Origin of the sequence: Niveispirillum sp. SYP-B3756 (genome assembly GCF_009495745.1) — a bacterium.
Lineage (GTDB): Bacteria > Pseudomonadota > Alphaproteobacteria > Azospirillales > Azospirillaceae > Niveispirillum.
Genome location: NZ_WIDQ01000001.1, coordinates 506,654 through 673,135, shown reverse-complemented (window position 1 = coordinate 673,135; position 166,482 = coordinate 506,654). Strand labels below are relative to the sequence as shown.

At 63.6% G+C, this 166,482-nt stretch carries 153 protein-coding genes, 1 tRNA gene and 1 CRISPR repeat array (1 of these 155 running past the window's edge); of the genes, 66 read left to right on the top strand and 88 right to left on the bottom strand.

The window, feature by feature from the left end; all coding sequences use genetic code 11:
- The first annotated feature begins 14 nt into the window (after positions 1 to 14).
- Entirely contained in the window at positions 15 to 4,094 is a 4,080-nt protein-coding gene (locus GE253_RS03175; RefSeq protein WP_153202640.1) for a Calx-beta domain-containing protein, read from the top strand.
- A gap of 114 nt (positions 4,095 to 4,208) precedes the next feature.
- Here GE253_RS03175 and GE253_RS03170 read toward each other — a convergent pair whose 3' ends face one another.
- From GE253_RS03170 to GE253_RS03140, 7 genes are read right to left on the bottom strand one after another with little or no spacing between them, the layout of a single operon-like run.
- Complete coding sequence (locus GE253_RS03170; protein ID WP_153202639.1) at positions 4,209 to 4,898, bottom strand: hypothetical protein; 690 nt, start codon at positions 4,896 to 4,898, stop codon at positions 4,209 to 4,211.
- Positions 4,895 to 5,479 carry a DUF882 domain-containing protein gene (locus GE253_RS03165; protein ID WP_153202638.1) on the bottom strand — a complete coding sequence of 195 codons (585 nt, stop codon included), beginning with the start codon at positions 5,477 to 5,479 and terminating at the stop codon, positions 4,895 to 4,897. Before GE253_RS03165 ends, GE253_RS03170 begins: the two co-directional genes overlap by 4 nt.
- A gap of 48 nt (positions 5,480 to 5,527) precedes the next feature.
- Positions 5,528 to 6,190, bottom strand: a complete 663-nt coding sequence (locus GE253_RS03160) for a response regulator transcription factor (RefSeq protein ID WP_153202637.1) — start codon at positions 6,188 to 6,190, stop codon at positions 5,528 to 5,530.
- A gap of 57 nt (positions 6,191 to 6,247) precedes the next feature.
- Positions 6,248 to 7,114, bottom strand: coding sequence for a class I SAM-dependent methyltransferase (locus tag GE253_RS03155; RefSeq protein WP_153202636.1), 867 nt, complete (start codon positions 7,112 to 7,114; stop codon positions 6,248 to 6,250).
- The gene (locus GE253_RS03150; protein ID WP_153202635.1) at positions 7,111 to 8,199 is read right to left on the bottom strand and encodes a glycosyltransferase family 4 protein; all 1,089 of its coding nucleotides are present in this window, start codon (positions 8,197 to 8,199) and stop codon (positions 7,111 to 7,113) included. The genes GE253_RS03155 and GE253_RS03150 overlap by 4 nt, the downstream gene beginning before the upstream one ends.
- The gene (locus GE253_RS03145) at positions 8,196 to 8,609 is read right to left on the bottom strand and encodes a 6-carboxytetrahydropterin synthase (protein WP_153202634.1); all 414 of its coding nucleotides are present in this window, start codon (positions 8,607 to 8,609) and stop codon (positions 8,196 to 8,198) included. The genes GE253_RS03150 and GE253_RS03145 overlap by 4 nt, the downstream gene beginning before the upstream one ends.
- Entirely contained in the window at positions 8,597 to 9,616 is a 1,020-nt protein-coding gene (locus GE253_RS03140; RefSeq protein ID WP_153202633.1) for a zinc-binding alcohol dehydrogenase, read from the bottom strand. Before GE253_RS03140 ends, GE253_RS03145 begins: the two co-directional genes overlap by 13 nt.
- Before the next feature lie 119 nt (positions 9,617 to 9,735).
- Between GE253_RS03140 and GE253_RS03135 the strand changes: the two genes are divergently transcribed.
- From GE253_RS03135 to GE253_RS03115, 5 genes are all read left to right on the top strand, one after another.
- Complete coding sequence (locus GE253_RS03135; protein ID WP_173012464.1) at positions 9,736 to 10,533, top strand: CDP-alcohol phosphatidyltransferase family protein; 798 nt, start codon at positions 9,736 to 9,738, stop codon at positions 10,531 to 10,533.
- Positions 10,533 to 11,711, top strand: coding sequence for a GTP cyclohydrolase II (ribA, locus tag GE253_RS03130; RefSeq protein ID WP_247878442.1), 1,179 nt, complete (start codon positions 10,533 to 10,535; stop codon positions 11,709 to 11,711). Before GE253_RS03135 ends, ribA begins: the two co-directional genes overlap by 1 nt.
- Positions 11,712 to 11,831: 120 nt before the next feature.
- Positions 11,832 to 13,028: a hypothetical protein gene (locus GE253_RS03125; protein ID WP_153202631.1), complete on the top strand. Its 1,197-nt coding sequence runs from the start codon at positions 11,832 to 11,834 to the stop codon at positions 13,026 to 13,028.
- Positions 13,029 to 13,150: 122 nt separating this feature from the next.
- The gene (gene proB / locus GE253_RS03120; RefSeq protein WP_173012463.1) at positions 13,151 to 14,308 is read left to right on the top strand and encodes a glutamate 5-kinase; all 1,158 of its coding nucleotides are present in this window, start codon (positions 13,151 to 13,153) and stop codon (positions 14,306 to 14,308) included.
- Between the two features lie 51 nt (positions 14,309 to 14,359).
- Entirely contained in the window at positions 14,360 to 15,127 is a 768-nt protein-coding gene (locus tag GE253_RS03115) for a molybdopterin-binding protein (protein WP_153202629.1), read from the top strand.
- 33 nt (positions 15,128 to 15,160) lie between these two features.
- Here the strand turns inward: GE253_RS03115 and GE253_RS03110 are convergent, their stop codons facing one another.
- From GE253_RS03110 to GE253_RS03080, 7 genes are all read right to left on the bottom strand, one after another.
- Entirely contained in the window at positions 15,161 to 16,201 is a 1,041-nt protein-coding gene (locus tag GE253_RS03110) for a TOBE-like domain-containing protein (RefSeq protein WP_153202628.1), read from the bottom strand.
- Between the two features lie 16 nt (positions 16,202 to 16,217).
- Positions 16,218 to 17,090 carry a sulfate ABC transporter permease subunit CysW gene (gene cysW, locus GE253_RS03105; RefSeq protein ID WP_153202627.1) on the bottom strand — a complete coding sequence of 291 codons (873 nt, stop codon included), beginning with the start codon at positions 17,088 to 17,090 and terminating at the stop codon, positions 16,218 to 16,220.
- Entirely contained in the window at positions 17,091 to 17,945 is an 855-nt protein-coding gene (gene cysT, locus GE253_RS03100) for a sulfate ABC transporter permease subunit CysT (protein ID WP_348770766.1), read from the bottom strand.
- Between the two features lie 160 nt (positions 17,946 to 18,105).
- Positions 18,106 to 19,113: a sulfate ABC transporter substrate-binding protein gene (locus GE253_RS03095; RefSeq protein WP_153202626.1), complete on the bottom strand. Its 1,008-nt coding sequence runs from the start codon at positions 19,111 to 19,113 to the stop codon at positions 18,106 to 18,108.
- A 354-nt stretch (positions 19,114 to 19,467) separates the two neighbouring features.
- A complete protein-coding gene (locus GE253_RS03090) occupies positions 19,468 to 20,454 on the bottom strand; it encodes a hypothetical protein (protein ID WP_153202625.1) in 987 nt (328 codons plus the stop codon).
- Between the two features lie 340 nt (positions 20,455 to 20,794).
- Positions 20,795 to 22,006: an EAL domain-containing protein gene (locus tag GE253_RS03085; RefSeq protein ID WP_247878441.1), complete on the bottom strand. Its 1,212-nt coding sequence runs from the start codon at positions 22,004 to 22,006 to the stop codon at positions 20,795 to 20,797.
- Between the two features lie 323 nt (positions 22,007 to 22,329).
- Positions 22,330 to 22,404 (bottom strand) — tRNA-Gln (locus GE253_RS03080).
- A 243-nt stretch (positions 22,405 to 22,647) separates the two neighbouring features.
- Here GE253_RS03080 and rbfA point away from each other — a divergent pair.
- The 4 genes from rbfA (at position 22,648) to GE253_RS03060 (ending at position 26,495) form a co-directional block, all read left to right on the top strand.
- A complete protein-coding gene (rbfA, locus tag GE253_RS03075) occupies positions 22,648 to 23,172 on the top strand; it encodes a 30S ribosome-binding factor RbfA (protein ID WP_153202623.1) in 525 nt (174 codons plus the stop codon).
- Positions 23,162 to 24,103: a tRNA pseudouridine(55) synthase TruB gene (truB, locus tag GE253_RS03070; protein WP_153202622.1), complete on the top strand. Its 942-nt coding sequence runs from the start codon at positions 23,162 to 23,164 to the stop codon at positions 24,101 to 24,103. Before rbfA ends, truB begins: the two co-directional genes overlap by 11 nt.
- A gap of 145 nt (positions 24,104 to 24,248) precedes the next feature.
- On the top strand, positions 24,249 to 25,466 hold the full coding sequence (gene tgt / locus GE253_RS03065; RefSeq protein WP_153202621.1) for a tRNA guanosine(34) transglycosylase Tgt: 1,218 nt from the start codon (positions 24,249 to 24,251) through the stop codon (positions 25,464 to 25,466).
- A gap of 135 nt (positions 25,467 to 25,601) precedes the next feature.
- Positions 25,602 to 26,495, top strand: coding sequence for a diguanylate cyclase (locus tag GE253_RS03060; RefSeq protein WP_153202620.1), 894 nt, complete (start codon positions 25,602 to 25,604; stop codon positions 26,493 to 26,495).
- Between the two features lie 3 nt (positions 26,496 to 26,498).
- Here the strand turns inward: GE253_RS03060 and GE253_RS03055 are convergent, their stop codons facing one another.
- Positions 26,499 to 27,419 (bottom strand): LysR family transcriptional regulator, encoded by a 921-nt coding sequence (locus GE253_RS03055; protein WP_153202619.1) that lies wholly within the window; start codon positions 27,417 to 27,419, stop codon positions 26,499 to 26,501.
- Positions 27,420 to 27,528: 109 nt separating this feature from the next.
- On the opposite strand from GE253_RS03055, the gene GE253_RS03050 reads away from it, so the two are divergent.
- Positions 27,529 to 28,341, top strand: a complete 813-nt coding sequence (locus tag GE253_RS03050; RefSeq protein WP_153202618.1) for a substrate-binding domain-containing protein — start codon at positions 27,529 to 27,531, stop codon at positions 28,339 to 28,341.
- Positions 28,342 to 28,343: 2 nt separating this feature from the next.
- Positions 28,344 to 29,639 (top strand): MFS transporter, encoded by a 1,296-nt coding sequence (locus GE253_RS03045; protein WP_153202617.1) that lies wholly within the window; start codon positions 28,344 to 28,346, stop codon positions 29,637 to 29,639.
- Between the two features lie 95 nt (positions 29,640 to 29,734).
- Here GE253_RS03045 and GE253_RS03040 read toward each other — a convergent pair whose 3' ends face one another.
- The gene (locus GE253_RS03040) at positions 29,735 to 31,909 is read right to left on the bottom strand and encodes a M3 family metallopeptidase (protein ID WP_247878440.1); all 2,175 of its coding nucleotides are present in this window, start codon (positions 31,907 to 31,909) and stop codon (positions 29,735 to 29,737) included.
- A gap of 163 nt (positions 31,910 to 32,072) precedes the next feature.
- Here GE253_RS03040 and GE253_RS03035 point away from each other — a divergent pair, with 163 nt between their 5' ends.
- Positions 32,073 to 32,867 (top strand): polyphosphate kinase, encoded by a 795-nt coding sequence (locus GE253_RS03035; protein ID WP_153202616.1) that lies wholly within the window; start codon positions 32,073 to 32,075, stop codon positions 32,865 to 32,867.
- Between the two features lie 481 nt (positions 32,868 to 33,348).
- Positions 33,349 to 34,113 carry an MOSC domain-containing protein gene (locus GE253_RS03030; protein ID WP_153202615.1) on the top strand — a complete coding sequence of 255 codons (765 nt, stop codon included), beginning with the start codon at positions 33,349 to 33,351 and terminating at the stop codon, positions 34,111 to 34,113.
- 245 nt (positions 34,114 to 34,358) lie between these two features.
- On the opposite strand, the gene GE253_RS03025 is transcribed toward GE253_RS03030, so the two are convergent.
- Positions 34,359 to 35,291 carry a peptidylprolyl isomerase gene (locus tag GE253_RS03025; protein ID WP_153202614.1) on the bottom strand — a complete coding sequence of 311 codons (933 nt, stop codon included), beginning with the start codon at positions 35,289 to 35,291 and terminating at the stop codon, positions 34,359 to 34,361.
- A 400-nt stretch (positions 35,292 to 35,691) separates the two neighbouring features.
- Between GE253_RS03025 and secA the strand changes: the two genes are divergently transcribed.
- The gene (gene secA, locus GE253_RS03020) at positions 35,692 to 38,448 is read left to right on the top strand and encodes a preprotein translocase subunit SecA (protein WP_153202613.1); all 2,757 of its coding nucleotides are present in this window, start codon (positions 35,692 to 35,694) and stop codon (positions 38,446 to 38,448) included.
- 53 nt (positions 38,449 to 38,501) lie between these two features.
- Here the strand turns inward: secA and GE253_RS03015 are convergent, their stop codons facing one another.
- The 3 genes from GE253_RS03015 to GE253_RS03005 all read right to left on the bottom strand — a co-directional run bounded on the left by GE253_RS03015 (position 38,502) and on the right by GE253_RS03005 (position 44,680).
- Complete coding sequence (locus GE253_RS03015) at positions 38,502 to 40,880, bottom strand: patatin-like protein (protein WP_153202612.1); 2,379 nt, start codon at positions 40,878 to 40,880, stop codon at positions 38,502 to 38,504.
- 79 nt (positions 40,881 to 40,959) lie between these two features.
- Positions 40,960 to 42,452: a CRISPR direct-repeat array (repeat unit 28 nt; unit sequence GGTCCATCCCCACGTGTGTGGGGGAGCC).
- 100 nt (positions 42,453 to 42,552) lie between these two features.
- A complete protein-coding gene (locus GE253_RS03010) occupies positions 42,553 to 43,368 on the bottom strand; it encodes a hypothetical protein (RefSeq protein ID WP_153202611.1) in 816 nt (271 codons plus the stop codon).
- A 94-nt stretch (positions 43,369 to 43,462) separates the two neighbouring features.
- Positions 43,463 to 44,680, bottom strand: coding sequence for a glycosyltransferase family 4 protein (locus GE253_RS03005; RefSeq protein WP_153202610.1), 1,218 nt, complete (start codon positions 44,678 to 44,680; stop codon positions 43,463 to 43,465).
- A 12-nt stretch (positions 44,681 to 44,692) separates the two neighbouring features.
- Between GE253_RS03005 and GE253_RS03000 the strand changes: the two genes are divergently transcribed.
- A complete protein-coding gene (locus tag GE253_RS03000; RefSeq protein WP_153202609.1) occupies positions 44,693 to 45,466 on the top strand; it encodes an alpha/beta hydrolase in 774 nt (257 codons plus the stop codon).
- Positions 45,467 to 45,674: 208 nt separating this feature from the next.
- The gene (locus GE253_RS02995) at positions 45,675 to 47,366 is read left to right on the top strand and encodes an ATP-binding protein (RefSeq protein ID WP_173012462.1); all 1,692 of its coding nucleotides are present in this window, start codon (positions 45,675 to 45,677) and stop codon (positions 47,364 to 47,366) included.
- 150 nt (positions 47,367 to 47,516) lie between these two features.
- Here GE253_RS02995 and xth read toward each other — a convergent pair whose 3' ends face one another.
- Together xth and GE253_RS02985 are read right to left on the bottom strand one after the other, a co-directional pair.
- Entirely contained in the window at positions 47,517 to 48,311 is a 795-nt protein-coding gene (gene xth / locus GE253_RS02990; RefSeq protein WP_348770765.1) for an exodeoxyribonuclease III, read from the bottom strand.
- A gap of 74 nt (positions 48,312 to 48,385) precedes the next feature.
- Entirely contained in the window at positions 48,386 to 49,414 is a 1,029-nt protein-coding gene (locus GE253_RS02985) for a hypothetical protein (protein WP_153202607.1), read from the bottom strand.
- Between the two features lie 245 nt (positions 49,415 to 49,659).
- Here GE253_RS02985 and ilvD point away from each other — a divergent pair, with 245 nt between their 5' ends.
- Positions 49,660 to 51,519, top strand: coding sequence for a dihydroxy-acid dehydratase (ilvD, locus tag GE253_RS02980; RefSeq protein ID WP_348770764.1), 1,860 nt, complete (start codon positions 49,660 to 49,662; stop codon positions 51,517 to 51,519).
- A gap of 65 nt (positions 51,520 to 51,584) precedes the next feature.
- Here the strand turns inward: ilvD and gyrB are convergent, their stop codons facing one another.
- From gyrB to GE253_RS02910, 14 genes are all read right to left on the bottom strand, one after another.
- The gene (gyrB, locus tag GE253_RS02975; protein WP_153202606.1) at positions 51,585 to 54,134 is read right to left on the bottom strand and encodes a DNA topoisomerase (ATP-hydrolyzing) subunit B; all 2,550 of its coding nucleotides are present in this window, start codon (positions 54,132 to 54,134) and stop codon (positions 51,585 to 51,587) included.
- 54 nt (positions 54,135 to 54,188) lie between these two features.
- A complete protein-coding gene (gene recF / locus GE253_RS02970; protein WP_247878439.1) occupies positions 54,189 to 55,352 on the bottom strand; it encodes a DNA replication/repair protein RecF in 1,164 nt (387 codons plus the stop codon).
- Positions 55,349 to 55,750, bottom strand: a complete 402-nt coding sequence (locus tag GE253_RS02965; protein WP_153202604.1) for a type II toxin-antitoxin system VapC family toxin — start codon at positions 55,748 to 55,750, stop codon at positions 55,349 to 55,351. Before GE253_RS02965 ends, recF begins: the two co-directional genes overlap by 4 nt.
- Entirely contained in the window at positions 55,743 to 56,000 is a 258-nt protein-coding gene (locus GE253_RS02960) for an AbrB/MazE/SpoVT family DNA-binding domain-containing protein (protein ID WP_153202603.1), read from the bottom strand. Before GE253_RS02960 ends, GE253_RS02965 begins: the two co-directional genes overlap by 8 nt.
- A 331-nt stretch (positions 56,001 to 56,331) precedes the next feature.
- Positions 56,332 to 56,661: a type II toxin-antitoxin system PemK/MazF family toxin gene (locus tag GE253_RS02955; RefSeq protein WP_153202602.1), complete on the bottom strand. Its 330-nt coding sequence runs from the start codon at positions 56,659 to 56,661 to the stop codon at positions 56,332 to 56,334.
- Positions 56,648 to 56,872, bottom strand: a complete 225-nt coding sequence (locus GE253_RS02950) for an antitoxin MazE-like protein (protein WP_153202601.1) — start codon at positions 56,870 to 56,872, stop codon at positions 56,648 to 56,650. The genes GE253_RS02955 and GE253_RS02950 overlap by 14 nt, the downstream gene beginning before the upstream one ends.
- A gap of 65 nt (positions 56,873 to 56,937) precedes the next feature.
- Positions 56,938 to 58,056 carry a DNA polymerase III subunit beta gene (dnaN, locus tag GE253_RS02945; protein WP_153202600.1) on the bottom strand — a complete coding sequence of 373 codons (1,119 nt, stop codon included), beginning with the start codon at positions 58,054 to 58,056 and terminating at the stop codon, positions 56,938 to 56,940.
- 153 nt (positions 58,057 to 58,209) lie between these two features.
- On the bottom strand, positions 58,210 to 59,382 hold the full coding sequence (locus GE253_RS02940) for a winged helix DNA-binding domain-containing protein (protein ID WP_153202599.1): 1,173 nt from the start codon (positions 59,380 to 59,382) through the stop codon (positions 58,210 to 58,212).
- A gap of 74 nt (positions 59,383 to 59,456) precedes the next feature.
- Positions 59,457 to 59,777 carry a multidrug efflux SMR transporter gene (locus GE253_RS02935; RefSeq protein ID WP_153202598.1) on the bottom strand — a complete coding sequence of 107 codons (321 nt, stop codon included), beginning with the start codon at positions 59,775 to 59,777 and terminating at the stop codon, positions 59,457 to 59,459.
- A 265-nt stretch (positions 59,778 to 60,042) separates the two neighbouring features.
- Positions 60,043 to 60,513 (bottom strand): MaoC family dehydratase, encoded by a 471-nt coding sequence (locus GE253_RS02930; protein WP_153202597.1) that lies wholly within the window; start codon positions 60,511 to 60,513, stop codon positions 60,043 to 60,045.
- A 76-nt stretch (positions 60,514 to 60,589) separates the two neighbouring features.
- Positions 60,590 to 60,919 (bottom strand): LapA family protein, encoded by a 330-nt coding sequence (locus GE253_RS02925; RefSeq protein ID WP_173012461.1) that lies wholly within the window; start codon positions 60,917 to 60,919, stop codon positions 60,590 to 60,592.
- 160 nt (positions 60,920 to 61,079) lie between these two features.
- Entirely contained in the window at positions 61,080 to 61,220 is a 141-nt protein-coding gene (locus GE253_RS02920; RefSeq protein ID WP_153202595.1) for a hypothetical protein, read from the bottom strand.
- A gap of 209 nt (positions 61,221 to 61,429) precedes the next feature.
- Entirely contained in the window at positions 61,430 to 62,050 is a 621-nt protein-coding gene (gene metW / locus GE253_RS02915; protein ID WP_153202594.1) for a methionine biosynthesis protein MetW, read from the bottom strand.
- Positions 62,051 to 62,053: 3 nt separating this feature from the next.
- Positions 62,054 to 63,262: a homoserine O-acetyltransferase gene (locus GE253_RS02910; protein ID WP_348770763.1), complete on the bottom strand. Its 1,209-nt coding sequence runs from the start codon at positions 63,260 to 63,262 to the stop codon at positions 62,054 to 62,056.
- A gap of 193 nt (positions 63,263 to 63,455) precedes the next feature.
- Between GE253_RS02910 and GE253_RS02905 the strand changes: the two genes are divergently transcribed.
- Together GE253_RS02905 and GE253_RS02900 are read left to right on the top strand one after the other, a co-directional pair.
- The gene (locus GE253_RS02905; RefSeq protein ID WP_153202592.1) at positions 63,456 to 64,322 is read left to right on the top strand and encodes a chorismate mutase; all 867 of its coding nucleotides are present in this window, start codon (positions 63,456 to 63,458) and stop codon (positions 64,320 to 64,322) included.
- Between the two features lie 142 nt (positions 64,323 to 64,464).
- The gene (locus tag GE253_RS02900) at positions 64,465 to 65,349 is read left to right on the top strand and encodes a prephenate/arogenate dehydrogenase family protein (protein WP_153202591.1); all 885 of its coding nucleotides are present in this window, start codon (positions 64,465 to 64,467) and stop codon (positions 65,347 to 65,349) included.
- Positions 65,350 to 65,367: 18 nt separating this feature from the next.
- Here the strand turns inward: GE253_RS02900 and GE253_RS02895 are convergent, their stop codons facing one another.
- The gene (locus tag GE253_RS02895; protein WP_153202590.1) at positions 65,368 to 65,988 is read right to left on the bottom strand and encodes a LysE/ArgO family amino acid transporter; all 621 of its coding nucleotides are present in this window, start codon (positions 65,986 to 65,988) and stop codon (positions 65,368 to 65,370) included.
- 103 nt (positions 65,989 to 66,091) lie between these two features.
- On the bottom strand, positions 66,092 to 66,835 hold the full coding sequence (locus tag GE253_RS02890) for a hypothetical protein (RefSeq protein WP_348770762.1): 744 nt from the start codon (positions 66,833 to 66,835) through the stop codon (positions 66,092 to 66,094).
- Between the two features lie 360 nt (positions 66,836 to 67,195).
- Between GE253_RS02890 and GE253_RS02885 the strand changes: the two genes are divergently transcribed.
- The 5 genes from GE253_RS02885 (at position 67,196) to GE253_RS02865 (ending at position 71,526) form a co-directional block, all read left to right on the top strand.
- Positions 67,196 to 68,014, top strand: a complete 819-nt coding sequence (locus GE253_RS02885; protein WP_153202588.1) for a phage capsid protein — start codon at positions 67,196 to 67,198, stop codon at positions 68,012 to 68,014.
- Positions 68,015 to 68,083: 69 nt separating this feature from the next.
- Positions 68,084 to 68,353, top strand: coding sequence for a hypothetical protein (locus GE253_RS02880; protein WP_153202587.1), 270 nt, complete (start codon positions 68,084 to 68,086; stop codon positions 68,351 to 68,353).
- Positions 68,354 to 68,537: 184 nt separating this feature from the next.
- Positions 68,538 to 69,110 carry a hypothetical protein gene (locus tag GE253_RS02875; protein ID WP_153202586.1) on the top strand — a complete coding sequence of 191 codons (573 nt, stop codon included), beginning with the start codon at positions 68,538 to 68,540 and terminating at the stop codon, positions 69,108 to 69,110.
- Positions 69,107 to 71,014, top strand: a complete 1,908-nt coding sequence (locus tag GE253_RS02870) for a hypothetical protein (protein WP_153202585.1) — start codon at positions 69,107 to 69,109, stop codon at positions 71,012 to 71,014. Before GE253_RS02875 ends, GE253_RS02870 begins: the two co-directional genes overlap by 4 nt.
- On the top strand, positions 71,014 to 71,526 hold the full coding sequence (locus GE253_RS02865; RefSeq protein ID WP_153202584.1) for a hypothetical protein: 513 nt from the start codon (positions 71,014 to 71,016) through the stop codon (positions 71,524 to 71,526). Before GE253_RS02870 ends, GE253_RS02865 begins: the two co-directional genes overlap by 1 nt.
- 15 nt (positions 71,527 to 71,541) lie before the next feature.
- On the opposite strand, the gene GE253_RS02860 is transcribed toward GE253_RS02865, so the two are convergent.
- Both GE253_RS02860 and GE253_RS02855 read right to left on the bottom strand, forming a co-directional pair.
- Entirely contained in the window at positions 71,542 to 71,829 is a 288-nt protein-coding gene (locus GE253_RS02860; protein WP_153202583.1) for a hypothetical protein, read from the bottom strand.
- Positions 71,826 to 72,365 (bottom strand): hypothetical protein, encoded by a 540-nt coding sequence (locus GE253_RS02855; RefSeq protein WP_153202582.1) that lies wholly within the window; start codon positions 72,363 to 72,365, stop codon positions 71,826 to 71,828. The genes GE253_RS02860 and GE253_RS02855 overlap by 4 nt, the downstream gene beginning before the upstream one ends.
- 221 nt (positions 72,366 to 72,586) lie before the next feature.
- On the opposite strand from GE253_RS02855, the gene GE253_RS02850 reads away from it, so the two are divergent.
- From GE253_RS02850 to GE253_RS02835, 4 genes are all read left to right on the top strand, one after another.
- Positions 72,587 to 74,962, top strand: coding sequence for a glycosyl hydrolase family 28-related protein (locus GE253_RS02850; protein WP_153202581.1), 2,376 nt, complete (start codon positions 72,587 to 72,589; stop codon positions 74,960 to 74,962).
- Positions 74,959 to 76,440 (top strand): phage terminase large subunit, encoded by a 1,482-nt coding sequence (gene terL / locus GE253_RS02845; protein WP_153202580.1) that lies wholly within the window; start codon positions 74,959 to 74,961, stop codon positions 76,438 to 76,440. The genes GE253_RS02850 and terL overlap by 4 nt, the downstream gene beginning before the upstream one ends.
- 213 nt (positions 76,441 to 76,653) lie before the next feature.
- A complete protein-coding gene (locus GE253_RS02840; RefSeq protein ID WP_153202579.1) occupies positions 76,654 to 76,962 on the top strand; it encodes a hypothetical protein in 309 nt (102 codons plus the stop codon).
- Positions 76,959 to 77,426 carry a cell wall hydrolase gene (locus tag GE253_RS02835; protein WP_153202578.1) on the top strand — a complete coding sequence of 156 codons (468 nt, stop codon included), beginning with the start codon at positions 76,959 to 76,961 and terminating at the stop codon, positions 77,424 to 77,426. The genes GE253_RS02840 and GE253_RS02835 overlap by 4 nt, the downstream gene beginning before the upstream one ends.
- 111 nt (positions 77,427 to 77,537) lie before the next feature.
- On the opposite strand, the gene GE253_RS02830 is transcribed toward GE253_RS02835, so the two are convergent.
- Entirely contained in the window at positions 77,538 to 77,759 is a 222-nt protein-coding gene (locus tag GE253_RS02830) for a hypothetical protein (protein ID WP_153202577.1), read from the bottom strand.
- Between the two features lie 258 nt (positions 77,760 to 78,017).
- On the opposite strand from GE253_RS02830, the gene GE253_RS02825 reads away from it, so the two are divergent.
- From GE253_RS02825 to GE253_RS02810, 4 genes are all read left to right on the top strand, one after another.
- Positions 78,018 to 78,389, top strand: coding sequence for a DUF952 domain-containing protein (locus GE253_RS02825; RefSeq protein ID WP_173012460.1), 372 nt, complete (start codon positions 78,018 to 78,020; stop codon positions 78,387 to 78,389).
- Entirely contained in the window at positions 78,389 to 79,474 is a 1,086-nt protein-coding gene (locus tag GE253_RS02820; protein ID WP_153202576.1) for a quinone-dependent dihydroorotate dehydrogenase, read from the top strand. Before GE253_RS02825 ends, GE253_RS02820 begins: the two co-directional genes overlap by 1 nt.
- Positions 79,475 to 79,483: 9 nt before the next feature.
- A complete protein-coding gene (locus GE253_RS02815) occupies positions 79,484 to 80,713 on the top strand; it encodes an EAL domain-containing protein (protein WP_153202575.1) in 1,230 nt (409 codons plus the stop codon).
- Between the two features lie 343 nt (positions 80,714 to 81,056).
- Positions 81,057 to 81,935: a TIGR01459 family HAD-type hydrolase gene (locus GE253_RS02810; protein WP_173012459.1), complete on the top strand. Its 879-nt coding sequence runs from the start codon at positions 81,057 to 81,059 to the stop codon at positions 81,933 to 81,935.
- Positions 81,936 to 82,191: 256 nt separating this feature from the next.
- Here GE253_RS02810 and GE253_RS02805 read toward each other — a convergent pair whose 3' ends face one another.
- Complete coding sequence (locus tag GE253_RS02805) at positions 82,192 to 82,509, bottom strand: ribbon-helix-helix domain-containing protein (protein ID WP_153202574.1); 318 nt, start codon at positions 82,507 to 82,509, stop codon at positions 82,192 to 82,194.
- A gap of 305 nt (positions 82,510 to 82,814) precedes the next feature.
- On the opposite strand from GE253_RS02805, the gene GE253_RS02800 reads away from it, so the two are divergent.
- Positions 82,815 to 84,077 (top strand): hypothetical protein, encoded by a 1,263-nt coding sequence (locus GE253_RS02800; protein ID WP_153202573.1) that lies wholly within the window; start codon positions 82,815 to 82,817, stop codon positions 84,075 to 84,077.
- Between the two features lie 137 nt (positions 84,078 to 84,214).
- Here GE253_RS02800 and GE253_RS02795 read toward each other — a convergent pair whose 3' ends face one another.
- The 8 genes from GE253_RS02795 to ffh all read right to left on the bottom strand — a co-directional run bounded on the left by GE253_RS02795 (position 84,215) and on the right by ffh (position 91,918).
- Positions 84,215 to 84,724 (bottom strand): hypothetical protein, encoded by a 510-nt coding sequence (locus GE253_RS02795; RefSeq protein WP_173012458.1) that lies wholly within the window; start codon positions 84,722 to 84,724, stop codon positions 84,215 to 84,217.
- Positions 84,725 to 84,925: 201 nt separating this feature from the next.
- Positions 84,926 to 86,620 carry a HAMP domain-containing methyl-accepting chemotaxis protein gene (locus GE253_RS02790; protein WP_153202571.1) on the bottom strand — a complete coding sequence of 565 codons (1,695 nt, stop codon included), beginning with the start codon at positions 86,618 to 86,620 and terminating at the stop codon, positions 84,926 to 84,928.
- A 219-nt stretch (positions 86,621 to 86,839) separates the two neighbouring features.
- Positions 86,840 to 87,235 carry a 50S ribosomal protein L19 gene (gene rplS / locus GE253_RS02785; protein WP_089288576.1) on the bottom strand — a complete coding sequence of 132 codons (396 nt, stop codon included), beginning with the start codon at positions 87,233 to 87,235 and terminating at the stop codon, positions 86,840 to 86,842.
- 5 nt (positions 87,236 to 87,240) lie between these two features.
- Positions 87,241 to 88,092 carry a tRNA (guanosine(37)-N1)-methyltransferase TrmD gene (gene trmD / locus GE253_RS02780; protein ID WP_153202570.1) on the bottom strand — a complete coding sequence of 284 codons (852 nt, stop codon included), beginning with the start codon at positions 88,090 to 88,092 and terminating at the stop codon, positions 87,241 to 87,243.
- Between the two features lie 4 nt (positions 88,093 to 88,096).
- Positions 88,097 to 88,729, bottom strand: a complete 633-nt coding sequence (gene rimM, locus GE253_RS02775; protein ID WP_153202569.1) for a ribosome maturation factor RimM — start codon at positions 88,727 to 88,729, stop codon at positions 88,097 to 88,099.
- A gap of 161 nt (positions 88,730 to 88,890) precedes the next feature.
- Complete coding sequence (rpsP, locus tag GE253_RS02770; RefSeq protein ID WP_089288579.1) at positions 88,891 to 89,244, bottom strand: 30S ribosomal protein S16; 354 nt, start codon at positions 89,242 to 89,244, stop codon at positions 88,891 to 88,893.
- Between the two features lie 182 nt (positions 89,245 to 89,426).
- Positions 89,427 to 90,560: a GNAT family N-acetyltransferase gene (locus tag GE253_RS02765; protein ID WP_153202568.1), complete on the bottom strand. Its 1,134-nt coding sequence runs from the start codon at positions 90,558 to 90,560 to the stop codon at positions 89,427 to 89,429.
- On the bottom strand, positions 90,560 to 91,918 hold the full coding sequence (ffh, locus tag GE253_RS02760; protein ID WP_153202567.1) for a signal recognition particle protein: 1,359 nt from the start codon (positions 91,916 to 91,918) through the stop codon (positions 90,560 to 90,562). The genes GE253_RS02765 and ffh overlap by 1 nt, the downstream gene beginning before the upstream one ends.
- Before the next feature lie 343 nt (positions 91,919 to 92,261).
- Between ffh and GE253_RS02755 the strand changes: the two genes are divergently transcribed.
- Positions 92,262 to 93,626, top strand: coding sequence for a pentapeptide repeat-containing protein (locus GE253_RS02755; RefSeq protein WP_153202566.1), 1,365 nt, complete (start codon positions 92,262 to 92,264; stop codon positions 93,624 to 93,626).
- 507 nt (positions 93,627 to 94,133) lie between these two features.
- On the top strand, positions 94,134 to 94,763 hold the full coding sequence (locus tag GE253_RS02750) for an outer membrane beta-barrel protein (RefSeq protein ID WP_173012457.1): 630 nt from the start codon (positions 94,134 to 94,136) through the stop codon (positions 94,761 to 94,763).
- 361 nt (positions 94,764 to 95,124) lie between these two features.
- Here the strand turns inward: GE253_RS02750 and GE253_RS02745 are convergent, their stop codons facing one another.
- Positions 95,125 to 96,615, bottom strand: a complete 1,491-nt coding sequence (locus tag GE253_RS02745; protein WP_153202564.1) for an acetyl-CoA hydrolase/transferase family protein — start codon at positions 96,613 to 96,615, stop codon at positions 95,125 to 95,127.
- A 597-nt stretch (positions 96,616 to 97,212) separates the two neighbouring features.
- Between GE253_RS02745 and GE253_RS02740 the strand changes: the two genes are divergently transcribed.
- The 3 genes from GE253_RS02740 to GE253_RS02730 all read left to right on the top strand — a co-directional run bounded on the left by GE253_RS02740 (position 97,213) and on the right by GE253_RS02730 (position 102,232).
- Positions 97,213 to 98,799, top strand: coding sequence for a peptide ABC transporter substrate-binding protein (locus GE253_RS02740; protein ID WP_153202563.1), 1,587 nt, complete (start codon positions 97,213 to 97,215; stop codon positions 98,797 to 98,799).
- A gap of 134 nt (positions 98,800 to 98,933) precedes the next feature.
- Positions 98,934 to 100,538, top strand: a complete 1,605-nt coding sequence (locus GE253_RS02735) for a peptide ABC transporter substrate-binding protein (protein ID WP_153202562.1) — start codon at positions 98,934 to 98,936, stop codon at positions 100,536 to 100,538.
- Positions 100,535 to 102,232 carry a peptide ABC transporter substrate-binding protein gene (locus tag GE253_RS02730; protein WP_348770761.1) on the top strand — a complete coding sequence of 566 codons (1,698 nt, stop codon included), beginning with the start codon at positions 100,535 to 100,537 and terminating at the stop codon, positions 102,230 to 102,232. Before GE253_RS02735 ends, GE253_RS02730 begins: the two co-directional genes overlap by 4 nt.
- Positions 102,233 to 102,290: 58 nt before the next feature.
- Here the strand turns inward: GE253_RS02730 and GE253_RS02725 are convergent, their stop codons facing one another.
- A complete protein-coding gene (locus tag GE253_RS02725) occupies positions 102,291 to 102,686 on the bottom strand; it encodes a rhodanese-like domain-containing protein (protein ID WP_153202561.1) in 396 nt (131 codons plus the stop codon).
- Positions 102,687 to 102,864: 178 nt separating this feature from the next.
- Between GE253_RS02725 and GE253_RS02720 the strand changes: the two genes are divergently transcribed.
- The 3 genes from GE253_RS02720 to ftrA all read left to right on the top strand — a co-directional run bounded on the left by GE253_RS02720 (position 102,865) and on the right by ftrA (position 104,564).
- Positions 102,865 to 103,113: a DUF4160 domain-containing protein gene (locus tag GE253_RS02720; RefSeq protein WP_153202560.1), complete on the top strand. Its 249-nt coding sequence runs from the start codon at positions 102,865 to 102,867 to the stop codon at positions 103,111 to 103,113.
- Positions 103,100 to 103,507, top strand: coding sequence for a DUF2442 domain-containing protein (locus GE253_RS02715; RefSeq protein WP_153202559.1), 408 nt, complete (start codon positions 103,100 to 103,102; stop codon positions 103,505 to 103,507). The genes GE253_RS02720 and GE253_RS02715 overlap by 14 nt, the downstream gene beginning before the upstream one ends.
- 73 nt (positions 103,508 to 103,580) lie before the next feature.
- A complete protein-coding gene (gene ftrA / locus GE253_RS02710; protein WP_153202558.1) occupies positions 103,581 to 104,564 on the top strand; it encodes a transcriptional regulator FtrA in 984 nt (327 codons plus the stop codon).
- A gap of 18 nt (positions 104,565 to 104,582) precedes the next feature.
- Here ftrA and GE253_RS02705 read toward each other — a convergent pair whose 3' ends face one another.
- Positions 104,583 to 105,074 (bottom strand): Lrp/AsnC family transcriptional regulator, encoded by a 492-nt coding sequence (locus GE253_RS02705; RefSeq protein WP_153202557.1) that lies wholly within the window; start codon positions 105,072 to 105,074, stop codon positions 104,583 to 104,585.
- Between the two features lie 137 nt (positions 105,075 to 105,211).
- On the opposite strand from GE253_RS02705, the gene GE253_RS02700 reads away from it, so the two are divergent.
- The 3 genes from GE253_RS02700 (at position 105,212) to polA (ending at position 109,106) form a co-directional block, all read left to right on the top strand.
- Complete coding sequence (locus GE253_RS02700; protein ID WP_153202556.1) at positions 105,212 to 105,565, top strand: hypothetical protein; 354 nt, start codon at positions 105,212 to 105,214, stop codon at positions 105,563 to 105,565.
- Positions 105,566 to 105,570: 5 nt separating this feature from the next.
- The gene (locus GE253_RS02695) at positions 105,571 to 105,903 is read left to right on the top strand and encodes a hypothetical protein (protein WP_153202555.1); all 333 of its coding nucleotides are present in this window, start codon (positions 105,571 to 105,573) and stop codon (positions 105,901 to 105,903) included.
- A 275-nt stretch (positions 105,904 to 106,178) separates the two neighbouring features.
- Complete coding sequence (gene polA, locus GE253_RS02690; protein ID WP_153202554.1) at positions 106,179 to 109,106, top strand: DNA polymerase I; 2,928 nt, start codon at positions 106,179 to 106,181, stop codon at positions 109,104 to 109,106.
- Positions 109,107 to 109,122: 16 nt separating this feature from the next.
- On the opposite strand, the gene GE253_RS02685 is transcribed toward polA, so the two are convergent.
- The 10 genes from GE253_RS02685 to sucC all read right to left on the bottom strand — a co-directional run bounded on the left by GE253_RS02685 (position 109,123) and on the right by sucC (position 121,122).
- A complete protein-coding gene (locus GE253_RS02685; protein ID WP_153202553.1) occupies positions 109,123 to 109,989 on the bottom strand; it encodes a restriction endonuclease in 867 nt (288 codons plus the stop codon).
- On the bottom strand, positions 109,986 to 110,201 hold the full coding sequence (locus GE253_RS02680) for a hypothetical protein (protein ID WP_153202552.1): 216 nt from the start codon (positions 110,199 to 110,201) through the stop codon (positions 109,986 to 109,988). Before GE253_RS02680 ends, GE253_RS02685 begins: the two co-directional genes overlap by 4 nt.
- Complete coding sequence (locus GE253_RS02675; protein ID WP_153202841.1) at positions 110,198 to 113,194, bottom strand: DNA methyltransferase; 2,997 nt, start codon at positions 113,192 to 113,194, stop codon at positions 110,198 to 110,200. The genes GE253_RS02680 and GE253_RS02675 overlap by 4 nt, the downstream gene beginning before the upstream one ends.
- Positions 113,195 to 113,366: 172 nt before the next feature.
- The gene (rpsA, locus tag GE253_RS02670; protein WP_153202551.1) at positions 113,367 to 115,061 is read right to left on the bottom strand and encodes a 30S ribosomal protein S1; all 1,695 of its coding nucleotides are present in this window, start codon (positions 115,059 to 115,061) and stop codon (positions 113,367 to 113,369) included.
- A gap of 444 nt (positions 115,062 to 115,505) precedes the next feature.
- Positions 115,506 to 116,234: a methyltransferase domain-containing protein gene (locus tag GE253_RS02665; RefSeq protein ID WP_153202550.1), complete on the bottom strand. Its 729-nt coding sequence runs from the start codon at positions 116,232 to 116,234 to the stop codon at positions 115,506 to 115,508.
- Positions 116,235 to 116,395: 161 nt separating this feature from the next.
- Positions 116,396 to 117,010 (bottom strand): class I SAM-dependent methyltransferase, encoded by a 615-nt coding sequence (locus tag GE253_RS02660; RefSeq protein ID WP_211101321.1) that lies wholly within the window; start codon positions 117,008 to 117,010, stop codon positions 116,396 to 116,398.
- Between the two features lie 197 nt (positions 117,011 to 117,207).
- Positions 117,208 to 117,909 (bottom strand): hypothetical protein, encoded by a 702-nt coding sequence (locus GE253_RS02655; protein ID WP_153202548.1) that lies wholly within the window; start codon positions 117,907 to 117,909, stop codon positions 117,208 to 117,210.
- A gap of 263 nt (positions 117,910 to 118,172) precedes the next feature.
- Positions 118,173 to 118,835: a (d)CMP kinase gene (cmk, locus tag GE253_RS02650; RefSeq protein ID WP_153202547.1), complete on the bottom strand. Its 663-nt coding sequence runs from the start codon at positions 118,833 to 118,835 to the stop codon at positions 118,173 to 118,175.
- A 216-nt stretch (positions 118,836 to 119,051) separates the two neighbouring features.
- Positions 119,052 to 119,924 (bottom strand): succinate--CoA ligase subunit alpha, encoded by an 873-nt coding sequence (sucD, locus tag GE253_RS02645; RefSeq protein WP_029012089.1) that lies wholly within the window; start codon positions 119,922 to 119,924, stop codon positions 119,052 to 119,054.
- Position 119,925: 1 nt separating this feature from the next.
- The gene (sucC, locus tag GE253_RS02640) at positions 119,926 to 121,122 is read right to left on the bottom strand and encodes an ADP-forming succinate--CoA ligase subunit beta (protein ID WP_153202546.1); all 1,197 of its coding nucleotides are present in this window, start codon (positions 121,120 to 121,122) and stop codon (positions 119,926 to 119,928) included.
- Between the two features lie 393 nt (positions 121,123 to 121,515).
- On the opposite strand from sucC, the gene GE253_RS02635 reads away from it, so the two are divergent.
- The 3 genes from GE253_RS02635 to GE253_RS02625 all read left to right on the top strand — a co-directional run bounded on the left by GE253_RS02635 (position 121,516) and on the right by GE253_RS02625 (position 123,404).
- Positions 121,516 to 122,130, top strand: a complete 615-nt coding sequence (locus GE253_RS02635) for a YceI family protein (RefSeq protein ID WP_153202545.1) — start codon at positions 121,516 to 121,518, stop codon at positions 122,128 to 122,130.
- A 96-nt stretch (positions 122,131 to 122,226) separates the two neighbouring features.
- Entirely contained in the window at positions 122,227 to 122,826 is a 600-nt protein-coding gene (locus GE253_RS02630; protein ID WP_153202544.1) for a cytochrome b, read from the top strand.
- Positions 122,826 to 123,404: a YceI family protein gene (locus tag GE253_RS02625; RefSeq protein ID WP_247878438.1), complete on the top strand. Its 579-nt coding sequence runs from the start codon at positions 122,826 to 122,828 to the stop codon at positions 123,402 to 123,404. The genes GE253_RS02630 and GE253_RS02625 overlap by 1 nt, the downstream gene beginning before the upstream one ends.
- Before the next feature lie 39 nt (positions 123,405 to 123,443).
- Here the strand turns inward: GE253_RS02625 and GE253_RS02620 are convergent, their stop codons facing one another.
- The 5 genes from GE253_RS02620 to GE253_RS02600 all read right to left on the bottom strand — a co-directional run bounded on the left by GE253_RS02620 (position 123,444) and on the right by GE253_RS02600 (position 127,713).
- Positions 123,444 to 124,397 carry an alpha/beta hydrolase gene (locus GE253_RS02620; protein WP_153202543.1) on the bottom strand — a complete coding sequence of 318 codons (954 nt, stop codon included), beginning with the start codon at positions 124,395 to 124,397 and terminating at the stop codon, positions 123,444 to 123,446.
- A gap of 81 nt (positions 124,398 to 124,478) precedes the next feature.
- Entirely contained in the window at positions 124,479 to 124,829 is a 351-nt protein-coding gene (locus GE253_RS02615) for a hypothetical protein (RefSeq protein ID WP_153202542.1), read from the bottom strand.
- A 320-nt stretch (positions 124,830 to 125,149) separates the two neighbouring features.
- Positions 125,150 to 125,662: a hypothetical protein gene (locus GE253_RS02610; RefSeq protein ID WP_153202541.1), complete on the bottom strand. Its 513-nt coding sequence runs from the start codon at positions 125,660 to 125,662 to the stop codon at positions 125,150 to 125,152.
- A gap of 195 nt (positions 125,663 to 125,857) precedes the next feature.
- Entirely contained in the window at positions 125,858 to 126,823 is a 966-nt protein-coding gene (gene mdh / locus GE253_RS02605) for a malate dehydrogenase (protein WP_153202540.1), read from the bottom strand.
- Between the two features lie 227 nt (positions 126,824 to 127,050).
- Positions 127,051 to 127,713, bottom strand: coding sequence for a cation diffusion facilitator family transporter (locus tag GE253_RS02600; RefSeq protein WP_153202539.1), 663 nt, complete (start codon positions 127,711 to 127,713; stop codon positions 127,051 to 127,053).
- A 78-nt stretch (positions 127,714 to 127,791) separates the two neighbouring features.
- Between GE253_RS02600 and GE253_RS02595 the strand changes: the two genes are divergently transcribed.
- Together GE253_RS02595 and GE253_RS02590 are read left to right on the top strand one after the other, a co-directional pair.
- Positions 127,792 to 128,199 (top strand): helix-turn-helix domain-containing protein, encoded by a 408-nt coding sequence (locus tag GE253_RS02595; protein WP_153202839.1) that lies wholly within the window; start codon positions 127,792 to 127,794, stop codon positions 128,197 to 128,199.
- 334 nt (positions 128,200 to 128,533) lie between these two features.
- Positions 128,534 to 129,283, top strand: a complete 750-nt coding sequence (locus GE253_RS02590) for a hypothetical protein (RefSeq protein ID WP_153202538.1) — start codon at positions 128,534 to 128,536, stop codon at positions 129,281 to 129,283.
- A gap of 112 nt (positions 129,284 to 129,395) precedes the next feature.
- On the opposite strand, the gene GE253_RS02585 is transcribed toward GE253_RS02590, so the two are convergent.
- From GE253_RS02585 to GE253_RS02570, 4 genes are all read right to left on the bottom strand, one after another.
- On the bottom strand, positions 129,396 to 131,000 hold the full coding sequence (locus GE253_RS02585) for a phosphoenolpyruvate carboxykinase (protein ID WP_348770760.1): 1,605 nt from the start codon (positions 130,998 to 131,000) through the stop codon (positions 129,396 to 129,398).
- A gap of 152 nt (positions 131,001 to 131,152) precedes the next feature.
- Complete coding sequence (locus GE253_RS02580) at positions 131,153 to 132,538, bottom strand: DUF2142 domain-containing protein (protein WP_173012456.1); 1,386 nt, start codon at positions 132,536 to 132,538, stop codon at positions 131,153 to 131,155.
- Positions 132,539 to 132,646: 108 nt separating this feature from the next.
- The gene (locus tag GE253_RS02575) at positions 132,647 to 133,645 is read right to left on the bottom strand and encodes a hypothetical protein (RefSeq protein WP_153202535.1); all 999 of its coding nucleotides are present in this window, start codon (positions 133,643 to 133,645) and stop codon (positions 132,647 to 132,649) included.
- Between the two features lie 36 nt (positions 133,646 to 133,681).
- Positions 133,682 to 134,440, bottom strand: a complete 759-nt coding sequence (locus GE253_RS02570) for a DUF2470 domain-containing protein (protein ID WP_247878437.1) — start codon at positions 134,438 to 134,440, stop codon at positions 133,682 to 133,684.
- A 176-nt stretch (positions 134,441 to 134,616) separates the two neighbouring features.
- Here GE253_RS02570 and GE253_RS02565 point away from each other — a divergent pair, with 176 nt between their 5' ends.
- Both GE253_RS02565 and GE253_RS02560 read left to right on the top strand, forming a co-directional pair.
- Complete coding sequence (locus GE253_RS02565) at positions 134,617 to 135,315, top strand: response regulator transcription factor (RefSeq protein ID WP_089285905.1); 699 nt, start codon at positions 134,617 to 134,619, stop codon at positions 135,313 to 135,315.
- 132 nt (positions 135,316 to 135,447) lie between these two features.
- Positions 135,448 to 137,259, top strand: a complete 1,812-nt coding sequence (locus GE253_RS02560) for a stimulus-sensing domain-containing protein (RefSeq protein WP_153202534.1) — start codon at positions 135,448 to 135,450, stop codon at positions 137,257 to 137,259.
- A gap of 264 nt (positions 137,260 to 137,523) precedes the next feature.
- Here GE253_RS02560 and trpB read toward each other — a convergent pair whose 3' ends face one another.
- Together trpB and gcvA are read right to left on the bottom strand one after the other, a co-directional pair.
- Positions 137,524 to 138,741 carry a tryptophan synthase subunit beta gene (trpB, locus tag GE253_RS02555; RefSeq protein ID WP_153202533.1) on the bottom strand — a complete coding sequence of 406 codons (1,218 nt, stop codon included), beginning with the start codon at positions 138,739 to 138,741 and terminating at the stop codon, positions 137,524 to 137,526.
- 160 nt (positions 138,742 to 138,901) lie between these two features.
- Positions 138,902 to 139,795, bottom strand: a complete 894-nt coding sequence (gene gcvA, locus GE253_RS02550; RefSeq protein ID WP_153202532.1) for a transcriptional regulator GcvA — start codon at positions 139,793 to 139,795, stop codon at positions 138,902 to 138,904.
- 79 nt (positions 139,796 to 139,874) lie between these two features.
- On the opposite strand from gcvA, the gene GE253_RS02545 reads away from it, so the two are divergent.
- The 3 genes from GE253_RS02545 to GE253_RS02535 all read left to right on the top strand — a co-directional run bounded on the left by GE253_RS02545 (position 139,875) and on the right by GE253_RS02535 (position 141,502).
- Positions 139,875 to 140,033, top strand: a complete 159-nt coding sequence (locus GE253_RS02545) for a hypothetical protein (protein WP_153202531.1) — start codon at positions 139,875 to 139,877, stop codon at positions 140,031 to 140,033.
- Between the two features lie 92 nt (positions 140,034 to 140,125).
- A complete protein-coding gene (locus GE253_RS02540) occupies positions 140,126 to 140,881 on the top strand; it encodes a SapC family protein (protein ID WP_153202530.1) in 756 nt (251 codons plus the stop codon).
- 204 nt (positions 140,882 to 141,085) lie between these two features.
- Entirely contained in the window at positions 141,086 to 141,502 is a 417-nt protein-coding gene (locus GE253_RS02535) for an HRDC domain-containing protein (protein WP_153202529.1), read from the top strand.
- Positions 141,503 to 141,551: 49 nt separating this feature from the next.
- On the opposite strand, the gene GE253_RS02530 is transcribed toward GE253_RS02535, so the two are convergent.
- Positions 141,552 to 142,097 (bottom strand): SH3 domain-containing protein, encoded by a 546-nt coding sequence (locus GE253_RS02530; protein ID WP_153202528.1) that lies wholly within the window; start codon positions 142,095 to 142,097, stop codon positions 141,552 to 141,554.
- A gap of 236 nt (positions 142,098 to 142,333) precedes the next feature.
- On the opposite strand from GE253_RS02530, the gene GE253_RS02525 reads away from it, so the two are divergent.
- Positions 142,334 to 143,323 carry a D-glycerate dehydrogenase gene (locus GE253_RS02525; protein WP_153202527.1) on the top strand — a complete coding sequence of 330 codons (990 nt, stop codon included), beginning with the start codon at positions 142,334 to 142,336 and terminating at the stop codon, positions 143,321 to 143,323.
- Between the two features lie 90 nt (positions 143,324 to 143,413).
- Here the strand turns inward: GE253_RS02525 and GE253_RS02520 are convergent, their stop codons facing one another.
- The 3 genes from GE253_RS02520 to pspF form a co-directional block, all read right to left on the bottom strand.
- On the bottom strand, positions 143,414 to 145,270 hold the full coding sequence (locus GE253_RS02520; RefSeq protein WP_153202526.1) for a ferrous iron transporter B: 1,857 nt from the start codon (positions 145,268 to 145,270) through the stop codon (positions 143,414 to 143,416).
- Between the two features lie 7 nt (positions 145,271 to 145,277).
- On the bottom strand, positions 145,278 to 145,511 hold the full coding sequence (locus GE253_RS02515) for a FeoA domain-containing protein (RefSeq protein WP_244559679.1): 234 nt from the start codon (positions 145,509 to 145,511) through the stop codon (positions 145,278 to 145,280).
- Positions 145,512 to 145,758: 247 nt separating this feature from the next.
- Positions 145,759 to 146,907: a phage shock protein operon transcriptional activator gene (pspF, locus tag GE253_RS02510; protein ID WP_153202524.1), complete on the bottom strand. Its 1,149-nt coding sequence runs from the start codon at positions 146,905 to 146,907 to the stop codon at positions 145,759 to 145,761.
- A 259-nt stretch (positions 146,908 to 147,166) separates the two neighbouring features.
- Between pspF and GE253_RS02505 the strand changes: the two genes are divergently transcribed.
- The 6 genes from GE253_RS02505 to GE253_RS02480 all read left to right on the top strand — a co-directional run bounded on the left by GE253_RS02505 (position 147,167) and on the right by GE253_RS02480 (position 149,605).
- Entirely contained in the window at positions 147,167 to 147,379 is a 213-nt protein-coding gene (locus GE253_RS02505; protein ID WP_089290283.1) for a hypothetical protein, read from the top strand.
- A 13-nt stretch (positions 147,380 to 147,392) separates the two neighbouring features.
- Positions 147,393 to 148,067, top strand: coding sequence for a phage shock protein PspA (gene pspA / locus GE253_RS02500; protein WP_153202523.1), 675 nt, complete (start codon positions 147,393 to 147,395; stop codon positions 148,065 to 148,067).
- Positions 148,068 to 148,170: 103 nt separating this feature from the next.
- Positions 148,171 to 148,398: an envelope stress response membrane protein PspB gene (gene pspB, locus GE253_RS02495; protein WP_153202522.1), complete on the top strand. Its 228-nt coding sequence runs from the start codon at positions 148,171 to 148,173 to the stop codon at positions 148,396 to 148,398.
- Positions 148,395 to 149,054 carry an envelope stress response membrane protein PspC gene (gene pspC / locus GE253_RS02490; protein ID WP_153202521.1) on the top strand — a complete coding sequence of 220 codons (660 nt, stop codon included), beginning with the start codon at positions 148,395 to 148,397 and terminating at the stop codon, positions 149,052 to 149,054. Before pspB ends, pspC begins: the two co-directional genes overlap by 4 nt.
- Before the next feature lie 41 nt (positions 149,055 to 149,095).
- Positions 149,096 to 149,341: a hypothetical protein gene (locus tag GE253_RS02485; protein WP_089290279.1), complete on the top strand. Its 246-nt coding sequence runs from the start codon at positions 149,096 to 149,098 to the stop codon at positions 149,339 to 149,341.
- Between the two features lie 42 nt (positions 149,342 to 149,383).
- Positions 149,384 to 149,605 carry a hypothetical protein gene (locus GE253_RS02480; protein WP_089290278.1) on the top strand — a complete coding sequence of 74 codons (222 nt, stop codon included), beginning with the start codon at positions 149,384 to 149,386 and terminating at the stop codon, positions 149,603 to 149,605.
- Between the two features lie 170 nt (positions 149,606 to 149,775).
- Here GE253_RS02480 and pheT read toward each other — a convergent pair whose 3' ends face one another.
- The 9 genes from pheT to GE253_RS02435 form a co-directional block, all read right to left on the bottom strand.
- Positions 149,776 to 152,166, bottom strand: coding sequence for a phenylalanine--tRNA ligase subunit beta (gene pheT / locus GE253_RS02475; protein WP_153202520.1), 2,391 nt, complete (start codon positions 152,164 to 152,166; stop codon positions 149,776 to 149,778).
- A gap of 144 nt (positions 152,167 to 152,310) precedes the next feature.
- Complete coding sequence (locus GE253_RS02470) at positions 152,311 to 152,703, bottom strand: spore germination protein GerW family protein (protein ID WP_153202519.1); 393 nt, start codon at positions 152,701 to 152,703, stop codon at positions 152,311 to 152,313.
- 138 nt (positions 152,704 to 152,841) lie between these two features.
- Positions 152,842 to 154,287, bottom strand: coding sequence for a short-chain fatty acyl-CoA regulator family protein (locus GE253_RS02465; protein WP_153202518.1), 1,446 nt, complete (start codon positions 154,285 to 154,287; stop codon positions 152,842 to 152,844).
- 58 nt (positions 154,288 to 154,345) lie between these two features.
- The gene (gene ubiG, locus GE253_RS02460; protein ID WP_153202517.1) at positions 154,346 to 155,095 is read right to left on the bottom strand and encodes a bifunctional 2-polyprenyl-6-hydroxyphenol methylase/3-demethylubiquinol 3-O-methyltransferase UbiG; all 750 of its coding nucleotides are present in this window, start codon (positions 155,093 to 155,095) and stop codon (positions 154,346 to 154,348) included.
- A 193-nt stretch (positions 155,096 to 155,288) separates the two neighbouring features.
- Positions 155,289 to 155,834, bottom strand: coding sequence for a DUF924 family protein (locus GE253_RS02455; RefSeq protein ID WP_153202516.1), 546 nt, complete (start codon positions 155,832 to 155,834; stop codon positions 155,289 to 155,291).
- A 13-nt stretch (positions 155,835 to 155,847) separates the two neighbouring features.
- Positions 155,848 to 157,821, bottom strand: coding sequence for a methyl-accepting chemotaxis protein (locus GE253_RS02450; protein ID WP_173012455.1), 1,974 nt, complete (start codon positions 157,819 to 157,821; stop codon positions 155,848 to 155,850).
- A gap of 165 nt (positions 157,822 to 157,986) precedes the next feature.
- Entirely contained in the window at positions 157,987 to 159,273 is a 1,287-nt protein-coding gene (locus GE253_RS02445) for a CCA tRNA nucleotidyltransferase (protein WP_153202515.1), read from the bottom strand.
- Positions 159,274 to 159,280: 7 nt separating this feature from the next.
- Positions 159,281 to 160,564, bottom strand: coding sequence for a DUF2336 domain-containing protein (locus GE253_RS02440; protein ID WP_153202514.1), 1,284 nt, complete (start codon positions 160,562 to 160,564; stop codon positions 159,281 to 159,283).
- A gap of 111 nt (positions 160,565 to 160,675) precedes the next feature.
- Positions 160,676 to 162,376 (bottom strand): diguanylate cyclase, encoded by a 1,701-nt coding sequence (locus GE253_RS02435; protein WP_348770759.1) that lies wholly within the window; start codon positions 162,374 to 162,376, stop codon positions 160,676 to 160,678.
- 128 nt (positions 162,377 to 162,504) lie between these two features.
- Here GE253_RS02435 and GE253_RS02430 point away from each other — a divergent pair, with 128 nt between their 5' ends.
- The 4 genes from GE253_RS02430 (at position 162,505) to GE253_RS02415 (ending at position 166,120) form a co-directional block, all read left to right on the top strand.
- Positions 162,505 to 163,233 carry a pyrimidine 5'-nucleotidase gene (locus GE253_RS02430; protein WP_247878436.1) on the top strand — a complete coding sequence of 243 codons (729 nt, stop codon included), beginning with the start codon at positions 162,505 to 162,507 and terminating at the stop codon, positions 163,231 to 163,233.
- Positions 163,234 to 163,336: 103 nt separating this feature from the next.
- Positions 163,337 to 164,179 (top strand): 2,3,4,5-tetrahydropyridine-2,6-dicarboxylate N-succinyltransferase, encoded by an 843-nt coding sequence (gene dapD, locus GE253_RS02425; RefSeq protein WP_153202511.1) that lies wholly within the window; start codon positions 163,337 to 163,339, stop codon positions 164,177 to 164,179.
- 211 nt (positions 164,180 to 164,390) lie between these two features.
- Positions 164,391 to 165,545, top strand: coding sequence for a succinyl-diaminopimelate desuccinylase (gene dapE / locus GE253_RS02420; RefSeq protein ID WP_153202510.1), 1,155 nt, complete (start codon positions 164,391 to 164,393; stop codon positions 165,543 to 165,545).
- The gene (locus GE253_RS02415; protein WP_153202509.1) at positions 165,545 to 166,120 is read left to right on the top strand and encodes a hypothetical protein; all 576 of its coding nucleotides are present in this window, start codon (positions 165,545 to 165,547) and stop codon (positions 166,118 to 166,120) included. The genes dapE and GE253_RS02415 overlap by 1 nt, the downstream gene beginning before the upstream one ends.
- Before the next feature lie 140 nt (positions 166,121 to 166,260).
- Here the strand turns inward: GE253_RS02415 and addB are convergent, their stop codons facing one another.
- Positions 166,261 to 166,482, bottom strand: the 3' end of a protein-coding gene (gene addB, locus GE253_RS02410; RefSeq protein WP_153202508.1) for a double-strand break repair protein AddB. Its footprint extends 2,754 nt past the window's final position; only the last 222 of its 2,976 coding nucleotides appear in the window; its start codon lies beyond the right edge, outside the window; it ends in the stop codon at positions 166,261 to 166,263.

Here is a 166,482-nt window from a genome sequence, read left to right as displayed (position 1 = left end):
CCGGCACTACAAGTTTGAGCTTGGTTTTGCGGGATGCCGCCGGTTCATATATCAACTACGCGTCGGGGACATCAGGTTTCACGCCGACAAGTTCGGGCCGGTATTATCTTGACGTCCACGGCTGGCGGACAGGAAATTACACCCTGTCAGCAAAGCAGGCAGTCAGCGATGATTACGCCGCCAACATATCAACAACCGGCAAGCTGACAGTCGGCGGCCAAACCACCGGTGTTCTTGAAACAGCAAATGATGCCGACTGGTTCGCTATCGATCTGACCGCTGGTACCGCCTACGAATTCTCAGGCGCATACGGCAACAGTAATGGCTATATTCTGTCATTTAGATTGCGCGATGCTTCTGGTGCCGATGCTGGCGTTACCTCGTCCTTGGGGGCTATGGATTTCACGCCAACCAGCTCTGGCCGCTATTATCTCGCCGTCAACGGTCCGAAAACCGGGGATTATACCCTGTCGGCAAAGCAAGCAGTTGCCGATGATTATGCGGCCAACACCTCAACGACGGGCACCCTCGCCATCGGCGGGCAGGCCAGCGGCCTCTTGGGGACGCCTAGCGATTCGGACTGGTTCGCTGTCGACTTGACCGCTGGTACGGCTTACGAATTCTCAGGTTCATTTGATGGCGGCGGCAGTACTCCCCTCTTGGGCTTGAAGGACGCTGCTGGTGTCTCTATTGCCGATACCTCGTCGTCGGGAACGACAGGTTTCACCCCCATCAGCTCGGGCCGGTATTACCTCTCCGTCTCTGGTTCGAAAACCGGGAATTACACACTGTCGGCAAAGCAGGTAGTCGCCGATGATTACGCGGCCAACATATCAACGACGGGCAAGCTGGCGATCGGAGGACAGGCCACCGGCCTTCTGGGAACGTCAAGCGATTCGGACTGGTTCGCTGTCGACTTGACCGCTGGTACGAGCTACAAATTTTCAGGTACATACAGCAGCAGTGACGGTTATTTACTTTCCTTCAGATTGAAGGATTCTTCTGGTGCCGATACTGGCGTTACCTCCTCTTTGGGAGGCATGGATTTAACGCCAACTAACTCAGGCCGGTATTATATTGCCGTCACTGCTCCGAAAACTGGAAATTACACCCTGTCGGCGACGCAGACAGTGATGGATGATTACGCCGCCAACACCTCCACAACGGGCAAGTTGACGATTGGGGGACAGGCCTCTGGCACCCTGGGAACCACAAATGATGCAGACTGGTTCGCCGTCGATCTGGCTGCCGGTAGCACCTATGAGTTCTCAGGCTCGTTTGGAGGCGGCAGCTTATCCCCAATTTTAAGTCTCTATGATGCTTCCGGTTCATCAATCAGTGGTACCGCGGGGACGGGGACGTCGGGTTACACTGCAACCAGTTCCGGGCGCTATTACCTCTCCGTCAGCGGTGCAACGACGGGAGGGTACACACTGTCGGCAAAGCAGACGGCCGTCGATGATTACGCCGCCAACACCTCCACAACGGGCAAGTTGGCGATCGGGGGACAGACCTCTGGCACCCTGGGAACCACAAATGATGCAGACTGGTTCGCCGTCGACCTGGTTGCCGGTACCACCTATGAATTCTCAGGCTCGTTCGGAGGCGGCGGCTTATCCCCGATTTTAGGTCTCTATGATGCTTCCGGTTCATCGATCACCGGCACCACAGGGACGGGGACGTCGGGTTACACAGCAGCCAGTTCCGGGCGCTATTACCTCTCCGTCAGCGGCGCAGCGACGGGAAGCTACACCCTGTCGGCAACGCAGACAGTGATGGATGATTACGCCGCCAATACCTCCACAACGGGCAAGCTGACAGCCGGCGGGCAGACCTCCGGCACCTTGGAAACGTCAAATGATGTTGACTGGTTTGCCGTTGATCTCACCGCCGGCACGACCTACGCCTTCACGGGGGCGTTTGGAAGTGGCAGCTCATCCCCGATTTTAGGTCTCTATGATGCTTCCGGTTCATCGATCACTGGCACCACAGGGACGGGGACGTCAGCTTTCACAGCAGCCAGTTCCGGGCGCTATTACCTCTCCGTCAGCGGCGCAGCGACGGGAAGCTACACGCTGTCGGCAACGCAGACAGTGAAGGATGATTACGCCGCCAATACCTCCACAACGGGCAAGCTGACAGCCGGCGGGCAGACCTCCGGCACCTTGGAAACGTCAAATGATGTTGACTGGTTTGCCGTTGATCTCACCGCCGGCACGACCTACGCCTTCACGGGGGCGTTTGGAAGCGGCAGCGTATCCCCGATTTTAGGTCTCTATGATGCTTCCGGTTCATCGATCACCGGCACCACAGGGACGGGGACGTCGGGTTACACAGCAGCCAGTTCCGGGCGCTATTACCTCTCCGTCAGCGGCGCAGCGACGGGGAGTTACACACTGTCAGCAAAGCAGACAGCCGTTGATGATTATTTAGCCAGCATATCAACGACGGGCAAGTTGACAGTAGGTGGGAAGACAACCGGTATCATCGAGGTGCAGAATGATAGTGACTGGTTTGCTGTCGATTTAACCGCCGGCTCTACCTATCAGTTCTCTGCGTCGACCAGCGGTAACCTTTCTTCTATTCAACTGCACCTTCATAACGCTCTGGGGGTACAGATTGGTGAAGCAGGGACTGCAGGTTTCGCCCCGACCACCTCGGGGCGTTATTACCTCTCTGTCGACGGGGCTAAGGGGAGCGGGCAATATAGCCTATCGGCGGAAAAGCTGATTTTTGATGATTATGCTGCCAACACATCCACCACTGGAAAATTGATCCCAGGAAATAGCATTTCTGGTGTCATAGAGACGGTAAAGGATGTCGACTGGTTTGCTGTTGATTTGACTGTGGGCACTGCCTATCAGTTTAATGCTTCGACCAATGGAAATCTGCCCTCGGTTCTTTTGAGCCTACATGACGCTTCGGGTTCATATATCAGCGATACAAAAACCGTGGGGGCAACAGGCTTCACGCCGACAAGCTCCGGTCGCTATTATCTGGCGGTTGATGGTCAAGCTGGGGAGGGCGGTTACACCATCTCCGCCACATCTGCCGTCATCAAGCTCCCCACCCTCTCCATCACCGGCACCAGCGTGCAGGAAGGCCATGCGGGGACCAAGACCCTCTCCTTCACCGTCTCCATGTCAGAGGTCAGCAGCAAGGCGGTAAGCTTCGGCTTTGCCACCCAGGGGGTGACGGCGACGGCGGGCGTGGATTTCCAGGCGGTGTCCGGCACCTATACCATCGCCGCCGGCAGCCGCAGCACAGTGATCAATGTGCTGATCAATGGCGATACCCGGGTGGAGGGGAACGAGACGCTGACCGGTATCCTCAGTCAGCCCAGCGGCGCCACAGTGGCTGTCGGTACCGCCACTGGCACTATTCTGAATGACGATGTCCAGTCCGGCTTCTCCGCTGATGCCTATCGGGCGATGAACGCCGATCTGTTCTATGCGTTCGGGGATGATGATACGGCGCTTTTGCGCCATTATCTCAGCAATGGTCGGACGGAGGGCCGCGCCACCAGCGGGTTTGATGCGGAATCCTATGCCGCCCTGAACCCAGACCTGTTCAATGCTTTCGGTTTGAACGAAATGGCGCTGACCAACCATTACCTCTATGCCGGCCGGGCGGAAGGCCGGGCGGCGGAGGGGTTCGATGCGCTGGCCTATGCCGCGTTGAATCCTGATCTTTTCGCCATTTTCGGCACCAACCGCGCGGCTTTGGTCAATCACTACATCTATGCTGGTCGTGCCGAAGGGCGCGCTGCCAGTGGCTTCGATGTTGAAGCCTATGCCGCGCTGAACCCCGATCTGGTCAACAGTTTCGGCCTGAATCCTGACGCGCTGATCAACCATTATGTGAATTACGGTCGGGGGGAGGGACGTGCCACCAGTGGGTTCGATGTGGAAGCCTATGCTGTGCTGAACCCTGATCTGTTCGACATCTTCGGCCTGAACCACGCCGCCTTGATCAATCACTATATCTATGCCGGCCGTGCCGAGGGGCGTCCCGCCTCTCAACCGCCCAGCGGACTGACTATGCTGGGTATGGTGGAGGAAGCATCCGTCAGCGGCTACGATTTCGCGGGCTGATACTCCGTGGCCTTGATCAGAATCTATAGGTTCTGATCAAGGCCACCATCACGATGCGTGATCCCTGTCGCTGCTCCGCTTCGGGGCCGGTGCCACGCACCATGAGCAGGGAAATCAAGGCAGTGTCAGCGGCGTATGGGGCGACAGTTCCAGCCGCCGCTCCGCCCGGCAGCTGCCGCCGGACAGCTGCCGGTTCAGCACGGCATTGATGGCGCGCAGGATCTGGGCCCGGTCGATGATGCGCAGCAGCCCGTCGGCGCTGAAACGCAGGTTGAATTCCGGCCCCGCCTTGCGCAACAGGGCTGCCGGGTCGGGGCCGGTACATTCCATCAGCACCAGGGTTGGCGCGTCTGTTCCTTGCCGCACCAGGGCAAGGGGCAGATAGGCATAGCGTTCCGCATCCTCATCCTTCAGGGCGGCGGGCAGGCGGGTGCGGCTGTCCAACCGCCGCAAGCCTTCCCCCGTCAGGCGCACCTGCGCCAGATAAAGTGCCCGCGCCTCACCCCCCGGCACGGACAGGCGCGACAGGTCGGCATCGGCGATGCGGGCGAAGGCGACGGAGCCAACGCGGCCCCCGGCACCTGAGACGACGTAGCGGGTGCCCACCCGCATCGTCTCTTCCCGCACCGTCAGCGTATCACCCAACCCACTGGGCATATCGCGGGAGAAGACGCCGTGGGGCAGCGCCTCGCCCGTGGGCAGCAACGGCGTGGCGCTCTGCCCCAGTAGACAGCCACCCAGCGGCAGGCAGGCGACCAGGGTCGCCAGGGTACGGGCCAACCCCTGCCGGATCATTCGCCTCATCGTGTCCGCCAGGTGCGGTTGGGGCCGGTATCGATATGGGTATGGCCGGTGGAAGGATAATAGGCGGAACCGCCGCGCTGCATGGTCTTGGCGATTTCGCCCAAGGCCGGGCCGGGCAGCAGCGGCACGCGAAAATCCATGGCCTTTCCCTGCAGGTGATAGCTTTCGCGCGCCGCGTTGCCATTCACCTTCACCAGATCGGCATTGGTGCCGGCGGAACGGAACCCGTCCGTCACCTCCACCACCGTGGTGGGCGGCAGGCCGGTGCGCATCAGCAGGTCGAACAGGAAATCCATCAGCAGCGGGTCGATGGGCCGTTCCTCCCCGGTGCGCCGGTCACGCAGCAGATGGTTGATCTTGGCCATGGCGTCCCGATCATAGTCGCCATTATGGAAATAGATCACGTCCACCATCTCCCTCGACCGCGGATAGGTCAACACCACACGCCGCACATCGGGCAGCGGCGGCAGCTCCATTTCCGGTTCCGGCGGCGGTTGCGGCGGCCGGCTGGCGCAGCCGGCCAGGGCCAAAGCGGCGGCGGTCAGCAGAAGGAACAACAGGCGGCGGCAGGAAAAGGGCAAGGGCGGGCTCCGGCGACGACGGAAAAAGGCAGGGGGAGGGAGGGTAGATCAGGGGGCGAGACGATAGCCGCCCCCTTCGGTCAGCAACAGGGCAGGGGCGGCGGCATCCGCCTCCATCTTGCGGCGCAAGCGGTAAATATGGGTTTCAAGCGTGTGGGTGCTGATCCCCTGCCGATAGCCCCAGACCTGTTCCAGCAGGGTTTCGCGCGCGACCACCGCCCCCGCCGCATCATGCAGCAGGCGCAGCAGGGCGGCTTCCTTGTCCGTCAGCCGGACCTTGTGCCCCTCATCGGGCCGGACCAGCAGCTTCTCATCGACATGGAACTGATAGGGGCCCAGTGGCAGCGGCGGTGGGCGGGTTGTCTCTGCCGGCGGGCGCAGCAGCGCCTCCAGCCGGCCCAGCAAGGCGCCCAGGCGGAAGGGCTTGGCGATATGGTCATTGGCGGCGGCTACCGTCTTGCCGCCCAGCAGGATGATGGGGCAGGTGATGCCCTGGCCCCGCCAGCGGGGGCACAGGCTGGCCCCGTCGCCATCCGGCAGGGTGCCGGCCAGCAGGATGGCGGTGAAGGGGCCTTGCGCCGTCAGGGCTGCCGTTGCTTCAGCGGCGGACCCCGCCTCCACCACCCGCATGTCGCGCAGCAGCAACTGTTCCGCGACGGACTGGCGCAGCGGCAGGTCGTCATCGACCAGAAGGATCAGCGGACCGGTCATGCGTTGGGGCGGGCAGGGGGAACCGGTACGATTGATAGCATGGATGCGGGCGACGTTTCAGCGCCGCGCGAAAATATCCATATGCCCCACGCTCAGCCCCGATATGCCATCACGGGCCATTGCCTGCCGGCGCTGCTGCCAATCGGCGATGCGGGTGGCGGCGGTGGGTTCCATCTCCGTGGCGGCCTTGGCGTGGAAATCCAGCAGGGCCAGATGGGCGGCCAGCCGCTTTTCCCCGATGGCCCAGTCCGACCTTCCCTGCTCCACCTTATAGCCGACACGGGCCAGCGCCTTGGCCAGGGCGGCGGGAGCCGCTGTCCCCAGGGCAGGGCCGAAACCCTTGTTGCGGCCCATATGGGCGTGAAACCGCTCCAGCACGAATCCATCATCCGGGTCGGGCGTGGAAAAATCGACACGCCCATCCACCATCAGCGTGAACAGCAGCGGCGGGAAGCCCGCCGCCGCCAGCTCATCGGCAAAACTCTCCACCCATTGGGCGGAGACCAGATCGAACAGGGCATTGGCGGTGATGCCGTCATACTGGTTCAGCCCCAGATCGGTCAGGTTGCGGGCGATGTCGAAGCTGCGCATCTCCACCCGGATGGCCATGTCTTCGCAACTGATATGATAGGCGCGGCGTTGCTCCTTAAGGGTCCAGCCATTGCGCTCTGCCCAATGCTGCATTTCCCCCGGCGCCTTGGCCAGTAGCTTGCGGTCCTTTTCGATCAGGGTCCAATCCTGCTGGGCCCGGCCCAGTTTCAGGGCCAACTGGCGGACATTATTGCCGGTGCCGGCCCCCAGATCGATCAGCATCGGTTCGGCCGGCAGCACCCGGCCGAAGCTCCAGGCAAAGGTGGCGACGCGCGCGGCCCCGTCCAGTGGATCGCGCAGGCGCAGCCAGTCGGCATCAAATTCGTTGCTCATGCAATCTGCTCGATCTCCGGGTTGCTGGCCAGGCTTTGGGCCAGGGCAGTCCGGATGATGCTGACCGTATCGTCCCAGTTTGGCAAGCCGGCACCGGCGGCCTTTGCCGCGTTCGCCGCCTGTGTCCGTGCATTGCGGTCGGCGATCAGCGGTCCCAGCGCGCGGGCCAGCGCCTCGGCATCGCCCGGCGGCACCAGACCGCCCGCTGCCGGCGGTACAAATTCCGCCAGCGCGCCCACCTGGCTGACCACTGTCGGCAGGCCCCGGGCCAGCGCATCGGCCGCCACCATGCCGTAGCCTTCATGGAAGGTGGGCAGCACGAAGATGTCAGCCCCGCGCCATTGTGCCTCCAGCGCCTCGGCGGCCAGTTCGCCCGCCAGTTCCACCCGGTCGGCGATGCCGCGTTCGGTCATGGCCTCCCGCAGGGCCACTTCATGGCCGGGATGCCGCTCTGCCCCCACCAGCACCAGCCGCCAGGGCAGATGGCGCAGCCGGGACAAAGCCTCCACCAGCACCAGATGGCCCTTGCGCGGGGTCAGGCTGGCCACACAGAGCAGAACGGGGGGTTCCCCGCCGCTGCCGGTGCTGGGGCTGGCGGGGTCGGTGCCCGGATTGGCGATGGTGATGCGCTTTTCCGGCACATTCAGGGCCATCACATCGGCTGCCGTGGTCCGGCTGGGCACGATGACACGGCGGACATAGGCCAGCGTGTCACGCTCCAGCCGGCGCAACAGGTCCGCCTCCTCCACATCCAGCCCGGCTTCCAGATGCAGCGGGTGATGCACCAGGGCGGTCATGCGCAGGCGATAGCGGTCCACCCACAGGGCATGGGCGGCCACGGGCAGGGCCAGCCCATCCACCAGCACCACCGACCCGTCGGGGATCATGCTCATCATCTCGTCGGCGGTGCGGCGCGACGGCTCATCCACAAACGGGTGCGGCCCCGGCAATTCATGCACCCGCACCTCCTCCCCGCGCGCGGTCAGCCCGTCGCGGATACGGCGCAGGAAACCATAGCCGCCGGTCAGCTGGTTGATGGCGCCGGGAGAGATGATATGGACGGGAACAGCAATACGCCGATTCATGCGACTTCTCCCGCGACCGACGCCTCAAAGGCGGCCCAGGCCGTATGTGATTCATGCAGGCTGATTTTCAGGCTGGCCAGCTGTTGGCCATCCGGCCCCAGCGCGCCGGCGCGGATAGCGTCTGACAGGCGGCGATGGATATGCCCGGCCAGGAATTCAGTGGTGGTGTTGCGGCCGGTCAGTTCCGGCACCTCATCCAGATTACGGTAATTCAGCGGGGCCAGCACCCGCTTCAGCAGGTCTGCTGCCTGCCCGATATCCACCACCAGCCCGTCCTCGGACAGCGTGGGGCGGCGGAATTCGGCATCAACAACAAAGGTGGCGCCGTGCAACTGCTGCGCCGGGCCGAAAATAGCCCCCTTGAAACTGTGGGCGATCATGATGTGATCGCGGACGGTCAGGGAATACATGCGGCTTCCTGTAAATCCACGGGTGGATAATGTACGACTGGGCAACCGGCTGGCATCCCCCGACCATCGGCCAGTGCCGCCATGGCGGCCGGCAGTTCGGCAAAGGGAATTTCCGTTTCCAGAAGCCTGTCCAGCGCCGGATCGTCAAGCAGTTGCAGCGCCTTGTCCAGTCTTCGCGCGAAATTCCAGCGGGGACGCTGGTTATTGGCAACCATACCGACCTGGGAGGAAATAATACGCAATCTGGACGGGTGAAAATGCCCACCCAGCGCAATGGCTACCGGCCGGTCACCATACCAGGAGGCTTCCACCAGCGTGGCCTCCGTCCCGGCCAGGGCGATGGCGGTGGAAAGCCCCTCGCCGCTGGCGCTGCAATGGATCACCAGATCGCAGCTTCTTGCCAGCGCGCCGCATTCGGCGGCCAGGGCGAATCCAGCCCCCAGATGCCGGGCCAGATCGGCGCGGGCGGGATCAATATCCACCAGGGTCAGTTCCACCCCCGGCAGCCTTGCCGCCAGCCGCGCCACCAGACAGCCGACCAGCCCGGCCCCGACAATGGCAATGCGCTGGCCGGGGCCGGCGCCGCCATCCCACAGGATGTTCAGCGCCGTTTCCATATTGGCGGCCAGCACGGCGCGGCGGTCGGGCACCGCATCGGGGATCAGCCGGCAGGCGGCTTCATCGATCAGGCAGAGATCCTGATGGGGGTGAAGCGCGAAGACCCGCCGGCCGATCAGCGCCTCCGGCCCTGCCTCCACCTGCCCCACCAGGGCATAGCCATATTTCACCGGGCCGGGAAAGCCGCCTTCCTGCATCGGGCAGGCCATACTGTCGGCCAGGTCCAGGGGCACGCCGCCACGGAAAACCAAGCTTTCAGTCCCCCGGCTGATGCCGCTGTACAGCGTGCGCACCAGCAGCTGATCGGGGTTGCGGGGCGGCAGTTCCTGGCGGCAGATGGCGCCACGGCCGGGCGACAGCACCCAGAAGGCTTGGGCGGTAAGGGGCATGATCGCTTGCACACTCCCTGTATCGGGGAAAGGGCCGGTGGCCCAAGCCATAACATGGATCGGTGATGTTCCGATGGGAAACCCCTTGTCAAATCGCCCAAACCGCCAACTTTTCCTGCATGACCTTGACCAGCCCCGGCCTGTTGCACGGCCCTGCCGACCTTTCGCCTGATTGTGCCGCCCGGTTGCCGGGGCTGCGGCTGCAACTGGCTTTGCATCTACTGCTGGCTTGGCCGCTGGTGGCGCTGGGCGGGGCGGTGCTGGCCCGCTGGCTGGGCCTGCCCGGCTGGTATGCCGCCAGCGCCGCCTTGTGCTTCCTGCTGGTGGCCGGCCTCTCCTGGCTGGATCTGCGCCAGCACACCATCCATCAACGCTGGGGGGCGGCCAACCGCGTCACCCTGTTGCGCGGTGGCTTGATCGCCCTGGTCGGTGGGGCGCTGCCGCTGGCCCCGGTTTTGGACAGGGACCAGTCCTGGGCCGTGGCGGTGATCGCCATCATCGCCCTGCTGCTGGATGGGGTGGATGGTTGGGTGGCGCGCCGGCGGGGGCTGGCCAGCCCCTATGGCGCGCGGTTCGACATGGAACTGGATGCGCTGCTGATCCTGCTGCTCTGTCTGCTGCTGTGCCTGTCGGGGGAGGTGGGGGCCTGGGTGCTGGGTCTGGGTCTGCTGCGGCCGGGCTTCATCCTGGCGGGCAAGCTGTGGCCCCGGCTGGCGGCCCCCCTGCCGCCGAGCCAGCGGCGGCGGGTCATCTGTGTGGTGCAGGTGGTGACCCTGGCAGCCGCCGCCACGCCATGGATCGAAAGTCCGCTGACCAGCGTTGCCACCGGTGCAGCCTTTGCCCTTTTGCTTTTCTCCTTCGCGGCCGATACGGTTTGGTTGATACACCACGGCTGCCGCGCCGATGGATTTGAATAATGGATCGCATGGTTCTGGAACTCGCCCCCGAAGACATCACCCAGTCGCCTGATCGCATTGCGCAGCGGCGGGTGGATCGCGCCCTGTCCGATCTGCGGCGGGGGGAACCGGTGCTGGTGCTGGGGGGCGGCAGCGCCCCCGGTCTGTTGGTGATGGCGGCGGAGGCGGTGAGCACCGATGCGCTGAACCGGCTGGCGGCAATGGCCGGCGGCGCGCCGGCCCTGCTGGTCAGTGGTCAGCGCGGCCGGGCGCTGGGGCTGGATGTGGCGGTTGACCGGCCGGTGCTGCTGGCCCCACCGGCCGGGCTGACGGCCGATCTGGCCCGCGATCTGGCCGACCCCACCCGCCCGCGCCCGCGCTGGCCCGCCCCGGCCGATCTGGCCCAACGCGCCGCCGTGCGCAGCCTGGACAGCGCCGATGGGGCAGAGGCGGCGGCCATCATGCTGGCCAAGCTGGCCCGGCTGCTGCCGGCCACGGTGGTGGCCCCCTTGCCTTCCGGCCGCAGCGGCGATGCCGGGGCCTTTGCCCGCCGGCATGACCTGCTGTCGGCCGAGGCGGCGGATATCCTGGATTATCAGCGCCGGTCCGCCCGGTCGCTGACGCGGGTGGCCGATGCCGCCGTGCCGCTGGAAGATGCGGAACGCACGCGGCTGGTGGCTTTCCGGCCCAGCGATGGCGGGCCGGAACATCTGGCCATCATCATCGGCGATCCGACGTCGGGCCAGCCGGTGCTGGCGCGGCTGCATTCGGAATGTTTTACCGGCGATCTGCTGGGCTCCCTGCGCTGCGATTGCGGCCCACAACTGCGCGGCGCCATCCGGGAAGTCTCGCAGGCCGGCAGCGGCATCGTGCTTTATCTGGCCCAGGAAGGGCGCGGCATCGGCCTGATGAACAAGCTGCGGGCCTATCGCCTGCAGGATGGCGGGCTGGATACGGTGGATGCCAATACGGTGCTGGGCTTCGATGCCGATGAACGGGTCTATCTGCCCGCCGCCAGCATGTTGAAACAGTTGGGCTTCACCCAGGTGCGGCTGATGACCAACAACCCGGACAAGATCGCCCAGCTGACCCGCTGGGGCGTGGAAGTGACGGAACGCGTACCGCATATCTTCCCCAGCAATGGCCATAACGAGGCCTATCTGAAGACCAAGGCGGAAAAATCCGGCCATCTGTTCTGATGAAGCTGCCCGGCAAAAACCGCCGGGCAGCAGAAGCTTCCCCGCCAAACCATTGATTCCATTACGGCGCCTTTTGGCACGGTCCCTGCATTGTTGTGGGTGAAACCAAGGGGGACGCCCATGCCGCCGAGCAGCATCCATATGGATCATATCCGCACCACGCAACAGGCGATGCGTGCGGAGCAGGCCGGCACCCCCTCACCGCAAAAGGCGGACAGCAAGGAAGAGGGCATGTCGTTCTGGGATGTGCTGGATGTGGTGAACCCGCTGCAGCATATCCCCATCGTCAACAAGATCTATCAGGCCGTCACCGGCGACACCATCAAGACCCCGGCTAAACTGGCCGGCAGTGCCCTGTTCTTCGGCCCGATCGGGCTGGCCGCCGCCGCCGCTGATGCGGTGGTGGAGAAGGAGACGGGCAAGGATATGGCGGATAATGTCACCGGCTGGCTAGGCATCGGCGGCAAGGGGGGCGAAAGCGCCCCCGCTTCCCCCGCCGGGGAGGATGATCCGCTGACCGTAACCGCACCGCGCCCGCAAAAGGCGGCCGCTGCCGGGGACATGCCGCAAAAGGTGGCGGCCCTGCCGGTGCAGGAACTGACGGACGGGCAGGCCGCCGCGCTGGAACGGCTGATGGCTGCCAGCCAGGGCACCTCCGCCCCCGCTGTCAACAAGCCCGCGCCGGCCCAGGCGTTGGGTGGCATCGGCAATGCTCAGCAATTGAAGGATTTGCAGAGCCTGCCGGGCGCTTCCGCCGCCGCCATGGCCGCATCCGGTCTGGGGGCGTCGGCCGCCGTGGCCAGCCTGCCGACACCGGGGGCGGGCGTGGGCAGCAATGCCGTGGCCGCCCTGGCGCAGCAGGATCAGCAGCCGGCCGCCGTCAGCAGCGGTAGCGCTGGCCACCACAAGAATGGCCCGGCCCAGGGCATGACCCTGGCCGATTACCGCGCCAATGCCGTGCAGACGGGCAGCATGGGGGTGAAGCCGCTGATCCCCTCCACCGCTGTGCAGTTGGCGCAGCAGCATGGCGGGATGCCCAGCACCCATGCGGCCATGACCACCCAGTCGCCGGTCACGACCAGCAACCCGGCACCGGCCGCGCCGATAGAGGTACCGGCCGCGCCGGCAGAGGCTCCGGTCACCGCCGATCAGGCCGCTGCCGCCGCCGCACCGCCATCACGCGAACGGCTTGCGGAACTGATGTTGATGGGCATCACCAAGTATCAGCAGCAGCAACAGCAGCAGGCCCATGCGGCGGGCGTTGCCGCCGCCAACAGCAATGGCACCCCGGCGGCACGCAAGGCCGGCAACGAGTGATCCTGGCTATTCGCGTTTTGCTCCCGTCGGCCGGCCCCGCCATCGCGGCATGGCGGCAATATTGCTTCGTGCATTGACCATCCAGCTTTCCGAAAAGCATAAGGCAGGGGTGTTTTGCCAGGATGGATGCCATGAGTGATGTGGGTGCGGTTGCGCAGGATTTGGGTTCGGCCCGGCGGCTGATCATCAAGATCGGGTCGGCCCTGATGGTCGACGCCGCCACCCATCGCATCCGCCATGAATGGCTGGATTCGGTGGCCGATGATGTGGCCGCCCTGCGCGCACAAGGGGTGGAGGTGGTGATCGTCACCTCTGGTGCTGTTGCCTGTGGGCGCGAACATCTGGGGCTGGTGGGCCGCGTGCTGCGCTTGGAAGAAAAACAGGCCGCTGCCGCCACCGGGCAGATCCGGCTGGCCCATGCCTATCAGGAAACCCTGGCCCGCCATGGCATTACCGTCGCCCAGGTGTTGTTGACCCTGGATGATACGGAGGATCGCCGCCGCCACCTGAATGGCCGTGCCACCATTGAAACCCTGCTGAAGCTGGGGGCCGTGCCGGTGATCAATGAGAATGACACGGTGGCGACGGCGGAAATCCGTTTTGGCGACAATGACCGGCTGGCGGCCCGCGTGGCGCAGATGATCAGCGCCGATACGCTGGTGCTGCTGTCGGATATTGACGGGCTTTACACCGCCGATCCGCGCAAAGACCCGGAGGCCCGGCATATTCCCCTGGTGCGGGAGATCACGCCGGAAATCGTCGGCATGGCGGGCGAACCGCCGCCGGGCTACAGCAGCGGCGGCATGGTGACCAAGATCGTCGCCGGGCGAATCGCGCTCTCCGCCGGTTGCCGCATGGCCATTGCCATGGGCAAACGGACGAACCCTTTGGCCGCCTTATTGAAGCCGGTGGCGCAGGGCGGGGCCTTGGCGACCTGGTTCGTGCCGGGGGCGGAGCCGCGCACCGCCCGCAAGCGCTGGATCGCCGGATCGCTGAAGCCGCTGGGCACGCTGACCGTTGATGACGGGGCCGTCGGCGCGCTGCTGAAGGGTGGTTCGCTGCTGCCCGCCGGGGTACGCGGGGTGACGGGGGATTTCGAACGCGGCGATCTGGTGCTGGTGCAGGGGCCGGACGGGCGCACCGTCGGGCGCGGGCTCTGCGCCTATGGCGCCGACGATGCCCGCGCCATTGCCGGACGCCGCAGTGCGGAGATTGAAACGGTGCTGGGCTATCGCGGGCGGGATGAGATCATCCACCGTGACGATCTGGTGCTGGGATAAGCGGGCGAACCCCCTATAATCACAACCATCATCCCCCGAACCGGACCGATCATGACGGACAATGCCCCCACAGCCGCCCTGCTGATTATCGGCAATGAAATCCTGTCCGGCCGCACCCAGGATGCGAATCTTTCCTTCATCGCCAAATATCTGGGCGATCTGGGCATCCGGTTCCGGGAGGCCCGCGTGGTACCGGATGTGGAGGCGGAGATTGTGGCCGCCATCAACGCGCTGCGCGCCCGCTACACCTATGTTTTCACCACCGGTGGCATCGGGCCGACGCATGATGACATCACCGCCGAATGCATTGCCAAGGCGTTCGGCGTGCCGCTGCTGCGCCACCCGGAGGCGGTGCGCCGGCTGGAGGCGCATTATGCCGGCACCGGCCTGCTGAACGAGGCGCGGTTGCGCATGGCCAATGTGCCGGAAGGCGGCATCCTGATCGACAACCCGGTCAGCACGGCACCGGGTTTTCAGATCGGCAATGTCTTCGTGATGGCCGGCGTGCCCAAGATCATGCAGGCCATGCTGACCGGCCTGCGCGACCGGCTGGTCGGCGGGCCGGTGGTGCGCACCAAATCGGTGATCAGCGCCATTCCGGAGGGCAGTTTTGCCGACGCGCTGCGGGCCTTGCAGGAACAGGTGGGAGCGGGGGTGGATATCGGCTCCTACCCCAGCTTCGGCGGGGGCAAGATTTCCACTGCCCTGGTGCTGCGCGCCACCGATATCGATCTGCTGGCCCGCACCGCCGAGCAGGTGGCGGTCATGCTGCGGAGTCTGGGCGGGGAGCCGGTGATTGTTGATGGGTATGGGGAATAAGGGGCGTCTGCCGCCCCTTACCCTCTCCCGCCCTCACCCCGCATAGACATTTGCCTGCCGCAACCGCAGGCCCACCACTTGGCCCGGAGCCGGGGCCGCCAGATTGGTGTCGCGGTCCAGTACCGCTTCCACCACCTGGCCGTTGAAATCCAGGTCCAGCCGCAGTTGCGGACCCACCGGCTGTACCAGCCGGACCCGGGCGTGCAGGATATCCGGGCCAGCATCGGCCAGTTCGATATCATGGGCGCGGATATAGGCGATGGCCTTGCCGCCGGCGGGGGCCGCGTTGACGATGGGCACGCGGGCGTTGCCGATCAGGGCGGCCCCGCCCTCCACCTGGCAATCCAGCCGCGTGCCGCCGCCCAGAAAGTCGCAGACAAAGGCCGATGCCGGGCGGTCATAGACCTCTGCCGGGGTGCCCACCTGTTCAATGCGGCCCTTGTTCAGGATGGCCACACGGTCGGCCAGTTCCAGTGCTTCCTCCTGATCATGGGTGACGAAAACCGTGGTCACCCCCATGCCCTTATGGATATCGCGCAGCCAGCGGCGCAATTCCTTGCGCACCTTGGCATCCAGCGCGCCGAACGGTTCATCCAGCAGCAGCACGCGTGGCTCCGTGGCCAGGGCGCGGGCCAGCGCCACGCGCTGGCGCTGGCCGCCGGATAGCTGGTTGGGATAGCGCCCGGCCAGCGGGGCCAGTTGCACCAGTTCCAGCAGGTCCGTCACCTTCTGCTTGATGGCGGCTTCCGTCAGCTTGGGCTTGCGCCGGGCCACCCGCAGGCCGAAGGCCACATTCTCGAACACGGTCATGTGGCGGAACAAGGCGTAATGCTGGAAGACGAAGCCAACGCGCCGCGCGTGCGGTGCTGTTACCGTGGCTTCCTCGCCTTCGATCAGCAGGGTGCCTTCATCGGCAAAATCCAGCCCGCCGATCATGCGCAACAAGGTGGTCTTGCCTGATCCGCTGGGGCCCAGCAGGGCCATCAGTTCCCCATTGCCGATTTCCAGATCGATGCCGTCCACGGCGGCGAAACCACCGAAACGCTTGGTCAGGCTCTTGATTGAAATGCTCATGATGGTGCGTTTCCGGTCAATGGCGGCGGGTGGTGGCGGCCAGTTCGGCGCCATGGCGCCATTCCAGCAGCGACTTGGCGAGCAAGGTCACCAGCGCCAGGATGGCCAGCATCGAGGCCACGGCAAAGGCGGCCACGAAATTATACTCGTTATAGAGAATCTCCACATGCAGGGGCATGGTGTTGGTCTCCCCCCTGATATGGCCGGAAACCACGCTGACGGCCCCAAATTCCCCCATGGCGCGGGCATTACACAGCAACACGCCGTACAGCAGGCCCCAGCGGATATTGGGCAGGGTAACGCGGCGGAATGTCTGCCAGCCCGATGCCCCCAGGGTGATGGCCGCCTCTTCCTCGTCGCTGCCCTGGGCCTGCATCAGCGGGATCAGTTCACGCGCCACGAAAGGGAAGGTAACGAACATGGTGGCCAGCACCAGCCCCGGCACGGCAAAGACGATCTGGATGCCATGGTCGCGCAGCCAGGGGCCGACCAGCCCGTGCGCGCCGAACAGCAGCACATAGACCAGGCCGGAAATCACCGGGCTGACGGAAAAGGGCAGGTCGATCAGGGTCAGCAGCAGCGATTTGCCGGGGAACTTATGTTTGGTGATGGCCCAGGCAGCGGCAATGCCGAATACCATATTGGCCGGCACGGCAATGATGGCCACCAGCAAGGTCAGCTTGATGGCGGCAAAGGCATCGGGCTCCACCAGCGCTTCCCAATAGGTGGAAAGGCCACGGCGCAGCGCCTCGGTAAACACGCCGGCCAGCGGCAGCAGGATGAAGAAGCCCAGGAAGCCCAATGCTGCCAGCATCACCAGCGCCTTCACCCATAAGGGTTCGGCCAGGGCGGGGCGGCCCGCCCGATTCTGTGTCACAGCACCACTCATTTATATCCCCGCCCAGCGACGGCTCCAGCGCTGGAGCAGGTTGATCACAAGCAGCATGATGAAGGAAATCAACAGCATGGCCACGCCGATGGCGGCAGCACCGGCATAATCAAACTGTTCCAGCTTGATGACGATCAGCAGGGGCGTGATTTCCGACACCATCGGCATATTGCCGGCGATGAAAATGACCGAGCCATATTCCCCCACGGCCCGCGCGAGCGCCATGGCAAAGCCGGTCATCAAGGCCGGCAGGATCACGGGGAAAATGACGCGGATGAAGGTTTCCAGCCGGGTGGCGCCGAGGCAGGCCGCCGCCTCCTCCAACTCCGTATCCAGTTCCTCCAGCACCGGCTGCACCGTGCGCACCACGAAGGGCAGGCCGATGAAGGTCAGCGCCACCACAATGCCCAGCGGCGTGAAGGCGACCTTGATGCCCAGCGGGTCCAGATATTGGCCGATCCAGCCATTGGGGGCATAAAGGGAAGTCAGCGCGATGCCGGCCACGGCGGTGGGCAGGGCGAAGGGCAGGTCGACAATGGCATCCACCACCTTCTTGCCGGGAAATTCATAGCGCACCAGCATCCAGGCCACAGCCAGGCCGAATACGGCATTGATGGCGGCGGCGAAGAAGGCGGTGGTGAAGCTGAGCTTCAGCGCCGCCAGCACGCGCGGCTGTGTCACCGCCGCGACGAAGCCGGAAAAGCCCAGATCCGTCGGCCGCAGGGCCAATGCTGCCAGCGGGATCAGCACGATGATGGTAAGATAGAAAAGGGTGATCCCCAGCGTCAGCCCGAAACCGGGAATGATCGACCGGTCCCGCCTGGGGAAGACGGAGAAGAAGGAACGTCCCGTCACTGGCCAAACCTTTCAAACGTCACGCTGGCACTTCCCTGTTCACTGGGCCCAACTTTGTGGCTTTCGGCCCTGGTTGTAAAGGCGACACAGAAACGCCCGTCCCCGGTTGTCGGCCGGGGATGGGTTATCTGTTGCGGATCGCGGTTGCTCGCTGGGGACGTTACTGGCCGGGCTTATAAATCTCATCGAAGACACCGCCATCGGCGAAGTGGGTCTTCTGGGCCTGCTGCCAGCCGCCGAACTTGGTGATGTCGAACAGGGTCAGCTTGGGGAAACGGTCGGCATATTTCTGGGCCAATTGCGGCAGGCGCGGCCGGTAATAATGCTTGGCCGCCAGTTCCTGGCCTTCCGGCGTGTAGAGATAGGTCAGGTAGGCTTCGGCCACCTTGCGGGTGCCCTTGCGGTCAACATTCTTGTCCACCACGGCCACCGGCGGTTCCGCCAGAATGGAGACAGAGGGGACGACGATTTCCAGCTTGTCCGGCCCCAGTTCGTTGATGGCCAGGAAGGCTTCATTCTCCCAGGCCAGCAGCACGTCACCAATGCCGCGCTGCACGAAGGTGGTGGTGGCGCCGCGCGCGCCGGTATCCAGCACCGGCACATTCTTATAGAGTTTGGAGACGAAATCCTTGGCGGCATCCTGGCTGCCACCGGCCTTAGCCTCGGCATAGCCCCAGGCGGCCAGATAGTTCCAGCGCGCCCCGCCAGAGGTCTTCGGGTTGGGGGTGATGACCTGGATGCCCGGCTTGATCAGGTCATCCCAATCCTTGATGCCCTTGGGGTTGCCCTTGCGCACCAGGAAGACGATGGTCGAGGTATAAGGGGAGGAATTATAGGGCAGCTTGGCTTGCCATTCCTTGGACAGCAGATTGCCGTGCTCCACCAGCGCGTCGATATCATAGGCCAGCGCCAGGGTGACGACATCGGCGTCCAACCCATCAATGACCGAGCGCGCCTGCTTGCCCGACCCGCCATGGGAGGCCTTGATTTCCACCGCCTCGCCCGTCTGTTCCTTCCAGTGCTTGGCGAAAGCGCTGTTGAATTCCTTATAGAATTCACGGGTCGGGTCATAAGAGACGTTCAGCAACTGGCTGTTGCCCCAGACGGGGCTGACCGCCAGCGTTGCCAGGGCAGCAGTGGCGATGGCGACGCGCTTGAACCATTTCATGGTGGCCAATTCCTTCGATTCCTTGGCCGGCGATGCCGGCGGGTGGCGGGCCCACGAAGGTTATTCGTGGCGCTTTAGCGTTTGGTGCGCGGCGCAAGCTGCCCGATCAAATTGCCGCGGCCGGCTGGTATTTCCTACCGGTAACGTGGAGATTGTACTGAGCCTATTTTGCTGTCAATAAAATATTTCAACAAATTAAATTTGTTAAATCACAAAATAGTAGCTTTCCAGCCCAATGCCATGGCGTGCCGCAGCTTCCATCAGCCAGCCAGCGCACATGCTTCATCGACACCGGCCGGCATGATGACACGAACTACGATGGGTTGAGTGTAAAATATTGCCGCGATGGGGAGGTCAGCTGCCGCGCTGCCAGACCTTGCTGATCAGGAAATTCTTGGCCAGGAACTGGTAGGTGCGCTTCAGGCGGTTTTCGGTTTCAGTATCCCGTTCCGGATCGTGACCGTTCCACATGTCGATCATCTCATCCCACAGCATCAGCAGCGTGTGCAATTCGTCGCGCATGTGGCGGATGAAGGTGACCTGGGCATCGAAGGTGCTGAGCATGGCCATGACCTCGGCGGTCTGGCTGTCCACCTGATTGAACAAATCGTCAAAATGCCCCAGCGGCTGCTTGGCCAGGGCGACCATGCGGGCAATATCGTTCGTAAGCTGTTGATCGGTGCGGAATATCCGCTTCGACTGGGCCAGCTTGACCATCATCTTCTGGATATGGCTATAACGTTCGCGCAATGCCTCAATATAGGACATTTCGCGGGCCAGGTTATCCACCTTATCAACGATCTCCTGCTTGCGTTCTTCCGGCAAACCGAATTGCTTTGCCAGCTTGCTGAAGGCTTCCTGTACGCGGACCTTGGTCTGCGGATCTTCGACGATCTTTTCCAGCTCGTAAGGATCGCTGACCATTTCCTCCTTGCCGCTGATCCAGGAGACAAGCTGCAAAGTCAACCGGCCGCGGGCAATAGTCAGATGGCGTTCTTCCACCCGCCACGATGCGGTGCCATCCAGCAGTTCGCGGGGGATGCTGTCGCCCGGCCGGATTTCTTTGACATATTTCAGCCCCTTTTCGACGACGCCCAGCAGGCGCGCATCCTCGCTCCGGTCGTCGATATAGAAGGATTCGCGCAAGGTACGAAACGGGATCTTGCCCCAGACATCGCCCAGATGCACGGCGAACACCGGCTCGGTATGTTCATGCAGGGTGAAATAGCCTCCGGGAAGGGAGAAGACCTTGCTTTGAAACAGGAAATGGGTGCTGGTGCTCGGCTCCTCCCCAGCTCCCCCTGTTGCCCTTCCTGTGGCCGCCAATTCCCGTTCAGACACTGACCATTGCCGGATTTCCCCGGTCCCTCATGCTTGGCAACAAAGGCACCATAACAGAAGCAGCGCCGGGTTCGCAGCAGTCCTTTATGTTCTTAAGGATGAACCGAACCGATAGGGGCGCAATATTCCAGGGTGCCAAGGGGAAACCCCAAGTGTCTGCCCGGAAAGTTATCGCGTCTTTCGAACCCTTGACCTTCCTCCACCGTCATTCCCGCGAAGGCGGGAATCCATACGACAGCGCGGATTTTGGATTCCCGCCTTCGCGGGAATGACGGTTAAGAGATTGGAAAAGAGTTGAAATTTCTTGGACGGGCACCAAGGCGCAGCCCGCGGCCCCGCCTCAATCATTCATCATTTTGGCGCTCTTGATCGCATCGCGGATCAGCACGCCTTTGCGCAGGATATTATCGACAATCCGGCCCTGTACCAGATCAATGCCAGCCTTTTCCGCAAACATCAGGCCCGAAACGCTGCCGCAGCGGGCCAGGATGAAGCGGCAATTGCTTTGCCCGCGGATCTTGTCGGCGAACACTTCATATTCATGGTCCGACATCGCTTCCATTTCGTCGGTCCAGAAGATTTTGGCATAGTCGCAGGCCATATATTCCAGGTCCATATGGGTGACCCAGAAATCATTCAGCCCGTCGATACAGATCTGGTAGCCCTTGGCGGTGGCGAAATCCACCACCTCCTTATAGGTATCGATATTCTCCACCAGATCGGCCTTGTTGATTTCCAGCACGACATTGCCGCGCAGATCGGCCGTCAGCTTTTCGTCGAACCTTACAAATGGCGCCGACATGATGGTGGAGAGATTGAGATTGAGGCCGATGCGGCGGCCGCGCAGGAAATCTACCCCGTAATTCAGGGCCTTCAGGACCGAATTGTCCAGATTGGCCGTGAAATAGCTGAACAGCCACTTGTTGGCGGTGATGTCATATTGCGGCGACAGCCGCTCTTCCAGCGCCTTGATGGCGATATACAGTTCAAAATACTCATAATGATTGCTGTCCGGAGTCTGGATATTCACCACCGGCTGGTTCAGCATGAAGGGGGAGAGATCGAACATCTGGACGGCGCGTTCGATCTTGCCCAGTTCCTCCAGCGTGATCGGGGGCTTGGTTTCCGTCTGTGCGGCGGCGGGGTCATTCTCCCGCGCCAGCCCTTCGATGAAGCGGATCACATTCACGAAGTTCAGCGACAGCTCCATGATGGAGTAGAGGCTGTCCTCCCCATAGGGGTTGCGCTTCATCATGCTGGTGCGTGACAGCATCAGCTTTTCGATTTTCGAACAGACGTCGGATATCAGGGAAAACTTGATCCCCTTGTACAAAACGATGACATCGTCATTCGACAGGCTGAACACTTGCAGATAGGCCGACTGGTCGGCCGTTTCCTGCATCGCCCGTTTGATGGAGATGATGTCGAGCTGGCTCTTATCCTTCAGCAGCGACATGTGCAGATGGATCAGGCGCAGGCCTTGCACTTCCCGCTTGGCCGATTGCAGCAGGGTCAGCAGCTTCTGGTCATCATATTCGGGTCTGTCAGGCATCGCGTTCGCAGACGAACGCTCGCCAGGCTTTACCCTGACCCAGTCGCGTTTCGGTGCATTCGGCTGCCGATTCATAAAACCGCCTTACGCCCTTTTCAGGCCGCCCGCACCGGCCACCATGACCGGCACTTCACTATCGTCCCGGCATATCCGCGTATCATGCGGTTAATTTGCCGTTAGCAGTGAACTATACAAAATTTTAGCTTTATCCAATACAACGAAATTCGATCTGCTATGCGATCATCGCAGATCGGCAGCGGCGCGCAACCGATCTTCCGTATGGTTTTCAATTGGGTTTCTGGCCGTTGATCGGCAGGGAGGGATGGCTGGGGCGCCAGGATTCGAACCTGGGAATGGCGGTACCAAAAACCGCTGCCTTACCGCTTGGCGACGCCCCAGCATCAGGGCCCGTTACCGGGCGGCGCGCACCATAGTCAAATTCATCTGCCGGTGCAACGGTATAGAAACAGATTTTTTGCGCCCTGTTCGGCAGGGTGCTGTTTCGGGGTCGTGGCCTTGCCAAACTAGCAGGTTACGGCTTGATGACTATATGCTACCCAGCGCACCCTCGAACGGTTCGACGGTGTTTTAGCCCGGCGCCGGGGTCCGATCCCCCCGCCGGGAAGAGAGGTTATTGAAAGATGAGCAGGAAACGTGATGGCGGCAAGGCCGCCAAGGGCCCTACCCAGCGTCAGTTACGGGTGGGTGAGGAATTGCGCCACGTGCTGGCAGACCTTTTGCGCCGGGCGGATTTCCGCGATCCGGCGTTGCTGGACATTAATGTCACCGTCACCGAGGTGCGGATCAGCCCTGATTTGAAGAACGCCACCGCCTTCGTCATTCCGCTGGGCGGCGGCCATCCGGATCTGATCCCGGCGCTGAACCGGGCCGCCCTGTTCCTGCGCGGCCAGATCGCCAGCGAAGTGCGCTTGCAGCACGTGCCGCGCCTGTCCTTCCAGGCCGACAGTTCCTTTGAATATGCCAGCAAGATCGACCGTCTGCTGCATGACCCGCATGTGGCACAGGATATCGTCCGCCACCTGGATGGCGAGGGCGTGCCGATGGACGAGGTGGTGGAGGAATTGCTGGAGGAGGAGGGCGACGAGGATGTTGCCGCCGAATCCGATGCCATTGATGTGAGTGGGCAGAAGAACCATGGCGCGTAAGCGCAAGGGTGTTCCCCGCCATGGCTGGCTGGTGCTGGACAAGCCCGGCACCATGACCTCGACCCAGGCCATGGCCAAGGTGCGCTGGCTGTTGAAGGCGGAAAAAGCGGGCCATGGCGGCACGCTGGACCCCATCGCCACCGGCATCCTGCCCATCGCCTTCGGGGAGGCGACGAAGACCGTTCAATATGCCATGGACGGGCACAAGACCTATCGGTTCGTGATGAAATTCGGGGAGGCGACGGACACGGACGACCGTGCCGGCACGGTGATCGCCACCGCCCCCGGTCGCCCGACGGATGCCGAAATCGAGGCGGTGCTGCCCCGCTTCACCGGGCTGATCGCCCAGGTGCCCCCGCAATATTCCGCCATCAAGGTGGCTGGCGAGCGCGCCTATGACCTGGCGCGCGAGGGGGAGGTGGTGGAACTGGCGTCGCGCACCGTGCGGGTCGATCGCTATCAGCTGATCGGCCGCCCGTCTGCCGATGAGGTGGAATTTGAGGTGGCCTGCGGCAAGGGCACCTATATGCGCAGCCTGGCGCGCGACCTTGCGGTGGCGCTGGGCACCGTCGGCCACATCACCGTGCTGCGCCGCCTGTCGGTGGGGCGCTTCACCCTGGAAAATGCGGTGACGCTGGAGGAGTTGGAGCAGATTGTCGCCGCCGGGGAACGCGACCCGGACGATCTGCTGTTGCCCATCGAAACAGCATTGGACCAGCTGCCCGCCATCGACCTTTCCGCCACGGAGGCGCAGCGCCTGCGCCATGGCCAGGGCGTGCTGCTGCTGCGCCGGGGCGACCTGGAGCGGCTGGAAGCGATGCGGGAAGGGGCGGCGGAGGGGGCAGCCCTGGCCACCGAGGCCGGTCGGCCGGTGGCCCTGGTCCGGCTGGACGGGGCGGAACTGAAACCGGTGCGGGTGTTGCACGTTTGACAGGGCGGGGGGCAAATATCTGCCCCCAAAAAACGCCCCAACTGACGCCAGCCATTCGCCGGCACCCCCTGTACAAGCGGCGCGCTCTCCCCCATACCCAGCACCAGCAACAGCGATCCATTGTGTGACGGTTCAGGGTTCCCCGATGTCTTCCACCTATCCCGGTTTCTCTTTCGATATCACCCACCGCGACCCGGCGGGTTCCAAGGCGCGCATTGGCACGCTTTCCACCCCGCATGGCGCGATCCAGACGCCGAATTTCATCTTCTGCGGTACCAAGGCGGCCATCAAGGGCATGACCACGCAGCAGATGCGGGAAGAGAAGACGGATATCATCCTGGCCAATACCTATCATCTGATGATCCAGCCGGGGGCCGATCTGGTGGCCAAGCTGGGCGGCCTGCACAAGATGATGAATTGGGATGGCCCGATGCTGACCGACAGCGGCGGCTATCAGATTTTCGCCATGGGCCATGGCAGCGTGGCGGACGAGGTGAAGGGGCGCCGCACCACCACGCGCGAAAAGACCCTGCTGAAAATCACCGAGGAAGGGGCCACCTTCCGCAGCTACACCAATGGTGAAAAGCTGTTCCTGACGCCGGAAAAATCCATCGATATCCAGCGCAAGCTGGGGCCGGATTTCGTGGTGCAACTGGATGAATGCACGCCGTTCCACGTGGATCGGCGCTACACCGCCCGATCGATGCAGATGTCGCATCGTTGGGGCGACCGCTCCCTGGCAGCCTTCCGTGAATTCGGCGGCATCTCCGCCAACGGCCTGCCCCAGGCCATGTATGGCATTGTCCAGGGCGGGGTCTATCCCGACCTGCGCAAGGAGAGTGCTGAGTACACCGCCAGCCGCGATTTCTTCGCCACCGCCGTGGGCGGTTGCCTGGGTGCCACGCGCGAACAGATGCATGAGGTGGTGGGCATGGCGATGAGCCATGTGCATCCCGACCGCCCGGTGCATCTGCTGGGTATTGGCGGCATTGTCGACATTTTCGAAGGGGTCGCCTGGGGCATCGATACGTTCGACTGCGTCAGCCCCACCCGCATCGCCCGCCATGGCTGGGCCCTGGCACCGGGCGTGAAGGGGGAGCGGCTGAACATGCGCAATGCCCGCTTCAAGGATGATGACCAGCCGATTGATGCGGCCTGCGGCTGTTTTGCCTGCCGCACGGCCAGCCGTGGCTATATCCACCACCTGTTGAAGGCGGAGGAGATGCTGGGCCTGCAATTGCTGACCATGCACAATGTCCACACCATGAACCGGCTGATGCGCGACATCCGCGCCGCCATCGCCACCGGCACCCTGGCCGAGGCGCGGCGGCGCTGGGTCTGGCAGCCCGGTGATACCGAATGACGCAACCGGGCGATATGACCCTTTGCATGGTCGGGAATGGGTCGCATTCGAATTAAATTGGGGTTAACTTCGTGACAAGGGAGGGGTGGCGCTTTGCCAGCCCCTTCCCCCCTTTGTCACAGAGTCCCGTGTTCCATGCCGATCTCCCAGACCCAGGGCAGTGGCAGCCTTGCCACCGTCATCGACGAACATCTTCGTTGGCTGACGCAATGGCACCGCGCCGCCTTTTTCGGGGCGGAGGCTGGCCTGTCGGGGCCGGATGCGGTGCCCATGCCGCAGGCTTTCATCCACTGGATGCGTCAGGCCAAGGCGCAGGCGCTGGCCTTGCAGCCGGCGGTGGAACGGCTGATCGCCCTGCATGAACAGCTGCACCGGCTGGCACGGCTGATGCTGACCCGCATCCATGCCGGTGAAATCCTCTCCCTGGCGGGGTACGAGGCGGTGCTGGATCGGTTTGATGAGTTCATCCAGCAATGCCGCCGTTTCGAACGCGCCTTCAGCGTGGCCGGCAGCGGCATTGACCCGCTGACGGGCCTGCGCAACCGCACCGGCATGATGGAAGAGCTGATGCGGGAGGCCAGCCGCTTCCACCGTTCCGGCCGGCCCTTCTGCGTGGCCCTGTGCGACCTGGACCGGTTTAAGCTGGTGAATGACACCTATGGCCATGATGCCGGTGATCGGGTGCTGGTGGCCGCCGCCGCCTGCCTCAATAGCGGCATCCGCGATATGGATGAGGCGTTCCGCATGGGGGGCGAGGAAATCCTGATCCTGTTGAAGGATGCCGGCCTGCCGGAGGCCTTGGGTGTGCTGGAACGGCTGCGCCAGGATCTGGCCGCCTTGCCGGTACAACTGGCCGATGGCCGGGTGCTGCATGTCACCGCCAGTTTCGGCGCGGCGGAAGCCGACATGGGTATCGAACCCGACCGCCTGATCGAACGGGCCGATCAGGCGCTCTATGCCGCCAAACATGGCGGCCGCAACCGTGTGGAATGCTGGACCCCGCCGGCCGCCGCCGCCCTGTCGGCCTGAATTTCAGTTTACACCCGTATCGGCGGCCGGCTCCGCCACCTCCCGCAGGATCAGGTCATAGAGCGCCTGGGCCGACAGGTTCAGCCGGCCGCCGCTGCGGGTGATCAGGCCCAGGGTGCGGCTCAACCCCGGCTCCACCATCGGCACGCCGACCAGCATCGGATAGGCGCCATTGGCCAGCGAAAGCGAGGGCAGCACCGCCACCCCCAGCCCCGCCGCCACCAACCCCAGGGCACCCGCCACATGGTTGGCCTCATAATGGATGGTCGGGCGCTGTGGCAGGCCGGCCAGCACATTTTCAATCAGGATGCGGTTGCCACTGTTCAGCGACACCCCGATCAGCCGTTCGGCCCCCAGCCGGTCCCAGCGCACGGCAGCGGCGGCGGCCAGCGGATGATCCCGACGCACGGCCAGCACATAGGGTTCGCTGCGGATCGGGTTGAACTCCACCTCCGCATTCTGGGCGCCCAGGAAGCCGATACCGATATCGGCCTGCCCCTCCTGCACCGCCGCCAACACCATGCCGGCACTTTCATCGATAATGCGGATACGTACCGCCGGATGGGTTTGGGCAAACCGGTACAGCACCTGGGGTAGCACATGGTTGGCAACCGATGGCACGCAGGCCACCGTCACCAGCTGTTTGGCCCGGCTGGACCGTTCCACCATGCTGGTCCGGGCCAGGTCCAGCTCCTCCAGAATGGCGGCGGCATGGGCCAGGAACTGCCGCCCGGCATCGCTTAATTCCACCTTGCGGGTGGTGCGTTCCAGCAGGCGCATCTCCAGCGCCGCCTCCAGCTTCTCAATCCGCCGGCTGAGCGCGGGTTGGGAGAGGAACAGCCGTTCCGCCGCCGCGCGAAAATTCAACGTCTGCGCCACGGTGACGAAGGCCTGCAACTCCCCGAATTCAAAGTCCAGCCGCATGACGTTCCTCATTGATACATATAAACTATCAATTAAGAAGATAAATGCAATTTTGATTTTTATTCCGTCGCCGCACAATGGGCAAAACACCAAACCGGAGGAGACGGACATGATACCCAGTGCCCCCCGTCAGGCGGGCGGCGCCCTTTCGCGCCTGCTCGCTACGCTGTTGTTGCTGTTACCCCTGCCCGCCAGTGCAGCGGAACTGCATGTGGCCAGCTCTGGCGGATTCGCCGCCGCCTACAAGGCGCTGGCCCCCGAATTTGAAAAGCGCACCGGTCATAAGCTGGTATCGGCCTGGGGCCCTTCCATGGGTGACACGCCGGAGGCGATCCCCAATCGCCTGCACCGGGATGAGGATATTGATGTCGTCATCATGGTCGGCGACAGCCTGGAAGGGCTGGTCCACGAGGGTGAGGTGATAGATGAAGGCCACCATGTGCTGGCCCTGTCCAAGATCGGCATGGCCGTGAAGGCCGGCGCCCCGCGCCCGGACATCTCCAGCGTCGCCGCCCTGAAACAGACGCTGCTGAGTGCCAGATCCATCGCCTATTCCGACAGTGCCAGCGGGGTTTTCCTGTCAACGGTGCTGTTCCCCCGCCTGGGCATCGCCGATGCGATGAAGGGCAAGGCCCGGATGATCCCGGCGGAACCGGTGGGCCGGGTCGTGGCCCGCGGAGAGGCCGAAATCGGCTTCCAGCAGATCAGTGAATTGTTGCCGGTGCCCGGCATCGATCTGGTTGGTGCCCTGCCGGATGCGGCGCAGAAGGTGACACCCTTTTCCGTCGGCATCGTGGCCGCGACAAAGGAGAAGCAGGCGGCCGACGAACTGGTCGCCTTCCTGTCTTCCACCGACGCAGCCCCGCTGATCATCCAGTCCGGGCTGGAGCCCGCCTCGACAGCCCGTCATTCAGGATCGTAATCATGCAGGGTTCCATCGCCAAACCCCCTTCAAAGCTGGCCACGGTGCTGCGCGTTACCAGCGGCAACTTCCTGGAAATGTTCGATTTTTTCCTTTACGGCTTTTATGCCAGCTATATTGCCAAGGCGTTTTTCCCCAGCGGGAACGAGTATGCCTCGCTGATGCTGACGTTTGCCACCTTTGGTGCCGGCTTCCTGATGCGGCCGGTGGGGGCGGTGATTCTGGGCAGCTATATTGACCGGATCGGCCGCAGCAAGGGGCTGGTGCTGACCCTGGCCATCATGGCAATCGGCACGGTGCTGATCGCCTTTGTACCCAGCTATGACAGCATCGGCATCCTGGCCCCGTTTCTGGTGCTGATCGGCCGGCTGTTGCAGGGCTTCTCTGCCGGGGTGGAACTGGGCGGCGTCTCCGTCTATCTGTCGGAAATGGCCACGCCGGGGCGCAAAGGCTTCTATGTCAGTTGGCAATCGGCCAGCCAGCAGGCGGCCATCATGGCGGCCGCCATCATCGGTTATGGGCTGAACCAAGTACTGGCGCCCGAGCAGATTCATGATTGGGGCTGGCGCGTTCCCTTCTTCATCGGCTGCCTGATCGTGCCGGTGATCTTTGTCATCCGCCGGTCCCTGCAGGAAACCGATGAGTTCCTGGCCCGCAAGCATCACCCGACCTTCAAGGAGATCGTCCTGTCCATCGCCATGAACTGGCGGCTGGTGCTGGCCGGCATGATGATGGTGGTGATGACCACGGTTTCCTTCTACCTGATCACCGTCTACACCCCCACCTATGGCCGGAATGTGCTGAAGCTGGATGGGGCGGACAGTCTGCTGCTGACCTTCTGTGTCGGCCTGTCCAATTTCTTCTGGCTGCCTGTAATGGGGGCCTTGTCGGACAAGGTGGGCCGGCGGCCCCTGTTGCTGGCCTTCACCATACTGCCCATACTGACCGCCTATCCAATGCTGAACTGGCTGGTGAATGACATCAGCTTCCAGAACATGCTGATCGCCGAGCTTTGGCTGTCCTTCATGTATGCCAGCTATAATGCTGCCGCCCTGGTGGCCTTGACGGAGGTGATGCCCCCCCAGGTGCGTACCGTGGGCTTCTCCTTGGCCTATAGTTTGGCGACGGCCCTGTTCGGCGGTTTCACGCCGCTGATCTCCACCTGGCTGATCGAGGTGACGGGCGACAAGGCGGCCCCGGGCCTCTGGATGGCGGGTGCCGCCTTCTGCGGGCTGATCTCTGTCCTCATGCTCTATCGGCGCGATGGCGTGACGATGCGGGCCTGGGCCAAGGCATGAAAAACCCCGCCTGAACCGTTCTTCTCCGGTTCAGGCGGGGCTTCCAATTCTCAACGGGCGATCTGCCGACCAGCGGATCGCCCGTTTTCTGTTGCTCAGTTCACGCGGTTATCCAGCAGACCGCGATTCTTCAGCAGCGCATCCACCTTGGGTGCGCGACCCCGGAAGCCGATATAGGCCTCCATCGGGTCACGCGAGCCGCCGGCGGAATAGACATTCTCCAACAGCTTCTTGGACAGGGTGGGGTCGAAAATGTCGCCAGCTTCCTTGAAGGCATTGAAGCCGTCAGCATCCAGCACTTCCGCCCACATATAGCTGTAATAGCCCGATGAATAGCCGTCACCGGAGAAGATGTGGCTGAAATGCGGGCTGCGGTGCCGCATGACGATTTCCTTCGGCATCCCCAGCTTGGTCAGCGTCTCCCGCTCGAACGTGTCCGGGTTCAGGCCCTTGGCATCGGTCAGGCTGTGATAGGCCAGATCGACCAGGGCAGACGAGGTGTAGGACACCGTGGCGAAGCCCTGGTTGAAGGTCTGGGACGCGATGATCTTGTCCAGCAGTTCCTTCGGGATCGGCTTGCCCGTCTTATAATGCACGGCGAACTTCTGCAGAATCTGCGGTTCCGCCACCCAATGTTCCAGCACCTGGCTGGGGAATTCCACGAAATCACGCAGCACGCCGGTGCCGGAGACCTGCGGATAGGTGACATTCGACAACATGCCATGCAGGCCATGGCCGAATTCGTGGAACAGGGTGGTGGCATCGTCAAAGGACAGCAGGGTCGGCTGGCCCTCGGCCCCCTTGGCGAAGTTGTTGTTATTCAGCACGATGGGGCGGATATCGCCGGTCAGCTTCTCCTGCGAGCGCAGGGACGACATCCAGGCACCGGACCGCTTGGACGGGCGGGCGAAATTGTCGCTGTAGAAGACGGCCAGATGCTTGCCATCCTTGTCCTTGGCCTCATAGACCTTGACGTCGGGATGGTATGTCGGGATGCCCTTCAGTTCCGTGAAGGTGACGCCGAACAGGCGGTTGGCGGTGTAGAACATCGCCTCCACCATCTTGTTCAACTGGAAGTACGGCTTGATCTCTTCTTCGTTCAGGTCGTACTTGGCCTTGCGGACCTTCTCCGCATAATAATACCAGTCCCACGGCTCGATCTGGATATTCTGGCCTTCTTTCGCGGCCAGCTTCTGCATCTCGTCGCGTTCCTCGGCGGCGCGCAGCTTGGCCGGCTCCCACACCTGCATCAGCAGGTCGCTCACGGCTTGCGGATTCTTGGCCATGGTGTCGGCCAGCTTATATTCCGCAAAGGTCTTGTAGCCCAGCAGGTTGGCGCGCTCGATGCGAAGCTGCACGATCTCCGTGATGGTGGCGTTATTGTCATGCTCGTCGCCATTGTCGCCACGGGCGATCCAGGCCTTCCAGGCCTGCTCACGCAGGGCCCGGTTGTCGGAGAAGGTCAGGAACGGCTCAATCGACGAACGCGACAGGGTGATGACGTACTTGCCGGCTTCGCCCCGGTCCTTGGCCGCCTGCGACGCGGCGGCCACCACGAAATCGGGCAGGCCGGCCAGCTGATCTTTGCTGGTCAGCACCAGCTTGTAACCCTTTTCATCCGCCAGCACATTCTGGCTGAACTTTGTGGACAGCACGGCCAGCCGTTCCAGGATGGCGGCCATCCGCTCCCGCTGCGCGCCCTGCAGCTCGGCGCCGGCGCGCACGAAGCCCAGATAATAGCGTTCCAGCACGCGGGACTGTTCCGGCGTCAGCTTCAACTGGTCGCGCTGCTTGTACAGCGTGCTGATACGCTGGAACAGGGTGGCATTCAGGTTGATGGCATTGCCATGGGCCGCCAGCAGCGGCGCCATCTCGCGCTGGATCTTATCCAGCTCGTCATTGGTGTTGGACGAGGTGAGATTGGAGAAGACGGCGGACACCCGGTCCAGCAACTGGCCGCTCTTTTCCATCGCGTCGATGGTGTTGGCGAAGCTGGGGGCTGCCTTGATATCGGTGATGGCTTTGATCTCGACCAGCTGGTCGGCCATGCCCTTTTCAAAGGCCGGGCGGAAATGGGCCGGCTTGATGGCATCGAACGGCGGAACGCCGAAGGGGGTTTTCCATTCCTGGAAGAAGGGATTCTCGGTCATCTTCGCCTTGTCAGCCTGTGCCATCTGGGTCGGTGTATCCGCCGCCAGCGCCGCAGGGACCATGGCGCCGGACAGGGAGAGGATCAGGGCCGAAGCCCCCGCCATCAAGAAGCTTTTCAACGTGCCATTCCTTTTTGCCAGGGCTTTTGCCCCTTGGATTGCCGAATTTCCATGGGTCGGCCATGCCGCTTTCCATGGCAAGGCCTGAAACGAAACCGTTACAATAGAGCCATGGTCGCACCTGCACCAACCCGGTTCATCGATGAAGGGAGTTCCACCCGCCATGGGAAATAGTCACGCCGTCCCCCATCTCGACAAGTTGGACATGAAGGAACACCGGTTCGTCGACAAGTCGGCCTATCTGAAGGAGCTGGAATCCCTGCAGGAACAAGTGATGCATGTCCAGCAGGCCTATTGGCATTCCAAGCGCCGCGCCATTCTGGTGTTTGAGGGCTGGGACGCCGCCGGCAAGGGGGGGGCCATCCGCCGGCTGACCGAAACACTGGACCCGCGCGGTTCCCATGTCTGGCCCATCGCCGCCCCGCTGCCGCAGGAACAGGGCCGGCATTATCTGTGGCGCTTCTGGCAGCGCCTGCCGGAACCCGGCACCTTCGCCATTTTCGACCGGTCCTGGTATGGCAGGGTGTTGGTGGAACGGGTGGAAGGCTTTGCCAAACCGTCGGAATGGCAGCGCGCCTATGATGAGATCAACGAGTTCGAGCGGCTGCTGATCGATGATGGCGTGCGGATCGTGAAGCTGTTCTTGCATATCAGCGAGGATGAACAGCGCCGCCGCTTCCGCGAACGGCTGCACAATCCCTATAAGCGCTGGAAGCTGACGTCCGAAGATCTGCGCAACCGCGCCCGGCGCCCGCAATATGAGCTGGCGACGAACCAGATGTTCGACCGCACCCATACCAAACAAGCGCCCTGGCACCTGATCCCCGCCGATGCCAAATGGTATGCGCGGGTGGAAGTGCTGCGCCAGGTGGTGGCAAAGCTGTCGGAAGGGGTGGACACTTCCCCACCCACCCTGGACGAGGCGTTCCTGCGCGAGGCGGAGACCCTGCTGGGGTAAGAGTCCGTCCAAGAGCTTTCAGTTATTTTCCAATCCCTTAACCGTCATTCCCGCGAAGGCAGGAATCCATACAACAGCGCGGGTTTTGGATTCCCGCCTTCGCGGGGATGACGGTAGAGAAAGGGCAAGGCTTCGAAATGCGGGATAACTTTCCGGACAGACTCTCAGAGTCCGTCCGGAAAGTCTCACGTTATCTCAACGTCTTACACGTCTTATCTTCAAACGCTACCGTCACCCCGGCGAAGGCCGGGGTCCAGAATCAAGGGGCGCTTTTCTCTACGAACTGGACCCCGGCCTTCGCCGGGGTGACGGGACTAAAACATTAACATGTTGAGAAAGAAGGAAAAGTTTTCAGACAGACTCTAAGGCAATGGCGGGCGGGGGCACTTTATCTTTTGGGAAATTCCATCGTAACCGGCTCTTCATAGTCCAACGGTACGATTGACAAGCGCCCCGCCCGCCCGCTTAAGCTGTACCCATCATGTCAGTGACCCTCGAAGCCATCCATTATTACCCGGTCAAGAGCCTGTCCGCCCAAAGGCTGGACAGCGTTTCCCTGTCACCGGGTGAATGCCTGCCGCAGGATCGGCGTTTCGCCATCCTGCACCGGGCCAGCAATTTCGACGCCACGGCCCCGGCCTGGAAGCCGAAAACCAACTTTCTGGCCCTGGTGCGGGATGAGAAACTGGCCACCCTGGTGGCAACCTATGATTCGGCCACCTGCCAACTGGTGCTGAACCGGGCGGGCAAGCCGGTGGCGCGCGGGCGGATCGATACCCCGACCGGCAGGATGCTGATCGATCAGTTCCTGTCCGCCTATATGGATGGCAGTGCTGCCCCCGGCCCTTATAAGCTGGTGGAATCGGCAGCGCATAATTTCACCGATATCCCGGAAAAGGCCGTCTCGCTGATCAATCTGGCCAGCGTGAAGGATATTGGCCGCGTCACCCAGGCCCCGGTCGATCCGCTGCGTTTTCGCGGCAATCTGCATCTGGCAGGATTGCCGGCCTGGGCGGAGATGGGGTGGGTGGGCAAGCGCATCGCCATCGGCGATACGGTGCTGGAGGTGTTCAAGACCATCACCCGCTGCGCGGCGGTGGAGGTCAATCCCAGCACCGGCGAACGCGACATGCCGCTGATCAAGGCGCTGAAGACCGGCTTCAACCATGTGGTCTGCGGCGTCTATGCCATAGTGGTGGAAGGTGGCACCGTGACGGCGGGTGACCCGGTACGCGTTCTGGACTGAGCGTCTGTCCGGAAAGTTTTCTTTTTTCAACGTCTTACGCGATTTTAGATTTTGCCCCACCGTCACCCATGCTGCGGCCGGGGTCCAGAATCACAGGCGCATTGCTCTACGAACTTGGACCCCGGCCTTCGCCGGGGTGACGGTGAGGATACAGTAAGATTTTGATAATGAATGAAAAGCTTCCAGACAGACTCTGAGCGCCATCAAAACAAAAAGGGGGACGGCGAACCGTCCCCCGATAGGCCTTACTTCTTTTCCGCCGGCTTGGCCGGGGCGGCAGCCGCCGGGGCCGGGGCGGCCGGCATCGGGCCGCCATCAATGTTGAAGGTTTCCACCTTCGCACCCTTGCGCAGGCCCTGGATCACCTCTTCGGCGATATCCTGCGCAACGGCAGAGCGGAGCTGCGGGGCGGCCTGGTCGAAGGTCGGCAGGGTCTGCTTGCGCTTATCCTCAACCTTGATGACGTGATAGCCGAACTCGGTCTTCACCGGGGTCTGGCTTAGGTCGCCGGGCTTCATGGCGAAGGCGGCCTCGGCGAATTCCTTCACCATCTGGTCCTTCACGAAGTAACCCAGATCGCCACCATTGGTCTTGGTGCCATCCGTGCCCTTCTCGCCGGCCAGCTTGGCGAAATCGGCGCCACCCTTGAGCTGCTTGATGATGGCGTCGGCCTCTTCCTTGGTCTTCACCAGGATATGGCGGGCGCGCACTTCATCCTGCGGCGGGTTGGCCTTGACCCACTTGTCATAGGCGGCCTTCAGCTTGTCCTGGCTCATGCGCTTGTCGATCTCGGCGCGCAGCCAGGCCTGCTGGACGAACTGCTGTTCGGCCTCTTTCAGGCGCTTCTTCACTTCCGCGCTGTCCTGCAGCTTGGCCTTGTAACCGGCCTCCGTCACCAGTTCGGACTGGACCAGCTGTTCCAGCAGCTGCGGATAGATCATCTGCACCGGATAATTCTGCGCCTCCGGCCCCAGCTGCTGCAGCGAGGCCAGCACATCTGAGCGCTTGATCTCCTTGCCATTCACGCGGGCAACCACCGGATCGTCGGCCAGCGACGGGGCGGCCTTCTTGTCGGCGGGGGCCTTGGCGTCCTGCGCCAGGGCGGTCATGGAAACAGAACCCAGCGCGGCCGTCGTCATGGCGACAACCAGGGCGGCACGCATCGTCTTGACCAGCATCTTAGGAATTTCCCTCACATCAAAGGCTGGGCCGGCCAGTAGGTCCGCCAGCTTTCCACGAAATCTATTCACCCAGCCCGACCGGCCATCCCCGAAAAGGGCCCCGCCAGGACTGTCCGCATAAAGCATGAGTGCCCATGCCCCGGCAAGACCATGCCATCACGGGGCCGGAAAATGGCGTTAAAAGACTGTCATCTTCCACCCAAAATCAACAGCGGGCGGCTGGATTGAGTGAAGCCACGTTGACCAGAAGGCGAAGCGGTCTTATCTGTCACCGGTGCCGGCTCCTGTCCAAAGGGGATGGCGCGCTCAAGTCCCGGCGGCCGGTGACGGCCGATCCGGGTTTTGCTGTGTTACGCGTTCTTCTACCTTCCTGCCTTTATGCTTCGCGGAGTTCTCCATGTTCGGTGCCATTGCCCGCAAATTGTTCGGCAACGCCAATGAGCGGGTGGTCAAGGGCTTGCGCAAAAAGGTCGAGACGATCAATGCGCTGGAGCCGAAGCTGCAAGCGCTCTCCGATGCCGAATTGCAGATGCGCACCGACTGGCTGCGCGACCGGCTGGAGAAGGGCGAGTCGCTGGACGACATCCTGGCCGACGCCTTTGCCACCGTGCGCGAAGCCTCCAAGCGCGTCATGGGGATGCGGCATTTTGACGTGCAGCTCATCGGCGGCATGGTGCTGCATTCCGGCAAGATCGCCGAAATGCGCACCGGTGAAGGCAAGACGCTGGTGGCAACCCTGGCCGTGTACCTGAACGCGCTCCAGGGCAAGGGCGTGCATGTCGTCACCGTGAACGATTATCTGGCCAGCCGCGATGCCAGCCACATGGGCAGGCTCTATGGCTTCCTGGGCCTGACCACCGGCGTCATCGTGCATGGGCTGGATGATCATGAACGCCGTGATGCCTATGCCGCCGACATCACCTATGGCACCAACAACGAATTCGGCTTCGACTATCTGCGCGACAATATGAAGTACCGGCGCGAGGACATGGTCCAGCGCCCCTTCAATTACGCCATCGTCGATGAGGTGGACAGCATTCTGGTGGATGAGGCGCGCACGCCGCTGATCATCTCCGGCCCCTCCACCGACAGTTCAGAGCTGTATATCGCCGTCAACAAGGTGATCAATCGCCTGGACGAGAGCGATTACGAGAAGGACGAGAAGGCCAAGGCCGTCTCCATGACTGAAAGCGGCACGGAAAAGGTGTCGCAGATCCTGACGGAGATGGAGCTGCTGAAGAGCGGCGACCTCTACGACATTCATAATATCAGCCTTGTTCATCACGTGAACCAGGCGCTGAAGGCGCACAAGCTGTTCACGGCCAATGTCGATTACATCGTGAAGGACGACAAGGTCGTCATCATCGATGAATTCACCGGTCGCATGATGGATGGTCGCCGCTATTCCGAAGGGCTGCACCAGGCGCTGGAAGCCAAGGAGGGCGTGTCGATCCAGCGGGAAAACCAGACGCTGGCCAGCATCACCTTCCAGAATTACTTCCGGATATATCCCAAGCTGTCCGGCATGACCGGTACGGCCATGACGGAAGCCGCCGAATTCCAGGAAATCTATGGGCTGGAAGTGGTGGATATCCCCACCAACCTGCCGGTCTGCCGCATTGATGCCGATGACGAGGTCTATCGCACGGCGGCGGAGAAGTATGAGGCCATCGTGAAGCTGGTGGATGAATGCCAGCAGCGCCAGCAGCCCATTCTGGTCGGTACCGTTTCGATTGAGAAATCAGAGACGTTGTCCACCCTGCTGAAAAAGAAGGGCGTGCCGCATAACGTGCTGAACGCCCGTTACCACGAACAGGAAGCCTATATCGTTTCGCAGGCGGGTCGTCCCGGTGCCGTAACGATCGCCACCAACATGGCCGGTCGCGGCACCGACATCCAGTTGGGCGGCAACCTGGAAATGCGTATCGAGTATGAGCTGGCCGAGCTGCCGGAAGGGCCGGAGCGCGATGCGCGCATCCAGACCATCAAGGAAGAGGTTGCCGCCGCCAAGCAGGTGGTGCTGCAAGCCGGCGGGCTTTATGTGGTGGGCACCGAACGCCACGAAAGCCGCCGCATCGACAACCAGTTGCGCGGCCGTTCGGGCCGCCAGGGCGATCCCGGCGCCTCGAAATTCTTCCTGTCGCTGGATGATGATCTGATGCGCATCTTCGGCAGCAACCGGCTGGACGGGATGCTGCAGAAGCTGGGGCTGGAACAGGGGGAGGCGATCATCCACCCCTGGATCAACAAGGCCCTGGAAAAGGCGCAGCAGCGCGTCGAAGCGCATAATTTCGACATCCGCAAGAACCTGCTGAAATACGACAATGTGATGAATGACCAGCGCAAGGTCATTTATGAACAGCGCCGGGAGATCATGGACGCCACCGATGTGGCCGAAATGATCAAGGAAATGCGGCATGAGGTGATTACCGACACGGTGCGCCGCGCCATCCCGGAAAATGCCTATGCCGAACAGTGGGACATGAACCTGCTGCACGAGGAATGCCTGCGCATCCTGGGTGCCGACCTGCCGGTGCGGGAATGGGCCAAGGAAGAAGGCATCGCCGATGAGCAGATCACCGAACGCCTGCTGGAATTCGCCGAGGCCAAGATGGCGGAAAAGGAAGCGGCCTATGGGCCGGACCTGATCCGCAATATCGAGAAGAGCCTGCTGCTGCAGATCCTGGACCAGGTCTGGAAGGACCATCTGCTGTCGCTGGATCATCTGCGCCAGGGCATCAACCTGCGCGCCTATGCCCAGCGCGACCCGCTGAACGAATATAAGCGCGAGGCGTTCGAACTGTTCTCCGGCCTGCTGGATAATCTGCGGGAGCAGGTGACCCAGATGCTGATGCTGATCCAGGTGCGGGTGACCGAGCCCGACCTGACGCCCCCGCCCTTCATCGGCGAGGAAAGCCGTTTCGACCCGGCCATGGCGGCCCCCGCCATCCCGCCGGCGGACGCCCCCTTGCCCGAGGGCATGGTGCGCCGCAGCCCGCAGATCGCCGGGGCCGGTTTCGGGGCAGGCCTGTTGCCGGTAGCGGAAGAAACCGATCTGGTGGGGGAAGACACCTGGATCAACACGCCACGCAATGCCCCTTGCCCCTGCGGCAGTGGCAAGAAGTACAAACACTGCCACGGTGCGGCGGTGTAATGACAAGGCCGGGGGAAACCCCGGCCTTTTTTATGCGTGATAGCCGCCGCCCCTTATCCACACGCCTCCACCCATTTCCGGATCTGCTCCATCGCCGGATGCCCGCAGCCGAATCGCGCCTCCTCCGCCTGCAGGATGGCGTGGAAGGCGCGCAGTTTATGGGCGTTGATGCGGGCTTCCGTCAGGGTCAGCCCGCCGGCATCCACCAGCAGGTCGATGCAACGTTCCGCCGCGTGCAGCCGGCCCAGCACATAATCCAGCGCCCGGTCCTGCCGGCTGAAAAAGCCGCCAAAGGCATTCATCCGGGCACTGCGCAGTTCCACTGGCGCCCCGCCCCGGCGCAGCAGCCGGGCATCGGGCGGGCCGATGCGGTCCACCTTGATGGCGTGGAATTCGTCCAATTCCACCCAGCCGCTGGTGGAAAAGGTCAGCACATCCCAGAAGGCGAAGCCCAGATAGGCTTCGAACACCCGCGTCCGCGCCGCAGGCCCCAGATAATTCAGCCCGACCAGGGCGAAAATCTCATCCACCTCCACCGACTGGGCTTCCAGGTTCCAGACGCTGGCCAGCCGTTCCAGCGCCCGATCCAGCGCCGCCGACCCCGGCGGGCTGTGGCCATCGCCGCGCAGCAAATGGTCAAGCGCCGAACGGTCCCCGGCATTCAGCATATCCAGGCCGATGGCATGGGGCAGCCGTTCCAGCGCGCTGTACAGCCCGGCCTTCATTTCATCCAGGTCACTATGTTGCGTATCGGCGAATTCGCCGTCGCCCAGCAATGTGTAGAGACCATTCAATTCCCGGATCAGGAAACGCAGGCGGCGATCACGGAAGGCAACATCGAACTCCCGCAGAAAGCGCACCCAGGGCGGCGCGCTGTCCGCCGGGCCGGTTTCCACCTCCGGCGGGGCATCGATACGGTCGGGCAGAACGCCGCGCGCCCGCGCCCATTCATGCAAGGCGGCCTGCATGGTGGCACGGCCCACCGCGTCGCCCCGGCCCAGACAGGGGGCCAGCACCGCTGCCAGCCGTTCCAACGCCCCTTCGATTTTCAGCCGCAGATAGGCTTCATAGGCAAAACCGGCCTGGGATGCCGCCGCGCGGCTGGCGGCATCGCGCCATTGCCGCACCTGTTCGATGCTGGGCGCATCGGGCAGCGGGCCGCCCACCACGCGGGCCACCTGTTCGCGCACGCGCGGGCGGGCGGCATCCAGCAGGCCGCGCAGCCGTTCCACCCGCGCGTTGCGCCCGGCAATGGCCAGCAACTCATCGCGCACCGGTTCATTGCGGGGAATGTCCGACAGGGCCCCCCGGATGGTGCGGAAGAAGCCCGGCGGTTCCGGCTTGGCCGCACCGTTGGTAACCGCCGGCTTAGGGTCGATATAGACCATGCGCCGGTCAACCTCCCGATAGGCGGGGCGACCGGCAATGGCGGCCAGGGCGGCGGCAAAGGGCTTGTTGTTCAGCACCGACCCATCAATGAAGCTGGCCTGTTCCGGGTCGGCCCCATGGCGGCGATATTCGGCGAAATTCCGCTCAAAAAACCGGGCGCGGCCTTCCCAGCGCTCCGCCCGTTCATGCAGCAGATGGTCCATCTGTCTTATCTGCGCCGGGGGGAAGGCACCGGGATAGCTGGCAGAGGCACGGGCGGCGAATACCAGCCCCGGCACATCGCCATCGGTGAAATCGCTATCCACATCCCCGGTGGCCCCCCGCCGATAACGGAAACTGAACCGGTGGCGATGTTCCCGTTCGGTAATTTCCGGTGGGTCATGGGCGGGGATGCGGGTGGTATAGCCGTGGAAATCCGTGGTGGTGATATGAAGCGACAAGGGCAGGCCGCGCGGCATCAGGCTGGCATCGGGCCGGGCCCCGCTTTTGCCCATGGCGTGCGCGGCATCCAGCAGGAATTCCATCAGCCGCTTGCCGTCAAAGGGCGGGGAGAACCAGCGCGACCGCACGAAGAAGGACAGCTTGTCCCGCGTTTCCTCATCCGGGGCCATATTGGTGTAACGGCGGAACCAGAGCCAGAGCAGGGGCCGCATGAACCATTTGCTCCACCGCCCGGCCTTATGGTCTTGCGTCAGCAGGGCGGTGACATCGGCATTTTCCAGCCACAGCCGGGTCAGCGGTTCCAGATCCAGATCATGGGCGATGGCGCGGGCCAGCAGCACGGCATTGATGCCCCCCGCGCTGGCCCCCGCCGCCACATCCACCAGCACCCGCAGCGACAGGTCTGGCAGCAGATCGGCCAGCAGGCCACGATACACCACCTCAGTATCCACCGGTGCCCGTACGGGGCCATGGGGCGGCGCGTGCAGCCCATGGCTGGCCCGCACCAGCTTCCACAGCTCCTTGGTCACGCCATGCATGTAAACGGCCAGACTGACCCCGCCATAGCAGACGAGCGCGATCCGCAGCTCCTTCTCCTTCAACGGCTTACCCTCCCGGCGGTTTATTTTCACCAGTGTGGGCCGGGCAGGGGGCGGGGTCAACGCGCGCCGTCACAGGGGGGAGTATTCCCCAAGGGTGTGGGGGAGCCCGAAACGCTACGGCTGTACCCGGGAGCCTGGTGAGGTCTATCCCCACGTCTGTGGGGGAGCCCAGCCCGTCATTTCAGCGCCAGCCGGTGCCGAGGGTCCATCCCCACGTCTGTGGGGGAGCCGCGCTTGGCACATCGCCGGGGCGGCGAATGGCGGGTCCATCCCCACGTGTGTGGGGGAGCCGTGTCGGCCGGCAACTCGATCTCGAACGGCAGGGGTCCATCCCCACGTGTGTGGGGGAGCCCTGGCCGCGAAGAGGCGGTCATCGATGCCCTGGGGTCCATCCCCACGTGTGTGGGGGAGCCGGGTGCCTTTCGACACAGGGAGCGCTCCACATGGGTCCATCCCCACGTGTGTGGGGGAGCCGAGCGGGCACAACCTGATGATACCCTACGCGGGGGTCCATCCCCACGTGTGTGGGGGAGCCCTGTCCATCCTGCTGCGTGATCCGGCGGAACGGGGTCCATCCCCACGTGTGTGGGGGAGCCGGGCCAAGGCATCGCGCGCGTGTGTCATGGGAGGGTCCATCCCCACGTGTGTGGGGGAGCCGAACCGACATGCCGCTGATGAGTGGGCAACCCAGGTCCATCCCCACGTGTGTGGGGGAGCCCCGGCCAAGGGCTTGGTGTAGGGTCCGGTAAGGGGTCCATCCCCACGTGTGTGGGGGAGCCGCGGCGGCAAGCCCGCTTTCCAGCGGCGTGGCAGGTCCATCCCCACGTGTGTGGGGGAGCCCTGCACCCGGCACAACCCGGCGTGTGGTGCAAGGGTCCATCCCCACGTGTGTGGGGGAGCCCCGCCATTGTCCATCATCATCCGCCATGCCGCGGGTCCATCCCCACGTGTGTGGGGGAGCCTTCGGGTTGTTGACCGCGCCATGATCTAGCACGGGTCCATCCCCACGTGTGTGGGGGAGCCGTCGCGGCGCAAGCTCTTGATACCAGCCATAATGGTCCATCCCCACGTGTGTGGGGGAGCCGGCAGAAAATGATGAAGTTCGGACAAAGGCGAAGGTCCATCCCCACGTGTGTGGGGGAGCCATAGGTCGGGCCAAATGCCGGGATGTTGGTCAGGGTCCATCCCCACGTGTGTGGGGGAGCCATCACCTGGGCCTGTCAGCACTGGCGGAACGGGGGTCCATCCCCACGTGTGTGGGGGAGCCTCGCGGTAATTGCGGTTGATGTCGCCAATATAGGGTCCATCTCCACGTGTGTGGGGGAGCCTTGGTCGTGCGCTGGGAAATGGAAGCATAAGAAGGTCCATCCCCACGTGTGTGGGGGAGCCCCGGGCAGGTCCAGCACCTCATAGAGCCGGGCAGGTCCATCCCCACGTGTGTGGGGGAGCCTTGATCCTAAGTATCTGATGGTGCCCTTCCAACGGTCCATCCCCACGTGTGTGGGGGAGCCCGCCAGATTGAAGACTGGACCCGCGAGATCGAAGGTCCATCCCCACGTGTGTGGGGGAGCCTCTAGGGGGTAGGGGGTTGATATGTTTCACTTGTTCAAGAAAACGCCGCCGAAAAAATCTAACAGATATCTCCTATTGAATGAAGAGGTTTTCGTCGCCTTCACACCCCCGGCGACGCGCAATAATCCGCCAGCGTATAGGCGGTCTTCACCTCGTACTTCGCCCCCGGTTTCAGGATGAACTCGCTGGCGCCATAGCGTTCAAACCCGCCGCCCTGTTTGGGCTTCCAGTCGAAAGTGTAGCCAAGACGGGTCCAGGGGGCGCCGCCTTCCTTCAGGTTCTGGCGCATATTGCCGGAAAACCAGTCCCAATAGGATTGGCGCTCCCCACAGGCCGTATCGCCCGCCGTACAGGTGGGGCGGGACACGGTGCTGGCATCGTCCAGGGTGCAGGTGCCAGCGGTCACATCCGTCAGCGGGCAGGGCCGGGCCAGTTGGGCGGGGTCGATCCACATTTCCACCACCTGGGCATAGGGCACGGCGGGGTTCAGGCCCAGCCATTGCACCACCCGCTGGGTCTTGGCCGCCGCGTCGCCGGCTGCCGCCTGACAGAAACCGCGCAGTTGCGGCACCGCCGTCACCCAGATCTGGCCCCAGCCGCTGGGGCCACCGGTGGGCTTGCCCTCGTAATATTTCTGGTACGAACTGGTGGACATGGTGGAGGCAACCAGCACCTGCCGCCCGGCAGAACCATCGCGCCAGACCAGATCAGGGTTATCCGCCGCGATGCGCAGCAGCCCCGGCCCGATCACCGCCGGCCCCGTCACCGCCACCGCCTGCAGGGAGGCGGCATAGAGATCAGCGGGGGATGCGACTGCGGCTGCGGCGCTGGCCGATGCCTTCACCCCCGATGCCGGTTGCCCGGCGCAACCGGCCAGCAGCACAGCCAGACAAGCAACGATCAGTGACCCACGCATGACCCATCCCCCCGTTGAACGATGATGCGGGACGGGATTATCGACCTTTAATTCAATAACTCAACTGAAAATACCCGTTAAACGGGCAATGAGACTATTTCCCCAGCAGTTCCGCATAGACGGACAGGGTGGCGTGGCACATGCCGGCTTTGGTGAAGTTTTCCCGCACATGGCGCATCCCGTCCATGCCGACGGCCTGGCGCTGCAGCGGGTCCAGGTCCAGGGCGGCGCGGATGGCCTTGGCCATGGCCTCCGGGTCGTTGGGGGGCACCACCAGCCCGGTGGTGCCATCGATCACGGTTTCCTTCACCGCGCCCAGATTGGTGACGATCACCGGGCGGCCCATGGCCTGCGCCTCGGCGATGATGCGGCCAAACGCCTCCGGTTCGGTCGAGGCGCTGACCACCACGTCGGACAGCATATAGGCCGCCGCCATGTCGTTGCAGTGGCCGGCGATGGTGACATGACCGCCCAGGTTAAGCCGGCGGATCTGTTCCTCCAGCTCCTGGCGATATTCGGTGCGGCCCTGATCATCGCCCACCAGCACGGCGCGCACATCGGCACGGCTCAACCGGGCAATGGCATCGATCAGCAGGGTCTGGCCCTTCCAGCGGGTCAGCCGACCGGGCAGCAGCACGATGCGCTGATCCTCCGGCAGGCGCCATTGCTGGATCAATTGCGCCATGCGGGCCTGGCTCACCTTGTCCGGCGACATGATATCCACATCGACGCCGCGATGGATCAGGCGCAGCCGATCCGGCCCCACGCCGTAATTCTGCGCCACATGGTCGTAGACAAAGCCGGAAACGGCGATGATGCGGTCACCCTGCGCCATCACCGAATTGTACCAGCGCTTCAGCCGTGACTTGAAATTATAGGGCGCGTGGAAGGTGGTGACGAAGGGAATGCCGGTGCGCCGCGCCGCCCACATCGCACTCCAGGCCGGGGCGCGGGAGCGGGCATGGATCAGGTCCACCCGATGTTCGCGGATGATCTGCACCAGCTTGTCGGCGTTGCGCCGCATGGTGATGGGGTTCTTGGACTGCACCGGCAGGGTGATGTGCTTGGCACCGTACCGTTCCAGCTCCCGCGCCATCGGCCCACCGGCCGAGACGACGATGGCCGAGCCGCCGGCCCGCTGGACAGCGGCGGCGATATCGATGCAGCCGCGCTCTGCCCCGCCAGTCACCAGGGTGGGGATTACCTGCAAGATGGTGGGCCGCCCGTTGCCGAACAGGGGATACGGGTCCACGGGCGGGTTTACCGCAACATCATCGCTGGCTAGGGTACCGGCGCTATCGGAAATCGACATGGGATGCGACTGATGGGTGACGAAGGGCCGATACATAGCCTGGAAACGGCCAATTCCACCATAGCCTATCGGCGCACGGCAGGGCGGAATCCGGGGCTGGTCTTCCTGGGCGGTTTCCGATCGGATATGACGGGCATCAAGGCCACATCGTTGGAAGCCTGGGCCAGGGAAACGGGCCGCGCCTTTATCCGCTTCGATTATCAGGGCCATGGGGCCAGCGGTGGGGAATGGGAACAGGGCAGCATCGGCCAGTGGCGCGATGATGCCCTGGCCGTGCTGGACCGGCTGACAGAGGGGCCGCAGATCCTGGTCGGGTCCAGCATGGGCGGCTGGATCGCCCTGCTGGTGGCGCTGGCCCGGCCGGAAAGGGTGGCGGGACTGCTGGGCATCGCCCCGGCCCCGGATTTCACCGAACGCATGATCCGGCCCCGGCTGGGGCCGGCGCAGGTGGCAGCGCTGGCGCGTGACGGGCGTTTCATCGCGCCGTCGGCCTATGATCCCGCCGGGTACCCCATCACCCGCCACCTGCTGGAGGAGGCGACGGCCCATCTGCTGCTGCCGGGGCCGATCCCCCTGACCTGCCCGGTGCGCCTGCTGCATGGCCAGCGCGACCCGGATATTCCCTGGCAGACCAGCCTGGAACTGGCTGCGGCGCTGGAAGGCGAAGATGTGCGGGTGGTGCTGGTGAAGGATGGCGACCACCGCCTGTCCCGCGATGCCGATATCGCCTTGATGCTGCGGCTGGCGGGGGAGCTGGCGGAGAAGACCAAGGGTCATGGAACATGACCCTTGAAGGCCAGCGACCGCTGGCCCGCGGGCCCATGCCCGCGTAAGCCAAGGCGGCGGATGCCGCCGCCCGGCACCTGAGGGAACATAGAAATCCCAAGAGCCATGATCCATGGCTCTTGGGATAAGGTTCCACCCGATGGCGGAAACGGCCGGTTTGTGCTACCCATCCTGTATGGTCAGCCCCCTTGCCGTCCCCGTTCGCAGGATGAAGCCATCCGCCGTTCCGCGCGGCCGGGCAGGGATCAACCTGCTCTGTGTCACCCTGTTCTGTGGCCTGTGGCTGCTGATCGGCTGGCAGATTCGCCTGTCTTATGCCGATGCCATTGCCTCTGCCGAACGGGACACCGGCAACCTGACCCGCGCCTTTGCCCAGCATGTCACCCGCACGCTCAGCCAGGTGCAGCAATTGCTGATGGAAGTGGCCGACCGGGTGGCCGCTGACCAGCCGCTGCATCTGGACCAGATGCGCCGCCGGGTGCCGGGCATGGACAGCGTATCAAAATTCCTAGGCGTGCTGGACGGCAGCGGCCGGGTGCTGGATACCACCCGCACCGCCGTGCTGGGCATGGATTTCGCCGACAGCGACTATTTCCAGCGCGCCACCGCGCCCGGCACCCGCGCCATCGGCTTTGGCAAGCCCATTGTCGGTCGCTCCCCCCTGATGTCATCCATCCCCTTCTGGGTGCGGCTGGAAAGGCGCGACGGTACGATACGGGCGGTGGTAGTGGGTGACGTGCTGTCGGAATATTTCTCCGGCCTGTTCAACCAGATGGATCTGGATTTGGGCGGCGTGGCCACGTTGCTGGATATGGATGGCACCATCTATGCCCGTGGCAGCGAGAATCGCAGCGCCGTGGGCGCCACCTTTCCCGGAGCGACCATTGTACGGGCCGCACGGGAGAAGCCGCGCGGGGTGGTGCATGGCCGCAGCACGGTGGATGGAGCGCTGCGCGTTACCAGCTATGAAAGGCTGGAAGGCACCGATCTGGTGGTCTCCGTTGGTTACGAGATGCAGTCGGCCCTGCGCGGGTACCGGACGGCGCGCAACCAGATGCTGGTCCAAGGGCTGATCGGCAGCTTGCTGCTGCTGCTGCTGGCCCTGCTGATCAACCGCTATATCCTGCGCCTGCAGGAGAGCGAGGCGGCCGCTCGGGCCGCGCGGGCGGAGGCGGAACATGCCAGTGCGGTGAAATCCCAGTTCCTGGCCGTGGCCAGCCACGAGCTGCGCACGCCCTTGAATGCCATCATCGGCTTTGCCGAGGTGATGGCGTCCGGCCTGCACGGCCCGCTGGGCCATCCGCGCTATGCCGAATATGCCGATGATATCCATAAAAGCGGGTTGAACCTGCTGGCCCTGATCAATGACACGCTGGATCTGGCCAAGATCGAGGCCGGTCGGATGGAACTCCATGCCGAGCCGGTGGATGTGCGGGCGCTGAGCCTTGAATGCGTGCGCATGTTGCGCGCCCTGGCCGCCGAACGCGGGGTGGAACTGGGGGCCAGCGTGGAACAGCCGGTGCCGGCGCTGGTGGCCGACACGCTGAAACTGCGCCAGATTCTGCTGAACCTGCTGACCAATGCGGTCAAGAACACCGATGCTGGCGGTGCTGTGCGCCTGTCCGCCCTGGCGGATGGGCCTGACCATGTGCTGTTCCGCGTGGCCGATACCGGCTGCGGCATGACGGCGGAGGAAGTGGCCCTGGCGCTGGAGCCGTTCCGCCAGGTGCATTCCCATCTGAGCCGTGACCGGCAGGGCACCGGGCTGGGTCTGCCGGTGGCGCAGGCCCTGGTGGCCCTGCACCGGGGCAGCCTGTCCATCGACAGCCAGCCCGGCCACGGCACCCTGGTCACCGTGCGACTGCCCGCTCGACCGGAAATGATCGGTGAAGGAATTTGAGGCGACAGTGCCGTTCCCGAGCTCCCTCAGCGTCTGTCCGGAAAGTTATCCCGCCTTTCGAAGCCTTGCCCTTTCTCTACCGTCATTCCCGCGAAGGCGGGAATGACGGTTAAGAGATTGGAAAATAACTGAAAGTTCTTGGATCGACTCTCACATCTCCAGATCGACGATCACCGGCACATGATCGCTGGGCTTGGGTTCCCAGCCGCGCGCGTCGCGCAGGATGGTCTGTCCCTTCAGGCGTCCTGCCAGCGGCGGTGTCACCCAGACATGGTCCAGCCGGCGGCCCTTGTCCGACGCGTTCCAGTCCGCCGCGCGATAGGACCACCAGCTGTAAAGCTTGCGGTCGGGCGGCACGAAATGGCGCACCGCGTCGACCCAGTTCAGGCTGTTTTGCAGGGCGGTCAGCTTCTCCACCTCAATCGGGGTGTGGGAAACCACATCCAGCAGCTGCTTGTGCGACCAGACATCATGTTCCAAGGGCGCGATATTCAGGTCGCCCACCAGGATCATCGGCTGATCCGGGGTCCGGTTGGCCAGGAACCATTCCTGCATTTCCGCCAGGAACTGAAGCTTGTGGGCGAATTTGTCATTCACCGCCGGATCGGGGATATCGCCGCCGGCGGGGATGTAGAGGTTATGGATCTCCACCCCGTTTTCCAGCGTGGCCAGCACGTGGCGGCAATCCTCCTTCCCGCAGGAATGGCGGATATCGCTGGAGGAAAAGGGCAGGCGCGACAGGATGGCCACGCCATTATAGCTTTTCATGCCATGGATATGGATATGCTCATACCCGCGTTCCTTGAAGGCATTGCGGGGGAAGGCATCGTCCACCACCTTGGTTTCCTGCAGGCACAGGACGTCGGGGGCCTGTTCGTCCAGCAGCTTCATCACCAGATCGATGCGCAGGCGGACGGAATTAATGTTCCAGGTGGCGATACGCACGGGGGCAGCCCTCTACCGATGTTCGGGAAAAGTTCCCACAAGGCTTACCCGTGGCACCCGCCGCTGTCCACCGGCTATTGCACCGTGGCATTCGCGGGGATGGCGCCCTTGTCCTGTACCACCAGTTTGCGGCCGATCAGCCAGTCGATGGCCTGATTATAATGGCGGCGGGTTTCGGCGCGGTCGCCGCGCGCCATCAGCCGGTGATCGGCCCCCAGCAGCCGCCAGATGGTGACATCATGCCCCCCTGCCACCAGCAGGGCATAAGACGCCTCCATCGCCAGCATGGAGGCGTCCTTGTCCCGCGTGCCGCCCACCAGCAGCAGGCTGGCATCGCTTTTCAACAGCGCCAGCCCCGGCGGTCGGCGCAGGAAGGAACGCCATTGCCGCAGGCTGGAACCCCAGAGGATTTCATCATCCCGGCCCTTGCCATTCATGATGGCGCGCAGCCGGTCGGACATCTTGCCCGCCTCTTCCTCCCGCACCCCGGTCCAGCCGCCGCCGATATAGGCAAAGCTGGTCATCTCAAACAGGATATCCAGGCCGCCGCCGGCGATGATGGCGGCCTTGCCAATCTCAGGGTCGGCTCCCAGCAGATAGGCTGCCATATCCGCCCCTTCCGAATGGCCGAACAGCATGATCGGGGTGGCATCGGGCGGCAGCGTGCGGCGCACATCCGTCAGCACGGCCGACAGCGCCGCCTGCCAGCTGTCGGCCGAAAAATCGGCGATGAAGGCGGGGCTGCACTCATCCCCGCGGTCGGCATCCTCGCCATTATTGAACGGCTTTTCCACCAGCACCGCGTTGATATCCTGCCGGTCCAGAATGATGGTGGCGGCATTGGTGCGCGGCTCCAGGCTGCCATCATCCTCCCGCTCAAACCAACTGTCGCAGCCGGAGCCCTGGATGAACAGGATGGTCGGCTTGTCCGCACCATGATCGGCCCGGTAATAGGTGATCTGCCGCTGGCCCTGCTTTACCACATGGGATGTCAGCCAGGGCATGTCGGCGACCAGCAGCACCTGTGCCGCCGCCGGCAGGGTGGACGCGAGCGATGCCAGCAGCACCGCGCCAAGAAGCCAGCCCCGCCGACCCTGTCCCATTGCCACCGCCTTTTCGTCTTCCGCACCGCACAAAAATTCGCTCAGGAAATTTTCAACAGATAATCGATGGGGAATCCAGCCCCCTTGTGACCATGGGATAAATTATCCTGCCCGCGCTTGACCGGCACCGGGCGCGGGCATACACGGGTTGCAGGAATGTTGGATGCAGAGCCGTCGTTAGATGCGTATTTTTCCATCCAACGATCCACTTTTTTTGAAATCTTGTTACCCAGAGGATAGCCCCCGTGCCTCAGCTCCGCTCCCGCAAAAGCACCCATGGCCGCAACATGGCCGGCGCCCGTGGCCTGTGGCGCGCCACCGGCGTGAAGGACGAGGATTTCGGCAAGCCGATCATCGCCATTGCCAATTCCTTCACCCAGTTCGTGCCTGGCCATGTGCATCTGAAGGATCTGGGCCAGCTTGTAGCCGGAGAGATTGAGGCCGCGGGCGGTATCGCCAAGGAGTTCAACACCATCGCCGTGGATGACGGCATCGCCATGGGCCATGACGGGATGCTTTATTCCCTGCCGTCGCGCGAAGTGATCGCCGATGCGGTGGAATATATGGTGAATGCCCATTGCGCCGACGCGTTGGTCTGCATTTCCAACTGCGACAAGATCACGCCCGGCATGTTGATGGCGGCGCTGCGCCTGAACATCCCCACCATCTTCGTGTCCGGCGGCCCGATGGAGGCTGGCAAGGCGACGGTGAAGGGCAAGGAAATCGCCATCGATCTGGTCGACGCCATGGTGGTGGCGGCCGATGACAAGTATAGCGACGAGGATGTGAAGGTCATCGAACGGTCGGCCTGCCCGACCTGCGGCTCCTGCTCCGGCATGTTCACCGCCAATTCGATGAACTGCCTGACCGAAGCGCTGGGGCTGGCCCTGCCCGGCAACGGCACCGTATTGGCCACCCATGCCGACCGCCGCGCCCTGTTCGTGCAGGCCGGTCACACCATCGTCGATCTGGCGCGCCGCTATTATTTCCAGGACGATGAGGGCGTGCTGCCGCGCAACATCGCCACGTTTGAAGCGTTTGAGAACGCCATTGCCCTGGATATCGCCATGGGCGGTTCCACCAACACCGTGTTGCACCTGCTGGCCGCGGCCAATGAAGGTCAGGTGAATTTCACCATGGCCGATATCGACCGCATGTCGCGCCGCGTGCCCAACATCTGCAAGGTGGCCCCTGCCGTAGCCAATGTGCATATCGAGGATGTGCACCGGGCCGGCGGCATCATGTCCATCCTGGGCGAGCTGGCCCGCGCCGGGTTGCTGCATACCGACGCCAAGCGCGTGGATGCGCCGTCGCTGGCCGATGCGCTGGCCCGTTGGGACATTGCCGTCAGCAACGACCCGGATGTGCAGACGCTGTTCAAGGCCGCCCCCGGTGGGGTGCGCACCACCGTCGCCTTCTCCCAGGCCAGCCGGTATCACGAGTTGGATAAGGACCGGGTGAAGGGTGTGATCCGTTCGGTCGATAACGCCTTTTCCAAGGATGGCGGTCTGGCCGTGCTGTTCGGCAATCTGGCGGAAGAGGGCTGCATCGTGAAGACGGCGGGTGTGGACCCGTCGGCGCTCACCTTCAGCGGCCCGGCCCGCGTGTTTGAAAGCCAGGATGCGGCCGTCTCCGCCATCCTGGGCAACCGCATCCAGGCCGGCGATGTGGTGCTGATCCGCTATGAGGGCCCGAAGGGCGGGCCGGGGATGCAGGAAATGCTGTACCCGACCAGCTATCTGAAGTCCAAGGGGCTGGGCAAGGTTTGCGCGCTCATCACCGATGGCCGCTTCTCCGGCGGCACCTCGGGCCTGTCCATCGGCCATGCCAGCCCGGAAGCTGCCGAAGGCGGCACCATCGGGCTGGTGGAGGAAGGGGACATGATCCTGATCGACATCCCCAACCGCCGCATCCATCTGGATGTGACCGATGCCGAACTGGACCGCCGCCGTGCCGCCATGGATGCCAAGGGCCCAGATGGCTGGAAGCCGACTGCACCGCGCGAACGCTATGTCTCCCAGGCCCTGCAGGCCTATGCGGCACTGACCACGTCGGCGGCCAAGGGGGCCGTGCGCGATGTGAGCCAGCTCTATCGGCGGAAGTAAGAAAGCTGAACAACCGGTGAGGGGGGGAGCTTTCCGTGAGGGTTCGGCAAGCTCCCCCCTCTCCATCAAACGTCCAGGTTCGCCACCTTCAGCGCGTTTTCCTGGATGAAGGCGCGGCGGGGTTCCACCACGTCGCCCATCAGGGTGCTGAACACATCCTCCGCCTCGTCGGCGTGGCTGACCTTCACCTGCAACAGGGAGCGGTTGGACGGGTCCAGCGTGGTTTCCCACAATTGATCCGGGTTCATTTCGCCCAGACCCTTATAGCGCTGGATGGTCAGGCCGTGGCGGCCTTGGTCGATCACGCCTTCGAACAGGGAAGACGGGCCGGTAACCGCGCGCAGATCCTTCAACCGGTGGCGCAGCGTGGCTTCATCGGTATAGGTGGCGGCCAGATGCTCCTGCATCGCGTCCAGGCGGCGGGCCTCCACGCTTTTCAGCAGGTCGCCATCCAGCACATGGCGATGGGTGACACCCCGGCGGGTGCGGGACAGCACCAGGCCGTCAATGCTGGCATCGCCGGTCCAGCCACCGATGGCAGCGGCGTTGGTGTCACTGGCCAGGGCATCGCCACTGGCCACGGCCCGGCGGCGGGCCAGTTCATTCAGCCGGTCGGCCAGCTTCTGCGCCAGTTCCAGCGTGCGCGGCGTATCCTCCAGCAGCTTGGGTGTCAAAGCACCCAGGATGGCGGCCTGTTCCACCACATCGCGGTTGCCGGCCTTGCGGGCCAGGGTCTGCACGGCGGAACGGGCGGCGCGTGCCTGTTCCACCAGCCCGCGCAGATCATCGCCGCCGCGCGGGTCGCCCATCGGGCCGACCAGATAAACGTCATCCGTGCCCTGGCCGATCAGGTAATCTTCCAGCGCCCGATCATCCTTCAGATACCGCTCCTTCGCGGTGCCGCGCTTCACACGGTAAAGCGGCGGCTGGGCGATGTAGAGATAGCCCTTCTCAATCACTTCCGGCATCTGCCGGTAGAAGAAGGTCAGCAGCAAGGTGCGGATATGGGCGCCGTCAACGTCGGCGTCCGTCATGATGATGATCTTGTGATAGCGCGTCTTTTCGATATTGAACTCGTCGCGCCCGATGCCGGTGCCCAATGCGGCAATCAGCGTGCCGATTTCGGCGGAGGACAGCATCTTGTCAAAGCGCGCCCGCTCCACATTCAAGATCTTGCCGCGCAGCGGCAGGATGGCCTGATTCTGGCGGGAACGGCCCTGCTTGGCCGAACCGCCGGCCGAGTCGCCCTCCACGATGAACAGTTCGGACAAGGCCGGGTCGCGTTCCTGACAGTCGGCCAGCTTGCCGGGCAGGCTGGCCATGTCCAGCGCCCCTTTGCGGCGGGTCAGTTCGCGGGCCTTGCGGGCGGCCTCACGCGCGGCGGCGGCTTCCACCACCTTGCCCACGATCTTGCGGGCATCGGCGGGATGTTCTTCAAACCAGGTTGACAGCGCGTCGGCGCAGATGGCTTCCACCACCGGGCGCACTTCCGACGAGACCAGCTTGTCCTTGGTCTGGCTGGAGAATTTCGGGTCCGGCACCTTGACGGAGATGATGCAGGTCAGGCCTTCGCGCATATCATCGCCGGCCAGCGCCACCTTCTCCTTCTTCAGGATGCCGGTTTCTTCCGCGTATTTATTGACCGTGCGGGTCAAGGCAGCGCGGAATCCCGCCAGATGGGTGCCACCATCGCGCTGCGGGATGTTGTTGGTGAAGCACAGCGTCGTCTCGTGATAGCTGTCGTTCCATTGCAACGACACTTCCACCCCGATCGGCACGCCGGCTTCCGATGCGCGTTCGGACTTGGCATAGATACCGGGCTTGTGCAGGGGGGTCTTGGACCGGTCCAGATAGGCCACAAAGGCTTCCAGCCCGCCTTCGTAATAGAGTTCCACCGTGCGTGGTTCCACCCCGCGCGCATCGGTGAACAGGATCAGCACGCCGGAATTCAGGAAGGCCAGTTCGCGCAGCCGGTGTTCCAGGGTCTGGAAATCGAAATCCGTCTTGGTGAAGGTGCCCTTGGACGGCAGGAAGGTCACCTCCGTGCCGGTCAGGTGCTTGCCCTTGCGCGGGCCTTCCGCCACCAAAGGTGCTTCGCCGGCATCGGCCAGCGGGGCCACGGCGTCACCGTGGGAGAAGCGCATTTCCCAAACCCGGCCCTGGCGCCAGATGCGCAGGTCCAGGATTTCCGAAAGCGCGTTCACCACCGACACGCCCACACCATGCAGGCCGCCGGAAACCTTGTAGCTGTTCTGGTCGAACTTACCGCCGGCATGAAGCTGGGTCATGATGACCTCCGCCGCCGACACGCCCTCACCCTCATGCAGATCGACGGGGATGCCGCGCCCATTGTCGCGCACCGTCACCGAGCCATCGGCGTTCAGCCGCACATCCACCTTGTCGGCATGGCCGGCCAATGCCTCATCAATGGCATTGTCCACCACCTCATAGACCATATGGTGCAGGCCCGATCCGTCATCGGTGTCACCGATATACATGCCGGGGCGTTTGCGCACTGCATCCAGGCCTTTCAAGACCTTGATGGAACTGGCGCCATACTCCTCCGACTGCTGCGGGGCCGTGGGTTCGTTGGGGGGGAGATCAGTCTGGTTCATAGGGGCAGAGCTTATCAGAAAGGGCGCAAAAAGAGGGGTAAAAGCGTATTCAGCCTACCAAATTTCCGCATGGCTTAGCTGCGATTGGGCAACCAGGATATGGGTTGCCCGTCCCGCCAGCGGGCGGAAGATTTCCGCATCCGTGCCGGTCATCCAGGCTTGCGCCCCGGTGGCCAGAATCTCGTCAAACAGGGCCTGTCGGCGGCCTTCATCCAGATGGGCCGCCACCTCATCCAGCAGCAGCAGCGGCGGGGTGCCGGTCTCTGCCTTCATCAGCCGTGCATTGGCCAGCACGATGGCGATCAGCAGGGCCTTCTGCTCGCCCGTGCTGCCCAGTTCGGCCGGCATGTTCTTGGCGCGGTAGGTGACGGAGAGGTCGGATTTATGCGGGCCGATGCCGGCACCGCCGGCCACCGCATCCACCCGCCGCCCGTCGGCCAGGGCGCGGCGGAAACCTTCCTCGGCTTCCAGCGCCGGGCGGTCGGCCAGCAGCTCATCAATGGCGCCGGCCATGCGGATGCCGGGGGCGGGGAAGGGGCCGACACCCTGGGAGGCGGCCGCTTCCAGCCGCCGCGCCATTTCCGCCCGTGCGGCGGCCACGGCGATGCCGGTTTCCACCATCTGGTCTTCCAAGGCGGACAGCCAGGCCGGATCAACCGGCCCATCGCGCAGGATGCGGGCGCGTTCGCGCAGGGCATTTTCATATTTGGTCAGCCGCCCGGCATGGCCGGGATCAAAGCCGAACACCAGCCGGTCCAGGAAGCGCCGGCGGCCCGATGCCGCTTCCTGGAACAGCCGGTCCATCTGCGGCGTCAGCCAGACGACGGCGACATGCTCGGCCAGCGCGATCTGGCCCTTGGCCGGGCGGCCATCAATATGCACCAGCCGCCGCTCGCTCTCCCCACCCGCCGGGTCGCGGCCGGTGCCGATCTCCACCGGCCCTAAGGGCGTTTGCACCTGGGCGGCGATGGCCCAGCCGGGGCCGCCGGTCCAGTCGGCGGCGTGGCTGTCGCCGATGCGCTCGGCGTCGCACAGCTTGGCCCGGCGCATCCCGCGACCGGGGGCCAGGAAGCTGACCGCCTCCAGCAGGTTGGTCTTGCCGGCCCCATTCTCCCCCGTCAGCACAACGGGCCGCGCATCACATTCCAGCCGGGCCAAGGCGTAGGAACGAAAGCGCGTCAAGGTCAGGCGGGTGACGGCGAGGGTGGGATAGGTCAAGATGCAGCGCCGCGAATGCAAATGATCGGGGGCAGGTTGGCAGCGGGCAAGCGCAGCCATGCCTTGTCGCTGGTCAAGGCTGGGGCTTGCCGTTGCAGGGCCAGCGCCAGACAGGCCCGGTCCCCCAGGGACAGGCCGGCTTTGCGCGTCGCCTCCCGCAGGGCGGCGGCACGGACGGCCTGATCGGCGTCGAAATCGACAATCTCGATCCCCAGCCCCAGCACCACATCCCGCGCATTTGCCGGCGGGATGCCGCGTTCGACCAGTTTGGTCAGCGCCTCGGTGAAATTCACGGCGGACATGGCAGCGGCGGGTAGGATGGCTTCCACCTGTTCCGCCCCCGGTTCCCGCAGCAGAAAGGCCAGTAAGGCGGAACTATCCAGCACAGGATCACTCATGATCGGCGGCGGCCCGGCGTTCGGCGATTACCTCATCGGCCAGGCTGACCCCCTCGGGCACGAACTGGCGCACATAATCCTGGGCACGCTTTATCGCCACGGCAATCGGCTCCAGTATCACCGCGCCATCCACCAGGCGCGCCACCACGCGTCCCCCTTCCGGGATGCCCATGGCCGCCCGCATCCCGGCGGGGATGACCACCCGCCCATTCGGGGCGACCGTCAGGTTGGCTTGCGTGGTGGCGGGCATGGGAGGGTTCCTTAGTGTCACATTTACAGAATCTGACACCGTAGCCGTCTGTGTCAAGATTGCCGGGGCAATGGGCCACAAAAGAAAATGCCTCAGCACGGGGCCGGGGGGGCTGGACTTCCATCTCTGTCTTCGACGGATATGTGTTTTTTAATCAATACCTGCTGCCCTCACTCCGTCACCCCGGCGAAGGCCGGGGTCCAGTTCGTAAAGCAAAGCGCTCGCCATTCTGGACCCCGGCCTTCGCCGGGGTGACGGAGTGATGAGAGTAATGCATTGAAATAAATGAAAATTCTTCGACAGATGCATCGCCGGTACGGCGATGGACGGGTTATGTGTCTGCCAGACCGATCACGAAGGCGACGGCCCGCGTCAGTTCTGCCATCTCTTCCCGCGATAAATGCCCGATCACCTGCCGAATGCGGTCACGGCGCACCGTGACCGGCTTATCTGCCATCAATTGGGAACGGGATCGCAGCCCGTTGTCAGCATGGGGTTCAATCGTTACCCGGAAATCGGCAACGGCCAGATCGCTGGTGAATTGAACAATGACAACGGATTGATGGGCTGGCGGTAAAGCATCGGATTGCAGGATCACCGCCGGGCGTGGCTTGCCATAGTCGCCATTGGTGGCGACCACCACCACATCACCGCGCTGCATCCGTCAGGTCTTCATTATCAAAGTCGCTGACAGACTCGATCCAGTCCATGGCATCAGCCTCAGCGACCGGATCAAGGCGGGTCACTTGTTCGGCGATCCGGGCGCGTACCTGCGGGGAACGGGCATCTGGGATGAACAGCCGGATTTCCCGCAAGCCCTGTGCCCGCTTGCGCTCCCGAAACGCCTTTACCCGTTCAGCCGCCTGTCCCATCAGAAGAGCCTCCTCGCGTTACCCGCCAGTGTAACGCGTAACGCAGGGGCTGGGCAAGCAGCGGGTCAAACGCGCATCGGCATCAGCACATAAAGCGCCGAGTTGTCTGCCGCGTCGCGGACGATGGTGGGGGAGCCACTGTCGGCCATCTGCAATTTGGCGACACCGCTTTCGATCTGGGAGGTAATATCCAGCAGGTAGCGGCTGTTGAAACCGATCTCCAGCGCGCTCTGCTCATAGACCACCTCGATCTCTTCCGTCGCCGAACCGGCATCGGGAGAGGTGGCGGAGAGTGTCAGCACGCCCTTGCCCAGGGCCAGCTTCACGGCGCGCGACTTTTCGGTGGAGATGGTGGCCACGCGGTCCACGGCAGCGGCGAACAGCTTGGCATCCACTTCCAGCGTCTTGTCATTGCCGGCGGGGATCACGCGCTCATAATCCGGGAAGGTGCCGTCGATCAGCTTGGAGGTCAGGGTGATGCTGTCAAAGGCGAAACGTACCTTGGTGTCGGACAGCTGCACCTCAATGCTGTCGGCGGCCTCATCCAGCAGCTTGCGCACTTCCAGCACGGTCTTGCGCGGCACGATGACGCCGGGCACGGCTTCCGCTCCTTCCGGCAGGGCCACTTCCACGCGGGCCAGCCGGTGACCGTCGGTGGCCACGGCGCGCAGGGCGGCGGTTTCGCCGGCCTTGGGCTTGGTGGCGTGGATATAGATGCCGTTCAGGTAATAGCGCGTCTCCTCGGTGGAGATGGCGAACTTGGTCTTGTCGATCAGCCCCTTCAGGGCACCGACCGTCAGGCTGAACCGGTGGGGCAGGTCGCCCTGGGTCATCTGCGGGAAATCATCCACCGGCAGGGTGCCCAGCTTGAAGTTGGAACGGCCAGAGCGCAGCGTCAGCACATCGCCCGAGGCATCCAACTCTACCTGGCTGCCATCGGGCAGCTTGCGGGCAATGTCATACAGCGTGTGGGCCGGGGCGGTGGCCGAGCCGGGGCGGGCGATATCCGCCGGCACGCTTTCCACAATTTCCAGATCCATGTCGGTGGCGGTCAGCGACAACTCGCCATTTTCCGCGCGCAGCAACACGTTGGACAGGACCGGGATGGTGTTGCGCCTCTCGACAACGCTCTGCACATGCCCGAGGGAGCGAAGCAGGGCGGCACGTTCGATGGTGATCTTCATCCTGAACCCGGTCGGTTTGTCGCCCCATGGTCGGTCCAAGGGACAGGGGAATGGTTACACGAATCCCCACCCGGCCACCCCGGCAGCCAGAGAAGGGGGCGACACCATAGCACAAGCTTGCGCGCATGACAGGGCTTTGCTGCATCGCATGGCTTAAGGATTGAGGAGATCCACCGCCAGCCCACCGGACAGCCGGCGCAGGGCGCGCGTGATGGCCGGCATCTCTTTCTTATAGAGCTTTTCCAGTGGGGTCAGTGTTACCTGCCAGTACGGCTTGCTTTGCCTGCCACCGCCGACCCGCCGGTGGTTCCAATGCGCCACCACCCGGCCCTGGCGCAGGATCACCGGGCTGATCCAGCCGGCGGTGCGATAGATGGCGGGACGGTGCCGGTCGTCCAGATACTGGCTGGTATCCTGGTGGCCCAGTAGCCAGGGGTCAAACAAAGGCAGGGCGGTAAGGTGGCCCGGTCCATGCGCGGCCTGTTGCAACGCCGTCGCATCATCAGCCAGGACAAAGAAGCCGGGCTTGCCGGCGATGGCAACTTGCGTGATCTCCCCCGCCAGATCGCCAAAGCCCTGATGCACCGGGCCGGCGGACAGGCCGCTGAATTTGCGGAAATCCGCCGGGCTGGCGGGGCCGAAGACGGCCAGATACCGCCTCAGCAAGGCCGCCACCGCCGCCCGACCTTCCATCGGGGTGAAGGGCGTACCCGGCGGCAGCCAACGGTCCAGCCGGACGAAACGCGCCTCCCGCAGGCCGGTTTCCCCCGTCGCCTCATCCCCCATGGCCGGGCCATGGCAAAGATGGCCCAGGGCGCAGGCCAGCTTCAGCACCCCGCCCCAGCTATGTTCCAGCCACGGCTTGGCCCAGTCGCCCAGTTGCGGCACCAGCCGGCGCGACAGATCCATGCGGCTATGCGGCCCATCCGCGAGGACTTCGCAGATGGCTCCGATCAAGACCGCCACCTGTTCCGGCGGCAGCCCTTCCCGGCTGTACCATTTCTGATAGGCATCGCCCTGCAGCCCCCGCACCCCCAGCACCATGGGCAGGTCGGCGGCGGGCAGCAGATGCAGGGTGGAGCGGTGGGCCCACAGCTTCACCAGCGACCGGTCGGCATAGAGCTTCTGTTCCAGCGCCGCATCCGCCACCCCGCTGGCGGCGCGGGCACGGAGTTGCAGCAGGGCGGCGGAATGCACCTGCGCCTGCGCCCCGATCAGGCTGACCGCCGCCGCCAGCCCGTCCGTTGCCGGTTCCAGCAGGTGCTGACGGCGCAGACGAAAGGCCAGCGCCTGTTCAACGCCGATAGCAAGCGGGGTGGTTGTCATCCGGGTGGCCTTTTGTTCTCTCTGTATCGGTGCAGCATGACGTAAATCGGGGGCTGGAACAATGGGGGAACAAATCACCCAGGGGCTAGAAATTTCAATCCCGCAATGCCTGCCACGATCAGGGCGATGCAGCCCAGGCGGAGCGCATCGGCCGTTTCCCCGAACAGCAACATCCCGGCCAGCACCGTGCCCACGGTGCCGATCCCGGTCCAGATTGCATAGGCGGTGCCCAGCGGCAGGGTCTTCAGCGCCAGCCCCAGCAGCAGGATGCTGACCAGCATGGAGAGCAGTGTCAGGGCCGTGGGTAGGGGACGGGTGAAACCGTCTGTATATTTAAGGCCGATGGCCCAGCCGATTTCGGCAAGGCCGGCGGCCAGCAGGTAAAGCCATGCCATGGCGGGAACCTCCCCTTTGTCGAAGGGGCCGTCCCCGATATGGATTTTTCCCCGGCGATCCGGGTCGTCCCGGGTCGCCTGTGCAGGGGAAATGTCGTGATCGCCATATGGTTTCATACCAAGAGCCATGGATCATGGCTCTTGGTATTTCCCAGTTCCCTCAAGTGCCGGGCGGCGGCATCCGCCGCCTTGGCTCACGCGGGCACGCGCCCGCGGGCCAGCCTTCTGTCCGGTCAAGCCGGTGACCGGCAGGGCGGGTCTGCCCTCAGCGGGGGGCCATCACCACCATGATCAGCCAGTCGGCGGCCAGGGCCGGCTTGGCCTCCCCCTCAATCTCCATGCTGGCGGTATAATGCAGCATATGCTGGCCGTTGCCCCTGTCCTCCAGTCCCGCCAGGGTAAAGCGGCCGCGCAGGCGGGCGCCGCTGCGCACAGGTGCCAGAAAGCGCAGCTTGTCGAAACCGTAATTCATGCTCATCGCCATGCCGGCGGGCAGCGGGATGATCTCCATCCCCATGCCGCCCAGCAGGGAAAGGGTCAGGAAACCATGAGCGATGGTGCCGCCCAGCGGCGTCTGGGCCGCCCGCACCGGATCGACATGGATGAATTGCCGGTCGCCCGTCAGATCGGCGAATCGGTCGATCATCGCCTGATCGACCGTCACCCAGGTGGACACACCGACTTGCCTGCCGACCAGCCCCGGATAATCGGCCAGGGGAATAATCGGTGCCGCCATGATGCCTCTCCGCTCAAACGTTTGTTTGCTTCAAGCTGGCACTATGACGCGAAATGGGGCAGGGCGGAAAGGGGGATCAGGCGCGCGGCAAGGTCTGGCCGATGGTTGCCCCCGGTGTGCCGGCCGCCTTCTCCGCCCGCAGCATGTCCAGTTCTTTTTGCAGCTTGTCGGCGCGGCTCTGATGCTTGCGCTCAGCCTTGCGGTGGCCATGCTGGCCGATCCACACCGTCAAGCCGCCCAGCAGGAAACCCACCACCAGGGTCACCAGCACCAGGGCAAAGGCTGGCGCTTCCACGAAAAAGGGCAGGGGCCAGAGGCTGAGCGGCACCGGGGTCAGGTTGGAGACAGCAAAGGAAATGGCGATGACCGCCAGCGGCAGGGTGATGATCCAGGAAAGATAACGCACGGGTTCATGCTCCCCATTTTGGACGGGGCCGGCGGAACGGCCCAAAAGAAACGGCCCCGAGCATAACGCCGGGGCCGTCGAAAGTTTCCAGGAAATACGCTCGGTACGGAGACAACCGGCATACCCCGGTCAATGCCGCCCATGGGGGACAGGCGGATTGTCACATGATCGCCGCGCCAATCAGCAGGGCGAAAGACAGACCAAGCAGGGCGGTGGAGATGCGTTCCAGACGTTCCAGGCGCTCACGGGCCTGGCGCAGCGAGCTGGTGATTTCAGTATAGGCATAAGCAGTTTGGCGCATCTGGACCTCCCTTACATCCCGCCACCGTGGATGCAACCGACGATGGCGTGAGATACATGGCGGTCTGGCCACAGGAGGGAGGGGAGTTGCTGGGGGGGGGCCTAACCTGTCACCCAACTGCAACCAGACCGTAATGGAACTGTGCGCCCATTCCCGGCCCCCGGCAAGGGTTCGAACATGACCTTTTGTATGGACTATACGAAATGATATTATGTGCGCTGCAACAGGAACAGGGCCTGTTCGCCCCACCAATTGGCACGCCCACTATCGGCGGGGGCGTCGACCACCTTTTCATCCGCACCCAGGATCAGGCTGCGTTCGATGCGGATGCCCATCTCCTGGCACAGCATCACGAAATCCCGGATGGTGCAGAAATGGATATTGGGTGTGTTGTACCAATCATAGCCCAGCCGGTCGGTGACCGGCATCCGCCCCTTCAGCAGCAATTCCATCCGCACCCGCCAATAACCGAAATTGGGCAGGGAGATGATGGCGTGCCGGCCGATGCGCACCAGCTGTTCCAATATTTCGCGCGGCTGGCGGGTGGCCTGCAAGGTCTGTGACAGGATTACATAGTCAAAGCTGTTGGACGGGTAATCCTTCAGATCCGTATCGGCATCGCCCTGGATGACGGCCAGCCCCTGGCCGACGCAGCGGCGCACCCCGTCCATCGACAGTTCCAGCCCGCGCCCATCCACCTTCTTGCGATGGACCAGGGCATAGAGCAGCTCCCCTTCGCCGCAGCCGACATCCAGCACACGGGCGCCTTCATCCACCCAGGCGGTGATACTTTCCAGGTCGGTGCGAATGTGGGGGCCGGAAATCGCCATGGTTCAGGCCCCCTTGGCCGTGCTGGTCAGGCCGCGCCGCTGGGCGTTGCCTTCAATGAAACCGCGCGCGACCTGATAGAATTCCGGCTCATCCAGCAGGAAGGCATCATGGCCCTTGTCGGTCTCCACCTCCACAAAGCTGACATTGGCCGCCACGGCGTTCAGCGCATGGACGACAGCGCGGCTTTCGTTGGTGGGGAACAGCCAGTCGCTGGAGAAACTGATCAGGCAGAATCGCACCGGGGTGGGCCGTTCCACCCCGTCCGCCCCCTTCACCCGGAAGGCATTGGCCAGCACCCCGCCATGATCGGCGGCCAGATCGAAATAATCCATGGCGCGGGTGATATAGAGATAGGAGTTGGCGTCGAACCGCTCGACAAAGCTGATGCCCTGGTGGCGCAAATAGCTTTCCACCTGGAAATCCGCATCAAAGCCGAAGGTGATGGCGGCCCGGTTCTGCAAATTGCGCCCGAATTTGCGGTGCAGGGCCGGTTCGGACAGATAGGTGATGTGGGCGGCCATGCGGGCCACCGCCAGCCCCTTGGTGGGCTTGGTGTTCTGGTTCAGATAGTCCCCGCCGCGCCATTCCGGATCGGCCATGATGGCCTGGCGCCCTACCTCATGAAAGGCGATGTTCTGGGCGCTGTGCCGGGCCGCCGTGGCAATGGGCAGGCAGCAATAAACCATTTCCGGATAGGAGACGGCCCATTGCAGCACCTGCATCCCGCCCATCGACCCGCCGATGACGCAGAACAGCTGGCGGATACCCAGATGTTCCACCAGCATCTTTTGCGCCCGCACCATGTCGGCGATGGTGATGACGGGGAAGGACAGGCCCCAGGGCTGGCCGGTGGCGGGGTTGACCTCCTTCGGTCCCTCGCTGCCCAGACAGCCGCCAATGACGTTGGAGCAGATGACGAAGAATCGGTCGGTGTCGATGGGCTTGCCGGGGCCGACCATCAAGTTCCACCAGCCGGGTTTCCCCGTCACCGGATGTTTCTCGGCAACGAAGTGATCCCCCGTCAGCGCATGGCAGACCAGCACGGCGTTCGACCGGTCGGCATTCAGCGTGCCATAGGTCTGATAGGCCAGCCGGAAGCAGCCCAGCTCCACCCCGCTATCCAGTCTCAGCGGGCTATCCTTGCCCAGCACGATGGAACGGGCGGGTTCTGCCGGGCCACAATCGCGGAAAAGGGCGGGCGTTTCAGTCACCGGGCGTTCCATCGAAGGCGCACGCAAAAAGCGGCGGCGATAACGGGCAGGGCCGGCCGGGCAGGGGATGCACGGGTCCGGTTGGGCAAGTAGAGCTAGAAAGGGGGGGCACGGGTGTCAATGTTTTCTTTGATTTTACCGGGGGTGGCGACTACTACTATCCGGCCCTGCACGGACAAATTTCCGGCCATCCATGTCCCCGACCCCCACGCTTGATGATCTGCGCCGCGAGATCGATGAGATCGATGCGGCGATTCACGCCCTTTTGCTGCGCCGCACCGAGGTGGTGCAGGAGGTGGGGCGGGTGAAGCCTCCGGGCCGTCCCTTCATCCGGCCGGGGCGGGAGGCGGAGATTATCCGCACCCTGGTGGCCCGCCATAGCGGCCCCTTCCCGTTGCAGGCCCTGATCCGCATCTGGCGGGAGATGGTATCGGCCTTCACCCGCGTGCAGGGGCCGCTGGGCGTCGCCGTGGTCTGCCCGGATGACCAGCGCAGCCCGCTCTGGGATAATGCGCGTGACCATTTCGGCAGCGCCACCCCCACCATTGCCGTCAATACCCCCATGGCCGCCTTGCGCGCCGTGTCGGAGGGGACGGCGACCGTGGCCGTGGTGCCATGGCCGGAAGAGGATGACAACGACGCCTGGTGGCGTTTCCTCGTCTCCCCCGATCCCAAGACCCCGCGCATCATTGCCCGCCTGCCCTTCCTGCGCCAGACCGGCCAGCAGGTCGGCCGCGAAGGCGGCGACGCCCTGGTGCTGGCCGCCGTCCCGGCGGAAGCCACGGGCGATGACCGCACCCTGCTGGCGGTGGAAGTGGGCCAGGATGTCAGCCGGGGCCGGCTGAAGGATGTGCTGGAAGCGGCCGGCTTTGCCACCCTGCAACTGCGCACCCACCATCTGCCCGGTGGTGGCGGTGCCGTACATCTGGTGGAGGTGGAGGGCTTCGTGGATGCGGGGGATGCGCGCCTGGATGCGGCCACGCTGAAGCTGGGCGAAAGCGCCACCCGCATGTTGCCCATCGGCGCCTATGCCACCCCCATCACCCTGCCCAAGGGGTGAGTTGGGGGGGGGCAAAAGCAACCTGCCCTTCTTGGAATAGGGCTGGGCTGGGGCTTGGGTGGCTTGTCACCCGCCAGTCCGCTTGAGACCGCCTGTCGCCCATGGTACTGACCATGGCTTCAATCTTATCAGGCGTTTTCCCATGACCAGCCCGCTCTTCACCCGCGTTGCCATTGTCGGCTTTGGCCTGATCGGTTCTTCGATCGCGCGGTGCGTGGCGGAATATCCGGGCTTGGCCAAGGATGTGGTCTGTATCGACCGCTCCCAGGCGGTCTGCGACCGGGTGATGGAACTGGGCATTGCGGCGGCGGCCAGCACCGATCCAGCCCTGGTTGCCACCGCCGATCTGGTGGTGCTGGCCACGCCCATCGGGGCCTTTGCGGATCTGGGGGCCATTATCGGCCCGCATCTGACACCCGGCACCATCCTGACCGATGTGGGCTCGGTGAAACAGTCGGTGGTGCGTGATATCGGCCCGCATGTGCCCGATGGCGTGCATTTCGTGCCCGGCCATCCGTTGGCCGGTACCGAACATTCCGGCCCCGATGCCGGCTTTGCCAGCCTGTTCAAGGATCGCTGGTGCATCCTGACCCCGGTGCCCGACAGCGATGCGGCGGCGGTGGAAAAGCTGGCCGCCTTCTGGCGCGGCTGTGGCAGCCAGATTGAGCTGATGGAACCGGGCCATCATGACCGGGTGCTGGCCATCACCAGCCACCTGCCGCACCTGATCGCCTACACCATCGTTGGCACGGCCACCGATCTGGAAGAACATCTGAAATCGGAAGTGATCCGGTTTTCCGCCTCCGGCTTCCGCGATTTCACCCGCATCGCCGCCAGCGATCCGGTGATGTGGCGCGACATCTTCCTGAACAACCGGGAAGCCGTGCTGGAGGTGATCCAGCGCTTCACCGAAGACCTGACCGCCCTGCAGCGCGCCATCCGCTGGGGTGAGGGGGAAAAGCTGGAAGAACTGTTCACCCGCACCCGCGCCATCCGTCGCTCGATCATCGACGCAAAGCAGGCGTGAAGCTGTAGGGCAGGGCGTTTACCCGACCACCCGCCACACCAGCGACGCCGCCAGCGCCAGCATGGTCAGCCCCACCACCCCGTCCAGCACCTGCCACGCCAGCGGCCGGGTGAACAGGGGTGTCAGCACCCGCGCACCATAGCCGAGGGCAGTGAACCAGCAGAAGCTGGCCGCCACCGCCCCGGCAATGAACAGGGGCCGCAACGCTTCCGGTTGGGCGGAACCGGCGGTGCCCATCAGCAGCACCGTATCCAGATAGACATGCGGGTTCAGCAAGGTGAAGGCGGCTGTCGTGGCCAGGGCACGCGGCAGCGTCACCCCGTCGCCCTGGGCTACCGTCATCGCCTCGCCCGTCCGCAGCCGGGCCAGGGCGCGCAGCCCGTACCAGCCAAGAAACCCAGCCCCGCCGATGGCCAGCAGGTCGGCCAGTTGTGGCAAGGCAGCCAGAAAGGCACCCACCCCAGACACACCTGCCGTAATCAGCAAGCCGTCCGCCGCCCCACAGAACAGCACGATGGGGCCGACATGCTGTCGCCTCAACCCCTGGCGCAGCACGAACAGGTTCTGTGCGCCGATCGCCATGATCAGGGCAGCGGACAGGGCGAAGCCGGTCAGGAAAGGGGCGGGATCGTCTATCATCCCCCAGTGATAACGCCAGCAGCGCATTGCAGCAAAATTTGTTTTCTTAAATCGGTTGAGGCAATGCCTTATCCGTGATGGCCGGATATCGGCTTTCAGCAGGTTAAAACTTGCTCGGCAGCCAGCGGTCATTCATCCAGCCTTCTGCCGCCTTGGCGATCAGGTCTGGGTAATCCACCCCGTCGGGCACCAGCAGCGGCAAGCCGAAACCGTCAATCACCCGCCGCACCCCCGCATCATTCAGCACGATATTGCGGGCGCGGGCATGGCGGGCGATTTCCATTTCCTGCCCCCAGAAGTAAATCTGCCTGGGCTGGCAATTGGCGGCCATCTGCCCAACCTCCGCCAGCCGCGTATCATTCATCAGCCACAGCCAGATATCCGGCATGAGCAGGTCCACCGGCTGGTCGGGCCGATATTCATAGGCATCCCCCTGGACAATATGGATTTTCGCTTGCACGTCCGGCGGCAGCTGTTCCAGCACGCCCAATTCCCGGATAATGCCCAGCACGGTCGGATCATATTCCACCACGGTGACGCGGGTGACTGCCGGGTTCAGCGCGGTATTGGCCACTGCCCAGCCCATGCCCATGCCCATCACCACCACATGGCCCGTTGCCGCCTGACAGCCCAGCTCCTGGCTCTCCAGTTCCATCGGGCTGGTAGACATCCAGGTCTCCATCCGCCCGTCGGCCCCTCGGCGTAACAAGGCGACCATGTTCTGGCAGAAGAGGGCCGGGCTCCAATAGCCTTTGCATAAGACCATCTCGGTAATCGAGATCCGCCAGTCCGTCCGTTCGATCGGGGCATAGGTCGGGATGAACATGTTCGGCTTGTAGATATTCACTGAATGCATCCCTTGGTAGCGATGGTTCTAGGATGCCATCGCGTCTCCAAAAGGAGAAGTGCTTCGGGGTGATGGAATTTTGATTGACAGTCTTAGGATCAATATCCTATATCTGTTCTTGTCAACGCCCGAACCATGTCCATGGTGATCGGCGGCTGACGCCTCTTCGCTTCCCTGTTCTGACACTGCCGCCGGTGCCTGATAACCCGCCAGGCGCTTCTTTGCGCCCGGGGCCTGGCCGCCGGCGGATTCTTTGGGAAGTCTGCCCCAAGCCCCCGCGCCGATACCGGTCGGACGCGCCCGTCACGGGTGCCCGGCAACCGCACCCGGCCGCCCCTCCATAGGAAGGAAATCCAGAGGATGGCCATCGATATTGAAAAGGCCTTTGTGAAACAGTTCGAACGCGAAGTGCATGAAGCCTACCAGCGCCAGGGGTCCAAACTGCGCGCCACCGTGCGGTCGAAAGGCACGGTTCAGGGCGCCAGCACGACCTTCCAGAAGGTCGGCAAGGGCACCGCTTCCACCAAGGCGCGCAATGCGCCGGTGCCGGTGATGAATGTCGACCATGGCAGCGTGGAATGCCTGCTGGCCGATTATTATGCCGGCGATTGGGTCGATAAGCTGGATGAGCTGAAGACCAACGGTGACGAGCGCGGCGTCATCGCCAATGCCGGCGCCTATGCGCTGGGCCGCAAGACGGATGAGCTGATCATCGCACAGCTGGATAAGAACACCCGGCTGGCCGGGGCCGACAGCGACGGGTTGACCCGCGACAAGGTGCTGACGGCGTTCGAGCTGCTGGGCGGCAGCGACGTGCCCGATGATGGCCAGCGCTTTGCCATTGTCGGCTGGAAGCAGTGGAGCCAGTTGCTGGGGATCGAGGAATTTGCCAATGCCAATTATGTCGGTGATGGTGAGTTGCCTTGGCGCGGCACCCAGGCCAAGCGCTGGCTGGGCACGCTGTGGATGCCGCATTCCGGGCTGACGCGCACAGGCAGCGGCGCCCGGCTCTGCCACTGGTACCACCGCACCGCCATCGGCCATGCCAGCGGGGCGGATGTCGCCACCGATGTCACCTGGCATGGCGACCGTGCCGCCCATTTCGTCAACAACATGATGTCGCAGGGCGCCTGCCTGATTGATGGCGACGGCGTGGTGACGCTGGCCTGCAAGGAATAAGCGGCGGGGGCGGTGCTACCGCCCCATGCCCATCCGCTCCCTGTATCCAATGTTGAAGGAACCTGACCCATGGCCTTTCTGCCGAAAGACCTGAGCGTGCTGGCCTATGCCAATGGTTTCACGCTCTGGCACTACACCACGCAAGATGCCCATACCGCCGTGCGGGTGACGGGCTATTTCAACGCGGCCAGCCATATGCTGCGCCTGGGCGACATGATCCTGGCCAATACCGGCACCGGAGGCGCCTCTGCCGCCGGCATCCTGCTGGTCAATGCCAACAATGGCGGCACGGTCGACGTGTCTGACCTGACGCCCGTGGGGGCGGTGGATAGCGATTAAAGGGGGGCGTTGGCCCGCCGCTTATATTTGCATATCCACATCGCCTTTCCCACCGTCACCCCGGCGCAGGCCGGGGTCCAGGGGCCACAAGCGCTTTGCTCTACGATGCTGGACCCCGGCCTGCGCCGGGGTGACGGTGGTGGGGGATGGCATCCCTGCGGCCCCCCCAATAAAGGTTTCCCCCATGACCGACCCCGCCATCGGGCTGTGTGCCCGCGCCCTGATGAAGATCGGGGCGGCCCCGCTTGCCAGTTTTCAGGATGGCACGGCGGAGGCCGAACTGGCGGCCGGGCTTTATCCCGGCTGCCGTGATGCGCTGCTGGCCGCCAATGGCTGGAGCTTTGCCACCCGTCAGGCCCCCCTGGCGCGGCTGGCAGCACCCCCGCCCGCCGATTTCGCCCATGGTTTCGCCCTGCCGGATGATTTCCTGCGCGCCCTGTCGCTGGGTACCGCCGGGCGCGGGCGGGGGCTGGAATATCGTATCCAGGGGGCGGCGTTGCTCTGCGACGCGCCCGCTGTGGTGCTGACCTATATCGCCCGGGTGGCGGAGGAGACGTTCCCCGCCTTCTTCGCCCAGGCGCTGATCGCCCGGCTGGCGGCGGAATTCTGTGTGCCGCTGACCGAAAACAGCAGCCGCGCCGACAGCCTGAACCGGCTGGCGGAAACGGAATTCCGCCGCGCCCGGCAGATCGATGCCGGGCAGGACAGCCAGCCCGGCTTCACCGATTTCTCTTTGATCGAGGCCCGATTCACATGACCCGTCTCCGCCCCGTCAAAACCAGCTTTACCGGTGGCTGTGTCAGCCGCGCCCTGCTGGGGCGTGGCGATCTGCGCGCCTTTGACAATGGCGCGCTGGACCTGACCAATGTGCTGGTGGAGCCGACCGGCGGCGTCACCCGCCGGCCCGGCACGGCCTTCATCGCCAGCCTGGCGGGGCGGGGCCGGCTGGTCGCCTTCACCTTTTCCACCCAACAGACGCATCTGCTGGCCTTTACCGACCGGCAGGTCACCATCTTCGCCAATGATGCGGTGCTGGCCCGCCTGCCCACGCCCTGGACCCTGGATCAGTTGCCCGCCATCCAATGGGCGCAGAGTGGTGACGTGCTGCTGGTCTGCCACCCGGAGGTGCCGCCGCAACGGTTGACCCGGCTGGGCACTGATCAATGGCGGCTGCAACCCTGGGAATTTGTGGAGGAGGCGGGGCGGCCCCGCATCCCCTTCTTCCGCTTTGCCGAGGCGTCGGTGACGCTGACGCCGTCGGCCCTGACCGGGCGGGTGCGGCTGCGGGCGTCGGCCCCGGTTTTCGGCGTCGGGCATGAAGGCATGGCGCTGCGGGTGCATCGCCAGCCGGGGCGGATTGCCGCCGTGCGCTCCCCCACGGAGGTGGAATGGGATGTGGTGGACAGCCTGCCCCATCTGAAGCCGACGGCCGATTGGGACGAGGCCGCCTTTTCCGCCATGCGCGGCTGGCCGGTCAGCGTGGGGTTCCACCAGGACCGGCTGGTCATTGGCGGGTCGCGCGATCTGCCCAACCGGCTGTGGCTGTCTAAATCCGGCGACCTGTTCAATTTCGACCTGGGCAAGGGGGAAGATGACAGCGCCATTGAATTCGCCATCCTGTCGGATGAGGTGAACCCGATCCGCCGCATCTTCTCCGGCCGGCATTTGCAGGTCTTCACCACCGGCGGTGAATGGGCGGTGACGGGGGAACCGCTGACCCCGGCCGCCATCCGGCTGGACCGGCAGACCCGCATCGGCAGCCCGGTCAGCCGGCAAATCCCCCCGCGGGAGGTGGATGGCGCCACCATTTTCGCCGCCGCCGATGGCAGCATCCGCGAATTCCTCTGGACTGATCTGGACCGGTCCTATGCCGCCACCGACCTGTCCGTGATGGCTCGCCATCTGCTGCCCGGCACGGTGGAACTGGAACATGATGCGGGGCGTCGGCTGCTGCTGGCGGTGCAGGAAGATGGCACGCTGGCCGCGCTGACGCTCTACCGCGCCGAACAGGTCAGCGCCTGGACGCGGATCACTACCCAGGGCCGCATCCTCTCCATCGCGCTGGTGGGCGGGGTGATCTATTGGCTGGTCGAACGCGACGGGGCGGTGGTGGTAGAGGCATGGGATGCCACGCTGGGCGTGGATAGCGGCCTGACCGGATCGGTCGCCACCGCCACCAGCCGCTGGAAGGGGCTGGACCATCTGGATGGGCGCAAGGCCCGCGTGCTGGCCGATGGCAAGTTGATGCCTGACCGGCCGGTGGCGGCCGGTCGCATCCGCCTGCCGGAAGCGGCCCGCAGCATCCAGGCAGGATTGCCCTTCAGCCATATTATCGAACCCATGCCGCCCAACCCTGTGGCGGCAGAGGGACAGGGACGGCGCGCCCGTCTGCTGGCCGTGACCTTCCGTTTGAAGGATACGCCCCTGCTGCGCGCCGACCTGGGGCGGGGGCCGGTGGAAGTGCCGCTGCGGCGGACCACCGGCCCCCTGGCCGTGCCCACCCTGACCGATACGGCCCCGCCCCCCTTCACCGGAGAAAAACGCATCGCCACGCTGGGCTGGTCGCTGGACCCGGTGCGCCCGCCCTGGCGCATCATGGAGGACCGGCCGCTGCCCTTCACATTGCTGTCCGTGACCCAAGAGATGAAGGTGAATGACTGATGGCTGGTATCACCACCCCCGCCCTTTCCGCCCTGTCCGCCGTCAATACGGTCAAAAGCACCGTCAAGCAGGTGCGCGACCTGACCGGGGCGACGGACCGTAAGGCGGAAAAGCAGTTGGCCGAACGCCAGCAATCGGACCTGAACAGCCTGCGCGCCCGCCAGGATGCGGATACCACCGCTTTACGGGCCAATGTGCAGAACCAGGCCGACCAGATCGCCACCAACTCGGCATCCGACGAACGCAAACGCCAGCGCGCCCTGCGCCGTGCCGTGGGCCGCACCCGGGCACAACTGGGGTCACAGGGGATTTCCACCGCCGATGGGTCGGGGGAGGCGATCCTGCTGGGCCAGACGCGGGAGGCGGAGGAGGAAAAGGCCGACGCCGACCGCCTGAATGCCCTGCGCATCAAGGCGCTGGAACAGCAGGAACAGAGCGAATATCAGCGCAACCTGCTGGAACTGTCGGAGCTGCAGGAACGCCAGCGGCTCGAGCGGCTGGCGCGGCGGTAGGGGTTTGCGTTGAGTTCATCCTCCGTGTGGGCCGAACAGCGCCATCGGCACAAACACCAGATCGAAGCCCAGATTGAATGCTAGGAAAACCGATGGCGCGTATCGGATACGCCAACCTTCCTCCCGCCCGAAACGCAGGCGCTGAAAAATGGCGCTGATAGCGATGCCGACTAAGGTGGAGGGAAATATGTATCCGGCATTTATTGGATATTCTTTTTCTAGAAAATACAAAAATCCACAATTGGATAAGAAAATAGAAAAATTTAATATAAAAAATGATATTTTGGATTCTGGTTTCATCATTCCATTGTCTCCGTATTGAAGCCGCGGAGATTCAGTTCTCTGTCCATTTTCTGCAAATAAACGCTGTAATATCGATTTGTTAAAATGGACATATATGTGGTGTGTGCAACCACTGCTCCCGCGAATTTTCCCAAACGGTTCAAAGCAATAGCAGTTGGCGTGGCAGCAGTGACGTTTGAGGTAACACTCGTAACATCAGCAACCCCCTGGAAAGCAGCATGGTACGCCAAGACGTCACGAGTCTCCAAAAGCGCTGGGAATGCCCAGGGAGAGCGGAAAACGTCTCGCATCAATGACAACAGCCGCGCCGATATGGCGATCATGTTCCGATCCCTCTGCAGTGCGGCAGTCTCCTCCGCAAGATTTCGTAAGTCAGCCGTATCCAGGCGGCGCAGATAGAGCATCCGCCTCAAGAGCGGCATTATTCTGGGGTCATCGAAGCCCGGTGGCGGCGATGCTTCGATGGGGATGAGTTCAATGAGAAAAATCCGAATGGGCTTCAGATAGAATATGTGCAGAAGCTCCTGATCAGACACTGACCTATAGGGTCCAGGGCCAGTCAATATGGGCATCTGCTTTTCTCCAGTGAGAAATTGCCTGATGTCTTTCTCCTCTCTGGCGGTTCTCCGTTCAACCGTTCAGCAGCGGTAATCTGTTTGGGCGAAGACGCCATCTTGGGGATGGCGGATTCTTTCGCCGCGTTTCATCGACGGCCTTGTGGCGGTCGTTCCCTTACAAGCCAACCAGGAATCCCCCCATGACAACCGACACAATCCCCGTGCCGGCGGTGAGCCCGCGCGTGCATTATCTGGCGGATGGCGTGGCCAGCCGCTTTGCCTTTGCCTTTCCCGTCTATGCGGCGGCGGACCTGACCCTGCATCTGGATGACGCGCCCATCACCATGGGCTACAGCCTGGATGGGCTGGGGGAACCGGGTGGCGGGGCCGTGACCTTCGCCACCCCGCCGGCAGCCGGCAGCCGCATCACCATTCAACGCCGTGTCTCGCTGGACCGGCAGGCTGATTTCCTGGAAAGCGGGGCGATTTCTGCCCGCAGCCTGAACAGCCAGTTGAACCGGCTGACCGCCATGGTGCAGCAACTGGCCGCTGACCAGGACAAGATGCTGAAACTGGCCGCTACCGATCTGCCGGCCTCCCCCCTGTTGCCGGGGCGGGATGTGCGGGCCGGCAAGGCGCTGGGCTTTGACGAGGCCGGCAACCCGGTGGCGCTGGGCCTGGATGCCCTGCCGACCACCGCCCAGGCCAGCGCCCATGGGGCGGGTGCCGTGGCCCGCCCGGTGGCGGACAAGCTGCGCGATCTGGTCTCCGTGCGGGATTTCGGGGCCGTCGGTGATGGGGTGGCCGATGATACGGGGGCCATCCTGGCCGCACTGGCCGCCCATCGCTCCGTCTTTCTGCCCGCCGGCACCTATCGCACCAGCGCCACCATCACGCTGGGCTATGGCCAGACGCTCTATGGGGAGGGGGAGGGCAGTGTGATCCAGGCGCGCGCCACCGCCTATGACCCCGTCAACCTCCCAGAATATCCAAGCCAATTCAACGCGGTGGAGATGGTGGACGGCTATGCAGCACTCCGCAACCTGCGCATTGTCGGCGGGGCATCGGGCGTGAAGATCTATGGCCGCCAGGGGCCGGCGGTGAAGAATGTGGTGGAGAACATTTCCATCTGGGACAGCCTGATCGGGCTGGTGCTGGATGGGTATGACGATACCAACCGCCCCTGTTACTGGAACCATATTGCCCGCGTGCTGGTGGCCCGCCCCGCCCTGCATGGTGTGCTGTTGACGGTGGAAGGCGATGGCGACACGCCCAATGCCAACAAGTTCCAGGATATCCGTGTCTACAGCCTGTCCGCCCCCATGAGCGGCTGCGGCTTCTTTGTTTCCGCCGGGCGGTTCAACAATGCCTTCACCGATTGCGAGGCCAACCTGCATCCGGGTGCTGAAGCCTGTATGCGGCTGGGGGCGGCGACAGACCAGAATCTGATCGTCAATTTCTATGCGGAAAGCTTAGGCGCCTTGCCGGGCATTCGTATTGATAATGGCAGCCAGAATAGCGGCATCGTCAACCTGTTCAGCGCCACCGCCGGCCAGCCCATCTGGGATCCGACGGGCAAGCGCGCCTATACTGCCGTCAATGCCGGCTATCCGCTGCGCAACCTGTTGAAGGAAACCCACATCACCGACCTGCGGGTGGAGGGGTTCAGCGTCGACACCACCTATGTGGAGCCGGACGCCGGCGGGCTGGTGGATGCGGCTCTGACCTCCACATCCCATCTGGTATCGGCTTTCGGGGGAGAGGTGGAATTCCGCCTGCCCGCCGCCAGCACGGCCAATGGCCGGATGTTGACCATCAAGAAGACCGATGCCAGCGCCAACCCGGTGCGGGTGACGGAACTGGGCGGGCCGGGGCCGGATGGCAGGCCGGTGGTGCTGGCCAGCCGTTATGACAGCGTGTCGGTCATTTCCAACGGGGCCAACTGGTGGGTGACGGGCGGCACGGCCCAGCCCGGCAATGCGGAATTCCGTGATGTGGGCGGGTTGTTTGAACCTGATTTGGCCAAGTCGCTCTATCTGGTCAGCGGCGGCGATGGCGATGTGGAGGTGCGCCTGCCCAGCCCATCGGCCACCCAGGCGGTTGGCCGTAGCCTGACCATCAAAAAGGCCGATGACAGTGACGGCGTGGTGACGGTGACAGCCGCCAGCGGCACCGGGCCGGATGGCCGCGTCTGGCGGCTGGGCAAGCGCTATGAATATGTGCGGGTGTTTTCCAACGGGGCCGGCTGGTGGGTGACGGCCGCCAGCCGCAGCCCGGCCCCGCTGCATTTCCATGAAGCGGCGGGCCTGTTCCAGCCCGATCTGGGGGCAGCATTCTATCTGGTATCGGCCTATGCCGGCCCGGTGGAAGTGCGCCTGCCGGCACCGGCAGAGGGCAATAGCGGCATCGCCGTCACCATCAAGAAGACCGACCCCGGCAGCCACCCCGTCACCATCAGCAGCGGCGATGGCACCACCGGGCCGGATGGCGGGCGGGTGACGCTGGCGGCCCAGTATGACGGGGTGGTGGCGCTCTCCAACGGGGCGGCCTGGCATCTGGTCGGGCGCTGCCGATGACAGCGCCCCCGCCTGAGACGCTGGATTTCCAGCAATTCGTCGCGGCGTGGAATGGGGAACAGGGGATGGGCACGCCGGCCCTGCACGCCGATATTTGCCAGTGGCTGGAGGCGCAATGGCGGCAGGGAAGGCGGGAATTGCTGCTGCTGGCCTTCCGCGACAGCGGCAAATCCACCCTGATCGGCCTGTTCTGCGCCTGGCTGCTCTATCTGGCGCCGGATCGGCGGGTGCTGGTGCTGGCTGCCGATTATCATCTGGCGAAAAAGATGGTCCGCACGGTCAAGCGGGTGGTGGAGCGCCACCCCGCCTGCCAGGGCCTGAAACCCGCCAAACCGGAACTCTGGGGATCGGAGGAATTCATCATCGCCCGTGACCGGGTGGGGCGCGACCCCTCCATGGCGGCCAAGGGGGTGACAGCGAACTTCACCGGATCACACGCCGATATCGTGGTCTGTGATGATGTGGAGGTACCCAACAGTGCCAATACCAGTGGCAAGCGGGCCGAGTTGCGTCAACGCCTGGCGGAAATCGCCTATGTGCTGTCGCCGGGGGGCCTGCTGCTCTATATCGGCACGCCGCACACCTTCCATTCCATCTATAGCCACGCGCCCTGTGCGGAGCTGGGGGAGGAGGTGCCGTTTCTGGACGGGTTCGCCCGGCTGGAAAAGCCGGTGCTGACGGCGGATGGCCAGTCCGCCTGGCCGGAACGCTTCCCGCCCGACGCCATTGAACGTATCCGCCGCCGCAGCGGGTCCAACAAGTTCACCAGCCAGATGCTGCTGATCCCGGTCTCCACCGAGGATGGGCGGCTGGAGCCGGAACGGCTGCAAACCTATGAGGTGGAATTGCAGATCATCCAGGCCGGTGGGGAAACCCGCTTCCGGCTGGCGGACCGTGCCTTGCGCACTTTGCGGCTCTGGTGGGATCCCGCATTGGGAACCCGCCGCCGCAATGCCCGCAAGGCCGGTGACGGCAGTGTCGCCGTGTTGCTGGGCGAGGACGGCAGGGGCCGGTTCTTCCTGCACCGCATCCGCTATCTGGCGGTGCCGGCGGGGATGGAGAAACAGGCCGGGGCCGTGCAATGCGGCCAGATCGCCGACATGGTGGCGGAATTTGCCATCCCCAATGTGCATGTGGAGGCCAATGGCATCGGCTCCTTCCTGCCGGAAACCCTGCGCGGGGTGCTGACGGAACGCGGGCTGAAGGCGCGGGTGGTGGCCGAAATCTCCAACCGGCCCAAGGCAGAACGCATCCTGTCGGCCCTGGATGCCCCGCTTTATCGCGGTGACCTGTTCATCCATGACAGCGCCCGCGACACGCCTTTTCTGGCGGAAATGCGGGAATGGCGCCCTGGCGGCAAGGGCCATGATGATGGCTTGGACGCCGCCGCCGGCGCCATCCTGGCCTGCCCCCCGCAACTGCCGGAAAACCGGTCGGCCCGGTCTCTGGTGGTGGCTGCGGGGGATTTTGCGGTGTGACGGGGGGCTTTCCACTCATCAACCGTCATTCCCGCGCAGGCGGGAATCCAAGCAACAGTGCCATTCTCTCACCGGTCTCTGATGGAAGCGTTTGATGGATTCCCGCCTGCGCGGGAATGACGGTGGGAGAGTCTGAAAGGCTGAGCAATTCGCCCGACGAGAGTGTTTTAGCGCCTTTTCCAACACAACTATCCCGATCAGGAGTCCCCCAAAATGAACCCCGCCCCCACCCTTGATCTGATCTGGTGGATCACCGCCATTGAACTGCCGGCGCTGGCCGGGCTGTTCTGGCTGGTGCAGCAGACGCGCAAGGATAATGAACAGGCCCTCGACCCGCTGCGGCGGGGGCTGGAAACCACCTCGGCCCAACTGCGTGAGGCGCTGGCCGCCTATAAGCTGGAAGTGGCCAAGAATTATGCCTCCATCGCCGATGTGAAGGCGCTGGAAGATCGGTTGACCAGCCATCTGCTGCGCATCGAAACCAAGCTGGATGGCCGTCTGGCCGATGGCGGTGTGCGATGAGCCGGCCTTGCCTCGTCCCCGATACCGCCCCACCCGCCCCGCCGCCGCGCGCGATCGGCAGCGACCCAGCCGATGAACTGGCCCGTTCCATCTGGGCCACGGCGGCGGCGCTGGGCGTGCGGGCGATGGAGGCGCTGGCCGCCATGGCAGTCAACCGGGCGCGGTTGCTGGGCGTCAGCCCCGGCCATGTGGCGCGCGATGGGGAATTGTTCGCCTGCCGGCTGCCCTTTCATCCGCTGCATGGTGCCATGATGCAGTCGACCAGCCATAACCCAACCTTCGCCATGGCCCTGCGCATTGTCCGGCGGGCCATGAACCCGGCCCCCGGCCAACCCGATCCCAGCCGGGGGGCCACCTGTTTTCATGCCAGCGGCGATCTGCCGGCCTGGGTGGCGGCAGCCAGCCCGGTGGCGGAAATATCAGGCATCCTCTTCTATGTAATGCAGCCTGAGTCACAGCAATAATGCATAAAAGAAAACGCCGCTGGGGTGGCGAACCCCGGCGGCGTTAAGGTCAGAACAGGGAGAGAAGAGAGACTACGAGAACAGGAACACAAAACCGCGCTGAAGGTTGCATCAATCAGCGGCGCGCAACATGGCAGTGTAAACCGCCATCGCCGCCTCGATGCTGATGCTGCCGGCCTGCGCGCCTGCCGTCAGCATTTCCTGGGTAGGTTTGACCGGAACGGCCGTCAGGCCACGAATGCCCATCTGCTCCACCTCGTTCAACGCCTGGCGCATACGGTCGCTCAACGCGGCGTCATTCACGGCATGAAGGGAACGGGCGGCATCTTTCATCGTGGCATTCCTTAATTTGGCGCTGTTCGGTCGGCCATTGGCCATGACTGAACTATATGCTGATAAACCCGTTCATTACTACTATTCGGACGTATAGAGGTCCGATATCCTCACCCGACATTCGTACAGGGGGCCTGTTGCAACCGTGATCGGGGGGTTAAATCCACCCCGGTCGATCCCGCCACCGGTCTGGCGAAATGAACGCATTATAGCTAGGGTGTCGGTCGCATCCGGAACAGCCCCGCCTGATTGGACAAAATGGCTCACCCCATCTTTCACATGTGCCGCAGCCTGGAATGGCAGGCGGCCCAGACCGCCGGCCGCTATAATGGCTCCTCCCAGGATCAGGCGGATGGTTTTATCCATTTCTCCACCGCCACGCAGTTGCCGGAAAGTGCCGCCCGTCACCGCACGGGCCAGACAGGATTGCTGTTGCTGACCGTGGATGCGGATGCCTGCGGCGATGCCCTGAAATGGGAAGCCTCACGCGGGGGGCAACTGTTCCCCCATCTTTACGGCCCGCTGCTGCCGGGTGCGGTGCTGCGGGTCGATCCGCTGCCGCTGGGCGATGATGGCCTGCATATCATGCCGGCCCATGTGGCCGATGCTGCCGCCGGGGAGGCTGTGTGATGGCCGGTTTCAACCTTTATCATCTGGCCCGCCCGCTGCTGATGGCGATGGATGCGGAAAAAGCCCATAACCTGACGGTCAAGGCGCTGAAGACCGGCCTGCTGCCCCCCTTGGGCGGGCGCGATCCGGCCGTGCTGGCCGCCCGTGTCTTCGGGATTGATTTCCCCAACCCCGTTGGGCTGGCCGCCGGCTTTGACAAGAATGCCGAGGTGCCGGACGCCATGCTGGGGCTGGGCTTCGGTTTTGTTGAATGCGGCACGGTCACGCCGCGCCCGCAGGAGGGCAACCCCAAGCCCCGGCTGTTCCGGGTGCCCAACGTGCGCGGGGTGATCAACCGGTTCGGCTTCAACAATGCCGGGCTGGATGTCTATTGCACCCATCTGCGCCAGCGCCATGGCCGCCCCGGCATCGTGGGCGGCAATGTCGGCAAGAACAAGGAAACGGCGGACGCCGCCACCGATTATGTCGCCTGTATCGAACGGGTGGCCCCGCTGGTGAATTATCTGGTCGTCAATGTCTCCTCCCCCAACACGCCGGGCCTGCGCACGCTGCAATCGCGCGACGCACTGGCCCATCTGCTGGGCCAGTGCCTGGAAGCGCGCACCCGGTCGGGCACGCGCCCGCCGCTGCTGCTGAAGGTGGCACCCGACCTGACAGAGGAGGACAAGGCCGATATTGCCGCGGTGGTGCTGGACAGCGGCATTGACGGGCTGATCGTCTCCAACACCACCCTGGCCCGCCCGGCCGAGATTCCGGCGGAACTGGCATCCCAGGCCGGCGGTCTGTCGGGCGTGCCGCTGATGGCGCCCTCCACCCGCGTGCTGGGCGAGTTTTACCGCCTGCTGGGCGGGCGGCTGCCGCTGGTGGGCGTGGGCGGTATTGCCTCAGGCGCTGATGCCTATGCCAAGATCCGCGCCGGGGCCAGCCTGGTGCAGTTCTATTCCGCCATGGTCTATGAAGGGCCGGGGCTGGTGGGCCGGGTCAAGGCGGAGCTGGCGCGCCTGCTGGCTGCCGATGGTTACCTCACGGTGGCGGAAGCCGTGGGGGCCGATCATCGCGCACCCCGCCGCACGGCACAGGAATAGGCCCCGCCCATGCGCTGGTTCCGCCACCTTGTCTTTGCCGGTGTTTATGTGGCCCTGGCCGTTACCGTGGCGCTGACCCTGCCCTTGTCGGTGGAGGGGATGGACCGGCATACCGGCATCCTGTTCGGGCTGGTCATCCTCACCTTTGGCGGGCTGCTGCATGAATTCTGGGCCCGCCAGGATGCCCAGGAACGCAATGACCGCCGCCTCTGGCACCTGCGCGAACAGCAGGAAGAGGTGATGGAGATGGTGGCCGCCCTGGAACGCCGGCTGGAGGATGGCCAGCCCCTGGTCCGGGGGGAGGTGCAGGCCGTGCTGTCGGAGGCGCGGGTGCTGGAACAGCTGGCCGGCCAGCTGCCGCCGCTGCGCAGCGCCCCGGCCGAGCCGCCCCCCGCCCCCCGGACCGCCGCCGCCCCCGCCCGGCCGCCGCTGACGGCCATGCCGGCGCCGGTCTCATCCTATCCGCCCCCGGCGGCCGATGCCGCCGCCATCCTGGATCAGGTGCGCGATGCCCTGCGCACCGACAAGGTGGATATCTTCTTACAGCCCGTGGTCAGCCTGCCGCAGCGCCGGCATCGCTATTACGAGCTGTTTTCCCGCATCCGGGCGGGGGAGGGGGCGGATGGCAAGCCGCTTTACCTGCTGCCCGAACAATATCTGGGCGTGGCGGCAGAGGCGGGGCTGATCGCCACCATCGACAATCTGCTGCTGTTCCGCTGCATCCAGCTGGTGCGGGAAACGGAGAAGCGGCACCAGAATGTCGGCTTCTTCTGCAACATCTCCGCCGCTACGCTGAACGATGCCGGCTTCATGCGGGAATTTGTCTCCTATATGGGGCAGCATCCCGATCTGGCCTCCAAGCTGATTTTCGAGCTGAGCCAGGATCAGTTGATGCAGGGCGGCCTGTTTGCCACCGGCTTTCTGGATGGGCTGCGGCGGCTGGGCTTTCGCTTTTCCATGGATCAGGTCTGGCGGCTGGATATGGACTGGTCGGAACTGGCCCGCCACGATATCCGCCATGTGAAGCTGGATGCCGCCCGCCTGCTGGACCCGGATGGCCGTTTCGCCGACCCGCGTGCGGTGCGCGACCTGCGCCAGGAACTGGACCGGGCCAATATCGACCTGATCGTGGAAAAGATTGAAACCGACGCCCAGCTGATCGAGCTGCTGGACCTCTATATCGATTTCGGCCAGGGCTATCTGTTCGGCGAACCGCGATTGGCCAAGAAGCAGGGATAATGCCAACGGTCATGGCTCTTGGAGGTCATAAATTCCCTCCGTGTCTGTCCGGAAACTTAGGGTGTTTTGCGAAGCCTTGCCACGTCACCACCGTCATTCCCGCGAAGGCGGGAATGACGGTTAAGGGGCTGGAAAGTCGTCAGAAGTTCATGGGCGGACTTTCAGTGATCGGACGGGGTGCCGTTATGCCAGGGTACGCGGGAAGCTCGCTCGCATAAGCGCGCCCCGCCCCTGGCGGGTGGCTGCCAACCACTCGCATCTGCCATGCCGTACCCGGCCTTGTCGTGGGAACGGGCAAGGGCCACCCTTCCGGCCATTATCCAACCTCCAGCCGGAAGCACGCATGACCGCCCTGCCGCTGATCGACGGACTGTCCGCCATCGTTGACCGTTATGACGGCTTCATCCTGGATCTCTGGGGCGTGATCCATGATGGAGTCCGGCCTTATCCCGGTGTCGTCCATTGCCTGACGGAGCTGCGCAACCGGGGCAAGCGGGTCTGCCTGCTGTCCAATGCCCCCCGCCGCGTGCCGGCCGCCGTGGCCAAGCTGAATGATATGGGTGTGGATGTTGACCTCTATGACGCGATCTTCACCTCTGGTGAGGCGACGTATGAGGCGTTGCTGGACCCGCCGGACGAATGGCACCAGGGGCTGGGCCGCAACCTGTTCCATATCGGCCCGCCGCGCGACAATGATGTCTATGAGACCTTGCCCAATCGCCGCCGGGCCCATACGCCCGATCAGGCGGATTTCGTGCTGAATACCGGCATTGATGATTTTGACGAGACGCTGGCCGATTACGAACCCGTGCTGACCGCCTGTGTGGAGCGCCGCCTGCCGATGCTCTGCGCCAACCCCGATCTGGTGGTGGTGGTCGATAACAAGCTGGTGATCTGCGCCGGGGAGCTGGCCCGCCGTTATGAGGATCTGGGCGGGGAGGTGCGTTACCACGGCAAGCCCCACGCCCCCGTCTATCGCCGCTGCTTCCAGCTGCTGGGCGATCTGGCACCGTCGCGTATCCTGGCGGTGGGCGACAGCCTGCGCACCGACATTGCCGGTGCCAATGAAGCCGGTATCGATGGGTTGCTGGTGACCGGTGGCATCCATCGGGAGGAACTGGGGGCGAATTGGGGCAGCCATCCCGATCCGCAGTCCCTGGGGCAACTGGTGGAAACCAGCGGCCACCGCCCTGTGGCGGCGATTCCGGGCCTGCGCTGGTAATATCAAGTTGCGATGAGGTCAACTCATCGCAACTTGGTACGGCGACGACTGCCGCCGCGCCGCGCGTGCGGCGTAGCCAAGCCAGCGGATGCTGGCGCCGGCGATTTCATGCCGCTGACGTAAGGGAAGCGCTTTCAAGGGCGGTGATACCGAGCAAGGATATCACCGCCCTCTATCTTTGACGAATTCGTTTCTTTTTTGGATATTATTTCCGACCCAAGCGGATAAGCCCTCTCGGGCCGATGGGTCTTCTTTGCTACCCTTCGTCGAAAATGCACAGGGCTTGACGGAAAGTGGTTGAATATCCCGCCGTTGTGCCGAATGGCGCCTGCTCCTCAGCCAGTCCGGCCACCGGAATTGGCTGCGACGCGGTACGGAAATAAGACAGGATGAAGATGCGCAGCGCTGCCGTCAGCGCGCTGTCCCCGCGTCGCCCATCGATCATGGTGACGATCTCGTGCACGCCGCGGGCTTCCCGCCGGCAGATATCCGCCAGACTATCCCATAAAAGCGGCTCCATCCGCACAGAGGTACGGCGGCCCCCCACAACCACATTGCGGCACACGGCACGCATCGATTCCGGGGCGACATCATCGGGTTGAGACGGGGGGCGACGCTTGGCTGCCATACGGGGACCGTCCGTCCTATTTTCAAGGGTGGTTCACAGTTGTGCGGAACATATTGAATCTACTTGTATGTGACAATGGGTTGTCGAAGGTATTATGACGCTGTCTGGTCATAAGACATTTCCTATGTGGAAATGTTCCCCGCCCTGTGGGTGACAATCCGGGGCGATGGCGTCGAAATTTCATCTGCCTTTGGCGCATCTCTGCATCCCGGACATGGACACCGTGCCCGGCTGCGCCTAGTTTATCGCCCATGAGGGACGAGCCATACGATAGCGACCCGGCCCTGGACGCCGACTGGAACTCCATCGCGCTGCGGGGCGGGGTGGCCAGCCTGCGCGTGCCGGCCAGCTGGCAGCGCCTGTCACGCGATGATGGCGGGCTGGCTTTCCAGTCGCCGGGGGCGAATCCGGTCGACCTGCTGGTCTCCGTCACCACCTATCGCAATCCTTATGGCGTCCATGCGGATGAGGCCATCCAGTATCTGGACCGGGAGAATGTGCTGCCACGCGGCATTGTCCCGTCGGACGATGAAGGCCCGGCAGGGGATGAGGAGCGGCGCTGGGTTGCCTATGCCGTGGCCCAGCCGCCCGATCGGCAGATTTTCGTCTGGAAGGTGGCGGATTTCCAGCCGCCAGACCATGTGCGCGTCGTCTCCCTGCAATTGCATGTGCCGGCCCTGTCCAGTGCGGCACCCGACCTGGGCGCCCTGATCGACCGGCTGGGGGAGGAGGCGGCGCGCATCAAGTTCCACCCGGCCCCCGTGCAGGGGCCGGTGCAGCGCGTCACCATGCGCAATGTCAGCCATGGGGATCAGGTACGGTTCCGCCTGCCCTGGGATTGGGTGAGTGTGCGGGAAGAGGAACTGACCCTGTTCCATCGGGAAGAGACGGGCAGCGGCACGCTGCGCGTCGCCGTCCATGGCTTCAATCATGAAGGGCCGGAAGCCCAGCTGCTGGCCCGTACCGTGCTGCGCCAAACGGCGGAGCAGTTTGCCGAAGGGCCCGATGGCCGTGTCGGCCATGGCAGCCTGGAATGGCTGGAACATGGGGAGGTGATGGCCCGATTCGTCACCGACGGGGAGGAGGATGGCGAGAAATTACGCTTCTTCCTCTGGCTGCGGGGCGTGGCACAGGAAGGCCAGACCATCGTTGCCCTGTTCAGCTTCGCCTATCCGCTGGCCGCCTGCGGGGGAGAGCGGGAGAGCACGCTGGTGACCATGCTGGAACGGGAAATCCGTCAGGCCATGATCGGCCCCGCCAGCGAGGAAGAGGGGGATGGCGATGATCTTGCCGCTGCCATTCCCGGCATGGATGGCGGCGGCTTCAGTCTGGCCGACCTGCTGGATGTCGATGATTGCGACGATATGGATGAAGAGGATGACGATGCCGATCCGTCGCCCCCCTTCTTCCCCAGCTCCTATGAAGAGGGGCTGCTGGATGAGGAGGATGAGGACGAGGAGGATGACGACGACGATGATGAGGGGGATGAGGGCGGGCCGATCGGCAATGCGTGACACCAAGTTGCCATGGAGTGAACTCATCGCAACTTGGTAATGCGGCGACCGCCGCCGCGCGGCCCATGCCGCGTGAAGCCAAGCCAACGGATGTTGGCGCCGGTGATCAAGGCAAATGAGCCCGCCCCCCCCCCGGCTCAACAGAGCAGCATCGCCTCCTGTTCGATCAGCAGCCGCACCGGCGCACCGGCGGCCTGTTCCGGCGGTTGGTCATCGAAATGGATGATGCCCAGCAGCCGTCGATCCCCGTCGCCGCAGCCGAATGGCAGCAGCAGCCGGCTGTAACGGATTCCCAGGCCGCCGGGCAGTTCCACCCGCACCCGGCTCCAGTTCGGGCGGGCGGCGCCATGGGCGCGCAGGTAAGAGGCGGCGGCCCCCTCGAAGGCCGGCATCAGCCCCGTATCTATGTCCCGCCCGGTTGCGTCCGTTCCGCTGAACCGCGTCAGCGCGCTGCCATATAGGGTGAAGCGGGGCATGGAACCATCGCGGGGAAACCGCACCATCAGCAGATGGGCCAGCCAGGGCCGCAACGGGGCGATCAGATCGCCATTCCAGACCGGCAATCCATCGTCCAGCCGGGGCAATTGCCGCCACCAGGGCAACAGCGATTGCAGCACCGGCAGTCGTGCCGGTTCGCCGGTTTGCAAGGGGGGCTGCGGCGCGCGCTGAGACGCGGCTGCTCTCCCCATCATTTCGTGTGCAGCCATGAAAGCGGCCTATCTCTTCAAAGGTGATGGATGGTGCCTGTCAGACGGGGGCCTGTCCACTGCATCCATGCACCAAAGGGATAGGTGGGCTGCGTTCGGTGGGGATTCCGCGCTGACCGCAGGGGTTTCCGGTGGAAAATCCTAGGCGTGATGGCCGCGCTGACGGATATCCTGCACAAACCGTTCGATCTCGCGGTTCAGGTCGGCGGAAAGGCTGCCCAGATTGCCGATCCAGTCTTCGATTCCATCGGCGGAACGCAGGGTGGCAGTCGCCCCGCTGGAAATTTCCTTTACCCTTTCAGAGGCGCGCCGGGCCGCCTGGGCGGCGGCACCGGCATTGTGCCCCACCTCCCGGATGGCCTGTGATTGCTGGTGAACGGCGCCGGCAATAGCGCTGGCATTGCCGTTCACCGCATCAATGGTGCTGGCCACCCGGCCGATGCTGGCCACAGCCTGGGCGACATTGGCCTGCAGGCGGCCGATCTGCTCCCCGATCTCATCGGTGGCGCGGGCGGTCTGGTTGGCCAGCGCCTTCACCTCGGTGGCCACCACGGCGAAGCCCTTGCCGGCATCGCCTGCCCTTGCCGCCTCGATGGTGGCATTCAGGGCCAGCAGGTTGGTCTGGCCGGCAATGTCATTGATCATGGCCACGATGTCGCTGATCTGGGTGGCGGCGGTGGAAAGCCCATCGACCACCTGCCGGGCCGCCAGCGCCTCGCGCGCGGCCTCCTGGCTGGTGCGGGCGGCACCGGTCACCTGCTGGGTGATCTCCCCGCTGCTGGCATCCAGCTGCTGCGCCGCCCCGGCGGCGGATTGCACATTGGTGGCGGCCTGATCGGCATCGCCGGCGATGCTGGTTGCGGCACCTTCGGCCTGTCGGGCCTTGCTGGCCATGTCGGCGGACAGGGTACGCAACTGCGCGATGCCTTCCCCGATCTGCCGTACCGTGTCACGTACCCTTGCCTCAATGGCGTCCGCCACGCCCAGCAGCAGACGCTGCTGTTCCGCCTGCGCGGCGGTGGCGCTGGCGGCCTGACTGGCCTCCAGCGCCTGCTTATCCACGGCCTGCGCACGGAAAAAGTTGGTGGCCTCGGCCATCTGCTGCAGCTCGTCGCCGCTGGTCAGCACCGGTACGCCCGTGTCCAATCGTCCTTGGGCCAGGTGGCGCATGGCCGCTGTCAGGCGCCGAACTGGCCGAATGATGCTGAGCCCCACCAGAAGCAATGCCAGGGAAACCAGCACCAGGGTAGCCAGATAGCTGATGCCGACCAGCAAGCTGGACCGGGCGATCCAGCTTTCCTGCTCCGCCCGCGCTTTGGCCAAGTCCGACTGGATCAGGTTGTTCAGATTGCCCAACTCGTCATTCAGCGTGGCCGCGGCGGCATCGATTTCATCGTCCAAGGCGGCGAAGCGGGCATCGTCAGCACCTGTTTCCACAGCAGGCACCAGCCCTTCCAGCAGGGCGCGGCGCAACACAGCTAACTGTTCGGCGGCCGCGCGGATAGCAGCCGCTTCCCCGCTTGCCATGCTCTGGCGCTGCCAGTCGGCAATGTGGGTGGAAAGCTGGCTCAGTTCTTGATTGATGATCTTGCGCCGCTCATCGTCGACACGACCATCGGTGCGGTCGACGATGATATCCATGGCCACCAGCGCCAGTTCCAGCGCACTGCGCCGCGCCGCCTCCACCTCGGCCACCTGGGCCTGCCGGCTGTTGGTCTGGCTGATCTTGTCCGCCAGCACCCCATGCATCCAATAGGTGCTGACACTGATGACACTCAGCCCCGCCAGCGCGATGCACCAGACAAGCAATAACTTGCGACGGATGGTCCAATGCATGGTGCCTCTCTCGCGTTCCGTCGCCCGGTCAGGGCTTCAACAAAATGTCCAATGGAGGTGGGAGAGGTTATCGCGCCCGCTGGCGCACTTGTAGATATGCTTCGGGATATTACTGGTTTTGTTGTCACCCATTCCCAGGGCTCGTGCGCAAAACGACAACACCCCGCCGGACAGCATCCGGCGGGGTGTTGCGCATCAGTCCCGAAAGGGAGTGATGAATTACTCGGCGATGGAACGGCCGTTCTTCATGCCGCGGCCCGTGGTGCGCTCGGCGATACGGGCGGACTTGCCGGTCAGGCCACGCAGGTAATACAGCTTGGCGCGACGGACCTGACCCTTGCGGACCAGCTCGATGCTGTCCAGACGCGGGCTGTACAGCGGGAACACGCGCTCCACACCTTCGCCGTAGGAGATCTTGCGGACGGTGAAGCTGGAATTGATGCCGGCGTTCTTGCGGGCGATCACGACACCTTCGTAAGCCTGAATACGCTCACGGGTACCTTCGGTCACCTTCACGTTCACCTTCACGGTGTCGCCGGGGGAGAAGGTCGGGATCTTCTTGCCTTCGGACAGCTTGGCAACCTGTTCGGCTTCCAACTTCTGCAGAATGTTCATCATACTCATCCTTCACTGCTGCCGCTGTTCCCGTCCGGGGATACAACGGCTGTTGTTGGCTCGGCCGCTACCCTGCGGGTGCGGCGTTTCTTCACCTTTGGGACCGGGCGGCTTTCCAGATAGGCAGACCACAGGTCAGGCCGTCGGGCCGCTGTGATCTGTTCTGCCTGTTCGAGCCGCCAGGCCCGGACCTTCTCATGGTGGCCGGAAAAAAGGACTTCCGGCACCGCACGGCCATTCCAGACGGGTGGCCGTGTATAATGGGGGTACTCTAACAATCCCCGCTCAAAACTCTCTTCCCCTGCCGTCTCCACGTTGCCCATGACGCCCGGCAGCAGCCGGACCACGGCGTCGATCAGACAGAGGGCTGCCGGTTCACCACCGGACAGCACGAAATCACCCAGAGAAACCTCCTCCAGGTGATGTTCCTCGATGACCCGCTCATCCACCCCTTCATACCGCCCGCACAGCAATGTGACGGACCCTTCCTGCGCGATCTCTCGCACAAGAGCCTGATCCAGCACGCGACCGCGCGGGGAGAGGTAGACAAGCCGACCCCGTTTGATGCCTTTGGCTTCCTGACGGGCCAATGCTTCCCGGATGGCTGCATCCAGCACATCCGCCCGCATCACCATGCCAGGGCCACCGCCGAACGGGGTGTCGTCCACGGAGCGATGCTTATCGCGCGCGAATTCGCGGATGTCCAGCGTTTCCAGCGCCCAGGTGCCGCGTTCCAGCGCCTTTCCGGCCAGTGAAAGCCCCAATGTGCCCGGAAACATCTCCGGGAACAGGGTCAAAACACTGACATGGAAGGCGGGCTGTTCAGCCGGCGTATGGGGGCTTTGCACGTCGGACATGGGATCAACGGGCCTCGCCCGTCTCCTCCGCTGCTTCTTCGCCCGAGTCGGTCACTGCCGGTTCATCATCCAGGTCCAGCTTGCCGCCCATTTCCGCCAGCTCTTCCGGGTCCGGCTTGGCCGGGGTGAAGAGGTTGACGGGCGGCGATACCAGCACGCGGGACGCCTTCACATCCACCAGCGGCACGCAGGCACGGCTGAAGGGGATGAAGACAGTCTTGCCGGAGACATGGTTGATCTCCAGCATGTCGCCGGCGCCGAAATCATGGATGGCCTTGATGGTCCCGAAAGCGACATCGCCTTCCGGGCCCTCGGTCACGGTCACCAGCCCGATCAGGTCGGTATGGTAGAACTCGTCCTCATCCTCGATCGCGGGCAGGCGGTCGCGGTCAACGAACAGGCGCACGCCCTTCAGCGCGTCGGCGGCATCACGCCCCTTCACGCCGCTGGCCTCGACCAGAATATGGTCCTTGCCCATGCCGGTCATGCGCAGGGTGAACTGGCGCGTGCCGGTCTCGTCGGTCAGCGGGTTGTAATCGAACAAGGCTTCCGGGTCGGCGGTGAAGCTCTTCACCCGCAGACGTCCATGAACCCCATGCGATCCAATGATCTGGGCGACGCAAACGCGATCGGTCATTACAAATTCCTTGATGAAACCGGGGACCGGCAGGCTAGAGCCGTGTGCGTTTAATCGGAAACGCACACGGCTCTAAGCCCTTGTTCAGCGAGCAGATTCACGCTCCAAAGCGATTCCGCTTTTCCGCGATCTACTCTAGGGGCCGCCGGTCCCCCGCCTCATTACTCGGCGGCGGCTTCAGCGGCCTTGGCGGCCAGCTTGGCGCGCTCCTGGGCCTTGGCCTTGGGCGCGGACTTCTTCGGGCTCTCGATGATGGCCGGGGCCTCGATCAGGTTGGCCTTGCCCAGGAACTTGGCAACGCGGTCGGTCGGCTGCGCGCCCTTGGACAGCCAGCCCTTGATGGCCTCTTCCTTCAGCACCACGCGCTCCGGGTGATCGGAGGCCAGCATCGGGTTGTAGGTGCCAACCTTCTCGATGAAGGCGCCATCGCGCGGGGCGCGGCTGTCGGCAACGACGATGCTGTAGAACGGACGCTTCTTGGAACCACCACGGGCCAGACGGATCTTCACGGACATTTGATTACTTCCTTGGTTTAAAAGCTATTCTCTGGATGGGACAGACCGTCTGAAGCCTGTGCCCGTCCAGATCGGGCACGAAAGACGGGAGAGATGTGACGCCGGATACCGGCATCACGGGATGGCAGGCCAGGGTGCTGAGGCACCCATTATGGCCACCATGGGACAGCGGGGGCGGCACATCAGCCCTTCCCCCGCAATTGCACGTCGGCCCATTCCGGGGCCAGCAGCCCGTAAATGGCGCTGTCGACAAGTTCATTTTCGCGGGCAAAGCCCTGGCGGCGTACGCCTTCCAGGGTGAAACCCAGTGCCCGCACCACCCCGGCAGAGGCCAGATTGCGCGGGTCCAGCACCGCTTCCACGCGGCTTTTGCCCAGATCGACAAAGGCATGGCGCAGCAGGGCGACCCCGGCGGCCTTCACCAGTCCGCGTCCACGGGCGGCCGGCACCAGGATATAGCCCAGCTCAATCTGCGCCTTGGTTTCCTTGTGCAGCAGCGCCCAGCCCAGGCATTCCCCCCCATCGGTGGTGATGGCCCAGTTGCGGCTGCCGGTGACACCGGCCACGATGCCGGCGATCTTGGCGCGCGTCTGGTCGATGCTGGGATAATGGGCGTGCGGCATATACCGCATACTGTCTTCATCGCCATAGGCGGCGTGCAGCGCATCGGCATCGCCGTTGCGCAGCGGGCGCAGCACCACCGGCCCCTCCTGCAGCACCGGCGTGCGCGGGGGCAGGTGACGCTTGGCCCGCCATTCATCGGCCAGCAGGCCGAACACGCCGGTATCCAGATAGTCCCCGCCATAGAGATAATCGCGGCGCTGCAACCCTTCCTGGGTGAAACCCAGCCGGCGCAGCAACCCGCCCGAGGCGTGGTTGCGCGGGTCGATATTGGCGGCCAGCCGGTGCAGGCCCCAGACCTCGAACCCGTAATCCAGCACGGCGCGCATCGCCTCTTCCGCGTAACCCTGGCCACGCAGCGTGGGGGAGAGGATATAGCCGACCCAGCCCATCCGGTCCTTGGCCGCGAAGATGGTGGTCCAGCCCAGGCAATGCTGCCCGTCGGTGGTGATGGCCCAGGTACGGCAGGTGCCATCCTCCACCAGCGCCCGATCCAGCGAGGCTTCCGTCTGGTCCAGGCTGGTATGGGGCGGGTGGGACCAGTATTTCATGCTGTCCGGATCGGACAGCAGCGCGTGCATGGCCGGCAGATCGGCCCGCGACAAGGGGCGCAGCACCAGCCGCGCCGTCATCAGCGTCGCATGATCGGGGGCGGAGGCCGCTCCACCCGTATCCTGACCCACCGGCAGAACCATCAGCGCATACCCTTGGGCATCAGGGCACCCAGGCCCTGGCGCATCAGGCCCTTCTGGCCCAGCTTCTTCATCTTCTTCATCATTTCCGACATATCCTGATACTGCTTGATCAGGCGGTTGACGTCGGCCACCGTCACCCCGGCACCCAGCGCAATGCGGCGGCGGCGGGACGCATTCAGGATATCGGGCTTCTTACGCTCTTTCTTGGTCATCGACAGGATGATGGCTTCCTGGCGCTTCAGGATCTTCTCGTCGATATTGGCGTTTTTGAGCTGTTCCTTGATCTTGCCCACACCGGGCAGCAGGTTCAGCATCCCGCCCATGCCGCCAAGCTTGGTGATCTGGCGCATCTGGGTCAGCATGTCTTCCAGGTCAAAGCCGCCTTTTTCCAGCTTCCTGGCCAGCTTTTCGGCTTCTTCCTTGTCAATGCTCTCGGCGGCCTTTTCCACCAGGCTGACCACGTCGCCCATGCCCAGGATGCGGCCGGCGATACGGTCGGGGTGGAACGGCTCCAGCGCGTCGGTCTTCTCCCCCACACCCATCAGCTTGATGGGCTTGCCGGTGACATGGCGCATGGAAAGCGCGGCACCGCCGCGCGCGTCACCGTCGATACGGGTCATGACAATGCCGGTGATGCCCACCCGGTCATTGAAATTAGTGGCCACGGTCACGGCGTCCTGGCCGGTCATGGCATCCACCACCAGCAGGCTTTCCACCGGCTGGGTGGCGTCGCGGATCGCCACCACCTCGTCCATCAACTCCTCGTCGATGGCAAGGCGACCGGCCGTATCCAGCAGCACGACGTCAAACCCTTCCAAGCGCGCCGTTTCCATGGCACGCTTGGCGATCTCCACCGGGGTCTGGCCCTTGACGATGGGCAGGGTAGCGACACCGGTCTGTTCACCCAGAACCTTCAACTGTTCCTGGGCGGCGGGGCGGCGCGTATCCAGCGACGCCATCAGAACCTTTTTCTTCTCGCGGTTCTTCAGGCGCAGGCCGATCTTGGCCGAGGTGGTGGTCTTGCCCGAGCCCTGCAGGCCCAGCATCAGAATCGGCACCGGCGGCACGGCGGACAGGTTGATATCCTCAACCGTGCTGCCCAGCAGTTCCACCAGATGATCATGCACGATCTTGATGACCATCTGGCCCGGATTGATGCCGCGCAGCACCTCCGTCCCGATGGCCTTTTCCTTCACGCCGGAGACGAACGCCTTCACGGCGGGCAGGGCGACGTCGGCTTCCAGCAGGGCGATGCGGACTTCGCGGAGCGCCGCATTGACGTCATCCTCCGACAACGCCCCGCGCTTGCGCAGGCGGTCGAAGATATCGCCAAGCCGTCCCGTCAGACCATCGAACATCCAAATCCTCCTGGTCGCCCTTGCCGCCGCACCCCTGGCTTTTGCGAATGGGGTATCCCCAAACGCAAAAGCGCCAGTGCGCGACACTCGCGGACTGGCGGGGCGCCTTGGCGCCGATAGACCGTACCGGGAAAGGCCAACCCTGTCCCGGAATGATGAGCGGGTGATACAGGGACAGGGGAATTGAGTCAATAACGCTGCCTGGCGGGCTGGTCTGCGCCTGCCTTGCCAGAGGATATACCGATTTCGGGTGGGTTTTCAGAAAGTCTTTGTTGAAACCATAACCACCTGTCATCACACTGGTGTTAACCCGTTGTTGTGCGGTGTGGGGAATCTGGGGACCATGGCTGGAACGATCGGGCAGGAACCGGACCGTTCGCGTATGTCGGTGGCGGAGCTGCAGGGCGTTCTCGGTCGCCATCAGGCTTTCTTGCGCCGGCAAGCTGGCGGCGTGCGCGCCAGCTTGAAGCTGCGCGACCTCAGCCATATGGATCTGTCGGGCTTCGATCTTGCCGATGCCGACCTGTCGGGGGCCAAGATGTTCGGCACCCGGCTGACGGGCACCAATCTGGCCCGAGCCAATCTTTACGCCACCGATCTGCGCCTGGCCAATCTGGAAGGGGCGGACCTGCGCAAGGCCGATCTGCGGGGGGCCTGTCTGCGCGGCGCCGTGCTGTCGGAGGCGCTGCTGGTCGACAGCGACTTGCGCGACGGCACCATCATGCATGTGCGCGGCAATGGCGACATTTCCCTGCATGAGTTCGAGGCGATCGAGGTGGCGACCGAAATGTCGGTGGCCACCATCCGTGCCGCTGACCTGTCACGCGCCCGCCTGTCCAATGCCTTTGTCATGCAGACGGACCTGACGGATGCCATCATGCGCGGCACCAAATTCATCCGCGCCAATCTGACCAATTCCAATCTCACCGGCTGTGATCTGACCGGGGCCGACCTGCGGGAGGCCAACCTGTCCGGGGCCACGCTGGCCGGCGCCAACCTGTCCGGGGCGGACCTGAATGCCACCCGCTTCCTCAATGCCGATCTGATCGGCGTCATCATGGATGATGCCACCCGACGCACGGCCAATCTGGCCGGTGCCGTCACGGCGCGGGAACTGGGGGCGGACGGGCGCGACCTGGCCCGCATCCTGGCCGATCACCGGCAATGGGTGGACAGCAATGGCAAGGCCGGTATCCGGGCCGACCTGTCGGGGGTTGATCTCAGCGGACAAGACCTGTCGGGGCAGGTTCTGTCGGCCGCCCTGATGCATTGCACCATGCTGCGCGGGGCCACGCTGGCCGGGGCTACCCTGCCCATGGCCGATCTGTCGCTGGCTGATTTGCGCGGGGCTGATCTGTCCAAGGCCGATCTGCGCGGTGCCTCCCTGGAACGCGCCACCCTGTCCGGGGCCAAGCTGCTGGGGGCGAAGCTGGGGGCGGTGCAGATACAAAGCAATGCCAGCCGGCTGTGGAGTGCCAATCTGCTGCGGGCGCGTTTCGATGGGGCCGACCTGACCGGGGCGGACCTGCGCCGCGCCGTGCTGGGGCAGGCCAACCTGATCGGCGCCATCCTGTGCGAGGCGAAGCTGGCCGATGCCAATCTGGTGGGCGCCGATCTGTCCGGTGCCATCTGCAGCGGCGCGGATTTCACCCATTGCGACCTGCGTGACGCCCGTTTGCAGGGCGCCCAGGATCTGCCGATTCTTTAAGGCTGTTTTGGCTCCCAGGCGGGGGGCGTGCTGTTTCTCCACCCGTCATCGCTGCCGGTGGGGGCGATGGCCTTTCTGCTTAAATGCCGCCAGTCCGGGCCGACGCGGGGGTGGGGGCGGGCATCCCGTCGGCAACCCTGGGCCTGCCGGGGGCTGGGGCCTTGCTGGCCAGCATGGGGGGAACAGGTGCATCCAGCCAGCCCCACCGCGATGCCCCCTGGCAGCGCCCCGCCCACGCGTAGGGTTTCAATTGTGGCAATTCAAGTAGGTGCCCATCCGCAGAACGCAACCGGCCCATCGCCCGCGTTCATGGCTGCTGTGATGTGACGCACATCGAACGTCGTTCACCCCCGGATATACCAATCACACCACACGAAGCCGCAGCGATCGATCAATCATCGGGCCGGTGACGTGAATGGAAGAGCAAATAAGTAGGTTATCCTGATCTGCGCGTTGATTTCGCGCCACAGGCAATCTCTGCCTTCAGGGAACCTTGAGGAGATGAAGATGTCGCGCTTTGCTTATGCTATGCTTGGTGGCGTTGCCCTGATGACCGTAGCGGCGGCCCCGTCCTTTGCCCAGTCCCCCTTTGACGGCCCCTATATCGGCGTCTATACGGGCTACACCACCAGCAACGACACCACCCGCGCCCCCGGTGCCAAGGCCGATCTGAACCTGGATGGCTGGACCTATGGCGGTTTCTTCGGCTATGGCAAGACCTTTGACCGGTTCTATGTCGGCGGTGAAGGTGAACTTGGCGGCCTGGAACTGAGCGACAAGACCAAGCTGGTCGGCGGCCGCGTCACCGGTCTGGATGGCAACGAGACCTATGGCATTTCCGCCCGCGCTGGTTATCTGGTGACCAATGATGCCCTGCTTTATGGCCGTGTCGGCTGGCAGCGCAGCAATTACGAGGTGACGTCTGCCCTGGCGGGTGCCAGCGTTTCCCAAAGCGACACCCTGAACGGGGTGCGGCTCGGCGGTGGCGTGGAATATGCCGTCACCGACAATGTTCTGGCCCGCCTGGAATATAACTACACGGACTACAAGGCTTTGAAGTATACCGCTGGTGGCAATGCCTATAGTCTGCAGCCGGATGACAGTCAGATCCGCGTGGGCGTGGCTTACCGGTTCTGATGGTCCCAGTAATAAGGATGCGGGCATCCGCGCCCGCGTCCCGTTTTCCTCGAATGGTGTGATCCGGCCCTCCCTCTCCCCCATTGGGGCCGGTCCCCCCTCCAGTCACACCATTCGCGGCGGCCCCGGCGTATCCCACACGCCGGGGCCATTTATTTCATACTCATACCATCGGCACAAAATCATGACCGATGGTCACGCTTTCGTGCCCCTCAATCGCCGGCGCCAGCATCCGCTGGCTTGGCTACGCCGCACGGGCGGCGCGGCGGCAGTCGCCGCCGTACCAACGGTCATGAATGATGACCGTTGGTATCAGTTGCCTTGATCAGAACCTTTCGGTTCCGATCAAGGGAGATTGGTATCAGCCCTTCATGCTGCCCGTCTGCTGCCGGCGGACATGCCAGGAAAACGCCTCTTCCAGCAGGTGCGGGGTATGGCCGCCGCGCGCCTTGGCCCGATTGAAATAGTCGCTCAACTGGTCGCGGTAGCTGGGATGGACGCAGTTGGCGATGACCACGCCTGCGCGTTCGCGCGGGGCCAGCCCGCGCAGATCGGCCAGCCCCACCTCTGTCACCAGAATATCCACATCATGTTCGGTATGGTCGACATGGCTGACCATCGGCACGACGGATGAAATCGCCCCGCCCTTGGCCAGGGATTTGGTGACGAAGATCGACAGATAGGCATTGCGGGCGAAATCCCCCGACCCGCCAATGCCGTTCATCATCATGGTGCCATCAACATGGGTGGAATTGACATTGCCGTAAATGTCGAATTCCAGCGCGGTGTTGATGCCGATGACGCCCAGACGCCGGATCACCTCCGGATGGTTGGAGATTTCCTGCGGCCGCAGCACCAGCCGGTTGCGGTACTGCGCAATGCGGGAGAAGACCCGCCCGCCGCATTCTGCCGAGAGCGTGACGGAGGAGCCCGAGGCGTAATTCAGCTTGCCGGCATCGAACAGGTCAAACGTGCTGTCCTGCAACACCTCGCTATACATGCGCAGATCATGGAAGGGGCTGTCGATCAGCCCATGCAGCACGGCATTGGCGATGGAACCGATACCGGCCTGCAGCGGGTTCAGCGTCATGTCCAACCGGCCGCGCGCCACCTCATGCTTGAAAAAGTCGATCAGGTGGCCGGCAATGGCGCGGGTGCCATCGTCCGGCGGTTCCACATTGGCGGCACTGTCCTGCTTTTCCGTCACCACGATGGCGGCGATCTTGGCCGGATCGATGGGGATATAGGGCGTGCCCGCCCGGCTGTCGCAGGAGACCACGGGGATCGGCGTGCGCGACGGCCGCTTGGTGGGGATATAGATATCGTGCAACCCCTCCAGCTCCAGCGGCTGGGACAGGTTCAGCTCGACAATCACCTTTTCCGCCAGAATGGCGAAGCTGGCCGTATTGCCGACCGAGGTGGTGGGCACGATGCCGCCATCGGCGGTGATGGCGGTTGCCTCCACGATCGCATAATCAATCGGTCCCATCTGGCCGGAACGGAGCTGTTCCACCGTTTCGGACAGGTGCTGATCGATGAACATCACCTCCCCCCGGTTGATGGCGGCGCGCAGGGTGGGGTCGGACTGGAAGGGCAGGCGGCGGGCCAGCACGCCGGCCTCCGTCAGGATCTTGTCGATATTGTTGCCCAGCGAGGCACCCGTCATCAAGGTGATGCGGATCGGTTCCTTGGCGGCGCGTTCGGCAATGGCAATCGGCAGGGCCTTGGCATCCCCGGCGCGGGTGAACCCGCTCATCCCGATGGTCATGCCATCCTTGATCAGCAGGGCGGCCTCTTCCGGCGTAACGATCTTATCCAGCAGGGACTGACGGCGAATCCGGTCTTCGTACATTTTCTACCTTCTTGGGGTTTTTCCAGCGTTGCTTGCCACATCTTCAACCGGCGGCATTGGCTGCGCCTTGTCCTTTTGAATATGCGCATGGAGGTCGACCTGCGGCAATGGATCGCGCCCTGTAACAATTTGCCGCAGTAAAGCAATAAATCAATCTGATAGATGAATTCGGTATATTTGGTTTTGTCTCGGAATTATTATTTACTGCATTTTGAGAATGTTTCGTCTGAGATAAAACGAGTTATTTTTCATGAGATGTGATTTTGTGATTTTTGTAATTTGATTATTCTTAAACGAAACAGAGGTGTCCTTGTCTGTCCGGAAAGGTTTCTTTGATTTCAATTTCACCGTCACCCCGGCGAAGGCCGGGGTCCAGACTCAAAGGGCGCTTCGCTCTACGAACCTGGACCCCGGCCTTCGCCGGGGTGACGGAGTGAAAGAAGTAAGATATTGATAAAAAAGAAAAAATTTTCAGGCGGACACTCAGCCTTCCACCCCCACGCGTTCACCCTTGGGTTTCCCCCATCCCGCTCTTGCGGCATCCGGTGGCTTTGCCCACAATCCGGGCCGGCCCAACGCCCATCAAGGATCATCGGCATGATGAAGCGCCTGCTCGCCGCCCTTTTGTTCTGTCTGCTGTTGCCGGGGCTGGCGGGGGCGGAAACGGTGTTGCGGCGGGGCAATGGGGCGGAGCCGGAAACGCTGGACCCGCATCAGGCAACCGGCCTGCCGGAAGCCATGATCTTCTACGATATCTATGAAGGGCTGTTGTCCCGTGGGCCGGATGGCAAGCCGCAGCCGGCCATCGCCGACCGCTGGGAAACCAGCGCTGACGGGCTGCAGGTGACCTTCCATCTGCGTGATGGGGCCAAATGGTCCGATGGCAGCCCGATCACGGCCGGCGATGTTGTCTTCTCCTTCCGCCGGCTGGCCAACCCGGCCACCAGCCGGAACAATAATTTCGTCTGGCCGATCAAGAATGCCCGCGCGCTCAGCACCGGCACGCTGACGGACACGGCAGCCTTAGGGGTGGCGGCGCTGGATACGCAAACCGTGCGCTTCACGCTGGAGGAGCCGACCCCCTATTTCATCTCCCTGCTCTCATACCCGATGCTGGTGATCCTGCCGGAATCCCGGGTGACGGCACTGGGACGGGATTTCTTCAGGCCGGGCAACCTTGTCTCTTCCGGCGGGTACCGGCTGGCAGAACAGGTGCCGCAGGGTCATGTCAAGCTGGAGCGCAACCCGTTCCACCGCGATGCCGCCAAAGCCTTCTTCGATACGGTCTATTTCTACCCGACGGAGAACCAGGAAACGGAACTGAAGCGCTTCCGCGCCGGGGAACTGGACGCCAGCTATACGCTGCCACCCGCGCAAATCCCCTGGGCCAAGGCCAACCTGCCCGATGCGCTGCGTCTGTCGCCGCAATTGGGCACCTATTTCCTGACCTTCAATCTGGAAAAGGAACCCTGGAAATCGAAGCCCGATCTGCGCCGGGCCCTGTCCATGGTGATCGACCGGGAGGTCTTGACCGAACGGATCAGCCAGGGCGGGGAGATGCCCAGCCTTTCCTTTGTGCCGCCGACGGTGACCCATTATCAGGCGGCCCGGCCGGAATGGGCCGACTGGCCGATGGAGCGGCGGGTTGCCACGGCGCAGACGTTGCTGGCCAAGGCCGGATATCCGGGCGGGCAGGGGCTGACATTGGATATCCTGTTCAATACCGCCGATAACCATCGCCGCATCGCCGTGGCGGTGGCCGGCATGGTGCAGCAGCGGCTGGGGGTGAAATCCACCCTGACCAATCAGGAATGGAAGGTGTTTCTGGATACCAGGCGCACGCATAATTTCCCGGGTCTGGCCCGGCACGGCATCATTGGCGCCTATGATGATCCCTATGCCTTCCTGCAATTCCTGCGCACGGAGATGGGGCCGGAAAATCCCGCCGCCTATGGCAATCCTGCCTATGACCGGCTGATGGCGGCCAGCGTGCAGGAACGCGATCCCGCCAAGCGGCTGGAGATTCTGCATCAGGCCGAGGCACTGGTGGTTGCCGATGCGCCCATCATCCCGCTTTTCACCTATGCACGGGTGCGGCTGGTCTCCCCCCGGCTGGCGGGCTGGCAGCCCAATCCGGTGGATTGCAACCCCAGCCGCTTTCTGTCACCGGTCACGGCCCGGTGAAAAATGCCGTTCGGCTGACGAAAGCGTGCCCCCAGCACTGGACAGTCCGGGCGATAGACCGCACATACAGCTGAATTCCCACCCCGTCGGACATGGGTGATGGGGGCCGCAGTTGGATGCCCTGGAGAATAACAATGCGCCTTTCCCGCCGTCTGGCGACGGCCTTCGTCGCCCTGACCCTTGCCACCGGTTTTTCCGCCAGCGCCGCCTGGGCGGACATGGTGCTGAACCGGGGCAATCAGGCCGAACCGACCTCGCTCGACCCGCAAAAGGGCACCGATGTGCAGTCGGCCCGGATCGGGTACGACCTGTTCGAGGGGCTGCTGACCTTCGGCCCCGATGGCAAGGCCATTCCGGGGGCTGCGGAGAAATGGACCATCAGCGAGGATGGGCTGACCTATACCTTCACCCTGCGTGCCGATGGCAAATGGTCGGATGGCACGCCGGTGACGGCGGCGGATTTCGTCTTTGCCTGGCAGCGGCTGGTCGATCCCAAGACGGCCTCTGACTATGCCTATTTCCTCTGGCCCGTGAAGAACGGGGAGGCGATCAGCAATGGCAAGCAGCCGGTGTCGGCGCTGGGCGTGCAGGCGGTAGATGCCCGCACCTTCAAGGTAACGCTGGAACGGCCCACCGGCTATTTCCTGGGCTCCCTGCTGCACCGCATGACCTACCCGATCTCCAAGGCCAATGTGGAGAAGTTCGGGGCGGACTTCGTCAAGCCCCGCAACCTTGTCTCCAACGGCGCCTACAAGCTGGACGCCTATATGCCGCAATCCTTCGTGAAGGCGGTGAAGAACCCGCATTTCCGCGAGGCGGCATCGGTGAAGATCGATACCGTGGTCTTCCACCATTCCGACAGCCCGGAGACGGAGCTGCGCCGCTTCCGCGCTGGTGAACTGGATATTGTGCAGATGGCACCGGTGACCCAGATCGACTGGCTGCGCCAGAACATGCCGGAAACCATCATGTTCTATCCCGTGCTGGGCACCCAGTATCTGGCCGTGAACATGACCAAGGAACCGTTCAAGTCCAATCCCAAGCTGCGGGAGGCGCTTTATCTGGCCATCGACCGCCAGATCATTGTGGAAAAGATCACCAAGGCCGGTGACGTGCCGGCCTGGACACTGACCTCCCCCGGTATTGACGGCTATACGCTGCCGCTGCCCGCCCTGGCCAAGGCAACCCAGGCGGAGCGCGACGCCCAGGCCAAGCGCCTGATTGAGGAAGCCGGCTATGGCAAGGGCGGCAAGCCACTGGAAGTGGAAATCCTGCACAATACCAATGAAAGCACCCGCAAGATCATGGTGGCAGTCGCCTCCATGTGGCAGAGCAAGCTGGGCGCCAAGGTCAACCTGAATAATCAGGAATGGAAGATCGTGTTGCAGAATGCAGGCGAGAAATCCTATGCCGGCACGGCCGTGCTGGGCTGGCTCGCCGATTTTGCCGATCCCTATACGTTCCTGAAACTGTTGCGTTCGGATGTGGGCAAGATGAACCGGTCGGGCTATGACAATGCTGCCTTCGACCAGAAGCTGGATGCCGCCAACACCAGTACCGACCCGGCCCAGCGCATGAAGCTGCTGGCGGACGCGGAAGCAACCATGCTGGCCGATACGCCGATCATCCCCATCTATCATCAGGCCTATCGCAATCTGGTCAGCCCAAGGGTGAAGGGCTGGGGGCCGACGCCGATGGGCGTGCAGCCCTCGCGCTATCTGGAAGTCGCCGCCAAGTGACAAAGCAGGGGGCGGTGGCCGCCACCGCCCCCAATCAACCCATCAGCAGCAATCCGACCTTTGAACAGGAGCGTTCCCGCATGTCATTTGTGACCCGGCACCTGCGTCGCATGACCATGGCCCTGATGCTGGCGACCGCCAGCCTGACTGCCGCCACGGCCCCCGCCTGGGCGGAAAAGGTGCTGCACCGGGGCAATGGCGCAGAGCCGGAGACATTGGACCCGGGCAAGTCCAGCGGGGTGCCGGATAGCTGGATTCAGTATGACCTGTTTGACGGGTTGCTGATCCCCGATGGTACCGACAAGCTGATCCCCGGTGCGGCGGAAAAATGGGACATTTCGCCGGACGGGCTGGTCTATACGTTCCATCTGCGCCGCAATGCCAAATGGTCGGACGGCACGCCGGTGACGGCGGCCGACTGGGTCTTCTCCTGGAAGCGTCTGGTCGATCCCAAGAACGGGGCCAAGTACGGCTATTTCCTGTGGATGGTGAAGAATGCCCAGGCCATCAATCTGGGCAAGCTGCCGGTGGAGCAGATGGGCGTGCGGGCGCTGGATGATTATACGTTCCAGGTGACGTTGGAACGGCCCACGCCCTATTTCCTGTCCATGCTGCACCACCATGCCACCTACGCCCTGTCCAAGGCGAATGTGGAAAAGTTCGGGGCGGATTTCATCAAGCCCGGCAATCTGGTCACCAATGGTGTTTATAAGCTGGCGGAGGCGGTGCCGCAGAGCCATGTGAAGCTGGTGAAGAACAGCTATCACCCCGATGCGGCCAAGACGCCCATTGATACGGTGATGTATTATCCGACCGAGAATCTGGATGCGGAACTGAAGCGCTATCGCGCTGGCGAACTGCACGTCACCTATGAGGTGCCGGTGACGCAGATGCAGTGGCTGCGCACCAATCTGGCCAGCGAGCTGCGGCTGGCACCCTATTTCGGCACTTATTTCTTTGCCGCCAACCTGACCAAGGAACCGTGGAAATCCAACAAGGATCTGCGGCTGGCGCTCAACCTCGCCGTCGACCGCAATATTCTGGTGGAAAAGATCAACCAGCGCGGGGAGCTGCCAGCCTACAGTTTCGTGCCGCCGGGTGTGGCGGGCTATACCCAGCAGGTGCCCGATTATGCCAGCTGGACCCAGGCCCAGCGCGATGCCAAGGCCAAGGAACTGATGCAGAAGGCCGGTTACGGGCCGGGTGGCAAGCCGCTGGAAATCGAAATCCTCTACAATACCCACGAAAACCACCGCAAACTGGCCATCGCCGTAGCCTCCATGTGGCAGCAGAAGCTGGGGGTGAAGACGACGCTGAATAATCAGGAATGGAAAGTGTTCCTGAACACGCGCGACGAAAAGAAGTTCAAGGACGTGGTCCGCCATGGCTGGATCGGCGATTATATCGATGCGGCCAGCTTCCTGGATCTGGCGCGCAGCGACATTGGCAAGCAGAACCCGTCCGGTTACAGCAACCCCGCCTATGACAAGCTGCTGGATCAGGCCACCGCCGCCCCCACTGAGGAACAGCGGGCTGATCTGATGCAGCAGGCTGAACGCCTGATGGTGGAGGATGTGGCCGTCTTCCCGCTGCATTTCTACAGCTCCAAGCACATGGTCAGCCCCAAGCTGATCGGCTGGAAGGATAATCTGCTGGACAGCCACCCCAGTCGCTTTCTGGATGTGAAGGAATAAGGGCTGACGCCTTGCAGGGTGCCGGGCCGGCGGAAGCGATTCCGCCGGCCTTTTTCATTCACGCACCCGTGGCCAGATCGAACCCTTCATCGATCCAGCCGGTAATACCGCCGGCCATGATCTTCACCGAGCGGCCCAGTTGCGCCAACCGCAGGGCTCCGCGCGCCGCCCCGTTGCAATGCGGGCCGGCGCAATAGGTGACGAACAGCGTCTCTGCCGGCCATTCCGCCAGGCGTCGGTCGGTGATCTTGCCATGGGGCAGGTTGATGGCCCCCGGCACATGGCCGCGGGCAAATAGCGCCGGCCCCCGCACATCCAGCAGCACGAAATCCGGGCCGCGTGACAGGGCGTCATGCACATCCCAGCAATCGGTCTCAAAGCTGAATTCGGCAGCGAAATGCGCCACGGCCAGATCGGACGGGGCGGCAGGGATTTCGGTGACAGCACTCATCATCAGGGCTCCCTTTGTTGCAGGGCGGAGCTTCTCGCTTTGCCGGAAGGCGGCCAAGTGGCAGGATCGCCAATGATGATTGATATTCCGCCAAACCAAAGTAACCCTCCCCCTTTTGAGGGTGGCTTTACAATAGCGTCAGAATCATTATCCTAAGCGCTTGGGTTTTGGCGAGGTGCGAATGCCAACAATTGCCCGCCTCGGTGGCCTGCGCGTGGTTATCTATCCAAACGACCATCGTCCGGCCCATGTTCATGTCATGGGGGCGGGAAGGGAAGCCATCTTCATTCTCAACTGCCCGCAGGGGCCCCCTGCGCTGCGGGGATATGAGGGTTTCACCGGTACAGAATTACAGCGCATCCTGACGGAGTTGGCCGACATGGTGCTGGCAATGTGCAGGCAATGGGAGGGCATTCATGGAACTGACTGAACAGGAATTGTCCGCTGCCCGCCAGCACATGGAAGAACTGCGGCGGCATGGCCATGTCACCGGTGCCAAGTTTGTGCGTCGGACGGCCCGTATCGTGGTTGATCTCAGCACCGGTGTCCAGGTGGCCTTCCCCCCTGATCTTGTGGAAGGCTTGGCGGGTGCCGCCCCCGACGAACTGGCTGACATAGAAATCAGCCCTGCAGGTCTCGGCCTGCATTGGCCAAAGCTTGATGCCGATATCTATGTGCCAGCCCTGTTGCAGGGTATTTTCGGTTCCAAGCAATGGATGGCCGCCAACCTTGGCTCGTCTGGCGGAAAGGCGCGCTCGCCGGCAAAGGCAGCGGCTTCCCGTGAGAATGGCCGCAAGGGTGGACGGCCACCAAAGGTGGCGTGAAGGGGCAAGCACCGCCTTGCTTGCTGGAGCTTGCCCCTTCCGTTGAGTGATGTCCGCTGGCAGAATTGCTGCCATGGACAATATCCCGCCAAACCCCGCCGGCCCCCTCGTCGTGGCGCTCGTCTATGACGGGCTCTGCACCTTTGAATTTGCCATCACGGCGGAGATTTTCGGCCTTGCCCGGCCGGAACTGGGGCCGGGCTGGTACCGGTTCGCGGCGGCTGCCATCGAACCGGGGCCGTTGCGGGCGCAGGGCGGGCTGCGCCTTACCGTGGATGGCGGGCTGGACCTGCTGGAGCAGGCCGACCTGATCATCGCACCCGGCTGGAAGGGGGCCGGTGTGCCGGTGCCGCCTTTCCTGATAGACCGTTTGCGCGCGGCGCATGATCGCGGTGCCCGGCTGGCCTCCATCTGCTCCGGTGCCTTTGTCCTGGCGGCCACCGGCCTGCTGGATGGCAAAAGGCTGGCCACGCACTGGCGCTATGCCGATGCCATGGCCCAGGCCTATCCGGCCGTGCGGTTGGATGCCGATGTGCTCTATGTGCAGGAAGGGCGCTTGTTCACCTCTGCCGGCAGTGCGGCGGGGATTGACCTGATGCTGCACATCATCCGCAGTGATTTCGGCCATGATGCCGCCAACAGCGTGGCCCGCCGGCTGGTAGTGCCCGCCCATCGCAGCGGCGGGCAGGCGCAGTTCGTCCCCCGCCCGGTGCCGCGCCAGCCGCAAAGCCGTCTCAGCCCCCTGCTGGACCGGATACGCGCCGATCCGCAACAGGTCTGGACGGTGGCGGATATGGCCCAGGCGGCCGCCATGAGCGAGCGCACCTTCCTGCGCCGCTTTCAGGAGGCGACGGGGCACACGCCCGGGGACTGGCTTGCCCTGGTGCGGGTGGAACTGGCCAAGACCCTGCTGGAGACGACAAGCCTGCCGGTGGAGGAAGTGGCGCGGCTGGCCGGTTTCGGCGCCCCACCCACTCTGCGCCATCATTTCAGCCGCGCCACCGGCCTGTCCCCGCGCGATTACCGGGACCGGTTTGGTGCCGGGGCTTCTCCCTGATACCAATCTCCCCAAAGCTCACGCTTTGGGGAGATTGGCCTGCCCCGGCAAAGGCAGTTCCGTCGTCTCCTTCACCGTGGAGACGACGATCATGCTGTTCAGTTCCCGCACGCCCGGCAGTTTGGACAGTTTCTCGAAGAAAAGCTGTTCATAGGCTTCGATATCCTTGGTGACGATGCGCAGCAGGAAATCCACCTGCCCCATCAGCACGAAACATTCCTGCACCTCCGGGATGCGGCGGATGGAGGCGCGGAAATCATCCAGCGTGTCACCGCTATGCGCTTCCAGCTTCACCTGGCTGAAGATCATGACATTCAGCCCCACCGCCTTGCGGTCCAGCAACGCCACCCGGCGCTTGATCACCTGATCTTCTTCCAGCCGCTGGATGCGTCGCCAGCACGGGCTTTGGCTCAACCCCACCTTTTCCGCGATTTCCGCCGCCGTTGCCGATCCGTCCTTCTGCAACAGGCCCAGGATTCGCCAATCCAAACCATCCAGCTCTTTCTGCATAAAAATTCCCCTATATCCACTAATATGGCAAAATTCATGCACAGATTATCTTCTGTGAAGGAAACTTGCAAAGAAATGCCCCGGCATCTCCGTTAGGGTGTGGCCATCGTTCTTCACGCTCTATCGGGGCCGCCACGATGTCATCCGCTTACGAAAATCACGCCAGCCTGACCGTTTACCGCGACCAGCCGACGGGGGCGCGCATTGCCCTGGCGGTGCATCGCGCGGCCAGCGGTGTGATTACGCCTGTGCCGTGGCAGCACCTGCAGGGTGTTGATCTGGGTGAAGCGGTGGATGCAGCGTTGCGTGCGTCGCGCGCCACCCGCGCCTTCGCCATGCTGGTAACGGATGACGAGGCAGGCCTGAATGAAGACCCGGCCAGCGTTCTCTCCCGCTGTCTGGCCCGTGCTGAGCATGACCGGCTGTCCGTCGGCCCGGAAATGCGCGGTGCCAGCAAAACCATCCCCGCCCATTTCGTCGCTGCCGAGTGAGACCCATGCCCGCCCCCACCCTGACCCCGCCGCCGCAGGAACAGCGCCCCACCGATCCGGGCCGCACCGCCTGTTTTGCCGTGCTGGCGGACCCGGACCCGGCCTCGCTGCCACGCGTGCTGGAACTGTTCGCCAAGCGCGGGCTGGTGCCGTCCTCGGTCCAGTCCCGCCTGTTTGAGCCGGATGAGACGCTGCATGTCGATGTGCAGGTGCCCACGCTGACGCGCGACGAATCGGATTATATCGCCCGCTGCCTGCGGGCCATTCCGCTGGTGCGGCAGGTGCTGACCTCGGAACGTCACCGCGCCCTGGCCGAACTGCAGGCGCTCATTGCGTAACCGTGAAAGTGTGACCACAAACGTCTTTCATTTTCACTCCCTCAACCGTCATTCCCGCGAAGGCGGGAATCCAAAATCCGCGCTGTTGTATGGATTCCCGCCTACGCGGGAATGACGGTGGTGAAATGACAAGGCTTTGAAGAAAAAGATCCTTTTCCAGACAGATAGATCAGCCGCTCATCACCTACCTCGCCGCCCCGCTCAACAGTGGACAGGGGCGGCGGCATGGGCCATGTTCCGCGCGTGAACGCACCCGGAACGACAGGCCATCCCCCATGCCCACCGATATCCCAGCCGCTGACCCCGCTGCCCTGCCGGCCGCCGATGGCAGCCCGCTTTATCTGGTGGATGGGTCTGGCTTCATCTTCCGCGCCTATCACGCCCTGCCGCCGCTGAACCGGCCCGACGGCACGCCGGTGAATGCCGTGATGGGCTTCACCAATATGCTGATGAAGCTGCTGGCGGAACTGAAGGCTGAGGCCGTGGCCATCATCTTTGATGCCAAGCGGCTGAATTTCCGCAATGAATTCTATCCCGACTATAAGGCCCACCGCCCGGAGCCGCCGGAAGATCTGCGCCCGCAATTCGCCCTGATCCGCGAGGCGGTGGACGCCTTCAACCTGCCCGGCATCGAGCTGGAAGGGTATGAGGCCGACGACCTGATCGCCACATACGCCCGCCAGGCCCGCGCTCAGGGCCGCCCCGTCACCATCGTCTCGTCGGACAAGGACTTGATGCAGTTGGTGCGCGATGGCGTGCGCCTGCTGGACCCGATGAAAAACCGGCTGATCGGCCCGGATGAGGTGTTTGAGAAATTTGGCGTCACCCCCGACAAGGTGGTGGATGTGCAGGCGCTGGCCGGCGACAGCGTGGATAATGTGCCGGGCGTGCCCGGCATCGGCATCAAGACGGCTGCCCAGTTGATCACCGATTATGGCGATCTGGAAACCCTGCTGGAACGGGCCGGCGAGATCAAACAGGCGGGCCGCCGCCAGAAACTGCTGGAGAATGCCGACCTGGCCCGCATCTCCAAGCGGCTGGTGAAGCTGGAAGAAAATGTGCCGGTACCGGTGCCGGTGGAAGAACTGGTGGTGCGGGAGCCGGACAGCGCCCGCCTGCTGGAATGGCTGGGCGTGCAGGGTTTCCGCGGCATTATCGCCAAGGTGAAGGCGGAAATCGCCGCTGACGGCACGCTGGCCGATGGGGCCGTGGCCCGCGCCATTGCCGCCGGCGGATCGGAACAGCCGCGCCGCGACCTGCGCGCCGCCCTGGATGGTCGCTCCTATGCCCCCACGCCCACCACCAGCCCGGCAGAGGTACGGGCCGATGCCCATATCCCCCGCCCCGGTGCCGTGGAACATCTGCTGGTGGTGGAAGAGGCTGACCTGGAAGCCTGGGTAGCGGAAGGGCTGGAAGCCGGCATCGTCGCCGTGGATACGGAAACCGACGGGCTGACGCCGACCCGTTGCAATCTGGTGGGCATCTCGCTTTCCACCCGGCCGGGCCGCGCCTGCTATATCCCCATCGCCCATATTGATCCCTCCACGCCCAAGGGCGATCAGGGCGGGCTGGATTTCGGCACCGCCCCGCCACCGCCCAAGCAGATCGCCCTGGACCGGGCCATGGAAATCCTGCGCCCGCTGCTGGAACATCCGGGCGTGCTGAAGGTCGGGCACAATATCAAGTTCGACTGGCAGATGTTCGCCAAGCATGGCGTCAATGTCGCCCCCATCGACGATACGATGCTGCTTTCCTATGTCATTGGCGGCGGCAAGCATGGCCATGGCATGGATGAGCTGGCGCAGCGCCATCTGGGCCATAGCTGCATTTCCTATGATGAGGTGACGGGCACCGGCAAGGCGCGCATCACCTTTGACCGGGTGCCGCTGGACAAGGCCACGGCCTATGCGGCGGAGGATGCCGACATCACCCTGCGCCTGTGGCATGTGCTGAAACATGACGTGCTGGCCGACCATATGGTGACGGTGTACGAGACGATTGAACGCCCGCTGGTGCCCGTGGTGGCGCAGATGGAAAGCGACGGCGTGTTGATCGACCGCGCCGTGCTGCGCGAATTGTCGGGCGATTTCGCCAAACGCATGGTGGAGCTGGAGGCGGAAATCCACGCGCTGGCGGGCCGCAGCTTCAATGTCGGCAGCCCCAAGCAGTTGGGCGAGATTCTGTTTGATGAGATGAAGCTGACCGGGGCCAAGAAAAGCGCCAAGACCGGCGCCTATTCCACCGACAGTTCGGTGCTGGAGGAACTGGCCGACCAGGGCGTGCCGATCGCCCAGAAGGTGCTGGACTGGCGCCAGTTCGCCAAGCTGAAATCCACCTATACCGACACGCTGGCCGAACAGATTGATGCCAGGACGGGACGGGTCCATACCAGTTTCGCGCTGGCCATCACCTCCACCGGGCGGCTGTCCTCCACCGATCCCAATTTGCAGAACATCCCCATCCGCACGGAGGAGGGGCGCAAGATCCGCCGCGCCTTCGTGGCGGCACCGGGCCATGTGATGCTGTCGGTGGATTACAGCCAGATCGAATTGCGGCTGGTGGCGGAAATGGCCGGCATCCCGGCCCTGCAACAGGCTTTCCGCGAAGGCATCGACATTCACGCCATGACGGCATCCCAAGTGTTCGGCGTGCCGCTGGCCGAGATGACGTCTGAAATCCGCCGCCGGGCCAAGGCGATCAATTTCGGCATCATCTATGGTATTTCCAGCTTCGGCCTGTCGCGCCAGTTGGGCATCTCACCGGGCGAGGCCGGGGCCTTCATCAAGGCCTATTTTGAGCGGTTCCCGGAATTGCAGACCTATATGGACAAGACCAAGGCGGAAGCGCACGCCCAGGGCTATGTCACCACCCTGTTGGGCCGCAAATGCTGGATTCCCGGCATTCAGGAAAAGGGTGCCAGGCGTTCCTATGCCGAACGCCAGGCCATCAACGCCCCTATCCAGGGCACAGCCGCCGATATCATCAAGCGCGCCATGATCCGCCTGCCCGCCGCCCTGGCGGCTGCCGGGCTGAAGGCGCGGATGCTGTTGCAGGTGCATGACGAACTGTTGTTCGAAGTGCCGGAAGCGGAGATCACCGCCACAGCGGCCCTGGTGAAACAGGTGATGGAAACCGCCACCGATATCGGCGTGCCCCTGGTGGCCGAGGCCGGGCATGGGAAGTCCTGGGCGGAGGCGCATTGAGGGGGGATCGCCCCCCTCAAAGGGCCGTGAACCAGCCGCCATCCACCGTCACCTCTTCCACCATGCGGGTGACGACGCCAAGCTTCAAATCCTTCAGCAAATGGCACAACAACTCGCCGTCGATCAGGTCGATGGCGGGGGCACCGGGGCGGATGGCTTCATCCTTGGCGGCTTGGGTGAAGGTGCCGGTGGTGATGATCAGGCCCTTGTCCGCGCGGCCCACCATGGCCCCGCGAAAATCCCGCACCACCGAGGCACCGACGGAGCCCTGATAGCGCTTGCACTGGAACGCCACCTGAAAGGTGACGAGGTTGACGCGCAGCACACCCTGCCCGTCAATGCCGCCATCCCCCGTCTTGCCGGTGACTTCCACCTTCACAAAGCCGGCTTCCCGCAACAGGCGTTGTGACAGGCGCTCGAACGCATCCGGCGTGATGGTCTGCACCGTTTGCAGCAGCGTTTCCCGCCAATCCGGCGGTTCCGCCTCTGGTTCCTTGGCCCCCAGGCGACCATTGGTCCGGGGCGTGGCCGGCTGGTTGCGCTCGGCACGCACCAGGGCCGGCACCCGTTCCAACTCACCATCCGTGACCTTCTCACCGGCATCGGTCAGCGCCCAGACCCCGCGCGCGCTGTTCACCAGCAGCCCGGTCTTGCCCAGATAGGTCTTGGCCCAGGAAAGCCGATAGGAAAGGCGGCTGATCCGGCCATCCTTGTGGGGGATGGCCTGCGCCGGTTCCGGGATTTTTTCCCGCCGGATCACCGCATCCAGCAGTTCCTCATTCCCCGCCGATCCGCCCAGTTCCCGCAGCGCCTCAATGGTTGGGCGCAACAGGCCTTCGAACAGGGGAACGCCGTCGCTGTCGGTGCGTAAGAGACAGGTCATGCGTCCCCGCCGAAAGCTTCTTCGATCAAGGCTTCCACCCAGGCCGGGTCGGAACCTGCCTTGCGGGCCACGGCGGCCAGCAACAGCACCATGGGCGGCACCGGTTGATCCTCCGGATATTCCGGCAGCAGCAGGCTCAGTTCCCCAGCCGCATCAACAATCAGGGCGGCTTCGTCCGGTCCCAGATGCGTGCCCGTTTCCTCTTCCATCATTCATCCGCTTCCTTGTGCTTCCGGCCTTTGGGCTTGGGTTCCTGTTTGGCTGCCCGTTCCTGGTTCAGGGCGAACAGCTTAGCCAAAGCCTCTTCCTCACTGATATTGGCGGGCCAGCCATAGGCGGCGGCCACGGCTTCATCCAGCCGCTTATGCAGCATGTCCAGCCAGGCGGGGCGCTGGTTGTAAAGATTGGTCAGGGTGCGCTTCTTCAGCTCCGCCGCCGCCTTGTCATTCTTGGGCAGGATGCGGTCGGGATAGCCGGGCACCACTTCCGGCACGATCTTCACCAGATCGGGCGGATTCAACCACGCCTCCCGCTTCTCATCCAACTCCTTCGCCGCCGCCGCGATGGCCTGGGCGCGCGGGTCGTCCGCATAGGCCGATGCCGGCAGGTCCGGCGTCAGGCCTTCAGGGAAGGGGAAGGTTTCGAAGCAGGTGGTGGGGGTGTAGCGGGGGCGATCTTCGAGCTTAGAGCCCATATACAGGGCCCAAAAAGCGTGAAAACTAGAGTGAAGTATACCGAAGCTAGTATAGTCATCCCTGGCGATGGCATTAAGTGTCCCAGCAATGGAGATCCGACCGTCGACAAATCTGAAAAGCCGATACTTTGAGGTTTTAGGCACAGCGATAAATCTCTGCTTTCCGGCCAGGGCGTGTCGTAAGGCAGCGCCTGACCTCCGAAACCTCCAATAGATGTCTCTTTTTAGAGCCACTTCTTTTTGCGGATAGCTAAATATAAGATTTCGTAGGTATGTAAATGGAGCTTCGTAGTAGGCAGCTTCAGTCTCGCTCAATTGAGTCCCAAAATCGATGACGAAATAATCTGATGAAGATTGAATGAGTTCTGCACCACCAATCATTCTTGAAATAACGTCTGAGTTTAATTTACCATTTGGATTTAAAGGTTCATTTAGTAAACGCCTCGCCAAATCACCTTTAATAACAAATGGACCACCATAAGAATAACCCTCAAGGCAAATATTTATATTTTGTCGAAGTTTGCTAATAAAGTACGTATGATTTTCTATCGGTAGAACGCGCTTTAGTCCAGGAAGTATAATAGATACCTTGTTTCCATTTAGAAAAACGTCTTCACTAAGTCCATCTGGATACTTAATGCAGCAAATTGCAACATCCACTGCTGCACCGTCCAACACCCAGTCAAGAGACTCCCAAGCATCAAATATAATGCAACTATCCAAATTTCTCGATATTGTTTCTAGAGAATCTCCATGATTAATTGTGTTTGTTGCAACAAAACCGAATCTACCTTGATAAATTTTTATACAATACAGAGCTTTAACGAACCACCAGGAGACGAGGTCGGCTTGGCCGGAAACTCGATTTTTGTAAATTGCGCGCAAAGAATCAACGTAGACCTCTCCTAGGTTGCTTCGCATTTTTTTTGAACCCAAAAACGGCGGATTCCCCACAATCGCGTCAGCCTTGGGCCATTGCGCCTCCGTGCCATCCTCGTTCAACAGGGCGTCGCGGTTCTCGATCCCCTTCAGGCTGCCCAGAATGGGCGTGCGCTTCACGGCACCGGCATTCTTCATCTGCCATTGCAGCTCACCGATCCAGACCGTGGTGCGGGCCAGTTCGGCGGCATAGGGGTTGATCTCAATTCCCAGCACGCATTGCGGGGTGATGCGCTCATCATCGGCGGGCAGGCCCAGGGTTCGCGCCTCCTGCTCGATGGCGCGGTCCAGGTCTTTCAGGTGCATCAACGCCATGTAAAGGAAATTGCCGGACCCGCAGGCAGGGTCCAGCACCCGGTATTTGCCCAGGCGGTGGCGGAATTTCAGATAGGTATCGCGGGCGGCATTTTCGTGCCGGGTGCGGCTGGCATCATCCTTGGCCGCATCGCGCTTGGCGCGCAAGCCCGCCACCTTTTCCTTCACCTGTTCCCACTCGGCGCGCAGGGGGCGCAACACCACCGGTTCCACGATCTTCATGATCTTTTCCGGATCGGTGTAATGGATGCCCACGCCCTTATCGGCCTTGGACAGGCCCTTGGCCTTGGCGGCCTTGGCCGCCTTTGCCGGGCTGGCGGCATCCGGCGCCACATCAAACAGGCCCGCCATGGCCTTGCGCTTTTCCGGGTCCAGGCCGCGTTCAAACAGGGTGCCGAAAATGCTGGGCTCGATACTGCCCCAATCCAGCTTGGCGGCATCCAGCAGGGCGCGGATTTGCAAGCCCCCCAGGTCGATCACATCATCATCGTCGAACAGCCCGCCATTGAACCAGGGAATGGGACGGTTGCCGAAGTAACCCTGCGGGTCTTTCATCGCCCGGAACAGGTTTTTCAGGCGGGGGGCAAACCCAGCCTGATCCTGCACGCTGTCTTCCAGCAGGTCGGAGAAGATCAGGTCCGGCAGCAGGCCGATATTCTGCGCGAACAGACAGAAGACAATGCGGTTCAGGAAATGGGCGATGCGGCGGGATTGTTCATCCCCCAGCCGGTGGCGCAGTTCCGCCGCGATGGTGCCAACGGTGGCGGCGGCCTGGGCGGTAACGGTGGCGCGGGTTTCCTTGGGCCGCAGATATTCCGGATCGGTCCAGCAGGCGCGCAGCATCCGCCGCGCCTCCACACTCATCAGGTCGCCCAACCGGATGGTATGGGTAACTGCCACCTCATTGGTGAAATTGGTGTGGATGCGGATTTCCTGGGAATCGGAAACGATCAGCAGCGGCGGGTTGCCCAGCGCATCGGCATATTGCTTTACCTGGGCATGGGCCGCCGTCAGGTTCTTCTTCGACCCTTTATATTCCCAGACGAAGTGATTGCGTTTCCAGACATCGGCGTAGCCAGAGGCACCGCCCAGCTTCAACACATTCTTTTCGAAGCAATATTCCTCGCCGGTCTTGTCGGCGCTGTTGGGGTCCGGCACCTCCAGCATCCGGCAGAGATCGTTGAAATGGCTCTGATAGAATTTCTTTTCGTTGGCGGTGTTGCCACGCCATTTGGCAATGAAATCTTCAGGATTCATCGTCACGGGAATCATGCTCCGGCTTTTGCACGCGCAGGATAGCGGGGGCGACCGCGAGATTGCAAGCAAGGCCCAAGCCCAAGTGCTTAAAAGCAAAAAGGCCGCCGGGTTGCCCCGGCGGCCTTTTCACGTCTCAAACAACCTGAGCAGATCAGGCTGATCCGTTGCCGGATCAGTCGTTCTGCTGGCGGCGCTTCAGAGCCGCACCCAGGATGTCGCCCAGCGAGGCGCCCGAGTCGGACGAGCCGAATTCGGCCATCGCGGACTTCTCTTCCTCGACTTCCTTGGCCTTGATCGACAGGCCGATCTTGCGGGAACCGCGATCGACCTGGGTGACCTTGGCATCGACCTTTTCGCCAACGGCGAAGCGGTCGGGGCGCTGCTCGGAACGCTCACGGCTCAGGTCGGACTTGCGGATGAAGCCGGTGAAGCCTTCACCAACCTCAACCTCGATCCCGCCTTCGGTGATCTGGGTCACGGTGCAGGTGACGACATCACCCTTCTTGACGCCAGCAGCAGCGCTCTCGAACGGATCGGAAGCCAGCTGCTTGATGCCGAGCGAGATGCGTTCCTTCTCAACGTCAACGTCCAGAACCTTGACCTTGACCTGATCGCCCTTCTTGTATTCCTGGATCGCCTGCTCGCCGGGGGTGTTCCAGTCCAGATCGGACAGGTGCACCATACCGTCGATGTCGCCCGGCAGACCAACGAACAGACCGAATTCGGTGATGTTCTTGACCTCGCCTTCCAGCTCGGTGCCGCCCGGGAACTTCTCGACGAAGGCTTCCCAGGGGTTCTGCATGGTCTGCTTCAGACCCAGGCTGATACGGCGCTTCACCGGATCCACGTCCAGCACCATCACTTCCACTTCCTGAGAGGTGGAAACGATCTTGCCCGGATGGACGTTCTTCTTGGTCCAGCTCATCTCGGAGACGTGCACCAGACCTTCGATACCCGGCTCCAGCTCCACAAAGGCGCCGTAGTCGGTGATGTTGGTGACGCGACCCTTGAACTTGGCCTGCGGCGGGTACTTGGCTTCCACGCCTTCCCACGGATCGGCCTCAAGCTGCTTCATGCCGAGGCTGATACGCTGGGTCTCGGAGTTGAAGCGGATGACCTGGACCGTAACGGTCTGGCCGATCTGCAGGGCTTCCGACGGGTGGTTGATACGGCGCCAGGCGATATCGGTGACGTGCAGCAGGCCGTCAACGCCGCCCAGATCAACGAACGCACCGTAATCGGTGATGTTCTTGACCACGCCCTGCAGGATCTGGCCTTCCTTGAGGGAGGCGACCAGCTCGGAGCGGGCTTCCGCACGGCTTTCTTCCAGCACGGCGCGGCGGGAAACGACGATGTTGCCGCGCGAGCGGTCCATCTTCAGGATCTGGAACGGCTGCGGCGTGCCCATCAGCGGGGAGATGTCGCGCACCGGACGGATATCGACCTGGCTGCCCGGCAGGAAGGCCACGGCGCCATTCAGATCGACGGTGAAACCACCCTTGACGCGACCGAAAATGATGCCGGTGACGCGGCTCTGGTCGGTGAAGGACTTCTCCAGCAGGGTCCAGGCTTCCTCGCGCTTGGCCTTCTCGCGCGACAGAACGGCTTCGCCATTCTTGTCTTCCATGCGCTCCAGATAGACCTCGACGGTGTCGCCGACCTTCAGCTCGACCGGCTGGCCCGGAACGGCAAATTCCTTGAGAGCAACGCGACCTTCAGACTTCAGGCCAACGTCGATCAGCACCATGTCGTTGTCGATATTGACAACACGACCCTTGACGACGGTGCCTTCCAGGCTGTCGGCGGAGCCGAACGATTCTTCCAGCAGGGCGGCGAAGCTTTCCTTCGCGGCGGAAACCTGTGCCATGTAAACTCCAATGGGCAGACTGTTTCGGGTTGATCTAAACGATGCATCCACCCATCCCCGGCACGCCCGAACCGGTTCTGTGGCTTCACCACCGCCGCACCGGGCATCATACCCGGCGACTTTGCCAAGCCAGCCCGAAGGCTGGCTTTCCTGTTCCCGAAGAGGACGGCAGCGGGCCGCCCTTGATGAAAGCCCATGGCTACGCCACCAGACCGGCGGCGAGGACGTTCAATAGCAGAACGCGAGCAAAGCCAGCGGGCCCATATCCGGTCCCCGGCAGCGCATCGCGTCATGATCCTTCATGCCCTTCGGGGCAAGGCGGGCTATATAGCCGGAAACCGGCCTCACCGCAACCGATAGAGTCGGCATGGACCCCTGGAATACGGCGGCGGGGGCTGCCTTTCGACAGCCCCCGCTACAATACCCAACCTCGGCTTCTCAGCCTCAGCCTAGGCCGTTCAGCGCTGCCTGTGCCTGGGTCAGCACGCCATTGGCCGTCTGCATGGCATTCATGGCAAAATTCACCCGGTTCTGCAGAACCTGATTGATCACCATATCTTCCGTCAGGGCACGGGCATTCAGCAACTGCTCCTGCCCCGCCAAGCGGATATTGTGACAACCGGGGATCGTCTGGCAGAGCAGCGTCGGCGGCGGGCTATGGGCGCCCTTGGCGAAAACCAGCACGCAATCGTTCCAGACATCGGCTTCGCGGGTGGCGATGAAGGATTCCACCAGCGTTACATCAAGCTTCATGCGCTTGGCCCAGGCCACCAGGGCCAGACCCGAATCGGGGTAGAAACGCCAGCAATCCTGCGGATAAGCGTGATAGGCGCCGTTGGACGGCACGTTAATGTAAAGGAAGCCCCCCTCCCGCGTGACACGCAGCATTTCCAGGAAGGTCAGCCAGAAGAACTGGTCATGTTCATAGCAGGATGAGGAAACGACGATATCAAAACTGCCATCCTCGAACGGATAGACATAGGGATCGTCCGCCACCACATCGACGCCGTTGCCGGGCCCCAGATCCATCCCGCACCAGTCAGAACCCTCGGGGCGGAAATCCCGCAGGGCGCCATTGACATTGCAGGCCCCCAGCTCCAACACCTTGCTGAAATCGCTGCGCCAATAGGTCTCGAAGAATTTGGCACCGATCTTATAGGCGGTATCGTGCATACCGGCATTCCTTTCTGCTTTCCTGCCGGCAGTACACCCGCCGCGCTTGGGTTTCTAGAGCTACCTGCGTTTCGTCGAACGCAGGTAGCTCTAGCTGAGTCTGCCTGCGAGCGAATTCACGCCAAAAGGTTATTTCACCTTTTGGCGATCCGCTCTATGTCTCAGCCACGGGCGGTGATGGCGATGGCTGCCGGATAATCAACCGCTGTCAGAGTCACTTGCGAAAAGCCTGCTTCAATCACCTGTGTCCAGGCATCGGCACCATATTCAGTATGAACCAGCAAGTCGTTGGCACCAACGCCGCTGCCGCCATGGTAACTGCCCGACAGGCCGGCGCGGTTACGGCTCATCCGGCCGACAACGATGGGAACAGTATAGCACAGAGCCCCGCCGGGGGAGAGCACACGACGGCATTCCTTCAGCCCGTGAACCGGGTTCTCCACATGCTCCAGCGTGTCGGAATGCAGGACGATATCGAACGACCCGTCAGCATAGGGCATCTTGTGGATGTCCACTTCCGGGTATTTGGCCAGTACATGATTGGGAAAATGACGAAGCACCGGTGTCAGGCTGCCAGCTTCGTTCAGTTCCAGGATGCGAGTCGGTGGTTTGCTGGATGCCAGGGCCAGCAGCGGGGCATTGACCCCCAGCACATTCAGCATTGCCTTGGCCAGCGCGATTGAGCGCAGGTTGGCACCGCAACGGGTGCAGCATTGGCCCTGCTGGCGGTTGATATATTCAGCCTCCCTTGGACTTAGCTGCCAATCATTAATCAAACCAGGCCACAATAACTGAAGAATATTAAATTCATTATTATCACACACACTGCACACAATTTTAGTTTCCATCGCTTCTCCGTTTTCTTTCCACAAGTCGGTTGATATTACGTTTCAGACAAAAAACGCGCAATTTCGTGAGCGCTATGTCGGGGTGGTATGTTCTCCTAACTGCCATTCAAGTTGATACACAAACATTAGCTTCCCCACTTGGCCAGATAGTCGCCGTAACCCTTTAGCCAACGGTCTCCCTGATAGCTGCCGCCGCTGCAGTGCAGGGCGGGAATTGGCGCCACCCCCATGCGTACACCCAGAACCTCTGCCTGCCGGCAAAAATCCAGATCATAGAAATGGAATGGGAAGCGCGGATCGAACCGCAGGCCAGAACGGCGAAATACTTCCACCCGCGCCGCCAGGAACAGGCCATCCATCAGAAGACATTCCCGACCGGGTTTCCCGTAATAGCCGATGGAACTGGGAAACACCTCGCCATGCCCGACGGCGCCGCACAGGTTCGCCTCCTCTTCGGGGAAAATACCCCCCGCCGCGTCGCGCAGATGGCCCCAAGTCGGCTGGAACGGGGTGCGTCGGACGTTTCCGGCCAACCCGACAATATCGAAGGTGCGGGTCCATTCCGCCAGCCTGTCAGGCCAGAAAAAATCCAGCAGAGTGACGTCATCATGCAGGAATGCGAGGATTAGGTCGTCATCTCCCTCAGACAATGCCTGTTCAATATCTTTATTATAAAGGGTAGGAAGGCCGACCTGATTTTCTAGATAAAGCGATAGCTCAATGGGGTAGCGTCGCCGCCATTCATTGATCGACCGGCCCAGCAATGTATCGGCTTCAAATCGCTCCCCTGTGAGGCGGGAGGCACTGACCATGCGCACGCGATTCATGCCGCCTCCTTCAGGCGCAGATCAGAAAATGGATAAAATGAAAAGCTAAGCGTTAATCGTTCTGTTTTTCGCAACGGAAAGACAACGCCTTCACTTTACTTTTATCGATCTATCATTACCGCGGTCGCAGGAAAAAGATAAGTGATATAATGCTTGCCGCAGTGGGCTTGGAAGGGGTTTTGTGAAATGAAAATGCAAATCTGCCCACTAAAAATGCAGGATGTCGAGCTTTCGGGCGACCTTGCGAAATTTAATATCATAGATTAGGCTTTTAATTTGGTGTGGACTATGGCCATTGCCGCCTGAAACGCCGCATCGGGGCCCAGGGCGGAATTATCCACCACCACCGCATCCTCGGCTGGTATCAGGGGGGCGAAGGCGCGGGTGGTGTCGCGTTCATCGCGCGCCCGCATGTCGGCCAACACCGCGTCGAAATCCACACCGGCCGCCGCTCCGCCGAGTTCCTTGAACCGGCGTTCGGCCCGCACCTCCACCGAGGCGGTGATAAACAGTTTCACCGGCGCGTCGGGGCAAATGACGGTGCCGATATCCCGCCCGTCCAGCACGGCCCCCGCAGCGTCGCCCGGCGGGTTGGCTGCGAAACCACGCTGGAATTCCAGCAAGGCCTGCCGAACGCCGGGATAGGCCGAAACGATGGAGGCGGCCTGCGCCGTTTCATCCTGGCGCAGGGCAGGGTCGGAGGTCAATTCGGCGATCCGCTCGGCATCCAGGGCGCGCGCCGCCGCCATGGCGGCTTCCACATCGCGCACATCCTGGCCAGCCCGGATCATCGACAGGCCCACGGCCCGGTAGAGTGCGCCGGTATCCAGCAGCGCATAACCCATGGCCTCGGCAACGCGGCGGGCCAGCGTGCCCTTGCCGCTGGCGGCGGGACCATCGATGGCGATGACAGGCTTGGTGGACATGGGCGTCAGGGCTCCCCAGAGCGGCAATGGACAATCACAGGCGGCACCCTTGCCCGCGCAGGGCCGGAGCGTCAAGCCATGCCGCTTATGCGCCAGAGATGGCTGGGTTTCATTGACATGCGTCAGCGACATTCAAACCGGCCAAAGAAAAACCCGCCGGGCTGCCCCGGCGGGTTCTCTTCACTTCAATCAAGTCGCTCTGGTCTGGCGTTAAGCTCAGCCCAGCGCCTTCACCATGGTCGAACCCAGGCTGGCCGGGCTTTCGGAGACATGGATACCGGCAGCGCGCATCGCTTCCACCTTGAACTCGGCGGTGTCGTTACCGCCAGAGATCACGGCACCGGCATGGCCCATGCGGCGGCCCGGCGGGGCGGTGCGACCGGCGATGAAGCCGACGACCGGCTTCTTCAGACCGGAAGCCTTGATGTATTCCGCACCCATCACCTCAGCGTCACCACCGATCTCGCCGATCATGATGATGCCTTCGGTTTCCGGATCCTTGGCGAACATCTCCAGCGCGTCGACAAAGTTGGTGCCGTTGACCGGGTCACCGCCAATGCCGATGCAGGTGGTCTGGCCCAGGCCAGCCGCCGTCGTCTGCGCCACAGCTTCGTAGGTCAGCGTGCCGGAACGGGACACGATGCCGATCTTGCCACGGCGATGGATGTGGCCCGGCATGATGCCGATCTTGCACTCGTCCGGGGTGATGACGCCCGGGCAGTTCGGACCGACCAGACGGGTCGCGCTGTTGGCGAGCGCGCGCTTGACGCGCACCATGTCCAGCACCGGAATGCCTTCGGTGATGCAGACCACCAGCGGCAGTTCGGCATCAATGGCTTCCAGGATGGCGTCGGCGGCGAACGGCGGCGGCACATAGATGACCGAGGCATTGGCCCCGGTCTTCGACACGGCATCGGCCACGGTGTCGAACACCGGCAGGTCCAGATGCTTGGAGCCGCCCTTACCGGGCGTCACGCCGCCGACCATCTTGGTGCCATAGGCGATGGCCTGTTCGGAATGGAAAGTCCCCTGCGCGCCGGTAAAGCCCTGGCAGATGACCTTGGTGTCTTTGTTAACGAGAACGGCCATGTTACGCGGCCTCCTTCACGGCCTTCACGATCTTCTCGGCGGCGTCGGCCAGATTGTCGGCCGACAGGATGGGCAGGCCGGATTCGGCCATGATCTTCTTGCCGAGATCGACGTTCGTGCCTTCCAGACGAACAACCAGCGGAACATGCAAGCTGACTTCGCGGGCGGCGGCAACGACGCCTTCCGCAATCACGTCGCAGCGCATAATGCCGCCGAAGATGTTGACCAGGATGCCTTCGACATTCGGGTCGGACAGGATCAGCTTGAACGCCGTGGTGACGCGCTCCTTGGTGGCGCCGCCGCCAACGTCCAGGAAGTTCGCCGGCTCACCGCCATACAGCTTGATGATGTCCATGGTGGCCATGGCCAGACCAGCGCCGTTCACCATGCAGCCGATATTGCCATCCAGCTTCACATAGTTCAGGCCGTGCTTGGTGGCCTCGGTCTCCGACGCCTCTTCCTCGTCCTCGTCGCGGAGTTCTTCCACGTCGGGGTGACGGTAGAGCGCGTTGTCGTCGAAGTTCACCTTGGCGTCGAGCGCGATGACCTCACCCGCACCGGTCACGACCAGCGGGTTGATTTCCACCATGCTCATGTCCAGGTCGATGAACGCCTTGTACATGGCGGCCATGAACTTGGCAGCGGCACCAACCTGCTTGCCTTCCAGGCCCAGGGCGAAGGCGACCTTGCGGGCGTGATAGCCCTGCAGGCCCTGCACCGGGTCGATGGCGACCTTGGTGATCTTCTCCGGGTGGCTGTGGGCCACTTCCTCGATCTCCATGCCGCCTTCAGTGGAAGCGACGATGGTGACGCGGGAAGAGCCACGGTCCATCAGCATGGACAGGTACAGCTCGCGCTTGATGTCAGCGCCTTCCTCGATATAGAGGCGCTTGACTTCCTTGCCTTCCGCACCGGTCTGCTTGGTGACCAGCACCTGGTTCAGCATGGCGGCGGCATTGGCCTGCACGTCTTCCACGCTCTTGACGACGCGGACGCCGCCCTTGCCGTTCGGGTCGTTCTGGAAACGACCAGCGCCACGGCCACCGGCATGGATCTGCGACTTGACCACCCAGACGGGGCCGCCCAGCTCCTGCGCGACCTTGGCCGCTTCCTCGGGCGTATAGGCAACGCCGCCGCGCGGAACCGCGACACCGTACTTCTTCAACAGGCCCTTGGCCTGGTACTCATGAATATTCATAGGTCAGCCGTCTTGCTCTGGATGGGAGACGGGCCGGCCGCGACGGGTGTCAACGGACCGCGCGCAGGGTCCGTCCCCACGCGGGCGGCACTTTAGCACTATGCCAACCGGGATCAACCGTCCAAAGGTCTCCCCGGTGCACAATGATTTGCGCACTGCCGCACAGGGCGGTGATGACCCCACCCTTGGCGGCACAAGGCTGAGCGACAGCCCACCCCTTGAAGGGCACGCATCTGCAGCAAGGGTGCCATGTAACGGCGGCGGGGCCACTACAGCGCGGTGATTGTTGCGCTGGGTGAAACATTGCGTCCCGAATATGCCGGATAGTGGCAAAGCGGATTCTGGGTCATCGTGGCCCCCATGTTGAACCCCACCAAGACGGAGTAGCTGTCCATGTCCCGTACCCTTATCGCCGGTCTGTTCGGTGCCGCCCTGCTGCTGACCGCCGGCCAGGGCTTCGCCCAGGATCTGACCAAAGACCCGGCGACCGTGAAATCCGGTACCTATGCGGTGGAGCCGACCCACACCAAGGTCGTCTTCGCCATCAACCACCTTGGCTATTCCACCTATTACGGCGCGTTCCCCAAGGCTGAGGGCACGCTGGTGCTGGACGCCGCCAACCCGGCCAAGTCGGCGCTGGACGTAACGGTGGATGTCACCGCCATCTCCACCGACCTGAAGGAGCTGAACGAGCATCTGCTGTCGCCGGACTTCTTTGACGGCGCCAAGTTCCCCAAGGCCACCTTCAAGAGCACCAAGGTGGAACTGACCGGCAAGAACAAGGCCAAGGTGACCGGCAACCTGACCCTGAAGGGCGTGACCAAGCCGGTGACCCTGGATGTCACCTTCAACCAGGCCGGCCCGAACTTCATCAACAAGGTCTACAGCGTCGGGTTTGACGCCACGACCACCATCAAGCGTTCCGAATTCGGCGTCAGCGCCTATGTCCCCGCCGTGGGTGACGAGGTGACGCTGCGCATCGGTTCGGAATTGCAGCTGAAGAAGTAAGCCTCCCGGTGCGTGCTTGATACTCCCGCCCCTTTTCCAGGGGCGGGAGTATCCGGCGGCGCATGAGGGAACAAAAAATCCAAGGAGACCGGGGCCATGACGGGCACGGTAACGCATGATGGCCAGCACGATCCGCGCTATGGCGGGGTTGCGATGGCACTGCACTGGGCGACGGCCGCCGCCATTTTCCTGATGCTGGCCAGCGGCTTGACCATGACCCGGATGGCGCCGGGCATGACGGCCTTCAATCTTTATCAATGGCACAAGGCGCTGGGCATCACCGTGCTGGCGCTGACGCTGATCCGGCTGGTCTGGCGGCTGGGCCATCGGCCGCCGCCCCTGCCCGATGCCATGCCGGCCCTGGAGAAGCTGGGGGCGCGGCTGGCGCATCTGGGCTTCTATGGTCTTTTGCTGGGGCTGCCGCTGTCCGGCTGGCTGCTGGTTTCCGTCTCCCCCCTGAACCTGCCGACCAGCTGGTTCGGGTATTTCCTGATCCCGCATCTGCCGGTGCCCACCGATGCCGCCCTGCGCCAAACCTTGAACAGCCTGTCGGAAACGGCCCATGGGCTGGGCGGCTGGACCCTGCTGGCGTTGTTGTTTGTGCATATTGCTGCGGCCCTGCGCCACGCGCTGATCCTGCACGACCATGTGCTGCGCAGTATGCTGCCGCGCTGGCTGGCCCCCCGGAAAGGTTGATGATCATGATGTCTGCGATGAAACGCCTGCTGCTGGCGGGTTCCACCCTTGCCCTGCTGGTCCTGCCCGCCGCAGCCGGCGAGTGGCAGGTGGAGGGGGCCCAGTCCCGCCTGGGCTTTACCGGCGTCCAGCTGGGCCAGAGCTTCCAGGGCAAGTTCGAGAAATTCAGCGCCAAGATCGATTTCGACCCGGCCAAGCCCGAAGCGGGCGGCAAGGTGGAGGTGCTGATCGACATGGCCAGTGCCAAGACCGGTGATGCCCAGCGCGATGGCAGCCTGCCGGGTGCCGACTGGTTCGCCATCGACAAATTTGCCCAGGCGAGCTTCACGGCGACCACGTTCCGCCGCACCGGCGACAATGCCTATGAGGCCGAAGGCACCCTGACCATGAAGGGTGTCAGCCGCCCGCTGGTGCTGCCCTTCACCCTGTCCCCCGATGGTGCCGCTACCCGCGCCAAGGGTAAGGTGACACTGCTGCGCAGTGATTTCGGCGTCGGCCAGGGCCAATGGGCCACCGACCAATGGGTGGCCCTGAAGGTCGATGTCGATTTCGACCTGAAAGCCGTGCCGAAGGGTTGATTCGTAAAGAGGGCAGGGGGCGGGCTTTCCCGCCCCCTGTCACAGCCCCCGCAGGAAGGCGATCAACGCCGTGTTCACCGCGTCGGGGGCTTCCTGTTGCACCCAATGGCCCGCCCCTTCCACCAGGGTGGTGCCGCGATAATCGGTGCAGGTAAGGCCTTCCATGGCCTTCAGCGCCTTGTCCATGCTGGGCATCCGCAGCACCCCGTCGAACTCCCCGGCGATGAAGCAGGCCGGTACGCCGATCGGCACGCCATGCCAGGGTGCCGTCAAAGCCCAGTTGCGATCCAGATTGCGGTACCAGTTCAGCCCGCCGCGATAGCCGGTGCGCGCGAACGTGTCGGCATAGTGCCGCACATCCGCTTCCGGCAGCCAGTCGGGCAGCACATCCACCGGGGCGCAACCCTGTACCAGGCCGACATCCGGCACCTGTGCCGGCCAACGCCGGCTGGTTGTCACCCCGGCAGCAGAGGCGCCCACCAGCAAACGGCGGTGGGTTTCATAGGGATCGGCGGCCAGATCGGCCTCCGCCACGCCCGGTTCTTGAAAATAAACCATGTAGAACCGGTCCATCCCCTGGGCACGGGCCATGTTGATCAGGCCGCCCTGGGGGCCGCGCGGCGACCAGGGCACGGCGAGCCCGGCCACAGCGCGGAACCGGTCCGGCCGCAGCAAGGCGGCGTGCCAGGCCACCGGTGCCCCCCAATCATGGCCGATGATGGTGCAATGATCGATGCCCAGCGCATCCAACAGCGCCACCTGATCGCCCACCAGATGCAGGATGGTGTAATCCCCCACATCATCCGGGGCATCGGTGCCGCCGTACCCGCGCATGTCGGGCACGATCACCCGGTATCCTGCCGCCACCAGGGCCGGCACCTGATGGCGCCAGCTATGGCCCAGTTCCGGCCAGCCATGGCAGAGCAGCAGGGCGGGGCCGCTGCCATGATCCTGATAGGCGATGCTTATCCCGTTGGCCCGTACCTGCGGCATGATGGTCGCTCCCCGTTAATTTTGGGGGGATCATAGCGGTGCCGGTCGGGCACCGCTATGCCGCTGCATTACCCGCTATCGTCACCCGGCGCGGGATTTGAACGCCTTCAGCCGCTTGTTGAAATCGGCGGCCAGCTTTTCCATCCGCTCGGTAGATTTATTGTAGGAATCAGCGTCAATCCGGCCACGTACCTTGCCCTCTGCGGTCAGGCAGGCCTGATATTCATCCGTTGCGGCGATATAGGCTTTCACCATTTTCGCGGCGTCGGCCATGTCGGCGGCGGTGGCGCTGCTGCCGTCCGGCAGGGCCGGGGGATCGTCGATCTCACAGCCGGCCCAGGCCGGGCTGCTGCACAAAATCAGACCGGCGATGGCAAGGGTGGCAAAACCGCCACGTCGCAGGATACCGGAATGCTGGTGCTGGATACGCATCTGCCCTCTCCCATCCGTTTGCCACGGCGGCACAGGACCGGCGACCGCGTTGGAGCGGTCCCATCCTGTCACTGAACGCTTGTCAGGCGTCAGTCCACCGGGAATGACTGGTTAATCGGGCAGCCGGCCACCTTCTCTTCCACTATAGCAAAAGGGTATTTGTGCGATGCAGCAACGTCAATAGCCTATCGTCATAGAAATATGTCTTTGGCACAGTATTACGCCGCCATAGGGAAAAAACGGAAAAGCCCGCGTCCGGCAACCGGACGCGGGCTTTTGCAGAGAGACCCAGGCGGCGGAGCCACCCGGAACGCCGGAAATCAGCCGGCGCGGGACTTGAAGGTCTTCAGCTGCTTGTTGAAGTCAGCAGCCAGCTTTTCCATCATCTCGGTGGACTTGTTATAGGCGTTCATGTCCATCTTGCCCTTGCCGGCGGCTTCCAGGCAGGCCTGATATTCCTGGGTGGCGGTGATATAGGCCTTAACGGCCTTCATCGCGACACCCATTTCGTCGGCCGAGGCGACGGCGCCGTCCGGCAGGGACGGCGGGTTGCCCTGTTCGCAGCCGGCGCCAAAGGCGGTGCCAGCGGTCAGCGACAGAAGGGCGGCAGAGATCAGCAGAGCGGCGGTCTTCATGAAGGTTAGTCCTTGATAAGGTGATACAAGATTTCGATCGTCAATTCGGTCGCGTCTTGTCCAGAGTGGGTGTAATAAAAACGCCACCAACGGATGGATACGCTGCAACCCGCGCATCCACATCAATAACCAAGATTGAATAGCCTGATTACTCTGACGCGCGATCGATGAGATACTTTGGTTGACCGTCACCGTCAATTGCCAGCACTTCTATTGCTGCCATGCAACATGCGCATTGTCTAAAATGCAATCAAATTGCGCCAACAGTGACGCGAAGAACTTAAGCGGTAGCGGTTGCGAAATGGTTAACACCATAAACAAAACCCCCGCACCAAAGGGATGGTGCGGGGGTTCCATCGGACACCGGCCCTGATGGGCCGGGCCGGGCTGGTATCAGCCTTCGGCGGAAACCTTCTTGGTCACGTCGACCAGAACCTTCACCGCATCGACGGACTTGTCGAAATTGGCCTTCTCCTCGGCGGAGAGCTCGATCTCGATGATCTTTTCCACGCCCTTGGCGCCGATGATGGTCGGCACACCGATATAGAGACCGTCAACGCCATACTGGCCGGTCAGCTTGGCGGCCACCGGCAGAACGCGCTTCTTGTCCTTCAGGTAGCTTTCGGCCATGGCGATGGCGGAAGCGGCCGGAGCATAGAAAGCGGAACCGGTCTTCAGCAGGCCGACAATTTCCGCACCGCCGTCGCGGGTGCGCTGCACGATCTTGTCCAGCTTTTCCTGCGTGGTCCAGCCCATCTTCACCAGATCCGGCAGCGGGATGCCGGCGACGGTGGAGTAACGGACCGACGGGACCATGGTGTCGCCATGACCGCCCAGCACGAAGGCGGTGACGTCTTCGACCGACACGCCGAATTCTTCAGCCAGGAACCAGCGGAAACGGGCGCTGTCCAGCACGCCGGCCATGCCGACCACCTTCTCCGCCGGCAGGCCGGAGACTTCCTGGAACAGGCCGACCATGGCGTCCAGCGGGTTGGTGATGACGATGACGAAGGCGTTGGGGGCGTGTTCCTTGACGCCGGCGGCCACGGCCTTGATGACCTTGGCATTGATGCCAACCAGATCGTCACGGCTCATGCCCGGCTTGCGCGGCACGCCGGCGGTGATGATCACCACGTCGACGCCAGCAATGTCGGCATAGTCGGAGGTGCCCGAATAACCGGCGTCAAAACCGGCAACCGGCGACAGCTCGGCGATATCCAGCGCCTTGCCCTTGGCGACGCCGGAGAAATCCGGAATGTCGAGCAGGACGATATCGCCCAGTTCCTTCTGGCCGGCCAGCAGAGCCAGCGTACCGCCGATTTGGCCGGCGCCGATCAGGGCGATCTTCTTGCGTGCCATGGGTCATTCCCTTCGATTAGGTCGGATCAGGAAAGTAAATTTCGTTTGGAGCAACCGCGAGGGGGCTTGCTTTCAACTGGCCGCGACGCGGGTGACCCTGGGCCGGCTGCTTAGCCCGAAATGATGCAGTGGGCAAGCCGACAAGGGTCGAGGGTGGGGGAAGGCTGGCAAGCGCCTGCAGCAACCCCCTCATGCATCCCGTCCGACAGGCGGGCAGGGCCGGCCGATCAATGCGGGTGGCCGTGCCCATGGTCATGGGAATGGCTGTGATTCTCCACGATGCCGGTGCGTAACTCCCGGATGGACTGGCGGCTGATCTGCCAGGACGCACTCAGCGACAGCCAGGCCATCACCAGGGCCACGGCAATATCCGGCCAGCCCGTGCCGGTGCCGAACACACCCAGTGCCGCGACCATCACGGCGATATTGCCCAGGGCATCGTTGCGGGAGCAGAGCCAGACGCTGCGCATATTGGCGTCGCCCTGCCGCCAGGCATAGAGCATGATGGCAGTGCCGACATTGGCGGCCAGGGCCAGCGCGCCAACCCAGCCCATGGTTTCCGCCGTCGGCACCCGCCCGCCCAGCACATTCAGCAGCGATTGCACCGCCACGAACAGGCCGATACCGCCCATGGAAAGCCCCTTCACCAGGGCCGCCCAGGAACGCACAGACAGGGCAGCCCCCAGCACGAACAGGCTGATGCCGTAATTGGCGGCATCGGAAAGGAAATCGGCGGCATCGGCCTTCAGGGCGACAGAGCCGGATTGCAGGCCGGCCGCCATCTCCACGGCGAACATGCCGGCATTGATCAGCAGGGCCAGCAACAGCACCCGGCGATAGGCCGGGCTGGTGGGGCCATGGGTGGGGGTGGGGCAGCAGGAAGCGGACATGGGATTTTCCCTTGTCAGAAGGAGAAGCTGCCCGGAAAGATGGACCCTGTAGCCGCTACAGGGTCAAGGGGAATGGATATGCACAAGGATTACCGTATCGGCGATCTGGCCCGCGCCACCGACACGGCGGTGGAGACGGTCCGCTATTACGAGCGCATCGGCCTGTTGCCGGAACCGCCCCGCACCGAGGGCAATTACCGGCTGTACGGGGAGGCCCACCTGCATCGGCTGCGCTTCATCCGCCGGGCGCGGGCCTTGGGCTTTCATCTGGATGTGATCCGCGACCTGCTGGGCATGGTGGACCGGCCTGACCAGCCCTGCGCCAGCATCGACCAGTTGGCCCGCGCCCAGATGGCAGAGGTCGACGCCAAGATCGCTGACCTGACCCGCCTGCGCGCCGAACTGGCCCATGTCGCCAACCAGTGCCATGGCGGCACTGTGCGGGAATGCCGGATTGTCGAGGCGTTGAGCGGTGGGGAGGGGTAAACCTGACCGATTGAAACCTTGATAGGGAGCAGGGGAGCGCTTGGCCGCTGGTCGGTGTCTCCGCTATGCACGCAGTATTCGCATACGTTCGGATGCGATTAAGGGGTATATGAATTAGAAAATACAACCATTATCGACACGATGAATAACCAGTGATACACTTTATAGGTTCATAATGATTTCTGTATCGATTTGAAATTTCCCGTTTTTTATCAAGATTTTAGTGTCTATTTGGGCTGCAAAGGGGGACGACATGGCCGTAAATAATCTCCTTATTCTGGCGCATGGTAACAACCCTTCCTCCGGGGGGAACCCCTTTGCGAATGTCGGGAAGATGGCTGGTGCTGCATCGCCGGATGGCGTGTTTGCACCCGCCAAGGACAAGGTGGGTGCGACGTCCCCGCCATCTGGCGTGGGCCCCGTTACGACGACCGATCGGGTGGAACTCAGCGGTTTGGCGCAGGCACTGACGGGGCAGGCTGCCGCCTTCTTCAACCAGATGGATGAGAAGGAGCGGGGCACGCTGGAAACCCTGGTCAAATCCGGCAAGGTCTCTGTCGATGATGCCGTGAAGGGCCTGCAATTCTGGGCTGATGAGGTGACCTTCACCAAGGCCATGACCCTGGTGGCCCCCACGGCACAGGAGACGGATCAGGCCCGGCAGCGCGACGATTCGCAGGCGGCTTTTGCGGCGGATTTCCAGGAATTCGCCGCCATCAGCCGGGAGAATGAGGCGCGCAGCGAAGAATATCTCAAGGCCGTGGAGAGCGGGAGCGGCGATGTGGCGGCGGCCCGCGAGCGGTTGGACGAGGTCTCAGCCCGCTATCGGCAGGCCTCGGCCAAAGCGCGCCAAAGCAACGCGGCCATAGGGGATACGGGCCTCGCCATTCAGGATGGGTTCCAGCGGCGGTTTCAGGCCGTGGCGGACGCCAAGGCGGCATCCGGCCACCCGGATGGCGGCGCGCCCGCCAATGCCGACAACAAGGCGGCGGCGGACCGGCTGGCCGCTGCCGGGCTGGGCCAGCTTGACCTGAAAGAAGCGCGCCGCCGTTTCGCGGCCAGCGTCACCGATTTCCCTTATTAAGGGGCTGGCTCCTCGCCCCCTGAAAACCAAACGGGCCGAAGGGGATATCCCCCCCGGCCCGCCGGTTGCCTCCCCGGTCGTGGAGGCGCCAGGACAGGTGGTGCCTGGATTGTTACGCGGCGGTACGGATACCGGCGCGCACAACCTTCTCGTCCACCTGGTCCTGGAATTGGGTGAAGTTGGCCTCAAACCGCCGCGCCACCTCATGCGCGGTGGCGTCAAAGGCACTCTTGTCCGCCCAGGCATTGCGGGGCAGCAGCACATCGGCCGGCACGCCGTCGCAGCCTTCCGGCACGGCCAGACCGAAATTCGGTTCCGGCTTGTGCGCCACGCCGGCCAGCTTGCCCGACAGGGCGGCATTCACCAGAGCGCGGGTATGGCCGATCTTCATGCGGCTGCCGGTGCCATAGGCACCGCCCGTCCAGCCGGTATTCACCAGCCAGCAATGGGCGCCATGGGCCTGGATCTTCTGCCCCAGCAGCTTGGCATAGGCGGTGGGGTGGCGGGGCATGAAGGGCGCACCAAAGCAGGTGCTGAAGGTGGCCTGCGGCTCCGTCACGCCCTTTTCCGTGCCGGCCACGCGCGCGGTGTAACCGGACAGGAAATGGTACATGGCCTGTTCGGCCGACAGTTTGGAAATCGGCGGCAGCACGCCGAACGCATCCGCCGTCAGCATGATGATGTTCAGTGGCTGGCCGCCCAGCCCCGTATCGGACGCGTTGGGGATGAAATCGATGGGGTAGGAGGCGCGGGTATTTTCCGTCAGCCTTGCATCATCCAGGTCCAGGTCGCGCGTGGTCGGGTCCATGACGACATTTTCCAGCACCGTGCCGAAGCGCCGGGTGGTGGCATAAATCTCCGGCTCGGCCTCGGCGGACAGGCGGATCACCTTGGCATAGCAGCCGCCTTCGAAATTGAAGACGCCATTGTCCGACCAGCCATGTTCGTCATCGCCGATCAAGGTGCGGCTGCTGTCGGCGGACAGGGTGGTCTTGCCGGTGCCCGACAGGCCGAAGAAGATGGCGGTATCGCCATTCGCCCCGATATTGGCCGAACAATGCATGGGCAGCACGCCCTGGGCCGGCAGCATGAAATTCAGCACGGAGAAGATCGACTTCTTGATCTCCCCGGCATAGGAGGTGCCGCCGATCAGCACCAGCTTCTTCTTGAAATTGATCACGACGAACACGTCGGACCGGGTGCCGTCGCGTTCCGGCACGGCATGGAAATCAGGCACCTGCAGCACGGTGAAGCCCGGCTCAAACGCCAGCCGGTCGGCCAAAGCCGGGCGGATGAACATGTTCTGGGCGAACAGATTGTGCCAGGCGTGCTGGGTGACGATGCGCACCGGCAGCCGATAGGCCGGATCGGCCCCCGCCCACAGATCCTGCACGAAGACCTCGCGCCCCTGCAGATAGGCGGTGACGCGGGCGTGCAGCCGGTCGAACGCCTCTTCCGTGAAGGGCTTGTTCGGGCCCCACCAGATATCGGCCTCCGTCGTTTCCTCCCGCACGGTGAATTTATCGTTGGGGGAGCGGCCGGTATGCTGGCCGGTAATGGCGACCAGCGCGCCATCCTTGGACAGGGCAACCTCGCCGCGCTTCAGCGCCTGTTCATACAGGGCACCGACGCTGAGATTCCAATGGGCAGCCTTCAGATTGGCCAAACCCAGATAATCAAGCCCGAAACGGCTGATGACGGGACCAGTCTTTTCCACGGTCGTATTCTCCCTCATGATCCGCGAGGCCGCCGCCCCTTTTGTCGGGCGACGCCGGTCCGTATCACGGCCGGCGCATTTTTATGTAACGGCTTTTGTACACTTACCGTTCTCTTTCTGCGGTCGCAACCTTTTCAGCCCTGGCCTTGGTATCAGGGTAGTGCCGCTGCCCCTTTATAGACCTGCAGCATGGTGGCATAGGGCAGTGCCACGGCGGTGGTGATCCCCACCGCCAGCACCACCAGTGCCGCCGCCAGCACGCTGTGGCGGACAGGCAGGTAACGGGAAAGGGCCGGCGGCAGCAGGCAAAGCAGGAAGGCCAGCGGGATGAAATACCGCCCCTGCACGCCGCCCACCATATCGGCAGCGGGGGCGGTGAAGGTGAGATATTGCAGGAAGAAAATCGCCAGCACCGACCCCAGCAGGGTCAGCCCGACCGTCAGCTTCTGGCGCGGGGCCGGGCGGTTCTGCGGATCGACCAGGATCAGCAGCAGCAGCAGCCCGAAGCTGTTCAGATAAAAATCGTAAGCCGGCGCAGGCAGCACGATATTGGTATGGGCCCAGCCGACCCAGCCCAGCATGGCGACGGTGAAGGGCCACCACCAACGCTCCAGCGTATTGAAGAAGGCTTCGGGGAAAGCCAGCGGATGGGCTGCCAGATAGGAAAGCTGGGCCTTCATGTCGGGGCTGATGCCATCATGATGCTGCATCACCTGCACAAAAAGGGCGGCGTGCAGCGCCCAGCCGATGGTGAGCAGGGCCGCCACAGCCGGCCCCACCCAGCCGGGCCAGCGGCCGATCCGGGCCGGCATTACCCACCAGAGTGGTAGCAGGAACAACAGGTTGGTCGGCCGCGACATGGACATCAGCGCCACCAGCAGCGCCATGCCCAGAAATTCCGCCCCGGTGGATCGCCGCCCATCGGCCATGGCCCGGCTCAGCAGCGCCACAAAAAGTGCTGCCATGGCGATCAGCAGCCCATCCTGGCTGCACGCGGCATATTGCGCCACGCTCATCGGCCAGAGCGCGATGGCCAGCATGGCCCCCCGGCCCCAGGCGGTCAGCCAGAGTGCCGCGGCGATCAGGGCGGTGGAAAAGCCGATATTGAAGAAGCGGGCCAGCAGAATACTGTCCTGCACAGGCAGGTCAAAAACCTTGCCCAGCCCCAGCCCGATCATGGTGGGCAGATAAAGATTGGGCGGATAGATGGCGGTATTGGGGATATGGACGAAGTGTCGTTCCGCGCCCCAATGGATTTCCCGGGCGGCGGCCATATGCTCCACCGTCACATGCTTCTGCGGGTCGGTCAGCATGGGCCAGTACCGGTCCAGCAGCCCCAGTAAGGCGGAATCGATCTTGCCGCCGGATTGGTCTGTACCAGCCTTCTTGCCGAAAAACTGGCCTTGCAGCACGGTTTCGGCGCGCATGACATGGTTGGTCTCATCCACATTGAAAAAAGGTGGCATGGACCAGGCCATGAAGATCGATACCGGCAGGGCCAGTGTCAGGAACAGCAGTACGAACAGGCGGCGGGACATGGAACCATCCGGTCTGGAACATAACGGCTTCCTCATACCCCAGATGGCCCACACGTCCCAATATTCAGTTTGGTCCATGTCCGACAACCGGATGGGGTGGCCGTTTGCTCAATACCCCTCCGGCCGCTTCACCCCCAGGGCGGGGCAGCCTCGGTTAAGCGCCCCCTTGGCCGCCGCATCGCGGGTGGCGGCGGCCAGCGCCTTGGCGGCGGCGCTGATATCCTCCCCATGGCGGCGGGTGGCGCGGGCGGTGGCGCGGGATGTCAGGCTGTCAAAGGCGGTCAGCGCCTCTTCCGCCTTCACCCCGCCATTCAGCCGGTCCAGCAGCATGGCGATGGCGGCACTCAACAGCTCATCGGCGGCGGTATCGTCGGTTTCCTTCGCTGCCGCCATTTCCCTGGTTTCGTCCGTGGCGGCGGCGACATCGGCCGTGTAATCATCGCGCTGGGCGGTGCAGTTTTCCCGTAGCGTGCCCTTCTCCAGCCGCAGATGCACGGTGGTGGAAGGCGAGCAGGCATGGCAGAGCGGGCCATAGGATTCAAAGGCAGCGCTATAGCCGGTGATGATCGGTAGTGGCTCCACCGCCGTTACCTCCCGCAGGGCTACCAGCGGGTCGGGCGGTTCCACCGCCACCAGTTTGCTCCCCTCCACCCGCAGGGGCATCAGCTGTTCACAGGTCATGCAATTGCCGCCGGTCGCCACCTCCAGCAGGGCCAGCGGCCCGTCGGCCAGTTCCAGCACCGGGTTTTCCGCCGGGGTCACATAGGTCAGTTCACCGGGCAGTTCCGTTGCCCCGGTCAGGGTGGCGGCTTTGCCATCCGGGTGGTGGTACAGCCGCACCTGCGTCGGCACCCCGCCTTCCGGTTCCTTCTCCGGCTCCAGGCAGGGTTTCCAGCTGGTCAGCAGCCATTCCCCACCCTGGGCGGCAGGCGCGCGGGTGATGCCGGCCAGGGCCAGACCGGGCATGGTGATGCCTTCTTTCGCCAGCACGGCTGCCGCCTCCGTCTCTTCCGGCGACTGGCAGTCGGCGGGGGCGCGGGCGGCGGCAGGCAGGGTGATCAGGCCGGCGGCAAGCAGCAGGAAGGCGGGGCGGAAGATCGGCGCCATGATGGTCCGGTGGGGCTGGGGAAGATGCCGGCCAATTTACGCTGCCCGCGCCTGCTTCACCAGCCGCACCAGTTCGGCCCGCACCGTTTCGCCATCGCGCACCCTGCGGCGAAAGGGCAGGCGGGCGCTGTGCGGGCCGTCGCGCAGGTCACAGCCTTCCGGGTCGATGCCGGTCATGCGCCAATCCCCCGCCGGCCGTTCCAGCAGCACGGTGGCATAGAGCTGTACCGCATCGGCATGGTCTTCATTCATATGGGCGATGATGCCAGCCTCCGCTTCGGCCAGTTCGGCCCAATCCGCCGGGGGCAGGCGCAACTGGTCGGGCGGGATGGCGCTGATCCGGCCGAATCCGGCCACCATATGGCCACGCTTGGCCTCTACCCGCCAGAGGGCGAAATCGGCAAAGCCGGCATAGGCGCTGGCCGAGGGGTGGCGGGCGATGAAGCGGGCCAGCCGCCTTTCATCGCCATCGCGCACCGCCCGGCCCAGCAGCGACAGGCGCGGCCCGGTCAGCGTATCGGCATGGCCGCCGGTGCCATCGAACAGCAGGCCGCAGCGCGGGTCGCCTTCCAGGTTGCGGGTATGTTCGGCCAACCGGGAAATCAGCAGCAGCGGCGTGGCATCCAGATCGAACCCGACCAGCACCAGGGTCGGCACCGGCCAGCCTACCAGGCTGGCATCCAGGCCGGCATGATGGGTGGCCAGCGTGGCCTGCCCGCAGCCGCGCATCAGGCTGCGGGCGGCCGCACCGGGATCATTGACAGCGCCATCACCATCCAGTTGGTCTATCACCATTTTCCGGTTCCCCCGCCAAATTCGTTACGGCTCTCTTTTGCGCCCTATTCGTGCCATATTGAAATAGAAGCTGAGACTTGGCAAAGCCGTGACAAGGGGTAGCGCTTCGGGATCATGATCCGGAACGCCGCCTGCTTGATGGACCCCACGGATTTGTCGCCCTTGCTGGAGAGAACATGTCCCAGACGATCGCGCTGGTCGATGATGACCGCAATATCCTGACCTCTGTATCCATCGCGCTGGAAGCGGAAGGCTACGAGGTGCGTACCTACAGCGATGGAGATGAGGCGCTGCGCGGCATCACCTCTCGCCCCGTCGACATGGCCGTGCTGGACATCAAGATGCCGCGCATGGACGGGCTGGAACTGCTCCAGCGCCTGCGCCAGACCACGGCCATGCCGATCATCTTCCTCACCTCCAAGGATGATGAGACGGATGAGCTGCAGGGCCTGCGCATGGGGGCCGATGATTATATCAAGAAGCCGTTCAGCCAGCGCCTGCTGATCGAACGCATCAAGACCCTGCTGCGCCGCGCCGAGCTGGCCCAGGGCAAGGGGGCCACCCCCGATCCGGGCCAGACCCTGGTGCGCGGTGAACTGGTGCTGGACGGGGCCCGCCATCTCTGCACCTGGAAGGGCAAGGAGATTGATCTGACGGTGACGGAATTCCTGCTGGTGAAGGCGCTGGCCGTGCGCCCCGGCCATGTGAAGAACCGCGACCAGCTGATGGATGCCGCCTATGGCGAGCATATCTATGTCGATGACCGCACCATCGACAGCCACATCAAGCGCCTGCGCAAGAAGTTCAAGACGGTGGACGACGATTTCCAGCAGATCGAAACGCTCTATGGCGTCGGCTACAAGTATAAGGAATAAGCGCAAGGGCCGTCACATGGCTTTTGCTGTCTCTATTTTCCCGCCGGTGCCGCGCGGTGGCGGCCGCCACCATCCACAAGGGGGCATCCCTGCCCCCTTGTCTCAGCCCCTCCCCCAGGGGACAGCACAGAGATGAGCATGGATTTGCGCAGCCCCGGCCCGCGGACGGCCGGGACGACCAAGCCTGAGCCGCCGAAACAGAAGCCGGCGGCCAAACCCGCCAAGCCGGTCACCAGCGGGGCGGACGCGGCCGAAGCCCCGGCCAAGCCCCGGCACCGGCGGCGGCATTTCTCGCCGCTGACGCTGCGCATCCTGGCCGTCAATATGCTGGCGCTGGCCATCCTACTGGGCGGCCTGCTGTACCTGTCGACATATCAGCAATGGCTGATCGACAAGGAACTGACCGCCCTGACGACGGAGGCGCGGATTTTCGCCGGTGCGCTGGGCGAAGGCGCCATGCAGCCGGCGGTGGATGAGTTCAACGAGCCGACAAACCAGCTTTCCAATGAACTGGCCCGCCAGATGGTGCGCCGGCTGGTGGAGACCACGGATACCCGCACCCGCCTGTTCGCCCCCTCTGGCGAGCTGATGGCCGACAGCCGGGTGCTGGGCGGCCCGAAAAGCATGGTGCAGATCGAGGAGCTGCCGCCGCTCCGCGATGGCAACCGGCTGACGGAGCTGGGCATCGCCATCTATGATTATATCGTCAATGCTGTGCCGGAGCGCGAGCATCTGCCGGCATATCCGGGGGAGGCGGAGCAGAATGCCGATGCCTATCCCGATGTGCAGAAGGCGCTGGTGGGGGAAATCGGCCGTTCGGTCTGGCGGGTGGCCCGCGCCGATGGCCGTACCGACATGCTGTTGACGGTTGCCGTGCCGGTGCAGCGCTACAAGAAGGTGCTGGGGGCCGTCTATATCTCTCGCGGCGGGGCACAGGTGGATACGGCGGTGCGGGAATTCCGCATGGATATTCTGCGCCTGTTCGGCATCACCCTGGGTGTTACCGTGCTGCTGTCCTTCTATCTGGCCGGCACCATCGCCCGCCCGATCCGCCGGCTGGCCAGTGCGGCGGACGAGGTGCGGCATGGTCATGGGCGGCAGGTGGTGATCCCCGATTTCTCCCGCCGCCGGGATGAGGTGGGTGACCTGTCGGTCAGCCTGCGGGAAATGACTTCGGCCATCTGGGACCGGATGGACGCCATTGAACGCTTTGCCGCCGATGTGGCGCATGAGATCAAGAACCCGCTCACCTCCATGCGCAGTGCGGTGGAAACGGTGCAGCGGGTGAAGACCGATGAACAGCGCCAGCGCCTGCTTTCCATCATCCATCATGATGTGCAGCGGCTGGACCGGCTGATCTCCGACATTTCCAATGCCAGCCGGCTGGATGCCGAACTGTCGCGCGCCCGCGCCGAACCGGCGGATGTCGGCCAGATGCTGACCATGCTGGCCAATATCCACGATGCCACCCTGGGCAATGCCGAAGCCCTGCGCGAAGCGGCGGCAGAGGCTGGTGGAGAGGTGGGCGATACCCCCGCCCCGGTGCGGGTGGAGGTGGATTTGCCCAAGCAGGGCAAGGGGCTGGTGGTGCCCGGCCTGGAAGGGCGGCTGACCCAGGTGTTCCAGAACCTGCTATCCAACGCCCTGTCCTTCTCCCCGCCGAGCGGGGTGGTGCGCTTTGCCGCCAAGGCCCTGTCCGACCGGGTAGAGGTGGTGTGCGAGGATCAGGGCCCCGGCATTCCCGAAGGCAAGCTGGCGGCGATTTTCGACCGGTTCTACAGCGAACGCCCGAAATCAGAGGCGTTCGGCAAACATTCCGGTCTGGGCCTGTCGATCTCCAAACAGATCGTGGAGGCCCATCAGGGCCGCATCTTCGCCGACAATATCAAAGGGCCGGACGGTACCGTGAAGGGCGCCCGCTTCAGCGTGGTGCTGCCGCGCTGAGGTTTGGGGGGGGCTCTCCCTACGCCACCATCGCTACCGTCACCCCGGCGAAGGCCGGGGTCCAGCGTTAAGGCGCGATCAGCGCCGGCATGAGTCTTACCGCGGCAGACGCCGCTCCGCGCTGGACCCCGGCCTTCGCCGGGGTGACGGTGGAAAGACTGGGGTGGCGCTGGAAAAGCCGGGCGACGGCGGAAAGAAACCGAAAAAGAATCAGCCGGTACGGGTGCAGCAGAGAGCCTTCATCCCGAAGGCCCCCGCTGAACCTCACATCTCCACGCCCAGTTCCTTGGCGACGGTGAAGATGTCCTTGTCGCCACGGCCGCAGAGATTCATCACCAACAGCGTGTCCTTGGACAGGGTGGGGGCGATGCGGGCGACGGCGGCCAGGGCGTGGCTGGGCTCCAGCGCCGGCAGAATGCCTTCGGTGCGGGCGCAGAGCTGGAAGGCGTCCAGCGCCTCCCGGTCGGTGGCGCTGACATACTGCACCCGGCCCACCTCATGCAGCCAGGCATGTTCCGGGCCGATGCCCGGATAATCCAGCCCGGCGGAGATGGAATGGCCCTCAATGATCTGGCCATCATCATCCTGCAACAGATAGGTGCGGTTGCCATGCAGCACGCCGGGGCGGCCGCCGGCCAGGCTGGCAGCATGGCCGGTCTTGGTTTCCAGCCCATGGCCGCCGGCTTCCACCGCCACCATCTTCACCGTCGGCTCGTCCAGGAAATCATGGAACAGGCCGATGGCGTTGGAACCGCCGCCGATGCAGGCCACCAGCAGGTCGGGCAGGCGCCCTTCGGCTTCCAGCATCTGGGTGCGGGTTTCCTGGCCGATGATGGCCTGGAAGTCGCGCACCATGGCCGGATAGGGATGCGGGCCGGCGGCCGTGCCGATGATATAGAATGTATCGGCCACATTGGTTACCCAGTCGCGCAACGCGTCATTCATCGCGTCCTTCAGGGTGCCGGCACCGCTGGTGACGGGCTTCACCTCCGCCCCCAGCAGCTTCATGCGGAACACGTTGGGGGCCTGACGGGCAATGTCGGTGGCGCCCATATAGATGGTGCAGGGCAGGCCCATCAGGGCGCAGACGGTGGCCGTGGCCACGCCATGCTGGCCGGCACCGGTCTCCGCGATGATGCGGGTCTTGCCCATGCGCTTGGCCAGCAGGATCTGGCCCATGCAATTGTTGATCTTGTGCGCGCCGGTATGGTTCAGCTCGTCGCGCTTGAAATAGATCTTGGCCCCGCCCAGCTCCTCGGTCAGCCGCTGAGCGTAATAAAGCGGGCTGGGCCGGCCGACATAATGGGTCAGATACTGGCGCAGTTCGGCATGGAAGGCGGGGTCCGCCTTGGCCGCTGCATAGGCCTTCTCCAGCTCCAGGATCAGTGGCATCAGCGTTTCGGCGACGAAGCGTCCGCCAAAAATGCCAAAATGGCCATGTTCGTCGGGACCGTTACGATAGCTGTTCAGGGGCGCGTTCATGGCTGAGAACCAGTGTGGACATCCAGAGGCCTGCAAACTAGACCGCGCGCCCGCCATTTCCAAGCCTGAGACGACATGAATAATGGAATGGCGCGGTGGCGTTTGCGGGGGTCACAATATTACCTGTCAGCGGGGCGGTCCCGGCAGCCATTACGGCGACTCATCCGGCCAGGAATGCCGCCATGGCGGCCAGCGCCCATTCGGTGAAGGCTTTCACGGCCGGGCGGCGGAAATGGGCGGGCGGGGCCACCAGATTGTAGGATTGGTAGATCGCCACCTGCGGGAAGGGCCGGATCAGCCGGCTAGCCGCCAGATCATCGCGCGACAGGATCGTGTCACCCAGCGCCACGCCCTGGCCAGCCACCGCCACATCCATGGCGTGGCTGGCATCAAAGAAGCGGGTGCCATGCAGGGGGCGGTTCAGGGTGATTCCGGCGGCGGCAAACCAGGCCCGCCAGGGCAGGTCGGTTTCCTCCAGCAACAGGTCCATCTCCAGCAGGCCTGCAGGATCGCCGGGCAGCGGGGTCAGGCCCGGCGCGCAGACGGGGAAATTCTCCACGTCCGCCAGCTTGCGCGCCTCCAGCCCCGGCCAGGGGCCGCTGCCATAGCGGATGCCCAGATCGGCCCCGCCGCGCCGGAAATTTGCCGCCTCCCGCGTGGCATCAACAATCACCGTGACCCCCGGATGCAGCGCCCGGAACGCGCCCAGCCGTGGCACCAGCCAGCGCTGGGCAAAGGAGGGTTCCACCGACAGGGTCAGCCTTTGTTCGCCCACCGCCGGCGCATCGGGTCGCAACAGGGCGGTGGCCGCATCGATCAGGTCGAAAGCCTGGCTGGCGGCATCACGATAGGCGCGGCCGGCATCGGTCAGGCTCAGCCCCCGGTTATGGCGGTTGAACAGGGCGCAGCCCAGCCAGCCCTCCAGCTCCCGGATCTGCCGTGACAGGGCCGGGTGGGCCACGTTCAGCTCTTCGGCTGCCCGCGTCAGGCTTTCATGCCGCGCCGCCGCTTCAAAGGCGCGCAGCGCCGTCAGGTTGGGCAAGCGCCGCATCATCTGTCATGATCTCTGATGTAACTTTCCGTTACAGCGACTGTAGTGAACCGGTCATCGACGTCAAGCCATGATCGCGCCCATGATGCTGAAGAAACGGGCAAGAGCGCCCATACACAGGCAGGAGGAAGCCATGGTCACGGCCATTTCAATGGTAAATGCGTTAAATCAGCGTTTCTCGATGCTGTTTTCCCTCCTTTTCTGCCAGTTTCCGGCCAAAGATCGCTCGCACCGGCATTGACAGGCGGGGTATCTTTCCGGCAGTTGAGAACCTCATCTGAAACCGAGTGGCCTGCCGATCTGGCCACCTGCCATTTGCCGGGATTTGCCAAGATGACCGACGTCGACAACGCCGACGCCCCCTCGATGCCGCTGTTCTACACCAACCCGGTTCCTGTGAGCGCCGAGCGCCATGGCGATTGGAAGGTGAAGAACAACCGCGAATTCCGCTATGCCGCCGACGTGCACGCCGTGCCGATCCTGGCGGAGGAAATCCCGCAGCTGCAGGCTTTCTACCCGATCGTCTTCTCCGCCGGTAACAGCCCGGCCGTGATGGCGCTGTTGGGCTTGCGCGCCGGGCAGAACCTGTTTGTCGACAAGGATGGCAAGTGGCGCCCCAATACGCTGGTGCCGGCCTATATCCAGCGCTATCCGTTCCTGCTGGTGGAAGTGCCGGAAGACAAGCGTCTGATTTTGATCATGGAAGAGGACGCCAATCTGGTCGGCCCCGACTATGAAGTGCCGCTGTTCAAGGATGGCCAGGGCACCAAGGAAGGCGAGGAAATCCTCAATTACTGCGTCACTTTCAATAATTCTGCCCGCCTGACGCAGGAATTCTGCAAGGAACTGGCGGCGCGCGACCTGCTGGTCGATCAGCGCGCCGATGTGGTGACGCCGGATGGCAAGCGCCTGTCGCTGTCGGGTTTCCGCATCATCGATGAGCAGAAGTTCAATGCGCTGTCGGACGAAGTGTTCCTGGAATGGCGCAAGCGCAACTGGATCGGTCTGGTCTATGCCCATTTTGTGTCGCTGGGCCGCTGGCAGTCGCTGATCGACATCCTGAAGGAACACCCGGACGCGGAAGTCTAAGCACTCGCGGTACTGGTGACTTCCCGACGGCCCCGGCGGTTTCCTCCGCCGGGGCCGTTTGCGTTCAGGCACGTGTTGGAATGGACAATTCCCATACGGAAGGTGATGCCAGTGTCATAGTCTAAGGATATAATGACGGACTATACTCCAGGGACGCGGGTCATGCCCCCGGACCGGGCAGCCCTTCCAACATGGGTGCGCAGCATGAATCTGGAATTCCGTACTTTCACGATCCGGGACACGCATACGGAGGAGGATGAGCAGCGGATCGCCCATTTCCTGCGTTCGGTGGAATCAGAGCGGATTGACACTGCCTATGTCCCCGGCGGCTGGCGCATTCTGATCCATTACCGCGACCTGCGCCGCAAGGAAGAACAGGCCCAGATCGAAACCGCCATTCATGCCGCGCTGAATAGCTGGCGGGCCGAGATGGCGCGCAATCTGGGGGTTGACCGGGAAACGGTGCTGCCCGGCCCGCTGGCGGTTGAAATCGCCCGCTATGCCCCCACGACGGAGGTGGAACTGTCGGTGATTGCCAATGCCTCTGGCGTGAATATGCGGGAGCACGGTGCCGATATTGTTCGCGTCGTCCGCCAGACCATGGAAGATTTGACGGATTGATCCGATCGCTTCCCTGGTGGCCGGCAGTGGCCACCAGGGATAGCGGACATCAATCCTCCAGCTTTTCGTCCGGGCGCACGCCCCAGAAATCGCCGCGTTCCATCCAGCCGTGATAGCCCTGGATTTCCACCTCGCACCAATCCCCCTTGCAGGTGACCAGCCGCCCCATCACACCCGGTTCCGCCTGGGCCACGGCGGCGGCACTGTTGTTGGGGCGTTCCCGGATGGTGCGGATTTCCTTGGTCACCACCAGGGTGCGGCGGCCTGACAGCATGGATTGATGCACCCAGCCCTGGGTACCATCCACATCGCGGATGCGACGCCAGGTATCGAACTCCGCCGTGATCTCCACCGGCATCCCGGCACGCACGAATACCCATTCGATGGGATAGGCCCGGCCGGGACCGGCGCGCACATTCACTTCATTCGAGCGCAGGGAGACGAAGCGCGGCACCGGCAGGCCGCTGCGCACGATCATGTCCTTGCGCGGGTCCGTCTCCTGGGCGTGGGTGATGGTGGGGGACAGCCATGGCAGCAGCAGGATGGCCGCCAGCAGCAGAGGCCACCCCCAACCCTGTCGTGCCCGGTCACGCATTCCTATGCCCTTGAAAACGCCCAAACCTGGCCCCAGCATTCTTGCGGAAGGGATATATCACCCAAGCATTTGTCCTTTGTGCCGCCCGACAGTTCCCCGGTCAAGCCTTCGACGCGGATTATCTTTTGCGGCACCGGCCGGGCACCTTGCGCCCGCCTGGACAGTTCCGCCCCCGCTTGCTACTGCTAAGTGAAAGCCGCCCCCTGCGGACCTGCGGCAATCAGGGAGATGACAGCATGGCCGAGCGTAAGAAGCCCCTCATCATCGTCACCCGCAAATTGCCCGATGCGATTGAAACCCGGATGATGGAGCTGTTCAACGCGCGGCTGAATCTGGACGACCATCCGCTGAGCCGTGATGAGCTGCGCCAGGCGGTGGAGACGGCGGACGTGCTGGTGCCCACCGTCACCGACACGATTGACGAGGCGCTGATCAGCCAGGCCGGGCCGCAACTGAAGCTGATCGCCAATTTCGGCAATGGTGTGGACCATATCGACCTGCGGGCCGCGCGGGCGCGCGGCATCACCGTCACCAACACGCCGGGTGTGCTGACCGAAGATACGGCGGACATGACAATGGCCCTGATCCTGGCCACGGCCCGCCGCCTGTCAGAGGGGGAACGGCTGGTGCGGGCGGGCCAGTGGACTGGCTGGGCCCCCACCGTGATGCTGGGCGCGCGGCTGGCGGGCAAGCGGCTGGGCATCATCGGCATGGGCCGCATCGGTCAGGCTGTGGCCCGCCGGGCCAAGGCCTTTGGCCTGTCCATCCATTATCATAACCGCAAATCCGTGCACCCCCAGGTGGAGGCGGAACTGGACGCCACCTATTGGGAAAGTCTGGATCAGATGTTGGCGCGCATGGATATCATCGCCGTCACCTGCCCACGCACGCCTGCGACATACCATCTGCTGAATGCCCGCCGACTGGGCCTGCTGAAATCCAGCGCCATTCTGGTGAATATCAGCCGTGGGCAGGTGGTGGAGGAGGAAACGCTGGCCCGGATGCTGCAGATGAAGGAAATCGCCGGCGCCGGGCTGGATGTCTATGAGGATGAACCCAACGTCAATCCCAAGCTGCTGAAGCTGGATAATGTGGTGCTGCTGCCGCATATGGGCTCCGCCACCATTGAGGGGCGGCTGGATATGGGGGAAAAGGTGATCGTCAACATCAAGACCTTCGTTGACGGGCATACCCCGCGCGACCGCGTGCTGGAAATGATGTTCTGAAATCAATCTCCCTGGATCGTGACCGATCCAGGGAGATTTCAGTTTCCTTCGTGTGCCGGCCTTCAAGGGGCATGGGACATGCCCATGGCATTACCCCAACAAGGCGCTGCTGATCTGGAAGGCCAGAAAGGACATGCAATAGGCCAGCGCAAACAGATAGGCGAAGGTCGCCCACATGAATTTGCTGCTGTTCGTCTCCCGTCGGATCACCGTCAGCGTGCTGATGCATTGCGGGGCGAAGATGTACCAGACCAGGAAGGAAATGGCGGCCGGCAGGGCCCAACTGGATTGCAGCGTCGTTGCCAGCCCGCTGGCCAGCCCTTCTTCGTTATCGGCGCTGATGGCATAGACGGTGCCCAGCACCGTTACCGCCACTTCACGGGCCGCCATGCCGGGGATCAGCGCGATCACCATCTGCCAGCTAAAGCCGATGGGCGCGAACAAGGGGGCCAGCGCGATGCCGATGATGCCGGCAAAGCTCTGTTCGATATTGCCGCTGATCCCGTGCGGGCCGAAACTGGACAGCACCCAGATCACCACCATGACGACAAAGATGATGCCACCGGCCCGGCGCAGGAAAATCCGCGCCCGTTCCAGCAGGCCGAAAGCGATATTATGCAGCGTCGGCATCTTGTAGGTGGGCAGCTCCATGACGAAGCTGTCCACCTGTTCGGTATAGACAAAGCGCTTCAACACAAACGCGACCAGCAGGCCGGTGCTGAGTGCCGCCATATAAAGCCCAAACATCACCAGCCCCTGCAGGTTGATGCCGGTGGCCACCTCGCGGTTGGGCACAAAGGCGGCAATCAACAGCGTATAGACCGGCAGGCGGGCCGAGCAGGTCATCAGCGGTGCCAGCAGGATGGTGGTCAGCCGGTCCGGCTTATGTTCGATGGTGCGGGCCGCCATCACGCCGGGAATGGCGCAGGCGAAGGAAGAAAGCAGGGGAATGAAGCTCTTGCCATGCAGCCCCACCCCGCCCATCAGCCGATCCAGCAGAAAGGCGGCACGTGCCATATAGCCACTGTCTTCCAGCACCAGGATGAAGAAATACAGCACCAGGATCTGCGGCAGGAAGACGATGACGGAGCCGATACCGGCCACCACCCCATCAACAATGAAGCTGCGGAACAGCCCGTCCGGCAACTGGCTGCCCAGCCAACTCCCCAGTGCGGTGGCCGCCCCGTCAATCTGGTCCATCGGCCAGGCCGACCAGGTGAAGACCGACTGGAAAACGAAGAACATCAATCCCATCAGGATCAGCAGCCCGAACACCGGATGCAGCAGCACCCGGTCGATGGCATAGCTGGTGACCGGCGGCACACCATAGGCGATGCCGGCCTGATCCAGCAGCGCCATGGCCTGCCGGTTCAGGACGCGCAATTCACCGGTGGTCGGCTCCTGCCATTCCGGGGCCGGGTGATCCACCGGGTTGGCCAGATACTGGTCCACCGCCGCCAGCAGGGCTTCCACCTTGCCGCCGCGCACGGCCACCGTCGGCACCACTGGGATGCCCAGCAGGCGGGAGAGTTCGGCGGGGTTGATGCTGAATTTCCGGCGCTCGGCAATGTCGAACATGTTCAGCGCCAGCACCATCGGCACGCCCAGGGCCTTGGCTTCCAGCACGAAACGCAGATGCAGTTTCAGATTGGTGGCATCGGCCACGCAGATCAGGAAATCCGGCCGTTCGATATCGGCCAGCCTTCCCAGCAGCGCGTCACGCGTCACCGCCTCATCCGGGCTGCGGGCGCGCAGCGAATAGGCGCCCGGCAGGTCCAGCAGGCGGCAGGCATGGCCGGCGGGCGTGGTGAAGGCACCTTCCTTGCGCTCCACCGTCACCCCGGCATAGTTGGCCACCTTCTGGCGGCTGCCGGTCAACCGGTTGAACAGGGCCGATTTGCCGGAATTCGGCATCCCGGCAATGGCGATCAGCGGTTGTTTGGCCATGATGATGTCAGGAAAGCGGGGAAAGATGGATAGCGTCGGCGTCACGGCGGCGCAGCGCGATCACCCGGTCACCGGCAATACGGATGGCGATGGGATCACGCGCGATGGGGCCTTCATGCAGCAGGGTCACATCCATGCCCTCCTCCAGCCCCATCTCCAGCAGCTTGCGGGTCAGGCTGTCAGAGGCGTTGATCTGGTGGATGCGGGCCTGTTGGCCCCGGCGCAGGGTGGATAGCTTCATGGACGAATCTCCGTTCATGAACCGGCATAGGCCAGCCCGGACACGAACGCAAGTCACTCTCACTTGAATAGCTGCGGCCCCGCGACGCAGGGAGGGGGGATTATACGCGTCCCAGCGATTGTTTCCGATCGCTGGGCTTCAGTCGCCAGCGCCTGCATCCGCAGGCTCGGCTTACGCGCCACCTGGCGCGCGACGGCAGTCGCCGCCGTACCCAAGGCCGATGCGTGCACCGCATCGGCCTTGGGTATCAACCCTCTTCCCCCTCCTCCATCTCTTCCCCATTGCGGGGACCATGGCGCTTTTCCAGCAAGCCATATTTGCGCAGATATCCCCGGAACTGGTGATAGTTCAGGCCCAGGTCGCCAGCCGCTCGCTTCTGGTGGAACTGGTTGCGTTCCAGGGCAGCGCGTAGCAGGGCCTTTTCAAAATCGGAGACGAGGTTGAGGAAATCGCACGGCCCCCCCTCCGTTGGCCAGCCGGGAACGGGGGACGGTGGGGCGGCGGCACCGTTGGCAGAGGATGGCGGGGCCGCCGGCTGGGGCGGGGCGGGGCTGTGATGGTGGTGATGGGCGATCACCGGGGCATCGGCATAGATGGCCATCTGCTTGGGCCGCCAGGGCGACTCGAACGGGTCGAACTGCACATCGGTGATGGGCAGTTCCGGATCGGCGGTGCGATAGACGGCGCGTTCCACCACATTCTTCAATTCACGCACATTGCCCGGCCAGTCATAGGCCAGCAATTGCTGCATGGCATCCGGGGTGAAGCCGCCAAAATAGGGGCGACCCAGTTCCTTGGCCATGGCGATGCCGAAATGATCGGCCAGGATGCGGATGTCCTCCGGCCGGGCGCGCAGGGGCGGAATGGTCACCACGTCGAAACAGAGCCGGTCCAGCAAATCCGCACGGAACTTGCCCTGATCGGCCAGGCGCGGCAGATCGGCATTGGTCGCCCCCACCACCCGGACATCAATATTGATGGTAACGGTGCCGCCCACCCGCTCGAACTCCCCATACTCAATGACGCGCAGGATCTTTTCCTGCACCCGCAGGGTGGCGGTGGCGATCTCGTCCAGGAACAGGGTGCCGCCATCGGCCTGCTCGAACCGGCCGACATGGCGCTTGGCAGCCCCGGTGAATGACCCCGCCTCATGCCCGAACAGTTCGGTTTCCAGCAGCGTTTCGGACAGCGCCGCGCAGTTCAGCTTCACGAACGGCTTGTCCCAGCGCGGCGACAGGTAATGCAGACGGGCGGCGATCAGTTCCTTACCCGTGCCGCGCTCCCCGATCACCAGGGTGGGCCGGTTCAGCGGGGCTGCCTGGGAGACATGTTCCATCAGCCCCAGGAAGGACGGGGCCTGACCGATCAGGGAGGGTGGATTGACATTGGGCGACATGGGGGGCGCGTCCGTTGGCAGGGCGGCGGGGTGATGATGGTCGCCACTATAATCGTAAAATGGCGCATTTGGCGAGAGAGTGGTTCAAATCGCCAAGAATTTGAAATTTAGCCAAGCGACCATGGGAAGTACAGATTGGCAAAAAATACTAAGTCTTTGATTTTAAATAATAATACTGACAACGCCACCGCTTGGCACGCCCTTTGCTTATATTGTCTCGGACACCGGGGACACTCAAAGACGCGAAGGGGACGCAAAAATGACCGACTTCACACTGGACAGCGCCGCCAAGGATCGGCAGACCGACAGCTTCACTTATGGCACGGCCGGGTTCTTCACCCGTCACGCCGGGGGTGCAACTGGCGGCATGTTCCGGGATCTTTACGAAGATTTCCGGGCTGTGCCGGTGGAAGCGTGGATCATCCTTGCGGTCGCCACCGGATTGAGCAACCTTTTCATTGCCCTTGCCTGAAGGAGAGCCTGACATGGGCATTTTTTCCCGCCTCGGCGACATCGTTAATTCGAACATCAATGCCATCCTGGATCGTGCGGAAGACCCGGAAAAGCTGGTCCGCCTGATCATCCAGGAAATGGAAGACACCCTGGTCGAGGTGCGCTCCTCTGCGGTCAAGACTGTGGCGGAGAAGAAGGAGATCGAGCGCAAGCTGGTCGATATCCGACGCGAGTCGGAGGATTGGCAGCGCAAGGCCGAATTCGCGCTTTCCAAGGACCGGGAAGACCTGGCCAAGGGTGCCCTGGTCGCCAAGGCCAAACTGGCCGAAGCGGCAGAGCATATGGCCGGCGAGCTGGCCCGGCTGGACAGCGCGCTGGCCAAGACCAGCGAGGATATTGCTGCTTTGCAGCAGAAGCTGGCCGATGCCAAGACCCGCGAAAAGGCCCTGATCGCCCGTCACAAGACGGCGACCAACCGGCTGAAGGTGCGTACCCAGCTTTATGATGAGCGCATCACCGACGCGTTCAGCCGGTTTGAGCAGGTGGAGCGCAACCTGGATGTGCTGGAAGGCAAATCCGAAGTGCTGGGCATGGGTCGCACCAAGAGCCTGGACGAGGAGATTGCCGAGCTTGAAGCCGAGTCGAAGGTGGAATCGGAACTTCAGGCATTGAAGGCGAAGCTGGCGGCCAAGGCACAGCCGGAATAAGCATGGCTCCGAAAGATGGGGGCGACCCCGCCGGATCGGCTGCAAGGTTGGTTGATGGCGGGGCCGCCTTTCGGGGCCAAGCCTGGGAGTATAGGGGGCAATAATGCCGCAGGAAGCAATTGTCGTCGCCATCATCTTCATGGTGATCGTGGCGCCGGTCTGGATCATTTTCCACTACGTTACCAAATGGCGTATCGCCAAGACCCTGTCGGTTGATGACGAACAGATGCTGTCCGATCTCTGGCACAGCGCCGGCAAGATGGAGGACCGCATCCGCCAGCTGGAAAAGATCCTGGATGCCGAAGCGCCGGGCTGGAGGTCGAAAGCATGAGCAACGATCATCCAGGCTACGGCCGGGGCGGTGACTATCCACCGCCCCCCGGTTCCAGCCGTCGGCGCTATCGCGCCAATCGGCCGGGGCAGAAGGACTGGCAATATGAATTGCTGGGCAAGCGCCCGGAGCAGAGCTGGGGCGAATATCTGGGCTTCGATCCCGGCCGTTATGGCCGCCGCCGCAGGGGGGGCAGTGCCTATGTCTATGACAGCGGCGTCTATAGCCGCGGTGCGGAGCAGGAGGAGGACGCGATGGAACCGATCAATACCCGCTCACCCAACCCGCACAAGCTCTATCGCAGCCGCACCGATGCCAAACTGGGCGGCGTCTGCGCCGGCATCGCCGATTATCTGAATGTCGATAGCTGGATTGTCCGGCTGGTCTTCGTCATCGGTTTCTTCTGCTTCCCGCCGGTCTTTCTGTTCGGCTACCCTATCCTGTGGTGGATATTGAAGCAGCAGCCGCTAGGCCTTTATGAAAGCCAGGAGGAAGAGGTGTTCTGGCGCTCGGTTGCCACCAAGCCGGAACAGACGCTGTCCGCCCTGCGCAACAAATTCCGGCAGTTGGATCAGGAGATCGGCCGGCTGGAAGGTTTCGTCGCCTCGCGCGAATATGACCTGCACCGCCAGTTCCGCGATCTGGAACGGAAGTAACGGCCGCCCCCGGTCGGCCCCCCTTCGCAGCGGAGGCGCGCTTGTTCAACTCCCCCTTCATCATCCCGGTTCTGGCGCTCAGCATCCCCATCATTGCCATCGTGCTGCGCCATCTGCGCCGCTGGCAGGAGATTGATGTGCAGGCCGCCGAAGCTGAGCTGGCGCTGCGCCGCCGCTTCCGTGGCTTTGATGAGATTGACCGCCGGGTTGGCGATATTGAACGCTATGTCACCAGCCCGGAATTCGATCTGAACCGACAGCTGCGCGGCCTGGGCAACAAGCCCTGATTCGCCCCAGCACTGACCACCCCAGCCCTGAGGCCGGCCCCCATGTTCAACACACCCTTTATCATTCCGGTGGTGGCGCTGCTGATCCCCATCGTTGCCATTGTGATGAAGCACCTGACCAAGATGCGGGCCATGAAGCTGAACGGCCTGTCCGAAGGGGCCGCCGCCGAACTGTCCGACCGGGCCCACCGGCTGGAAGAACGGGTGGGCCAGCTGGAACGCATCCTGGATGCCGAAGCCCCCGGCTGGCGCGCCCGCGCATGAAAAACAAGTAAAATCAAATATATACCAATCCCCTTTGATTGTTGCCGATCAAGGGGATTGGGTGTTTCCTTAAGTGCCGGGTGGCGGTATCCGCCGCCTTGGCTGGGCACAAGAAAGGATACCCCGGCCAGTACCGGGGTATCCTTTATGGACGGGGGCGGAAAAGAGGCTCAGCCGCGCAGGCCGGCCCCGGTGCCCTTGGCCACGGCGGCCACCACCTTGGCGGCCACGGCTTCAATCTCCGCATCCGTCAGGGTTTTTTCCACCGGCTGCAGGGTCACGGTGAGCGCCACGGATTTGAAGCCCGGCTCCACACCCTTGCCTTCATAGATGTCGAATACGCTGACATCGCTGATCAGCGCCTTGTCGGCCCCCTTGGCAGCCCTCACCAGCTTGTCCGCTTCCAGGGCCACCGGGGCCAGGAAGGCGAAATCGCGGGAGACGGGCTGGAAGGCGGACAGTTCCAGCTTCGGCTTGGCGGTGCCCACCTTCTTCTTCGGCGCCGGCACGGCATCCAGGAACAGTTCGAACGCCACCACAGGGCCTTCTACATCCAGCGCCTCCAGCAAAGCCGGGTGCAGTTCGCCAAAGCGGCCCAGCACGCTGGGGCCCAGGCGCAGCACACCCGACCGGCCCGGATGGTACCAGCTTGGCGCATCGCGGGTGACCTGCAGGTTGCCGACCGGGGCGCCGGCGGCTTCCAGAATGGCCAGCGCGTCGGCCTTGGCGTCAAAGGCATCGACGGCGCGTTCGCCCTTGGCCCAGTTGCGCGGCACGGCCGTCCCGGCGTGCACGCCGGCCACCACCAGATCCTGGCCCTTCTCACTGCCATCGCGGAAGGCGGGCCCAACCTCAAACAACGACACATCGGCATAGCCGCGCGCGGCGTTGCGGCCGATGGCGGGCACCAGGGTGGCCAGGATGCTGGGGCGCATCACCGCCAGATCGGCGCTGATCGGGTTCAGCAGCCGCAGTTCATCCTTGTCGCCATCGAACAGGGCGGCGACCTTGGGCTCCACGAAAGACCAGGTCACCGATTCCAGCAGCCCGCGACCGGCGGCGGCGCGGCGGGCGGCAAAGGTGCGGCGCTGGCTGGCGGTCAAGGCCGGCTTCGGCGTGGAGGCATCGCGCGGCAGGGGGGTAGCGGGGATGCGGTCAAAGCCATGGACGCGCAGCACCTCTTCTACCAGATCGGCCTCACCCTCCACATCGCGCCGCCAGGACGGCACGGTGCAGCGCAGGACGCCCTCCACCGCGGTCACGCCGAAACCCAGCGTTTCCAGGATACGGCTTTGTTCGGCCTGGGCCACATCCACCCCGCCGAGCGCGGCGACGCGGGCCGGGCGCAGGTCGATGCTGCGCTGCCAGGCCGGTTCGGCACCCGCCATTGTGACGGCACCGGCGGTGCCGCCGCACAGTTCCAGGATCAGGGCGGTGGCGCGTTCCACGCTGTCGGACAGGTTGGCCGGATCCACGCCGCGTTCAAAGCGGTAACGGGCATCGCTGTCGATCTGCAGGGCGCGACCGGCTTCAGCAATGCGCACCGGTTCGAACGTGGCGACTTCCAGCACCACATCCACCGTATCGGCGGTCACGCCGGTCTTTTCCCCGCCCATCACGCCGGCCAGACTGATCAGCCCGGCATCATCATAGATGCCGATCAGGCCGGCGGGGGTGGTGTATTCCTTGCCGTTCAGGGCCAGCAGCGTGTCGCCGGCCACCGTGGGGCGCAGGGCGATGGCACCCTGCAGCTTGGCGGCATCGAACACATGTAGCGGGCGGCACTGGTCCAGGCTGAAGAAATTGGTGATATCCACCAGGGCGCTGATCGGGCGCAGGCCGACAGCCAGCAGCTTGTCCGCCAACCATTTCGGGCTGGGGCCGTTCTTGACACCCCGGATCACCCGGAAACCGATCTGCGGGCAGCCGGGATGGGCCAGATCAACCGCCAGCGGGCTGTCGAAACCGGGGGTGACGGCGGGGGCCGGCAGCGGCTTCAACGTGCCCAGGCCGGAGGCGGCCAGATCGCGGGCAATGCCGCGCACGCCGGCGCAATCCACCCGGTCGGGCGTCAGGGCGATTTCGATCACCGGGTCGCCCAGGCCGCGCCAATCGGCAAAGGCGGCCCCCACCGGCGCATCCGCCGGCAGTTCGATAATGCCGTTATGTTCCTCGGACAGCAGCAATTCGCGTTCCGAACACATCATGCCGCGGCTTTCCACGCCACGGATGGCCCCCACCTTCAGCGTATCGCCGGAAACCGGGATCACCGTGCCGGGGGCGGCGAACACCACCTTGATGCCTTCGCGCGCATTGGGCGCGCCGCAGACCACCTGCACCGGCTCACCGGCCCCGGTATCCACCATGCACAGGCGCAGCTTGTCAGCGTTCGGGTGCTTTTCGGCAGAGACGACATGGGCGATGCGGAAGCCGGCCAGGGCGGCCCCCCGATCCTCCACCCCTTCCACTTCCAGGCCAAGGGCAGTCAGCTTTTCCGTGATCTGGTCCAGCGTGGCGTCGGTATCCAGATGCGTCTTCAGCCAGGAGAGGGTGAACTTCATGGGAGGGGACCGTTATTGTCTGGCGCCCGATGACCGGGCGGGAAATCGCGTGGCCCCATCAATATCCGCAAAGCCCGGTCCAGATCAACGATCCACCCGGCAACCGCCGGTGCAGCCCTGCCCAGCCCTGGGCGGCGGGTGGGGTCACGCCACCGCCGCCCCGCTGCCATCCTGCATCATGGCGGTGCGGCCACCCTGGCCACGCAGGGCAAGATTATGCGCCAGCCGGCCAATGCTTTCCGATGCAGGCACGGTGGTCTGATGCGACATTTCATGCACCTGTACCCCGTCTGGCCCGACGATGATCATGGCGCAGGGGACCACCCCGCCGCCACCGCCGCCGCCCACCGGTTCCCCCATCAGCGAACCGCCGCCGGCCCCGATACCGAAGCTGGTGATCATCACGGGCACGATGGTGACATTGCCCACCACCACCGGCGTGCCCAGCACGCCATTTTCCAGGATCTGGTCGAATTCCCGCGTGATGGTGGTCATCAGCGCCTGGGTCGGATCGGTGGTAAACAGATTGGGCAGCATTGTGAAGCTCCGCTATCTTCCCGCGATGCAGCAAAATAGCATTACAACCATGAGGCGTAAATTAAAATATATCGGTGTATCTGGATGCATTCCGCCATGGAAACGCCACCGGGACTCCGGCGGCCTCGGCACAAGGGCTTAAACCCCCGCGCCGACACTGACATAGCTGGAAACGCCCCGGATATGTTCGTCCACCGCCAGCCGGTGGGACAGGGGGGCGAAGGCACGTTGGGTGCAGTCCAGGCGGGGACAGACGCGGCAATTCACCCCCACCGGGGTGGCCGCGTCCAGGTTGGACAGGTCCAGTCCATCGGCATAGACAAGCTGACCAGCGTGGGCGATGTCGCAGCCAATGGCGATGGCAAAATGGCGTGCCGGTTGTTTCCAGCCGCCACCGGGTTTCGACACGCTGCGGACGACGGAAAGATAGGCGCTGCCATCGGGCATCCGGGCAATCTGGGTTTGGATTTGCCCCGGCTGGCGGAAAGCATCATGGATGTTCCAGCGCGGGCAGGCACCGCCGAAGCGGGCGAAATGGAAGCCGGGTGCCGCGCTGAACCGTTTGGACATATTGCCCGCCTGATCGGTGCGGGCGAAGAAGAAAGGCACCCCTTTCGCCCCAGGCCTTTGTAGGGAGGTCAGCCGCTGGCACACCTGTTCATAGGAGGCTACGAAGCGTCGCTGAAGAATTTCGATATCATAATGAACTTCCCGCGCTGCCGTCAGGAACCGGCCATAGGGCATCATCATTGCGGACGCGAAATAATTGGCCAAACTGACGCGGGCCAGTCGGCGCGATTCCTCGTGCCCGAAATTACCGCGTCCGATGGCGGCTTCCAGTGCCGCCCCCTGGCCCAGCAGGGCTGTCTGTGCCGCCAGATGGAAGACACGCCCCGCCGGGTCCAGCATTTCGGAAATCAGCACCCGCCTGGAATGCCGGTCATAGCGGCAGATCGCCCCGCCCATCACCGGCTGCGGCATCATCCGTACGCGCACACCATGGCGCTTTTCCAGATATGCAGCGAGACTGCCCTGAAGATTGCCGCTGTCCAGGTCAGCGCTGATCCACATTTCCTCTGCCGCTTCCTCCAGCTCAGGGAAATGGTTCTGTTCGGCCTGGAAAAATTCCGACACTTCCTCCTGCGGGAAGGCCTGGGCACCGATCACCTGTAACTTGTCGCGGTCGGCCACCTTTTCCGCCAGCCCGCCCAGATCTTCCCGCGCTTCCCGATAGGCACGGTAGAGCGCCACCACCGCATGGCCCAGCGTGGGGGCGACGGCGGCAAATTCCTTCATATCCTGGGTCTTGATGTCGCCAGCTTCGAACAGGGGATCGGCGAAGACTTCGCGTAAGGAGGCGACCAGCCGCGTCTCGTCATCCTCCGCGAAGCTGGCCATGTCGATGCCATAGACAGAGGCGATTTTCAGCAGCAGCGCCACCGTCAGCGGTCGCTGGTTTGCCTCGATCAGGTTCAGATAGCTGGGGGAGACGCCGATCTCCTCCGCCATCTGCGCCTGGGTCATCTTCAGGTCGCGGCGCAGACGGCGGACCTTGTGGCCCAGCATCGCCTTCTTTTCAGACATGGGTGCCGACCTTCCGTGACGGGGGTTGGAAATGTAATATCATACCGGGAACCGGTCATTATTCCCGTACGCCCCAGAGCAGGTAGTTCACCTCCAGATTCGTGGGCGAAAGGCTGAATTTGTCGCTGATCGGGTTATAGGCGACACCGCTGATATCGCGCACGGCCACGCCGGCGCGGCGCAAACCACCGACCAGTTCCGACGGGCGCAGGAACTTCTTCCAGTCATGCGTACCACGCGGCAGCCAGCCCAGCAGATATTCCGCCGCGACCACGCCCAGCAGCCAGCCCTTGGCCGTGCGGTTAAGCGTGGCCATGAAGACCAGCCCGCCCGGCCGGGCCAGCTTGCCCACGGCATCCAGGAACAGGTCGACATCGGCCACATGCTCCACAATTTCCATGGCCAACACCACGTCGAACTGCTCCCCGGCAGCCACCAGGGACTCCGCCGTGGTGGCACGGTAATCGACGCTGACGCCGGTTTCGGCGGCGTGGGCAGCGGCCGTCTTCACATTTTTTTCCGCCGCATCCACCCCGGTGACGCTGGCACCCAGCCGCGCCAGCGGCTCGGACAGCAGGCCGCCACCGCAGCCGACATCAATGATGCGAATGCCTTCCAGCGGACGGGGCGCCTTGGGGTCGCGGCCATAGGCGGCACAGATGGCATCGCGGATATAGGTCAGCCGGACGGGATTGAACTTATGCAGCGGCTTGAACTTGCCGGCCGGATCCCACCATTCGGCGGCGATACGGCTGAACCGCTCGATCTCCGCCTGATCGATGGTGGTGCGGGCGGTGGCGGCGTTCATGGGGCTGGCTCCCTGGCAAGGGCGGGGGGTCTATGAAAGGATGACTTAGCGCAGCGGGACGACGACGTACAGGTGGCAGCTTGGCCACAGGGCGGGTCTGGCCCATCTATTCCGCCTGCCGTTATTCCCGAAGAAGCGCCCGATCAGCTTCCACTGACCGCCCATGGCGCCGGATGCTTCGGTCTGCTATCCCTTAAAACCCCGCCCCGGGCCGGGCCAGATAGTCCAGCTCCGCGGGCGTGCTGGTCCGGCCCAGAATGGCGTTGCGGTGGGGGAATCGGCCGAATTCAGCGATCACCACCAGATGTTTGCAGGCATATTCCAGGTAGGTCGGGCTCAGGGTGCGGCTGGCGAACAGGCGCACGGACTGGCGCTGATCCTCCATCGTCTCTGAATGTTCGAAAGGCAGGTAGAGGAAGGCGCGGTCATCATCGGGCAATTCCATATCCAACCCGCGCGCGACCAGATCGCGGGCAATGGCCAGGGCCTGCGCATCGCTGGCAAAGGCGCGTGGGGTGCCGCGAAAGATATTACGCGGTACCTGATCCAGCAGGATGCAGAGCGCCAGCCCGCCTTCCGCCGTGGCTGCCCAATCCGCCAGTTCCCCGGCCACGGCCTGTTCATGCAGGGGGCCCAGCCGTTCCGCCACTTCCTGGTCGAAATCAGGCCCGCCACCGAACCATTTCGACGGTCCGGCCTGGCGGAACCAGAAATCCAGCACTTGTCCGATCACATCCATGGACCTTCCTCCCTCAGGCAGCGGTGGGTACCTGGCGGGCCAGCCAGGGGGCCAGTGTGGTACGGGCCGCCGCTTCATCGCTAAACAGCAGATGGATACCGTCTGCGGAAATATCCAGCACGCTGAAGCTGATGGCCCCCAGATCCTGCAGATGCAGGCGGCCCTGGGCGCCCTGCGGCACGCCCTCCGCCGGGGCGATCAGCGCGCCACCGCTGGACAGGTTGCGCAGGCGGCTGTCCAGCCGGCGCCCACCCATTTCCAGCTGGGCCGGCATATCCACCGCCACCCGTTCGGCAATGCGGCGATCCACCTCCGCCATGGAGGTGCGGACGACGCGGACCAGGGTGGTGCGCAGGTCCGTCACGCTCTGCGTCACCTCCGTCACCGTGCCGCGCACCGTTCCAGCGCGGTCGCCGGTGCTGCCGGCCTCGGCCGATACTTCGGTGATGCGGCTGGAAACTTCGCGGGCGGCGTCGGCCGCCTGCAGCACATTGCGGCTGATTTCCTGGGTGGCTGCCCCCTGTTCCTCAATGGCGGCGGCGATGGTGCCGGAAATATGGTCCATCTCCTGAATCGTGCGGCCGATCTCCCGCACGGCGGCCACGGCCTGGCTGGTGACGCCATTGATCTCGGTGATCTGGCGGGTGATCTCCTCCGTCGACCGGCTGGTCTGGGTGGCCAGATTCTTCACCTCCGATGCCACCACGGCAAAGCCTTTGCCGGCCTCCCCGGCGCGTGCCGCCTCAATGGTGGCGTTCAGCGCCAGCAGGTTGGTCTGGCTGGCAATATCGCTGATCAGCTGAGCCACGTCGCCGATGCGGGCCACCGCATCGGACAGGGACAGGATGGTCTGCTGCGTTTCCTGGCCCTTGGTCACGGCATTGCGGCTGACCGCACTGGCATGGGCCACCTGTCCGCTGATCTCCCGGATGCTGGCGGACAGTTCTTCGGCGGCGGATGCCACGGTTTCGGCATTGTGCAGGGCCTGCTGGGCGGCGGCGGCTACATTATGGCTGTTCTTGGCCACCCGCTCGGCGGAAACGGCCATGGCGTCGGCATGAACATCCATCTCGCCGGCGCGGGCGGCCACCTGGTCCACGGCGGTGCGGGTTTCGCTTTCCACCTTCTGGGCCATGGATTCCAAGGCTTGGCGCTTCAGCCGTTCCGCCTCTTCCCGCTGGCGTTCCTGATCGGCGCGCAGGCGCTGGGCTTCGGCACCATGGGCCTTCAGCACCTCAATGGCGCGGGCCATGTCGCCGATCTCATCCTGCTTGCCCAGGCCGGGCACGGCCACCCGGTAATCTTCCCGTGCCAGCAGGGCCAGCGTGCCGGTCAGTGCCTCCAGCGGCCGGACGACGCGGTTCAGCACCGCCCACAGGCCGGCGGCAATGCCGGCAATCCCCAGTGCGATCAGCAGCTTGGCGATCAGGGTGGCATTATCCGCCGATTTTTCCGTCTGCGCATAAAGCTTGCCCGCGTTTTCCACCCCCAGATCGATCAGGTGGGTGATGCTTTCAGAGACGGGGTCGATGGTCTGGTACAGCCGGTTCTTGACGAAATCATCCAATGCGGCGGCATCCTTGGCCTGCAAAATGCCCAGCAGCTCCGTCACCCCGGTATCGGCGGGGCGGAACCGGGCGGCCGCCTGATCGATCAGGGCGCGTTCGCCCGCATCCGTGTGCGGCCGCGCCCGGAACAGTTCCCAGTTGCGGGCAATATCGCCCTTGGCCCGGGTGACGCTGGCCAGCCCTTCGGCCCAGGTGAAATTACCGTTGCGCACCTTGTGGGAGGCATCCACCACAAAGACGGCATAGGCATCGGCGATGATCTTCAGCTCCCGCTGCGGCACTACCTGGCCTTCATAAAGGCGTTCGGTATCCACGCGCGCGGCATCCAGTGCCCGCCAGCCGACCAGCCCATTGGCCAGCAACAGGCCTCCCAGGGCCACCAGAACTGCCATCAATATTATTTTATTCGTCAGCCGCATTATCGTTCCCCGTCTGCCGCCCATGCTGTCACGGTCGCGCTTGGTATACGAAACGGCTAATTATTGCCATTGGCGTAGAAAATCAGGAAGCGATGATTGAAATCGGTTGTTGCGAAATTCACAAGCGAAGAAAAATTTCCTTATAGAAATCTAGTGCCTATTTAATCATCCATTGCCCATTTCTTCTGCATTGTTGCGTAAACTAAGGCGGCGGGCCAGTTCCGCCAGGCATTCCTCCCGGTCAGGCCGGTAATCGCGCGCCGCCCACCAGCCCTCCAGACCGGCCAGAAGGATGCCCAGATCGGGGCCGGGCGGCACGCCCTGTTCCAGCAGGTCGCGGCCCTTCAGCGGGAAGGGGATGATCACCCAGGTGGCCGCCTCGGCCAGCGGTTCCAGCAGTTCCTGCGCTGCCGTGCCCCGGTCGGCAGCGGCCAGCAGCAGCAGGTCGCGGTACAGCTCTGGCCCCAGTTTCTGCAGGGCGTGGCGCCGGCTGGTCACCGTCAGATCGGGATGCACATCCACCGTCGGTGCGCAGAGTGCCAGCAACTGGTTGCGCTGGTTGTTGGACAGGCGCAGCCGCTCGGCCGTGTCGGCTGCCCCCACGGGGCCGGGGGGCAGCAAGGCGGCCAGATGCGCCATAGCCCCGGCCTCCCCCAGCACCCATTCCAGCCGGTCCAGTGCCTCCAGCCGTTTCAGGCGGGTGGCGGTGGGCAGGGTCTGCGCCACCACCCCCGCCTCCAGCATCAGCCGCCAGATCTCCACCGCCCGGTCCAGCCGCAGGATGGCCAGCAGCTCCTTGGCGATCCGCTCCCCCGACAGGCCGGGCAGCAGCGGCGCCAGTGTGGCACAGGCGGTAAAGCTGTCGCGGTCTGGCGGCCCCTTGCCGAACCGGCCATGGAAGCGGAAGAAGCGCAGGATGCGCAGCACATCCTCACCAATGCGCTCCCGCGCGTTGCCGATGAAGCGCACCCGCCCGGCCCGCAGGTCGGCCAGCCCGCCAAACGGGTCGAACAGCTCGCCTTCGGGCGTCAGCGACAGGGCATTGATGGTGAAGTCGCGCCGCTGCGCATCCTCCAGCCAGTCTTGGCAGAACATCACCTTGGCATGGCGGCCGTCGGTTTCCACATCCCGGCGCAGGGTGGTGATTTCATAGCTGGCGCGGCCGACCACGGCGGTGATGGTGCCATGGTCGATGCCGGTGGGGATGGTGCGGATGCCTTCCTGCTTCAGGCGGCGCATCACCTCTTCCGGCAGCAGCGGGGTGGCAATGTCAATATCACCCGGCTGCAGGCCCAGAATGGCATCGCGCACGCAGCCGCCGATCAGCCGCGCCTCTTCCCCCGACCGCATCAGCACTTCCAGGATGATGCGCGCCCCCTCGCCGGCTGTGGCATGGATGGCCCCCGCCAGATCGCGGCCGGCAGGGCCGGCATGGGGCTGCCCCTCGCTCATGCCGGGCTCACCCTTTCAGCCCGAAAAACTCAAGCTGCCAGCTCATCTCGCTGTCGGACATGGGGTAGGTGTCGCCACCCCGCGCATTCAGCACGGAGGCGGGCGGGATATTGGCCACGCGCAGCTGTATCTGCCGGCAGAACCGCATGGAGAGTTTGGCCCGCCAGCAAAGCGCGGTGACCGCCCGCGCGCTCTGCCCGCCAATGATCTTGTCCACCGCTTCCAGTGGCACATTGGCCCGGAGCGACAGGCCAGCCAGCACAAAGCCCCGGTCGCCGCGCGTCAACGCATCGGCCATGGCGTCCTCGTCCAGCTTGCCGGCAGCGTGCAGCTTGCGGGCCCGGTCCATCGGCCGTTCCTTCGGCGCATCCGTCGTCAGCTCATCCACCAGGCCGAGCGGTTCCGCCCCGCCACCGGCACCGGGCCGGGCGCTGGCGCGGGCCAGATCGGCCACGGCCCCGCGCACCGCCTTGACCACCGTGTCGGGCAGGTCGGTGCGGCTTTCCAGCACGCGCACCAGTTGCTGGCTGACAAAGCCGACAATGCGGGCGGCCGCCTTGGGCGGCAGGCTGGGCCGGCGCACCAGCGGGGCGTGCCAGGGCTCAAACCGGGGGGCCATGTCGATGATGCGGTCCAGCGTCTCTTCCCGGATCTGAGCCGACTGGTTGGCCAGCAGGGCCGCCACCGCCGCCTCGCTCTCCGTCCGCGCCACGGCGGCGGAGACATTGCCCGACAGGCCGGCGCGCTCGGCAATGGCCACCAGCTTGCCATCCATCGGCTGGCCGGCAATGATATCCAGCAGATCGTCATCGGTCAGGATGGGCGAATGGCGCAGCACCGGTCCGCTGACCGACAATTCCAGATCGCGCGCCAGTTGCTGGATGATATGGGCCGGGGCGCCCGTCTGATCCTTCAGCGCGTCGGCCACCACGCGGCGCACGGCGGTGGCCTGATCGCGGGCCAGAGTCTCCACGATATCCAGGGTCATCCGCTCGATCTGGCCCACCCGGTCGGCGGGCAGCGAGGGCACCAGTGCGGCAATCTTGGCCGCCAGCCCGCTGCGCACCTGTTCATCGGGATCATGGGAGAGCAGCAGGTCGGCCTGACGCGGGGTGGCGTTGTTGCGGGCGATTTCCCGCCGCACCTCCGCACTGGTGTCATTGGCCAGAAAGAACAGGATTTCCGGCTGGGTATCGGCCCGGCTGGCCAGCAGGCGACGATCACCGGCGTCCTGGCTGGCAGCCAGACGCTTGGCGGTATCGTAATCAAGGCCTTCCGTTTTCTTGTTCATTTACCCGACCATCCCAGGCCGGTCCCAGCCGGCCGACCCACTGAAAGCAACGGTGTCTGCATATTTACGTAGGTATCGCAGGCCGATACCTTTTGTCGACCCGCGCCGGCCTCACATCTCCGCTGCGGGGGCTGCCGGGGCCAGGGCCCGGTGGCCCTTGCCCATGCGCTTGGCCGCATACATGCCCTGATCGCCGCGATCAATCAAGGATTGCGCCGTCTCCACCGTACCGCCGCGATAGGGGGCGACGCCGATGGAAACGCCCAGCGGCTTGTCTTCCGAGGCGGAAAGCGGACGCAGGAATTCCGCTGCCTCCCGCAGCAGCCGGTCGGCCACGGCCATGGCCTGGGCTTCATCCACCCGGTCGATCCACAGCACAAATTCATCCCCGCCCAGCCGTCCGGCCAGATCGGCGACGCGGGCCAGCCGGCGCAGCAGGTCGCCCACGGCGCGCAGCACATCATCGCCGGCCCCATGGCCCAGCTTGTCATTGACCGCCTTGAAATTATCCAGATCGAAATAGAGCAGGGCGGAACTGCCGCCCGTCTGCTTCTCCAGCCGTTGTTCCAGCAATTCCATGAAGGTGCGGCGGTTATACAGACCGGTCAGCCCGTCGCGTTCCGACAGGGTTTTCAGCCGTTCCTGGTAGCGGGCCTGGGCCACGGCGACGCCGACCTGATCGGCGATGGCCTGGACCATGGAGACATCCTCCTCGCTCCAGGGCCGGCCGTCGGCCTGCCAGACCATGACGGCGCCATTCACCTCGTGCCGGAACAGGGTGCGGCAGGCCAGCAGGCTGATCTGGTCATCGCCGCCGACCAGCGGGGTCGGCTGCAGGGCCGCCTGTTCCAGCAGGGCCGCCACCTGATCCTTCGCCGGTTCCACCAGAGTGGCGGGCGGCCCCGCCGCCGGCAGGAAGACATCACCGGTGCGGGCATATAGCCGGGCACCGGCGGCCCCGGTGGCGTTGGTGGCCACGCCGACGGCGATTTCCAGCGTCTTGCTGGGGTCCACATCATCGCGGGTGGAGGAGACGATATAGCCCAGATATTTCTCACGCAGGCGCACCTGCGCCAGTTCCATGCCCTTGACGCGGGCCTCTGTAATGTCGCGGCAGGCGCCCCGCGCGCCGACCCAGTAACCCTCCGCCCCGCGCAGCGGCACGGCCGAGGAGATCAGGCAGAAGGCATCACCCTCCCGCCCGCGCATCCACACTTCGGTCCGCTCGATCGGCACATCGGTTTCAAAGGGCAGCGGCTGGTCGGCAAAGTCCGACAGCACGAATTCCGACGGGTGGCGGCCGATCAACTGTTCCGCACTATAGCCGATGGCGCCGGCGGCGGAGACGAAGACGAACCGCCCGTCCGGCCCCACCTCCCAAGCGAAATCCGAGGAGATATCGACCAGATCCTTATAGCGCTGGCGTGATTCCGTCAGGGCATGGCGCAGCCTTCGTTCCAGCGTGGCGTCACGGCCCAGGCACAGCACCTTGCCGCCGGGCAGCAAGGCGGCGGTGAATTCCACCACGCCCGGCCCGTGCCCGGTTTCCACCGGCACCGACCGCGTGGCCTCAGCGGCCGGGCCGCCGGTGCTGGCCCAGCGCATCAGATCGGCCGACCAGCCATCATGGCGCTGGGCCAGGATTTCCGCCGCTGCATTGGCCGCCAGGATGCGCCCGTCCGGCCCCAGGCACAAAGCCGGGCCCGGCCAGCCATCCAGCACGGCCTGGACCGGCCCCACCTGGTTTTCACCAGTACCGGCGGTGGGGTCGTGCGGAGTGGCGGGAAGATCAGAACCGGGAAAGGACGTCACAGCGGGCAAAACTCCACCGGCAATGATAATGGCTCCAAAGTGGTAACGCACTCCCGGCTTGCGGTCCACCGGGCTTGCGGATAGGGCGATGAAGTCGCATCTTCCCCGCCATGATGAAAGATGACGCCATGACCGCCCCTGCCGCCCCCTTCGCGCATGTCCAGGAATGGATCTTCGATCTGGACAATACGCTCTACCCCGCCGCCTGCAACCTGTTCGCCCAGGTTGATGTGCGCATCACCGATTTCATTGCCACTGAACTGGGGCTGGATGCGGTGGCCGCCAAGCAGTTGCAGAAGGATTATTATCGCCGCTTCGGTACCTCGCTCCGCGGGATGATGCTGGACCATGGCACCGATCCGCAGCGCTTCCTGCATTATGTACATGATATTGATGTCACCGCGCTGACGCCGTCGCCGGCGCTGGCAGAGGCCATTGCCGCCCTGCCGGGGCGCAAGCTGATCTATACCAACGGGTCCGTCCGCCACGCGGAAAATGTCATGGAACGGCTGGGCATTGCCCGGTATTTCACCGGCATTTTCGATATTGTCGCCGCCGATTACCGGCCCAAGCCGGACCCGCAGCCCTATGCGGAGATGGTGGCCCGCTTCGGCATCGATTCCCGCCGCGCCGCCTTTGTGGAAGATCTGCACCGCAATCTGGTGCCGCCGGCCGCCATGGGCATGACCACGGTGTGGCTGCGCGCCGACAGCGCCTTCTCCCACCCGGAAAACAAGATCGGGGAGGTTGCCGCCCCGACCGACCATCCGGGCGAGCATGTGCATCACATTATCGATGATCTGGAGACATGGCTGGTGGCGCTGGCCACGGACCTGTCATCCGCGCCGGCACGTTGACAGGGCGGGGGCTCCCGCCCATTGTCCCCGGCGATCCGGTGGACAATGTAATGAAAATGCGCGACCGACCGCCGGGGACTAACAAACGGGACTTTGAGAGAACATGAGCCACGCTGATCTTTCCCGCACCATCGATGCCGCCTGGGACAACCGCGAGGGCCTGGGCTTTTCCACCCAGGGCACCGTGCGCGACGCGGTGGAAGCCGCCCTGTCCCTGCTGGACAAGGGTGAAGCCCGCGTGGCGGAAAAGATCGACGGCACCTGGGTGGTGAATCAGTGGCTGAAAAAGGCGGTACTGCTGTCCTTCCGCCTGAATGACAACAGCGTCATCCAGGGCGGCCCCGGCGGGGCCACCTGGTGGGACAAGGTGCCGTCCAAGTTTGTCGGCTGGGACGAGGCAGCCTGGCGTCAGGCCGGCTTCCGCGCCGTGCCGGGCAGCGTGGTGCGCCGCAGCGCCTATGTGGCGCCGGGCGTGGTGCTGATGCCCAGCTTCGTCAATGTCGGCGCCTTTGTGGATAAGGGCACCATGGTGGATACCTGGGCCACCGTCGGTTCCTGCGCCCAGATTGGCAAGAATGTGCACCTGTCCGGCGGTGTCGGCATCGGCGGCGTGCTGGAACCGCTGCAGGCCGGCCCGGTGATCATCGAAGATGATTGCTTCATCGGCGCGCGGTCGGAAGTGGTGGAAGGCGTGATCGTGGAGCAGGGGGCTGTCCTGTCGATGGGCGTCTTCATCTCCGCCACCACCAAGATCATCGACCGCAGCACCGGTGAGGTGTTTGTCGGCCGGGTGCCGGCCTATTCCGTGGTGGTGCCGGGCAGCCTGCCGGGCAAGCCGCTGCCGGACGGCACGCCGGGCCCCAGCCTGTCCTGCGCGGTGATCGTCAAGCGCGTGGACGCGCAGACCCGCTCCAAGACCAGCATCAACGATCTGCTGCGTGATTGATGGGCGAAGGCGCGTAACAGACGTTTTCCTGAAATGCCCTTATTTTGACCGTCACCCCGGCGAAGGCCGGGGTCCAGTTCGTAGAGCAATGCGCCCTGAAATCCTGGACCCCGGCCTTCGCCGGGGTGACGGTTAAGGATTTCAATTGGTTAAGAATTCTAACTGGCGCAATCTCTCTCGGATCAAGCCCCCCAACCCCCAGGCTTCCCCCATGTCCATCGATCCCGTCGCCCTGACCCAGGCCCTGATCCGTTGCCCCAGTGTCACCCCGGCCGATGCCGGGGCGCTGGGGGTGCTGGAGGGGGTGTTGACCGAGATGGGCTTCACCTGCACCCGCCTGCGGTTTGAGGAGCCGGGCACCGACCCGGTGGACAATCTCTATGCCCGCCTGGGCAGCGCCAGCCCCAATTTCTGCTTCGCTGGCCATACCGATGTGGTGCCCACCGGCGACCGCGCCGGCTGGACCGTCGATCCGTTCGGGGCGGAGATCATTGACGGCAAGCTGTTCGGGCGCGGCACCTCCGACATGAAGGGTGCCATCGCCTGTTTCGTTGCCGCAACGAAATTGTTCCTGGATCGCAACGGTGCGCCCAATGGCTCCATCTCCCTGCTGATCACGGGGGATGAGGAAGGGCCGTCCATCAATGGCACCCGCAAGGTGCTGGACTGGATGCGAGAGCAGGGGGAGGTGATGGACGCTTGTCTGGTGGGCGAACCCACCAACCCGAAGGCATTGGGCGACATGATGAAGATTGGCCGGCGCGGCTCCGTCACCGCCACGCTGACGGCCTATGGCGCGCAGGGCCATGTCGCCTATCCGCATCTGGCGGATAACCCGCTGCCCCGCCTGACGGAGGCGCTGACCCTGCTGGCCGGCAGCCCGCTGGATGAGGGCACGGCCCATTTCCAGCCCAGCACCCTGGCGCTGACCACCATCGATGTCGGCAACCCGGCCAGCAATGTGATCCCGGCCAAGGGCACGGCTAAGTTCAACATCCGCTTCAATGATCTGCACACGCCCGACAGCCTGGAAGCCCATATCCGCGATGTGCTGGAAGAGGTGGGGGGCGCCTGGGATCTGAAGATGCAGACCAGCGGTGTCGCCTTCCTGACCCCGCCCGGCCCCCTGGTGGCCACAGTGGCCGGGGCCGTGCAGGCGGTGACGGGCAAGCAACCGGAATTGTCCACCAGCGGTGGCACATCGGACGCCCGTTTCATCAAGGATCATTGCCCGGTGGTGGAATTCGGGCTGGTCGGCGCCACGATGCATAAGGTGGATGAACATGTGGCCGTGGCCGACCTGATCCAACTGACCAGCATCTATGACCGGGTGCTGGTTGATTTCTTCGCCGGCAAGGCCGCCTGATGCTGTCGCCTGAAACCCGGCAGGGGCTGGCTGGCGCCCTGCGCCTGTTGCGGCTGGATGCCGGCGGCATGGCCTGTTTCAGCGACAGCGATGCGGATATTGCGCGCAGCTTCCGGGTCTATCTGCTGGTCTTCCCGCTCTCCCTGCTGATCTCCGTGGCGTTGGGCGACCCGATGCTGGGCAAGCTGGGCCTGCCGCTTTATCTGGCGGTGGAGGCGGTGACGATGGCGGCCAATGTCACAGGATTCCTGCTGCTGGCCTGCCATCTGGCGCAGGCCATGGGGCATGGATCACGCATCGGTCTGATGGTGGTGGCCTATAACTGGTCGCAGCTGGTGGCCATGCTGGTCTATGCCCTGTTCGTCACCCTGTCCCTGGGCCTGTCCGGCGGTGGGGAGGCGGGGGCGCGTGCGGTGAGTGGTGCGCTGGTCCTGCCCATGCTCTGGCTGCTGGTCTATGGCTGGTTCGTGCTGCGCCAGTCGCTGGCCTGCAACGGTTTGCTGGCCAGCGCCCTGCTGCTGAGCGACCTCACTCTCAATCTGCTGATCAATTCCGCGACGCAAGCGGTGGGATAACCAACCCGCCTTCCGGCGGGTTGAAGGCCGGCGACCGCCGGCCCGCCGCTCGTGCGGCGTGAGCCAAGGCGGCGGACGCCGCCGCCCGGCACTTGAGGGAACTGATAAAGACCCAGAGCCATGATCCATGGCTCTGGGTGTTACCCTTCCTCCCCACCGCCGGCGGACCATTCGGCGATGCGGGACAGGTGGGCGTAATCGGTGAAGCGCGGGGCCCAGCTTGGGCGGGGCTGGCTGCGATAGGGCATGGCGGGATCGTCGAATGCCTCAATCAAGGCCAACAGCCCGTCGCGGGCCTCATCCGCCAGATCGTGGGATTCATCCTTCAGGGTCTGGATGATGCCGGCGGGGTCGCCGCCGGT

What these genes read in the sequence shown, in the direction of transcription:
- GE253_RS03045 (WP_153202617.1), top strand. Translation starts at nt 28,344, where the DNA reads ATGCAGGGTTCCATCGCCAAACCCCCTTCAAAGCTGGCCACGGTGCTG.
- GE253_RS02810 (WP_173012459.1), top strand. Translation starts at nt 81,057, where the DNA reads ATGACCGCCCTGCCGCTGATCGACGGACTGTCCGCCATCGTTGACCGT.
- GE253_RS02745 (WP_153202564.1), bottom strand. Translation starts at nt 96,615, where the DNA reads ATGTACGAAGACCGGATTCGCCGTCAGTCCCTGCTGGATAAGATCGTT.
- GE253_RS02615 (WP_153202542.1), bottom strand. Translation starts at nt 124,829, where the DNA reads ATGCGTATCCAGCACCAGCATTCCGGTATCCTGCGACGTGGCGGTTTT.
- GE253_RS02560 (WP_153202534.1), top strand. Translation starts at nt 135,448, where the DNA reads ATGAGCATGGATTTGCGCAGCCCCGGCCCGCGGACGGCCGGGACGACC.
- GE253_RS02665 (WP_153202550.1), bottom strand. Translation starts at nt 116,234, where the DNA reads ATGCACGATACCGCCTATAAGATCGGTGCCAAATTCTTCGAGACCTAT.
- rbfA (WP_153202623.1), top strand. Translation starts at nt 22,648, where the DNA reads ATGAGCAGGAAACGTGATGGCGGCAAGGCCGCCAAGGGCCCTACCCAG.
- GE253_RS02600 (WP_153202539.1), bottom strand. Translation starts at nt 127,713, where the DNA reads ATGTCCGCTTCCTGCTGCCCCACCCCCACCCATGGCCCCACCAGCCCG.
- GE253_RS02815 (WP_153202575.1), top strand. Translation starts at nt 79,484, where the DNA reads ATGCGCTGGTTCCGCCACCTTGTCTTTGCCGGTGTTTATGTGGCCCTG.
- GE253_RS02675 (WP_153202841.1), bottom strand. Translation starts at nt 113,194, where the DNA reads ATGAATCCTGAAGATTTCATTGCCAAATGGCGTGGCAACACCGCCAAC.
- GE253_RS03140 (WP_153202633.1), bottom strand. Translation starts at nt 9,616, where the DNA reads ATGCCCCTTACCGCCCAAGCCTTCTGGGTGCTGTCGCCCGGCCGTGGC.
- rpsA (WP_153202551.1), bottom strand. Translation starts at nt 115,061, where the DNA reads ATGGCACAGGTTTCCGCCGCGAAGGAAAGCTTCGCCGCCCTGCTGGAA.
- GE253_RS02885 (WP_153202588.1), top strand. Translation starts at nt 67,196, where the DNA reads ATGGCCATCGATATTGAAAAGGCCTTTGTGAAACAGTTCGAACGCGAA.
- GE253_RS03095 (WP_153202626.1), bottom strand. Translation starts at nt 19,113, where the DNA reads ATGAAATGGTTCAAGCGCGTCGCCATCGCCACTGCTGCCCTGGCAACG.
- GE253_RS02595 (WP_153202839.1), top strand. Translation starts at nt 127,792, where the DNA reads ATGCACAAGGATTACCGTATCGGCGATCTGGCCCGCGCCACCGACACG.
- GE253_RS02940 (WP_153202599.1), bottom strand. Translation starts at nt 59,382, where the DNA reads ATGACAACCACCCCGCTTGCTATCGGCGTTGAACAGGCGCTGGCCTTT.
- GE253_RS03125 (WP_153202631.1), top strand. Translation starts at nt 11,832, where the DNA reads ATGCCGCCGAGCAGCATCCATATGGATCATATCCGCACCACGCAACAG.
- rpsP (WP_089288579.1), bottom strand. Translation starts at nt 89,244, where the DNA reads ATGTCCGTGAAGATCCGTCTGGCCCGTGGTGGTTCCAAGAAGCGTCCG.
- GE253_RS02655 (WP_153202548.1), bottom strand. Translation starts at nt 117,909, where the DNA reads ATGAATCGCGTGCGCATGGTCAGTGCCTCCCGCCTCACAGGGGAGCGA.
- GE253_RS02515 (WP_244559679.1), bottom strand. Translation starts at nt 145,511, where the DNA reads ATGAAGCTATCCACCCTGCGCCGGGGCCAACAGGCCCGCATCCACCAG.
- GE253_RS03060 (WP_153202620.1), top strand. Translation starts at nt 25,602, where the DNA reads ATGCCGATCTCCCAGACCCAGGGCAGTGGCAGCCTTGCCACCGTCATC.
- GE253_RS02565 (WP_089285905.1), top strand. Translation starts at nt 134,617, where the DNA reads ATGTCCCAGACGATCGCGCTGGTCGATGATGACCGCAATATCCTGACC.
- GE253_RS02840 (WP_153202579.1), top strand. Translation starts at nt 76,654, where the DNA reads ATGAACCCCGCCCCCACCCTTGATCTGATCTGGTGGATCACCGCCATT.
- GE253_RS02445 (WP_153202515.1), bottom strand. Translation starts at nt 159,273, where the DNA reads ATGAGCGAGGGGCAGCCCCATGCCGGCCCTGCCGGCCGCGATCTGGCG.
- GE253_RS02995 (WP_173012462.1), top strand. Translation starts at nt 45,675, where the DNA reads ATGAAGCCATCCGCCGTTCCGCGCGGCCGGGCAGGGATCAACCTGCTC.
- GE253_RS02720 (WP_153202560.1), top strand. Translation starts at nt 102,865, where the DNA reads ATGCCAACAATTGCCCGCCTCGGTGGCCTGCGCGTGGTTATCTATCCA.
- GE253_RS03110 (WP_153202628.1), bottom strand. Translation starts at nt 16,201, where the DNA reads ATGAGCATTTCAATCAAGAGCCTGACCAAGCGTTTCGGTGGTTTCGCC.
- GE253_RS02870 (WP_153202585.1), top strand. Translation starts at nt 69,107, where the DNA reads ATGACCCGTCTCCGCCCCGTCAAAACCAGCTTTACCGGTGGCTGTGTC.
- GE253_RS02805 (WP_153202574.1), bottom strand. Translation starts at nt 82,509, where the DNA reads ATGCGTGCCGTGTGCCGCAATGTGGTTGTGGGGGGCCGCCGTACCTCT.
- polA (WP_153202554.1), top strand. Translation starts at nt 106,179, where the DNA reads ATGCCCACCGATATCCCAGCCGCTGACCCCGCTGCCCTGCCGGCCGCC.
- dapE (WP_153202510.1), top strand. Translation starts at nt 164,391, where the DNA reads ATGTCCATCGATCCCGTCGCCCTGACCCAGGCCCTGATCCGTTGCCCC.
- cmk (WP_153202547.1), bottom strand. Translation starts at nt 118,835, where the DNA reads ATGTCCACCAAGCCTGTCATCGCCATCGATGGTCCCGCCGCCAGCGGC.
- GE253_RS02590 (WP_153202538.1), top strand. Translation starts at nt 128,534, where the DNA reads ATGGCTGGTGCTGCATCGCCGGATGGCGTGTTTGCACCCGCCAAGGAC.
- proB (WP_173012463.1), top strand. Translation starts at nt 13,151, where the DNA reads ATGGATGCCATGAGTGATGTGGGTGCGGTTGCGCAGGATTTGGGTTCG.
- terL (WP_153202580.1), top strand. Translation starts at nt 74,959, where the DNA reads ATGACAGCGCCCCCGCCTGAGACGCTGGATTTCCAGCAATTCGTCGCG.
- GE253_RS02440 (WP_153202514.1), bottom strand. Translation starts at nt 160,564, where the DNA reads ATGAACAAGAAAACGGAAGGCCTTGATTACGATACCGCCAAGCGTCTG.
- GE253_RS02505 (WP_089290283.1), top strand. Translation starts at nt 147,167, where the DNA reads ATGACCGACTTCACACTGGACAGCGCCGCCAAGGATCGGCAGACCGAC.
- GE253_RS02575 (WP_153202535.1), bottom strand. Translation starts at nt 133,645, where the DNA reads ATGGCGCCGATCTTCCGCCCCGCCTTCCTGCTGCTTGCCGCCGGCCTG.
- GE253_RS02965 (WP_153202604.1), bottom strand. Translation starts at nt 55,750, where the DNA reads ATGAGTGATCCTGTGCTGGATAGTTCCGCCTTACTGGCCTTTCTGCTG.
- cysW (WP_153202627.1), bottom strand. Translation starts at nt 17,090, where the DNA reads ATGAGTGGTGCTGTGACACAGAATCGGGCGGGCCGCCCCGCCCTGGCC.
- GE253_RS02705 (WP_153202557.1), bottom strand. Translation starts at nt 105,074, where the DNA reads ATGCAGAAAGAGCTGGATGGTTTGGATTGGCGAATCCTGGGCCTGTTG.
- gcvA (WP_153202532.1), bottom strand. Translation starts at nt 139,795, where the DNA reads ATGATGCGGCGCTTGCCCAACCTGACGGCGCTGCGCGCCTTTGAAGCG.
- GE253_RS03000 (WP_153202609.1), top strand. Translation starts at nt 44,693, where the DNA reads ATGGGTGACGAAGGGCCGATACATAGCCTGGAAACGGCCAATTCCACC.
- trpB (WP_153202533.1), bottom strand. Translation starts at nt 138,741, where the DNA reads ATGAACGCGCCCCTGAACAGCTATCGTAACGGTCCCGACGAACATGGC.
- GE253_RS03115 (WP_153202629.1), top strand. Translation starts at nt 14,360, where the DNA reads ATGACGGACAATGCCCCCACAGCCGCCCTGCTGATTATCGGCAATGAA.
- GE253_RS03030 (WP_153202615.1), top strand. Translation starts at nt 33,349, where the DNA reads ATGTCAGTGACCCTCGAAGCCATCCATTATTACCCGGTCAAGAGCCTG.
- sucC (WP_153202546.1), bottom strand. Translation starts at nt 121,122, where the DNA reads ATGAATATTCATGAGTACCAGGCCAAGGGCCTGTTGAAGAAGTACGGT.
- GE253_RS02895 (WP_153202590.1), bottom strand. Translation starts at nt 65,988, where the DNA reads ATGATAGACGATCCCGCCCCTTTCCTGACCGGCTTCGCCCTGTCCGCT.
- GE253_RS03050 (WP_153202618.1), top strand. Translation starts at nt 27,529, where the DNA reads ATGATACCCAGTGCCCCCCGTCAGGCGGGCGGCGCCCTTTCGCGCCTG.
- GE253_RS02715 (WP_153202559.1), top strand. Translation starts at nt 103,100, where the DNA reads ATGGAACTGACTGAACAGGAATTGTCCGCTGCCCGCCAGCACATGGAA.
- GE253_RS03150 (WP_153202635.1), bottom strand. Translation starts at nt 8,199, where the DNA reads ATGAATCGGCGTATTGCTGTTCCCGTCCATATCATCTCTCCCGGCGCC.
- GE253_RS02725 (WP_153202561.1), bottom strand. Translation starts at nt 102,686, where the DNA reads ATGATGAGTGCTGTCACCGAAATCCCTGCCGCCCCGTCCGATCTGGCC.
- GE253_RS02455 (WP_153202516.1), bottom strand. Translation starts at nt 155,834, where the DNA reads ATGGATGTGATCGGACAAGTGCTGGATTTCTGGTTCCGCCAGGCCGGA.
- ribA (WP_247878442.1), top strand. Translation starts at nt 10,533, where the DNA reads ATGGATCGCATGGTTCTGGAACTCGCCCCCGAAGACATCACCCAGTCG.
- GE253_RS03005 (WP_153202610.1), bottom strand. Translation starts at nt 44,680, where the DNA reads ATGTCGATTTCCGATAGCGCCGGTACCCTAGCCAGCGATGATGTTGCG.
- GE253_RS03025 (WP_153202614.1), bottom strand. Translation starts at nt 35,291, where the DNA reads ATGCTGGTCAAGACGATGCGTGCCGCCCTGGTTGTCGCCATGACGACG.
- trmD (WP_153202570.1), bottom strand. Translation starts at nt 88,092, where the DNA reads ATGTCCGACGTGCAAAGCCCCCATACGCCGGCTGAACAGCCCGCCTTC.
- gyrB (WP_153202606.1), bottom strand. Translation starts at nt 54,134, where the DNA reads ATGAACCAGACTGATCTCCCCCCCAACGAACCCACGGCCCCGCAGCAG.
- GE253_RS02865 (WP_153202584.1), top strand. Translation starts at nt 71,014, where the DNA reads ATGGCTGGTATCACCACCCCCGCCCTTTCCGCCCTGTCCGCCGTCAAT.
- GE253_RS02790 (WP_153202571.1), bottom strand. Translation starts at nt 86,620, where the DNA reads ATGCATTGGACCATCCGTCGCAAGTTATTGCTTGTCTGGTGCATCGCG.
- GE253_RS03055 (WP_153202619.1), bottom strand. Translation starts at nt 27,419, where the DNA reads ATGCGGCTGGACTTTGAATTCGGGGAGTTGCAGGCCTTCGTCACCGTG.
- GE253_RS02525 (WP_153202527.1), top strand. Translation starts at nt 142,334, where the DNA reads ATGGCCGAGCGTAAGAAGCCCCTCATCATCGTCACCCGCAAATTGCCC.
- GE253_RS02535 (WP_153202529.1), top strand. Translation starts at nt 141,086, where the DNA reads ATGAATCTGGAATTCCGTACTTTCACGATCCGGGACACGCATACGGAG.
- GE253_RS03160 (WP_153202637.1), bottom strand. Translation starts at nt 6,190, where the DNA reads ATGACCGGTCCGCTGATCCTTCTGGTCGATGACGACCTGCCGCTGCGC.
- GE253_RS02930 (WP_153202597.1), bottom strand. Translation starts at nt 60,513, where the DNA reads ATGGCGGCACCGATTATTCCCCTGGCCGATTATCCGGGGCTGGTCGGC.
- sucD (WP_029012089.1), bottom strand. Translation starts at nt 119,924, where the DNA reads ATGGCCGTTCTCGTTAACAAAGACACCAAGGTCATCTGCCAGGGCTTT.
- secA (WP_153202613.1), top strand. Translation starts at nt 35,692, where the DNA reads ATGTTCGGTGCCATTGCCCGCAAATTGTTCGGCAACGCCAATGAGCGG.
- rplS (WP_089288576.1), bottom strand. Translation starts at nt 87,235, where the DNA reads ATGAACATTCTGCAGAAGTTGGAAGCCGAACAGGTTGCCAAGCTGTCC.
- GE253_RS02465 (WP_153202518.1), bottom strand. Translation starts at nt 154,287, where the DNA reads ATGTCTGAAAAGAAGGCGATGCTGGGCCACAAGGTCCGCCGTCTGCGC.
- GE253_RS02900 (WP_153202591.1), top strand. Translation starts at nt 64,465, where the DNA reads ATGACCAGCCCGCTCTTCACCCGCGTTGCCATTGTCGGCTTTGGCCTG.
- GE253_RS02570 (WP_247878437.1), bottom strand. Translation starts at nt 134,440, where the DNA reads ATGGTGATAGACCAACTGGATGGTGATGGCGCTGTCAATGATCCCGGT.
- GE253_RS02835 (WP_153202578.1), top strand. Translation starts at nt 76,959, where the DNA reads ATGAGCCGGCCTTGCCTCGTCCCCGATACCGCCCCACCCGCCCCGCCG.
- GE253_RS02430 (WP_247878436.1), top strand. Translation starts at nt 162,505, where the DNA reads ATGACCGCCCCTGCCGCCCCCTTCGCGCATGTCCAGGAATGGATCTTC.
- dnaN (WP_153202600.1), bottom strand. Translation starts at nt 58,056, where the DNA reads ATGAAGATCACCATCGAACGTGCCGCCCTGCTTCGCTCCCTCGGGCAT.
- GE253_RS02520 (WP_153202526.1), bottom strand. Translation starts at nt 145,270, where the DNA reads ATGGCCAAACAACCGCTGATCGCCATTGCCGGGATGCCGAATTCCGGC.
- pheT (WP_153202520.1), bottom strand. Translation starts at nt 152,166, where the DNA reads ATGAAGTTCACCCTCTCCTGGCTGAAGACGCATCTGGATACCGACGCC.
- GE253_RS02545 (WP_153202531.1), top strand. Translation starts at nt 139,875, where the DNA reads ATGATGCTGAAGAAACGGGCAAGAGCGCCCATACACAGGCAGGAGGAA.
- GE253_RS02620 (WP_153202543.1), bottom strand. Translation starts at nt 124,397, where the DNA reads ATGCCGCAGGTACGGGCCAACGGGATAAGCATCGCCTATCAGGATCAT.
- GE253_RS02450 (WP_173012455.1), bottom strand. Translation starts at nt 157,821, where the DNA reads ATGCGGCTGACGAATAAAATAATATTGATGGCAGTTCTGGTGGCCCTG.
- GE253_RS02875 (WP_153202586.1), top strand. Translation starts at nt 68,538, where the DNA reads ATGACCGACCCCGCCATCGGGCTGTGTGCCCGCGCCCTGATGAAGATC.
- GE253_RS02700 (WP_153202556.1), top strand. Translation starts at nt 105,212, where the DNA reads ATGTCATCCGCTTACGAAAATCACGCCAGCCTGACCGTTTACCGCGAC.
- GE253_RS02415 (WP_153202509.1), top strand. Translation starts at nt 165,545, where the DNA reads ATGCTGTCGCCTGAAACCCGGCAGGGGCTGGCTGGCGCCCTGCGCCTG.
- GE253_RS02580 (WP_173012456.1), bottom strand. Translation starts at nt 132,538, where the DNA reads ATGTCCCGCCGCCTGTTCGTACTGCTGTTCCTGACACTGGCCCTGCCG.
- GE253_RS02695 (WP_153202555.1), top strand. Translation starts at nt 105,571, where the DNA reads ATGCCCGCCCCCACCCTGACCCCGCCGCCGCAGGAACAGCGCCCCACC.
- pspA (WP_153202523.1), top strand. Translation starts at nt 147,393, where the DNA reads ATGGGCATTTTTTCCCGCCTCGGCGACATCGTTAATTCGAACATCAAT.
- metW (WP_153202594.1), bottom strand. Translation starts at nt 62,050, where the DNA reads ATGGCGATTTCCGGCCCCCACATTCGCACCGACCTGGAAAGTATCACC.
- GE253_RS02860 (WP_153202583.1), bottom strand. Translation starts at nt 71,829, where the DNA reads ATGATGAAACCAGAATCCAAAATATCATTTTTTATATTAAATTTTTCT.
- GE253_RS02635 (WP_153202545.1), top strand. Translation starts at nt 121,516, where the DNA reads ATGTCCCGTACCCTTATCGCCGGTCTGTTCGGTGCCGCCCTGCTGCTG.
- ffh (WP_153202567.1), bottom strand. Translation starts at nt 91,918, where the DNA reads ATGTTCGATGGTCTGACGGGACGGCTTGGCGATATCTTCGACCGCCTG.
- rimM (WP_153202569.1), bottom strand. Translation starts at nt 88,729, where the DNA reads ATGACCGATCGCGTTTGCGTCGCCCAGATCATTGGATCGCATGGGGTT.
- GE253_RS02530 (WP_153202528.1), bottom strand. Translation starts at nt 142,097, where the DNA reads ATGCGTGACCGGGCACGACAGGGTTGGGGGTGGCCTCTGCTGCTGGCG.
- GE253_RS02540 (WP_153202530.1), top strand. Translation starts at nt 140,126, where the DNA reads ATGACCGACGTCGACAACGCCGACGCCCCCTCGATGCCGCTGTTCTAC.
- GE253_RS02735 (WP_153202562.1), top strand. Translation starts at nt 98,934, where the DNA reads ATGCGCCTTTCCCGCCGTCTGGCGACGGCCTTCGTCGCCCTGACCCTT.
- GE253_RS03085 (WP_247878441.1), bottom strand. Translation starts at nt 22,006, where the DNA reads ATGCCTGACAGACCCGAATATGATGACCAGAAGCTGCTGACCCTGCTG.
- GE253_RS02960 (WP_153202603.1), bottom strand. Translation starts at nt 56,000, where the DNA reads ATGCCCGCCACCACGCAAGCCAACCTGACGGTCGCCCCGAATGGGCGG.
- dapD (WP_153202511.1), top strand. Translation starts at nt 163,337, where the DNA reads ATGAGCCACGCTGATCTTTCCCGCACCATCGATGCCGCCTGGGACAAC.
- pspC (WP_153202521.1), top strand. Translation starts at nt 148,395, where the DNA reads ATGAGCAACGATCATCCAGGCTACGGCCGGGGCGGTGACTATCCACCG.
- GE253_RS02820 (WP_153202576.1), top strand. Translation starts at nt 78,389, where the DNA reads ATGGCCGGTTTCAACCTTTATCATCTGGCCCGCCCGCTGCTGATGGCG.
- truB (WP_153202622.1), top strand. Translation starts at nt 23,162, where the DNA reads ATGGCGCGTAAGCGCAAGGGTGTTCCCCGCCATGGCTGGCTGGTGCTG.
- GE253_RS03035 (WP_153202616.1), top strand. Translation starts at nt 32,073, where the DNA reads ATGGGAAATAGTCACGCCGTCCCCCATCTCGACAAGTTGGACATGAAG.
- GE253_RS02740 (WP_153202563.1), top strand. Translation starts at nt 97,213, where the DNA reads ATGATGAAGCGCCTGCTCGCCGCCCTTTTGTTCTGTCTGCTGTTGCCG.
- GE253_RS02755 (WP_153202566.1), top strand. Translation starts at nt 92,262, where the DNA reads ATGGCTGGAACGATCGGGCAGGAACCGGACCGTTCGCGTATGTCGGTG.
- GE253_RS02935 (WP_153202598.1), bottom strand. Translation starts at nt 59,777, where the DNA reads ATGGCATGGCTTTACCTGCTGGCCGCCGGCCTTGCCGAAATCGGCTGG.
- GE253_RS02480 (WP_089290278.1), top strand. Translation starts at nt 149,384, where the DNA reads ATGTTCAACACACCCTTTATCATTCCGGTGGTGGCGCTGCTGATCCCC.
- GE253_RS02765 (WP_153202568.1), bottom strand. Translation starts at nt 90,560, where the DNA reads ATGGTTCTGCCGGTGGGTCAGGATACGGGTGGAGCGGCCTCCGCCCCC.
- GE253_RS02985 (WP_153202607.1), bottom strand. Translation starts at nt 49,414, where the DNA reads ATGGGACAGGGTCGGCGGGGCTGGCTTCTTGGCGCGGTGCTGCTGGCA.
- GE253_RS02950 (WP_153202601.1), bottom strand. Translation starts at nt 56,872, where the DNA reads ATGGGACAGGCGGCTGAACGGGTAAAGGCGTTTCGGGAGCGCAAGCGG.
- GE253_RS02905 (WP_153202592.1), top strand. Translation starts at nt 63,456, where the DNA reads ATGTCCCCGACCCCCACGCTTGATGATCTGCGCCGCGAGATCGATGAG.
- mdh (WP_153202540.1), bottom strand. Translation starts at nt 126,823, where the DNA reads ATGGCACGCAAGAAGATCGCCCTGATCGGCGCCGGCCAAATCGGCGGT.
- GE253_RS02880 (WP_153202587.1), top strand. Translation starts at nt 68,084, where the DNA reads ATGGCCTTTCTGCCGAAAGACCTGAGCGTGCTGGCCTATGCCAATGGT.
- pspF (WP_153202524.1), bottom strand. Translation starts at nt 146,907, where the DNA reads ATGTCGCCCAATGTCAATCCACCCTCCCTGATCGGTCAGGCCCCGTCC.
- GE253_RS02830 (WP_153202577.1), bottom strand. Translation starts at nt 77,759, where the DNA reads ATGAAAGATGCCGCCCGTTCCCTTCATGCCGTGAATGACGCCGCGTTG.
- GE253_RS03145 (WP_153202634.1), bottom strand. Translation starts at nt 8,609, where the DNA reads ATGTATTCCCTGACCGTCCGCGATCACATCATGATCGCCCACAGTTTC.
- GE253_RS02825 (WP_173012460.1), top strand. Translation starts at nt 78,018, where the DNA reads ATGGCTCACCCCATCTTTCACATGTGCCGCAGCCTGGAATGGCAGGCG.
- GE253_RS02750 (WP_173012457.1), top strand. Translation starts at nt 94,134, where the DNA reads ATGTCGCGCTTTGCTTATGCTATGCTTGGTGGCGTTGCCCTGATGACC.
- GE253_RS02625 (WP_247878438.1), top strand. Translation starts at nt 122,826, where the DNA reads ATGATCATGATGTCTGCGATGAAACGCCTGCTGCTGGCGGGTTCCACC.
- GE253_RS03155 (WP_153202636.1), bottom strand. Translation starts at nt 7,114, where the DNA reads ATGAGCAACGAATTTGATGCCGACTGGCTGCGCCTGCGCGATCCACTG.
- GE253_RS02630 (WP_153202544.1), top strand. Translation starts at nt 122,227, where the DNA reads ATGACGGGCACGGTAACGCATGATGGCCAGCACGATCCGCGCTATGGC.
- ubiG (WP_153202517.1), bottom strand. Translation starts at nt 155,095, where the DNA reads ATGAACGCCGCCACCGCCCGCACCACCATCGATCAGGCGGAGATCGAG.
- GE253_RS03135 (WP_173012464.1), top strand. Translation starts at nt 9,736, where the DNA reads ATGACCTTGACCAGCCCCGGCCTGTTGCACGGCCCTGCCGACCTTTCG.
- pspB (WP_153202522.1), top strand. Translation starts at nt 148,171, where the DNA reads ATGCCGCAGGAAGCAATTGTCGTCGCCATCATCTTCATGGTGATCGTG.
- GE253_RS02685 (WP_153202553.1), bottom strand. Translation starts at nt 109,989, where the DNA reads ATGACCTGTCTCTTACGCACCGACAGCGACGGCGTTCCCCTGTTCGAA.
- GE253_RS02800 (WP_153202573.1), top strand. Translation starts at nt 82,815, where the DNA reads ATGAGGGACGAGCCATACGATAGCGACCCGGCCCTGGACGCCGACTGG.
- GE253_RS02680 (WP_153202552.1), bottom strand. Translation starts at nt 110,201, where the DNA reads ATGATGGAAGAGGAAACGGGCACGCATCTGGGACCGGACGAAGCCGCC.
- tgt (WP_153202621.1), top strand. Translation starts at nt 24,249, where the DNA reads ATGTCTTCCACCTATCCCGGTTTCTCTTTCGATATCACCCACCGCGAC.
- ftrA (WP_153202558.1), top strand. Translation starts at nt 103,581, where the DNA reads ATGGACAATATCCCGCCAAACCCCGCCGGCCCCCTCGTCGTGGCGCTC.
- GE253_RS03010 (WP_153202611.1), bottom strand. Translation starts at nt 43,368, where the DNA reads ATGCGTGGGTCACTGATCGTTGCTTGTCTGGCTGTGCTGCTGGCCGGT.
- GE253_RS02955 (WP_153202602.1), bottom strand. Translation starts at nt 56,661, where the DNA reads ATGCAGCGCGGTGATGTGGTGGTGGTCGCCACCAATGGCGACTATGGC.
- GE253_RS03170 (WP_153202639.1), bottom strand. Translation starts at nt 4,898, where the DNA reads ATGAGGCGAATGATCCGGCAGGGGTTGGCCCGTACCCTGGCGACCCTG.
- GE253_RS02850 (WP_153202581.1), top strand. Translation starts at nt 72,587, where the DNA reads ATGACAACCGACACAATCCCCGTGCCGGCGGTGAGCCCGCGCGTGCAT.
- GE253_RS02920 (WP_153202595.1), bottom strand. Translation starts at nt 61,220, where the DNA reads ATGCGCCAAACTGCTTATGCCTATACTGAAATCACCAGCTCGCTGCGC.
- GE253_RS02470 (WP_153202519.1), bottom strand. Translation starts at nt 152,703, where the DNA reads ATGCTGCCCAATCTGTTTACCACCGATCCGACCCAGGCGCTGATGACC.